The organism is Paraclostridium bifermentans (assembly GCF_964259345.1).
Lineage (GTDB): Bacteria > Bacillota > Clostridia > Peptostreptococcales > Peptostreptococcaceae > Paraclostridium > Paraclostridium bifermentans_B.
Window position 1 is genome coordinate 1 of record NZ_CAXVJR010000003.1, and the last position, 230686, is coordinate 230686.

The window sequence follows — 230686 nt, forward strand, 5'->3', positions numbered from 1 at the left end:
ATGGAAGGGCCATCGCTCAACGGATAAAAGCTACCCTGGGGATAACAGGCTTATCTCCCCCAAGAGTCCACATCGACGGGGAGGTTTGGCACCTCGATGTCGGCTCATCACATCCTGGGGCTGTAGTAGGTCCCAAGGGTTGGGCTGTTCGCCCATTAAAGTGGTACGCGAGCTGGGTTCAGAACGTCGTGAGACAGTTCGGTCCCTATCCGTCGCAGGCGTAGGAAATTTGAGGAGACCTGTCCTTAGTACGAGAGGACCGGGATGGACGTACCTCTGGTGTACCAGTTGTTCTGCCAAGGGCATGGCTGGGTAGCTATGTACGGAATGGATAAGCGCTGAAAGCATCTAAGCGCGAAGCCAACTTCAAGATAAGATTTCCCACCGTAAGGGTAAGATCCCAGGAAGACTACCTGGTTGATAGGTCAAAGGTGTAAGTGCAGCAATGTATGTAGCTTATTGATACTAATAGATCGAGGACTTGACCAAGATTATTTAATCTAACAAATGATATGCAGTTTTTAGAGTACTAACTCTAACTAAATAGATATTAATCTATTAAAGATTATGTGGTTATTATAGCAAAGAGGATACACCTGTTCCCATTCCGAACACAGAAGTTAAGCTCTTTAGCGCCGATGGTACTTGGTGGGAAGCTGCCTGGGAGAGTAGGACGTAGCCGCGTAATCTTTTTTTATTATATATTATTTAGAATTGTTCGACAAAAAATGACAGACAAATTTTATAAAATAGGGTAAAATACTATAGTTATATAAAATGAGTAAAAGTTAGATATATTAACATATAAAATAAAGAGAGGTAGTAAAATGAAAAATACTGTTAAAAAGGCTATAATACCAGCAGCTGGACTAGGAACAAGATTTTTACCAGCGACTAAATCTCAACCTAAGGAAATGCTTCCAATAGTGGATAAGCCGACATTACAATATATAATAGAAGAAGCTATAAGCTCTGGAATAGAAGAAATACTTATAATAACAGGTAGAAATAAAAAATCTATAGAAGATCACTTTGATAAGTCTGTAGAGTTAGAACTTGAGTTAGAACAAAAAGGAAAAAAAGAAATGTTAGAAATGGTTAGAGAAATTTCTAATATGGTAAATATACATTATATAAGACAAAAGGAACCTAAAGGATTAGGACATGCTATATATTGTGCAAAAAGTTTTATAGGAGATGAACCTTTTGCAGTATTATTAGGAGATGATATAGTTGATTCTCAAACACCATGTCTTAAGCAGTTGATAAATGCATATGATGAGTATAAGACAAGTATACTAGGAGTCCAAGAAGTAGATAAAGAAAATACTGATAAGTATGGAATACTAGATTGTAAATATATAGAGGATAGAGTATATAAGGTTAAAGATATGGTTGAAAAACCTAATATAGATGAAGCTCCATCAAATATAGCTATACTAGGTAGATACATAATAACACCAGCTATATTTGATATATTAGAAAAGCAAGCTCCAGGTAAAGGTGGAGAAATACAACTTACAGATGCATTAAAAACTTTAGCTCAACATGAAGCAATATATGCATATAATTTTGAAGGAAGAAGATACGATGTTGGAGATAAGTTAGGGTTTTTAGAAGCAACTATAGATTTTGCATTAAAAAGAGAGAATTTAAAAGATGGATTAATGGAGTATATGAAGAATATAGTAAAATAGAAATATTAAAAATTAATTAAAAGAAAAGAGGAGATTTTATGGCAGTTTTAGTAACTGGTGGAGTTGGATATATAGGGAGTCACACTACTATAGAACTTATAGAAGCTGGAAGAGAAGTAGTTATAGTAGATAATTTATCAAACAGTAACATAATAGTTCTTGATAGAATTGAAGAATTAACAGGAATAAGACCTAAATTTTATGAGATAGATGTTCAAGATAAAAAAAATTTAGAAAAAGTATTTGAAGAAAATACAATAGATTCAGTTATACACTTTGCGGCATCAAAAGCAGTAGGAGAATCAGTTGAAAAGCCTCTAGAATATTATTCTAATAACTTAATTAATACACTGATATTATTAGAAACTATGAGAAATTATGATGTAAAAAACTTTGTATTTAGTTCATCAGCAACAGTATATGGAGATCCTCATGCATGTCCAATATTAGAAGATTTTCCATTATCAGCTACAAATCCTTATGGAAGAACTAAGTTGATGATAGAAGATATGCTAAGAGATATATGTAAAGCTGATAAAAGCTTAAATGTAGCAATACTTAGATATTTTAATCCAGTAGGTGCGCATAAGAGTGGTAGAATAGGAGAAGAACCAAACGGAATACCTAATAATCTGATGCCATATATAACTAAAGTAGCAATAGGTCAATTAAAAGAATTAAGTGTATTTGGTGATGATTATAATACTCCTGATGGAACAGGGGTAAGAGACTATATACATGTTGTAGATTTATCTAGAGGACATGTAAAGGCGCTTGATAAGCTAGAAACTAATTCAGGTCTAGTTACTTATAATTTGGGAACAGGAAATGGATATAGTGTATTAGATATGGTTAAAGCGTTTGAAAAGGCTAGTGGTAGAAAAATTGCATATAAAATAGTAGATAGAAGAGCAGGAGATATAGCTATGTGTTATGCAGATGCAACTAAAGCTAAAAATGAATTAGGATGGGAAGCAAAATATAAGTTAGATGAAATGTGTGAAGATTCTTGGAGATGGCAATCTAGTAATCCAGAAGGATATGAAAAATAAATCTTACACATAAGATAAGGTAAATTATAGAATTGTGTAAAATAATTTGACATAATAACTTAAAATATGTTAATATAAGTTCACGTTAAAAATGAATATTGAGTAGGTCAGATAATCGCGGGTAGCATTAGCTACACGAGGAAAGTCGGAGCTCCATAGAGCAGGGTGCTAGGTAACGCCTAGTGAGAGCGATCTTAAGGAAAGTGCAACAGAAAATAACCGCCATTTATGGTAAGGATGAAAAGGTGAGGTAAGAGCTCACCAGCTACTAGGTGACTAGTAGGCTGTGTAAACCCCACCCGGAGCAAGGCCAAGTTAGGATAAAAAGAGTATTGCTCGTACTCTCCGGTTGGTAGGCCGCTTGAGCTTGTTGGTGACAATAAGCCTAGAAAGATGATTATCTAATACAGAACTCCGCTTATAGATTTGCTCAATCAAAAAGAAATTAAGACACTAGGTTTATTCCTGGTGTTTTTTTATTGATATAAAATAGGGGATACTTATAAACTATAGAAAATAATAAAAATATATAGTAAAATTAATAATGAAACAAAATCGAGGGATAAAATTTAAAAAGGAGTTACAAATATGAATTATAAAGAAATATATAATGAATGGTTAAATAATCAATACTTTGATGTAGATACAAAGCAAGAGCTTAATGAAATAAAAAGTAATGAAAATGAAATAAAAGAAAGATTCTATAAAAACCTAGAATTTGGAACTGCAGGATTAAGAGGGATAATAGGAGCAGGAACAAATAGAATTAATGATTATACAGTTGCTAGAGCAACATATGGATTAGCAAATTATATAATAAAAAATGTAGGAAAAAAAGGTCAGGAAAGAGGTGTAGTTATAGCTCATGATAGTAGATACAAATCAAGAGAATTTTGCTTACAAACAGCAAATACATTAGCTGCATGTGGAATAAAGGCTTATATATTTGATGGGCTAAGAACAACACCAGAACTTTCTTTTGCAGTTAGAAGTTTGAATTGTATAGCAGGAGTTGTTATAACGGCTAGTCATAATCCTCCAGAATATAATGGATATAAAGTTTATTGGGAAGATGGAGCTCAGGTTATGCCTGATATAGCGGATGAAATAACTAAAGAAGTTAATGCAATAGAAGATTATAGTCAAATACCAACAATAAAAGAAGAACAAAAAGAATTAGTAATTACACTAGGACCAGAGCAAGATACTTTATTTATAGAGGCTGTAAAGAAACAATTTATAGGTAAAGAAACTGTAGCAAAGATTGGAAAAGATTTTAAAATAGTTTATACACCACTTTGTGGAACAGGAAATGTGCCAATTCAAAGAGTTTTAAAAGAAGTAGGATTCGATAATGTATTAATGGTAAAAGAAGAAGAACTCCCAGATCCTAATTTCGCAGGAATAAATTATCCGAATCCTGAAGATAAAAAGGCTTTAGAAAGAGGTATAAACTTAGCTAAAAAAGAAAATGCAAATTTAGTTATAGCAACTGATCCTGATTGTGATAGAGTTGGATTAGCTGTAAAAACAAATAAAGGTGAATATGAACTATTAACTGGAAATCAGATAGGAGCACTGTTAGTAGACTATGTATTAAATAATTTAAAAGAAAAGAATGAAATACCAAAAAATTCAACAATAATAAAAACTATAGTTACCTCTGAGTTTGGTGCAAAAGTTGCTAAGAGATATGGTGTTGATTGTATGAATGTTCTAACAGGATTTAAATTTATTGGAGATAAAATTAAAAGTTTTGAAGAAACTAATGAGAAAACTTTTATAATGGGATATGAAGAAAGCTATGGATATTTAGTTGGAACTCACGCTAGAGATAAAGATGGAGTAGTATCAGCTATGTTAATTTCTGATATGGCAGCATACCATTATAGCAAAGGTATGAGTTTATATGAAGCACTTATGGAACTTTATAACAAAGTAGGATATTTCAAGGAAGATATGATTTCTCTTACTTTAAGTGGAATAGAAGGTCTTGAAAAAATTAAAAATATAATGAAATATTTTAGAGAAAATGGTCTTAATGGTGTAGAGGGAATAGACATAATAGAAATTAAAGATTATAACCTTGGAATTGACGGATTACCTAAGTCAAACGTACTTAAATTTATATTAAAATCTGGATCTTGGATTGCAATTAGACCATCAGGAACAGAACCCAAGTTAAAATTATATATAGGTGTAAATGGTAAAAATGAAAATTTAGTAAATGAAAAAATGAAAATAATAAAATTTGAACTAAATAATAAAATTAGTAAACTAATATAAATATAAGTCTGAGATTTTATATAAATAGCTACTTATTATAAGAAATGAAAGTGATTATTTGTACATTTTTTTAACATAAAACTAAAGTAGGTATATACATTTCTATATGATTATTGTAATATTCTAAAACTATACAATTTCTAAGATTTATAATTTAAAAATAAAAAATATTACTTTGAATAAATTTGAATTATTTAAAATAAATTGAGGGTAAAATTATAAAGACATATTATGATTTTGTAACATAATATATCTTTATAAAGTTAGCTGTATATGATAGAATAAATAGTAATGTATATTTAAAAAACATAAGTGTTTTAATATATATTTCGATACTTTATTGTAATTTAACATAGAATTAGCGTATAGTACTAATGGAGATTTTATAGAAATAATATAGAATGTTTTAATTTTTATTAGAATTTATATATTGATTTTCATATTTGTATTATATATACTGTAGAAATGCAAAATATGACTAATTAGATAAAAAATATAATTCTAAATTGTTAGATGAAAATTAATTGGATTTTAAATATAGGTAATAAAAGCTTAACCCTATAAAGTATTACATCCTTTATAGGGTTAATTTTAAGAATTAATACATTTAATATATATTTAGACAATTTAAGATTAAACTTCAAAATGGAGGTAATATGTTAAAAAATATCAGATACAATATAAGCAATAATAAGTTAATTAAAAATTTTTTTGTTTTATTAACAGGAGAATCTGTTATATCGGTTTTAGGGATGCTTAATTTAGCATTAATAATTAATGCAATAGGACAACAAGCAAATGGAATGATAATAATGGTTCAGACATATACATCTTTATTTGCTAGTATATTTGCATTTAAATCATTTCAAGCTTTAATAAAATATTTAGCAGCAAGTATAGAAAATAATGACATAGAAAAGGCTAAAGAATATATAAAGTTTTCGTATATACTTGATATAAGTGCTTGTTTAATATCTGCTATAGTTGCATATATAGCACTTGATATATCTTTTAATATAATGGGCTGGCCAAATGAACTAAAACCATATGTTAAATTATATATAATAACTTTATTGTTTAGTATACAAGGAACTCCAATAGGTATACTAAGAATATATAATAAATTTAACTTAACCGTATATTCAAATCTTGCTACAGTTATAATGAGAACACTACTATATTGTTTAGGATATTATTACAAGTTAAATTTTGACTTTTTCTTTTACACAGAGCTTATATTAGTATTAGTAAATAGTTTATTTTTAATAATAGCATCACTAAAAACATTAAAAGAAAATGAACTGTTAAATTTTTATAAAAGTAAGCTTAAGTTTGATAAGTCATTTTTTATGTTTAATTTTTATAGTAATATATCTTCTACAATAGATATACCAGTAAATCAATTGACAATAATGATTATGAATAAATATCTAGGATTTGCAGATATATCAATATATAGAACATTTGAAAAGCTAGGATCTATTATATCAAAACTAGGTTCTCCTATATCTCAAATAATTTATCCTGAAATTAGTATGATGATAGCGAAAAATGAAATAGATAAAGCTAAAAAATTATCGAAAAAATTATTTTTTGGAATATCAGGAGTAGGAATATTAGCGATAATAGGTATTATATTTACTTATAAATATTGGTTATTTATCTTTATAAAAGATTATCAAAAATATATAATTCCTTTAATTATATATTTTGTGTACATTTTATATATAAACTCGGTTACAGGAACTCATACTTTATTTATGTCATTAAACTATATAAAGTATACAATACCTATATTGATAGTTATAAATACTTTGTATTTAGGAGGATTATATATTTTAATAAAAGCATTAGGAATTTTAGGTGTAGTATTAAGCTTGTTAATACAATCTATATTAGTAGTTGTAACTAAAATTGTAATAATGAAAAGAAATAATTATAAAGAATTAATTTAAAATTTATATTTTAAAAATAGATATGGATATAATAATACAAACATAAAAATTTAAAATATATTAAGAAAACAATGAAATAAAAATTATTATAATAAAATTAGCATATTTAATAAAATATCTATGATTTGCAGATAATAAATAAGGAGGCAACTTATGAATATGCAATGTGAAAAAGATATTAGAGAGAGAAGTGAAAATGAAAAATCATTTATGTATTATTTCCTTAAAAGAACTATTGATATAATAGGCTCTTTAATTGCTATTGTACTACTATCACCTATATTTGTAATTATAGCAATCACTATAAAAATAGATGATCCAAAAGGAAAAATATTTTTCTCTCAATATAGAAATGGAAAAGATTCTAAATTATTTAAAATGTATAAGTTTAGGTCGATGGTACACAATGCAGAAGAATTAAAAAATTTATTACAAGATAAAAATGAGATGAATGGACCTGTGTTTAAAATAAAGGATGATCCAAGGATTACTAGAATAGGTAAATTTATAAGGAGAACTAGTTTAGACGAATTACCCCAACTATTCAATGTTTTAAAAGGAGATATGAGTTTTGTTGGGCCCAGACCTCCATTACCTAAAGAGGTTGAACAATATAATGATTACCAGATGCAAAGACTGTCAGTAAAACCAGGATTAACATGTTATTGGCAAGTTAGTGGAAGGAATAATATTGATTTTGATGAATGGATTGAATTAGATTTAAAATATATAAAAGAAAGAAATATACTTTTAGATTTGAAACTTATTTTTATTACAATACCATGTTTAATTGGGGATAAGGATGCATCATAAAAAATACAATAAAATTAAAATTAAAACACCTTAGTTTATTTAAAATTAGGGTGTTTTAATTTTATCTACGAAAAAAGTCAAGATATTACAATGTGACTTTTAAGAAAGTAGTAATTATAGTATAATAGTATATACTGTAATAATAAAAATATGTATAATTAATAAATTTCAACTTACACAAATTAGAAATAATTTAGATAAGTATAAAATGGAGGTATAGATGGAACGTTTATTTGATATGAAATTCTATGATAAGAGCTTAAGTAACTTAGTTGAAGAATTAGGATACATTATAGATAGAGATAAAAAAGCATCAATTTTCACACCAAATGTAGATCATATTATAAATTTAAAAGAAAATTATCAAGTAAAAGAAAAGTATATTGATGGTGATTACATAATTGCAGATGGGTGGCCTTTAGTTGCTGTAGGAAAGATAAAGGGAATTAATGTTAGTAGAATAACGGGTGTAGACTTAATGGATAGTTTATTAGAGCTAGCAAATAAAAAAGGATATGGATTATATTTTTTAGGAGCTCAAGATGATACATTAAATAAATTAAGTGAAAATATAAAAGGAAAATATAAAAATATAACAGAAATAAACTATCATCATGGATACTTCAAAAACGATGATGAAATAATAAGTTATATAAATAATTCTAAAACTAATATATTATTCGTGGGAATGGGAAATCCAAAACAAGAAATTTGGATAAAAAATAATATTGAAAAATTAAATATAAATATAGCAATTGGTGTAGGAGGAGCATTTAAAATATTTTCTGAAGAAATAGAAAGAGCACCAAGATGGGTTCAAAAAATTGGTATGGAATGGTTTTATAGATTTACCAAAGAACCTAAAAGATTATTTGGCAGGTATTTCATAAAGTATCCTAAGTTTATAAAATATACAATAAAGGAGATTATGAATTAATGACAAAAAAAAATATTATGATTATTGATATAGGAAAGGAATATGGTGGGGCAGAAAATCAAATTTTAAATTTAATAAACGAATTATCACCAGACTATAATATAATATTAGTTTTAAATGAAATTGGTGAGTTTATAAATAATTTAAATGATATAAATTGTAATATTATAAAAATAAAAAATACACCATTAGAAATTTTAAAAAATGCAAAATATATCTCAAGTTGTATTATAGAAAATAACATAGATATTATAAATGCTCATGGTATAATAGCTAGTTTAATAGCAGTGCTAGCAAATAAAAAAGCTATGAAGAAGTTGGTTATAAATATCCATAGTGACAGTCAGTATGACTTTAATGGAATTAAGAAAATAATATATTCATTTATAGAACTTTTTACTTTAAGGAAGGCGGATAAAATTATAACCGTTTCTAAAGACTTAAAATATAAGATAATAGAGAGATATAAAATAAATAAAGATAAGATAATTAATATTAATAATGGAATAAATATTAAACATATAAGCAATAGAACTATAAAAGATGATAAATTTAAATTTTTATTTGTAGGAAGACTTGAAAAAGTAAAAAATGTACCTTTTTTAATAAATGCTATGAAGGAATTAAAATTAAAAGGTTATAACTTTAGTTGTGATATAGTTGGTAGTGGATCGGAAGAGGAGCAATTAAAAGAAATTGTTAATATTAATAATTTAGAATCGAGTATAAATTTTCTTGGATATCAAGAAGATATAAGTGAATTTATGATACAATCTAACTTGCTTTTACTTACATCAAACATGGAAGGAATGCCAATTGTTATAATTGAGGCATTTGGATATAACTTACCAGTAATATCGAGTAATGTAGGTGGAATAAATGAAATTATAACTAATAAAAAAACAGGAATATTATATGAAAAGAACAATATGAATGAATTTGTTGATATATTAGAAAGAATATTAAATAATGATATCGACTTAAACTCGATTTCAAATAATGCATACTTAGAATATAAGACTAAATGGACTAGTTCTTCAATGAGTGAGAAATATATGAATGTATTTGAAGAAATTGATATTTAGATTTAAGTAGAAATAAGGAGAATAACAAATGATAATAAATCAGGAAAAATATAATTATATTCCTATAATTAGTGTATATTTTTTAGCATTAGTTTTGATAAAAGTAATAGTTTTAGATAATTTTAACTACATCTTTTTTGTAACAATAGGATCAATAGGCTTTATAGTATATAACCTAAAATCAATATTAGGAATAAAAAAATTGTATGTAAATATAAATGAATTTAAATGGATAGTTAATAGTATATTAATTTATACTATATTTGTTTTGGGATTAACAATATTTAAAGTACCTAAAGCTATTATATATAGCATAAATATTTTGACACCATTTTTAACTATGATATTTTTAATATATGATATGGTAGAGTATGAGTACATTATTTTAAATATTAAAAAAATAATAATATATATTTTTTTAGGAACTTCAATTGCAGCTTTAATTATGCTATGTTTCGGGTATAGTAAAATTGATATATCATTTGATCATATATTAACTTTTATACCTACAAAAGATTATATTGCAACTGATAATGAAATAAGATTAGCGTGGTTAACTTCTCATAAAAGTAGATATGCATTATATTGTTTAATTGGAATACTATTTATTTATAACACAAACTTAGTTGATAGAAAAATAAAAAATATAAGTATTTTGCTTTTATATATAAATCTGTTTTTGACAAGTTCATTAACGTCTATAGCTATAGGTATAGTAGCATGGATATTGCTTCAATATAAAAAAATATTTGAATTTATAAATAAGCATAAATGGTCAAAGTATATAATAATAGTTACAATTTTTATTGGATTTATAACTACAGTTATATATATAAGTGGAAGAAGGAATATTTTAACACTAGGCTCAAGATTGTATATATGGCAAAGTGCTATTGGACAAATTGTTAAAGAACCTATGGGAATTGTAGCTATGGGTAAAGATTTTCTTATGTCGAATGAAAATTTAAACTTCCTTTTTACAAATGGACATAATATTTTTTTAAATGAACTTATAGAAAGAGGAGTAATAGGAACTGTATTATTCTTATTTATATTTATAAGTATATTTAAATTGTTTTACAATAGTAAAAATTATTATTATATATATGCAAATATAGTATGTATTTTAGGTGGATTAATAGATTATACAATAGCGGAGGAAATGACATATATATTTTGGTTTATAAATGCTATATGGTGTGCTGAATCTATTTTATACTTAAAGAATAGAAATATTATTAGAAAGAGGTAAGTTATTGTGGAATCAAAAAAAGTTTCAGTAATAATGGGAGTATACAATGAAAAAGAAGAATGGGTTAAGAAAAGTATAGAATCTATTATTAATCAAACATATAAGAATATAGAATTTATAGTAATATTAGATAATCCACAAAATAAAGAGTTATCTAAATTAATAACTAAATATGCTAATGTAGATAAAAGAATTAGATTTTATATAAATGAAATTAATTTAGGATTAATAAAAACTTTAAATAAAGCTATAGACTTATCAGAAGGTGAGTATATAGCTAGAATGGATGCAGATGATATTTCAGAAAAAGAAAGAATAGCTAAGCAGGTTGAGTTTTTAGAACAGAACAAAGACTATTCATTAGTAGGTGCTAAATTATCATATATTGATGAAGTTGGAAAAGAAATAAATATAATTGATAAAAGACCAATTGAATATAAATCTATTGTAGAATACTGTAAATATGATAATGCATTTGCACACCCTACATTAATGTATAAAAGAGACGATATTATAAGAATTGGTAAATATAAGAATGCTGAGTATGCAGAAGATTATGATTTAATATTAAGATTTATAGTAGATGGTAAAAAAGTTTGCAATATAGATGAAAGATTACTTAAGTATAGGATTAGAGATACGGGTGTTTCTATAAGTAAAAAAAATTATCAAGTTACAACAACACAATACTTACAAGGTTTATATAAAAATAGTATTTTAAATAATACAGACTATATATTTGATGAAAAGTATTTAGATCGTTTATTTGAAATAGATAATACAAATAAAGGAATTGAAATAGATAATTTACATAAAAAATCTCTAGAATATGGGGATAATGGAAAAAAAATATTAAAACTTAGATGTATAATAAAGCTTATTTTAAAATCTAAAAAATATAGATTATGGTATAAAAATAAATTAATAACTAAGATTAAATTTAAATAAAGTATTAGGTTAGTTAAGGAGTGTGGAATATGGCAAAGAATACAAGGGTCATAACTTGTGCAAGTTATGGAGGGACAGGATCTTCAGCGATAACGGACTTACTAAAGGAATTTTCTAACATAAAGTCAATGGGAGATTTTGAATTTGCTTTTTTACATGAAGTTGATGGTGTATCTGATCTTCAACATTATGTTGTAGATGATTTTCATAGATTAAAAACGGATGAAGGATTATATAGATTTTTAAATTTATGTTATGATTTAAATTATAATCAAGGATACAATAAGATTATAGGAAATGATAAGTTTTATGAAATATCAAAAAAATATGTAGAAGATATCCAAGGTGTAACATGGGATGGGTATTGGCATATGCACAGAAATAGAGTATCAAAACTCAAGAGAAGAATTATATATGGACCGGATGAAATCAAACTTAGGGTATATAGACAAATAATAGGAAAATTTAATGATAGGTACAAAGAATTTACACCTGAATTTAAAAAATCTACTATTCGATTAGCTAATATACCATATGATGAATTTATAAAGCATACCAAAAAATATACAAGTGACTTTGTAAATTTATTTACTCAAAATCAAGAATTTGATTTTATTGCACTAGATCAGTTATTACCCCCTACAAACCTGAATAGATATACTAATTATTTTAATGATATAAAAGTTATTGTGGTAGATAGAGATCCCAGAGATCTATATGTGTTAAATAAAGTATATTGGAAAGAGGGATGGATACCCACTGAAGACGTAGAAACATATATAAAATGGTTTGAATTATTAAGAAAAAATATAGATTCTAATAGCAATGTATTAAGAATAAATTTTGAAGATTTAATCTATAAATATGAAAAAACTGTAGAAAAAATAATGAATTTTATAGAAATTGATAAAGAAAAACATGAATTTAAAAAACAATATTTCATACCTGAAGTTTCTATAAAAAATACTAAATTATGGGATAAGCATAAAGAGCTAAACAAAGAAATTGAGATGATAAGTAAAAAGTTAAATTCATATTGTTATAATTTGTAGCAGGTAAACATTAATTATGTATTACATAAAAGAGTCCCTTTGTCAAGGATATTAAAAAAGAGGAGAATTAAGAAACATCTAAAAGCTGATTCCTATATTGTATAGGGGTTGGCTTTTTTAATTTTAATTATTTTAGTTTCATCAATTTATCTATAGTTTCAATTATAATGTTGATAAATCTTTTATCATAGATAGATACGAAACTTTATTATTATGATATTGAACTTATTTTTTAATATCAATTTTATCAATCTAGAAGCTTTCTTATATCTAAAATAATTCTTTATTTTTGATTTAAGGTTGTTGTTTTCATTAGTATATATAGTTTTAAATCTCCTTAAAAACTATAATAAACTGAAGTAGAGACATGTGCAATTTTGCATAAATATTTAGTTATATTATTAAGATTAAAATCTTTGATTAAGTTTTATATTAACTTAAATAATTTATATGGGGGTAACTCCTTGTTTATAACATGCTTTTGAAACTCGAGCTTTTTTATTAATTCAAGATTCAATTTAAAATACTTTATTTCAATATATTTCTTAGAATAAGTTCTTAAATAGTTAACTTCATTCTAAGTGTTATCCTGAATTTATACTATTAATTTCAATTATCGTAATATCAAATTAATAAATTTAAATTAATAGTATACAAAAATATCATATATATGGACACACTTTTTATTGTGTCCAATATATATGATACATTTTACATAATATATAATCATTTTTTATAGTAAATACTATTTAATCAAAATTGAATTAACCTTATCAAACTGGGTATCTAAAGAATATTTTTTTACAAAGGGGATACAGTTGTTTTTAAATTCAGATAAAGTTTTATCATCTGATAATAAAGAGTATATAGAGTTAGCTAATTCATTACTAGTATTTATTATAATGCCGCACCTTGAATTATTACTTAGTTCAGAAACACCACCAACATTTGTTGATATAAATGGAACCCCTAAAGCTAAAGATTCTACTAACACTGTGGGGAACCCTTCTGATAAAGATGTAAGTGTCATGATTTTAGCAGATTTTATATAGGGATAAGGATTTTTAACATAACCTATTAACTGTATATTATCTTCAAGGCCTAAGTCTTTAATAAGATTTATTAAATTTGACTTTTCTGGACCATCACCTAAAATTTTAACCCTAATATTAGGGAGCGACTTTTTTAAAATAGAAATGGATTCTATTAAAAGTTTGAAATTTTTATTTTTATCTAATCTACCAATTGAAACAATATCAAAATTATCAATAGAAAAAGATTTTGATTTTAAAATTATATCTTCGAAATCATATCCGTTATTGATTTCTATAATTTTATTTGAAAATTGAGGATATAAATCTATTAAAGACTTAGTTGTTCTAGCAGAAATTGATACTATATAGTTACAGCTATTAAGTGCACTAAGTTGTTTAGTGTACAACTGCTTAACTTTAAATTTATTAAAGCTATTTAAATTGTTAAAATTCAAGTCTTCAATTGATCCATGAAACCAACAAATTTTTTTAGAATTTATATTGCTTATTATAAAACTAGGGTATAAGTAATTAAATGATATTGAGACATCAAATTTATTTAATGAATATTTTTTTATAAAATATTTGGGGAAATTTTTCATAATAAAAAAAATATATTTTCTATAAAATTTATATTGTATACTATTATCTAAAACTTTAGATTTGAATATATACCCAAGATAATTAAATTTTTTGCTATTAATATAATCGTTGTGAATTCCTTTTTCTAGCTCGAGAACACTAACTTTATAACCATGTTTGGATAATGATGAAATTAAGTTGAATAGTACTTTTTCAGATCCACCTCCATTACTAAATGTCCATGGAATAAATAAAATATTTTTCATAAAAACCTCCTTTTTAATATGTATTTAAAATATAATATTTGAATTAGATTTATATTATATATAAAATAATCTATAGAAAGACAATTCTATAGATTATTTTAGTTATTTTTAAATTTTAGGCATTACATTATTAAATATAAAGTCATGAAGTATAGGTAAATTTTTTGAAGCATCAAATTGAAGTACCCAACCATCACTTCCAACAATCCCACCGGTACTATACTCAGCAATAGGGAACTCAAGTTGCTTTATATCAAAGTTACCGATACTAAGTACTGAAGCACCTAGTTTAATAATCTCGGTTGGCTTCATATTAGTTTTTACATAAGGTAAAATAGTATCTACAAGCTCAGGATATTTAGTTACAGGTAAGTTTTGAAGTCCTGTAGCAAGACCTTGCATTATTTCTCTTTGACGATGATCTCTTTCCATAGCAGAATCGTTATAACGTATACGAGCATAAGCAAGCGTTTGATACCCATTTAGCTTTTGATAACCTGTTGACTCTACAAATTTAAGGTCTCCTTTATTAGGGTTTGTATTAAGATCATAACACTCTTGTGTATATTTTCTTAATTCGCTAAGTTCATTTTTTTGAACATCAACACTAACTCCTCCAAGTGTATCAACAATATCCATAAAAGAAAAGAAATTAACTATTGCGTAATTTTGTATATCTAGTTCAAAATTACTTTCGATAGTTTCAATTAATAAGTTAACTCCTCCGTAAGCATAAGCGTGTGTTAACTTTTCCATACCATGTCCTGGTATATTCACATATGTATCTCTAGCTAAAGATGTAAGCTTTAAACTTTTGTGTTTATTATCTACTGTAAGAATCATCATTGAATCAGACCTAGCTTTTTCATGAAGATTTCTAGCATCTATTCCAACTAATAATATATTAGTTATACCTTTTTCTTCTTTGTAATCAGTTTTATTAAGTAACTGTGTATCTGCATTGTTATCATAAATACTATGAAGTTTAAAGTAAATTAAGCCAAATGCCCCAGCAGGTATCAAAATTACAAGAAGTAATAGAGCTATAACGAATTTTTTTAAATTCGACAAAATAATCCCTTCTTTCTCACGATTTTTATGTACACTTAATTATATTAAACTATATACATATATTCAATACATAAAAATTATAAAAGAATAACAAAATTGAAACATAGGGTAAAGATTAACAATTAATTAAAATAGAGTTTAAATAGTTCTGGGAATAATAGGTATTATCTTTTTAAATAATGTAAATTAATATAATATTAGATTCCAGTTATAATGTAAGTTTATATTTATAGGTAAGATATGAACTCAACTAAGTGAAACATGTATACAAAGCATTTTTTAAATGGTAAAATATATAGAAGATTGAGTTGAAAAATATACAAAAAATGTAAAAAATAATGATAAAACAATAATTTATAATAAGTAGTATATAAGTCTGTATATATTTTTTTTATTATTAAGGATACCATTTTTCTGATTTAAACTAATATAAAATTAAAATATATTAAATAAAGGAGAGGTAGCATGAGGATATTGATCTCAGGATATTATGGATTTGACAATTCAGGAGATGAAGCTATACTAAAATCTATAATTTCTGATCTGAGAGAAATTAATTCTAAAATAGATATAGTTGTACTATCTAATGATATTGAATATACAGAGCGGAGATATAAGGTAAAGGCTGTAGATAGATGGAATATATTTAGAATTTACAAAGAACTTAAGAACTGTGATGGATTAATTAGTGGTGGGGGAAGTTTGTTGCAAGATGTCACTAGTTTGAGATCTATTATATACTATACATCAATAATTAGAATTGCAAAAGTTTTAAAAATACCAACATTTATATATGCACAAGGCATAGGACCTATAAATAAAAGTTCTAGTAAAAAACGAGTAAAGAAGGCATTGGATAAAGTTGATTATATAACACTTAGAGATAAAGAATCATTAGAGCTATTAAGATACATAGGTGTTAATAAAGATGTAGATATAGTACCTGATCCTGTAATGGGACTTAATATAGATGATATTCATATAAGTAAATTAGACCTAGATGAGTACATAACAGTAAGTGTGCGAACTTGGAAAAACAGTAATATAGATTTTGCTAAAAAGATAGCAAAAGCATGTGATGAAATATCTCTATTAAATAAAAAAATAGTATTTGTTCCAATGCAAGGGAAAAATGACTATAATGAGTCTTGTAAAATCGTTGATTTTATGGAACAAGATGCAATAGTAGCAGATTATAATATGACTATAGAAGAAAAAATAATGCTTATAAAAAATTCAAAGTTAATGATAGGTATGAGATTACATTCATTAATATTTGCAGCTATATCAAATACTCCTATGATTGGAATATCATACGACCCTAAAGTAGAATCTTTTTTAAAACTTATAAATCAAAAGTGTATAGGCAGGGTAGATGAAGATTGGAAATATGAAGAGTTACTAGAACTAAGTAAATATGTTTTTAAAAATGAAACATCAATAAAAAAAGATTTAGAAATATATTCAAATAAATTAAAGAATGATTCTAAAGAAACTGCTAGGAGAGCTATAAATATATTTAATAGATAAAAATTCAAGTATTGAAGATATATATATGGTACTAAGCAAATATTTATTAAATTTATATATTGAAAATAAAAGAATAAACTTCTAAGTAAATATAAAATATTTTTAATGTAGGAGACAATGTATGAAAAAAATAAGAGTAATGACTATTTTTGGAACTAGACCTGAAGCCATAAAAATGGCTCCTTTAGTTAAAGAACTAGAAAAAAGAGAAGAAATAGAAAGTATAGTGTGTGTAACTGCGCAACATAGACAAATGTTAGATCAAGTTTTAGAAACATTTAATATAACACCAGACTACGATTTGAATATAATGAAACAAGGACAAACATTAGTTGATATAACAACGAGAGTATTACAAAGTTTAAGCGAAGTAATAGAAAAGGTTAAACCAGATATTGTTTTAGTACATGGAGATACAACAACAACTTTATCAGGAAGCTTAGCTGCATTTTATAATAAAGTACTGGTAGGACATGTTGAAGCTGGACTTAGAACATATGATAAGTATTCCCCATATCCAGAAGAAGTAAATCGTCAAGTAACTGGAGTTATAGCTGATATGCACTTTGCTCCAACTGAAATATCAAAGAGAAATTTATTAAAAGAAGGAAAAAATGAAAAAGATATATATGTAACTGGAAATACTGCTATAGATGCATTAAAGACAACTGTTAAACCAGATTACACAAATGAAATATTTAAAAAGATAGGCTCAGATAAAATGATAATGTTAACTGCTCACAGAAGGGAAAACTTAGGGGAACCTATGAAAAACATGTTTAGAGCAATTAAAAAAATAACGGAAGAGTTTGATGATGTGCAAGTTGTATATCCAATACATTTAAATCCATTAGTAAGACAAGCAGCAGATGAGATACTAGGAGATAGTAAAAAAGTACATCTAATAGAGCCTCTTGAAGTTTTTGATTTCCATAACTTTTTAAATAAATCATTCATAATAATGACTGATAGTGGTGGAATACAAGAAGAAGCTCCATCTTTAGGAAAACCAGTTTTAGTTTTAAGAGATACAACAGAAAGACCAGAGGGGGTAGAGGCTGGAACTCTTAAGCTTGCAGGAACCGATGAAGAAGTAATATATGATCTTACAAAAGAGTTGTTAACTAATAAAGATGCCTATGAGAATATGAGTAAAGCATCAAATCCATATGGAAATGGATATGCAAGTAAATATATAGTGGATGCTATAATTGAAAGATTTAGATAAAAATATGGTTATAAAAATAATTAAAGCGTAGATATGATCTACGCTTTAATTATTTTTATAACCATATTTAGTATAACAAAGTTTTAATAGGGGTAATAAATATGATCATAAAAACATATATTTAATACGATAAATGTTAAAAACTTAATACAAAATGAGAAATAATCATACGGTTATTATAAAAACCACTGTGTTTGCGATGAAAATAAGTATATAAGTTACACCATAGAATATCCTCGACTTAAGCTAGAGATTGAGGTTTGTGTATGGAATTTATAAATAAAACTATTTATGATAAAGTATATAGGTTTATAAACGTAGTAGATCAATAAGGTAAAGAGAAGAAAGATTATATACTTATAGGGAATCAAATTAACTTAAATAAGAATAATACAGTAAGTATATCGGTTAATTTTATGTACACTACTGGAAATAAGAATTTAATTGAGTATATAAAAAACTATAATTATGATTTTAATAATAAAAATCTATAACTTAAAAAAATTATTTAAAAAACAATGTAACTATAAAAATATTACAAATATATATAATAATAAATAAGATATAGAAGAAGATAAAGTTTTTTATATAAATGAAAAGAGTATAAAATTTGTATAATAGGTGAAATAAAATGAGGGAATTAATGGAGTATAAACGAAATGAAGCTGTAGAATATGCAAGAACATGGGCATTATATAGAAATCCCAAGTACAAAGACTATGACCCTTGGGGAGGAGACTGTACCAATTATATATCTCAATGTATACATGAAGGTGAAATACCTTTTGATAATCAAGGTAGAGATATAATGGCAAAATGGTATTGGTATAGTGATTATTCAAGAACGCCATCATGGACATCAGCAAATGCATTTGGCAGATATATTTTAAATAATAACAATCAAAATTCAACAAACTATGGTATATATGCTGTTTTAGCTGAGTATAATGAGTTAGAAATTGGAGATATAGTTCAACTAGTATATGAAGGAATAGCATATCATACAATGATAGTTACTCAAGTTATTTTAGATAACAAAAACTATTTATTAGATTATCTTATATGTCAACACACAGAAGATTTAATTGACTATCCACTAAGTGAAAAAGTGGGAGAGAGAAGATATATAAAAATACTAGGATATTATAAATAAAAGACAATGGGAGAAACTAATACCTCCCATTGTCTTTTATTTATTACTTATGAAGTATGCATAATTTATTGTTTCTTACACATTGATTGCAGTTTACGCATTTATGTGTATATGCATTGTTATCTAAAAATTTATTAATAAGATCAGGCTCACATATCAAAGGCCTGCATATAGAAAAATAACCTATATTAGTAGAATTTAATACATTAGTCATAGATTTAAAAGTTCTATTTCCACCAACAAGTATTATTGGACATTTTACAGAAGAAGCTAGCTCATTAGCATAATCTTTAAAATAAGACTCACCTTTAAAACTTCTAAAATCTCCTCCACTTACTTCAACAGAATCTATGCCAAGTTCATCAAGTTTTTGAACTACATATTTACAATCATTAAAAGTAGCTCCACTATCTCTAAAATCACTAGAGTTAATTTTAATACCTATATGATAATCATCTCCAACTTTTTCTCTTATAGCCTTATAAACTCCAAGTATTATTCTAGATCTATTTTCTATACTACCTCCATACTCATCATCTCTTTTATTGTGATAAGGATCTAAAAACTGACTAAGTAAATAACCATGAGCTCCATGAATTTGAACACCATCAAAACCAGCTAATTTACATCGATAAGCAGCATCAGAAAAAGCGTTAATTATAAACTCTATATCAGCTTTAGTCATAGCCTTAGGGATTACTCCTGTTTTAATATGAGGAATATTTGATGGACCTAATATAGATCTACCATCTGTTTTATAAGAAGTCTGGCTTCCACCGTAAACTATTTGCATCATGATTTTACAATCATAATCATGAACACTTTTTACTAAATCTTTATAATCATTTATAAAAGAATCATCATAAATGCCTAACATATTAGCATTAGGTTGTTCAGTGTCAGTTATATAAGCATAACTAGTTATTATAAGTCCGACTCCACCTTTAGCTAAATCTGTATAGACTTTAAGAATATCTTTATTAGTATGACCACTAGTGCTAGCTAAATTTTCCCAAGTTGCAGATCTAACAAATCTGCTTTTAAGTTTCATATTTTTAATTTTAGTATTATCAAATAAGTTTTTCAAAAAATCATCCCCCTTTATTTTTATAAATACATTATTCATATAATATATTAGAATTAAAATTAGCTATATTATGAGTAAATAAAATCTCATCTATATTTGTATTTTTAGATAAGTAATCATCTATACTACCATTATAATATCTAGTATCTATAAAATGTATTTTACTATAGTTTAATGTTAAGAAAGGTATAAAATTATGAGCAAAAGAATCTTTTAAAATTAGTATTTCTTTTGTTGATTTTTCATTGCCTTCTATATAGCCTATAGCTGGATCTCCATGTAAAAAATATTGATATTTATTTTTAGTACTTAGTTTTGAATTATCGTATAGGTAATTATAAGTATAATTAAAATCCATAGTTAACTTATAATTATTAAAAGTTTTATAAGCATAGATTGTATCTGGCGTTATAAAGTCTAAAATAGACTTAGAGTAATAAGTTCCATAAAAGGAATTTGAAACAGCTACAGGGTCATCTAAGACCTTGATTTTATACATATCTTCATATGATAAACATGCGCCTAATTGAGTCCAATGATGATCTGTATTGAAAAATATATATTTATCTTTATTTTCATATAGGATTTTATATGGGGAATAAAAAGAACTACTACTTGATTTATTTATAAAACTATCATTTATATAGTTAATAGCGTTTAATTGATTATCTGTAATCATATAATTATATAGTTCATCTTCATAGAATGCAGTAGATGTAGGAATAATCATAAGTTTAGACTTTATACCATAATTATTTTTTATATGATTAGCTGTTTTGGATATATTATCTATATTTTTATCAATAACAGCTTTATTAAATATGAACTTTTCTAATAATTTGTTGGATTTACTGATATATATATTTCTAAATTCTCTATTTCCAAGTAAATAGCTATAATAGTTTTTTAGTTTTATAAATTTAGATCTTAAAGGAAATTGATCTGTTGTATATGTATCAAAATCCTCCATAAATTGCTTTGACAATATATCATCTATGCTAAGTTTAGGCATTTGCTCTAAAACTTTATTTTCAATGTAACTTATTTGTTTATCTGGTAGTAGTATAGTGGTTAAAGGAACACTAAATATGAACAATATAAAAAATATTATTGTAATTTTTTTCATAATAATCACCTAAAATCTAAAGTATAGAAAAGGATTAAAAGAGGAGTCTACTAAAAATGATGTAGATAAAATTAATCCTAATAATAAAAACACAAATCTAAATAAATTATATTTATCCAATATGTACTTGATTATCGGAGTACAAGATATAAAGGATATTAATAGTAGAACTATATTTGGAACAAAATAGTATATAAAGTTGTAATCTATTAAGTTAGAATTAAAGAGCATTGATTTCAAATAACTAGATATACTTGATAAACTATTAAATTCGAATAATACAAATCCTAATATTATTATAAATAAGGTATAAAAATGTCTAAGTAAATTAGGCAGTTTATTTAATAAGTTTAGAATAAATAATTTTTCTAAAACTAAAATTATTCCAAAGTATAATCCCCACAATATAAAATTAAAACTTGCTCCATGCCAAATTCCTGTTAAAAACCAAACTACAAAGATATTAAAAAACCAGCGATGTTTAGAGCACCTATTTCCACCAAGGGGGATATATACATAATCTCTAAACCAACTTCCTAGGGATATATGCCATCTTCTCCAAAACTCAGTTATAGATTTAGATATGTATGGAAAATTAAAGTTTTCAGGGAAGGTAAAACCAAACATTTTTCCAAGTCCTATAGCCATATCAGAATAACCACTAAAGTCAAAATATATTTGTAGTGTAAAACAAATTATTCCTAACCATGAAGTAAATAAAGAAAGATCATGAATAGGTGAAATTTTTATATTATTCCATATGATGCCTAGATTATTTGCTAGCAATACTTTTTTTGAAAGACCAACTATAAATCTATATACACCTTGATAGAATGTATCTAAGTTATGAACACGAAAATCTAACTCCTTCTCTATATCTATGTATCGTACAATTGGACCTGCAACCAGCTGTGGAAATAGGGTTACATAAGTAGCTAAGGTTAGAAAATTTTTCTGAACAGGAACATTTCCTCTATAAACATCTATAGAATAAGACATAGTTTGAAAAGTATAAAAACTAATACCTATAGGTAAAGGTAAGTTAAATGGCAAATATTTAAAAAATATTAAAATACCTATATTTATAGAAATAGATGAAATTAAAGCAATTTTAGAATAAATAGTGCTTCTGTACTTATCTATAATTATAGAGTGTATATAATCACTTAAGCATGAAAATAACATTAAAAAAATATATATAGGTTCTCCCCAAGAATAAAACAATAAACTAAATATAAATAAAGTTAAATTTTTAAACTTGTTGGGAAATAGATAATAAAAAAGCAACACTAATGGTAAAAAGTAAAATATAAATACAATACTACTAAAAACCAATTATATCACCTCCTTATATTTATATAATAAAATAAGGGATATGGCTGAGGACATTCAACTATACCCCTTAATCATAAACTATTCTTGAATTAAATTAAGAATAGTTTTTTCTATTTCAGGTGCATTAGGCGTTGCTATAAAGTAAACATAATTACCAACTGTTTTAAGTATAGAGTTAGAGATACTTAAAACATTATCCTCACCACCATAACCATCAGCGAACATTTTAAGTGAATTTTCTTTATAATCTTCTAAAGCTTTTGTTACAGCTTCTGTATCATTAGTTTTTACGACAATAACATCTCTTAATTTGACATTAATCATAGCTTGAAGCATAAAGCCTTCTTCTATTTTGTCTTTAACAGAAGCAAGAGCAGGTGCGTCTTTAGCAGGAATATCATTTAATGGTTCAACATCAATAAGTTTTTTCGATATTATGGCATCTTTTATTTCGCTAGTAGGTATATCTTTTACTACTGGTTTAGATGAACAACCCACAAGGGAAAATGTCAAAATTAAAGAAAATAAAAGCAATAATCTTTTCATATAAAATCCTCCATTAAAAATATATTTATAGTTTCTATATAATTATATACCAATGAAAATGTTTTAGAAAAAAATATGAAAAATAATTAATAATATATTGAATATTGTGTAAAAAAAGTGGAATTGGAGATAATCATACAAAAAGAGGTGATTATAATGAGAATACCAAAACATATAGGAATAATACCAGATGGTAATCGAAGATGGGCAGAGTCTAATGGACTTACAAAAGATAAAGGCTATGATAACGGCTTAGATCCGGGAATTGAAGCTTATAGAACTTGTAGAGATATGGGAGTTGAAGAAGTTACTTTTTATGGATTTACGACAGACAATGCAAAAAGGCCTTCATACCAAACTCAAGCTTTTACCAGTGCTTGTGTAAATGCAGCAAAAATGTTAGTTGATGAAGGTGCGTCTTTGTTAGTTATAGGGAATACAAACTCACCCATGTTTCCAAAAGAATTAATGCCATACACAGAGAGAATTAATGCTAAAAAAGGTCAAATAAAAGCTAATTTATTAGTAAATTATGGGTGGCATTGGGACTTAAATACTTTATCTAGTGCAAAAGGAAACAATAAAAATAATATACAAGAATACATACAGTCATTTGATATATCAAGATTAGATTTGATAATTAGATGGGGCGGAAGACGCAGATTAAGTGGATTCCTACCTGTACAATCTATATATGCAGATTTTTATGTTTTAGATGAGTATTGGCCAGATTTTAAAAATAATCATATAGAGGAAGCTATAAGTTGGTATAATAAGCAAGATATAACATTAGGCGGATAGATATAGAAATATTGAAAATACAACAAAAAAATGCTAGAATTAACCTTAATTAAGAAGTTAAAGGGTGACTATATGGCTAAAAAGAAAAAAAATGTAAAAAGAAAGATAAATAAGTCTAGGTTTATTATTTTAATAAGCTTATTACTTATAATTGTATTTTCAATTTTATTTATATTTAAGAACACATTTGGTACAACTAGGACTATTAAAACAAATGAAAATGGAAATAATACAAATGAAGCATCAAAAAAAGAATCTGAAATAGAGCATCTTAGCTTAGACAATGAAAAGACAAGTGATAAGTTTAAGATACTAATAGATCCTGGACATGGAGGTAGTGATTTAGGAACTGAAGGTGTTAATGGTGTTTTAGAAAAAGATGTTTGTTTAAATATAGGAAAAAAAGTAGCAGGAGAACTATCTCAATATGATGATTTAGAAGTGATTCTTACAAGAAGTGAAGATACTTATATTTCAGCAGAAGATAGGATCAAAATGGCCAATTCTCAAGGCGTTGATGCGGTAGTTTCTATAGATGCAAATGCACAAAGTAATTCAAATTTAGCTCATGGAATAGAAACGTACTATCAAGCAAACGGAATGGCTGATTCAGAAAAACTAGCAAAAACTATACAGGATACGATAAGCTTGTATTTAAATTCTAAAAATAGAGGTATATATCCATCTAACTTACAAATTTTAAAGGAATCAGATATGCCAGCAGTATTAGTTGAGGTTGGATTTATTACAAATGAAAAAGAAGCAGAGAAACTAAATAATAATAGTTATCAAGATAGAATGGCAGAAGGAATAGCTCAAGGTATCTTAAGATATATAGATGATACTAAAAGTTAAAAAGGAAGTATATTAATTAATATACTTCCTTTTTTTATGTTTTTTCATATATTTTATAATAAGCAAATTAATAAAACATATGAAAGGAGATATTAGTATGTCGAATGAAATTAATAGTTTTAATATAATTACATTTGATGGAGGAGGAATAAAGGGTGCACTGAGTATCACTTTACTAAATAGATTAAAAGAACATTATCCAACATTGTTAGATAAAACTAGTTTATTAGGAGGAACATCTACAGGAAGTTTTATAGCTATAGCTCTTGCATATGGACTATCTACATCTAAAATTTTAGATATATATACAGATGAAAATGGAGAATATATATTTTCAAAAAGTTACCCAGGTATAATAAGAAGCAAGTACAGTACAGAAAAATTGAAAGAGGTATTGTTAAATATATTTCCAGAAGAACTTACTTTAAAGGATTTAAAAAAATTTGTTGTTATACCAACTTTCTATTTAGGTGATAATGAAAATGAGTGGACACCTATATTTTACAATAATATACCTGGCTCACCTACGGAAAATTGTAATGCTATTGATGTTATGTTATATAGCAGTGCTGCACCTATATACTTTCCTATATATAAAAATCATATAGATGGAGGTGTAATAGCAAACGACCCAAGTTTAGCTTGTTTAATACACGCGCTAGATGATGGGTTAGCAAAAAAAATAGAAAATATAAAAATGATTTCAATTGGAACTGGACATTCATATAATAGAGTTTTAGTAGATGAGGATAATTGGGGTGCTATGGATTGGATAATAAATAAAGAGCCTCCATATCCTATAGTATCTATAGCACTAGAAGGAAATTCACAATTTAGCCAAGTGTGTACATCAAAATTATTAGATGAAAATTATGTAAGAATTGATCCATATATAGATAGCAATATAGGATTAGATGACTATAAATCAATATCTAAACTGGTTAATATAGGAGAAGAATGTGACATAAGATATGTCCTAAAATGGATTGCTCAAAAATGGAATTAATATGACTTAATATAGGTAATATTTGCTATAATAAAAATTATGAAAAGGTATTTTCTAGGGGGAGTTTAATTATGGAGATTGTAAATAATAGCAATTATTATCTATCTGATTTATATGAAAAAAGCTTAAGCGAAAATGATAAAAAGTCTTTGGGAATTTACTATACACCTAAGCATATTATAGATTATATAATTAACAGCATAATAAAAAATCATGACTTTATAAAAAATCCATGCCCTAAAATTATAGATATTTCATGTGGGTGTGGAAATTTTTTATTAGAAGTATATGACAGACTTTATGAAGTTTTTGAAAGCTATAAATATGAATTGAAAATTAAAGATATCCATAACCATATAATTAGTAATTGTATATATGGAATAGATATAGATTCTAAAGCTGTGGAAGTATTGAAGTATTCACTATTAAACAAAGATGTAGATTCAAATGTAGAAAAAATTAACATATACTGTTTTGATAGTTTGAATAAATTAGGGTTAGACAAAGATACAATAACTTTATTTTGGGAAAATAAGTTTGATTATATTATAGGTAACCCACCGTATATAGGTCATAAAAAACTTGAAATTAGCTATAAAAAGTGGCTTTTAAAAGAGTTTAAAGATGTCTATAGAGATAAGGGAGATATTTACTTTTGTTTTTATAAAAGAATAATAGATTTACTTAATGTAAATGGAATTGCGAGTATAATAACTCCAAGATATTTTTTAGAAAGTCAAAGTGGAAAAAATTTAAGAAGATATATCTTAGAAAATGTAAGCATAAATGAAATAGTAGATTTTAATGGTGTAAATGTATTTAGAAATGCTAATATAGCAAGTTGTATATTTACTATGACAAAACATATATCAAAAGAAAATGTTGTAAATGTATATAAATTAAATAATTATAGTTTAGATTTAAATAAAATAAATGATATTGATGATGTACTTCATAGAAGTGATTATTTTTCTAAAATAAATATTAGACAAAGCACTATGAAAGAGGATTGGATTATAGATAAAGAAGAAAATATTAATTTATATTATAACATTGAAAATATATGTAAATATAAATTAAAAGATATATGTGTAAGTTTTCAAGGTGTAATAACTGGATGTGATAAAGCATTTGTTATTGATGAGGATGATTTTAATATATCACAAGTAGAGCGTAATATATTGAAAAATTGGGTTAAAAATAAAAATATAAGAAAGTATAATATAGAAAAAAATTCATTAAAACTTATATACAGTGATGATATAGATAATTTTACTAAGTATGAAAGTTTTATAAGCCACATAAAAAATTATAAAGTTAAATTAGAAAATAGAAGAGAATGTAAAAAAAATATAAGAAAATGGTATGAGTTGCAATGGGGAAGAGATAAATCTATATTTGAAAGAAAAAAAATAATGTATCCTTACAAATCAAAAGAAAATAGGTTTGCAATTGATTATAACAAGAGTTATTGCAGTGCAGATGTATACTCATTTTACATTAAAGATGAATACATAGAAGAATTTTCATATGAATACTTAGTAGGTATTTTAAATTCAAGTATATATGATAGATACTTTAAAGTATTTGCAAAAAAAATGGGTAAAAATTTGTATGATTACTATCCAAATAAGGTAATGCAAACTTGCATCTTTAAAGATAAGAACTATGAAAAAATCGAAGAGATATCAAAAGAAATTATAAAAAGACTAAAACATGGTAATAGGTCAGAAAAAGAAGTTTTAGAGTTAGAAGAAAAGATAGATGAATTAATAAATGATTCTTTAAAGTTAAAGAACTAATATAATTAATTAAGCATATATCATATTAAATATAAATTTTAAAGGGGGATACTTTTATATGATATATAGTGAGATTATAGATAATGCTGTATATATAAATGTAAGTGGGTATATAAGTAGTATAGATACAAAATCGTTTATAAATGATTACAAGCAAAAAATAAAGGGAATAAAGACAACAAAGTATAATTTACTTATAGAAGTAGAAGAATTTAACTGTGATAGAATTTCAGAAATAAAAAATATCTGTATGATGTTTTATAAAAATGGTTATAAAAATATATATTTGATTGATCCTAAAAATTATATAATATCTAATATTAAATTGAGTGCATTAGAAAAAAAACTATTTTTAAAAGCAGTTAAGATAGTTAAGTCAAAAGAGGAAATATATTAATAACAAATTAAAAAATAAATAAAATTTATACTAAATTTTAATATATTATTTGAAAAACTAATACTTTCAAACCAATATAGAATGGCGTATAAAATTAAAATTTAAGAAATATTATAAAAAAATATAATTTTTACTTGAAATAGCATGAAACTTGTAATATATTTGTTTTTAGGAACATATATTTTTATAACTTAATATAAGGTGATAGTTATGAGAGGATTAGTACTTGAAGGTGGAGGAACTAAAGGTGCATATCAAATAGGTGCATATAAAGCTTTAAGAGAATTAGGTTTAGAATTTGATGGTGTAGCAGGTACATCTATCGGAGCATTAAATGGTGCATATATAGTTCAAGATAAAATTGATATACTAGAAGAAATCTGGACTAACTATGATTATACACATTTTATGAATGTTGATGAAGAAACATATCATAGAATTAAGAATGTTGATTTTACTCCTAAGAACATGAATATGGTAATAGCTCTAATAAATAAAGCTAGAAAGCATCAAGGTATAGATATAAGTCCATTTAGAAGTTTACTAGAAAAGACAATAGATGAAGATATAATAAGAAATTCTAAAAAAGACTTTGGATTAGTAACTGTCATGTGGGATGGAAAAATAATTCCCAATCCTATGTTTTTAGAAGATATTCCAAAGGGCAAGCTTTTAGACTATCTTATAGCGAGTGCAAGTTTACCTATATTTAAGTTAGATAAATTGGATGATAAATTATTTCTTGATGGAGTTTTTCATAATAATATACCTGTGAGTTTATTAAGAGAAAAAGGATATGAAGATATAGTTGTAGTAAGACTTATCGATGACTTGTTTGGAAAGATAAATTTAAACCATCATCAAGATGTTAATATGAAAGTGATTATTCCTTCGGAATATTTAGGAGGATGTTTAAATATAGATCCTGATAATGTAAGTAAAAATATTAAATTGGGATATATGGATACTATGAAAACCTTTGACAGATATGAAGGTATAAAGTACTTCTTTAATTTAGATTATAAGTATGATGAAGAATATTGTTTTAATAAACTTAGTAATTTAAATAAAGAAAGTATAGATAAACTATGTAAACTACTAAATATAAAGAGAGAAGGAAATAAGCGAACACTTCTAGAGTCTATAATACCTAAATTAGGAGAAAGTTTGCAGCTTCAAAAAGAGTTTTCATATAAAGAATTATTTTATTGTATATATGAGAAGAAGCTTGAAGAAAATAATATAAATAGAATTAATTTATACGATTTTAATAAGGTAGTAGAAGTAGTAAACACTAATATAAACTCTAATGTAAATTGGGCATCTAATTTTGAAGTTAGGCCTATAATTTCGATTCAGAGGAATAGGTTTACTAAACTTTTAACAAATATAATAATAAATGATATAAAATCACAAAATTAGTAATAAAATATTTATATCATTAAATAACTAATGAAATTTATGGAGGTATTACAATGGAAAAAATAGTAACTATTAAAAATGCAAGTGGATTACATGCTAGACCAGCAGGAATGTTTGTAAAGAAAGCATCTGAGTTTAAAGCTACAGTAGAAATAAAAGCAAAAGATAAAAATGTTAACGCTAAGTCAATAATGGGAATAATGAGTTTAGGATTAGCTCAAGGAGACGAAGTTGTTATAGTAGCTAATGGAGAAGATCAAGAAGCAGCAGTTAACGCATTAGTTGAGTTAATAGAAAGTGGATTTGGTGAATAATAAAAATTAGAAAACCTCGGTGAAAGCCGAGGTTTATTGAATATATATATATTGTATACACAAGACAATAGGAGGAAGCACATATGTATAAAGGAACAGGAGCGTCGCCAGGTATAGCATTAGGAAAGGCGTTAGTTATAGAACATAGTGAACTTAATATAGAAAAGAAAAATGTTGAAAATACTGAAGTTGAAGTAGAAAAATTACAATCTGCAGTAGAAAAATCAAAAGTAGAATTAGAGCAAGTAAAAGAAAGAGCAAAAATAGAATTAGGTGAACATGAAGCTGAAATATTTGAAGCTCATTTATTAGTATTAGCAGACCCAGAATTAATAGATCAAACTATATCTAAAATAAGAGATGAAAAAGTAAATGCTGAATTTGCTTTAAGTGAAGTTAAAGATATGTTTGTAAGCATATTTGAATCTATGGATAATGAGTATATGAGAGAAAGAGCTGCTGACATAAAAGACGTTACTAATAGAGTTTTAAGACATATATTAGGAATAAAAGTAGTAGATTTATCAGCATTAACTGAAGAAGTTATACTAATAGCTCATGACTTAACTCCATCAGATACAGCTACAATGAACAAGAAAATGGTTTTAGGATTCTTAACTGATATAGGTGGAAGAACTTCTCATACAGCTATAATGGCAAGAACTTTAGAAATAGCTGCAGTAGTTGGTTTAAATAATGCTACAGAAACTATAAAAGATGGAGATTTCATAGTATTTAATGGAGAAACTGGAGAAGTTATAGTAAATCCAGATGAAAATACTATAAATCAATATAAAGAATTAAAAGCTAAATTCGATGAAGAAAAAGAAGCGTTAAAACAATTAATAGGAAAAGCTTCTTTTACTCTTGATGATAGACATGTAGAGCTTGCAGGAAATATAGGAAGCCCTAATGATTTAGAAGGATTATTAAAGAATGATGCAGAAGGTGTTGGACTTTACAGAACAGAGTTCTTATACATGGATAAGGAAGATGATTTCCCAAGTGAAGAGGAGCAATACGAAGCATACAAAGCTGTTCTTGAAGGTATGAACGGAAAACCTATAGTAATCAGAACTTTAGATATAGGTGGAGATAAAGAATTAAAATACTTCAAGATGGATGAAGAGATGAATCCATTCTTAGGATATAGAGCTATAAGATTATGTTTAGATAGAACGGATATATTTAAAACACAACTAAGAGCTTTATATAGAGCTAGTGTACATGGTAAATTAAGAATAATGTTCCCTATGATATCTTCTTTAGAAGAGTTATTAAAAGCTAAAGAGATAATCAAAGAAGTATTAGCTGACTTGGATTCAGAAAAAATAGAGTATGCTAAAGATGTAGAGGTTGGTATGATGATAGAAATACCATCTGCAGCTGTTATATCTGATATATTAGCTAAGCATGTAGATTTCTTCTCAATAGGAACTAATGACTTAATACAATACACTTGTGCAGTAGATAGAATGAACCAAAAAATAAGTTACTTATACAACCAATTTAACCCAGCAGTGTTAAGACTTATAAAAATGGTAATAGACAATGCTCATAAAGAAGGTAAATGGGTTGGAATGTGTGGAGAAGCAGCAGGAGATCAAAGAATGATACCTATACTTTTAGGTATGGGACTTGATGAATTCTCTATGTCTCCAATATCTATACTTCCAGCAAGAAAGTTTATAACTTCTGTTAAGTATGAAGATATGAAGAATTTTGCAAATGAAGTTTTAAGTATGGGAACAGCTGAAGAAATAAAAGCTCACGTAGATAAAACTTTTAATATGTAATAATAAAAATTTTTAATATATTTGGCTTATTTATAGTTTTCAATTTATGTAAAAAATGTGACTATAAATAAGCCATATTTTGTATAATTAAAAAATATTTAGTGAAAATATATGGAATGTATAATGAATGGAGAAAAAGTCAGAAAAATAAAAGTTTTTAAAAAATATAATAAATATTAAAACTAACATTAAAAAATAAAGTTTTAATATTCAAATACAGTAGTTAAATTAAACAAATCAATTTATTTTATATTTAAATTAAATAAGTAAACTAATTTATTTATGAAACACATATTGACATAATTCATATATTAAACTAAAATTACTTTAAACAATTTAAAACGACTTTAAAAAGACGTTGAAAGGAAGAGTAAGTATAGGAAGTAGTTATGAGCGAGTTGGTTATGGTGAGAGTCCAACACGAAGCCTATATTGAAGAACATCCTGGAGTTGCTAACCGAAATTAACAAAGAGTAGGCTTAGACGGAACCAAACCGTTATCAAGTTGGAACGCACTAAGATATTATTCTTGCTGCGTTATTGAGAGAACTTGATAATTATTCAGGTTAATCAGGGTGGTACCGCGGAATTTATAAACTTTCGTCCCTATATATTTATATATAGAGACGAGAGTTTTTTTTATACAAAAATTAGTTATGGCCAAACTAGATTAGAATTTAAAATATGTATGACGTCATACTCTCTGTAAAAACATTAAAAAAAATCAGAATAGGAGAGTGCAATTATGAGTTTAATATTACCAGAAGGATACAAATCGAGTTTAGGAGTTATAGAAACACAACAAGCAATAAAGGATTTAAAAGACTTTTTTGAAGATAAATTAGGAGAATACTTAAGTCTTACAAGAGTATCATCACCACTATTTGTTTTCCCAGAGACAGGAACAAATGATAACTTAAACGGAACTGAAAAAGCAGTAAGCTTTGAGGTTACTGATATGAAAAAGACAGCAGAAATTGTTCACTCACTTGCTAAATGGAAGAGAATGGCTCTTAAAAAATATGGATTCTCTTTAGGTAAGGGAATTTATACAGATATGAATGCAATAAGAAAAGATGAAGAGTTAGATAACATCCATTCTATATATGTAGATCAATGGGATTGGGAGCTTATAATAAATAAGTCAGATAGAAATATAGAATCATTAAAGGAAATTGTAAGTAAGATATATAGTGTATTTAAAGAAACGGAGGAACACGTATGTGATATATATCCAGAAGTAAAAAAGATGCTACCTAAAGAAATAACTTTTATAACATCACAAGAGTTATTAGATATGTATCCAGGATTAACTCCAAAAGAAAGAGAAAATAAGATAGTAAAAGAAAAAGGTGCAGTATTTTTAATGCAGATAGGTAAAGTCCTTTCATCAGGAGATAAACATGACGGAAGAAGTCCTGATTATGATGATTGGGATTTAAACGGAGATATATTATTTTACAACCCAGTTTTAGATAACGCAATAGAATTATCATCTATGGGAATTAGAGTAGATGAAGAAAGTTTAAAAAGACAGTTAGAACTATCAGGATGTGAAGACAGAAAAGAACTAGATTATCATAAAGCATTATTAAATGGAGATTTACCATACACTATAGGTGGAGGAATAGGACAATCAAGAATATGTATGTACTTTTTAAATAAAGCTCATATAGGAGAAGTTCAAGCTGGAATATGGCCACAAGACATGGTTAAAAAATGTGAAGATTTTGGAATACATTTATTATAAAAATATTAAGTTAATATATTTATCAAATTACTCACATAGGTTATAATAATTTTAAATTTATAACTACAGGGGTGATAGATATAGAAATATTAAAAAAGATAGCTAATATATTTTTAGATACATTAAAAAAATCTTTAGTTAGATTTAAAGAGGCTAAGTTCGGATTGATGTTTATTATTAATATATTTAAATTGCCTGATTTTTATTCAGAGAGAGATGTTAATATAATAAGTAAATTTAAGGTTACTTTTGCAATATTTATATCAATAATATATTTAATATTAGGAATAGATTTTATTCCAGAAATAATTACAGGTATATTTGGATTTTTAGATGATATATTTGTACTATTCTGGAGTTTAGGTATTATTAATGAAGAGATTGAGAAATATAAAAAGTTAAAGAAAGAAAAATATAATCCGAATATAATAGAAGGTGTAAATTTTTCTATAAAAGATGAAGAGTAGATATACTCTTCATTTTTAATTGAAAAAGTTTGGGGTATTTATACGAAGGAAATCGTTAATACCTAATCTTATTAAAATGGGGGAAAATATGAACAACAAAATAAAACCTATAAATATATTGTTTATATTAATGTTACTGATATGTATAGGATCATCAACAATGGTATATGCAGATAACAAGGTATATAAGCAAGTAGATCCACATTCTGCTGACTCTAAACAATATAAATATATGAATGAATATTATTTAGATGGATCTACGGATAATGCTATTTACACAGATATATATAAAGCAATAATAAATTTAGAAGACTCCGTAGATCTTTCAAAGTATGGAACACCTAGTAGCTCTAAGGCTTTTAATATTAGAAAAAAAGTTTTAGATGATCATCCAGAAATATTTTATTTTAAATATGAAGGATCTGTTTATTGGAGTAATGGAAAGTTAGAATTAAAATATATAGCACCTAAAGAAACTGTAAGAAGTATGATAAATGAACTTAACAGCAAGGTTGATCATATTATAAGAAATTACACAACAAATTCAATGTCAGATATGGAAAAAGTTATAGCTATACATGACTACTTAGTTTTAAATACAGAATATGTGATAGCTAATGATTATGCATTTGATGTTTATGGAATCCTTGTGAAAGGTAGAGGCGTTTGTCAGGGATACTCAATGAGTATGAAATTACTTTTAAATAAAGTTGGAGTTGAATGCTCTTATGTTGTCAGCCAACAAATGAATCATATGTGGAATATTGTAAATATAGATGGTCAAAACTATCAAACGGATGTTACTTGGGATGATCCTGTTCCAAATCGAAAAGGTGTAGTTAGATATTCATATTTAGCTTTAAGTGATGAAGAGATGGCAAAAGATCATAACTGGGATAAAAGTAATTACGTTAGATGCAGTAGTGACAAGTATAAATATATGAGAGAAATGGACTATGTAGTTAATGGGAATACATATAGGTACTATACAAGTACAAATAATGGATATTATATATATAAAATAAAAAAAGATGGAACAGATAAGCAAAAAATAAGTAGTATTCCAGGAAACCCATTATATATAAATGATAATTATCTATATTATAAAGATTTATATACAGGAAATACAAAAACTATATTAATAAATGAAAATAATAATGTAGTAGATTTAAGTAAATTTATTGATATAAATAATCATTGGGCGAAAGAACAGATAGACATATTTACAAAAGATGGGTATATAAATGGATATGGAGATGGAACTTTTAGACCTGATGAATCAATAACTAGAGCTGAGTTTGTAAAAATTTTAAATAAATACTTTGGATTAACTAAAAGTAGTGGAAAAGTATTTATAGATACAGAAAACCATTGGGCAAAAGAACAAATAGATATAGCTGTTACAAATGGAGTAGCAAATGGAGTATCAAAAACAGAATTTAAACCAGATGCCCCTATAACTAGAGAACAAGCTGCAAAAATGATAGCAAATTATAAAAATATAAATGATATAAATCATGATAAATTAAATAACTATATAGATGGAAATTTAGTGTCATCATGGGCTAAAGATTCAGTGGAAGGAATTTTAGAGTATAGATATATGCAAGGTTATGATGACAAAACATTTAGACCTAATGCTAATATAACAAGAGCCGAAGCTGTAGTTACATTAAGCAGAGTTAAATAAAAAAATGTACCTAGTATAAATGAAATTATATTAGGTACATTTTTTTGTTAAAATATATTTTTTAATGAACTTATTAATAGTTTATTTTCATTATGAGTTAAAGTACAAACTCTAAAGAAATATTCATTCAAACCTTCAAATGAATTACAATCCCTGATTATAATATGCTTTTTTATAAGAGACTCTCTTAAATTAGAGGCAGTTATTTTTTTTGATTTTATCTTGCATAGTATAAAATTACCCTCACTATGGTAGACTTTAAAATCATCAATAGAAGAAAGTTCATTTGAAAGATAACTTCTCTCTGATTTTAATGTCATAGATGAAAGGTTTATAAAGTTTGTATCAGTAAACATAACTTCCCCCATTATAGAAGCTAGTGTATTTATATTCCATAGATCTAATTTATTATTTATTGAATCTTTAATAGTTATATTAGATGTAAGTCCGTAGCCTAATCGTATACCAGGAGTTCCGAAAAATTTAGAAGTTCCCCTTATAACAAATACTTTATTAAATTCATCAACTAAATGAGTTGACGAATATTTATTAGTATCAGTAAACTCAATATAAGTTTCATCAATCATAATAAAAGTATTCGTGTTTTCTAATATTTTTTTTATTTCATCTTTAGAAAATGCAAAACCAGTTGGATTATTAGGGTTACATATAACAACCATATCGTGAGAATCACTATTTATATAACTTATAAAATCATTTACATCGATTTTAAAATCGTTCTCTTCTTTTGCAAAGTATTTATGTATAGAACAATTTGATTTTTTTAATTCCTTTTCATACTCAGAATAAGATGGTGATAAGAGAACTGCTTTTTGGGGATTTATAGTACTTATAAATGAAGAAATAAGTTCTGTTGCACCACTTCCTAAAATAATATTATCAGTTTTACAATTGCAATAAGCAGATATAGAGTTTTTTAAATTATAATAATTTGGATCTGGATATATTGAAACCATATCTATATTATCTATAACAGCTTTTTTTGCTAAAGAAGATGAACCTAATGGATTTATATTTGAACTAAAATCCATTAAATCTTTTTTATTTAAACCTAACTCATTAGATAAATCATATAAGTTAGCACCATGATTTGAACTCATTTTAGATAACCTCCTAAAAAAATGATTACAATAATTATTATATATAATAATTTGTATATAATATATAACTAATATGTAAAAAATAAAAATATCTAGGAAAAATAAAAATAAAAAAGATAAATACGAATAATAAATTGAAAAAACAAAAAAATATTCTAAAAAATTCAAAAGATATGTTATAATGGTATATATTAATATACGGTAAATTGGAGGTACGATATGTACAAAGTTACAGGTGTAATGATAAGTGAAGAAGAAATATTAAAAAAAGTTAAAGAGTTAGCAAGTAAAATAGAGAAAGATTTTGAAGGAGAAGAACTTTTAGTAGTAGGAATTCTTAAAGGTGCAAGTGTTTTTGTTGCAGACTTAATAAGAAATATAAATTTAGATGTTAATATTGACTTTATGAGTGTTTCTAGTTATGGAAATTCAACAGAGTCATCAGGAACAGTAAAAATACTAAAAGACTTAGATGTTGATATAGAAGGAAAAAATGTATTAATAGTTGAAGATATAATAGATAGTGGATTAACTTTAAGCAACCTAGTAGCTGCATTAAAAACTAGAAATCCTAAATCTTTAAAATTATGTACATTATTAGATAAACCACAAAGAAGAAAAGTAGATATGCATGTTGATTATGTAGGATTTGTTATAGAAGATAAGTTTATAGTAGGATATGGAATTGACTATGCAGAAAAATATAGAAATTTACCATATATAGGAATAGTAGGAGAGTAATCTTCTACTATTTTTTTAAAATATATTTTAAATAATTAAGTTTAATTGTATAATAAAATTATAAATATAACTTAATTATTAATAGGGGGAAGCAAGATGTACTACGTAGGTATAGATATAGGTGGAACAGGAATACAAGCCGGTGTTGTAGATGAATCAGGAAAAATACTTTTTAGAAAAGAATGTATTACGGACGTAAATGGTGGTTTTGAAAAAATAATTGAAGATATAAATAAGCTTGTAAGAGATATGATTAAGGAAAACGATATAAGTATAAGTAATGTAAAGTCAATAGGATGTGGATTACCAGGATTTATAAACAAAGAGGGCAAAGTTACTTGTGTAAATTTAGGATGGAAGGAAATAGAGTTTACAAAAAGTTTAAAAGCTAAATTTCCAGAGTTAGAAGTTTATGCTGACAATGATGCAACAGTTGCAGCTTTGGCAGAGGCTAAAGCTGGAAGTATGAAAGGTTGTAATGTAGGGGTTATGTATACACTAGGAACTGGTGTAGGTGGAGGAATAATAATAAATGGGAAACCATTTAGTGGAGCTCATAATATGGGATCAGAAATTGGACATGTAATTATAGATACTAACTACTATGATTGTAACTGTGGGAACAATGGATGTTTAGAAACATTTTGTTCTGCAACAGCTATAATAAAATATGCGAAAAAACTTATTAGTGAGGGAAGAGAAAGTAAGATTTTAATACTGGCAGACAACAATATAGAAAATATAAATGCTAAAAATGTATTTGATGCATATAGAGAAAATGATGGGGTTGCAGTAGAAACTATAAATAGATTTAAAAGATATTTAGCAAAAGCTATTGCAGGTATGATAAATACATTAGATCCAGAGGTTATATCTTTAGGTGGAGGAATATCAAGAGCTGGAGATATTATATTAGATGGACTAGATGAATTGGTTAGAGAGTATGTAGTATTTAAAAATGAAGAGTTTGCAAAAATTGTTATTGCTACATTAAATGCAGATGCAGGTGTTATAGGGGCTGCATTTTTAAGTTAATATAAGTAAGTGATAAGCTAAGGAGAAGTTAAATTTAACTTCTCTTTTTTTATACAAAAATTATCCATAAAAATCAAGAATAAATCTATAATAAATTTTACTTTACCTGCGTAGAATTAAGCATAAGCAAATTAAGAAAATAGACAAAGTACATAAAAAATTTAGGGGGGATAAACTATTATGACAAATATAGTTTTAACAAGAATTGATAACAGATTAATTCACGGCCAAGTTGCGACTATGTGGTCTTCAAGTGTAGGAGCAAATCTATTATTAGTCGCAAATGATGAAGTGGCACAAAATGAATTTAGACAGGGACTTATGGATATGGCAGCACCGAGTTTTGCACAAACTAGATATTTTACTATAGAGAAAACTATAAATATAATTCATAGAGCAAGTGAATCACAACATATAGCTATAATTTGTGAAAATCCGCAAGATGTATTAAAACTTGTAGAAGGTGGAGTTCCTATAAAAAAGGTGAATATAGGGAATATGCATATGGCACCAGGTAAAAGACAAATTTCGAAAGCAGTTTGTGTAGATGATAATGATGTAAATGCATTTAAAAAACTTAAGGAACTAGGAGTAGAGCTAGAAATCAGGAGAGTTCCAAGTGAATCTGCTGAAAGTATAGATGAATTATTTAAATAAGGGGGAAGAACTTTATGGAACTAGGATTTATGCAAATCATTTTAATCTTAATTGTTACATTTATAGCAGCTATAGACCAGTTTAACTTTTTGGAATCATTATATAGACCAATAGTAATGGGACCTATAGTTGGTGCTATAATGGGAGATTTAAACACAGGACTTATAGTTGGTGGATCTTATGAACTTATGATGATAGGAGCTATGCCAGTAGGAGGAGCACAACCTCCAAATGCAGTTATAGGTGGAATAATGGCAACTGTATTTGCTATAACTTCAGGACTTGATACAAGTGCAGCATTACCACTTGCAATACCATTTGCATTACTTGGTCAATATGCAGTTACAGCTTTATTTACAGTAATGTCACCTTTAATGGGACTTTGTGATAAAGCAGCGGAGGAATCTAATCCAAAAGGAATAGATAGAGTAAACTACATGGCTATGGGAATACTTGGATTATCATTTGCTTTAATAGTTCTAGCTGGATTATTATCAGGGCAAGCAATAGGAGATACTTTAACTAAAGTTTTACCTGAACAAGTTTGGACTGGACTTACAGCAGCAGGTAAAATGATGCCTGCATTAGGATTTGCTATGTTACTTAAAGTTATGTTAAGTAAAGAATATGCAATATTTATGATGTTAGGATTTGTACTAGTAGCATATTTAAATTTACCACTTTTAGCTTTAGCTATAGTAGGTTTAGTTGTAGCTATATACGATTTTAATATAAGTATAAAAACTAAAAATGTTGGAGGAGGTATGAGTGATGGCATCTAATACAAAAAATCAGGCAATGATTCATACTGAATATATAGATAAAAAAGAAGGCGAAGTGCTAGACAAGAAGACACTTAATCAAATGGCTTGGAGATCTATGTTTTTACAAGCATCATTTAACTATGAAAGAATGCAAGCTGGAGGATGGTTATATTCTATACTTCCAGGGCTTAAAAAGATACACAAAAACAAACAAGATTTATCAACATCTATGAAGCACAATCTAGAGTTTTTCAATTGTCACCCATTCTTAATCACATTTGTTATGGGAATAATATTATCATTAGAACAAAAGAAAGCAGATGTTCAAACTATACGTTCTTTAAGAGTTGCAGCTATGGGACCTTTAGGAGGTATAGGAGATGCAATATTCTGGTTTACATTACTACCAATAGCAGCTGGAGTAGGAGCAAACTTAGCACTTGAAGGAAGTATAGCAGGACCTATAATATTCTTATTAATGTTTAATATAGTACATTTAGGATTAAGATTTTGGTTAATGCACTGGTCATATAAGACTGGAGTTGAAGGTATAACTAAATTAACTAAAAATGCTAAGGAATTTACAAGAGCAGCTACTATATTAGGGATGATAGTTGTTGGAGCATTAATAGCTTCATATGTAAATATAGATATAGTAACTGAAATTCCTATAGGTGAAGCATCTTTAAAAGTTCAAGAAATACTAGATGGAATAATGCCAAAACTTTTACCATTAGGTTTAACTTTTGGAATGTATGGATTAGTTAAGAAAAATATAAGTCCTATGATAAACATATTAGTAATGGTAATTATAGGTATAGCTGGAGCATATATAGGATTATTCTAGGAGGAATACGAATGATTATAATAATAGGGCACGGAAATTTTGCATCAGGCTTAAAAAGTAGTTTGAATTTAATTGTTGGTGAGTTTGATTTTATAAAAGACATAGATTTTATAGAAGATAAAACTCCAGAAAACTTAAAAAAAGAATTAGAAGGAATAGTAAATGCTTACAGTGATGAAAAAATATATATATTTACAGATTTATTAGGAGGAACTCCATTTAAAATTAGCAGTGAATTAACATTAGATTATAACAATATTGAAGTATTTTGTGGAACTAACTTACCTATGCTTGTTGAATCTGTAATGATGACATCTTTAGGATGTGAAATTGATGTGAATAATATAAAAGAAACAGGTATAAATAGTATAAATCCGAAAAAGAAAGTTGTAGAATCTTTAGAGGAAGGGATATAATAAAGAGTAGCTTATGCTACTCTTTTTTTACGCTTCAGGAATTTATACTTAACGGATGTCTGTGAATAACTTATAGAGTATAGTCATATTAACACTTTGCTGAAAGTAAAAAACGACATTTTGAGCAACGGACGAAGTCGTTGGCGACATGAAGTGATTCGCACACGCAGTGGCTCAAGCAAAGCGAATTTTTTATTGAGGAGACAAATATAAAGGAGGTTAGACGTTTGTATAGTATACAAGTTGAAATTTTAAAATATATACAGTCTTTTAAAAGTCCTATACTAAATATTATATTTTTAGTAATAACAATGAGTACAGAAGTGCCTGTTATATTAATATTAGCTTCTGTTTTATATTGGTGTGTAAATAAAAGATATGGGCAAAGGTTAATATTTGCATTAACAGGAAATATAGCATTAAATACAGGTGTAAAAGAATTCTTTAAAGCTCCAAGACCAATTGGAGTTAAAGGAATAGAATCTATGAGAACATCAACTGCTACAGGCTACTCGTTTCCAAGTGGACATACTCAAATAGGCACTACATTTTGGGTAAGTGTAATGAGCATTGTAAAAAATAGATATATGTACATAGTTGGGACTATTATTTTTTTAGGAATAGGTATGTCTAGATTATACTTAGGAGTACATTGGCCTATAGATGTTTTATTTGGATGGATATTTGGAATAGTTTTTACTCTTATTTGCAATTATGTACTATCTAAAGTTGAGGAAAATAATAAATATAAATACTTTAATTTAATAATAATACCTATGATATTATGGATATTTGTTGTGAATAGTTATGAATATGTAAAGATGGTTGGTTTAATAAGTGGATTTATAATTGGATATATAATAGAAAGAAAGTATGTAAAATTCAATGTGAATGTAAGTTTTAAATCTAAAATATATAGATTTATATTTGGCATCCTAAGTTTAGGAGTAGTGTATTTAACATTAAAATCAGTAATGCCAGAAAATTATATAGGTGGCTACTTGAGATATGCGTTATTAGTTATATATGCAATAGCAGGCGCACCATTAATATTTGAAAAAATTTGGAAGGAATGATAAATTTGAAAAAAGTAATTGTAATAGGTGGAGGAGCAGCAGGTATGGTAGCTGCTTCAACTGCAGCTAGTATGGGACATGATGTTACATTGCTAGAAAAAAATGATAGATTAGGAAAAAAGATACTTATAACAGGAAAAGGAAGATGTAATATAACAAATGATTGTGAAATAGAAGAACTAATAGAAAACGTGCCAACAAATGGTAAATTTTTATACAGTGCTTTTTATACATTCACAAATGACCAAGTAATAGATATGTTTAATTCTCTAGGGTTAAAAACAAAAACTGAAAGAGGTAAAAGAGTATTTCCTGAAAGTGATAGAGCTAAAGATGTAGTTATTGCACTTGAAAAACAAATGAAACAAAATAATGTAAAAGTACTTTTAAATTCAAAAGTAGAAAAAATTGAAACTAAAAATGGAAAGATAGACAGTGTAATGTTAAGTAATAAAAAAATTATGAGATGTGATAGTGTTATAGTAGCTACTGGAGGAGTTAGTTATCCTAGAACAGGGTCTACTGGAGATGGATATAAGTTTGGAAAGAATGTAGGACATACAATTATAAAACCTACACCATCACTAATAGGATTAGAAACAATGGAAGATGTAAAAACATTAAATAAATTATCTTTAAGAAATATAGCTATAAAGTTAATAGATAAAAAAGGAAAGTCTATATATGAAGACTTTGGAGAAATGGAATTTAGTGATGTTGGAATCGAAGGACCTACTATAAGATCAGCTAGTAGCAGGATGAAATCACTGGAGAATGAAACGTATAAAATTATAGTGGATTTAAAGCCTGCACTGAGTGAAGAGGCATTAGACAAAAGAATACAAAAAGATTTTAAAAAGTATACTAATAAAAAGTTTGAGAATAGTTTAGATGATTTATTTCCTAAGAAACTAATACCATATATAGTTGAGCTAAGTGATATAGATAAAGACACTGTAGTTCATCAAATTTCAAGAGAAGAAAGAAAAAATTTAGTTAATATAATTAAAAACTTAGAATTTAATATAAAAAGATATAAGTCAATAGATGAAGCAATAGTAACATCTGGAGGAATCAAAACTAATGAAATAAACTCATCGACTATGGAATCGAAACTAATAGAAGGATTATTCTTTGCAGGTGAAGTTATTGATGTAGATGCATATACAGGCGGATTTAATCTTCAAATTGCATTTTCAACGGGATACTTAGCAGGAATAAGTTGTTAGACTAAATAAATATGGTTTGTAGTTTAGATTATTATAAAGTTATATATTTTTTGAAAAATATAAGTATATAAAAATTATAACTTGGCATAATAAGAACATGAACAACAGATAAATAAAATAGAGTTAAAGTTGTTCAAGGTAAATTTACCAATTTTAAATTATAACTCTATAATTATAAAACTAATAAAGTGAGGTAATCAACATGACAAACTACAACCAAAAAGCAGTACCAGAAGCTAAAGCAGCATTAAAGCAAATGAAGTTAGAAATAGCTAATGAATTAGGAATGTCAAACTATGACACTGCTGATAAAGGAAATATGACAGCAAGACAAAATGGATATGTTGGTGGATACATGACTAAAAAATTAGTTGAAATGGCTGAAAAACAAATGAGTGGGCAACAAAAGTAAATAGCCGAAATAAGGAAGGTTTAATAACCTTCCTTATTTTTATATATTTGAAAAAATAAAATAAGAGTAAAAAAAAATAATATGGATAAAATATAATTGAAAAATACATATATTAAGGAGGTATACTTAATGGCAATAAACTTTGAAGAAATAAAAACTAAATTCGTGAATGCAGACTTGGATGAAAAAATAAGAATATATACTACAACTGAGGGACTTACTGTAGATCAATTTAAAGAGCTACTTAAGTATTATCCAATACAGCATCTATCTAAGTTAGAAAAAGCTTTAGGATAAAAATAAAACACTAAGACTAATTAGTCTTAGTGTTTTGTTTTTTGAACATAATTATAAATTTTTTCATTGCCTAAATCTATAGTACCAGTAGACACATACTTTGATATGTTTATTACATCACTAGCGCTTAAATATTGAGAAGGCATAGTTAATTCAAATCCTGTTTCTATTAATAAATTTTTCAATTGTAACTGTTCTGTTATTGTAGGTTTAATAGTTGTTTTAATATTTTTTTTCTTTTTTGAGTTTTTAATTACTTCATTTTGGTGTTTGATTAAAGTATCGATGTACTCTATGTAGGAATTTTTAAACTCAGGTTCATTTAATAAACTTTCACTTATAAAGCTAGTTATGTCATCGTTAGATAATATATTGTCAGCAAATTTATCAGCTGTTATTTTACCTGTTACGATACCCTTTTGATATTTCCTTAATACCTTTTTAGTATATGAATAAATTTTACTACGAGTTTCTAAATCAAGATTCTCTATAATCACGTAATCACTCCTTAGTAGATAAGATTGTATATTAAGAGTATTAACAAGTATAAAAAATATTATAATTGTAAACATTACAAATATAATAAAAAAGGAGGAAATTTAAGTGATAAATGGAATAATTAAACTATTTTATTCTGAAGTGGTGAAATCAAATATGAAAAATATGCCTAATGAAGAATATTCTATTAGAGAGGAATTTAAAGAAGTAAGCAATATAGCTACTAAAGTGGATGAAATTTTTATAATAATTTTCAAAATTATAATATCATTAAGCATTGTATTCATATCATTAAGTATAAATTTACTTTTAGGAATAGGGGTTATATTAACACTAATAGTTTACAATTTATACAAATTATATATAGAAAATGAAATTAAAGATCAGTTCAAAGAAGGGGTAGGGTATTTAAAGAATAATTTAGAAAAGAGTAAACGAAGCATTGCAACAGATGGAATAAAGCAAAAAATAAATGCACTGATAACTTTGTTATTAATAGGAATATTCTCAAAATTTAATTATATAATAGTAGGTTGCTTTATATTGGTTTTTATGTTTACTATAAAAGATATATATAGTAATATTAATAAATAGACTTAATGTAAAGAGGGGAGATGAAGACCTATATGAAGCACTACACTGAAAATGAAAGATTAAAACGAGTTGTAGAGATATCAACTTTAGTAACTGAGTCTAACAACTTTTTTGATATAAAAGATAAAATTATAGAAAAAATGTTAGATGTAGTCCACCCAGCAAAAGCATGTGTAAACTTATTTTATAAAAATAATTATGATCATGCTTATTTAGTATGCTCTCAAACGTTAAATTATATATCTCAAGTATTTCCCATGGATAAACCAATAGGAGTAAAAATAAACTTTAATGAGTATCCACTGTACATACATGAAGCAGTAGAAAAGCAGAAAGTTGTCTATGTAGAGAATGTATTTACTGATGAAAGAGCACTTAATGAAAGAGAGTTAGCAGTTAATGAAGGTTATATAGGGAGAATAGTATTTCCTCTGATAGTTAATGAAAAAGTAACTGGATTTATGACGTGCTTTTTAACGGAAGAAGATAAATTAAGTGATGATGATATGAATTTTATTTCATCAGTAACATCACTTATAAGTTTATCAATAGAGATAACAAGTAAAAATAATGATATTCAAACATTGATAAGTAAATTAAGAGGTGCGATAGCATCTATAAATGATGCGACTAAAAAGTTATACCTTAATAAAGATATCACAAGCTTTTTAGATCATTTAAGTAAGCAAGCTTGTAATATTACTAATAGCAAAGAATCTATAATAATTATTAATAACAATGATAAAAAAGGTCAATTATTTAGCCTTTATAGCTCAAATAATGAAAAAAATGTAGACGTATATTCAATATTAGATAATCTAATAGAAAAAAATACTACGGGAGCATATTTTAATGATATAAATGAAGATAAATATAAAGGAAAGGTAAAATCTTGCATATATCATAAGTTAATAAAAAACAATGAAGTAATTGGATATATTGCGTGTATTAATAGTAAAAACTATACTAAAGATGATTTAAATATTTTAAGTATTCTAGCTAAGCAAGTATCGGTAGCTATGCAACTATATGAATATAATAAGAATGAAGTAAAACATCATGTTTTAGAAAATGAACTTAAAGTGTTAAATCAACAACAAAAGTTAATAATGAATAAAGGAAATAAAGAGTTAGGCGATAATAGAGAGTTAACATATTACCATAAACCGGCAAAAGTAGTAGGTGGGGATTTTTATCACACTATAAAGAAGGAAGATGGAACAATAGTAGCTATATTAGCAGATGTAATGGGACATGGTATAGTGTCTAATTATATGGTAGCTATTATAAAAGGTGCATTTAAAGTTTTAGCTAAACAATTAAATAATCCTAGTGAAATAATGGAAAAAATAAATCAATTCTTATTTGATGAATTTGATAAAATGGGTGTATTTGCAACTTGTATAATTTTTACAATAAGAAATGATGAACATAAAATGGTTGTATCTAATGCGGGTCACTATTACCCAATTGGAGTTGGATATGATAATAAATCTACGTTAATAAAATGCAGTAAAGGAATACCTATAGGTATATTAGAAGATGTTGAATATTCAGATAAAGAAATTGATTTATTAAAGTATAAGTCTATATCTGTATATACTGATGGAATATTAGAAATAAAAAATGATGAAAAAGAAGAATTTGGAATAGATAGATTAATGGAATTTTTAGAAGAAAATATTAATGTAGATAAATTAGATAAAATAACAAACTTAAAATCAAAATTATGGGATTTTTCAAAGAAAAGTAATTTTGAAGATGATATATTAATTGTTACTCTTAGAGATATAAAAGGAGATTAATATGAATAAAAATAACCCAGATATTTTAATAATAAATGGGAGTCCAAGAAAAAATAAAAATTGTTTTAACATAATAAATAAAATAGAAATTGAATTGAATAAAAATAATTTAACATATAAAATATTTGATATATATGATATGAATATAGAATATTGTACAGCTTGTGGTTTTTGTGAAAAAACAGGCTATTGTAAATATAAAGATGATATGACACCTATGTATGAAATGTTTGATAAATCATTTGGAACTATTGTTGTTAGCCCTGTGCATTTTGATTCAATCTCTGCTAAACTTAAAACTGTAGTAGATAGAACACAAGCTATATATGCAAGTAAATACATATTGAAAAAGTCATGTATTGATAGAAATAAAAAAAGAATAGGAATGTATATAGCTATAGGAGGAAGTGATCCATATCCTTCTCAATTTAAGGGAGGAGAAATAGTAATGGACTTCTTCTTTAAAAGTATAAATGCCAAATTAAACTATAAATGCTATATAAATAGTAGCGATAAATTACCTTTTAACAATAATTATGAAGCTAACAAAATAATAGATGAAAATATAAACAAATATATAACTAGTATAAAAGAGCTTGGATAAAACAAGCTCTTTTTAACAATGTAAATATAAAATTGAGAAAGGGGATTTAAATATGCTTAGGTATATAACTAGTGGAGAATCTCACGGAAAGTGTTTAATAACTATAATAGAAGGGATTCCATCTAATGCTAAGTTAAATATAGATGAAATAAATTTAGAAATGAAAAAGCGTCAATCGGGATATGGTCGTGGAGGACGTATGAAGATTGAGAGTGATAAAGTTGAAATATTAAGTGGTGTCAGAGGAGGAGTTACTATTGGTAGTCCTATTTCTATACAAATAATAAATAAAGATTATGAAAATTGGATTAAATATATGAATACCATTGGTGATATTGATATAGAAAGTAAAAAAGTAAGTCATGTAAGACCTGGACATGCAGACTTAGTAGGCACATTAAAATATGACTTTAACGATGCGAGAAATGTACTTGAAAGATCAAGTGCTAGAGAGACTGCAAGTAGAGTTGCTATTGGAGCGATATGTAAACAATTATTAAAAAATTTCAATATAGAATTCACTTCTCATGTTACACAGATAGGTGAAGCTAAGATAAATGATATAAAAGATTTTGAATATATAAAAGATAATGTTGATATAAGTCCGGTAAGATGTATAGATAAAAATATAGAAAAGCTAATGATTAATGAAATTGATAAAGCTAAAGAAAATAAAGATACATTAGGTGGAGTTATAGAAGTAAGAGTAAAAAATGTGCCGCCAGGATTAGGGTCATATGTTCATTTCGATAAAAAGATTGATGCACATCTGGCTATGAATTTAATGGGAATACAAGCTATAAAAGGTGTTGAAATTGGTATTGGATTTGATGTAGCAAGTAGCATGGGATCAGAAGTTATGGATGAAATTTACTATGATGAAGATCGTGGAATACATAGGAAAACAAATAGACTTGGTGGAATAGAAGGTGGAATGACTACTGGAGATGATATAATTATAAGATGTGCAATGAAGCCTATACCAACATTATATAAACCTTTGAATTCAATAAATATAGATACTTTAGAAAATTACAAGGCAACAGTCGAAAGGTCTGATACATGTGCAGTACCTGCATGTAGTGTTGTATGTGAGAATGTAGTTGCATTTGTAATACTTCAATTCTTCCTAGAAAAGTTTGGAAAAGATAATATAAAAGATATAAGAAAAAATTATGATTCGTATATAGAGAGGTTGGGGGAAAGAGGATGGAAAAATCTATAATAATAGATTATAATTATAAAAATTTAAATATAGATAAAAATTATGACAAAGTACTTGTAATAACAGATGAAAATGTATATAAGCATCAATTTAATGATTTTATAAAAAGTATAAATCATGAATTTGTAGAGTTATTCATAATAAGAAGTGGAGAAATATCAAAATCTATAAGTGTATATGAAAAAATAATAGAATTTTGTATAAAAGTAAATATAACTAGAAAATCTGTAGTTGTTGCACTAGGAGGAGGAGTTGTAGGTGATTTAGCTGGATTTGTTGCTTCTACATATATGAGAGGAATAGATTTAATTCAAATACCTACTACACTTTTATCTCAAGTTGATTCATCTGTAGGTGGAAAAACAGGAATAAATATAGGAAATATAAAAAATATAATTGGTACATTTTATCAACCTAAAATAACATATATAAATGTTAATTCTTTAAAGACTTTAAATGATGATGAATATTTAAGTGGTATGGGTGAAGTTATAAAATATGCTTTTATATATGATTATGATTTTATTGATTATATAATAAAAAATTCAGAAAATATATGGGGTAGAGATGAAACTGTTTTATTTGAAATTGTAAAAAAATGTACAGATATAAAGTGGGATATAGTAAGCCAAGATGAAAAAGAGTCTGGATTAAGGAAAATATTAAATTTAGGACATACATTTGGACATGGTATAGAAAAATTATGTAATTTAAGTCATGGATTTGCCGTTAATATAGGGATGAATATGGCTTTTATGATAGCTTTAGATAAAGAACTAATAGACACTGCTTACTATGAAAAATTTATTTATTTATCGAATTTATTAGGATTACCAACTAAATTTAAAATAGATAATCATGAAAAAGTATTAGAAATAATGAAAAGTGATAAGAAAAATAGTTTTAGTAAAATAAATCTTGTAATACCAACTGGTAAAGGCAAGGTAGATATATTTAATAATATAAATGAAGAAGAAATATCTAATGTAATAAAGAGGTGTATAAATGCTTAAAGGTAGTTTTGAATTAATAGGAGATAAATCTATATCTCATAGATCTATAATGTTTTCTTCTATAGCGAAAGGTACTACTAAAATAAGTAATTTTCTTATGGGACAAGATTGTCTAAGTACTATCGATTGTTTTAGAAAGATGGGAGTAGATATATCTATAGATAATAAAGATGTAATAGTTAAAGGTGTAGGACTTAGAGGTTTAAAAGAACCAACAGATATATTAGATGTTGGAAATTCAGGAACAACTATAAGGTTAATGATGGGCATACTTGCGGGAAATAACTTTGAATCTACTATAATAGGAGATGAATCTATAGCTAAAAGGCCTATGAAGCGAGTTACCGATCCATTAAGACTTATGGGATGCAATATAATAGGAAAAGAAGATGCTAATTATACACCTATAACTATACATGGAGGAAACTTAAATAGCATAAATTATAATATGCCAGTTGCATCAGCCCAAGTAAAGTCAGCTATAATATTAGCATCTTTATATGCAAGTGAGCCTAGCATTATAATTGAAAAGAAAAAGAGTAGAAACCATACAGAAATAATGCTAAATTCTTTTGGAGCAGACATAAAAACAAATGGTTTAGAAATTAAGGTAAATCCAGTTAAAGAATTGTTTTCTTTAGAAAATATAAATGTAGCTGGGGATATATCATCTGCTGCATTCATAATAGTAGGTACAAGTATAATAAAAGATTCTGAAGTTATAATAAAAAATGTAGGACTTAATGAAACAAGAACAGGAATACTAGATGTTTTAAAGGCTATGAATGGTAAATTTGAAATCTTAGATAAAAGATTTCAAGGTGGAGAATTAGTAGGAGATATACTTGTTAAATATAGTGAAAACCTAATTGGAACTACTATAGACTCAGATTTAATACCTAGATTAATAGATGAGATACCTATAATAGCTGTCTTAGCAACGCAGGCAGAAGGGACAACTTTAATCAAGGACGCCAAAGAACTTAAAGTTAAAGAGAGCAATAGAATAAAAGCTGTAGTAGATAATTTGAAAATAATGGGTGCAGATATAGAAGAACTAGAAGATGGTATGTTGATTAAAGGAAAAACTGAATTAAAAGGTGCGAATATAACTACCTTTAATGATCATAGAATAGCTATGGCATTTTCAATAGCATCATTAATAGCAAAAGGGGAAACTAATTTAGATAATACTAATTGTATTAACATATCTTTCCCGGGTTACTTTGATTTACTAAATAGTTTATTAAAGTAAATTTAGAATAAAATTTGATTTTATTAGGAATATTATGTATAATTGTATTGCAATATTTAAAAAAAACTTAGGAGGACTTTCAAAATGAAATTACCAATAGCATTATCAAATAGACACGTTCATTTAAGTCAAGCTGATATAGAAACATTATTCGGAGCAGGTCATGAGTTAGTTGAATTAAAGCCATTAAGCCAACCAGGACAATATGCTTGTGAAGAGAAGGTTGATTTAGTAGGACCTAAAGGAACTATAAAAGGAGTTAGAGTATTAGGACCAGCTAGACCTAACACACAAGTTGAAATATCTTTATCAGATGGATTTGCTTTAGGTGTTAAGGCTCCAATAAAAGAATCTGGTGATATAGCAGGAACTCCAGGAGTAAAATTAGTAGGACCAGCAGGAGAAGTTGAATTAACTGAAGGTGTTATAGTAGCATCAAGACATATACATATGAGTTTAGATGATGCAGCTAAATTCGGAGTTGAAGATAAGCAAATAGTTAAAGTTAGAACTTTCGGACCAAGATCTGTAGTATTTGAAAATGTATTAGTAAGAGCTAACGCTAACTTTGCATTAGAAATGCACGTTGATGTTGAAGAAGGAAACGCAGCAGCTGTTAGAAACGGTGAAGAAGTAGAGTTAATAGCTGAATAATATAAATGACTATAAATAAAAAAAGTATGTGATTTTCACATACTTTTTTATTGTAATTAATTAATTTTATTAAAAACTAAACATAGATAATCTTAATCACTGTGATTCATATAATCAATTCCACAACTATACATAGTTTCTAAAACAGGAATTAATTTTTTCCCAGCATCGGTTAACCCATATTCTACCTTAGGAGGGACTACAGGATAGACCTTTCTATATATAATCTTGTGAGATTCTAAACTTCGTAATTGCTGAGTTAACATTTTTTGTGTAACATCAGGCAACTTTCTTCGTAAATCACTAAATCTAAGTGGGTTAGGTGTTAAGTACCAAAGTATTAATATTTTCCATTTACCAGAAATCATTTTATGTACCAAGTTTATAGGACACATCTCGTACTTATTACATCTTTCTTGCATATGACATTTTGAATGATCTTGTATTTCTAATTGAATTTTCATGACAACCACCTTAAATCTATTAGTATACTTTTAGGTACTATATAACAAAAAAGTACCTACTTGCTATAAAGATAGCTAACTGTTACTATTATACCATCAATTATAATAGCAATCTATGGATAAAAACCTTTTAAAATATTAAATAAAAATATATTACTCTGCAAATTATAATAAATGACTATGTATATACAAAAACGTATGCATATTTGCTATAATTAAATAGCATTATAAAATAAAAAGGAGACATATTTATGAATAATAATATAGCAAAAATGATTGATCACACAGTATTAAAGGCTTTTTCAACTGAAGAAGATGTGAAAAAAATATGTAAGGAAGCTAAGGAATGTAATTTCTTTTCAGTGTGTATAAACCCTACAAATATAGAACTTGCTAAAAAGGAACTAGATGGTTCTGATGTAAAGGTATGTACTGTAATAGGATTTCCTTTAGGAGCTAATACACCAGAGGTTAAAGCTTTCGAAACGAAGGATGCTATAGAAAAAGGTGCAGATGAAGTAGATATGGTTATAAATATAGGGGCATTAAAAGATAAAAAATATGATTATGTTTTAAATGATATAAAAGCAGTTGTAGATGCCGCTAATAAAAAAGCATTAGTGAAAGTAATAATAGAAACTTGTTACTTAACTGATGAAGAGAAAAAAATAGCTTGTGAATTATCAGTTAAAGCAGGTGCTGATTTTGTAAAAACTTCAACAGGGTTTGGGACAGGTGGTTCAACTCCTGAAGATATAAAACTTATGAGAGAAGTTGTAGGACCTAATATAGGAGTTAAAGCTTCAGGTGGAGTTAGAAATCAAGAAGATGCTAAAGCTGTTATAGAAGCTGGATGTTCAAGAATAGGAGCTAGTGCTTCTGTATCTATTGCAAAAGGTGAAGATTCACAAACTGATGGATATTAAAAAATAAAATTGCTTAAACATGTTTTAAGTATACAAAAGTGGGTATACATATAATGTTAGAACATAAAAGTATACAAAAAACAAAAACATATAATTAGATAGAAGGATTTTGTAAGTTAATGTAGAAATTATTAACTTAGAAAGTTTTAAACTATTCAAAATATTTACTCATAATAGAATTAAGCTATTTTGGGAGGAATATACAAGGAGGATACATACTATGGCAAAATTTATGAAAACAGTAGATGGTAACACTGCTGCTGCTCATGTTGCATATGCATTTACAGATGTTGCTGCAATATATCCTATAACTCCGTCTTCAAACATGGCGGAATCAGTAGATGAATGGGCTGCACAAGGAAGAAAAAATATATTTGGACAAAAGGTAAGTGTTGTTGAAATGCAATCAGAAGCAGGAGCTGCAGGAGCATTCCACGGTTCATTACAAGCTGGTGCATTAACAACTACATTCACTGCATCACAAGGTTTATTACTTATGATACCAAATATGTATAAGGTTGCTGGTGAATTATTACCAGGAGTATTCCACGTAAGTGCTAGAGCATTAGCATCACAAGCACTATCAATATTCGGTGATCACCAAGACGTTATGGCTGCAAGACAAACAGGATGTGTATTATTAGCTTCTGGTTCAGTTCAAGAAGTTGCTGATATAGCACCAGTTGCGCATTTAGCTGCAATAGAAGGTAGATTACCATTTATACATTTCTTTGATGGATTTAGAACATCTCATGAAATACAAAAAGTTGAATTATTAGAATATGATGATTATGCTAAATTATTAAATATGGAAGCTGTTCAAGAGTTCAGAAATAGAGCTTTATCACCAAATCACCCTGTTACTCGTGGTACAGCACAAAACCCTGATATATACTTCCAAACAAGAGAAGCTTCAAATAAATACTACAACGATATAGTTGGAACAGTTGAAAAATACATGAATCAAATGGCTGAATTAACAGGAAGAAAACATGGATTATTCGATTACTATGGAGCAGAAGATGCTAAATATGTAATAGTTGCTATGGGATCTGTTACAGAAGCTATAGAAGAAACTATAGATGCATTAAATGCACAAGGTGAAAAATATGGTTTAGTTAAAGTTCATTTATATAGACCTTTCTCAATGAAACATTTTATGGATGCTATGCCAAAATCAGTTGAAAGAGTATGTGTATTAGATAGAACTAAAGAACCAGGAGCAACTGGAGAGCCATTATACTTAGATGTTAAATCAGTATATTATGGAAATGAAAATGCTCCTATGATAATAGGTGGAAGATATGGATTAGGATCAAAAGATACTATTCCAACTCATATAAAAACAGTTTATGACAACTTAAAATCAGAAAATCCTAAAGATCAATTTACAGTAGGTATAGTTGATGATGTTACTAATACATCTTTAGAATTATCAGATGAGTTAAGAATAGCTCAAAAAGGAACTGTAAGATGTAAGTTCTGGGGATTAGGTTCTGATGGTACTGTTGGAGCTAATAAACAAGCTATAAAAATAATAGGAGATAACACTGAGAAGTATGCTCAAGCTTACTTTGCATATGACTCTAAAAAATCTGGTGGTATAACAATGTCTCACTTAAGATTTGGAGATGCTCCTATAAGATCTACTTACTTAATAGATGAAGCTGACTACATAGCTTGTCACAACCAAGCATATGTATATCAATATGACCTATTAAAAGGATTAAAGAAAGGTGGAGTATTTGTACTTAACTCTATCTGGAATCAAGAAGAATTAGATGCACATTTACCCGCAGCTATGAAAAACTACATAGCTAAAAATGATATCAAGTTCTACACAGTTAATGCTACTAAGATAGCTCAAGAAATAGGACTTGGAAACAGAATAAACATGATAATGCAATCTGCATTCTTCAAATTAGCTGAAATAATACCAGAAGCTGAAGCTATAGAATACTTAAAAGATTCTATAAAGAAAGCTTACGGTAAAAAAGGTGAAAAAGTAGTTAACATGAACTACGAAGCAGTTGAAGCAGGAGTTAACTCTTTAGTTAAAGTTACTGTACCAGCTGAATGGGCAGATGCTAAGGATGCTCAAAAAGAAGAAATAGATGAACCAGAATTCGTAAAAAATATAGTAAGACCAATGAATGCACAAGAAGGAGATAATTTACCTGTAAGTACATTCAATGGAGTAGAAGATGGTACATTCCCAGCTGGATTAGCAGCATACGAGAAGAGAGGGGTTGCAGTAAACGTTCCAGAATGGATAGTTGATAACTGTATACAATGTAACCAATGTGCTTACATATGTCCTCATGCATGTATAAGACCAGTATTAGTTAACGAAGAAGAAATGAAAAATGCACCAGAAAAATTCGATACTAAGAAAGCTATAGGTAAAGGATTTGACGGTTTACAATACAGAATGCAAGTAAGTCCAATGGACTGTACAGGATGTGGAAACTGTGCTGATGTATGTCCAGCTAAAGAAAAAGCTTTAGTTATGAAACCTCTTGATACTCAAGAAGTAGAAGTTGAAAACTGGGCATTTGCAGTTGATACTAAGAAAGTTGCTCCAAAAGGAGATATAATGGCTCCAACAACAGTTAAAGGAAGTCAATTTAGACAACCATTAATGGAATTCTCAGGAGCTTGTGCTGGATGTGGTGAAACTCCATACATCAAGTTAGTTACTCAATTATTTGGAGATAGAATGATGATAGCTAATGCTACAGGATGTTCTTCAATATGGGGAGGATCAGCTCCATCAACACCTTACACTGTTAACCATGAAGGTAAAGGTCCATCTTGGGCAAACTCATTATTCGAGGATAATGCAGAGTACGGATACGGAATGTTCTTAGGAGTTAAACAAATGAGAGCTAAGATAGCTGAAACTATGGAGCAATTAATATCTATGGATATATGTGATGCTGCTAGAGATGCATTTGTTAACTGGTTAGAGAATAAAGAAAATAGCGAAGAGTCTGTTAAAGCAAGTGAAAAAGTACTTGAAGTATTAGCAAATGCTCATGCTATAGAGAATGAAGAAATAAAAGCACTAGTTGCTGAAATAGAAGATAGAAAAGATTACTTAGTTAAGAGATCTCAATGGATACTAGGTGGAGACGGATGGGCTTATGACATCGGTTATGGTGGATTAGATCACGTACTTGCATCTGGTGAAAATGTAAATGTATTAGTATTCGATACAGAGATATATTCTAATACAGGAGGTCAAGCTTCTAAATCAACTCCAATTGCAGCAATGGCTAAGTTCGCAGCAGCTGGTAAGAGATCTAGAAAGAAAGACTTAGGTATGATGGCTATGTCTTACGGAAATGTATACGTAGCACAAGTTGGTATGGGTGCAGATAAGAACCAATTAATGAAGGCTGTAGTAGAAGCTGAAAAATATGATGGACCATCATTAATAATAGCTTACTCACCATGTATATCACATGGACTAAAAGAAGGTATGGGAAGAGCTCAAGCTAACATAGAGCAAGCTGTTAAGTGTGGATACTGGCATTTATACAGATTCAACCCAACTTTAAGAGCTGAAGGTAAGAATCCATTTACATTAGATTCTAAAGAGCCAACTGAAAGCTTCAGAGACTTCTTAATGAAGCAAGTAAGATATGCAGCTATAGCAAAACAATTCCCAGATGTAGCTGAGGAGTTATTTGAAATGGCAGAGCAAAGTTCTAACGATAGATATGAGAACTATAAGAGATTAGCTCAAAACTAATTATTAATATAAGGTAGAGAGGATATATCCTCTCTACTTTTTTGCATTTTTTACAATGAAAATAGCACACTAGACAATTTATATTTTTACTATATTGTTATATAATATAATATACGTATAAATTTTTTTGAAGGAAGGTCAAATTTTATGTTACTAAAAGACGTAATAAAAGGTTTAGAAGTATTAGATATAAAAGGTAGTTTAGATATTGAAATAGATAATATACAATATGATTCTAGAAAAGTAGAAGATAATGGTTTATTTATATGCATAAAAGGATTTACAGTAGATGGACATAATTTTATAGATATGGCAATAGAAAAAGGTGCTAAGGCATTTTTAGTTCAAGAAGATGTAGACATAAGAGAAGGAATTACTTTTATAAAAGTAAAAAATACAAGAGAAGATATGGCAAAAGTTGCTGATAACTTCTATAATCATCCAAGTCAAAGATTTGATGTTATAGGTGTTACAGGAACTAATGGAAAAACTAGTATAACTACATTTTTAAATGAAATATTAACATCAGCAGGAAATAAGGTTGGATTAATAGGAACAATAAAAATATCAGATGGTGACAAAGCTATAGAGTCGAACTCAACTACTCCTGAAAGTAGAGATTTGCAAGGATACTTTGATCAAATGATTAACAATGGATGTAAATACTGTGCTATGGAAGTTTCTTCACATGCACTAGCTTTAAACAGAGTAGCTCAAACTAAGTATAAGGTAGGTGTATTTACAAACCTAACTCCAGATCACCTAGATTTCCATAAAGATTTAGAAGATTATAGAAATGCTAAAGAAAAATTATTCTATATGACTACTAATGCAAATGTTATAAATATAGATGATGAGGGTGGAAAAGCTATATATAATAACATAAAGGATTTAAATACTAAATGTTATACTTATGCTATAGATCATGAAGCTGACTTTATGGCTAAAGATATAAAAATAGAAGCTAGAGGTGTCTCATATAGACTTATAACACCTACTTATGAGGCTGATGTATTTGTTCCTGTTCCTGGTAAATTTACAGTTTATAATACTTTAGCTGTTATAGCAACTTGCTATGCACTTGAAATACCTAAAGATATAGTTTTAGATGGATTGAAAAATACAGGTGGAGTAGCAGGTAGATTTGAAGCTATATCTAATGAAGCAGGTATAAGTGTTATTGTAGATTATGCTCATACACCAGATGCATTAGAAAATGTTATAAAAACAGCTAGAGAATTTGTTAAAAATAGAATAATAACTGTATTTGGTTGTGGAGGAGATAGAGATACAACTAAGAGACCTTTAATGGGAGATATAGCTCAAAAACTATCTGATATATGTATAGTAACATCAGATAATCCAAGAACAGAAGATCCTGAACTTATAATAAAAGATATATTAGAAGGTTTAGATAAATCTAAAGAAAATTATAGGGTTGTAGTAGATAGAAAAGAAGCTATAAAAGAAGCTATAGAAATGGCTCAAAAGGATGATGTTATATTAATAGCGGGAAAAGGTCATGAAAATTACCAAATAATAGGTAAGGTTAAGCATCATTTTGATGATAAAGAAATAGCTAATGAATTTTTACAATCTAAATAAAATATAAAATACGATTTTTATTTTAAAATTATGAAACAAACAAAAAAGATGTATTGATAATTAAATTTATCAATACATCTTTTTCTGTTTATTAAACGTTAAATCTGAATAATATAACGTCTCCATCTTTAACTATATATTCTTTACCTTCAAGTCTAACTAAACCTTTGTCTTTAGCAGCAGTCATAGTTCCAACTGACACTAAATCATCAAATGCTATAGTTTCCGCTCTTATGAATCCTCTTTCTATATCAGAATGGATTTTTCCTCCTGCTTGAGGAGCTTTAGTTCCAACTTGTATAGTCCAAGCTCTTATTTCTTGAGGTCCAGCAGTTAAGTAAGATATTAAACCTAAAAGTGCATAAGATGACTTTATAAGTTTATCAAGACCAGATTGCTCAAGTCCTAAAGTTTCTAAGAACTCTATCTTTTCTTCATCAGTGTCAAGTTCAGCTATTTCAGCTTCTATTTGAGCACATACAACTACAACTTCAGCGCTCTCAGTTGCAGCGAATTCTCTAACTGTATTTACGAACTCATTGTTTTGAGCTTCGTCAGCTAAATCATCTTCACTTACATTTGTAGCATATATTACTGGCTTAGAAGTAAGTAGGTTTAATGAATTTACAAATGTTTGTTGATCTTCAGTAAATTCCATAGTTCTAACACACTTACTATCTTCTAAAGTAGCCATTATTTCTTTTAAGAATTCAAGCTCAGAAGCTAAAGTTCTATCAGATTTAGCAGCTTTTTGAGTTTTTTGTATTCTTCTTTCTAATATTTCTATATCAGAGAATATTAATTCTAAGTTTATAGTTTCTATATCTCTTAAAGGATCTACAGAACCGTCAACGTGAACAACATTAGGATCCTCGAAGCATCTAACAACGTGAACTATTGCATCTACTTCTCTTATGTGAGATAAAAATTTATTTCCAAGACCTTCTCCTTTAGAAGCTCCTCTAACTAAACCTGCTATATCACAGAACTCTATAGCAGTAGGAACTATCTTTTTAGAGTCGTAAATTGCTCTTAATTGCTCTAATCTTTCATCTGGAACAGCCACAACACCAACGTTAGGCTCTATTGTACAGAAAGGGTAGTTAGCAGACTCCGCACCTGCTTGAGTTATCGCATTAAATAGTGTACTTTTACCTACGTTTGGTAAACCAACTATACCTAATTTCATATTATATCTTCCTCTCTTCTTAAGTCTCATGTTTATTTTAATTTAGACATACATTCTAATTATACATCATATATATTAGTGATGCAAACTATACTTTTAATGGGGTTGATTTTAATGAAAATATCAATATTTGCAGGAATATTGCTAGGATTAAGTATTATATTTGATGGGTATATGGAAAATATATTTATAATAGCAACAACTATAGTTATATATACATATTTTACTTATTATGAAATTAAATATAAAAAATTTTTTGGTGGATTACTATTGTCATTTGTAATTATTAATATAGCTATAAATACAATTATAAAAGATGATATAGATTTAAAAAATATAGAAATAGGTGAACAACAAGACGAAACTGTAGTAATGCTTTTATATGATGGAGAAGATAGGAATTATAATTTTAGAGAAAGAGCTAATGAAATATATTTTGAAAAGGGATATAAATCTTATCTAACTAATACATATGATTTATTAAAATATAAGAGTTATTATGAAAAACTAGGGTCTAGTGAATTTAAAGATGTAACTTATGATATATCTGTAGAACTGAGAGACAAATTAGGTGGAAATTATAAGGTTGTAAATACGTATATGTATACTAAGCCATATTTTGAAAATGTTTTACAAGAAATTTTATCTATAGGGTATAGAAACATAATTATATGTCCGATGTTTATAACTGAAGGAAAAGATTATGAAGTATTCAAAGATAGACTTAATGAAATGAAGCTTAGCAAATATGGAATTAATGTGAAATTAACAGATGTATTTTATAAATCTAATAGCTTAGCTAAATTATATAAAAATGAAATAGTTGAAAGTGTAAGTGAAAATACTAGTGCAGGAGTATTGTTGATAGGTTTAGAAGATGAAAATAACTTAGAACAAGATATAATATTTAGAGAAAAAATAAAATATTACATAGAAAAAGAAAAAAATAATGAAATTCAAATAAAAATGCCTCTTTTAGAAAATAATAAAGACGATATAATAAAATCTGGAGAAGAGCTGTTAGAATTTGGCATAGATATATTGCATGTAATAATACCTACCTGTACAATTGATAACATGCATAATAAAAATTTAGTAGAAAGTATATTAAATGAATTAGACGCTTCACAAGTTAGATTTCATTATATCGACCCTAAAGATAAGGTGAAAATACTGGCTGAAGAAGTATATACTCAAATAACATTAATGGAAAAATAGGAGGTCAACATGGATAATATAAAGAAAATAAATTTGTACGATAATATAAATTTAACTTTGATACCATCTAAAAAGTTTAAAACAAACCTAGTTAGTATATATGTACAACGAGTACTAGATAAAAATGAAGTAACAAAAAATGCATTATTACCTAATATGATAACTAATGCAAGTAACAAATATAATTCTTTAAGGTCTATATCTAATAAACTTGAGGATTTATATGGAGCATCATTACTAGCTGATGTTAGCAAGAGAGGAGAAAGACAAGTATTAAATATAAAGTTAGTTACAACTAATGAGATGTACTTAGATGAACCTATATTTAATGATGCTATAGAATTTTTAGATGAGGTAATAAATAATCCACTTATAGAAAATGATGGATTTAAAGAAGAATATTTAAAGCTTGAAAAACAAAATTTAACAGAGAGAATAAAAGCTAAAATAAATGATAAGGGAAGATTTGCCCTTGAAAGATGTTTTGAAGAGATGTGTAAGGATGAAAAGTTTAGTATAAGTGAATATGGATATATTGAAGATATAGAAAAAATAACAGCTAAAGACTTATACAATCATTATAAAACAATATTAAAAACTTCACCTATAGATATAGTTATAGAGGGAGAATTTGATGAAGAAAAAGTTGTAGAAACTATAAAGAGTAAGTTTAAATTTGAAAGAGAAAATTTAATATCAATACCTAGAGAAGAATATAAAAAAGATATTAAAGAAGTAAAAACTATAGTTGATAAAATGGATATAACTCAAGGGAAATTAGTTATGGGATATAGGACTAATACGGACTTTGCAGATGCTAAAAATTACTATCCATTAATAGTAGGATGCAATATATTAGGTGGAGGACCTCACTCTAAAATGTTTATAAATATTAGAGAGAAAGAAAGTTTATGTTACTATATATATTCATCTATTGAAAAGTATAAAGGAATACTTTTTATATCATCAGGTATAGAAACTCAAAACTACGATAAAACAACTGAATTAGTAAAACAACAAATAGAAAGTATGATAGAAGGAAATATAAGTGATGAAGAACTTGGAAATAGTAAAATATCACTTGTAAGTTCTATGAGAGCATTAACCGATAGCATAGGAGGATTATCTGATTTTAAATTTTCTCAAGACATAAGTAAAACTAATTTAAGTATAGAAGATATCATAAATTATATAGAGAAAGTAACTAAAGAAGAAATAGTAGATGTATTTAAAAGGTTACAATTAGATACTATTTATTTCTTAAGAAACTAGGAGGACTATATGGAAAAGATAGTTAATGAAGTATTAAAAGAAGAAGTTTATTATGAAAAATTAAAAAATGGATTAGATGTATATTTCATGCCTAAAAAAGGATTCACAAAAAAATTTGCAGTTTTAGCTACAAATTATGGGTCAAATGATTTAGAATTTATTCCTATAAATGAAAAAGATAAATTTAGAGTAAACGAAGGAATTGCTCATTTTCTTGAACATAAAATGTTTGAACAACCGGGTGGTGGAAATGCATTTGATAAGTTTTCAAAATTAGGGGCTAGTGCAAATGCATACACGAATTTTACCATGACAGCTTACTTATTTTCATGTACAGACAATTTCTATGAAAGCTTAGATCACTTAATAGATTATGTTCAAACTCCGTATTTTACAGATGAGAATGTTGAGAAAGAAAAAGGTATAATAGAACAAGAAATAAAAATGTATAATGATGATCCTGATTGGAATGTATACTTTAATTGTCTAAAAGCTATGTATGAAAATTACCCTGTTAGAGTTGATATAGCTGGGGATGTAGAAAGTATATATAAAATTACAAAAGACGAGTTATACAAGTGTTATAATACATTTTATAACCCGGGAAATATGATGTTATTTGTTGTAGGAGATGTCGAAGCAGATAAAGTTATGGAAGTAGCTAGAAAAAGTAATCACTATGATGTTGAAAAACTTCAAAATAGCATAACTAGATTTTATCCTGAAGAACCTGAATATGTAAAAGATAAAGAAGTTATAGCTAAATTCCCTATATCAATGCCTATGTTCAATATAGGATTTAAAGATAATAAAGTTGGCATAAAAGGAAATGAATTATTAAGAAAAGAAGTTGTTACAGAAATTATGCTAGATATGATATTGAAAAGAGGTAGTGAAATATTTGAAGAATTATATATGAAAGGGTTAGTAAATGATAATTTTGGATGTGGATTTACATCTCAAATTGATTACGGATATACTTTAATAGGTGGTGAATCTAGTAATCCTAGAGAAGTAAAAGATATAATCTTAAAATATATAAATAAATATAAAGAAAATGGACTTTCAAAAGATGATTTTAATAGAGTTAAAAAGAAAAAAATAGGTCAATTTCTTAAGTATTTTGATTCAGTTAACTTTATAGCAAATAATTTTATAGCATATAAATTTAAAGATATAAACCTACTTGATTATTTAGATGTTATAAAATCTGTAGAGTTTGAAGAGATTGAAGAGCGATTAAAAAATCACTTGAAGGAAGAGTATTGTTCAATTTCTATAGTAGAACCAAAATAAAAAGTGCTAAGTTTTAGCACTTTTTATTTTTATTGCTTAAAGAAAATTGATGGTTAATATGGAATATGGTATTATTTATCTTATATAAAAGGAGGGAATAACTAAATGATAGATATACATTGCCATATATTACCTGAAGTAGATGATGGATCTAAAAGCTTAGAAGAATCTATAGAGATGGCTAAAATAGCACAATATGAGGGTATAAAAAAGATTGTTAATACATCTCACTATCATCATGATTTCAAATTTAAAAAAGGAATAGAATTAAAAAATGTTCTTAACAATTTTAATGAAGCGTTAAAAGAACAAAATATAGATATAGAAGTTGTTTTGGGAAATGAATTATTCTACACTGAAGATTTAATAGGAAAGCTTGAAGAACTAGATTTTTATAGTCTAAATGATAGTAGATATGTACTTATTGAATTTTCACCAAGCAACTTTCCTAAAAACTTAACTGATATAGTTTATGAAATGAAGTTAAGAAAATATATTCCAATACTAGCGCATGTAGAAAGATATCCTAAAATACAGGAAAATCCAAATATAATATATGATTGCATAAATGAGGGTGCGCTAATACAAATAAATGCATCAAGTTTAATTGGAAAAAATGGAAGTGAAGCAGAAAAAACAAGTAATATACTTATGGATAATAATATGGTTCATTTTATAGCTACAGACGCACATAGTAGCACAAAAAGAAGGCCTTTATTAAAAGAGGCTTATAATTATGTTGAAGATAAGTATGGTGAAGAAATTTCTAAGAAATTATTCATAGAAAATCAAGAATGTGTTTTAAATAATAAAGACGTATATATTTTAAATCCAAATAAGTACATAGAAAAAAAGAGTTTATTTAAAAGATTATTTAAAAGGTAGGGATTAAATTATGGATAGAGTTGCATTTACTATATTTGGAATAGATGTTATGTGGTATGGAATACTTATGGCAACAGGAATGGTTTTAGGAACACTTATAGCTATAAAAGAAGCAAAGAGAGTTGGAATAAAAGAAGATGATATATTAGACTTAGCTATAATAGCTATACCTGTAGGATTAATATGTGCAAGATTGTATTATGTAATATTTAATTGGGAATATTACTCTAATAATCCATCTCAAATATTAAACTTTAGAGGTGGAGGTATGGCTATACACGGAGCATTAATAGGTGGTATAATAGCAGGATACATTTTTTCAAGATATAAGAAAATTAACTTTTTAAAATTAGCAGATACTGTAATAATTGGTATGCCGTTAGCTCAATCTATAGGAAGATGGGGTAATTTTATAAATCAAGAAGCTCATGGAGGGCCTACTAACTTACCTTGGGGTATAATGGTAGATGGAGTAAAAGTACATCCTACTTTTTTATATGAATCTGTATGGGATTTAGGTATATTTATATTTTTATGGTTATTTAGAAAAAAGAAATCATATGAAGGTCAAGTTATAGTTTTTTATGCTATATTATATTCTCTAGGAAGATTTTTTATAGAAGGGCTTAGAACTGATAGTCTTATGATTGGACCTCTTAGAATTGCTCAAGTTATGAGTTTATTAGGAGTAATAGGAGGTATAATAGTTCATATATACTTATCAAAGAAAAATAAAAAAGAAACAAAAGATGACACTAAGGAGCGATAAAATATGGAATTTCATCATGTATCAGTACTCTTAAATGAGTGCATTGATAACTTAAATATAAAACCAGATGGAGTGTATGTAGATTGCACAATGGGTGGAGCTGGACACTCTAAAGAAATAGTAAAAAAATTATCTAAAGATGGATTGTTTATAGGATTTGACCAAGATATAAATGCTATAAATACGGCAAAAGAAAGATTAAGTGAGTATAGTGACAGAGTAAAGTTTGTTCACAGTAACTTTGAAAATTTAAAGGAAGAACTAGCTAAATTAGGGATACATAAGATTGATGGAGTACTTGCAGATTTAGGAGTATCTTCACATCAATTAGATGAAGCTGATAGAGGTTTTTCATATATGCAAGATGCACCATTAGATATGAGAATGGACATAAGATGTTCTTTTTCAGCATATGATGTAGTAAATACATACAGTGAAGAAGAACTAACAAAAATAATTAAAGAATATGGCGAAGACAATTGGGCAAAGCGTATAGCTAAATTCATAGTTGAAGGTCGTCAAGAAAAAGATATAGAAACTACAGGTGAGCTAGTAGAAATAATTAAAAAAGCTATACCTAAGAAAGCTAGAATAGATGGACCTCATCCTGCAAAAAGAACATTCCAAGCTATTAGAATAGAAGTGAATAATGAGTTGGGTGTTATAACTGAAATGATAGATGATGCAGCTTCTATAATGAATGAAGGTGGAAGAATATGTATAATAACATTCCATTCACTAGAAGATAGAATAGTAAAAAATGCATTTAGAGATTTAGCTACAGATTGCATATGTCCATCACATTTACCTATATGCCAATGTGATAAAGAAGCTTTAGTAAAGGTTATAACTAGAAAACCTATACTACCAACAGACAAAGAAGTAGAAGAAAATCCAAGATCAAGAAGCGCTAAATTGAGAGTTGCTGAAAGAATATAAAAGTCTAAGCGAAAGCTTAGACTTTTTTGTTTTTTATTAGAATAATTTTGGGATAATCCTTAAAAGGAAGATATTATAGAAAAGTTAAATATAATATATAACTATTTCTATAATTTTTAAGGAGATATATTATGAAAAGAAAAAATAAAATACAAGATATAAATGAATATAGAAGAAACAAAAAGAATAATTATAAAAGAAGAATATTAAAAAAAGTATTTAAAAAAGTTATTAAATTGAGTTTTGTTGCTAGTATATTATTTATTATTTTAGGGTGTATGTATGCTTATAGTGAAGTGTCTAAGTTAAAGTATGAAATAGGAAGATTAGAATCTGAATTACATACTAAAACAATAGAAAGAGATAATGTACAAGTTGAAGTAGACTTGCTTACAAGAAGTAAAGAGATAGAAAAAACAGCAAATGAAAAATTGGGAATGGATTATCCTAAAGAAAATCAAATAAAACATATAGAAGTATCTAAGTAGGGGGGAGTTAATTGAGCAAGATTAAAAAATTGAGTAAGAAAAGGCTAGTAGTAGTTTTGATACTAGCTTGTATTGTATTTTTTATGCTTATATTTAGAACTGGATATTTACAAATAGTAAAAGGAGACTGGTTAACGGAAAAAGCACTAGATCAACAAACAAGAGATATACCAATAGAACCTAAAAGAGGAACTATATACGATAGGAATATGAAAGAATTAGCAGTAAGTGTTACTAAATACACTGTTTGGGCAAAACCAGTAGAAGTAAAAGATAAAGAAAAATCAGCAAAGGCTATATCGGAAATAATAGGAGAAGAGTATGAAGAAGTTTTAAAACTATTAAAAAAGAAAGATATGGCATTAGTTAAAGTTAAGAGATGGATAGATGATGAAAGTGCAGAAAAAATAAGGGATGCTAAATTGCCAGGAATATGGGTTGCAGAAGATAATCAAAGATATTACCCATATGGAAACTTTGCATCCTATGTTTTAGGTCATACATCAGATGATGCAACAGGAATAGCAGGGATAGAGATGGAGTATGACAAACATTTAAAAGGTCAACCTGGAAGACTTATTGTAAGTACTGATGCATCGGGAAGAGAAATACCTCATGGAATGGAAAAGTACTATGAGCCAGTGCAAGGTAATGGGCTTGTACTTACAATAGATGAAGTTATACAACATTATACTGAAAAAGCAGTTCAAAAAGCATATGAATTAAATAATGCAAAGCGTGTTACAGCTATAGCGTTAGATCCAAAAACAGGGGACATATTATCTATGGCATCAAAACCAGATTATGATCCAAATCAATCAAGAACTCCAATATATCCATATTATGAAGAAGAACTAGATAAATATAGTGATAAGGATAAAGTAAAGGGATATTTTTCTATGTGGAGAAATCCAGCAGTAAGTGATACATATGAACCGGGATCTACTTTTAAACTTATAACATCAGCTGCAGCATTAGAAGAAGGTGTTATAAAAGAAGGTGAGAAATTTACCTGTACGGGAAGTGTTACAATTGGGGGAAGAAAAATTAAATGTTGGAGACATTACAAGCCTCATGGAGAACAAGAGTTTAAGCAAGGAGTACAGAATTCTTGTAACCCTGTATTTGTTGAGTTAGGTCAACGTTTAGGAGTAAGTAAACTATATGATTACATAGAAGCTTTTGGGTTTATGGATACTACAAAACTAGATTTACCAGGAGAAGCAAAAGGTATATTATACAATGAGAAAAATGTAGGACCAGTTGAACTTGCAACTATATCATTTGGGCAATCTATATCAGTTACACCTATGCAATTAATAACTGCTATAGGATCTATAGCAAATGATGGAAAACTTATGGAGCCTAGGTTAGTAAAAGAAATGGTTGATAATCAAGGTAATGTAACAGAAACTATAAAACCTAACGTGGTTAGACAGGTTATATCTGAAGAAACTTCTAAAAAAATGTTAGAAATAGCGGAGTCTGTTGTAAGTGAAGGTTCTGGTAATAAAGCGTATATACCGGGATATAGAATAGGAGGAAAAACTGGAACTGCACAAAAAGTTATAGATGGAAAATATGCTCAAGGAAAATATATTTGTTCATTTGTAGGTATAGCTCCATGTGATGACCCAGAGATAGTAGTGCTTGCTATAGTTGATGAACCTACAGGAGTGAGTGCTTTTGGTAGTACTACAGCAGGACCTATAGTAAAGGAAATTATGAATGATTCATTAAAATATCTAGGAGTAGAACCTAAATATAATGAAGAAGAAAAAGAAGAGTTTGAAAAAGAAAAAGTAAAAGTTCCTAATATAGTTGATTTAAATATAGAAGATGCATTAAAAGTACTAGAAGAAAGTAAATTAAAGCCTATACAAGATGTAGATACTGAAGTTAAGAAAAATGCAAAAGTTATAGATATGTTTCCAAAGCCAGGAGCAGAAGTTCCTATAGATTCAGGTATAGTTATATATACAGAGAATTAATAAACATCTTCAAAAAAGATACTATATAGTATATAATTAATAAGCTAGTAGTTTAAAAGAGCAATGTATATAACATTATATACATTGCTCTTTATTAGGATTTTAAAAGTTTTACAAAAATGTAAAATATTTTATATTCTATAAAACTATGTATGAAAATATTATGAATATAGATGATGAATTTTAAAAAAAGATTTATAATGTTTAATGAGACTTATTTTGAAGGAGGTTTAAGTATGGAATCACTATCCATAAAAGAACTAGTAGCAGGATCTAATGGAAACTTAGTACAAGGTAATGAACTAGAAAAAATAAATAACATAGTTATAGATAGTAGAAAGGCTAAAGAGGGAGATGTCTTCATAGCTATAATAGGCGAAAGCTTAGATGGACATAAATTTATGAAGTCAGCACTTGAAAATGGATGTAAAACTTTTATAAAAAATAAAAGTAATGGCATAAAATTTGAAAGTTCGGATATAAATTTAATAGAAGTAGAAGACACTACGAAGGCATTAGGAGATATAGCTAAATTCTACAAAGAAAAATTTAATATACCATATATAGGAGTAACAGGAAGCGTAGGTAAAACTACAACTAAAGATATGATATATTCTGCTATATCTACAAAATTCAATACTCTTAAAAATGAAGGAAACTTCAATAACCATATAGGTGTTCCGCTTACATTATTTAACTTAAATTGTAATCATGAATGTGCAATAATAGAAATGGGAATGTCTCACTTTAATGAAATAGAGTATTTAGCTAATATTGTTAATCCTAAAATAGGGGTTATATCAAATATAGGCTTATCACATATTGAAAATTTAGGCTCTCAAGAAGGAATATTAAAAGCTAAATTAGAAATAACTTCAAATTTTGATAAGTCAAATACTCTAATAGTAAATGGAGATGATGAGTATTTAAAAACTATATGTAAAGATGAACTTAACTATGAAATAAAAACATTTGGATTTGACAAAACTAACGATATATACTGTACTGAATACTGTATAAATGAGGAAGAGTTAAGTTTTAAATGCATAATAGACAATAAAGAAGAAGAAATATTCATACCTACTGTAGGAAAGCATAATATATATAATGCTATGGCTTCAATTCTTGTAGGATTAAGTCTTGATATGAACTTAGAAGATATAAAGTCAGGATTAAGAAACTTTAAAGCTAGTAAAATGAGACTAGATATAATAAAAAAAGATAATTTAACTATAATAAATGATGCATATAACGCTAGTCCAGATTCTATGAAAGCAGCATTAGATATATTAGGAAGATATGAAAAGAGAAAAGTTGCAATACTTGGAGATATGTTCGAGATGGGACAACATTCTGAGTACGGACACAGACTTGTAGGAGAGTATGCAAACAAAAACGCTGATGTTTTAATTACAATAGGGCAAGACTCTAAATATATAAGTGATGAAGCAATAAAAATAGGATTAGAACCAAACTGTGTACACCACTTTTATAATAAAGAAGATGCTATAGAGAAATTAAATGATATAATAAGTAAGGATGATATAGTTTTAGTTAAAGCATCAAGAGGTATGCAGCTAGAAAATATAGTACAATATTTAAACAGGTAGACAACATTTAAGAAAAGCCAACAAGGGAGAGGAGTTATATTATGTTAGGAATAACAGAACTTACGTATACATCGATGATTTCATTTCTTATAGTACTTATACTAGGACCAATATTTATACCTATGTTAACTAAATTTAAATTTGGTCAGACGGTAAGAGATGATGGACCACAAACACACTTACAAAAAAATGGAACACCTACTATGGGTGGAATAATGATGATAATAGCTATATTAGTAACAGTACTTACTAGAACTAAAATAAGCTCAGATATGACTATGGGACTTTTATGTATTGTAGGATTTGGGCTTGTAGGATTTATAGATGACTTTATGAAAATAAAGTTTAAAAGATCACTAGGATTAAAAGCTTATCAAAAGTTATTATTACAAGTGGCTCTTGCTACTTTATTAGCATATTATCAATATACAAATTCGCCAAGTGCAGCACAGTTTACAATACCATTTACAACATTTACATTTAATCTAGGGTCGTTATACATTCCAGTTATGGTAATTATAATACTTGGAACAGTAAATGCAGTAAATTTAACTGATGGATTAGATGGATTAGCATCAGGTATAACAGTAATAGTATCAGGATTCTTTATGATACTTGCAGCTAGTTATGGAAATACAGATATAGCAATATTAGCAGCGGCTACTATAGGGGCTTGTATAGGATTCTTAGGATTTAACTCTTATCCAGCTAGAGTATTCATGGGAGATACAGGTTCTATGGCTTTAGGAGGAGCTGTTATATCATTTGCTGTACTTACAAATAATGTACTAATAATACCTATAGTTGGAGGTATTTACTTTGCAGAAGCTATATCAGTTATACTTCAAGTAGGTTCTTATAAATTAAGAAAGAAAAGAATATTTAAGATGGCTCCTATACATCATCATTTTGAACAATGTGGATGGCCTGAAACAAAAGTTATATTTGTGTTTTGGATAACATCTATAGTATTAGCATGGATAGGAATAATAGCAGTATTCTAATTTACGGGGGTAAGTACAATGGATTTACAAAATAAAAATGTATTGCTTGTAGGATTAGCTAAAACAGGCGTATCTACTATCAAAAAATTAGATAAGTTAGGTGCAAATATAATAGTAAATGATATAAAAACAAAAGATAAATTAGAGGAAATAATTAAAGACATACAGAACTTAGAGAGAGTAGAATATATACTAGGGCATCATCCAGAAGATATAAGCAACATAGATTTAACTATAGTGTCACCAGGAGTTCCACTAGATTTACCTTTTATACAAAAAATAAAAGAAGCTAATATTAAGATAATAGGAGAAGTAGAATTAGCATATAGACTATCTAATCATCCTACTTTTATAGGAATAACAGGAACAAATGGAAAAACTACAACTACAAGTTTGGTAGGGGAAATATTTAAAAAAGCTAACAAGGACACTTACGTAGTTGGTAATATTGGAAATCCTGTTATAGACACAGTAGACTTAACTGATGAAAAATCATTTCTTATAACAGAGTTAAGTAGTTTTCAATTAGAAAGCATAGAGGATTTTAAACCTAAAGTAAGTACTATAATAAACATTACAGAGGATCATTTAAACAGACATCATACTATGGAAAATTATATAGAAGCAAAGGCTAGGATATATAAGAATCAAGATGCAAATGACTTTTGTATATTAAATTATGATGATTCTATAGTTAGAGAATTAGCTAACTATACAAAAGCTAAAGTTTTATATTTTACACAAAAGGATAAAGTTGAGCAAGGTGCATATCTAGATGAAAATAATAATATAGTTATAGATATAGATGGTAAAAAAATTGTATTAATGAATAAAAATGAACTAAGTTTACCTGGAAGCCACAACTTAGAAAATGCAATGGCAGCAATTTTAATGTCATATGTATCTAATATAGATATAGACGTTATAAAAGAAACTTTAAAGACATTTAAAGGCGTAGAACATAGACTAGAATTTGTTACAAATAAAGATGGAATAATGTTTGTAAATGATTCAAAAGGAACGAATCCAGATTCAACTATAAAAGCTATAACTTCATATGAGAGACCGATAGTTTTAATAGCTGGAGGAATGGATAAGCAAAGTGATTTTACAGAAATGATGAAATATGCGACTAAAAATGTTAAAGCGCTGGTATTATTAGGAGAAACTGCTGATAAAATTGAGTTAAGTGCTAAAAATCAAGGAATTGAAAATATAGCTAAAGTAAGCTGTATGGAAGAAGCAGTGAAAAAAGCTTACGAGATAGCTCAATCAGGAGATGTTGTTTTATTATCACCAGCTTGTGCAAGTTGGGATATGTATCCAAACTTCGAGGCAAGAGGATTAGACTTCAAAGATAATATATATAAACTATAGATATATAATGGGAATGGAGGTAGGTCTAATTAATGCCTAAAGAGATAGTAAAGAAACGTGTTAGTAGGGGGATAAAAACAGATTTTGATAGTGTTGTATTTTATACAACGATGTTATTAGTATTTATAGGAATCATAATGGTTTTTAGTGCTAGTTTTATACAATCTACATTTAAACTAGATGATTCCTATTATTTTTTAAAAAGAAATTTAATTTATGCAACACTAGGATTTATTGCGATGATTTTTACATCTAAGATACACTACAGATTTTGGGCTAAAAATGCAAAAAAATTAGGTGTTTTGGTTACGATACTTTTGATTTTAGTTTTATCTCCATTAGGAGTATCATTAAATGGAGCTCAGAGATGGCTAGGATTTGGAGGGTTGACTATACAACCTGCAGAGTTAGCTAAATTTGCAACTATAATAATAACGGCCAAACTTATAGAGTTAAAATATGATAATATAAAATCACTAACAAAAGGAATAATACCACTTCTCATAGTACCTAGTATTTTCTTTGCATTAATAATACTACAACCAAACTTATCTACTGCAGGAACTGTAATACTTGTGACATTTGTCATGGTATTTGTTGCAGGTATGGATATGAAAATTGTATATGGAATGTTTGGAGCTGGAGTAGCTCTGTTTGCGGCTATGGTTTTAGCTGCACCATATAGATTAGCTAGAGTAACTTCATTCTTAGACCCCTTTAAAGATCCATTAGGGGCAGGATATCAAGTTATTCAAGGATTATATGCGCTAGGATCTGGAGGTTTATTTGGACTTGGGTTAGGTAAGAGCAGACAAAAATATTTTTACATACCAGAACCACAAAATGACTTTATATTTGCTATAATAGGTGAAGAGTTAGGGCTTATAGGATGCGCTATAGTTATAATGTTATTTGTATTTTTAGTTTATAGATGTATAAGAATTGCAATTAGATGTCCTGATGTATTTTCATGTATGCTAGTTGTGGGTATAGGAGGGCAAATAGGAATTCAAGCGGCTCTTAATATCGCTGTTGCAACTTCATCTATGCCTGTAACAGGAGTTGCATTACCCTTTATAAGTTATGGAGGAACCTCCCTTATAATATTCATGGCAGCAGTAGGGATAGTATTAAATGTCTCTAAACATGTAAAAATGAACTAGACAGGAGATGGAATAAATGAAAGTTTTATTATCAGGTGGTGGAACAGGAGGACATGTATATCCTGCCATAGCCATAGCAAACAAAATAAAAGAAGAAAATCCAGAGGCTGAAATAATATTTGTTGGAACAGAAAAAGGTATAGAATCTGAAATAGTTCCAAAGTATGGATATGAATTAAAAACAGTTACAGTTCAAGGATTTAAGAGAAAAATAGATTTTGATAATGTAAAAAGAGTATTTAAATTATTCAAAGGATTGGAACAATCAAGAAAAATAGTGAAAAAATTCAAACCAGATGTAGTTATAGGAACAGGTGGATATGTTAGTGGACCTGTATTATTCAACTCAGCTATGAATAAAGTACCTACAATAGTTCATGAACAAAATTCATTCCCAGGTGTAACTAATAAAATATTATCTAAGATGGTAACTAAAGTACTAACAAGTTTTGAGGATTCACATGTTAGATTCCCTGAAGAAAGTAGAAATAAATTAGTGCTTACTGGAAATCCTGTTAGAAAAGAAATACTTGTATCTAAGAAGAATGTTTCAAGAAGGAAATTAGGAATACAAGAAGATAAGAAAATGATTTTATGCTACGGAGGTAGTGGAGGATCAAGAAAAATAAATGATTCGATGAAATTAGTAATAAGAAATCTTGTTAATGAAGATGTAGCGTTTATATATGCTACAGGAAAAAACTTCTATGAATCATTTATGAGTGATATAGCTGATTTACAATTAAAACCTTATCAAAAAGTAGTTCCTTATTTAGAAGATATGGCAACTGCATTAGCAGCTTGTGATGTTGTAATAGGAAGTGCTGGAGCTATATCTTTAGCAGAGATAACTGCCCTAGGTAAGCCATCTATAATAATACCTAAAGCATATACAGCTGAAAATCATCAAGAATATAATGCAAAGAGTGTAGAAAGTAAAGGTGCAGGAATAGCTATATTAGAAAAAAATCTAACACCAGAAACATTAAATGAAACAGTATTTAAGTTATTAGGAGATAGAGAACTACTAGTAGATATGGCTAATGCAAGTAAAGAGATAGGGAAACCTGAAGCTATAGATATAATATATAAGGAAGTTATGGAAGTTTATAATAGAAAAAATAAACAAAGCAATAAAGAAGTAAAAACAGAAGTAAATAATGCGGATTTAAGTTCTAATGAAACTAAAGAAGTTAAAACAATAGGAATAAAAAATAAAAAGTAACATAAATCCCCCCTAGGACATAGTATTAAAAATATAAGAAGTTATATTTTAGCCTTAAATACTTGCTACTAGGGGGGATTTATTTTGTCAAAGTATATAATTAATGGAGGCAATAAGGTAGAAGGAAGGCTGTCTATAAGAGGAGCTAAGAATTCTGTATTACCTATTATGGCTGCATCTATATTGAATGAGTCTGAAAGTATAATAAATAATATTCCAAATATATCAGATGTACATGTAATGATAGATATACTAAAAAGTATAGGATGTAAAGCTGAATATAATGGATCAACGCTATATATAGATAGCTCAAATATAGATAACACTAGCATCAAAGAAGAGTATATGAAAATGTTAAGATCTTCTATAATAGTTATGGGAGCTATGATAGGAAGATTTAGGGATATAAATATAAGTTATCCGGGAGGGTGTTCGATAGGCTCTAGACCTATAGACTTACATTTGTTAGCCCTAGAAAAGTTAGGAGTACAAATAACAGAAGAAAATGGATATATATACTGTCATAGAGAATCTTTAGAAGGTAATATTATAAACTTAAAGTTTCCAAGTGTTGGTGCAACAGAAAATGCTATTTTAGCAGCTGTCAAAGCTAAGGGTACCACATTAATAAATAATGCTGCAAAAGAGCCAGAAATTGAAGATTTACAGAAGTTTTTAAATTCTATGGGTGCTAAAGTAAGTGGAGCAGGAACAAACTGTATTCAAATAGAAGGTGTTGATAAATTACATTCAGTAAACCACACGATAATACCAGATAGAATAGCTATAGGAACATATATGGTTGCAAGTGCAATAACAGGTGGAGTCTTAGAAGTTGATAAGGTTATAAAAAAACATATGGATCCTATTGTTGATAAATTAGAGAAAGCTGGTTGTACTATAGAGTATAAAGGAGATGGATTAATAATGATACCTCCTAAAAAAATCTTGCCTATAGATATAGTTAAGACAGAGCCACACCCAGGTTTTCCAACTGATATGCAATCTCAACTTATGACAATGTTATGTTTAAGTGAAGGAACAAGTGTGTTACATGAAACCATATTTGAAAATAGATTTATGCATTGTTCAGAATTAATTAAGATGGGAGCTAATATAAAAAATATAACAGATGATATATGTATGATAAAAGGTGTAAACAGTCTTAATGGAGCTACAGTAAAAGCACAAGACTTAAGAGGGGGAGCAGCATTAATATTGGCAGCATTGGTAGTACATGGAAAAACAGATGTTTTAAATATTAGCCATGTTGAAAGAGGATATGAAGAAATTGAAGTAACATTGAGAAATCTTGGAGCTGATATAAGTAAAATTTAATATAACTATAAAGAAGTCGCACTAGTAAAAATGCTATTACGATTTCTTTTTATATAAAGCTTTAAAAAGGATAAAACCTTAGTATGTAGTATTTTATATATATAAAATACTTGAGGTGAAATTGTATGAAGAAAGTAAAATATAAGATAAACAAAAGAGGAAAAGTAATTATATATAGTTTTTTACTTCTTATAATACTGTTTATGTATATATGTATTAGTGGAAGTATATTTAACTTAGAAGAAATAGTTCTAAAAGGAAATAATAAGATAAACAAAAGTGATATAATGAAAATTACATCTATTAAGTTAGGTGACAATATATTTAAATACAATATAAATAATATAGAAGATGATATACTTAAAAATTCATATGTTAATTATGTTGAAGTAAAAAGAATGTTGCCAAATAAGTTGATTATAGATTTAAAAGAGAATACAGAGGATGTAGTTTTAAAATATGGGAATAAATATGTATACATGCAAAGTGATGGATTAATCTTAAAGTCACAGAAAAACAATACTAATAAAAACATACCGATTATAAAAGGAATTGATATAGTTAGTTGTAATGTGGGAGAATTTATTGAGATAAAAGATGAAAAAAATTTAAAAAAAATATTGAATATAATCGATGAACTAAAAAGAAATAATATGTTAAGAGAAATTAACTATATAAATGTGTCAAAAAATTTAGTAGAAATTAATCTTAAAGAAGATATAATAGCAAATTTAAGACTAGATGAAAGTATATCTTATAATATTAAAAGGCTTAAAGAAATATTGATAGATTTAAAATCTGATGGAATAAATAGAGGAAATATTGATTTGAAAAATAAAGAACAAGCTATATATTCCCCGTAATATGGAGGTTGAAGTTTTTGAATTATAAAATGAGTTATAAAGCAGTGATGGGGGTAGGTATAATATTAGGGATGCTAATCAGTATACAATTTAAATCGGTAAACCAACAAAATGGAGGGACTACGACCCTTAAAAAAGCAGAACAATTAACTAGAGAGCTTGAAAGTTTAAAACGCAAGGAATTAAAATTAAAAAATGAAATTCAAGAAACAAAAGAAACTATACAGAAATATAAAGAAGAGACGAATAATAAAGAGCAAGAAAAAATATCGTTAGAAATAAAAAAATACGAAAAACTATCAGGATATACTGATGTAGAGGGACCAGGAATAGAAATGAATATAAATACTAAAGTTAATTCTAATAGTAGTATTGTATATAACTTTGATTTAATTTTATCTATAATAAATAAATTGAACTCTGCACAAGCAGAGGCTATATCTATAAACAACCAGAGAATAGTCAATGATAGTTACATAAAACTTGAAGGAGAATCTTTAAAAATAAATGACATTACAATTACAGAACCTATTAATATTAAAGCAATAGGCAATAAAGAAACTCTTGAAGCGGCTTTAAAAATAAAGTATGGTGTAATTTGGGAAATGGAGAAATATTATAATACAAATGTCGAAGTTAGTAAAAAAGATAATATAAAAATTAATAAATATAGTGATAAAATAGAACTTAGGTACTCTAAATATGGAAGATAATATATGCAAACAAAAAAAATAGTAAAACAAAAACTATTAGTTATATGTGCATTTGTATTAGGTATATGTATATCTATATATATTAAATCTTTAAATCCCCAGCAAGTATATGTTCCTTTAAGTGAAATTGATAAATTAAAAAAAGAGATAAATTATTACAAAGAAAAAAATAAAAAATTAGAAACATTATTAATTAAAGATAGATCTAGTTTAGATGTATATGAAAATAATAAAGATAAAATATTTACTATAATGAAAGATGAGTTAGTTAATCTGAAGATGAGCTCAGGATACGTAAGTGTTAGAGGCAATGGTGTTGAAGTTGAAATACATGATAGTGAAAAAGATTTAAAACAAGGTCAAAATCCAAATGACTTGCTAGTACATGACATAGATATACTTAAAATTATAAATGATTTGAAAAAATCTGGAGCGGAAGCTATATCCATAAATGGAGAACGAATAATTAGTTTAAGTGAAATAAAATGTTCTGGACCTACCATTACAATAAATGGAAAAACTTACGCGCAACCATTTATAATTAAAGCAATAGGCAATAGTGATGAGTTAAAAGCATCATTGATATCTCCTGAAACATATGCTAACTTATTGAAAAAGACTTATGGTATTTATATAGATGTAATAGAAAAAAATGATATATTTATAAATTCTTATCAAAAACATACATAAAAAACTTGAATAATATAGGTATTTCAAAGTAAAATATAGAAGGTGAATATTTATGATATGGGTAATTGGAGGCATTGCTTTAGGTATAATAGTTGGATATTACATTCCTATAACATATACAATGGATTACTCCTTATATATGTCTGTTGCAATATTAGCTGCAATGGATTCTGTTTTTGGAGCAGTAAAGTCAAGTTTTGATGGTAAGTATGATAACCTGATTTTCATAACTGGTTTTTTTGGGAATGCGATACTTGCAATATTTTTAACTTATATAGGCGATAGATTAGGAGTGCCTATGTATTATGTAGCTATATTAGTATTTGGGACAAGATTATTTAATAACTTGTCTATTATAAGAAGACATATTATATCTAATTTATCTAATAAAAAAAGAGGAAAATAAACTTTTTTGTGGAATAACTTACTTAAATATTAACAAAATGCTAATATAAAATGATATAATTAATACATAGATTTACTTTGAATATTAAATAAGGAGGTTTATAGATGCTAAACTTTGACGTAGAAATGGATAACTTTGCAAAAATCAAAGTAATAGGCGTAGGTGGCGGTGGAAATAACGCTGTCAATAGAATGGTTGAAGCGCAACTTAAAGGTGTTGAATTTATAGCTGTTAATACAGATAAACAAGCTTTATATACATCTAAAGCTGAGCATAAAATCCAAGTTGGAGAAAAACTTACAAGAGGTCTAGGAGCAGGAGCTAATCCAGAAGTTGGAAAGAAGTCTGCTGAAGAAAGCAAAGATGAAATATTAAAAGTACTTGAAGGTGCGGATATGGTATTCGTAACTGCTGGAATGGGCGGAGGAACAGGAACAGGAGCTGCACCAGTAGTTGCTCAACTTGCTAAAGAAATGGGTATACTTACAGTAGGAGTAGTAACAAAACCTTTTGCATTTGAAGGTAAAGTAAGAATGAAAAATGCAGAACAAGGGATAAAGGAATTAAAAACTAAAGTTGATACTTTGATAACTATACCAAATGATAGATTATTACAAATTGTTCAAAAAAATACATCTATGCTAGAAGCTTTCTCTATAGCTGATGATGTATTAAAACAAGGTATAGAATCGATATCAGACCTTATAGCTGCTCCAGGTCTAATAAACTTAGACTTCGCAGACGTTCAGTCTATAATGAAAGAAAAAGGTCTAGCTCATATGGGTATGGGAAGAGCACAAGGGGAGAATAGAGCTATAGAAGCTGCAAGACAAGCAATACAATCTCCATTATTAGAAACATCTATAAAAGGAGCTAAAGGAGTTTTACTTAACATAACAGGTGGAGCTAATTTAGGATTATTTGAAATAAATGAAGCTTCTACATTAGTTCAAGAATCATGTGACTCTGAAGCAAATATAATATTTGGAGCTACAATAAAAGAAGATTTAAAAGATGATTTAGTTATAACAGTTATAGCTACTGGATTTGAAGATGGACAAGACATGGAACTAGATTTAAATAAAAATAATGGTTTAAATCAAAACCAAGGATTTCAACAATCTACTGTAAATAATACAGTACAAAGAGAAGTTCAAAGACCAGTAACTCCAGAACCTAAAGTAGAAGAAGAACCTGTAGCTAAACAAAGTACAAGTTCATCGTATATAGAGAATGATGATATGGAAATACCTACATTCTTAAGAAGAAGAAGATAATATTATCTTCTTTTTTTTTGCACTTTTTTGTTTTAATAAAGTATAAATTAATTGTAATTCGACTATCAATTATGACATAAAACTCATTCAATCTAAACTATAATATAGTTAAATGTCTTAGGGGGGATGATAGTGTATGTAGAATATTATGCAATAGAAAATTTATTGATAAATTATATTATTATAAGTGTTACCTCGATTATAACTAGAAATTATAATTCTAAAAAGAAAAGGTGGATTGGGGCTATACTTGGAATGATATATTCATTATTATACATAGTACCCAATCAAGAATTGTTATTTATATTTCCTATTAAAGTATTAGTAATATTGGTTATATCTATGATTACTTTTAACTATAAAAATTTAAAAGAATACCTGAGAATTTTAATTGTATTTTACTTTGTAAATATATTTATAGCTGGAAGTTCATTTTTTATAATTTATTTTACAGGAATTACACATATGACCATATCATTTATAATACTAATTTCATATTTAAGTGGGACAATTTTAAAATATTTGTATAATGATTTAAAAGAATTAAAATATATAAATAGTATGAAAAAAGATATAAAGATTCGAATAAATAAAAGTGAAATTGAGTTAAAAGCGTTATTAGATACTGGTAATTTATTAAAAGATCCTATAACTAAATCTGAAGTAGTAATTATCAATGTTAATAAATTATATGAAATTTTACCCAAAGAATTCCAAAAACTAGATTTTAGAGATATAAATATAGCTATCATAGATGATTTTATAGATAAAGTAGATCAAGATATATCAAATAGAATTAGAATAATACCAGTAAGACAAATAAATGATCAAAAGTTAGTAATAGGCATAAAATCTGATTATATACAGATAGATGGGCATACAATACCTAATGTTGTCTTAGGGCTTTCAAACTTTAAGGAAGATGGGTATAGCGCTATTTTGAATCCACAAATATTAATGAATGTATAAATAATAAGGGGGAGAGTTTATTGAGAATACTAATTAAGTTGAAAACTAAAGGGATATCATATTTTTATAAGGTTTTATCTAAGTTAGGGTTAATGAAACCTAAGGGACTATATTATTTAGGTGGAGTTAATATACTGCCGCCACCATTATCTAGCAAAGAAGAAGCTGAATTATTAAAAAACTTAGAACATGATGAAAGTATAAAGACTATTTTAATAGAAAGAAACCTTAGATTAGTAGTATATATATCTAGAAAATTTGAAAATACAGGTATAGATGTGGAAGATTTAATATCTATTGGAACTATAGGACTTATAAAAGCTGTAAATACATTTAAGTTAAATAAAAACATAAAGCTGGCTACATACGCATCTAGATGTATAGAAAATGAAATACTTATGTATCTAAGAAAAAATAATAAGAAAAAATCTGAAGTATCTTTTGATGAACCATTAAATATAGATTTAGATGGAAATGAATTATTACTATCAGATATATTGGGAACAGAGAATGATGAAATATATAAATTAATTGAAGAAGAAATAGACAAAGATTTATTAGTTATGGCGTTAGATAGATTGTCAGATAGGGAAAAACAAATAATGGAATTAAGATTTGGGTTAGCTAGTAAAGGAGAAGAAAGAACTCAAAAAGAGGTAGCTACAATGCTAGGAATTTCGCAATCTTACATATCAAGACTAGAAAAGAAAATAATATCAAGACTAAAAAAAGAAATGAAGAAATTTGTATAGATGATAAATAATTATTCTTAAAAAGTATAAAAATATACTATATGTAAATAATTGTATAAGAAATACTTTTTAAGAGAGGACTGAAAAAAATGCAAATAAATAAAGTTGAAATCTGTGGAGTAAATACCTCTGAGTTGCCAGTTCTTAAAAATAATCAAATGACCGAACTTCTTATCAAAATAAAAGGTGGAGATGAGTTAGCAAGACAAGAATTTGTAAGAGGAAATTTAAGATTGGTTTTAAGTGTAATTCAAAAGTTTAATAACAGAGGGGAAAATATTGACGATTTATTTCAAATAGGTTGTATAGGACTTATAAAGGCTATTGATAATTTTGATTTGAGTCAAAATGTAAGATTTTCAACTTATGCAGTCCCTATGATTATAGGAGAAATAAGAAGATATCTAAGAGATAATAATCCTATAAGAGTAAGTAGATCATTAAAGGATATTGCATATAAAGCTCTTCAAGTAAGAGAAAGGTTAATAAGGTCAAATTCTAAGGAGCCTACTGTTTCTGAAATCGCAAAAGAATTAGAATTAGAAGTAGAAGATGTGGTTATGGCATTAGATGCTATACAAGATCCTATATCATTGTTTGATCCTGTATACCAAGATAATGGAGATGCAATATTTGTCATGGATCAAGTTCAAGATAAGAAGGATACAGATGAAAACTGGCTACAAGAGATTGCTCTTAAAGAAGCGATAAAGAGATTAAATGGAAGAGAACGTTTGGTTTTAGATTTAAGATTTTATAAAGGAAGAACTCAAATTGAGGTGGCAGATGAGATAGGTATTTCACAAGCTCAAGTGTCTAGAATAGAAAAAAATGCTTTGAAAAATATGAGAAAATATATATAAATTTTTATGCAAAAGTTTTAAAACTTTTGCATATTTTTTTTGAATTCAAAGATAGCATACGAATTGTAAAAAAATGTAATATGTGCTATAATTCATGTTGGATAATATTAGTAGAAAAGGAGATTTAAATGTTAAACTCGTCATTATCTTATATCATAGTAAGAAGTTTTCCTGAGTGTATACTTATGACTTTAGCGAGTTATATATTAATGAACATAAAGTTAGATTTCAAAGATATACTTAAGAATTCTATTTTGTATCTAGGGGTATTAACATTTATAAGAACGTTGCCTATAAGCTTTGGAATACATACTATTTTAGGGATGTTTGTTTTAGGTACAATTCTTTATAAAATAAAAAAACAAGATATAATACTAACTATAATAACTATAGCTAAAATGTTTGCATGTTTAGGTATAAGTGAAGGTATATATATGTGTGTAATTAATACTATTTTACAAGTTCCATTAGAAAAAATTATTGACAATACAAGTGTAGAAAGTGCTTTGTTAACGTTACCTTCTTTACTTATATTTATATTTTTAGTAATAATATTAAAGATTTTAACTAATAAAATAGGTAAAAAATAAAATATATTATAAATAGGGGAAATAATATGTCAATTATAGAAAATATTTCTTATAATATTTCAAATAAGATAGGGAATAAAGCTAATAAAACTCAAGATGAGATAGAAATTATTAATTATGGATTATTTATGACGTTACATACGTTGACAGGTATTATAATTACTATAATAATCGGTATCCTTATAGGTAAACTAGCAGAAATGTTAACCATTACATTAGTAGCTTCAAGTACTAAAAGGTATTCAGGTGGAGTTCATGCAACATCTCCTAGCAGATGTATTATTATAGGTATTATAACTACTATAATGGTAGTATATGTAAGTATATTATTAGGAAATTATACTGATATTAATTTTTTAATAATATTTACATTGATAGTTATATCTACATGTAACTATATTTTTTACAATAAAGCTCCAGTGGGGAGCAAAAACAAACCCTTAAAAAAGGAATCTACAAGAAAAAAGTTAAGAAAAAAGCTTTTTGTAGTATTGAGTTTTTATCAAATAGTTTTGGCACTAGCTATTTTATTACTATTTTTTGATAAATTAGATAGTAATTTTATAAAATATATATATTGTATAGAGTTAGGAATTTTATTACAATGTACAGCTATAACTAAATTAGGAGAATCTATTATCTTAAAATTAGATAGTATTCTTACATATAATTAATTATATAAGGGGGATTAGCTATGAACTTTTTAGCAAACTTATTCTCAGATTTAGCATTAAATTTAGGTAATGGAGCTAGCACTATGTGCTCTATGCTTTTCTTTGAACCAGAAATGCCAAAGTCAATGAGAGAAGAATAATTAATATAAACCATAAGGATGCATTCCTTGTGGTTTATTGTTTAATACACAAAAATTAGGTGACAGGTAATGAATGAATTTGAAAATATAAGGAATAAAAAAATATTTGAAATACTAGCTATAATAAAAGTTATATACATTTTATTAGGTATGGTAGCTATGATAAGCTCGTATGAGATAGTAAAAGATTTGGATTATGTAATAGTAGTTATATATACAACTACTATAGCATCATTAATTATAGTATATTTTATGTGGTTATCTAAAAAAAAGTACAAAGTTATAAATGAAGCCCCCAAGCCAATAAATAATATAGAAACTATTTTATTAATGGTTATATGTACGGTTATAATAGTAGCTACAGGAACAGAAAAAAGTCCATATAAATTTTTATATATTTTTATAATTATAATATCATCTATACAATTTGGTAGAAATTATGCAATGATTGTATCAGTTATATGTTCTTTATTAGTTTGTGGAGTCGATGTTATTTCTATATATTTAAGTAACAATTTATTAATGGGTGATGATAAAGCGCTTATTATTCATTTTCAGATAGACATGGTTATAGTTAGTGCTTTTTTAGTTACATCGTGGATACTTGGTATGTATGTAAATATAGAAAAAGAACATAGCAAAGAATTACAAATTTTAGCTAATGTAGATGAATTAACAAGTTTATATAATCATAGATATTTTCAAGAATCATTAGATAATATAATGAAAATTGCAAGAGAAGAAGGATTCTCTATATCATTATTATTTATGGATATAGATTATTTTAAAAACTATAATGATATAAATGGACATCAAATAGGAGATATTCTTTTAAAAGAGATAGGAAGTATACTAAAATCTAGTGTTAGAGAAAATGATATTGTTGCTAGATATGGAGGGGAAGAGTTTGCGGTAATACTTCCAAATACAAGTGAAGAAGAAGCTATGGTAGTAGGGGAACGCATAAGAATGAATATAGAAAATACTTATTTTTACGGGCAAGAAAATCAGCCTAATAAAAATATAACAATATCTATAGGAGTATCATCTTATCCATTAAGAGCAAACGATAAACATCAATTTATAAACACAGCAGATGATGCATTATATAGAGCAAAATCTTTAAATAAAAATAGAGTTGAAGTTTATTATAGTATATTAGAAGAAATAGCAGATCATATATATATAGATGAAGAAACTAGTAGATCTTTAAAACGATTTATAAATATGATAAATAAAAAAGATAGATACACATATGGGCATACGGAAAGAGTTGTTATTTACTTAGGTTGGTTTGCTGATTTCTTAGAATTAAATGAAAAAGATAAGTTGAATTTGAAGTTAGCTGCATATCTTCATGATATAGGGAAAATTGAAATTCCTGAAGAAATTTTAAATAAAAAAGAAAAACTTACAAATTTAGAATATGATATATTAAGGCAACATCCTGTTCTAGGTGTTGATCTAATTAGACATATACAAGCTTTTGAAGATTTATTACCATTAATTAGGCATCATCATGAAAGATATGATGGACTAGGATATCCGGATAATCTAAAAGGAGAAGAAATACCGTATTTATCTAGGGTAATATCAGTAGCAGATAGCTTTGATGCTATGACTTCTCACAGACCTTATAATACTAGAAAAGATCACGAAAGTGCTATTGAGGAATTGAAAAGATGTTCAGGAACTCAATTTGATCCGGAATTGGTAGAAAAGTTTATAAGTATGATAAAATTAAAAAAAGATTAAAAATGACCTGATTAGGTCATTTTTTTTTGTTGAGATACATATTTATTTTTAAGAGGAGGTAGATTATAATATGATTAGAATTTCTGATATAATGGATAAAGAAGTAATAAATGTAAAAAATGGTAAAAGAATGGGATTTATAAGTGATATAGATATGGATATTAATGAAGGTAAAATAGTATCTTTTACCATAGTTGGAGATAACGGAATGAATTTCTTTTCTAGAAATTATGAAGGACAAGTTGTTTTTTGGAATGATATAATAAAAATAGGGTGTGATACTATAATAGTTAATCAAGGTCAAGACCATAGCTTAGACGAGTTTAATATATAGAAAAGACATTTTAACAAAGGAGGGATAAATATGTTATGTCCTTACTGTAACTATAAAGAATCAAAGGTAATAGATTCAAGACATACAGATGGTCAATCAATTAGAAGAAGAAGGGAATGTGAATCTTGTAAAAAAAGATTTACTACATATGAAAAAATAGAATTAACGCCTATAATGGTTATAAAAAAAGATAATAGCAGAGAATATTTTGATAGAAATAAAATTAAAAATGGAATATTAAAATCTTCAGAGAAAAGGCCAGTTTCTATTGAACAAATAGAAGATATAATTCAATACATAGAAAATGATATAAATAAATGTTATATATCTGAAGTAGAAAGTAAGAAAATTGGTGAAATGGTAATGGATAAATTAAAAGATGTTGATGAAGTTGCATATGTAAGGTTTGCATCTGTATATAGACAATTCACTGATATAAATACTTTTGTAAAGGAACTAAAGAATATATTTGGCGAGAAGGTGACAAAATAATGAACTATATAAAATTTAATGAAGTAGATAACAAATGCAAATTTGCGAACTTAGGTTTTACTAATATAAATGTAGATATGGCATCTAAAGAAGATAGAAAAAAAGTATGTGAAGAGTTAGATATGAATTATGAAAATTTAACTAACAATAAACAAACACATTCAGATATAGTAAATGTAGTTAATCCTGAAGATATTGGAAAAATAAAAGAAGGAGATGCTTTAATTACTAATCTAAAAAAGACCCCGCTTTTAATATTTGTAGCAGATTGCGTTCCAATAGCAATTTTAGATCCAAACAGAGAAGCTGTTTCTTTATGTCATGCAGGATGGAGAGGTACATATTCAAAAATAGCTGAAAATGCTATAACTGAAATGAAAAATCTTTATAAAACTAATCCTAGTGATTTGGTTTGTGTATTAGGTCCATCTATAGGACCTTGTTGTTATGAAGTATCTAAAGATTTAATCGAAAAATTTAACACAATCATTACAAATGAAGATGAAAAATTCTATATAATTAAAGATGACAAGTATTATCTAGATTTATGGAAAGTAAATGAAATTGTATTAAGGAATTGTGGAGTAAAAGAAGAAAATATAATTAACTTAAACATATGTACTAGTTGTAATAGTGATAAGTTTCACTCTTATAGAAAGCATGATAAGACAACTAAAAGGCTAGGTATGATACTTGAAATAAAGTAGAGAGGAGCAACTTAAGATGAAAACTAAGGTGCTAGTTATAGATGATGAAAAACATATAGTAGAACTTCTTAAATTTAATTTAGAAACTGTAAACTATGAAGTACATTCATCTTATGATGGTTTTGATGGATTTATTAAAGCGAAAGAAATAAGTCCAGATTTGATTTTGCTAGATTGGATGCTTCCTAATATAAGTGGAATAGAGCTTCTAAAGAAAATAAGAGAAGATAAAGATTTAAAAAATATACCAGTTATAATGCTTACTGCTAAGAATGTAGAAAATGATAAAATTGAAGGACTAGATGCAGGAGCTGATGATTATATAACTAAACCATTTAGTATAAAAGAATTACTAGCTAGAAGTAACTCTGTACTTAGAAGATATAATGTAAACAACACAACTCCTGAAAAAACTGTGTTAAGTGTAGGAAACTTAAAGTTAGACTTACAAAAGCATGAGGTTTTAAAAGGAGATAAAAAGATTGATTTAACACTAAAAGAGTTTGAACTATTAAGATTACTATTAGAAAATAAAGGCAAAGTATTATCTAGAAACTATCTATTAGATAAAATATGGGGATATGAGTATTATGGAGAAACAAGAACGGTGGATGTTCATATAAGATATTTAAGAAAAAAAATAGAAACTGATAATGAAGACGAGAAATATATAGAAACTATTAGAGGGATTGGATATAAAATAGACTAAGGAGAAAATGAATATGGAAAGTATATATTTTTTCATTGTATTGACATCGATTATAGTTTCTATAATATCTATAAGATATGCTATGAATTTAAATAGTTACTTAAAAGAATTTATAGCTGTTTCTAAAAAAATAAGTAATAAAGAATTCCATACAAAGATAAATATATCTGCAAAAGGAGAATTAGGACAACTAATTGATAATTTTAATTACATGATTGAGACTATAGACTCTACTATAGAAGAAGTACAATACAAAAACCTACAATTAAAATCTATAGTAAAAAGTATATCGCATGGTATTTTAGCTATAGATATAAATGGAAATGTATTACTAATAAATGAAGAGGCTAGAAATATAATAAAATGTTCTAAAGATGAGATAAAAGAAGGTAAAAATATAAATCAAGTAATAAAAGATGGAAAAATTTTAAGGGAAATATCTAGCTTTATAGGATCTAAAAAAACACAAATGAATCAGATTACTAATGATGAAGATATTGTATACAACATAAAACTAGATCCAGTTTACTTGCAAAGTAGTAAAAATGTTATTATAGGATCTATAATAAATATAGAAAATGTTACCGAAAAAGTAAGATTAGAGAATATGAGAAGTGATTTTGTTGCAAATGTAACACATGAGCTAAAAACACCGTTAACTTCGATTAGTGGATTTGTTGAAACTCTTAGAATAAATGAAAATATAGATGTTAAAACAAGAGATAGATTTTTAGGTATAATAGAATCTGAATCAGACAGATTAAAACGTTTAATAGATGATATACTGTTGCTTTCTTTTATAGAAAACAAAGATACTCTATGTGGTGAAAAAGTTGATGTATTAAATACAGCTAGAGAAGTATATGAGCTAACAATAAATTCTGCAAATTCAAAGGATATAGAATTAAAGTATAAATTTGAAGATGATAATATTACAATAGATTCAAATAGAGATTACATAAAACAAATCTTTTTAAATCTTATAGATAATGCTATAAAATACACTCCTAATGGTGGATTTGTAGAAACTATAGTAAGTCAAAATAATAAAGACATACTTATTAAAGTAAAAGACAATGGTATAGGTATAGACAAAGAGGATAAAAACAGGATATTTGAAAGATTTTATAGAGTGGATAAAGCTAGAAGTAGAGATGTAGGTGGAACGGGTTTAGGGCTTGCTATAGTTAAGCATATAGTTAAGTCGCTAGATGGAAATATAGTAGTTGAAAGTGAATTGAATAAAGGCACAGAATTTATAGTTACAATACCGAAAAAAAATTTCCTTAATTAAGGAAATTTTTTTTTGTTTTTGCACAAAATAGATGTAGTAAAAGTAAAAGGAGGAATAAATATGGATGATGCTACATTATTTAGGCGTGCATTTGGGGTAGCTCTAGTGTTAGGTATGTTATCTAGACTTATAGTATTAAGAATGGTAAATAAACAACAGCCAACTCAACCTCAAGACTACATAGAGCAACTTATTTTGTCATTTATAGCGTCAGCACTTGGAGCTATAGCTTTTCCAGCTTTATTAGATAAAGAATTTGCAGCATTAACTTTTTTATCTGTAGGAATACAACAATTTCAGGAAGTTGCAAGTGAAGAACAACTTACGCTATCTAATTTAGATAAAGTAGATTTAGTATCAAAAGGAAGCACTTATATAAATGAAGTTTCAAAAAACTATGAGGTTAGAAATTATTTAAGTATTTTTTCCTCATTAGCAGCATCGATGACATTTATATTAGCTAACAATGAGTTGAAATTTAACTTTATTATGTGTACCCTAGTATCAATCATAGCTACAGGTATAGTTGGATACATATTTAAAAAAATATTAGCTAATAAAAGTTTAGAAGATATAGTAGATGTTGAAGTTGTTCCTATAGAGTTTGATGGTCCCTTATTAACTATAAATGAAACTGTTATAACAAATGTAGGATTAGAAGACTCTAGAAATAGATATTTAAAAAAAGGTATAGGAATAAAGGTTACACCAAAAGATATTATAGCTGCAGGTATAATTAGTGACACTGCTCAACAACAAGCTATGGTACACAATGTTTACTTGCATATGGGTATAGATAGAGATGTTGATGAACCTGAGTTTATGCCTATTGCAAGAACTAACCCTAAAGATAGATCTGTAAACTTTGGATTTGTTCCACTAGTAAGAGATATAGATTTAACGGTTGAAGCAGTAAAAAGTACACCAATATTAGATAGTGCGAAAGGTAATAACAACGCATATAGAAAAAGTACACAAAATAAAAGATAAGAGGTGATTAAATGAGAAATATATTTTTAATAGGTGTAGTTATAGGAATTGTATCTAGACTGATAACATTAAATATAGATAGAAAACAATACCCTACACAACCTAATATGCTAGTTTCACAAATAGTACTAGCGATAGTAGGATCTGCATTAGGAGCAATGTTAGTTCCTGCACTTATACAAAAATCATATACATCAATAACGTTCTTATCTTTAGCAGCTAGTCAATTTAGACAAGTTCGTCATAGTAAGAGAAATTCACTAATTGAGATGGACGATGCGCTTTTGGTAAAAAGAGGAGAAGGTTATATAGAAGAGATAGCATTAACTTATGAAGTAAGAAGTTATACTTGTATATTAACAGCACTTACGACATCTGCAGCTTATCATTTATGTAAAACAGAATTATACTTAGGAGAAACACAAAGTATTATATTAGGATCTGCAGCAGGTATAGCCTTAGCGTTAATATTTAAAAAGCTATTTGTAAGAGAAAGCATAGGTTCTATTGCAGAAGTAGTTCCAGCAAAAATTTCATTTGATGGACCGCTATTAAAGGTTAATGACGTTGTTATTTCTAATATAGGTTTAGATTCATCTAAGCAAAGATATCTAGAACATGGATTAGCTGTAGAAATAATACCTAAAAATGGAAGTTATATCAGTAGTGGTATAATTTTAAATCCAGGACAAAGACAAACTATAGCGAATATAGCATATTCAAGATTGGGAATAATGAGAACACCTGATGAACCAGATTTCGTACCTTTATTAAGGAGAAATCCTCAAAATGAAAGCTTAGTAATGCCATATATTCCAATTGAAAAAGATATAAATAAATTAATCGCAGCTGTAAAAAGCACACCTATAATAGAAAGCGCTAGAGGACAAAACTGGGCACTAAAAAGATACACTATAAAACAATAAAAAGGGGTGTTATTAATGAATGTAGGTATAACAGATGCAACGTTAGCTATTATTACTATTAATAAAGATATGAAGTCTTCCATGTTTCCTGTTTTTTATGCAGAAGATGAAAAAGAACTTCAAGATAGAGCTTTAATAATATCTAAAACAATGGGAGGAATGGTGCATGACGTATTACATGGAACTCTAATAATAGTAAGACATTAAAGGTACCGTAAAAGGTACCTTTTTATTGACTATTTCAATTAAAACATGTTATTATAATGTGATGTACTTATAAAGGAAAAGTGGTGAAATTTATGGAAGTAAACGTAAAAAATGTAAATAACATAATAAGTAAAGTATATAAAAACAGTATTGCAGATGAGCTAGGCATAGAAGTTGGAGACTTACTAATTTCTATAAATGATCAACCTATACATGATATAATAGAATATAGATTTTTATTAAGTGATGAGTACTTAGAAGTTGAGATAAAAAAGAAAAATAATGAAATATATGTATATGAAATAGAAAAAGAATATGATGAAGATTTAGGAATTGAGTTTACTAATCCTATAATAGATAAAGCTAAAAGCTGTAGGAATAAATGTGTATTTTGTTTTATAGATCAATTACCAAAAGGTATGAGAGAAACATTATACTTTAAAGATGATGATTCTAGATTATCATTTTTACAAGGAAACTTTGTTACTCTTACTAATATGAGTGAAGAAGATATAAATAACATAATCAAATACAGAATAAGCCCTATAAATATATCTGTCCATACTACGAATCCAGAATTAAGACAGACTATGATTAAAAATAAATTTGCAGGTAGATTATATGAAATAATGCAAAGACTTGCGGATGCACAGATACAAATGAATTGTCAGATAGTTTTATGTCCTGGTTATAATGATAAAGAGGAGTTAGAAAGAACTGTATCTGATTTAACTAAATTGTATCCATATGTAAATAGTGCAGCTGCAGTTCCAGTAGGTATAACTAAACATAGGGATCACTTACCGCATTTAGAAATATTTAATGAGCAAACAGCTAGAGAGACTATTGAATTAGTACACAAGTTACAAAGTAAATACATGAAAGAATTAGGTACTAGATTTATATTCTTATCTGATGAATTCTATATAATGGCTAATAAAAAGTTATTAGAGTATGATGAATACGAAGGATTTATACAATTTGAGAATGGAGTAGGTATGATAAGTAAACTAGAAAGAGAAATCAAAGATTACTTAAATACTATTTCACAAGATAAAACTAATATTAAAAAGAAAGTTTCTATAGCTACAGGACATTCTGCATATGAGTTTATAAAGGATATGGCGAGTTGTGTAATGGAAAAATGTCCTAATATGGAAATTAATGTATACAAAATAATAAACAACTTTTTTGGAGATACAATAACTGTATCTGGATTAATAACAGCTACAGATATAATGGAACAACTTAAAGATGAAGATTTAGGACAAACTTTATATATACCAAGAAGTATGCTTAAAGCAGATGAAGAAATATTCTTAGATAATATTACTTTAGAAGACTTAAAAGAAAAAATGAAAATAGAGATTATACCTTGTTTAAATGAAGGTAAGGATTTCGTTGAAAAAATATTAAAGTAAGAAGGGAGAACATTATGAGTGATAATAGACCAGTAGTTGCAGTAGTAGGAAGACCTAATGTTGGAAAATCAACATTATTCAATAAGTTAGCAGGAAAAAGAATCTCAATAGTTGAAGACACTCCAGGAGTAACAAGAGATAGAATATTTACAGAGGTAGAGTGGCTAAATAAATACTTTACACTTGTTGATACAGGAGGTATAGAGCCAAATACTAATGATATAATATTATCTCAAATGAGAAATCAAGCTATGCTTGCTATGGATATGGCTCACGTTATATTATTTGTTGTTGATGGTAAAGCGGGGCTTACAGCAGCAGACAGAGAAGTTGCACAAATACTTAGAAAAACAAAAACGCCAGTAATATTAGTTGTTAACAAAATAGATAGTCAAAGTCAATTTGACAATGTATATGACTTTTATGAATTAGGATTAGGAGTTCCATTTGCAATATCTAGTGCAAACAGTATGGGACTTGGAGATTTACTTGATGAAGTAGTAGACAATTTCCCAGAAGGATTAGACACTGAGTATGACGAAGATATAATAAGAGTTGCTATAACAGGTAAACCTAATGCAGGTAAATCTTCTATATTAAATAATATGTTAGGAGAAGAAAGAGTTATAGTAAGTCCAATAGCAGGTACAACTAGAGATGCTATAGATACTTATTTAGAAAAAGGAGATCATAAATTCCTTTTAATAGATACAGCAGGACTTAGAAGAAAAAGTAAAATATATGAAAATGTAGAAAAATACAGTGTAATAAGAGCTATGAGTGCTGTAGATAGAGCAGACGTAGTACTTATAGTAATAGATGCAGAACAAGGTGTTACAGAGCAAGATACTAAAGTTGCAGGAATAGCACATGATGAAGGAAAAGCATGTTTATTTGTAATAAATAAGTGGGACTTAATAGAAAAAAATGATAAAACTATGAGTTTATATACAAAAGAAATAAGAGAAAAATTTCCGTTCATGGCATATGCACCTATAGTTTTCGTATCTGCTAAAACTAATCAAAGAATGAACAAAATATTAGAAACAGTAGTTTATATAGCTGAAGAACATGCTAAGAGAGTTCCTACATCTACATTAAATGATGTAATAGGGGAAGCTGTACTTCTTAATCAACCACCTTCTGACAAAGGTAAGAGATTAAAGATATACTATGGATCTCAAACAGGAGTACAACCACCTAAATTTACTCTATTTATAAATGACAAACAACTTACTCATTTCTCATATCAAAGATATCTTGAAAATAAGATAAGAGAGAATTTTGGATTTGAAGGTACACCAGTAAGATTTGAATACAGAGAAAAGAGAAAATAAAAATTAGGGGGGCGTTATGATTAATTACCTAATTATAATATTAATATCTTATTTTATAGGAAGTATATCAACTTCATATATAATAGCTAAAAGAATGCTTGGAGTTGATATAAGAACTCAAGGTTCAGGAAATGCAGGATCTACGAATGTATTAAGAACTTTAGGTAAAAAAGCTGGAGTTATGACTTTCGTAGGAGATTTACTAAAAGGTATGATAGCTGTATTTATAGCAAAGATTATAGCAAATATAGCTCATATGGATGTTACAAATGCAGCATATATAGCTGTTGTATTTGTTGTAATAGGACATAACTGGCCTATATTTTTAGGATTTAGAGGCGGAAAAGGTGTTGCGACATCTTTAGGTTCTATGATTGCAGTTAATCCAATAATAGCATTAAGTTGCTTTGCATTTTTTATACTTATAGTATATGTAACTAAGTATGTATCATTAGGATCAGTACTTAGTATATGTACATCTCCTGTTATAATGATTTTAATAGGAAACTATAAAGGAGTAGCTGTTACATTGTTTTTATCATTCTCAGTAATATTTAAACATAGGGAAAATATAAAAAGATTATTAAATGGAACAGAGAGAAAAATAGGAGAAAAGAAATAATATTTTAACTGTACTTAGGTGGTGTTTCTATGGAAAAAATTTGTGTATTAGGAGCTGGAAGTTGGGGTACTGCATTAGCCCTTGTAGTAGCTAAAAAGGGATATGATGTTTCAATGTGGACTCTAAATGAAGAACAGTGTAAAAGAATAAATAGTACTAGAGAAAATAAAGATTATCTTCCAGGAATATTTATTCCAGAAAATATAAATGTTACAACTAGTCTAGAAGAAGCTATATTAAATAGTTCAATTATAGTATTGGCTGTGCCTTCTCAGGCAATAAGAAGTATATGTAAGCAAATGAAGCCATATGTAAATGAAAAACAAATATTAGTCGATGTAGCTAAGGGATTAGAAAAAGGAACAGGACTTCGATTATCTGAAGTTTGTGAAAGTGAATTACCTGAGTGTAAATATGTTGTTCTTTCAGGACCTTCACATGCAGAAGAAGTATCAAGAGATATACCAACGACTGTAGTAGTAGCATCAGAAGATTTAGAAGCAGCTGAAAAAGTACAAGATATATTTATGAGCCCTAAGTTTAGAGTTTATACTAACCCTGATGTTGTAGGGGTTGAACTTGGAGGTGCATTAAAAAATATAATAGCATTTGGTGCTGGTATATGTGATGGATTAGGATATGGAGATAATGCAAAAGCAGCTCTTATGACTAGAGGAATAAGAGAAATAAGTAGATTAGGAGTTGCTTTAGGTGCAAAAACATCTACTTTTTCAGGATTATCAGGTATCGGAGACTTGATAGTAACTTGTACAAGTATGCATAGTAGAAATAGAAGAGCAGGAATACTTATAGGACAAGGAAAGAGTTTAGATGAAACTTTAAAAGAAGTAAAAATGGTTGTAGAAGGTATTACAGCAACTGAAGTAGCTCATGAAGTAGCTAATAAATTAAATATAGAAATGCCTATAACAAGTGCTATCTATTCTGTACTTCATAGTGGAGCAAATCCAGATGAAGTTGTAGATGAATTGATGATGAGAAATAAAACGCACGAAGTTGAAGAGGTTGTTAAAGAAAAACTAGACATTTAGTCTGGTTTTTTTTTATTTTTGTAATAATACTCCAATTATTAAAATATACTTTATTAAGAATTTGTATGCAGGAGGGTTATATATGAATAATATATATGAGGATATAGCAAAAAGAACTCAGGGTGACATATACATAGGTGTAGTTGGGCCTGTGAGAACAGGAAAATCTACATTTATAAGAAAATTCATGGAGTTGTTAGTATTACCTAATATAGAAAATGAATTTAAAAGAGAAAGAACTCAAGATGAAATACCTCAAAGTGGATCAGGGAAGACTATAATGACAGTGGAACCAAAATTTGTTCCAGCAGATGGAGTAGAAATAAAAATAAGAGAAAATGTTTCTATGAAGGTTAGGATGGTAGATTGCGTAGGGTACATAGTTGATGGAGTTTTAGGGCATGAGGAAGATGGAAAGCAAAGGTTGGTATCTACACCATGGTCTAGTGAGGCTATGACTTTTGAAAAAGCTGCTGAAATAGGAACAAGAAAAGTTATAAAGGATCATTCTACTATAGGAATTGTAATGACTACAGATGGAAGTGTAACAGGTATAGATAGAAAAGGATACTCTGTACCAGAAGAAAGAGTTATAAATGAGTTAAATGAACTTAAAAAACCATTTGTTATAGTTTTAAATACATTAGATCCAAATTCAGAGTCAACATTAGAGTTAAAAAGAGAATTAGAAGAAAAATATGATAAACCTGTAATACCTTTAAATGTATTAGCTATGGATGAAGATGATATAGAGGTAGTAATGGAGAATGTTTTATATGACTTCCCAGTTAATGAAATAAACATAAATTTCCCTAAGTGGATAGAAGGATTAGAAAAGAATCATTGGATAAAAAATAATATAATATTTGCTATAAAACAAAATATAAATGAAGTTGGAGTAATAAGAGATGTAAATAACATTATAGAAGGATTTAAGAGTTTAGACTTCTTGGAAGAAACTCAAGTAGATAATGTAGAACTTGGAGAAGGCATAATAAGTATAAACTTAGGTACTAAAAAAGATTTATTCTACAATGTTCTAGAAGAAAAAAGTGGATTTAAAATAGATGGAGAATATGAACTATTAAATTTAGTAACAAGACTATCTAAAGTTAGTGCAGAATATGAAAAAGTAGAGCAAGCGCTTATAGATGTAAAGGAAACTGGGTATGGATTAGTAGCTCCTACATTAGAAGAGATTACTTTAGATATACCTCAAAAAGTTAAAAAAGGAAAAGAATATGGGGTAACATTAAGAGCTAAAGCTGGGTCTATACACATGATAAAAGTTGATATATCATCAGAAGTTCCAGCTGGTATAGGAACTGAGGCACAATGTGAGGAAATGCTTGAAAGCTTGAAAAAATCTTTTGAAGAAAACCCAGAAGAGATATGGGAGTATAAAACTTTTGGAAAATCAGTAAATGATTTAATAAAAGAGCAATTACAAAGTAAATTATATAAAATGCCAGTTGGCGTAAGAAGTAAGATTCAAAAGAGTCTTCAAAAAATAATAGATGACGAATGCTCTAATATAATAACTATAATTTTATAATAAAAAAAGTACATACCAATAGGTATGTACTTTTTCTTTTTTATTGAAAAGTTAGTATACAAAAGCTTGGCACGTGAATATATAAATATAACAAGATAGTTTCAAGAATTATCTGAAAAAAGAAAAAGGGGGGAGTTTATGGAATCAATAGTTAATTGGCTTAATAGTGTTATTTGGAGTTCTGCATTAGTGTATTTATGTTTAGGTGCTGGGCTTTACTTTTCATTAAGAACTCGATTTTCACAGTTACGTAATATAAAAGAGATGGGATCTTTGCTTTTAAATGGTGAAAAATCAGAACAAGGTATATCATCATTTCAAGCTTTATGTACATCTTTAGCAGGGCGTATTGGAACTGGAAATATTGCAGGAGTAGCAACAGCTATAGCTGTTGGAGGTCCAGGAGCAATATTTTGGATGTGGGTGATAGCATTTTTAGGAGCAGGTTCTGCATTTGCGGAATCTACATTATCTCAAGTATATAAAGAAGAATATGAAGGTCAATATAGAGGAGGTCCAGCTTATTATATAGAAAAAGGGTTAGGGGTAAAGTGGTATGGAATACTATTTGCTATCATAACTTTAATTGCAGTAGGATTATTTTTACCAGGGGTTCAATCAAACTCAATAGCTAGTGGAATTAACAATGCATTTAATATATCTAAAAATATAGTTGCTATAATACTTATACTAATACTAGCATTGATAATATTTGGTGGTATAAAGAGAATAAGTACAACTGCGGAAATGATAGTTCCTTTTATGGGATTAGCGTATATTATAATGGCTGTAATAATAATAGTTGTAAATATAGACCAATTACCAGCAGTAATTATATCTATATTTAAAGCCGCATTTGGAGGAGAAGAACTATTTGCAGGTATATTAGGTTCTACTATAGCTATAGGGGTTAAGAGAGGCGTTTATTCGAATGAAGCAGGTCAAGGCACAGGACCTCATGCATCTGGGGCTGCAGAAGTAAGCCATCCAGCTAAGCAAGGATTAGTTCAAGCATTTTCTGTATATATAGATACTTTATTTGTTTGTTCAGCTACAGCATTTATGATATTAATAACAGGAACTTACAATGTTGAAAATGGAGCAGGAGGATATATAATTGAAAATTTACCAGGAGTTGAAATTGGGCCTATGTATACTCAAGCTGCAGTGAACAATTTCTTACCTGGATTTGGATCTGCATTTGTAGCTATAGCACTATTTTTCTTTGCATTTACAACTATAATGGCATATTACTATATAGCAGAAGTTAATTTAGTATATTTAAATAAAAAAATATTTAGTAAAAGAAAAGGAAATGGAGCTAAGATAGCTATAAATGTATTAAGAATATTTATGTTATTCTCAGTTTGGAATGGATGTATGAAAACTGCAAGCTTGGCATGGACTTTGGGAGATATAGGTGTTGGAGCTATGGCATGGCTTAATATAATAGCTATATTGTTATTAAGTAACACTGCAATAAAATGTTTAAAAGATTATGAACAACAAAGGAAATCTGGAATTCCTAGGGAAAAAATAACTTTTGATCCTGTAAAACTAGGTATAAAAAATGCTGATTTCTGGATTAAAGACAAAGAAAATTAAAAACTTTATTAACTACAAAAGGAGCTATTTTTATAGCTCCTTTTGTAGTTAATAAAGTCTAATGAAGGAGTTATATAATTATTGAAGAAATAAATATACTATACATGTAATTGGGGGGATAATTATTGAAAAAAAGGAAGTTAAGATATAATAAAATTATTTTGGGTATTATAATAGTTTACATAATTTATAATACCATTAATCTGATTGCTAAGAAAAATATAGATACTATAGTTTTAGAAAATCAACTTATAGAAGAGAGTTTACAAAAGAAAGCTTTATTTATAAGAGATGAGTATTTATTAACATCGAATATGAGTGGGAATATAAAATACCATAAAAAGGAAGGTGAAAAAGTTACTAAAAATGATAGTATAGCTTATATTTTTAATGATAATATAGAAGAGTCAACATTAAATGATTTCGAAAATTTAAAAAAAGATATAAATAACATAAAAGATGGAAATACAGCTATAGTTAAAGATGATATAGATAAAATAAATAAAAATATTAATGATATAAGCTATAATATACAAAAACAATTATTATCAGATGATATAAATATAAACAAAGATATAAAAGAATTGGAAAAGCTTTTAAAAGACAAAACGTATATACTAAATAGTGATTTGAATAGTAAAGCACTTAAAAATAAAGAAATAGAAGAAAAAGAAGTATCTAATTTAATAAATAAAAATAAAGAAACATTTAGTTCGAAAAGTGCTGGAGTTGTTTCTTATAAGTTTGATAATAATGAAACAAAATTTAATTTAGAAAATTTAGATGAAATTAAAAGTAAAGATATAGAAAACATAGAAAATAATTACGAAACAATAAATAAAAAGGACAAAGTAAAAAAAGGAGAACCTATTGTTCGTGTTGTAAATAATTTAAAACAATATGCTGCTATAAGCTGCAATGAAAAAGAAGCTAAAAATTTTAAAGAAGGGCAACGAATTATATTATCCAATGACATTGAAAAAATAAATACAAATGTATATGATATATATAAAGATGAAAAAAATTATGTCATTATATTAGAGATAAGCGAACAAAATATAGAAATTTATGATACAAGAGTAGAAGAATTTGATATAATATATGAGTCAATAGAGGGACTTAAAATTCCGAAGGAATCTATAGTTACTGTCAATGGTAAGAAAGGTGTATATGCTATATCAGAAATTGGAGATTCGGAATTTGTAGAATTAAAAGGAAATTTATATGAAAGTGAAGAATATATAATTATCGACTATTATCAAAATGATGTAGAAGGAATTAAAAGTATAGGAATTTATGATGAAATAATAAAGACTCCTAAAAAGTAATTAAAAGCAGGTGATAAAATGAGTTTTATTAAAGGCAATATAGAAAGTATAGAGCATAAAATTGATAATGCATGTAAGGCTTCTAGCAGAAATAAAGAAGAAGTGACGTTAATTGCTGTCACAAAGACAGTAGATGTAGATGCAGTTAACGAGGCTATTGAAGCAGGAATAACTGATGTAGGAGAAAACAAACCTCAAGAGTTAGCAAGGAAATTTGAGGTTATAGGGGATAAGGTTAAGTGGCATTTAATTGGAAGTTTACAAACTAACAAAGTTAAATATATAATTGATAAAGTTTATATGATACATTCAATAGACAGATTGTCTTTATGTGATGAAATACAAAAAAGAGCAGAAAAAATAGATAGAATAATAAACTGCTTAGTTCAAGTAAATATATCTAAAGAAGAAAGCAAACATGGAATACATGAAGATGAAGCTATTGAGTTTATAAAAAATATATCGAAAAATTACCCTAACATAAGAATACAAGGGTTAATGACGATGGCACCTAATACAGAAGATAACGAACTTATATCGTCTGTATTTAAGGAATTAAAAGAATTATCTATAAAAATAAAAAATGAAAATATAAACAATGTATCTATGGAAAAATTATCTATGGGTATGAGTAATGATTTTGAGTTAGCTGTTCAAGAAGGTGCTACATATGTTAGAGTAGGAACTTCTATATTTGGACAGAGAAAGTATAACAAAAAATAATGAATATAAGTAATGGAGGATGTTAATAATGGGAAATGGTTTCATAAGTAAAATAAAAGATTGGATGACTGATGAAGTAGAAGAGGATATGTTAGATGAAGAGTTTGAAGAAATTGAAGAGGAAATAGAGGTATCTGAAGACTTAAATAGCAGTGTAGGAGCTATAGCTCAACCTAAAAGTAATAAAATTGTAAATATACATACAGCAGGACAAATGAAGGTTGTTATTGTAGAGCCTAAAAAATATGAAGAGGTTACTTCTATAGCAGATCAATTAAAACAAAGAAGAGCTGTTATAGTAAACTTAGAAAATTTAGATGATGCAGTTACTCGTAAATCTATATTTGATTTTATGAATGGAGCTGTATACGTACTAGATGGTAGTATACAAAAAGTATCTAAAGCTATATTTATATTAGCACCTAATAATGTGGATATAGATGCGAATATGAAAAAAGAATTAGAGAGTAAAGCTTTTTTCCCATGGCAAAATAAATAATTTTAAAAAGGAGTAAGATTTAATATGATACAGTACTCTTTACTTGTTTTGGCAGACATTATTCAATTTGCAATAGTAATAAGAGCATTAATGACATGGATTCCAGGTGCAGTGCAGTCAAAAGCTTATGATATTATAGGTATGTTGACAGAACCTATAGAAGGACCTATAAGAAATTTAATGAATAGATATTTTGAAGGACCTATAGACTTCTCACCTATAGTTGCAATATTTGCACTGCAATTTATAAGAATATTAATAATTAATATATTTTAATAATTATGGATAAGTTAGAACTTACTAATCACATAAAAGATATAGATTTAAAAAATAAAATGTACAAAGTTATAGATAAAGCTTACTCTAGCTTGAAAAATTATGACGTAAGATATACAGATTTTTTAAATCCATATGAGATAAAGAATTCTAGAGCCATATTAAATAGATTTGATGATCTCAAATATACTGTTGAAGGTGGAAGTAATAGAGCTGAGAGAAAAGTGATATGCATATATCCGTATTATATGGAATTTGAGGATATAGAATCTCCTGTCAAAGCATTGCAAATAGAAGGCAATTTTAAATTTAAAGATATAAAGCATAAAGACTATTTAGGAGCTTTACTTAGTTTAGGTATAAAAAGAGAAAAAATTGGAGATATAAATATACATGAAAGTTTTTGTCAAGTTCTTGTAAGTAAAGATATATCTGATTTTATAACTATAAATTTAAATAAAGTTGCAAAAAATAGTGTAACTGTAAAAGAAATAGATAAGTCTGATATAATATACTCAGAGCCTAAATATAGGGAAATATCTTTTACAGTATCATCACAAAGATTAGATTGTATAATAAGTGGTTTATACAATATATCAAGACAAGAAAGTCTAAAGCTTATAAATAGCGAAAAAGTATTTGTAGACTATGAAAAAATCATATCTACATCTAAACAAATTGAACGGGAGTCGCTTATATCTGTAAGAGGAAAAGGCAGAGCTATAATATCAGATATAGGTGGATTTACTAAAAAAGGAAAAACAAAAGTAGCAGCAAAACTAATAGTATAGGGAGGGGAATAAATGCTGACTCCAGTAGAAATAGAAAATAAAGAATTTAAAAAAGGAATACGCGGATATAGAGAAGATGAAGTAGATGAGTTTTTAGATATTGTAAAAGAAGATTTTGAGAACTTATATAGAGAAAATTTAGATTTAAAAGAAAAAATCAGAATGTATCAAGATCAAATAAATAAATATGAAAATATAGAAGAAACTCTAAAAGCGACTCTTATAACAGCTCAAACTGCAGCTGAGGATACTTGCAGTGCCGCTAATAAAAAATCTAAAATAATAGTAGAGGAAGCTGAGCTTAGATCAAGACAAATAATTGAACAAGCTAATAATAGAGTTGTTGAAATAAGAAAAGAATATGACTCTTTAGTTAAAGAGTTTAAAATATTTAGAAATAAATTTAAATCTTTACTAGAAGATGAAATAAGAAGTGTAGATGATATATTCTCAGATATAGATGAAAATAGCATAGAAAAAATAGAGGAGCTTCAAAAAGAATTATCTGATGCTTTAGAATAAAAAATGTATTGACTATTTTAAAAATTTATTATAAAATTTCATACATATATTAAAATATCATAACAAAAACAAAAGCTATGATGGAGAGAGTAGGCTTTAAATAATTTCACAGAGAGTTGGATAAGCTGAGAACCAACAAATTTATAAAGTTGAAGATCACTCCGAAGCTGCAGGCTGAACGATTATATCTATTAAGCTGTGCCGGGTAAATACCGTTATATTGAAAGAGTGCTATATATGTAATTTGCAAAAATATACATATATAGAATTAGGGTGGTAACGCGAGCAACAACTCGTCCCTTTAGGGGGACGGGTTTTTTTGTGTAAAAATAAATTAAAACAAAAAAGGAAGGTGGATTAGATGACTAAATTTAAGTCATTAGTGGATTCTTCTGTAAAAGAAGCAGAAGCTAACGTATCAGAGTACTGGAATGACATAAATATGCTAGAAAAAACTCTAGAAAAAGGTAAAGATGATCCAAGTTTTGTATTCTACGAAGGACCTCCTACAGCAAATGGAAATCCTGGAATACATCACGTTATAGCAAGAACATTAAAAGACTCTGTTTGTAGATACAAAACTATGAATGGATATCAAGTAAAAAGAAAAGCTGGATGGGACACACATGGATTACCAGTTGAAATACAAGTTGAGAAAGAGTTAGGTTTATCAGATAAGCAACAAATAGAAGCTTATGGACTAGATAAATTCAACCAAAAATGTAGAGAGTCAGTTTTCACATTTGAAAAACAATGGAGAGATATGACTGAAAGAATGGCTTATGAGATAGATTTAGATAACCCATATATAACTTTAGATAATAACTACATAGAGTCTGTATGGTGGATATTAGATAAGTTCAACAAAGAAGGATATGTATACGAAGGACATAAGATACTTCCATACTGCCCAAGATGTGGAACAGGTCTTGCATCTCATGAGGTTGCTCAAGGATACAAAGAAATAAAAAATAACACAGTAATAGCTAAATTCAAGAGAAAAGATGCTAATGAATATTTCTTAGCATGGACAACAACTCCTTGGACTTTACCATCAAATGTTGCTTTAACTGTAGGTCCTGAAATAGACTATATAAAAGTTAAGCAAAATGATGAAGTTTACTATGTTGCAAAAGCTTTAGCTAATAAAGTTTTAGGTGAAGATTATGAAGTAATAGAAGAATTAAAAGGTAAAGATTTAGAATATGTTGAATATGAACAATTAATGCCTTTTGTTGAAGCAGATAAAAAAGCATTCTTCGTAACATGTGGAGACTATGTTACGACTGAAGATGGTACAGGTATAGTTCATACAGCACCAGCATTTGGTGAAGATGACTATAACTTAGGTAGAAAATATGATTTACCAGTATTACAACCAGTTTGTGAAGCAGGTAAATTTACAACTACTCCATGGGAAGGTAAATTCGTAATGGAAGATGGAGTAGATGTTGAGATAATAAAATGGTTACATGCAGAAAATAAATTATTCAGCAAAGAAAAAGTAGCTCATAACTACCCTCATTGCTGGAGATGTCAAACTCCACTTTTATACTACGCTAAGCCAAGTTGGTATATAGAAATGACTAAGTTAAAAGACCAATTAATAGCTAATAACAAGACTGTTGAATGGTATCCAAACTTCGTAGGAGAAGGAAGATTTGGTAACTGGTTAGAAAACTTAAATGACTGGGCAATATCTAGAAGTAGATATTGGGGAACTCCACTTAATGTATGGAAATGTGAATGTGGACATAAAGAATCTGTAGGTTCAAGAAAAGAGTTAGCAGAAAAAGCTATAGAAGATATAGATCCTGAAACTATAGAATTACACAGACCATATGTAGACGATATACACTTTAAGTGTGAAAAGTGTGGGGAAACTATGACAAGAGTAACTGAAGTTATAGACTGTTGGTTTGATAGTGGATCTATGCCATTTGCGCAACATCACTACCCATTTGAAAATAAAGATAACTTTGATGAATTATTCCCAGCAGACTTTATATGTGAAGGAATAGACCAAACTAGAGGTTGGTTCTACTCATTACTTGCTATATCTACTTTCGTTACTGGAAAAGCTCCATATAAGAGAGTATTAGTTAACGACTTAGTTCTAGATAAAGAAGGAAAGAAAATGAGTAAGTCTAGAGGAAATACAGTAAATCCATTTGAACTATTTGACCAATATGGAGCAGATGCATTAAGATGGTACTTACTATATGTATCTCCACCGTGGACTCCAACTAGATTTGACGTTGATGGATTAAAAGAAGTTCAAAGTAAGTTCTTAGGAACTATGAAAAATGTATATAACTTCTTCACATTATACGCAAATACAGATGAAATAAATCCTGCTGATTTCTTTGTTGAATACAAAGATAGACCAGAACTTGATAGATGGATATTATCTAAGTTCAATAACTTAAAGAAAGAAGTAGAAGAAAACTTAGAAATATTTGAGTTAAACAAAACTGTTAGAATAATACAAGAATTCATAAATGAAGACTTATCTAACTGGTATATAAGACGTTCAAGAAGAAGATTCTGGGCTACAGAATTAACTGAAGATAAAAAATCAGTTTACAATACAACTTATGAAATATTAACAGAGTTATGTAAGTTAATAGCTCCATTTGCACCATATATATCAGAAGAAATATATAGAAACTTAACTAATGAAGTATCAGTTCATTTATCTACTTATCCAAAAGCTAATATGGATTTAATAGATAATAACTTAGAAGAAAAAATGGATTTAGTTAAGAACTTAGTTACATTAGGTAGAGCATCAAGAGAAGCTACTAGAATAAAAGTACGTCAACCTATACAAAAAGTGTTAGTAGATGGAAATTATGAAGAAACTATAAGTGATGTTGTAGACTTAATAAAAGAAGAGCTTAATGTTAAAGAAGTAGTATTTGCTAAAGATTTAAGTGAATACATGAACTTTACATTAAAGCCAAACTTCAAAGTTTTAGGACCTGTTCTTGGAGCTAAGATGAAGTTCTTTGCAGGAGCATTAAACAAGCTTGATGCAAGTGAAGTAGTACCTAAGCTTGAGGCTGGTGAATCTATAGCTGTAGATATAGATGGCGAAGAGTTTAACTTCAATAAAGAACATGTTTTAATAAATATATCAGCTAAAGAAGGATTTAATGTTACTATGGAAAATAACCTATTTGTAATATTAGATACAACTTTAAATGAAACTTTAATAAATGAAGGATATGCAAGAGAATTCATATCTAAAGTTCAACAATTAAGAAAAGCTAATGATTTTGATGTTTTAGACAACATAGATATAAACTACTGTTCAGATGATGAAATAGCTAAAGCTATAACTGAATATGCTGAATATATAAAATCAGAAACTTTAGCTTTAGAAATAAATAGAGTTGAAGATGAAACTATAGAAAAACATAACTTAAATGACCATATGACAGGTATACAAGTTATAAAGAAATAATTTTATTTTTCATTTAAAAATCCCTAGATATATATCTAGGGATTTTTAAATGAAAAATAAAAAATTAATGTTGACTTTTTATATATTAAAACATATTATATAAAATAAATGATAATAATAAAAATAAAATATTAAATCCTATGAAAAGGATTAGTAGTTAGATAAATATTTAATACAGAGAGTTAAGGGTGCTGAGAACTTAACATAAATAAGTCTAATGAATGGACCTTGGAGGAATTAGGCGAAATTGTAACAAAGAGTAGCTGATATCGTGACTGCACGTTATAGCAGATTATATTAAGTGATATATATTTTTAAAATATATATAATTTAGGTGGTACCACGGAAAATATATCCGTCCTATTGATTTAGGGCGGATTTTTTATACTTAAAACATAGGAGGAAAATAAATATGAACAGAATAGCAATAATAGGTGCGATGGATGAAGAAGTAGATATACTAAAAGACATAATGGATGTTAGAGAAACTATAGAAAAAGCTAGTTTAAAGTTTTATGTAGGAACATTACAAGGAAAAGAAGTTGTATTAGTTAAATGTGGAATCGGTAAAGTAAATGCTGCATTATGTGCTCAAATATTAATAAGTGAATTTAATGCTGACGCTGTAGTTAATACAGGAGTAGCAGGAGCTTTAAACGAAGCATTAGATGTATACGATATAGTTATATCAACTGATGCAATACAACATGACTTTGACACTACAGTATTTGGTGATAAAAAAGGTATGATACCAAGAATGGATAATTCAATATTTGTAGCAGATGAGAAGTTAATAAATGCAGCTTATGAAGCATCTAAAGAAGAAGTAAAAACTCACAAAGTTCTAAAAGGAAGAGTTTTAAGTGGTGATATATTTATAAGTAGTAAAGAATTAAAAGATGAATTAGTAAACGAGTTTGATGGATACTGCGGAGAAATGGAAGGAGCAGCTATAGCACACGTTTGTTATGTAAATAAAGTTCCATTCGTAGTAATAAGAGCAATGTCAGACAAGGCAGACGGAAGTGCTGATGTAACTTATGAAGAATTTGTAGGGCAAGCAGCTCACAATTCTAAAGATATAGTACTTGGAATGTTAAAAAATTTATAGGAGATATTAAATATGAGTGATAAAAAAATAATATTTAGTGGAGCTCAACCATCAGGAAAGTTAACTTTAGGTAATTACTTAGGGGCTATAAAAAACTGGAATGAATTACAAGAAGCATATAATTGCTATTACAGTGTAGTTGATTTACATGCGATTACAGTTCCACAAGAAGCAAAAAACTTAAGAGCTAACACAATGCAATTATTAGCTCAATATCTAGCTAGTGGATTAGATCCTGAAAAAAATACTATATTCATTCAATCTCATGTAAGTGCACATACAGAACTTATGTGGATATTAAGTACAATGACTTACATGGGTGAGTTAAGTAGAATGACTCAGTTTAAAGATAAATCTCAAAAAAGTGAAGCTAATTTAAATGCAGGATTATTTACTTATCCAGTATTAATGGCAGCGGATATATTATTATATCAAACAGACTTAGTTCCTGTAGGAGAAGATCAAAAGCAGCATTTAGAGTTAGCTAGAGATTTAGCAAGTAGATTTAACAATAGATATAGTGAAACATTTAAAGTTCCAGAACCATATATACCAAAAGCTGGAGCTAGAGTAATGAGTTTACAAGAACCAACTAAAAAAATGAGTAAGTCAGATGAAAATGAAAATTCATATATTTTATTAGTAGATGATGAAGCTACTATAAGAAGAAAAATAAAAAGAAGTGTTACTGATTCTGTGGGAATAGTTCAATACAATGATGAACAACCAGGTATTAAGAATCTATTAGATATATATTCAAAACTAGATAATAAATCTATAGAAGATTTAGTATCTATGTATGAAGGTAAAGGATATGGAGATTTTAAAGGTGATGTAGCTGAAGTCATAATAGAATCACTAAGACCTTTAAGAGAAAAATATGAATACTTATTATCTAATAAAGATTATTTAGAAACAGTGTATGCACAAGGTGCTCAAAAAGCTGAATATCAAGCAAGAAAAACACTTAGAAAAGTTTATAAAAAAGTTGGATTAATAGAGAAAAAATTCCTTTAAGTTAAATTTAAAAAGCCCTAATTATTAGGGCTTTTTTTGTATTTAAAATTCTATTTTTCATATAATAAAAAATGAAGATAACTTAGCTATTTAAAAGAGGGCGTGTTAGAATTTGAAAAAATACAGAAGAGGAAATAAATTAAAAGATGATTTTATAAGTATGAAAGATATTGATAAGAAATTACATGGAGCTGATGATAAAGAATATCATATAAGATTATTACAAATAGTAGATAATAAGTTAGATAGTTTAATGTATAGTCTTGAGCGAAGTAGAATAAGGGAATATATGATACTAACAGATAGTAGAAGACGATTATTTGCGATAAACTTTATAGCTGGAGTAGGCAAAGGATTTGGACAAGCTATAGGGTTTACAGTACTTACAGCTATAGCTGTATATTTAGTATCTAAGTGGGTAAACCTACCTATAATAGGAGAATATATAGCTGAGTTTTTAGATATTATTGATAAATATAGAAGAGATTATTAAGGAGGTATTTATGAATACTACAAAATATAAAAATACATTGTTAAAGGAAAAAAATAATATATTAAAACTTGTATCAAAAATGGAAGACAACACTGTATTTGGGGATACAGTAAAACATACTAGTGAAAAATACACATCTAGTGAATTATCTAGTTATGATAATCACCTTGGAGATATAGGAACTGATGTATTTATGCAAGAAATGCAAAATAGCTTAACTAACCATGAAAAATTCAAGTTAAATGAAATAGAAAATGCTTTATATAAAATAGAAAAAGGAAATTACGGTTTTTGTGAAAAATGTAATAAAACTATAGATGAAGATAGGTTGGAGTTTTTACCTGAAACAAGACTATGCTTAAATTGTTCTAAAAAAGAAGAAAGACCTGTAAATAATATTGAAAGTGTAAGTGTAAAAGATAACTTTAGTGGACCTAACTTATTTACAAATGTGGTTGAAGATTTAGTTGATATGAACAGAAATAATAAAAATGAATATTAAGAAAAGAGGTTAGCGTTTTGAAAAATATAAAAGCAATTTTAGGATTCGCTTTTTTAGTTGGATTAATATTAGTTGGAGTTAAAAATTTAGATAAAATAGGAAGCCATCAATTAGCTCAAATAAATAATAAAAATTACAATGATATTATAATCAAAAAAGGAAATGAAAATAAAAAAATTATTGCATTAACATTTGATGATGGGCCAGATGAAGACTTTACACCTCAAATTTTAGATATATTAAAAAAATACAATGCTAAAGCAACTTTTTTTGTAGTAGGTCAAAAAGTTGAATGGAATCCCGAAATTGTTAAAAGAGCCTATGATGAAGGACATGAAATAGGAAATCATACATTTACACATATAAATATATGTAAAAATTCAAATGAAAAAATACTTAAAGAGATAAGTGAAACTCAACAAGCAATAAAAAATGTAACAGGATATGAACCAAATTTATTTAGACCACCTTATAGAGCTATGAATGAATCATTATTCAATATAATTAAATCAAATAATATGAAGGTTGTATTATGGTCTGATATAGACACAAAAGACTGGAGTAATCCTGGAGCATATAATATTGTTAAATCTATAGAAGATAAAGCATCTAATGGAACTATTGTAGTGCTTCATGATTATAATAAAATTAGAAATGATAAATCGCAAACTATAATAGCACTAGAAGAAATAATTCCTAAAATGCAAAGTTTAGGATATGAGTTTGTTACAGTATCTGAAATAACAAAATAGATTATAAATGAAAATAAGGTGGCGTTGCTACCTTATTTTCATTTATAATCTTTTATTGCTCCTATTAATATTAATCTATATAATATAGATATATTTATATTGTAAGGAGGATATTTTATTGATATATATATTAATAATATTAGGATTAATTGCATTAGATCAAGTATCAAAATATATTGCTATAAATTATTTAGCTAATATAGGAAGTATACCTGTAATAGATAATATATTTCATTTAACTTATGTTGAAAATAGAGGAGCAGCATTTGGCATGTTTCAAGATAATCAAATGATATTTATTGTTGTTGCTCTTGCAGCAAGTATATTTGGATTATATTATTTATATAAAAAAGAAGTTAACTTATTAGGTAAAACGGCTATTATTCTAATAATATCAGGAGCTATAGGAAACCTTATAGATAGAGTTAGACTAGGATTTGTAGTAGATTATTTTGACTTTAGAATAATTTGGGATTATGTATTTAATATAGCTGATGTTTTTGTTGTAGTTGGAACAATACTATTATGTATATATATAATATTTTTTGAAAATGACAAGTAGGTGAAAAGATGGAAGAAATAAGACAGTTTTTAGTTATAGATGAAGAAGAAGGAGATAGACTAGATGTATATTTATCTGCACAATTAGGAGATATGTCTAGAAGCTATATTCAAAAGTTAATAAAAGATAAAAAAGTTAGTGTAAATAATAAAATAGAAAAGGCTAAATATCTTGTTAAAGAAGATGATTGTGTAAATATAGAAATACCAGCTCCTAAGGTTTTAGAAGTAACACCGCAAGATATACCAATAGATATAGTTTATGAAGATAGTGATTTATTAATTGTAAATAAACCACAAGACATGGTGGTTCATCCAGCGCCAGGAAATTATGAAAATACTTTAGTAAATGCTATTTTATATCATTGTAGAGATAACTTATCATCAATAAATGGGGTTATAAGACCTGGAATAGTTCACAGAATAGATAAGGATACATCAGGACTTTTAATGATTGCTAAAAATAATAATTCACACAATAGCTTGGCAGAACAATTAAAAGATCACTCTATAACTAGAGAGTATGAATTTATATGTCACGGTGTAATGAAAGAAGATAAAATAACTGTTAATAAACCTATAGGAAGAAATCCTAAAGATAGATTAAAAATGGCTGTTGTTAAAGATGGGAAACATGCAGTTACACATTTTGAAGTAATTAATAGATACGAAAACTTTACTCATGTCAAAGCGACGCTTGAAACAGGTAGAACTCATCAAATAAGGGTTCATGCACTATCATTAAACCATCCATTATTAGGAGACCCTATTTACGGACCTAAAAGTAATAAATTTGGAGTAAAAGGACAAGTATTACATGCTAAAAAGCTTGGATTTATACATCCAACTAGCAAAGAATATATTGAGTTTGATTCAGAATTACCAGAACATTTTAAAACTTTATTGAAAAAAATTAAGTAAAATAGTTGAGAAAATGTATTTAGTATTATATAATGATAAAAAATGAAGATTACCTTTAAGTGATACAGAGATATCATAAGGCAAGATTTAAAAAATATGTAATTATGTATTTTTTAAAAATATGTAAGCTATTTATAGCTTCTTGCCTTATGGTAAGAAGCTTTTTATTTTTAGATTTTAACCTTACCATGAAATAGGAGGATTTAGATGAAAGAAAAAGCACAATTAATGGATGAAAAAGCTATGGCAAGAGCTATAACAAGAGTTAGTCATGAAATAATAGAAAAAAATAAAGGTGTAGAAGATGTAGTTTTAGTAGGAATAAAAACTAGAGGTGTACCTATAGCAAATAGAATAGCTAAGAAAATAGAAAGTATAGAGGGTGTGTCAGTAAATACAGGAGAAATTGATATAACTCTATATAGAGATGATTTAAAAAAGATAGATGTAGACCCAGTTATAAATGGATCTAATATAAATTTTGATATTAATGATAAAGTGGTTATATTAGTAGACGATGTGTTATACACTGGAAGAACAGTAAGAGCTGCACTAGATGCTATAATGGACATAGGAAGACCGAATGCTATACAATTGGCTGTATTAGTAGATAGAGGTCATAGAGAGCTACCTGTAAGAGCTGATTATGTAGGTAAAAATGTTCCTACATCAAAACATGAAGTAATATCAGTTATGCTAAACGAAATTGATGAACAAGATTCAGTAACTATAAAAGAATAAAAGCATAAAATTATATAAGGTTAATACCTTTTAATTCAGTACAGAGATGCTGGAAAAGGGAGAATTATTTCTCCCATACAAAAAATAGGGAGGTTTTTTTATGAAAAAAACAATATTATCATTACAACATTTATTGGCTATGTTTGGTGCGACGGTATTAGTACCTATACTAACAGGATTTGATCCATCGGTAGCAATATTTTGTGCAGGTATAGGAACTTTAATATTCCATGCATGTACAAAAGGAGTAGTACCGGTTTTCTTAGGTTCAAGTTTTGCATTTATACCTGTAATATTAGCAGCTAAAGAAGCTCACGGAGGAGATTTAGCATATGCTCAAGGTGGAATTATAGTAGCGGGACTTATATATTTAGCAATGTCATTTATAATAAGTAAAGTTGGAGTAGACAAAATAAAAAAATACTTCCCAGCACAAGTCGTAGGAGCTATGATAGCAGTTATAGGATTAAACTTAATACCTACAGCTTTTGATATGGCATCAAATAACTTTATGGTTGCTATAATAACACTAGGACTAGCAATAGCTATAAATGTATTTGGTAAAGGATTTGTAAGACAACTAAACATAATAATAGCAGTAGCTATAGGATATATTATATCTTTAATATTAGGGAATGTAGATGTATCTCTTATGAGTGGATCATCATTTTTACAAATACCAGATTTTAGATTACCAAAGTTTAGTTTAGAAGCTATAGTATTAATAGCACCTGTAGTTTTAGCGGTATTCATGGAACATATAGGAGACATGACTACTAATGGAACTGTAGTTGGAAAAAATTTCATAGAAGAACCAGGTCTTCATAGAACTTTAATGGGAGACGCATTAGCTACAATAGCAGCAGGATTTTTAGGAGGACCAGCAAATACTACTTATGGAGAAAATACAGCAGTACTTGCTATAACTAAAAACTATGATCCTTCAATATTAAGAAGAACTGCTATATGTGCAATATTACTTGCATGTGTAAGTAAGTTTGGAGGATTTTTACAAAGTATACCTACTGAAGTTATGGGAGGAATAAGTATAATGTTATTCTCTATGATTTCATATGTAGGATTAAAAACTATAAATGATAGCAAATGTGTGAGTAGCAAGAAAAATATAATAATAATAGCAACTATAATGATAATAGGTTTAGGAACTACTTATTTAGGAAATAAGGGAATAGTAATAGGTATACCTATCACTAGTACAGTTACAATAACTGGACTTAGTTTAGCTGCTATAGTTGGAATAATATTAAATAGAATATTAAACAAAGATGACTTTAAACAAGGTGTTAAAGAAGTTACAGAAGAACAAGCAGTTCTTAATTCACAACTTGTATAATAAACTAAAAAACAGGGCTTAGCCCTGTTTTTTTAGTTTAACAACAATTTCTTCTGATGGAGTTACATACATAGTGCTATTTGTTTCATATATAACCATACCTGGCTTTGAACCATTTGGCTTTTTAACATTTTTCTTTAGTGTATAATCTACAGGAACCTGAGAAGACATTTTAGATTTACTGAAAAATGCAGCTAACATAGCTCCTTCAAATAATGTTGTTTCAGGTATTTCTTTTCCTTCGCTTTTTATTATTACATGAGAACCTGGAATATTTTTAGTATGCATCCACATATCATCATTATTTGCTACTCTTAATGTTAGAAAATCATTTTGTTTATTATTTTTACCAACTAATATGGTAAATCCATCTGAAGATATATATTCATTTGGATTAGTCGTTAGTTTGTTTTTTTCTTTTTTGGGATTAACTTTTCCGCGCATGTAACCAAGTTTTTGAAGTTCTTCTTTAATATCATTTAACTCAGCTATATTATCACAATTGTCAATACTAAGAATTATATTTTCTAAATAGTTAATTTCCTCTAGGCTAATTTCTATTTGAGCTGATATTTCTTTTTTAGCATGCTTAAGCTTATTATATCTTTTAAAACATTTTTGTGCATTTTCTGAAGGAGTAAGATTTGGATTAAGATTAATTTTTACTGTAGAACAATTAGGGTCGTAAAAATTTTGTACCTCTACAGAATCCATTCCTTTTTCTACCATATATATATAAGATGTTATAAGCTCACCTTTAATTTTATAAGACTCTGCATTGTCAGATTCTTTAAGTTCTAACTCTTGTTTCTTTAATTTATTATAAAGTCTATCTAATTTTATAGAAATACTCTTTTTAAAATCTGAAGCTCTTTGATTTATTCTCTCTTTAATATCTTTATGAGCATAAAAATTTTCTATAATAGAAGATATGCTTATATCGTGAACAACTTTTAATTCACTAAACATAGTTAAATCTATACAGCTAAAATCTAATAATTTATCAGTTTTTGGATCAAGTGCTAAGCAAGGGCTATAGCTTTTATCTTTTAGATTTGAAACAATATTATTGAACTCACTATAAAGATTATCAAAATCCAAGTCATTAAGGTTTAAAACAGCCTCTGAAGCATCTAGATCACATCTAAAACATATTTCTTTAGATATAGTAGGACTTATACCTAAAAACTTAGAATAAAGACATTTTGATATATTTCCATCGAAGACAGATACAATATTTTTAAATTCATCTTTAGAAATATTATATAAAGGGTTAAACTTATCTTGAGCTGGAGGAAGCTGGTATGTCATTCCAGGTAATATTTGTCTTACTCTACTTATACTAGGTGGGATTCTTTTTATAGAATCTACTATTTTATTCTCTTCATGAGTAAGAATTATATTACTATGTCTTCCCATAATCTCAATTATTAAAGTTTTTTCAGTTTTAGATTTTAACTCATCTAAAGACTCAACTGTTATTTTTAGTATTCTTTCAAAATCTATTTGAGAAACACTTACAATATTTCCACCTTGAATGTACTTTCTAAGAAGCATACAAAACATAGGTGCAGTTATAGGGTTTTCTTTCTTATAGTTTTTAGAAAGATATGCTCTAGGGTTTGAAGCACTTGCGCTAAGAACTAACTTAAAGTTTTCTTTATTATTTCGTATATGTAAAACTATTTCATCGTTTTCTGGTTGATATATTTTATCTATTTTACCACCAACTAGTTTAGAAGATAGTTCATCTGAAATAGAATGGACAACTAAACCATCAAATGCCATAATATCATTCCTTTCAAAATTTATTGATAAGTAGATTATTACACAACTATATAATAATGTGAATATAATATTTTGAATATAGTTCAAAATATTATATAGCTTATAGTCAATATAATTTCCTTTTATGATTAAAATATTGTATAATAAGCTAAGAATTTAAATTAATAGGGGGGATATAAATGAACTTCTGGAAACTACATGGAGTTGGAAATGATTTCATAGCAATCGATGGTAGATTTGATAATATAGATTCTAATGACTACTCAGATTTAGCAAAAAAAGTATGCCATAGACACTTTGGAATAGGAGCAGATGGACTGTTAGTAGTTAAAAATTCAGATGTATGCGATGTTGAAATGGTATACTACAATTCAGATGGATCTAGAGCTAATATGTGTGGAAATGGACTAAGATGTTTTTGTAAGTTTGTATATGATAATAATATAGTTAAAGAAAATGAATTTAGCGTATATACACTTGACGGAATAAAAAAAATATCTTTAAATATAGAAAAAGAAAAAATTAATACAGTAAAAGTCAATATGGGAAAACCAAACTTCAATCCAACGAGCATTCCAGTAAATACAGATAAGGAAGTCTTTATAAATGAAAAGTTAGTAGTTAATAATAAAGAAATAGAATTAAGCTCAATACTTATGGGAGTTCCTCATACAATCGTATTTGTAGATGAAATTACAAAAGAAGATGTATGTAAGTACGGAGAATTAATTGAAAAAAATGAAATATTCCCTAAAAAAACAAATGTTAACTTTGTTAAAGTTGATGACAGAGATAATATACATGTATACACATGGGAAAGAGGATGTGGATATACATTAGGATGTGGAACAGGAATGACTGCATCTGTAATAGTAGCAAATCACTTAGATAAAGTTAACAAGTCAGTTAATGTTAAATCAGAAGGTGGAAATGTAAGGATAGAAATACTAGATGATGTATATATGATAGGAAATGCAGTTAAAATATGTGAAGGAACTTTGGAGGTATAGTAAATGGCTATCAGCATGACAGGTTTTGGAAGAAGTGAGTACAAAAACGATAACTACCATTTTACAGTAGAATGTAGAACTATTAACCATAAATATGTGGATATAAATGTACGTCTACCAAGAAAGATATCTTTTTTAGAGGATAAAATAAGAAATGTTGTTAAAAATTATGTAAAAAGAGGTAGAGTAGATTTATATATAAAACTTGACTTAATAGGCAGTGAAGATGTAAACTTAAAATTTGATGAGACTTTAGCGACACAATATGTAAACATATTAAAAAGTATAAAGTCTAAATTTGATTTACAAGATGATATAACAGTTATGAATATAGCTAAATTTCCGGATATAATAAAAAGTGAAGAAAAAGAAGAAGATGAAGACTTATTATGGGAAATGTTAAGAGAAGCTTTAGAAGAATGTTTATGCAAATTAAAAGAGATGAGATGCGAAGAAGGTTTAAAACTTTCTAATGATATAGACATGAGATGTGACTTATTAAATGAGTACATTGAACAAATAGAAAAATATTCATATAACGTTGTTAGTGAGTATAAAGAAAAATTAAATAATAGAATAGTTGAAATAGTAGATAACCCAAGTCTAATAGATGAAAATAGATTAGCTCAAGAGGTTGCTATATATGCAGACAAATGCAGTATAACAGAAGAGATAGTAAGATTTAAAAGTCATATTGTTCAACTAAAAAAAGCTATACATAAAGATGAGTCTATAGGTAGAAAAATAGACTTCTTAATACAAGAGATGAACAGAGAAACAAATACAATAGGATCTAAATCATCAGATTTAAATATAACTAATTTAGTTGTTGAAGTAAAAAGTGAGTTAGAAAAAATAAGAGAACAGATACAAAATATAGAATAGGAGTGTTGTTTATGAGTATGAACCTTATAAATATAGGATATGGTAATGTAGTTATGGCTAATAAGGTGGTGGCTATAGTAAGTCCAGAGTCAGCTCCTATAAGAAGATTAATACAAGAGAGTAAAGAGAGTGGAATGTTAATTGATGCTACTTATGGTAGAAAAACAAGAGCTGTTATAATAACTGACAGTCAGTATATAATATTATCATCAGTTCAACCAGAAACAGTGGCACACAGATTTACAGATAAAGATGAGCATATAGAGAATTAGAAAGGAAGAGATAAATGAAGAGGAAAGGTTTATTGCTAGTTGTTTCTGGACCGTCAGGAGCAGGTAAAGGAACTATATGTAAAGAATTTTTACAAAACAATAAGGATGTAAAATTATCAGTATCAGCTACTACAAGACAACCAAGAGAAGGTGAAGTAGATGGCGTGAATTATTTCTTTGTTAGTAAAGAAAACTTTAAGAGCATGATAGATAATAATGAGTTATTAGAACATGCTCAAATATATGATAATTTTTATGGTACACCTAAGGCTGCTATATTAGAAAATTTAGAAAATGGAAATGACGTTGTCTTAGAAATAGAAATGCAAGGTGCTAGACAAATTAAAGATGTTTATCCGGAAGGGGTATTCATATTTATACTTCCTCCATCTCTTAATGAATTGAAAAATAGAATCGTTGGAAGAGGAACAGAAACAGAAGAACAAATAAATAAAAGATTTGGTTCTGCATTTAATGAAATATGCCAAATAGAAGACTATGATTATTTTATAGTAAATAAAGATGTAAAAACTTCAGCACAAGAATTAGAACATATAATATCTGCTGAAAAAAATAAAGTTTATAGATACAAAGAATGTATAATAAAGAAATTCAAGGAGGAATTATAAAAATGATAAAACCATCAATAAATGAAGTATTAAACCAAATCGATAACAGATATTACTTAGTGGTAACAGTGGCTAAGAGATCAAGAGAATTAATAGATGGAGCAGCAGCATATGTTCCAACAACTAAGCATCAACAAATAAAACCTGTTACTTTAGCTGCACAAGAAGTTGCAGATAGAAAAATACACTTTAGAGAGTTAACTGAGGAAGAAATATTATTAGAGGAAGCTAGACATCATTTAGAGCAAGTTCAAAACATAGTAGAGGAGTAATATATTATGCTAAAGGACAAGACTGTAGTTATAGGTGTTTGTGGTGGAATAGCTGTTTATAAAGCTTGTGATTTAGTTAGCAAGTTAAAAAAAACAGGTGTAAATGTACATGTAATAATGACAAAATCAGCAACTGAGTTTGTTGCACCATTAACATTTCAAACATTAAGTCAAAATTATGTTGTAGATGATATGTTTGAATCACCTAAAACTTGGGACGTAGAACATATATCTTTAGCAAAAAAAGCTGATGTATTTGTGTTAGCGCCAGCTACTGCAAATGTAATTGGTAAAGTAGCTAACGGTATAGCAGATGATATGTTAACGACAACAGTTATGGCTACAAAGGCTAAAGTGCTTGTAGCTCCAGCTATGAACACTAATATGTATGAAAATCCTGTTGTACAAAGAAATATACAAATATTGAAAGATTTAAATTATGAATTTGTAGAACCTGAAAGTGGAAGGTTAGCTTGCGGAGATATTGGATCAGGAAAGCTTGCTTCAGTTGATAAAATATTTGATAGTATAATGAGTTTACTACAAGAAAAAAATGACTTGAAGGGAACTAGTATAATTGTAACAGCGGGGCCTACAGTTGAAAGTATAGATCCAGTAAGATATATAACAAATAGATCTACTGGTAAAATGGGATATTCTATAGCTAAAAAAGCAATAGAAAGAGGTGCAGATGTAACTTTGATATCTGGACCTACAAATATAATCCCACCAAAAAATTTAAAGAAATTTATACAAACTGAATCAGCAGAAGATATGTATAATGCAGTTTTAGATAATATAGATGAAAATCAAGTTATAATAAAAAGTGCAGCAGTTGCTGATTATAAACCAAAAGATTATTCTAATAAGAAAATAAAAAAATCAGATAGTGATTTAAGTATAGAGTTAGATAGAACTAAGGATATTGCATTTGAAATAGGAAAAATAAAATCAAATAAGATTTTAGTAGGGTTTGCAGCTGAAACTAATGATTTATTAGAAAATGCAAGTAAAAAAATAAAGAAGAAAAACTTAGACTTTATAGTGGCTAATGATTTAACTGAAGCAGGAGCTGGCTTTGGTGTTGATACTAATATAGTAAAGATTATAGATAAAGAAGGTACTATAGATAAATATCCTAAAATGAAGAAGGAAGAGGTAGCTGATGTTATCTTGGATAAAGTAAAAACTCTATTAAGCATATAAGCATCTATATTATATATAGATGCTTAATTTTAATTTATAGATAAATACAATAGATAAATGATTATAAATATGGTATTAATTGTAAATGATAATAGTGAATATAATATTATAAAAATAGAGGTTAAAATATGAAACGATATGCAAAGGTTGTAGTTAGAAACAACTCTATATATACTGATAACTTATTTACATATGAAGTAGATGAGTTTTTAGTTGACAATATAAATATTGGGCATAGAGTGTTAGTTCCCTTTGGCAGATATAATAAGCCAGTAGAGGCTTTTGTTTTTAATTTAGTAAATGAGTTAGATGAAGATATAAAAACAAAAAAGATTGTGGACTTACTAGATGAAGAACCTATATTTAATAAGGATGATATAGGTTTAATTCTTTGGATGAGAAATAAATATTTATGTACATATATAGATTGTATAAACTTATTATATCCTAAAGGATATAAATTAAATAATTATAAGGTTATACAATTATTAGATATAGAAGCTGAAAATTTAACACAAAATGAAAATGAAATAATTAAAATTTTAAAAAAGAATAATAATGAAGTTAAATTTGATAAAATATCTAAAATACCCAATGCTAATAACTTAATATATAAAATGAAAAAAAATAATATTATAGATGTTAGATGGGAATATAAAGATCATAAAAATGAAAAGAAAACATATTTAATATCTTTAAATGATTGCTTAGGAGATGTTAATGATTATATAGATGAAAATAAAATCAGACTTGGGAAAAAACAAAAAGAAATTATAGAGTTTTTAAAATCTCAAGGAGAAACTGAATTAAGAGATATAATTGAATTGTTAAATACAAATAGACAATCTATTAATAAGCTTGAAGAAAAAGAGTTAATAATCTCAAAGGAACTTGATATATATAGAAAACCAGATGAAATATACAAAGTAGAAGATAAAAAAATAAGTCTCAATGAAGAACAATTGAAGGTTATAGATACTATAAACTTAGAAATGTTTGAAGAAAATAAAAAGCCATATATGTTACATGGAGTAACAGGAAGTGGAAAAACTGAAGTTTATATGGCTATAATAGAAAATGCTTTGAATCAAGGACTAGACAGTATAGTTTTAGTTCCAGAAATATCTTTAACCCCTCAAACCATATCTAGATTTAAAAATAAATTTGGAGATATTGTTGGAGTTTTTCATAGTCAATTATCTGAAGGTGAAAAGCATGATGTTTATAAGCAAATAAAAGAGGGAAATATAAGAATATTAATAGGAGCTAGATCAGCATTATTTGCACCATTTACAAGTCTTGGAGTAATAATAATAGATGAGTTTCATGAGAGTGCATATAAATCAGAAAAAAACCCTAAGTTTAATGCAATAGATGTGGCTAAATTTATAGCGAAAAAAAGAGATGTATCATTAGTACTTGGGTCAGCTACACCATCTATAGAAGAATACTACAATGCTATAAATGGAGAGTATAAATTACTTGAAATACTTAAGCGTGCTAATAATAAGCCTATGCCTAAAATAGAAGTTGTTGATATGAAAGAAGAACTAACGATAGGAAATAAAAGTATATTTAGTAATAAGCTTAAATATGAAATTGACAATGCTATAAAAAACAATAATCAGGTAATGTTATTTTTAAATAGAAGAGGATATTCAAATTTTGTGTCATGTAGGAAATGTGGATATGTATTTACTTGTGAACATTGTGATATATCACTTACATATCATAAAAAAACTAACACGGGTAAATGTCATTATTGTGGATATGAAAAAGAAATTCCAAAAGAATGTCCAGAGTGTAATAGTAAATATATAAAGCCGTTTGGGATAGGTACACAAAGAATAGAAGAAGAAATAAAAAGTATATTTCCTAATATAAAAGTTTTAAGACTAGATAAAGATACAACCTCTAGAAAAGGATCTTTTGAAGGGATTTTAAATAGTTTTAAAAACAGAGAAGCTAATGTATTAATAGGAACACAGATGCTTAGCAAAGGATTAGATTTTGAAAATGTAACCTTAGTAGGTATATTATCAGCAGATATGATATTGAAGTTTCCTGATTTTAGAAGTTCAGAAACTACATTTCAACTTGTAACTCAAGTTTCAGGAAGAGCAGGAAGGGCAGAAAAGGATGGGAAGGTAATTCTTCAAACATATGATACAGATCATTACGCAATAAAACATGCAGTTAACTATGACTTTAAAGGTTTTTATGAAGATGAGATAAAAATAAGAAAATTGTTTGAATATGCACCTTTTAACAATATGATAAGTGTTGTTATAAGTGGAAAAAATGAGATCCAGGTAGAAAAAAACGCAAAAAAGATGTATGAATCTTTAGCATACTTATTTAAAGAAAGAGGAATAAATGATTTATCGTTTATATTAGGCCCTAATAAGTGTTCTATAAGTAAAATAAACCAAAATTATAGATGGCAATTATTATTTAAGGATGATGATATTGAAATAAATCTATTAAAGGGTATAATAAAATATATATGTATAACTAAACGAGATATAGTTTTTGATAAAGGAGTTAATATATCGATAGATATTAATCCTTATAGCGTATTATAAAATTTTAGGAGGAATATAAAATGGCATTAAGACAAATAGTTCAAATAGGAGAACCGGTATTAAGAAAGACATGTAAACCAGTTGAAAAAATTGATGAAAAAATAATACAATTATTAGATGATATGGCGGATACTATGTATGAGGCGGATGGAGTTGGACTTGCTGCCCCACAAGTAGGGATATTAAAAAGAATAGCTATAATAGATATCGGAGATGGAATAATAGAACTTATAAACCCAGAAATAATAGATACAAAAGGAAAGCAAACTGATGATGAAGGGTGTCTAAGTGTTATAAATCAATCAGGACCAGTAACTAGACCTTATTATGTAAAAGTAAGAGCTATGAATAGAAATGGTCAAACATTTGAAATAGAAGGAGAAGAGCTTTTAGCAAGAGCTTTCTGTCATGAAATAGACCACTTAGATGGAGTTTTATTTGTAGATAAAATTGAAGAGTAATAGGAGCTGATAATATGAAAATAGTATTTATGGGAACACCGGAATTTGCAGTTCCATGTTTACAAAAAATAATAGATGAAGGACATGAGGTATTAGGTGTTGTAACACAACCAGATAAACCTAAGGGTAGAGGTAAAAAATTATCTATGCCTCCAGTTAAAGAATTAGCTTTAAAATATGATATACCTGTATATCAACCTATAAAAGCAAGAGAAGAGTCTTTTGTAGAAACTTTAAAGGAGATAAATCCAGAGTTAATAGTAGTTGTTGCATTTGGACAAATACTACCAAAGAGTATACTAGATATACCTAAATTTGGATGTGTCAATGTTCATGCATCGTTACTTCCTAAATATAGAGGTGCTGCTCCATTAAACTGGGTAATAATAAATGGAGAAGAAAAAACTGGTGTGACTACAATGTATATGGATGTGGGTCTGGACACAGGAGATATGATATTAAAGAGTGAAATTCCTCTAGATGATGAAATAACAGCAGGTGAACTTCATGATAAAATGATGATAGATGGAGCGGAAGTCTTAAAAGAGACTATAGATCTTATATCACAAGGAAAAGCTCCGAGAGAAAAACAAGATGATGAAAATACTTGTTATTCACCTATAATGGATAAATCATTAGGAAATATAGATTGGAAGAAGCCTGCAAAAGAAATACATAATCTTATAAGAGGTGTAAACCCATGGCCTAGTGCTTATACAACTTATGAAAATCAAACAATGAAAATATGGAAAACTAAAGTATTAAATGAAAAATCTAATAATGAGCCAGGAACTATAATATCAGTAGATAAAGAAGGTATAAAAGTTTGTACAGCTGATAATTTAATTTTAATAAGTGAGATACAAATGTCTGGAAAGAAGAGAATGATAGTATCTGAATATATAAAAGGAAACACTATAAATACTGACATTATACTGGGTATGTAGTATGATAAATCTTAAAAAGTATATGACAGCAATAGGTTTTTTAGTAGGGATATTAATTTTATTATTAATAGGATTAAATATTTTTATGACAAGCCTAAAAACAGTGTTTTCCGTATTAGTAAATGGAGTAATATTAACATTGTTATTAGTTACTATATTTTCAAGCTTAGTTACTTATAGAGTTATGAAAGATAAAAAAGTACCTAATAATATAAAAAGGTTGAATTTTAAAATAGTTAATGTATTATATCCGATACTTATAGTTATAGGAAATACATTGAATATACCTAAGAATGAAATAAGAAAAGTTTATATAAGATTAAATAATGATTATATCTATAGCAATAGGTATAATATGAGTTCTGATGACATACTTATTCTTATACCACATTGCATACAAAAGAGTGAATGCAAATTAAAGATAACTACAGACGTAAAAAATTGTAAAAGTTGTGGACTTTGCAATGTAGCGGATTTACTAAAATTACAAAATAAATACAATGTGAATGTATTTATAGCAACAGGTGGTACATTAGCTAGAAAAAAAATCAAAGAAGTGAAACCTAAAGCTGTAGTAGCTGTAGCTTGCGAAAGAGATTTAACGGCTGGAGTACAAGATATAAATAAAATACCAGTTTTAGGAGTGTTTAATCAAAGACCTAATGGTCCTTGCGTAGATACTAAGATTGATATAAACGAAGTTGAAAATGCAATAAAATTCTTTATAGGAGAGTGTTAAATATGATGCCGTATTATGGTTATGGGTATTATTTTGATCCTACATTATTTATTTTGTTACCTGCTATACTTTTTACTATGTATGCACAATTTAAAGTTAGTAGTACTACCAACAGATATTTTAATGTTAATAGCAAATTAGGCTATACAGGAGAACAAACGGCTAGAAGAATATTAGACTCAAACGGTCTGTATAATGTAAAAATAGAAATGGTTAGAGGTAGACTAAGTGATCATTATGATCCAAGAAGTAATGTAGTTAGATTATCACAAGATATTTACTATGGAACTTCTATAACTTCTATTTCGGTAGCAGCGCATGAATGTGGTCATGCTATCCAACATGCTAAGGGGTATGCACCTCTTCAAATGAGAAGTAGCTTAGTACCTGTAGTAAACTTTGCATCTAATATATCTTGGTTTTTAATTTTCATAGGTCTTTTTATGCAAGGACCTTTATTAAAAATAGGGATATTATTATTTTCAGCATCAGTATTATTCCAAATAATAACTTTACCTGTAGAATTTAACGCATCAAGTAGAGCGTTAGTTCAACTTGGAAATGAAGGAATACTAGAAGGCAAAGAATTAAAAGAAGGAAGACAAGTGTTAAGTGCGGCAGCGATGACATATGTAGCAGCAGCATTAACGTCAGTACTTCAACTGGTAAGATTAATTGCAATAGCACAAAGACATGATGATTAATAGAGATTGTCCTAGGGGGTTCTAGGACTTTTTCTGTTTAAATATGGAGGTATTTAATGAACGCAAGAAAATTAGCATTTAAAACATTATATGATATTGAAAGAAACAAAAACTATTCAAATATATCTATAAATAAAAATTTTAAAAATGTAGAGATTAGTGATCAAGAAAAAGGTCTTGCTACTGAACTTATTTATGGAATTATAGAAAATAAAATTTATCTAAATTATATAATAGATAAACTATCTAAGATTAAATCGAAAAAAATGTCTACATATGTTAAAATAACATTGTGGTTAGGAATTTATCAAATATTATTTTTAGATAGTATAAAAGACCATGCAGCAGTAAATGAAAGTGTTACACTTATAAAAAAATATGATAAAAAATCATCAGGATTTGTAAATGCAATACTAAGAAATGTATTAAGAAATAAAGAAAATATAATGAATATAGAAAAAGAAGATATAGTAGAATATTTATCTATAAAATATTCATATAGTAAATGGATTATTGACAAGTGGATAAATGATTTTGGAAAAGAATTTACTGAAGATTTATTAGAAGCTAATTCAGATAGACCTAATATATATATAAGAGTAAATACACTAAAAATAACAAGAGATGAACTTATTGAAAAACTAAAAAAACAAGGCATATCTTGTAGTAAAGTCAATGGTATAGATGAAGCTATAATGGTTCAAAATTTAAAAAATATAGAAAGCAACAAGCTATTTAAAGAAGGATATTTTACAATTCAAGATATAAGTTCTATGCTTGTTGGAAAAGTTGCGAACCCAAAAGAAAATAGTAATGTATTAGATATTTGCAGTGCGCCAGGAGGAAAAACTACTCATTTGGCAACTTTAATGAATAATACAGGTAAAGTAATTGCGAGAGATGTATTTGAACATAAATTAAAACTTATTAACAATTCAGTTAATAGATTAGGTCTTAAAAATGTAAAAGTTGAAAACTTCGATGCGTTAAAAATAGACAATGATAGCTTGGATAAATTTGACTACGTTATAGCGGATGTTCCTTGTTCAGGAATGGGAATAATAAAAAGAAAACCAGAGATAAAATATAAGAAGGAAGACGAATTAAAAGATTTACCTAAAATACAAAAACAAATTTTAGAAAATGCATCTAAATATGTTAAAATAGGTGGAACTTTAATATACAGTACTTGTACTATACATGATGAAGAAAATATAGATGTAGTTAAATCGTTTTTAAATGAAAATAATAATTTTGAATTAGTAATTATTGATGGTATTAATATAGATTTAGAAAATCAAGATAAAGGATACATAAAAATATATCCTAATATTCACGGAATGGACGGATTTTTTATAGCTAAATTAAAGAGAGTAAGGTAGTGATAAAAGTGAATAATAAGACATGCTTAAAAAATTTAACGGAAGAAGAGTTAAAAGAATTTTTAAAGAGTATAGGTGAAAAAGCATTTAGAGGAACTCAAATATATGGATGGATTTACAAAGGTGCTAAGAGTTTTGATGATATGAATAATATACCTAAAGCTCTAAGGGAAAAACTAGAGGAAGTTTCATATATAGGAAACTTAGATACTGAACTTAAATTAGAATCAAAAATTGATGGTACTAGAAAATATTTATTTTTATTAAATGATGGAAATATAATTGAAAGTGTTATGATGGAGTATGAACACGGAGTGACTGTTTGTATATCTAATCAAGTTGGATGCAGAATGGGATGTAGATTTTGTGCATCTACAATAGATGGACTTTTAAGAAACCTAGAACCATGGGAAATTTTAGATCAAATAATAAAAATACAAGAGGATACTGGGAAAAGAGTGTCGAATGTGGTATTAATGGGAAGTGGAGAGCCTCTTGATAACTTTGATAATACTAAAAAGTTTTTAATATTAATTAATGAAAAAAATGGTCTTAATATAGGTTATAGACATATAACTTTATCGACTTGTGGAGTTGTTCCTAAAATGTATGAATTAGCAGATTTAAAAATTCCTATAAATTTAGCGCTGTCATTACATTCTCCATATGATAAGTCAAGACAGGAAATAATGCCTGTAGCTAAGGCATATTCTATTAAAGAAGTAATAGATGCTTGTAAATATTATATAGATGTTACTAATAGAAGAGTTACATTTGAATATTCTTTAATAAAAGGAGTTAATGATTCAAGTGAAGATGCAAAAGAACTTTCTAAGCTTCTAAGAGGGATGCTATGTCATGTAAATTTAATACCTATAAATAAGGTAGAAGAAAGAAACTATGAAAAACCAGATAAGACTTATGTATATAAATTTAGAGATATGTTATTAAAAGAAAATATACCTGCAACTATTAGACGAGAGATGGGAGCAGATATAAATGGAGCCTGTGGTCAATTAAGAAGAAAACACAAATAGTATGAAGGGGGAAAATTATGATATATAGTTGTATTTCCCATATTGGAAGAGTTAGAAAAAATAATGAAGATTATTGCAAAGGGAATGTTATATCTACAAAATCAGGAGACATAGGGATATTTGCTGTAGCAGATGGTATGGGTGGTCATAACAAAGGCGAAATAGCAAGTGAACTAGCTGTAGAAAATATAGTAAAGTTTTTAGAAAATAATTTAGTACAAAACGAACGTGTTAAAATAAATTATATAGATGATATACTTAAACAGGCGTATAATAATGTAAACTCTATAATATACAAAAGGTCTAAAGAGGAAAAAGAATGTAGTGGAATGGGAACTACTTTAACGGTAGTTATTACATACAAGGATGAAGCATACATTGCAAATGTAGGAGATAGTAGATGTTATATATTGCAAGATGGGAAATTTAATAAAATAACAAAAGACCATTCTTTAGTAGAAGAACTTATTGCCCAACATGCAATAACAGAAGAAGAAGCTAAAACTCATCCAAGAAGAAATGTTATAACTAGAGCTTTAGGTACAGAGCAAATGATAATAGTTGATATATACAAAAAAGATATAAATAAAGGTGATAAAATATTACTGGCAACCGATGGATTAACAAGTTTTGTTGATAAAGAGGATATAGAGGAAATTGTGTCAAGCGATGAAAAAATAGAAGATATAACTGAGAAATTAATAAATAAAGCTAATGAAATTGCAGGGAAAGATAATGTCTCAGTTATACTGATTAAGTACAATTAGGATGGTGATATAGTGGGAGAGACAGTTTTAGGAAATAGATATGAAATTTTAAGAAAAATAGGCGATGGAGGGATGGCTTTCGTATATGAAGCGAGAGACAGACTTTTAAATAGAACTGTAGCTATAAAAGTTTTAAGACCTGAGTTTGTAGATGATGAAGAATTTTTAACAAAATTTAAAAGAGAAGCTGAGGCAGTTGCAAGTCTTTCACATCCTAATATAGTTAATGTATATGATGTAGGAGAAGATGGTAAGGTACATTATATTGTTATGGAACTTATAGAAGGACAGAACTTAAAAGACATAATAAAAAATGAAGGTACATTAGATGAATATACAGCATTAGATATAACAAAACAAATAGCAAAAGCACTAGGTGCAGCTCATAAAAAAGGTATTATACATAGAGATATAAAGCCTCACAATATACTTATATCTAATGAAGGTAGACTTGTAAAAGTTGCTGACTTTGGTATAGCAAAGGCTGTTTCAAGTTCTACAATTACTAGTACAGGTAGCGTAATAGGATCAGTACATTATTTTTCACCAGAACAAGCTAAAGGTAAATTTGTAAGCAATACTACGGACTTATATTCATTAGGTATAGTTTTATATGAGATGATAATAGGAAGGGTTCCTTTTAGAGGAGATAGCCCTATATCTATAGCTCTTCAACATATAAATGATGAAATTGAGTTTACTCAAGAGGAAAAAGTAGCTATACCTCAAAGTGTAAGAAATATAATAAAGAAATTAACGTCTAAATCAAGTGCAGATAGATATCAGGGAGCAGACGAGCTTATAGAAGATATTGAATATATAGAAAAAAATATTGATCTAGATTTTATAAAAGAATATGATAATTTTGCTACTCAAAAAATAGATGAATCTGAGTTGAATAAAGCATTAAGAATGGGTGATACGAAACCTAAGATAGATTACAATAAAGAAGATTTAATTGAAGAAGAAGAGGTTGTAAAACCTAAAAAAACTACTACAAAAAGAAGAAAGTCTAAAAAAGAAGATAATCCTAGAAGTAAGAGGAGATGGAAAATTGCAGCTGTTATTTTATCTTTAATACTTATAACTCAAATTTTAGTTATTGGAAAGATTGCACTACCTCTAATAAAAGGAGATAGTGTAGAACAAGGAACAACTCCAGACCTTTTAAATAAAGATTTAGGAGAAGCTCAAGAAATAGCTGAAAAATTAGGGGTTAATGTAAGAGTTAAAATAGAGGAATATAGCAGTCAAGTTGAAAAAGATCATATAATATCTCAAGCTCCAAATGCAGGTACACCGATAAATGCAGGAGATACTATAAGTGTAGTTATAAGTAAAGGTGAAAGCCAGTCTTCTATACCTAATATAGTTGGAATGAGTTTAAGTGAAGCTCAAAACCTACTAAAAGAAAATAAATTAGAACTGGGTAAAGTTGATTATGAATATAGTAGTAAAGAAAAAGATATAGTTTTATCTCAATCTCCTAATACTGGTAATGTGCAACCAGGAGATAGAATTAATGTAGTTGTAAGTAAGGGAGAAAAAGAAGCGGAAAAAGTTTCTGTGCCAAGTGTAGTTGGTTTAAGTTTAGCAGATGCACAAAGTAAACTAAAAGCAAGTGGATTAGATATTGGAAATATTAAATATGAGCATAATAATCAACACGGCAAAGATGTTGTATTATCTCAATCACAATCAGGAACTGTAGATCCAGGAAGTAAGGTTGATTTAGTAGTTAGTAATGGACCAAAACCAGAGCAACCAGAAACACCAGAACCAGAAATACCAGAACCAGAGACACCAGAAACAGAGACACCAGAGCAGCCAGAACAACCACAGCAACCTGAAACAGGTGGTAATACAAATCAAGGAACTGGTGATCAAGGGACAACAGTTAATGGATAATCTACATGAAAAATAAAAAATAATATTAAAATATATTAATAGAAATTAATTATAATTGTATTAAAGTCCAATGATTAATAATTATTGGACTTTTTTGTAATACTTATATATAAAATAAACATGACAATTAAAAAAATTAAGGAGGAAATAAATGATAGACGGAATTATTACAAAAGGTATAGGCGGATTTTATTATATAGACACAGAACAAGGAATATATGAATGTAGAGCTAGGGGAATATTTAGAAAAAACAAGGTGACTCCTTTAGTAGGCGATAATGTAAAAATGAGCATTGTAGATGAAGACAATAAAAAAGGAGTTTTAGAAGAAATAAAAGAAAGAGAAACTGAGTTAGTTAGACCTCCTATATCTAATGTAAATAAAGCTTTAATAGTATTTGCAATAAAAAACCCTAATCCAAATCTATCTTTATTAGATAGATTTATAGTCTTAGCAGAAAGAGAAGGATTAGAGATTGTAATTATACTTACAAAATGTGATTTAGCAACAGAGGAAGAATTAGAAAATTTAAAAAGAATATATGAACTTAGTGGATATAAAGTTATTCCTGTTAGTAATGAAAAAAAATTAAATATAGATAAAGTAAAAGAAGAGTTAAAAGGAAATATAGTTGTTTTTGCTGGACCTTCAGGTGTAGGTAAGTCTACGCTATTAAATAATATAGATAATAAATTTCAACTGCAAACTGGTGAAGTTAGTGATAAAATAAAAAGAGGTAAGCACACAACAAGACATGCAGAGCTTTTAAAACTTGAGTGTGGAGGTATGGTAGCTGATACACCTGGATTTAGTTCATTAACACTAGATGATATAGAAGAAACTGAACTTAAGGAATATTTTATTGAATTTGATGATTTTGCTGACGAGTGTAAATTTGGTGGTAGATGTATGCATGAAAATGAACCATCATGTGGGGTAAAAGACGCAGTAAGTGACAATAAGATTGCTAAGGAAAGATACGAAAGCTACATACAATTATTAAATGAAAAGAGACAAGGGAAGAGGAGGTATTAATCATGATAAAGATGGCACCATCAATTTTATCAGCAGATTTTGCAAGATTATTAGAAGACGTTAAAAAGGTAGAGAACGCAGGGTGCGAATATTTACATATTGATGTTATGGATGGTCACTTTGTACCTAATATAACATTAGGGCCATGTATAGTAAAAGCATTAAGAAAAGATGTAAATATGGTGTTTGATGCGCATTTAATGATAGAAAATCCAGATAATTATATAAAGGATTTTGCAGAGGCAGGTTGCGATATAATAGTAGTTCATGAAGAAGCATGCACTCACTTACATAGAACTATACAAAATATTAAATCACATAATGTAAAGGCTGGGGTAGCTTTAAATCCTGCAACTCCTATAGAAAATATAAAGTACGTATTAAAAGATTTAGATATGGTTCTTATCATGACTGTAAACCCAGGATTTGGAGGACAATCTTTTATAGAAGGTATGATAGATAAAATTAAAGAACTAAAAGCCTTAATAGAAGAACAAGGTCTAGACATAGATATACAAGTAGATGGGGGAATAAAGCCTTCAAACGTAGATAAAGTGGTTAAAGCAGGAGCGAATGTAATAGTTGCAGGATCAGCTATATTTAACAGTGACGATATAAATGCTACTGTAAAAGAATTTAGAAAAAATTCAACTATATAAGGAATGAATATGAAAGCTTGTATAGTATTAAATGGAGAAGTTAAAGAGTTATCTTTTATATCTGAGATTATATCTGAAAATAATTATGATTATTTGATATGTGCAGATGGAGGGGCTAATCATCTATATGATTTAAATTTAGTTCCTGATTATATATTAGGAGACCTAGATTCTATAAATAAATCTATGATATCTTATTATAAAGAAAAAGGAACTAAGTTTAAAGAATTTCCTAAGCGAAAAGATGAAACAGATACTCAATTATGTATTCATTTAGCTAAAGAACTAGGGGTATTAGAAATTCATCTTGTAGGAGCCTTAGGCGGCAGAATTGACCATACAATTGCAAATATAAACCTTATGTATTATATAAGAGAATTAGGGATAAAGCCTGTAATTAAAAATAGTTCAGAGGATATATATATAGCTAAGGCTGAAGAAATAGAGATAAAAGGTAATTGTAAAGATACAATATCTATACTTCCTATAAAGGGAGATGCAAAAGGTATAACACTTAAAGATTTAGAATATCCTTTAAATGATGCGACTATAAAGTATGGTGATCCTATAGGTATATCTAATGTTATGAAAAGGGATAGGTTTACAGTTAAAGTTGATAATGGAAGCGTAGTAATTATAAGAAATAAGAAGGTAGTATAGCTTAAGCTATGCTACTTTTTTTATAATAGCTTGGTCTATTTTGTCTAAAATGTATTAAATAGAAGATATTCTGAATAGTATATTTTATGAAGTTATTTATTGGGAGGGAGTAGGTTGAGAAATCAATATAGAAACTTGCTTGGAATTTTATGTTTGGCGACAGGTATAACTGTTATCCTAGGATTAATACTTCCTAATTGGATATGGACTATGCTATTAGCTATTGTTCTTATAGGGTGTGGGGTAATGTTATTTATGTAAAATAAATATTATATATCTAAGGGGGATTAAAATATGAAAGTAATAACTATTAAATGTCCTAAGTTTTTATCTAAAATAATAACTTTTTTTATGAGAGATAAATAAACAAAAAAATAAAGCCTACTCCATTGTAGGCTTTTTTTATTAAAAATTAAGCTCTCTCAACTTTTCCAGAACGTAAACATCTAGTACAAACTTTTATTCTCTTTGGAGTACCATCTACTATCGCTCTAACGTTTCTTAAGTTAGCAGACCAAGTTCTTCTGCTATGTTTATTTGAGTGGCTCACTTGGTTTCCTGAAACCTTACCTTTACCACATACGTTACATACCTTTGCCATTTTTCGTACACCTCCTTAAATGATAACTATAACACTGAAAACACAGTTTATGTTAACATAAATCTCTAAAAAATGCAATAGAAATATATATTTGTCTTACATATATTGAAGAAATTCTTGTTATCATATAAAATTATATATATAATTCTATATAAAGTAAATATTAATCTTAAAATAAAAATAAAAATAATTTTAGGGGGTCAAACCATGAGCGCTAAAATAAACAATGAATTTGGAACTATAGAAATAGATAAGCAAGTTATATCTCAAATAGCATATCAGTCTGCTATGGAAAGTTATGGATTAGTAGGTCTAGCGTACAAATCTAAAGGAATAGTAGAACTATTAAAAGGTGAGAATGCTACTAAAGGTGTTAGTGTACAAGAACTTGAAGATGGAACTATTGCTATAGAACTTTATGTAATAATGCAATATGGAACTAATATATCAACTGTTGCAAATAACATAATAGATAAAGTAAAATATACTATTGAGAAAATGACAGCAATAAAAGTAAGTAAAATAGATGTTAATGTCCAAGGAATAAGAGTTAAGTAATTTAGGAGGAAAAATATGATTCAATATATTGATGGGAAAAATTTAAGAGATATGATGATCTCTGGTGCTAATAATCTTCAAAATAATAAAGATTTAGTAGACAAACTGAACGTGTTCCCAGTTCCAGACGGAGATACAGGTACTAATATGTCTCTTACAATATCTTATGCTATGAAAGAGTTAGCTAAGGTTACTGATGACGATATAACTAATATAGGTAAATCATTAGCTAAAGGATCTTTGATGGGTGCTAGAGGAAACTCTGGAGTAATATTATCTCAAATAATAAGAGGATTTACAAAATCTATAGAAGGAAAAGAAAAATTAAGCTCTATGGATTTAGCTGAGGCATTAAAAAATGGATCAGATACAGCATATAAGGCAGTTATAAAACCTATAGAAGGTACTATATTAACTGTAGTTAGAGAAAGTGGAGAATATGCTATAAAAGCAGCAAAAAAAGAAAAAGATATAATAAAGTTTTTAGAGTTAGTTATTAAAGAGGCTAATGAATCACTAGAAAGAACGCCAGATTTACTTAAAAACTTAAAGGATGCTGGAGTTGTTGATTCTGGAGGTAAAGGATTAGTTCTTATATATGAAGGAATGTATGAAGCATTAAAAGGAAATATAATAAGTGCAGATGGAAATAGTAGTGCTAATATATCATCTGTTGAATCAGTACAAGGTGAAATAAATACTGATGATATAAAATTTGCTTACTGCACAGAGTTTATATTAGAAAGTAATAAAGTAACTTATGATAAGATAAAAGATATAATGTTAGATTACGGAGATAGCTTAGCTGTAGTTGGTGATGACGGATTAATAAAAGTACATGTACATACTAATGAGCCGGGAAATGTGCTTCAACAAGCATTAAAGTATGGACAATTAGTAACTATAAAAATAGAAAACATGAAAGTTCAACATGAAAATATATTAGTAGAAAACCAAACAGCTGTATCTAAAGAACCTACTAAAGAATACGGATTTATAGCTACATCAATGGGAGAAGGACTAGCTGATATATTTAGAGACTTTGGAGTTGACTACATAATAGAAGGTGGTCAAACAATGAATCCTAGCACAGAAGATTTTATGACAGCTATAGAAAATATAAATGCAGAAAATATTATTATATTACCAAACAATAGCAATATAATAATGGCTGCAAATCAAGCTAAAGCTTTAAGTGATAAAAATATAATAGTAATACCAAGCAAAACTGTACCACAAGGATTTACATCTCTTGTAAGTTTTAATGCAGATGCTACAGTTGAAGAAAATGAAGCTATTATGATGGAAGCTTTATCAATGGTTAAATCAGGACAAGTGACTTATGCAGTTAGAGATACTGTAATGAATGATATAGAAGTTAAAGAAGGTAACTTTATAGGAATCGGCGAAGGTAAATTATTATCAGCTGGAGAAGATAAGAATGATATAACTTTAGGACTAATAGAAAAACTTGTAGATGAAGACAGTGCTATAATAACATTATTCTATGGTGAAGATGTAAAAGAAGATGAAGCGAATGAATTCAAAAACATACTAGAAGAAAAGTATGAAGATATAGATGTAGAACTTTACTACGGAGGACAACCAATATATTATTATTTAATATCTGTTGAATAATATTTTCAAAATCCTGTATAATCTTACTATTAGGTAAGTAAATTATACAGGATTTTTTTTATGTAGAAATTGATTAAATTTATTATCGATTTCTTGTATATATTAAGTATAGCTATAGTAAAACAAAGTTTAAAACTAAGGTGATGAAATGAATAATTTAAACAAAGAAATAAAGTATGTCAAAGGTATAGGTCCTAAGAGAGCTAATAAATTAAGTAAGTTAGGGATATTTACTGTAGAAGATTTAGTATTTTATTTTCCGAGACAATACGAAGATAGAAATAATTTAAAAAAAATATTTGAGCTAGAAGATCAAGAAAAAGTAACCATTAGAGTTATGGTAAATAGTATAGAAACATCTAATATAAGAAAAGGATTGGTTATAACTAAGATTGGAGTAAGAGATGAAACAGGATTTGCTAAGTTAGCCCTTTTTAATCAAGAATACATTACTAGCACTATAAAAAAAGGAGATACTATTTTAGTATTTGGAAAAGTTAAGAAAAATCAACATGGAATTGAACTTAGTTCTTGTGAGATTGAGTTAATGAGCAATAATCCTAAAAATACATGCGGGATAATGCCTATATATCCATTAACTTATGGTTTAACAAACAAGGAACTTATAAATATAATAAAAACTGTATTTAAAAATGAACAAATTAATATAAAAGAGTATTTGCCAAAGCGAATTATAGAAAAATATAAACTTTGTAGTATTGACTATGCAGTTAAAAATATACATAACCCAAATAATAAAGAAAGTTTGAAAATTGCATTATATAGGTTGGTTTTTGAAGAATTTTTAATGCTTCAACTGGGATTATTTTTATTTAAAAATGGAGTAACAGAGAAATCGGGGGTTTTATTTAAAAGAGATGGAAATTTAAAAAAAGTATTGGAGTCATTACCATTTAAATTAACTAATGCTCAAAATAGAGCTTTAAATGAAATTTTGGATGATATGAACTCTGATAAAGTTATGAATAGATTAGTACAAGGTGATGTTGGAAGTGGTAAGACAGTAGTAGCATTATTATCATTAGCTAATTGCGTTTTAAATGGGTATCAGGGCGCATTGATGGCTCCAACTGAAATACTAGCTGAACAACACTATATATCTTTAAATGAAACGCTATCACAGTTTGGAATAAATATAGGACTACTAGTTGGAAGTTTAACCAAGAAGCAAAAAGAAAAAGTACTTGAAAAGGTTAAGAATAATGAAATAGATATTTTAATAGGAACACATGCACTTATAGAAGATAAAGTAGAGTTTAACAATTTAGGTATAGTTATAACAGATGAACAACATAGATTTGGAGTTAGACAAAGAAATAAGCTATCTGAAAAAGGATATAATCCAGATATATTAGTAATGACAGCGACTCCTATCCCCAGAACATTAGCACTTATTTTATATGGAGATTTAGATATATCTATAATAGATGAACTTCCTCCTGGAAGACAACCGATAGAAACTATAGCTGTATACAAAGATAAAAGAGATAGGGCTTATAATAGCCTAGTAAGAAGTGAAGTTGAAAAAGGGAGACAAGTTTATATAGTATGTCCGCTAGTAGAAGAGAGTGAAGCTATAGAAGCCAAGGCTGCCGTAGATTTAGTTGAAGAGCTTAAAAGTGAATTTTTTACTGACTTGAGATTAGGTCTTTTGCATGGTAAAATGAAACCTAGTGAAAAAGATGAAACAATGAAAAAATTTAAAAACAAAGAGTTGGATATATTAGTTTCTACTACTGTTATAGAGGTTGGAGTTAATGTTCCTAATGCAACTTTAATGATAATTGAAAATGCAGAAAGATTTGGGCTTGCGCAGTTACACCAATTAAGAGGTAGAGTTGGAAGAGGTAGTCACAAGTCTTATTGTATACTAATTTACTCATCTAAATCAGAGGTTTGTTCTCAAAGAATGAACATAATGGAACAAACTACAGATGGATTTAAAATATCTGAAAAAGATTTAGAAATTAGAGGTCCAGGAGAGTTTTTTGGAACTAGGCAACATGGACTTCCGGAATTAAAAGTAGCCAATATATTTAAGCATATGAAAATACTTAAAGTTGCACAACAAGAAGCTAGATATATAATAGGAGAAGATTCGAAGTTATCTAGTTATGAGAATAAATTTTTAAAACAACAAGTATTAAAAAAGTTTGAAAATAGATTACAAGAAATATCGTTAAATTAAAATAAATTATGATAAAATAATATGGAAGGAGAAATTATTTTGAGAGTAATTTCAGGAAAAGCTAGAGGATTAAAATTAAATGCTCCTAAAAGCGAAGATGTAAGGCCTACTACGGATAGAGTAAAGGAATCATTATTTAATATAATCAATGGATACATAATAGAAGGAGAAGTACTAGATTTATTTGCAGGGACAGGATCTTTAGGGATAGAATGTCTATCTAGAGGAGCTGACAAATGTATTTTTGTAGATTTAAGCAAATCTAGCATAGATATAATAAAGAGTAATATAAAAAAAGCTAGAGTGGAAAATAATAGTGAAGTCATTAATTTGGACTATAAAAATGCTATAGACAGAGTTAAAAATAACTCATATAGCTTTGATATAATATTTATGGATCCTCCTTATTATGAAAATATGTTTATAGATGCTTTAACTAGAATAGAGCAATCTAACATATTAAAAGATGATGGAATAATAGTTGTAGAACACGATACTAAACAAGAATTTCCAGATACTGTAGGAAAGCTTGCTAAAAGTAAAAGTAGAAAATATGGAAATACTACACTTACATTTTATTGTATGGAGGATTAATAATGCAGGAAAACATGAGAAAAGCTATGTTTGCAGGGAGTTTTGACCCTATAACTAATGGACACTTAGACATAATTGAAAGAGCTTCTAAATTATTTGATGAATTACAAATAGGAGTGCTTTTTAATCCTAATAAAAAAGGCTTATTTACATTTGAAGAAAGAGTTAGATTAATAAAAGAATGTACAAGTCATATTAAAAATATAAAAATAGTTAGTTTCGATGGATTGCTAGTTAATTACTGTGAGGAACATGGAATTCAGACTTTAGTAAGAGGGATTAGAAATGGAGCTGATGTGGAGTATGAACTTCAAATGGCCCATATGAATAAAGAGTTGAACCCAAATATAGAGACTGTTATATTACCAACAACAACAAAGTATTCGTATATAAGTTCATCTCTTATAAAAGAAGTACTACATTTTGATGTTAATATTGAAAATTTAGTACCAAAGGTGATTATAGAAGAATTAAAGAAAAAATCTAATAGGGGGAAATAATATGAATATAGATTTAGAAATAATGGAATTGTTACAAGAGTTAGAAAGCACTATAAATAATGCTAGTTCGATTCCTTTTTCTCATAAATCAGGAATAGATAAAGAAGAAGTGTTAAATATAATCGAAGACATAAAATCTATACTTCCAGAAGAAGTAAAGCAAGCAGTATGGATAAATAAAGAAAGACATAAAATATTAAATAATGCAAATCAAGATGCTGAACTATTAATTGAACAAGCGAAAAAAGAAGCTAATCAAATAATAGAAAAAGCAGTAAAAGAAACTGATGATATGAAGAAAAATTCAGAAGAGATAATAAAGTCATATATAGATTCAGATGGATTAGTAGTTGAAGCTGAAGAAAAAGCTAAATCTATAGTAGAGAAAGCTGAGTATACGGCAAGAGAAATAAAATTAGGATCTATAAGATATGCTGATGATGTACTAGAAGGTTTACAATATAACCTTCAGAATATGATGGATGAAATAGCTGTGAATAGAAGAGAATTAAGTGAGTAATAAAAAAAGCTATCTATTGAAAAATAGATAGCTTTTTTCTATTTGCTCAATTATTGTTTACACGTTTTAGTAGCTTTATTGCAAATAAAATATAAATAAATATTAATAAAGGTAATATTATATGAGAATTATTTATGTATTTATAAAAAATAGCGCTATTATATAAATCTATTGACATGCTAGACAAGTTTTGAATTAAAGGTAATTTATTTATTAGAGGATAAAATGCAAAAGTAAAAACAAATGCAAATACTCCGTGTAAAAACTTAGAAATTATGTAAATATTTGTATTTATATCAGTCAATGCTAAGAAGCTACAACATTGAGCTAAAATAGATAATCCACTAAATGCAATTATAAAACTACATAATGAAGCTCTAATAATCTCAGGTATATTAGTCAAAGATGATACTTGATTACAGCCTATAGTTATTTCAAATAGACCGCTAATTAAAGCGGAACATAGTTCTTTAGAAAAACCAAAAACAGATAACGGTAAATAAATTATTCCTGATACAAAATCTATAAAGCTGAAAACTGATAAAATTTTAAAAACAACAGAAAAAACTATGACAAATCCACCAACCATTAATATTGTATTCACACCACTGAAAACTGAATCTCCGAATAAAACAAAAAAACCTTTATTTTCATGACTTCTATAGTCTAAAATTTTGCTTATTTCTGATTTTAAGCTAGCATGTTTAATTGATATGTGTTCCTTACCATAGTTTTTGAATAGAATACCAACTGTTAAGGCTGCAAGATAATGACAGATTAATATAAGATATCCTAGAGAGGGATTATCAAACATACCAATAGCTACAGCTCCTATTATAAACAGTGGCCCAGAGGTAGAACAAAATGATACAAGTCTCTGAGCTTCATAAGTTGAAATCTCATTGTTTTGTCTAAGTTCAGAAGCTAGCTTAGCACCTACTGGATAACCTGATACTGTAGAAATAGCAAATACTAAAGAACTTTTGCCAGAAACGTTGAACAGTTTTTTTGTAATAGGATTAACTAAAACACCTATTAAATCTACAAACTTTAATTTTACAATTAAATTAGCTGCGATTATAAATGGAAGTAGAGAAGGGATTAAAGTATTTACCCAAATTGAAAAACCATTTTTAGCAGCTTCTATAGATTCGCTAGGAAATAAAATTATACCCAATATTAAAATCATTACTATAAGAGAAGGTATTAAAAAACTTATAAATTTATTATTTTTCATACTGCACCTACTTTTAATATAATCTACGATAAGTATATTAAAAGTAGGTACAAACTATGATAAAAATTTATTTTACATAAGTAGGAGAAATGTAATAATCCATAGGACCTTTAAGTAAATTTGAATTTTCTTTATAATATGGAATATTATACATATTTGTAGCTTTGATATCATACTTTATCAAAGTTTCAAATATTTCATTATCTTCAAAGTTTATATTTGAAAATTTATTTATAATTTTGATATCTGAATTTAACTTTATTTGTTTTAATATTTCACGACCTTTATCATTAAAAGCTAATATTCTAACATAAGGTAAAGTATTTACATCTTTTATAAGATTCATATCTTTTTTTGTTATACCTAATAATATGTTATTTAATATTCTTTTGATTTTTGTTAAAGTGTATCTTTTTGATTTTATTTCTTGTTGAAGTTCAGATAAACTCTTAGAGGTAAATACAGACTTATAAATTTTGTTTTCTATACCTTCATTTACATCGAAATAAGTATTAAGTATATCTAAATCTCTAATAACTAATTCTCTAATTGTATCAAAGTAGACGTCATCAAATACAGGATTGAAATTATTTGAAATACTATTTTTTATGATTTCAAATGTTTTATTTGGAACTACATTTAATATAGAATCTAAAGTATTAAAATTTTTAAGCTGTTTTCTTATAGCAGTAGCAGAACAAATATCACTGCTTATATCTTCTGAATTATACTCTGATTTAACCCTAGTTAATGTATAAGGTTGTATAGTGCTTTTAAGCTTTAATAAACTTTTTATATATTCGATTCCAAGTATATTATTAGAAGAACTTAGTATTTTACTCAATCTGACTTCATCAATATCTAAACAACTATTATTTAATAAATATTCACATAAGGCATTGCTTCTAGCATTTGCGAATAAAAGGCCCTTATCTAAATTTTCTTTTAATAAGCTTTTAAATTCTGAAGGTTCATCTACTAATACGTTAGAAATTTCTTTCAATATACTTATATTACCTTCTTCACTTCCGAAACATATTGAATCAATACAGTTTAAAGAATTTAGTAAAGTAACAGCACCATGAGAAAAAATTTCTGCGCTTTGACAAGCAAACATTGTAGGAAGTTCAATTACTAAATCTACTCCATTTGAAACTGCAATTTCAGCTCTTTTATACTTATCGAATAGAGCTGGTTCACCTCTTTGTAAAAAATTCCCACTCATAACAGCTACACTATGAGTCGCGTTTGTTAACTCTATAGACTTTTTTAAGTGATATAGATGCCCATTATGAAATGGATTGTATTCTACGATTAAGCCGACTATTTTCATAAAAATCTCCTTTACATTCAAAAATAAAAAATATATCAAAAAAACAAAGGATTTGTTGATTATTTATAGAATTACAAATTAAAAAGGCTTTACCTTAATAAAAATTTATAAATTAAATTTTTGATATATGTTTTAGTGTATATAATATGTTTACATAAGAAATAAATATAAACATGTCGTATATTTACTATAAAAAAATGAATTATACTTATTATAATATTAAACAAAAATGAGAACAATAAATCTTGAAATAAATGTACAATGAAAGTTTAATAATTAAAAATCTTATAAAGTATGTACTTTTATGTAAAAAAATGATATAGTAATAATGAATAAATTTGTTTAATGTATACAAGTAATATTATTCAATTTTTATAATTGTAAATAAAATTATTACATAATTATTGGTAAAGATTTAAGGAGGTATACTAATGAAAGTATTAGTATTAAACTGTGGTAGTTCTTCATTAAAATATCAATTAATAGATATGTCAAATGAAGAAGTTTTATGTATAGGATTAGTTGAAAGAATAGGAATAGAAGGTTCTATATTAAAGCAAGAGAAAGATGGAGTAGAAGGTAAGCTTGTAGTAGAGCAACCAATGAAAAATCATGAAGATGCTATAAAGTTAGTATTAGAAGGTGTTGTTCACCCAGAGTTCGGTGGAGTTAAAGAAATAAGCGAAGTTGAAGCTGTTGGACACAGAGTTGTTCACGGTGGAGAGAAGTTTGCTACTTCAGTAAAAATAAATGACGAAGTTATGGCTGCTTTAGAAGAGTGTGTTGAATTAGCACCACTTCATAACCCAGCTAACATAATGGGTATAAAAGCTTGTGAAGCTATACTTCCAGGTGTACCAATGGTTGGAGTATTCGATACTGCTTTCCATCAAACTATGCCTAAGAAGTCTTACTTATATGGATTACCTCATGAATTATATACTAAGTACGGTGTAAGAAGATACGGATTCCACGGAACTTCTCACAAGTATGTATCTCAAAAGGCTGCTGAAATGTTAGGAAAGAACATAGAAGACGTTAAGATAATAACTTGTCACTTAGGGAACGGAGCTTCTATAGCTGCTGTTGATGGTGGTAAGTGTGTTGATACATCTATGGGATTCACTCCATTAGAAGGTTTAATAATGGGAACTAGATGTGGAGATATAGATGCTGCTATATTACCATTTTTAATGGAAAAAGAAGGATTAACAGCTGCTGGATTATCTGATTTAATGAACAAGCAATCAGGTGTATACGGAATGACTGGTATATCAAGTGACTTCAGAGACATAGAAGGAGCTGCTGCAAAGGGAGATGAAAAAGCTCAAGTTGCATTAGATGCTTATGTACAAAGAGTTAAGAAATACATAGGATCTTACGCTGCAGAAATGAATGGTGCAGATGCTGTAGTATTCACTGCTGGTGTTGGTGAAAATGGTATAGAAATAAGAGAATCAATAGCTTCTAACATGGAATTCTTAGGAATGAGCTTAGACAAAGAAGCTAACAAAGTTAGAGGAAAAGAAAGAGTAATATCTACAGAAGATTCTAAGACTAAGATATTATTAATACCAACTAACGAAGAGTTAATGATAGCTAGAGATACTGTTGCATTAGTAAAATAATTGTAACTGGATATAATATTATTAAGGTAGGTTAAAACCTACCTTAATTTTTGCTAATGTATAAATTAACTATCAAGTAAAAATACTTGACAAACATTGTTTATATTTGTATAATAAATTTGGCAATAAATTGAGGTGAACTTAATGAAAATTAGTTTAGATAAAATTATAAGAAGAGAAACTGATAATTTACACTTGAATTTTTGCGAAAAAATTGATAGTATTAATTATTGTGATAATACTTATAAATTAACTTCTCCAATGATTTTAAACGGACAAATAAGCAAAGTCCATAAAGGATTATTCTTAGACTGTACTGTTGAATTCTCTATAGAAGATAACTGTGCAAGATGTTTAAAAGAATTAGAAGTAAAATTAAGTTATCCTATTCAAGGATTTTTAATTAAAGAAGAAGTTAACGAAGATGAAGTAGAAGAATTTGATGCATATATATATATGAATGATGAAGTAGATTTCATGGATATAATTGAACAAACATTAGATTTTAATCTGCCTCAGAAAGTTCTTTGTAATGAAGAATGTAAAGGTCTTTGTTTAACTTGTGGGACAAACCTAAATGAAGGTGCTTGTTCTTGTAGTGAAATCGCGAACGACGAGGATGTAATAGATCCCCGTTTTGCTAAATTAAAAGAAATGTTTAAAAATGACTAAGGAGGTGGCGTAAATGGCAGTACCAAAGCGTAAAACATCTAAATCAAATACAAAAATGAGAAGAGCAGCTAACTCAAAGATGGTAGCAACTGGATTCGTAAGTTGCCCACAATGTCATGAGCCAAAGTTACCACATAGAGTATGTCCAGATTGTGGATATTATAAAGGTAAAGAAGTTGTATCTAAGTAATTACTTCTAAAAAACATGTAGAATACTCTACATGTTTTTTTTTGCTTAATTACGGTAAAACTTATGATAATATTTAACTATGTTAAAAAAATTATAAATAAAAAATAAATAAGTGGTTGATTATTTATAATTAATATTATATACTACTATTAGTAGTTGGTACTAATTCCAACTATAAAAACTTGGAGGTAATATGAAAAAGAAGAGTAAAGCACAGAGACAGAGCGAACTTGTCGAAATGCTAAAAAATGATCCTTTTTATACAGACGAAGAATTAGCAAGTGTCTTTGATGTAAGTATACAAACAATTAGACTTGATAGACTTACATTAAATATCCCAGAACTTAGGGAGAGAGTTAAACAAATAGCTGAAACTGAAACATCTAAAGTTAAAACTTTAGGTATAAAAGAGATAACAGGAGAAATAATTGACTTATCTGTTGGTCAGTTAGGCATATCTATGTTAGATATTACCGAAGATATGATATACTCCAAAACAGGGACTCTTAAAGATGAATATATATTTTCATTAGCAAATTCTTTAGCTATGGCTATTATAGATGCGCCGAAGGTAATAATGAGATTTGCTAATATAAAAACGCTTAAACATATACAACAAAAAGATAGGCTTATAGCTAAAGCTGAAATATATAAAAATGTTGATAGAAAACATTATGTAAAAGTTGTTGTAAACAATAAAGCACAAGAACAGATTTTTAGAGGAAAATTTATATTTGAAGAGTTGGTTTAGGAGGAGAAAGATATGAGAATTGTAATTGATGGAATGGGTGGAGATAATGCACCAAAATCTAATGTAGAAGGTGTAGTTAGTGCTATAAAGGAATATGGAGTAGACATAATTATAACTGGAGATAAAGCTATATTAGAAAATGAATTTTCAAAATATGATTTTGATAAAAATAAATTAGAGATAGTTCATACTACTGAAGTTATAGAGAATGAAGATAAGCCTGTAAAAGCAATAAGATCGAAGAAAGATTCGTCTATGGTAGTTGGTTTAAAAATGGTTAAAGAAAATAAAGCTGATGCTATTGTATCTGCGGGTAATACAGGAGCGCTACTTGCTGGAGGACTATTCGTAGTTGGAAGAATAAAAGGTATAGATAGACCTTGTTTATGCCCTGCTATACCAAATGTAAAAGGAGGAATGACTCTTATTGCAGATGGAGGAGCAAATGCAGATTGTAAGCCAGTAAACTTAGTTGAATTTGCAGGCATGAGTAATATATATGCTAAAAAAGTATTAGGACTTGAAAATCCTAGAGTAGCTCTTGCTAATGTTGGAATTGAAGAAGGCAAGGGAAATGATTTAGTAAAAAAATCATACGAAGAACTTAAAAATTTAGATTTAAACTTTATAGGAAATATAGAGGCTAGAGAGCTTATAAATTCATATACAGACATTGTCGTTTGTGATGGATTTACAGGGAATATTTTATTAAAATCTGCAGAAGGTATTGCGATGTCGATATTAGGACTACTAAAAGAAACATTTTTAGCTAGTACTAAAGGAAAATTAGGAGCATTACTTCTAAAGGATGATTTAAAAAAATTAAAGACTATGATGGACTATGCTGAATATGGAGGAGCACCTCTTTTAGGAGTTAACGGAGGTGTAATAAAAGCACATGGTAGCTCTGATGCAAAAGCAATAAAGAATGCTATAAATCAAGCTATAAAATTCTCTAAAGGAAATGTAGTTGAAGATATAAAAGATTTCATAAAAGATATGGAAGAAAAAGATAAAGAGGAATAGAAATAATACCACTTGGAGGTTAGCTTATGAATACAAAGGCTGGTATATTAGGAGTTGGAAGTTACTTACCAGAGAAGATAATTTCTAATTTTGATTTAGAAAAGATAATGGATACATCAGATGAATGGATAAAGACTAGAACAGGAATAAGAGAAAGAAGAATTGTCGATGAAAATGAAGCTACATCGGATCTTGCAACAAGAGCAGCTTTAAAAGCTATAGAAAATGCAAACTTAACTCCTGAAGATATAGATTTAATAATTGTAGCTACTATTACACCGGATATGGTATTTCCATCAACAGCATGTTTAGTTCAAGCTAATATAAATGCAACAAAAGCAGCTTGCTTTGATCTTGAAGCAGCATGTTCAGGATTTATATATGGTATGACTATAGCTAAACAATTTATAGAAACAAAAACATATAAAAATGTATTAGTTATAGGTGCAGAAGCTTTATCTAGAATACTAGACTATGAAGATAGATCTACGGCTATATTATTTGGAGATGGAGCAGGCGCAGTAGTTATGGGACCAGTAAGTGAAGGTGGTATATTATCTACGAATTTAGGGTCTGATGGAAATGGAAAAGATTATCTAAATATACCAGCTGGAGGTTCTAAGTTGCCAGCTAGTGAAGAAACTTTGAAAAATAGATTACACTACATAAAAATGGCAGGTAATGATGTGTTTAAATTTGCAGTAAGAATAATGCAAGATGCATCTGTTAAATGTGTAGAGAGTGCTAATTTAGATATACAAGATGTAGACTACCTTATACCACACCAGGCTAATATAAGAATAATAGAAGCATCAGCAAAAAGGTTAAAGTTAGATATGGATAAAGTTTATGTGAACTTAGATAGATATGGAAACATGTCAGCAGCATCAATTCCAGTAGCATTAGATGAAGCTTATAGAGAAGGAAAAATAAAAAAAGGTGATAATGTAGTGCTTGTAGGATTTGGAGGCGGATTAACTTGGGGAGCTTCTTTAGTTAGATGGAGTATATAAGGAGGAAATTATATGAACAAGTTATGTAAAATTTTAAATATAAAATACCCAATAATTCAAGGTGGAATGGCTTGGGTAGCAACTGCTGAGTTAGCAGCAGGAGTTTCAAATGCTGGAGGTTTAGGACTAATCGCAGCAGGAAATGCTCCTAAAGAAGTTATAAAAGAACAAATAAGAAAATGTAGAGAATTAACAAATAAAACATTTGGTGTTAATGTAATGCTATTATCACCATTTGCAGATGAAATAATTGATTTAATAATAGAAGAAAAAATAGAAGTTATAACAACAGGAGCTGGAAATCCAGCTAAATATATGGAAAGATTAAAAGCTGCAAATACTAAAGTAATTCCGGTAGTTCCAACTATAGCATTAGCTAAAAGAATGGAAAAGTGCGGTGCTGATGCGGTTATAGTAGAAGGAACAGAAGCTGGAGGACACATAGGAGAATTAACAACTATGGTTTTAACTCCTCAAGTTGTAGGAAATGTAAATATACCTGTAATAGCGGCTGGAGGTATAGCTGATGGTAAAGGATTAGCAGCAGCTTTATGCTTAGGAGCTAGCGGTGTACAAATAGGAACTAGATTTATATGTAGTGATGAATGTATAGTTCATGAAAACTATAAACAACTTATTTTAAAAGCTAAAGATAGAGATGCTATAGTTACAGGAAGAACTACAGGGCATCCTGTTAGAACTTTAAAAAATAAGTTAGCAAAAGATATAATAAATATGGAAAAAGAAGGAGTAGATCCTTTAGATATAGATAAAAAAGGTATAGGGTCATTAAGAAATGCAGTCATAGATGGAGATTTAGAAAATGGATCTTTTATGGCAGGACAAATAGCTTCATATGTAAATGACATTAAACCTTGTAAAGACATAATAGTAGATATAATGAAAGAAGCTAAATCTGTAATATCTAATATAGATATAGACTTGGAGGTATCACATGGGTAAAGTTGCATTAGTATTCCCTGGGCAAGGAGCTCAATATGTGGGAATGGCAAATGATATATATGAAAATGATGATATAGCGAGAAAAGTAATAGATGAGGCTGAAAATTCAGTAGGTATAGAGCTTAAAAAAATAATGTTTGAAGGTAGTGAAGAAGAACTATCAAAAACAGAAAACACTCAGCCTGCTATAGTTACACATAGTGTAGCATTATTAGAAAGTTTAAAATCTAGAATTGACTTAAAATATGATGCCTGTTTGGGGTTATCACTAGGAGAGTATAGTGCATTAGTAGCTGCTGATGCAATAGATTTTAAAGATGCAGTAGCTGTAGTTAAAAAAAGAGGAAAGTATATGCAAGAAAGTGTTCCTCTAGGAAAAGGAACTATGGCTGCTATATTAGGATTAGATAGAGATAAAGTTAAAGGTGTAATAAATGAAATAGATAATGGAATAATAGAAGTTGCCAATTATAACTCACCAGGTCAAATTGTAGTATCAGGAGAAACTGAAACTGTAAAAGAAAGCATAGATTTATTTAAAGAAAATGGAGCTAAAAGAGCAGTAATGTTAAATGTAAGTGCACCTTTTCATTCATCTATGTTAAAGCCAGCAGGTCAAAAGCTAAGAAAAGAATTAGATAGTGTAAAACTAAAAAAATGTAAGGTATCTGTAGTAGCTAATGTAAATGCAGATTATTATAGTGATGACTATAAAGATCTTTTAGTTAATCAAGTTAGTTCATCAGTTCTATGGGAAGATTCTATAAGTAAATTAATAGATGAAGGTTTTGATACATTTATAGAAATAGGACCAGGAAAAACTTTAAAGGCATTTATTAAGAAGATATCAACTAAGAAAAAGGTTACTACAAACGTTTACAATATAGAAAACATGGAATCTATGAATGATTTTATAGAAATCTACAAAAGAGGTGAAATATAATGCTTAACTTAGAAGGAAAAGTAGCCCTTGTAACAGGTGGATCAAGAGGTATAGGAAAGGCTATAGCTATAAAGCTTGCATCTTGTAAAGTGAATGTAGTTATAAACTATACATCAAATGAAGAACATGCATTAAAAGCAAAAGAAGAAATAGAAAGCTATGGAGTAAAAAGCATGGCTGTAAAATGTGATGTATCTAAATCTGAAGAAGTAAGCAAAATGATTGAAGATATAGTTAAAGAGTTTGGTCAAATAGATATACTTGTAAACAATGCAGGTATAACTAGAGATGGTCTTTTAATGAGAATGAAAGAAGAAGATTTTGATAAAGTTATAGACATAAACTTAAAAGGTGTATTTAATTGTACTAAATCAGCTACTAAGTTTATGATGAAAAAGAGATATGGAAAAATAATAAATATATCTTCTGTTGTTGGACTTATTGGAAATCCAGGACAAACAAATTATTGCGCATCTAAAGCTGGTGTTATAGGACTTACTAAAGCAAGTGCTAGAGAACTTGCAACAAGAAATATAACTGTAAATGCTATAGCTCCAGGTTTTATAGATACAGATATGACAAGTGTTTTAAATGAAGATTTAAAAGAAAGTATGTTAAAAAATATTCCACAAAATAGATTTGGAAAACCTGAAGATGTAGCTAACTTAGTATTATTCTTAGCTAGCGATATGTCAAGTTATATAACAGGTCAGGTTTTAAATGTTGATGGTGGAATGGTAATGCAATAAATATTTAAGGAATTATTATAAAATAAATAAAAATTTAGGAGGAAACAAATATGTTTGAAAAAGTTGTAGAAATAATAAAGGATCAATTAGGAATAGATAACAAAGAAGTAACTATGGAGACTTCTTTAATGAAAGATTTAGAAGCTGACTCATTAGATGCAGTTGAAATAATGATGGCACTTGAAGATGAGTTTTCAATAGAAATACCAGATACAGAAGCTGAAAAGTTTGTATGTATAGGAGATATAGTTAAATATATAGAAGCTAATAAGTAGTGGAGGATATGTTATATGAAAAAAAGAGTTGTTATAACTGGATTAGGCTGTGTAACTCCAGTTGGAACTGGTAAAGATTTATTTTGGACCAACATAAAAAATGGAGTTTGTGGGATAGATACAATAACTAGATTTGACGCATCCTCATTTCAAACTCAAATAGCTGGGGAAGTTAAAGATTTTAACCCAGAAGATTATATAAGTAAAAAAGAATTAAAAAGAATGGATAGATTTACTCATTTTGCTATAGCGTCTGCCGACATGGCAGTTAAAGATTCTAATATGGATTTAGATGCTGTAGATAAAGAAAAAATGGGTGTTATAATAGGTTCTGGTATAGGTGGAGTTCAAACTATAGAAGAACAACATAAAATATTATTAGAAAAAGGAAATAGAAGAGTTAGTCCATTCTTCGTTCCTATGATGATATCTAACATGGCAGCAGGTCAAGTATCTATATTAGTAGGTGCTAAAGGACCTAATACAAATGTATCTACTGCATGTGCATCAGGATCACATGCTATAGGAGATGCATTTAAGGTAATCCAAAGAGGAGATGCTGATGTTATGATAGCAGGTGGTAGTGAAGCAGGAGTAACGGCACTTTCGTTTGCTGGATTCTGTAATATGAAGGCTATGTCTACTAGAAATGATGATCCTAAAACTGCATCAAGACCATTTGACAAAGACAGAGATGGATTTGTAATGGGAGAAGGATCAGGAATAGTTATATTAGAAGAATTAGATCATGCATTAAAAAGAGGTGCTAAAATATATGCAGAGGTAGTTGGATACGGAGCTACAGCAGATGCATATCATATGACTACTCCAGCTGAAAATGGAGAAGGAGCAGCTAGATCTATAAAAATGGCTCTAGAAGATGGAGCTATACCTTTTAATGAAGTAGATTATATAAATGCACATGGTACATCTACATATTATAATGATAAGTATGAGACTATGGCTATAAAAGAGGTATTTAAAGAGCATGCATATGACTTATGTGTATCTTCTACAAAATCAATGACAGGACATTTATTAGGAGCTGCTGGTGCAGTTGAAGCTGTTATTTGTGCAATGGCGATAAATGAAGGTTATGTTCCTCCTACAATAAATATAGAAAATGTAGATGAAGAACTAGATTTAGATTATGTACCTAATAAAGGTAAGGAAAGAAATGTTAGATATGCATTATCAAACTCATTAGGATTTGGTGGGCATAATGCTACATTAGCATTTAAAAAATATGAATAATTATTAAAATCAAGACCTTAGTTAAATTAATTTAACTAAGGTTTTTTTATGTCTAAATAATAATCAATATTTTTGTCATATATATAGCTATAGAAAAATATAATTATATAAAACAAAGGAGGACAAGAATAATGAAAAAACTTTCAGAAGAAATTTTAAATTCGGTATCACCAAATTTAAGAGAAAAAATAATAAATATACAAAAAAATGACTTAAATATAGAAGAAATTAGATTAAGAACTCAAAAGCCTTTAATAGTAAATTTTAATAATAAAGACTATTTTTATAATAACTCAAGTAAGTGTTTAGACAATAAAAATACAGATCCATATATAGTTACAAGAGAAGATATAGATACTACATTTCAACTCATGTGTAAATATTCAATACATTCATTTATAGATGATATAAAAAAGGGATTCATTACTTTAAAGGGTGGGCACAGAGTTGGGATAGTAGGAAAGGTAATAATTGAAGACGGACAAGTTAAAAACATCAAACATATATCATCTTTAAATATAAGGGTATCTAGGGAAGTTAAAAATTGCTCTGAAAAAGTACTTAATCACATTATAAAGGGACCAAGAGAAGTAAATAATACATTAATTATATCTCCTCCACAATGTGGTAAAACAACTTTATTAAGAGACATTGTAAGAAATATAAGCACTGGAAATAAAGAGAAAGGGTTTGACGGAATAAAGGTTGCCCTAATAGATGAAAGAAATGAAATAGCAGGTTCTTACCTAGGAGTACCGCAAATGGATATAGGTATAAGAACAGATGTTATAGAAACATGCCCGAAGGATATAGGAATAACGATGCTTTTAAGAGCTATGTCACCTAATTTAATAGTAACAGATGAAATAGGAAGTGAAAAAGAAATAAAAGCCCTATACACAGCTTTAAATGGAGGAGTTAGCTTGATAACTACTGTACATGGAGATTCTATAGAAGATATAAGGGAAAGAAAAGAACTGAGTAAACTACTAGATAAAGAATTATTTAAAAAAGTTATAATACTATCTGCTAAAAAAGGTCCAGGAACTGTTGAAAAAATATACGACCTGGAAGAAAAGAGGTGGTATTTTGCAAATTAAGATAGTTATGATAAGCATATTAGTGGCATGTAGCTACTTGATAGGAGAATATATATGTAGGGCATATATAAAAAGACATAAACAATTAAATGAACTCATAAGAATATTAGAGGTAATGAGAATGGACTTATCATTTGGATTATATACATTAGAAGAAATGTTTTTCAGGATTGGAGAAAATAAAGAATTTTCATTTAATGTATTTTTTAAAAATATGAGCGAAGATTTAAAACATGAGAATAAATTTACTTTAGAAGAAATTCTAAATAAAAACTCTAAAAATATAGTTAAAGAAACATATCTTCAAGATAAGGAGGTTGATGAATTAAAAAATTTAATTTTAACACTTGGTAAAGGTGACGTATATTCTCAAGAGAGAATGATTGAACTATCTATAGGGAATATAAAAAAAATCACAGAGGAAAGCAATGAAGAGATTAATAAAAAAGGTATGGTGTATAAAAAGTTATCAACTATAATTGGGTTGGTTATAGGAATATTTTTGATATAGGGGTGATAATATGGATATAACTTTGATATTTAAAGTTGCAGGAATAGGGTTATTGATATCTGTGCTTAATATGGTTCTTGAGAAAACTGATAGAAAAGACTGGACGACTTTAACGACACTTGCAGGTGTGATAATTGTTCTTACTATGGTAATAACAGAGATAAATGACTTATTTAACGCAGTGAGAACAATGTTTCAGTTGTATTAAGGGGGAGATTGTTTGGAGGTAATGAAGCTAATAGGGCTTGCGATAACATCTACTATACTGTGTTTAATTATAAAAAAAGATAGACCAGAGATGGCTATGTTTATAGGTATATTAACAGGGGTTATGATTTTATTATCTATAACATATAAATTTAACTTTATTATTGAAAGTATAAATGATTTAGCGTCTAGAGCGAATATACCAAGCATGTATATATCACTAATTATAAAATTGATAGGAATAGCCTATTTAATGGAATTTGCTATTCAAATATGTAAGGATTGTGGGGAAGGGAATATTGCATCGAAGTTAGAATTTGGAGGTAAAATTATAGTCATGACTATGTCATTCCCTATATTGATGTCTATTATAGACATGATTTTAAATATAATTCCATAGGAGAATGATTACTTATGAAGAAAATTATAACTAGTATAGCAATGTGTATAGTTATTGTATTTACATTTACTAATACTGTATTTGCTAATGGGGATGAAGAAGTAAAAGAAAGTGTAGATTCATATATAAATGAACAGTTAAATAAATTAAGTTTAGACGACATACAAAATCACATAATGGAAGAAGAATTAATTGTTGATGTTGATATAAAAACATTTATCAAAGATTTAATATCTGGAGAAAAGACAATGTTAGATCTATTTGATAAAGAAGGAATGAAACTATTTTTATTTCAAGAATTAAAATCGAGTTTAAAAGTAGCTTCTATAATACTTGTTTTAGCACTTTTATCATCTATATTAAAAAGTTTAGACAATTCATTTTCGTCAGGAGCTATAAGTCAAGTAACTACATATATAGTATTTATAGTTATGGTTACTTTGACGCTAATTGGATTTAAAGATGTTTTAAATATTTGTAATGACACCATAGACAGTATGATTAACTTGATGCAAATTGTAATGCCTATACTAATTACGTTTTTAGTGGTTATGGGATTTCCTATGACATCTACAGTTATGACACCTATATTTATGGGTGGAGTTACTTTTATAAATGTAATATTTAAAAACTTTTTGTTTGTAACTATAACTATAGGATTTTCTATATTAGTAATAAATAATATATCAAATAGTATTAAGCTAAAAAAACTTTCGTCATTTATAAAGCAAATGAATTTAATAACGATTGGAGCTATATTTACTATATATTTAGGACTTGTATCTATGCAAGGAATGTATGTTAAAAGCTTAGATGGATTTGCAGTAAAGAGTACAAAATTTGCTATTGGAAACTTTATACCTGTAGTTGGGGGATTTGTATCAGATTCATTTGACATAATATTATCCTCATCACAATTAATAAAAAACTTATTTGGTGGAGTTGGTTTAATAATTCTAGTAGGTATATGCTTAATACCAATAATAAAAATAGTATCTATAATTTTGGTTTATAAGACATCGGCTATGGTTGTAGAACCTGTAGGAGAAGAAAATATATCTAACTTTTTAAACGAAATAGCTAATCTTATGGCAATAATGCTAGCATGTATAATAGCAATAACAATAATGTTTTTTGTTACAATTGCAATAGTCATATCAATTAGTGTAGTGTCTCAATAAAAGGAGGAAATAAAATGTTAGATAGTATAAAAGCATGGATTGTAAGTATTTTAATAGGTGCATTTATAGTAAACATAGTTAACATGGTTTTGCCTTCTTCTAAAATAAAATCATATATAAATGTAGTTTTAAATTTTATATTTATATTTATAGTTATAAGTCCTGTAATAAACTTTTTTACTGATGGTATTAGCTTAGAAGATAAATTGTTGAAGTCTTATACAAAATATAATCAAGAGTACGCAGAAAGCGTAGAAAGGCTATCAAAGAGCACAGGTGATAAAAGCATAAAAGCGGGATATGAAGAAGGATTGAAAAATGTATTAAAGATAAAGTTGGAAGAATATGGATATGAGTTAGAAGATATAGACTTTAATGGAGAAGATATAAGTAAAATAAAATTAAAAGAAAAAGATAGTAATAAAAGTATAAAAGAGGACATACAATCTACTAAGGATGAAGAGGATAAACAAGTATTCAAAGAAAGCTCACAAGATAAATCTAAAGATGAAATTAAAGAGAGCTTAGTAAATGTACTTGATATCTCTATTGAAACCATAGAAATTGATTGATAGGGGTTGGTAGATATGTTTAAGAATTTCAAAGAAGAAGACAAAAAGAAAATTTACACATTAGCAGCTCTTGCATTTACATGCATTATGGGGCTGGTGGTATTTTCAAAAACGCCAGAAGATAAAAAAGGGACAGAAACAATTAATGAAGTTGAAAATTCAAAAGCAAAAGAAGTACAAGTTAAAGAAAATGATAGCTTAGAAAGTAATTTGAAAAAAATATTATCTCAAATAGAAGGAGCAGGAGAAGTTGACGTAATGATAACCTTTGAGTCCAGTGAACAAATAGAGCCTGCATTCAATTCAAACTCAACTAAAGAAGAAACTACAGAAAAAGATTCTCAAGGAGGAGAAAGAACTGTTGAAACATCAAGTGAAAATAAAACTATGATAGTATCCGGAGAAAATAACCCTGTAGTTATAAAAACATCTGAACCTAAAATAAAAGGAGTTATAGTTGTTTCAAGCGGAGCAACTGATCCAGTTGTTAAGGAAACTTTATATTCAGCAGTGCAAACAGCTCTTCAAGTATCAGGGCATCAGGTTGAAATTTTTTCAAAATAAATAAAAAAATTAAGCATAATAATAAAGCTCGTACATATAAATATTACAAGAAAATAAATTTTTAATTAGGGGGAATACAAATGAAGTTTAATAAGAATTTGTTTAAAAGTAGGGGATTTGTTGTAATGTCACTAACACTAATGTTAGTAGTCGTTGGAACAGTAAATTATAATTTAAGTAAAAAATCTGTACTAGAAGCATCTAAAGAAATGGAAATGTATGAAGAAGCTCAACTTTCTAAGAATGAAGATAAGACAGAAAAAGTAAAAGAAAAAGAAAAAAAAGTTGAAGTGGTAGATAGCAAAGAAACTGTAGTTGATGAAAAAGCAAAAGAAACTAGCAAAGAAATAGAAAAACAAATGACTTCTGATAAAAATATGAAAAAAGCATCGTATGCTATAGATATGAAAATGAATAGAGAAAGACAAAGAAATGAATTAACTGAAGATTTAAATGAAATAATAAACAACCCATCAACAGCAGAAGAAACAAGAAAACAAGCATCAAACATGAAATTACAATTAGTTAAAGATCAAGAGTTAGAAATAAAAATAGAAGATTTATTAGGGGCAAAAGGATTTGAAGATTCTTTAGTTTACATAAGTAATGATACAGTTAATGTTGTAGTAAGCAAGGATGAATTACAACAACAAGATGCAGCTAAAATATTTGATTTAGTAGCAAGTGAAGCAAAAATAGCTCACGATAATATAAAGGTTATGAATAATAAAGCGAAGTAAGTATAAAAAGCCTCATTATACTGAGGCTTTTTTTGTTGCAAAGTAAGACGCTATTTGGTATTATTATATAATAAAATAGTTTACATAGGGATGTGATATATGATGGAAAATAATAACTTTGGCCAAGTTAAGATATCAAATGATGTCATCGCAACTATAGCAGGATTAGCAGCTATAGAAGTAGAAGGAGTAGAAACTACATCGACTTTCACAGATAAATTACTAAAAAATAATGGAGTTAAAATCCAAATAGAGGAAGATGACGTTGTCCTAGATGTTATGATAATAATTGATTATGGAATATCTATACCTGATATAGCTTTTAAAGTACAGGAAAATGTAAAAAACACAGTTGAAACAATGACTGGATTAAAAGTTTCTCAAGTTAATATACATGTTCAAGGAATCAACTTTAAAAAAGAAAAAGTTGATAAGACTGAAGCAAAGTAAGCATCTACGATATAAGTTAATATAGCCCTCTGACAATCAGAGGGTTTTTTTATGACTAAATATGTATATAATAAATTCAAAGGAGGAAGAAACAAATGAAAAAAGCGAAAATGATAACAACTAGAGAATATATGATGAAATTCATATACCAAATAGATATAAATAAAGAGGGCGTAGAAGATGTCAGCTCTAAATTAGAAAATTTCTTAAACGATAACTTTGAATATATAAAGAACAGATATGAGGAATTAAAGCTACAATTTTCAGATGATGCAGAAGTTGAGTTAAATGAAACTGAATTATCTCAAATGATAGATATGAATTATGCAAATAAGGTAGTTAGCGCAATAAAAGATAATAAAGAAAATATAGATGAATTAATAAATAAATATGCAAAAAATTGGACAGTAAATAGAATGGCAAAAGTTGACTTAGCCATACTTAGACTTGCTATATGTGAAATACTATACATCGAGAATATACCTACTAAAGTTTCTATAAATGAAGCTATAGAATTATCTAAATTATACTGTGATGATAAATCACCTAAGTTTATAAATGGTATATTAGGAAGTATAGTAAGTGAAACTTCAGAAAAATAAAAATATAATACTTGGAATAGATACTAGCTGCTATACAACTTCTATAGCAGCTATATCTTTAGAAAAAAATATAGTATTTAATGAAAAAATAATGCTAAAAGTAGGTAAGGAAGCTAAAGGTCTTAGACAAAGCGAAATGGTATTTCAACATGTAAACAACTTAGGTATTATTAGTGATGAAATTAGTAAATTAATGAAAGAATATAATGTAGTTGGGATATGTGTATCTGAGAAGCCAAGGCCGGTAGAAGATTCGTATATGCCAGCATTTACAGTCGGGTATAATTTTGCAAAACTATTTAGTAGTATGAATAATATACCTATTTATTTAACTACTCATCAGGAAAATCATATATATGCAAGTTTATATAATAATAAATTAAAACAAAATAAATTTATATCAGTTCATATGTCAGGAGGAACAACTGAAATTTTACTAGTAGAAGATAATAAAAATGAATTAGATATAAAAATAATAGGTGGTAGTAAAGATATAAGCTTTGGACAACTAATAGACAGATTAGGTGTTAAACTAGGTTATAACTTCCCATGTGGTAAATTTATAGATAAAAATGCATTAGAATGCAATGAAAACATAAAGTTCGGATTAAAAACATCATGCAAAGATGGGTATATGAATTTATCTGGTATAGAAAATCAAATAAATAAATATCTAGAGGATTATGATGAAATGTATTTATCAAAGTTATTGATGGATACAATAGTAAGAAGCTTATATAAATCAATTAAATATTTATGTAATGATAATGAAATTTATGAAGTTATTTTTGTAGGAGGAGTTGCATCTAGCAAATATATAAAAAATAATCTTCAAAACAAACTAGAAAGAGAAAAAGTAAAATGTTATTTTACAGAGAGTGAGTACAGTACAGATAATGCAGTAGGGTGTGCCAATATAGGGGTAAATAAATATATAGGAGAATAACTATGAAATTAAGAGCTTTAGAAGTTAGAGAAGTTAATTCATATATAAAACGTATTCTGAGTAATGATGCTGTTTTATACAATCTTAAAGTAAAAGGGGAAATTTCAAATTTTAAAGTTCATAGTAGTAAAAATGTATATTTAACATTAAAAGATAGTGAATCTAAAATAAATTGTGTAATATTTAAAAGTAATTATGATCCTAGTTTAAATTTAGAAAATGGAATGAATGTAATAGCTAGAGGATATATATCTGTTTATGAGAGGGATGGATCATATCAACTATATATAGATTCTATAGAAATAGATGGAATAGGTAATTTGTATATAGAGTTTAATAGACTTAAAGAAAAGCTAAATCAAGAAGGATTATTTGACCAGAGATACAAAAAGAAAATACCTAAAATGCCAAATAACATAGGGGTTGTGACATCTGATACCGGAGCTGTAATAAGAGATATAATAAATGTAATAAAAAGAAGGTATCCAAAAGTTAATATAAAGCTATACCCAGTATCTGTACAAGGAAAAAAATCAGCAACAGATATATGTGAAGGGATTAGATTTTTTAATAATGCTAATAATGTAGATACAATAATAATTGGTAGAGGTGGAGGATCTATAGAAGAACTATGGTCTTTCAATGAAGAAATAGTAGCGAGAGAGATATTTAACTCTAAAATACCAGTAATATCAGCTGTAGGACATGAGACTGACTTTACAATAGCTGATTTTGTTGCAGATATGAGAGCTCCTACGCCTTCAGCAGCAGCAGAAATAGCAACACCTAACTTAGAAGAATTATTGTTTAAACTTTTAAATAGCAAAGTTAGGATGGACAAAGCCTTACTCAACCAATCTAAGTTAGATGAAAGTAGGTTAAACAATGTATTTGACAAAATAAATACTGTAGTTAGATCATATATAATCAGAGATAAAATTATACAAATAGATACAATATATGATAAAATAACTAATGAGATTAAAGATGTAATAAATTTTAAGAAACAGGATTTAAATACTAAAGGATCTATACTTTATAGTTTAAGTCCATTATCTACTTTAGATAGAGGATACACGATTGTTCAAAAAGATAAAAAGATAATAAATGCTACAAATGAAGTAAAAGAAAATGATAAGTTAGAAGTTATTTTAAAGGATGGACAACTAGATTGTATTGTAGAGAAAATAAAAGTTAAAGAGGTATAAAAATGAATTTATCTTATGAAGAAGCTTATAAAAATTTAGAAGATATATTAGCTAAGTTAGAATCTGGGACTACTAGTTTAGATGAATCACTTAGCTTATATGAAGAAGGAGTCAAGCTTTATAGATACTGTAATAAGCTATTAGATGAAGCTAATTTGAAAATAAATAAATTCAATGCAAATGGAGAAGAAGTACCTTTTAGCCCAGAGGAGGAATAACTATGAATTTTAAAGATGATTTAAAGAGTAAAGTTGTCACTGTAGAAAATTTACTAAATGAATATATGCCAAAAGAAGAAGGGTATCAAAAAACTATATGTGAAGCTATGAATTATAGTTTAAAAGCTGGAGGTAAAAGATTAAGACCTATACTTACACTAGAAGCTTGCAAGATAGTTGGGGGAAATGAGAAAGATGTAATTCCATTTGCTGTAGCTATAGAAATGATACATACGTATTCTTTAATACATGATGATCTACCTGCACTTGATAATGATGATTTAAGAAGGGGAAGAGCTACTAATCATAAGGTTTATGGAGAAGCTATGGCTATACTTGCAGGAGATGGACTTTTAAATTATGCATATGAAATAATGCTTAGAGAATCTATAGGAAAAGAAAATTCAGAAAAATATTTAAGAGCTATAAATGAAATAGCTAAAGCATCAGGTATATATGGAATGATAGGTGGACAAGTTGTTGATATTGAAAGTGAAAATAAAAAAATAAATATAGATAAACTTGATTTTATACATATGAATAAAACAGCAGCTATAATGGTGGGATGTATGAGAGCTGGAGCTATAATTGGGGGAGCGGATGAAGTTCAACTAGAGAATATTACTAAATATGCTAAAAACATAGGTTTATCATTCCAGATAGTAGATGATATATTAGATATAGTTGGAGATGAATCTAAACTTGGTAAAAAAGTAGGTAGCGATATAGATAATGATAAATCTACATACCCATCATTGTTAGGTCTTGAGAAGTCAAAAGAAATAGCAAATGAATTAATACAAGAAGCTAAGCTAAGTATTAATAATGTTAATTCAAATAGCGAATTCTTAAATGGGTTAGCAGATTATATAGTTGATAGAGAGTACTAAGGAGGAGAAATGAGCTTTATTTCGGAGATTTTCAGCAACAAAGTGTTATGGATAAGTATATTTGCTTGTTTCTTGGCACAATTTTTTAAGATATTCACTGGAAAAGAAAAAAGAATTCAAATTTCAAGAATTTTTACTTCAGGTGGAATGCCAAGTTCTCATAGTTCTTTCGTAACATCACTATCTACATTAATTGGAATGGAGTATGGATTTGACTCTACTAACTTTGCAATAGTAGCAGTTTTTTCTATGATAATAATGTATGATGCATCAGGAGTTAGAAGAGCAGTGGGTAAACAAGCGGTTATTTTGAATCAGATAGTAGATGATTTACAACATAGAAAGCATATAGAACAAAAAAAATTAAAGGAATTAGTAGGACATACTCCTACAGAAGTTTTTTTTGGAGCGATTTTAGGAATTATTACAGCATTAATATTTAATTAAGAAGGTATTAATGAAAAATTACTTAGATAAAAGGTGAGAAAATATGTACAAATATTTAGATAATGTGAATTCTCCTGAAGATATAAAAAAAATGAGTAATAAAGAACTAGATTTACTAGCTAAAGACATAAGAAAATTTCTAGTTAGATCTGTATCAAATACAGGAGGACATTTGGCTTCTAACTTAGGGGTGGTTGAACTTACACTTGCTTTACATAAGGTATTTAATAGCCCTGAGGATAAGTTTATATGGGATGTAGGACATCAAGCTTATGTCCATAAAATAGTTACAGGTAGAAAAAATCAATTTGAAACATTAAGACAGTTTGAAGGTTTAAGTGGTTTTCCGAAAGAGATTGAAAGTGAGCATGATATATTCGATACAGGACATAGTAGCACTTCAATATCTGTTGGGTCTGGAATTGCATGTGCAAGAGATATAAAAGGTGAAGATTTCTCAGTTATATCTGTAATTGGAGATGGATCGATAACTGGAGGAATGGCATTAGAAGCTTTAAATCATTTAGGTGATATAAAAACTAATATGATAGTTATTTTAAATGATAATGAAATGTCTATAGATGAAAATGTTGGAGGTATGTCTAAGCACTTATCTTCTATAATAAGAAACTCTACTGTAAATAAAGTAAAAGATGAAATGGGAAAAATATTAAATTCTGCTCCAGGTGGAACTATACTATCTAAAACTGCTAGTAAAATGAAAGATAGTATAAAAAGTAAATTTTTATTGCAAGAATGTGCCTTTTTTGATTCTATAGGAGTAAAATATTTAGGACCTATAGATGGTCATAACATAGGAGAAATAACTAAAGCTTTAGAAAAAGCTAAGGAATATAACGGACCTATGCTTCTTCATGTAATAACAAAAAAAGGTAAAGGATATAGATTTGCAGAAGAGCAACCTCACAAATATCATGGAGTTTCAAAGTTTGATATAAAAACAGGTATAAAACCATCATCAAGCAAGAGTATATCTGCTGTTGTTGGAGAAAAGTTGATTGATTTAGCAACTAAGGATGATAGAGTTGTAGCTATAACAGCAGCAATGCCATCAGGAACAGGTTTAAACAAATTTAGTGAAATGTATCCAAATAGATATTATGATGTTGGTATAGCTGAGCAACATGCAGTTACATTTAGTTGTGGTTTAGCTAAAAATGGAATGAAACCATACTTTGCTGTATACTCATCATTCTTACAAAGAGCATACGATCAAATAATTCACGATATGGCAATAACTAAAAAGGATGTAACACTATTAATAGATAGAGCTGGATTAGTAGGAAATGATGGAGAAACACACCATGGAATACTTGATTTAAGTTACTTAAATACTATTCCTAATATGGTTGTAATGGCTCCAAAGGACACAAAAGAACTTGAATTAATGATGGATCTATCACTAGAAATAGAAGGACCTAAAGCTATTAGATATCCAAGAGGTGTTAGTTATTTCTTAGATAAAGGTGAATATAAACCTGTAAAGCTTGGTACTTATGAAATTTTAAATGAAGGACAAGATATAGCCATACTGGCTATAGGAAATATGGTTAAACAATCATTAGAAGCCATAGATATATTAAAGGATAAAAATATAAATCCAACACTTATTAATGCTAGATTTTTAAAACCTATTGATGAAAAATTAATAAATGATTTGTTAAAGAAGCATAAATATATTGTAACGGTTGAAGACAATATGGTTACAGGTGGATTTGGAAGTAGAATAAATAAGTATGTAATAGATAACAAGTATGATAATTATATTGTTAATATAGGAATAAATGATGAATTTGTACCACATGGAGATGTTAATGTATTATATGAAAAATGTGGGATTTCAAGTGGCTGTATAGCACAAAAAATTGAGGATTTATTAAAATAGAAAGGTAGTTTATATGAAAAAAAGAATAGATGTATTACTTGTAGAACAAGGATTTTTTGAAAGTAGAGAAAGAGCTAAAAAAGCTATAATGGCAGGACTAGTTTTTGTAGATAATCAAAGATGTGACAAAGCAGGGTCTGAAGTTAAAGAAGAATGCAATATTGAAGTAAAAGGAAATCCGATTCCTTATGTTAGTAGAGGTGGATTGAAGCTAGAAAAAGCAATGAAAAACTTTGATATAACTTTAGAAAATAAAGTATGTCTAGATATAGGGTCTTCAACAGGTGGATTTACGGATTGCATGCTTCAAAATGGAGCTAAAAAAGTATTTTCTATAGATGTAGGATATGGACAACTGGCTTGGAAACTGAGACAAGATGAAAGAGTAGTTTGCATGGAAAGAACTAATATAAGACATGTAACTATAGAGGATACTAAAGAGTTTGGTCAATTTGCATCAATAGATGTTTCGTTTATATCTTTAAAATTAGTTTTACCAAAAGCTAAAGAACTTTTAGAACCTAATGGACAAGTAGTAGCTTTGATAAAACCTCAATTTGAAGCAGGAAGAGAAAAAGTAGGTAAAAAAGGTGTTGTAAGAGAAAAATCTACTCACATCGAGGTTATAGAAAGAATATCTGACTTTGCAGCAGAATCAGGGTTTGCAATATTAGGATTAGATTATTCTCCTATAAAAGGGCCAGAAGGAAATATAGAATATTTAATTCATTTAAAAAACTCTAATGAAGGTTTTGTATATAATAAAGAAGAATTCAAGAAAACTATAGATACAGTTGTAGATAACTCACATAACTTAATGTAATAAAAGAGGGGGATTTAAAGTGATCCTTGAATTATATATGAAAAATTGTGCTTTAGTTGATGAACTAAGGTTAAACATAGATAAAAATTTAAACATATTAACAGGTGAAACAGGTTCAGGAAAATCTATAATAATAGGCGCCCTGGGCCTATGTTTAGGTGGTAAATATGATAGATCTTTTTTAAGAAAAGGCACAGAAAAGGGATTAGTAGAAGCTTTATTTGAAGTTAATAATAATAAGTTAAAGCTAAAGTTATTAGAAAATGGAATTGATATAGATGAAGATAATCAAATAATAATAAGTAGAGAAATTTTTGATGATGGAAAAAGCATATCAAGAATCAATGGTAGAAGTGTTAAAGTAGCTTTTTTAAAAGATATCTCAGCTTACTTAATAGATATACACGGTCAGCATCAAAATCAAGTGTTGTTTAATAAAGATACACATATAGACTTCTTGGACTTATTTGGAGAAGAGAATCTGATAGAGCCGAAATTAGATTATGAAAAGACATATAACGAGTACAATGAAGTAAAAAAAGCATTGAATGTATTAACTGAAAATAAAGATGATATGCAAATTCAAAGAGAAATAGATTTGATTAAATTTCAAATAAATGAGATTGAATCAGCAAACTTAAATCATGATGAATATGAAGATCTTTTAAAACAGAGAGAAGTATATAGAAATGGAGAAAAAATATATACTAACTTAAATAATGCATACTCAAATCTATATGATGGATCTATAAATTCAGTAGATCTTATATCTAAATCATTAGGAGAATTAAATTCTATAGCAAAATATGATGATAGATTGAATGAATATAATGAAAATATAGAAAGAATAATGTATGAGCTTCAAGATATATCAAGAGATATAAGAAATTATAAAGAAGGTATAGATTTTTCTCCATATGAACTAGAACAAATAGAGCAGAGGGTAGACGAAATAAACACCCTAAGAAGAAAATATGGAGATACAATAGATGAAATTTTAGAATATAAAGATAATATATCTAAAAGATTAGATGAAATTTTAAATAGAGATGAAAAAGTTGAAGAGTTGAAATTAAAGCTAAAAAAAATAGAATCAGTTTTAGAAAATAAAGCTATTCAGCTAACAGAAAGTAGAAAAAAAGTAGCTAAAGATCTACAAGAAAAACTTTTATATGAGCTAAAAAGTTTAAATATGAAAAACGTAGTATTTGAAGTTGCTTTTAATAAATCTACATTTAATGTAAAAGGACAAGATGATATAGAGTTTATGATTTCTTTTAACTTAGGAGAAGATATAAAACCTATTTATAAAGTTGCATCTGGTGGAGAAATGTCTAGATTTATGTTAGCATTTAAAACTATACTAGCGGATATAGATGAAATAGACACATTAGTATTTGATGAGATAGATACTGGTATAAGTGGTATTGCAGCTCAAATAGTAGGAGAAAAACTATCTGTAATAGCAAAGAAAAAACAAATACTTTGTATAACTCACTTACCACAAATTGCAGCTAATGCAGACACTCATTATTGCATAGAAAAGAAAACATCTATAGATAGAACATTCACTGTAATAAATAAGCTAGATGATGAAGAGAGAAAAGATGAAATAGCTAGACTTATAGCAGGAAGCAATATAACTGAAAAAACTATGGAACATGCTAGTGAAATTATAGAACTTGCTAAAAAGGCACCTAATTAGGTGCCTTTTTTACGCTTAAGGAATTTATGTTTACCGAATATCTGTTAATAACTTATAGAATAGAGTTATATAAACACTTTGCTGAAAGTAAAAAAAGATACTTTTGATCAACGGACGAAGTCGTTTGAGTAACGGGACACGAGTTTACCGAGTGGACGTTGACGACATGAAATTTGAGCGACAGGAGCGAAGCGACTTTTTTAGTTTAAAAAAATGACCTTGTGATAGTAAAAAGATATATATACATTGGATAAAAAATAGAAAATATGGAACTATATGTATATAAAAATATAAAAAGAAAGAAGTGTTTATATTTGAAAAAAAATAATAAAATATTATTTATAGTATTATTCTTATGTATAATCTTTTTTAGTATTACAAATATAGTAAAAACTATAGATAAAGAAAAAAAATATCTTATGCCATTAGGAAATATAGTTGGTATAAGAGCAGATACAGATGGTGTTTTAGTTTTAGGAAATGAAAATGATACAGGTTATATTGATGGAATAAATCCAGGGGATAATATAATTAGCATTGAAGGTGAAAAAGTATATAACAGTAAAGATGTAAATAATATTATAAGCAATAATAAAGAAAATAAATATGTAAGAGTTTTAATAGAAAGAGATGGTAAAGAGTTAGAAAAAGAAGTTATGGTAAATAAAATAAATGACGAATATAGATTAGGATTATGGATTAGAGATAAAATTTCTGGAATAGGAACTATGACATTTTATGATCCTCAAAATAAAACTTTTGCTGCATTAGGACATGCAATAAAAGACAAAGATACTGAAGAATTAATAAAAATAAAAAGTGGGAATATATATAAATCATATGGAATTGAAATTGAAAAAGGGACTTATGGAAAAGTTGGAAGTATAAAATCTAATTTTGATGTAGGTACACAGATAGGAGATTTTACTAAAAATGATGAATTTGGAATAAATGGAAATTTAAATGAATATGATATTGGTGTAAAACATAAAATGCTAGAAATGGGTGGTAAAAAAAGTGTTAAATATGGTCCAGCCACTATATTATTTCAAAATAAAGATGGAATAATAAGGGAGTATGATATTTGCATAAATAAAATTGATAGAAAAAACAAAGAAGATGGGAAAGATATGGTGATTGAGGTAGTAGATGATGAATTAATAAATTATACAGGGGGGATTATACAAGGAATGAGTGGGGCCCCTATAATACAAGATGATAAAATAATAGGTGCAGTTACTCATGTTTTTGTAGATAATCCTAAAATAGGATATGGAATTTTTATAGATAAGATGATAATATAAGTATATGCATAAAAATAAAAATAAACAGAAGGAATATAAATATTAAATGTCGAATAGATTAATTAGTGAAAAAATAAAGATAATATTAAAATAAATTATAAATTCTATGGGGGGAAATTTAATGAACGAAAAAATAAAAATAGTTTTAGCAGATGATAACAGAGATTTTTGTCAAGTATTAAGAGAGTATTTATCTAATGAGGATGACATAGAGATATTAGGAATTGCGAAAGATGGAATTGAGGCATTAGACTTAGTTTCTAGAACACAACCAGATGTATTAGTTTTAGATGTTATAATGCCACATTTAGATGGGTTAGGGGTAATAGAAAAATTAAACTCTATGAACTTAGCAAAAATGCCTAAAATCATAGTTTTATCTGCTGTAGGGCAAGATAAAATAACACAAAGTGCTATAAATTTAGGAGCTGACTATTATATAGTAAAACCTTTTGACTTTGTCATATTTATAAATAGAATAAGAGGATTAGTTTCTAATAAAAATACAGTTGTAGAATCTAAATCTAGAGGAAGTATGGATATAAAGATGACTAAAACTGATTTTGTGAAAAATGTAGGAAATATAGAAACTGAAATAACTAATATAATACATGAAATAGGAGTACCTGCGCATATAAAAGGATATTTATATTTAAGAGAAGCTATAAAAATGGTTATAGATAATGTAGAATTATTAGGAGCTGTTACAAAGGAATTATACCCAAGTATAGCTAAAAAGTTTAATACAACTCCAAGTAGAGTAGAAAGAGCTATAAGACATGCAATAGAGGTTGCATGGAGCAGAGGAAAAGTTGATACAATAAATCAATTATTTGGTTATACAGTTCATAATACTAAAGGAAAACCAACTAACTCTGAGTTTATAGCTATGATAGCGGATAAATTAAGATTAGAACACAGTATGGTTAAATAAAATAAAAATAAAGTCTTCATTAAATGAAGGCTTTATTTTTTTGTGTAAATGTGTAAAATAAGTAATAGTTAATTTTAAGAGGTGAATATTATGAAAATAAAGATACCAAAAGATGTAGAAGAAATTATTGATAATATATATATATATGGATTTGAGGCATATATTGTTGGAGGATGTGTCAGAGACTCTATAATTGGGCAAAAACCAAATGATTATGATATTACAACTAGTGCAAAACCAAATGAAATTATGGATATATTTAAAAATGAAAAAATAATTGAAACGGGAATAAAGCATGGAACAATAACGCTTATTAAAAATCATGAAGAATATGAAATTACTACGTACAGGATAGATGGAGAATATAAGGATAATAGAAGACCTGAAGAGGTAGAATTTACAAAAAATATAATTGAAGATTTAAAAAGAAGAGATTTTACAATAAATGCTATAGCTTATAATGAAAAAATGGGCGTTGTAGATGAATTTAGAGGAATTGATGATATAAAAAGTAAAATAATAAAAACGGTTGGTAATTCTGATGAAAGGTTTAATGAGGATGCTTTAAGAATAATAAGAGCGGTTAGATTTAGCTGTAAGCTAGATTTTTCTATAGAGGAACAAACTTTAAAAAGTATATATAAAAATATAAATTTAATAAAAAATGTAAGTGCAGAAAGAATACAAGAAGAGTTCAATAAAATATTAATTAGCAATAATGTAGAAAAAATATATATACTTTATGATGCAGGAATGTTCAAAGTTTTAGGTATAAATAACATTAAAATAGAAAAAGATGAATTAATAAAGATTAACAAGTCTAAAAAAGAATTAGTTATAAGATTAGCTGAATTTATATATACTATGGGAAATGTTTCAGAAGGAGAAAAATTAATTGAAAAACTTAAGTATTCTAATAAAATAAAACAGCAATGTAAGAATATTTTAAATTTCATAGATAAATCTATTTCTTTAGATAAGATTTGTATAAAAAAATATTTAAATAAACTTGGGAAAGAAAACTTAATAAATATATTGTATATAAAAAAAATAATTATGAATGATTTTACAAATAGTATGTATATTGAATTTCTTGAACTAATAAATGAAATAGAAACTAAAGAGGAGTGTTACTCTATAGATAAGTTAGCTATAGATGGCAATGATTTAAAGGCATTGGGCTATACAGGAAAAGATATAGGGGAAAAACTAAATCAATTATTAGAGGTGGTAATCAAAAACCCAGAAATGAACAATAATTTAAAATTAATTGAGATTATTAAGAACGCATAAATCGCTTTCAATTTTAATTATTTAAATTGTTGTAAAATAATGCTATAATGTAATGTGATTTCAAAAACGAAAAATGGAGGTTTAAAGTATGAGAGTCGAAGCCCCTATTAAGGTAGACAGGAAAACTAAAAGGCTTGCGAAGCGACTTACTGGAGGAGAAATAGCAGTCATCAATCATAAAGATATAGATGAAGTTGCTGCAAACTCGTTAGTAGAGGGAAAGATAAAGCTTGTTATAAATGCGTCTGAGTCTATAAGTGGTAGATACCCAAATAAGGGACCTGGAATACTTGTAGATAAAAATATACTTATTGTAGATAATGTAGGAGAAGAGTTATTTAACAACTTACAAGAAGGTCAAATAATAGAAGTAGTAGATGGGAAGATATATAGAGACGGAAATTTTTTAGGAGAAGGTGAAGTTCTAGATAAAGTAGCCGTAGAAAACAAGATAAAGTTAGCATATGAAAATTTATCAGTAGAATTAGATAGATTTATAGATAATACTATAGATTATGCTAAAAAAGAAAAGGGATTCATACTAGGTGAGGTAGAAATTCCAAAAGTGAATACGGATTATAAAAATAGACACGTATTAATAGTTGTAAGAGGACAAGATTATAAGCAGGACTTAAGCACAATAATATCTTACATAGAAGAAATGAAACCTATACTAGTAGGAGTAGACGGAGGAGCAGATGCTCTTTTAGAATTTGGATATACTCCCGATGTTATAGTTGGAGACATGGATAGTGTAAGTGACGAGGCATTAAAGAAGGCGAAAGAAATAGTTGTACATGCGTATACGGATGGTAGAGCACCAGGATTAAAAAGAGTTCAAGATCTAGGACTAGAAGCCATAACATTTCCAGCACCAGGAACTAGTGAGGATATAGCTATGCTTACAGCTTATGAATATAAAGCAGAGTTAATAGTAGCTGTAGGAACTCATTCAAATATGATAGATTTCTTAGAAAAAGGTAGACCAGGAATGGCAAGTACATTTTTAGTTAGACTAAAAATAGGATCAAAACTTATAGATGCAAAAGGTGTTAACTTATTGTACAGAAGTAAACTTAAATTAAAATACATATGGGCATTAATAGCAACTGCATTATTCCCAGTATTAATACTTGCATCATTCTCTCCAAGTGTTAAACAATTTATGCACTTAATGGAGTTGAAAATTAAACTATTACTACAGATGTAATTAATTGAGGAGGATTAACATGCATATAAATATGAAATATTATATAGTAACGATAGGTGCTATATTTATTGCATTAGGCATAGGAATGTTAGTAGGTTTTAACTTAAACTATGACCAAGAACTTAGCAAGCAACAAGCTGCAATAATAAGTGATTTAGATGAAAAATTTGAACAAATAAAGAAAACTAATAATGACTTAGAAGGTAAATTAGAAATAAAAGAAGATGAGTACAATAAATTAGCTCAATATGTAAATGATAATTATACAAAATTAATAAGTGGTGAGCTTCAAGGTAAAAACATAGGTATCATTTCAACTAGAGAAACTTACGATTATAATGAAGATATATCAAAAACTATATTAGAAGCTAATGGATCTGTAGCATTTGACATAGTTTTAAAAGAAGGTATAACTGATAAAGACAAGATAAAAGAACTTTCAAGCTCTCAAGGTGTAGAACTTAAAACAAGTAAAGATGTTATAAATTACATAGTTGATTCATTAAAAGATGTAAATGCAATTGGAAAATTACAAGAATTAGAAAAATTAGATATGATAAAAATAAACTCTATATCAGAAAATTATGTAGATTATACTCAAGTAGTTTTAACTTTAGGTAGTGAAAATGAAACTTCAGAAAACTTTAATAATGTTGATAAGAACTTATTAAATAAATTAAAAGACGAGGATAAATATATAATAGCAACTCAAAAGAGTGATGTAAAAGCTTCTGCTATAGATATGTATAAAAAAGATAAAATACCTACTATAAACAATTCAGAGCAGGGATTAGGAAAAATAGCTTTAGTATATTCACTTAAAGACTCTGTGGAAAAAGGTAACTTTGGAGTAGGAGATAAAGTAGACGCTCAAATACCGTTTAATTAAAAATAAAAGGAGATGTAATTATGAATCCTTATGTTAGTATAATAATACCAGCGTATAATGAAGAGCAAAAAATAAAAGATACCTTACTAGGTATAGTAAATATAGAAGAAATAAATGAAATAATAGTAGTTGATGATGGATCTAGTGACAAAACTACAGAAGTAGCTAAATCAGTAAAAGACGATAAAATAAAAGTTTTTAAATTAGATAAAAATAGAGGAAAAGGGTATGCTCTAAACTATGGACTAGATATAGCTATGAAAAATGCAGATATAATAGGATTTTTAGATGGAGATTTAGGAAAAACATCTAGTGAGACTATAAAACTTATAAAGCCAGTAATAAACAATGAAACAGATGTAACTATAGCTAAGTTTCCACCTGCCAAGAAAAAAGGTGGTATGGGGTTTGTAAAAAGACTTGCTAAAGAATCTGTATTCGAAATGACTGGAGTAGAATTAGATGCGACTATATCAGGACAAAGAATATTTAAAAAAGAAGTTTTAGAAAAATTTGATGAAATACCTTATGGATATGGTGTTGAGGTTGGTATGACTATAGACATATTAAAACATGGATATTCTATTAAAGAGATTTTAGTTAATATGACACATAGTGAAACTGGAAGAGATTTAAAAGGATTTATTCATAGAGGTAAACAATATTATCATATAAAGAAAATAGCCAATAAGAAGAGAAAAGAATGGAGGTAGTGTTATTGAATAGATTAATATTATATATAGTAATGCTACTAGTAGGTATGTTGGTTACATACACTGTTATTCCATTTTTTAGAAATATGTTAGTTTCAAGTAATGTAATAAGACCTAACTATAAAAAAGATATGATTCCAGTTAGTATGGGATTAGTATTTTTACCTACAATAGTTATAAATGCAATTATATTAGTATACTTTACACAAAATAATAAAGACTTATTATATGTGTTTATGTATGTATTTGGATTAATAGCTATGTGTTTAGTTGGGGTATTAGACGATATAATTGGAAATAGAGATGTAAGTGGACTTAAAGGACACTTTAAGAGCTTATTTAAAGGGACTCTTACAACAGGTGGATTTAAAGCTTTATTTGGTGGGTTTGTAGGTCTTACTATATCTGTTGCAATATCGAAAAATATTGTAGATATAGTGATAAATACACTTATAATAGCTTTATCTACAAATCTAATGAATTTATTAGACTTAAGACCTGGAAGAGCTATAAAAGTATATTTAGTAATAGCTTTAACCTTACTTTTTACATTGATAGGATATCCAAAAGGATTAATACTTATATTACTTCCAAGTGTTTTAGTTTATTTTAAAGAGGATATAAAAGCTAAAGCTATGATGGGTGATACAGGTTCAAATGTATTAGGAATATCAATAGGAATCCTTATAGCTATTGGATACGCTAGACCTATAAGATTAGGATGGTTAGCATTTTTAATTTTCATCCATATATTAACGGAAAAATATTCTTTAACTAAGATAATAGAAAATAATAAAGTTTTAAACTTTATAGATAAACTAGGAAGGTAATATTATGATAAGTAAAAGAGTTGGATTAGTAGAATCTATAAAAAGTAAATCAGAAAACTTAGAAGAAATAACTGTAAAAATAGGAGAAGAAGTAGCTAAGGCTTATAACTATCCTAAAATGACTGGAAATGTAGAAGTTGGAGATGAAGTGCTATTAAATACTACTGCAGTAGAATTAAGTCTTGGAACTGGTGGATATCACTTTGTTATAATGAATTTAAATAAAATGGAGTCTAAAATGACTCCTGGTGGACATATAATGAAATTAAGATATACTCCAATGCAGGTTAAAGTTGACTCAGTTGAAGAACAAGATAGTAATTTACATGATAAAATAAATGAATTTAAAAGCTTAGAAAAGCTACCTGTAGTAGTAGGTACATTACACAGTATGCTTACGCCATTTGTAGCTTCATATAAAAGACATAATCCAAATAAGAAATTAGTATATATAATGACAGATGGAGCTGCATTACCTATATATTTAAGTAAGAATGTGGAAAACTTAAAAGAGAAAAAACTTATAGATGAAACTATTACAATTGGAAATGCACTTGGAGGAGACTACGAATGTATAAATATATATTCAGCGTTAATAACAGCTAAAGAAGTTTTAAATGCTGATGCAGTATTTGTAAGTATGGGACCTGGGATTGCAGGAACAGGTACAAAATATGGATTCACAGGAATAGAACAAGGACCAATATTAGATGCAGTTAAAAAATTAGGTGGAACTCCTATAGCTATACCTAGAATGAGTTTTGCTGATAAAAGAGATAGACATGTAGGAATAAGTCATCACAGCATAACTGTTTTAAAAGAAATTGTAAATGTAGAAGTTAATATACCTATAGGCATAAAAGATGAAGAAAAGTTAAAATATATACAAAATCAAATAAAAGAGAATAATTTAGATGAAAAACATAATATAGTATATATTAAACCTGGGAATACTTCTGACGATTTAAATCATTATGGATTAAAAGTTAGAAGTATGGGTAGAAACTATGAACAAGATAGTGAATTATTTGATGCTGCTAGTAATGCGGCGTATTACTTAATGGAGGTTTGTTATGATAATAGAGGAACAAACAATAAGTAGTGACAGGATATATACAGGAAAAGTTATAAGTTTAAAAGTTGATACAGTTGAAGTTCCGCAAAAGGGATATCAAAAAAGAGAAATAATAGAACATCCTGGAGCAGTAGGAATAGTTGCAATAACGAGTGATAATAAAGTTGTTTTAGTTAAGCAATATAGAAAAGCGATAGAAAAATCTATATGGGAAATACCTGCAGGAAAGCTAGAACAAGGTGAAAGTCCAAAAGATTGTGCAATAAGAGAATTAAAAGAAGAAACTGGATATACAGCAAATAATATAAAGTTAATACATAAATTTTACACATCAGCAGGTTTTTCTAATCAAAAAATGTATATATATTTAGCAACTGACTTAGAAGCAGGAGAGGCTAGCTTAGATGAAGGTGAGTTTTTAGATATGTATGAAATTGATGTAGAAGATGCTTATGAAATGGTTAATAAAAATGAAATAGAAGATGCAAAAACATCTATAGGACTTTTGCTTGCAAAAGAACTTTTATAATTAGTAATAACCTCCTCTTATCTTGCATAAAAATTATGTAAGTACAAAAGAGGGGGTTGTAATTTTTGAGAAGAATAAACAAGAAAAACACGTTAGATAAACTTAGTAAAGAGATAATACTTATATCTAGTATATTTATATTATTTGTAATTATAGGATCGCTTTTAAATAAGATTTTTCCTCAATACACAGATATTATAAATGAAAATATAGCTTATACTGCAAATTATTATGAAGGTAATCTGAGTATAAGTGATGTAGTTTTGTCAAATTTCAAACAAGACTTTTTAATATTATTTTTAATGACTATATGTACATCAAGTATAATATTGTCTCCGGTAGCACTAGTTATATTTTTGGTAAAGGGATTATCAATAGGGTATACGATAAATAGTTTTATAATAGCTATGAAATTTGGCTCAATAAAGTTGATATTTATAACTTTAATAAAGTTTTTGATATTACTTCCTGGAATGATAGTTTTAGCACTTATATCAATTAAATATTTTAGTGAGATAATAGGTGAAATAAAGAAAAAAAATAAAATTAATTATAAATATTTTATAAAAAGATATTTAATAAATTCATCTATAATAATAACTATAACAATTTTAGGGCAAGCTATTTTAAATACTATATATGTAGCTACTTTACAAATATTTTAAAATTAAAGGATTATGATATGCAACTAGTAAATGAATATATAAAATATATAAAGTCTGTAAGAAAGCTAACTGATAATACAGTTAGCTCATACTATAATGATATAAAAAAATATGTAACATATATAGAAAATAAAAATATTAACTTATTAGATTCTACAGAAAATGATATAATAGGGTATATAATAGAATTAGAAAGATTAGATGTATCTGCATCGACGATTTCTAGAAGTATATCATCTATTAAATCTTTTTATGAATATCTATTTTTAAATAGATATATAGATGTTAATATATCTAAAAATATAAAAAAACCTAAGGTTGAAAAAAAGGAAGTAGATATTTTGACAGAAGAGGAAATAGAAGCGTTACTTGATATAAAAAAGCCATATAATACAAAAGAAATTAGAGACAAAGCTATACTTGAAGTTTTATATGGGACAGGTATTAAAGTAACTGAGTTAATAGATTTAGATATAGATGATATAAATATAGAGTTTGATTATATTTGTTGTAATTCAGGTAAAAATCCTAGAGTTATACCTTTGTCAGAAACTACAAGCAAATATTTAGATGAGTACCTTAAAAACTCAAGAAATGAGATATTAAAAGGTAACTATCAGGAAAAGGCTTTATTTATAAGTTCTAATGCAACAAGGTTTACAAGGCAAGGTCTTTGGAAACTTATAAAAAAACATGCCAAAAGGGCTAATATAAATAAAAACATAAATCCAAGTATGCTTAGAAACTCGTTTGCAATACACCTTTTAAATAAAGGAGCAAACATTGCTGTAGTTAGTAAAATATTAGGAAACTCTAATTTATCTAGCTTACAAACTTATCTAAACTTTGTAGATAAGAATATAAGACAAGAATTAAAGGAAAAACATCCGAGAAAATAAGTTAACATGTAGGAGGAAAGTTTATGAGCAGAGTTATATGGATGATAATTGACAGTGTTGGAATAGGAGCTCTTCCTGATTCTGAAAAGTTTGGAGATATAGATGTAAATACATTAGGGAATATAGTAAAAAAATATAAAGATATAAAACTTCCTAATATGATAAATATGGGATTAAGTAATATAGATGGGATAGATTCATTAAACAGTATTGAAAGTCCTATAGGGGCATTTGGAAGAGCTAGTGAAGTATCTAAAGGAAAAGATACAACTACAGGACATTGGGAAATGACAGGAGTATTAGTAGAAACTCCTTTTAAAACTTATGAAAATGGATTCCCTAAAGAAATAATAGATGAATTTGAAAGAAGAACAAATAGAAAAGTTATAGGAAATAAGCCAGCATCAGGAACAGCTATATTAGATGAATTAGGTGAACAACAAATGAAAACTGGGGAAGTTATAGTATATACTTCTGCAGATAGTGTTTTCCAAATTGCAGCACATGAAGAAATAATACCTTTAGAAGAATTATATAAAATGTGCGAAATAGCAAGAGAAATAATGATGGGTGATAATGCGGTAGCTAGAATAATAGCTAGACCATTTATAGGTCAACCAGGAGCATTTGAAAGAACTTCAAATAGAAGAGACTACTCATTAAGTCCATTTGAAGATACTGTTTTAGACACTATAAAAAAATCTGATTTAGATGTTATTGGAGTAGGTAAAATAGAAGATATATTCAATAAGCAAGGTATAACAGAGGCTATCCATACTAAAGATAATATGGATGGTGTTGATCAAACTATAAATTATATTAAAAAAGAAAATAAAGGTTTAATATTTACAAACTTAGTTGATTTTGACTCTAAATATGGACATAGAAGAGATGTTGAAGGATATAAAAATGCATTAGAGGAGTTTGATGCTAGAATACCTGAAATAATAGATAACATGAAAGACGATGATATCTTAATTATTAACTCAGACCATGGAAATGATCCGACTTACAAAGGAACAGATCATACTAGAGAATATATACCTATACTAGTTTATGGTAAGAATGTAGTTAATGGATTAAACTTAGGAACTAGAAAAACTTTTGCTGATATAGGTGCAACAGTTGCTGATATATTAAATGTAGATCTACCTAAAAATGGTACAAGTTTCAAAAATGAAATAATGAAATAATCGATTATATGGAGGATTAGTATGGGAAGCTTATATGAAAAAATACAAGAAAGTAAGAACTATATACAATCTAAAATAAAAAAATCTCCAGAAATAGGCCTTATTCTAGGTTCAGGATTAGGTGTATTAGGAGATGAAATTGAAAATCCTGTAAAAATAAAATATAATGAAATACCTAACTTTCCTGTTTCAACAGTAGAGGGACATAGTGGACAACTAGTTATAGGAGAATTGCAAGGCAAAATTGTAATAGCTATGCAAGGTCGTTTTCATTTTTATGAAGGATACTCAATGGAGTCAGTAACATTTCCTGTTAGAGTAATGAAAGAGTTAGGAGTTAAAACTCTTATAGTAACTAATGCAGCTGGAGGAGCTAATAAAGACTTTAATCCTGGCGATTTAATGATTATAAAAGATCATATAAACTTTAGTGGACATCATCCATTAATAGGACCTAACGATAATAGATTAGGAGTGAGGTTCCCTGATATGTCTACTGCATATACACCAAAATATAGAGATTTAGCAAAAGAATGTGCTAAGGAGTTAGGGATAGATGTTAAAGAAGGAGTATACACTTTCTTTAGTGGACCTACATATGAAACTCCAGCAGAAGTAAAATTAGCCCAAATATTAGGATCTGATGCGGTTGGAATGTCAACGGTTCCTGAAGTTATAGTAGCTAGACATTCAAATTTAGATGTTATAGGTATATCTTGTATAACTAATATGGCTGCAGGAATACTAAATCAACCTTTAAATCATGAAGAAGTTATAGAAACGACACAAAAAGTTAAATCAGAATTTTTAAGCTTAGTTAAATCAATAGTAAGCAAATTATAAGTTGAGGAATTAATTGCTAAAGAATAAAAATAATGATTATTAAGGAGAATAGCTATGAGAATTTATGACATCATAAAAAAGAAAAGAGATAATGAAATTTTAACTAAAGAAGAAATAAATTTCTTTGTAGATAAATATTCTAAAGGAGAGATTCCTGATTATCAAGCATCTGCACTTTTAATGGCTATATACATAAATAAAATGAATAAGCAAGAAACTGCTTATTTAACAGAAGCTATGATGAATTCAGGTGAAGTTATAGATTTATCTGCTATAAATGGAATAAAAGTAGATAAGCATAGTACTGGTGGAGTTGGAGATAAAACTACTATTGCATTAGCACCCTTAGTAGCGGCTTGTAAAGCTCCTGTGGCTAAAATGTCTGGTAGAGGACTTGGACATACTGGAGGTACTTTAGATAAGCTAGAATCAATACCAGGGTTTTCTATAGAAATGGAACCTGATAAATTTATAGAATCAGTAAATAAACATAATATAGCAGTATGCGGACAAACTGCATCTATAGCTGTTGCGGATAAAAAAATGTATGCATTAAGAGATGTAACAGCAACAGTTGATAATATATCATTAATTGCAAGTAGTATAATGTGTAAAAAGCTTGCATCAGGTGCAGATGCTATAGTTCTAGATGTTAAAACTGGAGATGGAGCATTTATGAAAACTATAGATGATTCATTTAAGTTAGCAAAAGAAATGGTTGATATCGGAGATAATATGAATAGAGAAACTATAGCTCTGATAACAGATATGAATGAACCATTAGGTTTTGCAGTTGGAAACTCACTAGAAGTTATAGAAGCTATAGAGACATTAAAAGGAAATGGACCTAAAGATTTTGTTATGTTATGTGAAACTTTAGGAGCGTATATGTTACAACTAGCTAAAGTTGCAGATAATTTTGAAGATGGTAAGGCAAAAATACAAGAAGCTATATCTTCAGGTAGTGCACTTGCTAAGCTAAAAGAATTTATTGAAAATCAAGGTGGAGATAGTAAAGTAGTAGATGACTATACTTTATTACCTCAAGCAAAAGAAATAATGGAAATAAAAGCACCAAAGAGTGGATATATAAAGAAAATAGAAGCAGAAGAAGTAGGAGTTTCAGCTATGATTTTAGGAGCTGGAAGAGAAACTAAAGAAGATGAATTAGACCTATCTGCTGGTATAGTATTAACTAAGAAGGTTTCAGACTTTGTAAAAGAAGGAGAAACTATAGCATATATGCACTACAATAAACTAGATAAAATAGAATCTGCTAAAGAAAGATTCTTAAATGCATATACAATATGTGATGAAAAGGTAGACGAAGGAAAATTAGTCTATGGTGTTGTAACTAAAGATAAAACTTTAAAATTTTAAGTATATGATTAAAAAAAGCCTAACGTGTAAAAAATAACGTTAGGCTTTTTTACGCTTAAGAAATTTATGTTTAACGAATATCTGTTAATAATTTATATAGTATAGTTATATCAATAATTTGCTGAAAGTAAAAAAGGACATTTTTGAGCAACGGACAAAGTCGTTGGCGACAGGAGCGAAGCGACTTTTTTAAATTTAAGAAGAATATGATAAATTATTACTTGTGGATAAGTTATAAAATTTAGATATATCAAAAGGTTGAATTCGCACGTAAAAAAGTGTTTTGAGCAATGGAAGATGTCATTTGAGACATGGGTGAAGCGAATTTTTCACTTTTGTTTCGACAATCTTATTGAAAATTTTCATGCTTAGATTTATAATATAAAGGATATAAATATACACAAGGAGTAGATAACCCTATGAATCATATAAAGGTAAACTTAAAGGTTATAGGTATTATAACTGTAGTTATACTGGCCCTGATAGGGGGATATGTATATATACAAATAGGACCATATGACAAAAATAGCAATAAAGAAATAGTGGTAGAAATACCTAATGGATCGACTTTAACAGATGTATCAGATGTTTTAAAAGAGAATAAACTTATAAAAAATAAAACTTTATTTAAGCTTGTTGCTAAATTTAAGCCGACTGAAAATGGTGTAAAAGCAGGTAAATATTTATTAAAGCAAAGTTACTCAAATTCCAAAATATTAGATATTCTTATTGAAGGTAAGTTTTATAATGATGGAATAAAGATAACTATACCAGAGGGGTCTACTTATAAAGAAGTAGTAAAGATTTTAACAGATAAAGGAATTGGCAAAACGGAAGTATATGAAAAGCTAATAAATAATCCTAAAGAATTTTATAATGAATTTAGTTATTTAAATGAAAAAGATATAAAGAGTCTAGAAGGATTTTTATATCCAGATACTTATTACTTTAATAAAGATGATAGTGAAAAAGAAGTTTTATCAGCTATGTTAAAAAGATTTAATCAAATATATACAGATAAGCTTAAAGAACAGCAGAAAAAAATGGGATTAACTCTTCAACAAGTAGTTAATTTAGCATCTATAATAGAAAAAGAAGCTGTATTAGATGAAGATAGACCTATGATAGCAAGTGTTTTTTATAATAGACTAGATATAGATATGCCTCTACAATCAGATGCAACTATACAATATGCATTTGATGAAAGAAAAGATAGAGTAATGTACAAAGACTTAAAAATAGATTCTCCTTATAACTCATATGTGAATAAGGGATTACCACCAACGCCTATTTCAAATCCGGGTGTTAAATCGATAGAAGCTGCATTAAATCCTGCAGATACAGATTATTTATACTTCGTAGCAACTATGGAAGGAAAGAATAATTATAGTAAAACTTATGAAGAGCATTTAAAACATGTTGAGAGTTATAAAGAAGAAAGAGATAAATTAAACCAAGAAAAGTCAGAAAAGTAAATAAAAAATTTGTCCATAAAGGCAAAGGATTATCGCTAAAAGTTAATAAATTTTAAAAGCGAGACTTTTGCCTTTTTTTAGGGCAACTTAAGGAGTTGAAGATATGAGCAATATAGTTGATGGTTTAGTAGAAGATTATATAAGAAATACACTTCCAGATAAAGAAGGACTATTAAAAGAGTTAGAAGAGTATGCAAAAGAACACAATGTACCTATTGTACATAAAGAAGTATCAGATTTTCTAAAAGTATTACTTAAAATGCAAAAACCAAAAAGAATATTAGAAGTAGGATGCGCGATAGGATATTCTTCTATTTTATTTGCAACGGTATTAAATAAAGATGTTGAAATAATAACTGTTGAAAGAAATGAAAAAATGATAGAAAAAGCTAAAGAGAATATAAAAAGAGCTGGTATGGAAAATAATATAACTATACTAGAAGGAGATGCAGAAGAACTTTTAAGTAAGGTTGATGGAGAATTTGATATGATCTTCTTAGATGCAGCTAAAGGTCAATACAAATTATTCTATGATATGGTAATCGATAAATTAAAAGTAGATGGAATGCTTATATCTGATAATATTTTATACAAAGGTATGGTAGCACATGATAGTTATGTTATTAGAAGAAAAAAGACTATCGTAAAAAGAATGAGAAGCTACTTAGATTATATATGTAATTGCGATTATTTAGACACATCTATAGTACCTATTGGAGATGGAGTTACGCTTAGTTATAAAAAAAATATAAGAGGTGATTTAGATGCATAAAGTTGAACTTTTAGCATCAGCTAAAGACTTAAATAGTTTAGAAGTAGCTTTGAAAAATGGTGTGGATGCTATTTATATAGGAGGCGATTCATTTGGGATTGAAGCTGTAAATAAATCATTTTCAAATGAAGACTTAGAACAGGCTATTAAACTTGTACATGAAAATGGGAAGAAAATTTATATAGCTATTAATGTCATGCCGCATAATGAGGATTTTGAAAAGTTAAAAGACTATTTAATAAACTTAGAAACTTTAGGAGTAGATGCTGTAATAGTTTCAGATCCTGGGGTTCTTAGTATAGTAAAAGATACAATACCTAATATGAAAATTCATATGGGGCAACAATCCAATGTAACGAATTTTAATACAGCTAACTTTTGGTATGAACAAGGTGTCAAAAGAGTTATAGTTACTAGTGAGTTATCTTGTGATGAAATAAGTACAATAAGAGCTAAAACACCATTAGATATGGAGATAGAAGCGTTCGTGCATGGACCTATATGTATATCTTATTCGGGAAGACGTCTTTTAAGTAGTTATTTAGGAAGCAAAGAAAATTCAAAATATGAAGAAGAAAAATCATATAATTTATTAGAAGAAAAGAGACAAGGTGAATATTATCCGGTATATGAAGATGATAAAGGTACTTTTTTCTTTAACTCAAAAGATTTATGTATGTTAAAGTATATACCAGAATTTATAAAATCTGGTGTAACTAGTTTGAAAATAGATGGTAGATTACAAAGTGATGAATACCTAGAAACGGTAATTAAAGTTTATAGACAAGCTCTTGATAAATTTTATGAAGATGCAGAAAATTGGACTTTTGACCCTACATGGCTAGAGATGATAAAAGAAAAGAGCCATAGACCATTAACAAATGCATTTTATACAGGACAAGCAATGCCTGATGACTATGAATAAGCTAAAAATATACAACAAAGTTAATAGTATAAATAAAAACTTGTAAGGAGAGAGACAAATGAATAAAGAAAATAAAACACTTATAATAGGTATTACAGGTGGTACCGGATCAGGTAAAAGTACAGTTTGTAAATCAATAAAAGATAGTATTCCGGAAGAAAATATAGCTATAATAGAGCAAGATGCATACTATAAAGATCAATCTCATTTATCATTTGAAGAAAGACTTAAAACAAATTATGACCATCCTTTAGCTTTTGATAATAAATTATTAATAAAGCACTTAGATATGTTATGTGATGGAGAAGCTATAGAAAAACCAATATATGACTATGAACTTCATACTAGAAACTTAGAAGAGACTATAACAACTGAAGCTAAAGATATAATAATAGTTGAAGGTATAATGATATTAGAAGATGAAGAACTAAGAAATAAATTAGATATAAAGATATATGTTGATACAGAAGATGATTTAAGAATATTAAGAAGAATACAAAGAGATATAAAAGAAAGAGGTAGAACAGTTGACTCTGTTATAGAGCAATATTTAACAACTGTAAAACCAGCACATGATCAATTTATAGAACCATATAAAAAATATGCAGATATAATAATCCCAGAAGGTGGACAAAATGAAGTAGCTATAGATATGGTTATCGCTAGAATAAAAACACAATTACACAATAAATAGTATTAACCCCTTAGAAATTGTCAAGAATTACAATTACTAAGGGGTGATTTTATGTCTAGAAAAAAAAGTCCAGTAAAATATAGTATTAAAAATAGAATATACTCAGTTATGATAATTTTTATTTTAATATATGCATTTTTAATATATAGATTAATAGATATACAAGTAATTAAATCTGAATATTATAGGCAATGCGCATTAGAACAAAGTAGCTCTACTTTGAATTTAAGCTCTGGAAGAGGAATAATATACGATAGAAATAACAAAAAGTTAACTGATAATAAAGTGAAAGATATAATTGTAGTTCAAAAATATAAAATTAATATAAATAATGAATATATGAACCTTATAGAAAAGGCAACTGGACTTAATAGCGATATTATATATGATAAGATTCAGGAAGATCCTGTATCTCCTATAGTTGAATTTGAAATAACTAATATAAATAATGATTTAAAAAAAGAGTTAGAAGAGGAAGATATATTGATAGATAAGAAAACATATAGGTATTCAGATGATAATATGTTAACTCATACGATAGGATATATAGACGGAGATGGAAATGGTATAACGGGAATAGAAAAAAGTCAGGAAGATATATTAAAAGATAAGAACCTAGACTATATAGAAGTATTTAAAGCGGGAAGTTCAGGAAACTCAGGAGATAGTAAAAAAATAGGAGTTCTAAATGGTAGTATTAAAACTGAAAAAAATAGTAGCAAAGATAATCATTTAAAACTTACTGTAGATTATAATATACAGAAAAAACTTGAAGCATTAGTTGACAAAGAAGAAAATCCAAATTCTGTAATTATATCTGATGTTAAAACTGGAGAAATTATAGCTATGACATCAAGACCAAATTATAATAGAAATGACATAGAAGAATATATGAAACTATCAAATGGATCTTTAGAAAATAGAGCTATAAGATATATGTATGCCCCAGCTTCTGTTTTTAAAATAGTAGTATTGTATGCAGCTCTTGAAAATAACATTATTGATGAAAATTATACTTACACATGTACAGGGTCATTAAATGTGAATGAAAGAGTATTGCATTGTAATAAACTTGATGGTCATGGGCACATGACTTTAGAGGAAGCTTTTGCAAACTCTTGTAATCCAGCATTTTTAGATATAGCACTAAAAGTAGGTGTAGAAAATATAAAAAATGCAGCTAAAAGCTTGCACTTAGATGCACCTGTAGGAATTGATGTATATGGAGAAAAAAATGGGACAATAGAAGAGGGCATAGATATTGTTAATTTAGCTATAGGACAGGGACAGATGATGTTTACACCTCTACAAGTAAATCAAATGACTCAAGTTATAGCTAACAATGGACTATACAAGCAATTACATATATATGATAGTGTAATTGATAATGATAAAAATATCGTTAAAGATTTTAAGACAACTAAGGAAGATGAACCATTATCTCCTTATGTTACATTTAAAATAAAAGAAATGATGAAGGCTGTGTCAACTTATGGAACAGCTAAGGAATTGAATGACTTAGAAGAAGGATGCGGAGTAAAGACAGGTACAGCACAAGCTAAAATAAATGTACAAAATGAAGATAAAAGCATAAGTAAAAAAACTATTTTACATGGATGGACTACTGGATTTTATCCAGAAGAGAATCCTAAATATGCTATAACTGTAATAATTGAAGGGACTGAGCATAGTAATAAATCCGCGGTTCCTTTATTTAAAGATATATGTAGTAATATATTAAAATAAATTTTTTTATACAAGCAATTTTATCAGGCCACTTTCATATAATTTAAAATGACATGGAAGGAAGAAAGGGGTGGCCTGATTGACTATATTAAAATCTTTTGAAAAACCCTTAACTCCTGAAGAAGAATATAATTATTTAACTAAATTCAAAATAGAAAAAGATGAATCAGCTAAGGAAGTATTAATTGAAAGAAACATGAGATTAGTAGCGCATATAGCAAAAAAATATAATAATTCAAATGAGGACCAAGATGACCTTATTTCTATAGGTACTATAGGGCTTATAAAGGCTATAGAAACTTATAATGTTGAAAAGGGAACTAGATTAGCTACGTATGCGTCTAAATGTATAGAAAATGAAATACTAATGAATATAAGAACAAATAAAAAAAATAAAGTTCAAGTTTCGTTGCAAGATCCAATAGGTACAGATAAAGAAGGTAATGAAATAAGTTTAATTGATGTATTGGGGACAGATATAGACCATATATTAGATCAAGTTGAACTTAAAGTCCAAATAAGTAAACTTTATGAGAAATTAGAAAATATATTGACTCCGAGAGAAAAAGAAATAGTTCAATTAAGATATGGTTTGACTCCATTTGGTTATAAAACTCAAAGAGAAATAGCTCAAAAACTCCAAATTTCTAGATCCTATGTATCTAGAATTGAAAAAAGAGCATTAAAAAAGTTAAGAAAAGAGTTGAAATCAGAAAAAAGCCTTTAATTAAGGCTTTTTTTGTTGTTCATAAACTCCAGTAAGTTAAAAATTGTGAAAAGAAGACAAAATAATAGGCATACAACTTAGTTAACCGACAAGTAAATAAAGCATGTGTAATTTTTTATGTGAGTAAATCAAGAAATGACAAAATATTTAAAAAATATATGCTACTATAATTGTAAATAGTAAATTATAAGAAAAAAAGGTGGGAATATATGGGGGATTATACAGCTAATATGGAGATAATTCTAGATGTAAACTTAGTCATCATAAATTTAATAATCATAAATGGCATCTACTTAGGATTTTGTGAAAAATTAAAAAACATTAAATTCCTAAGTTTTATTTATTTTTTAGAAGCATTTATATATCTAAATGTGCTTGTTAATAAGGATATCAATTATGATATATCTAAATATTTTTTTATAATATACATAGTATTTAAAGCTATATATTTTTATGCATTGAGAGATATATTTAAATTGAATAGTTTGAAAATAAATTTATTTATGGTAATAAATTTAGCACAATTTATTACTTTGAATTTTAACTTACCTCTATTTTTTGTATTAAATATAGTATCTAATATTGCTATATATAAAATGACTATTTTAAATAGTATGAAGCAAAGTTACAAGAACTTAAAATTAAAAAATGACAATATAATTAAAGCTAATAAAATAAAGTGTTTTATTGATAACAAAATAAGAAAAATTAATAATATGAAAGTTGAATATAGAGAGGATATATCAACAATAGAAGATAAAATAAATAAATCTATTGAAATATCAGATATGCCTATAATTATTCTTGATGAAAAAAATGAACTTGTATATTGCAATAAAAACTACTGGAATAGTAATAATTTAAGTAAAACAAATTTACTAAGCTATTTAAGAGAAAACTTTAAAAATGGAACTGAATGTATAGATATGGTTAATGAAGTAAAATTAAATGAACATAATTATACAAATGTTTATAGTGATGATGGTAGAGTGTATAGGGTTATATGTGCAAAAGAAGTAAGAGATGATAAGGAGTTGAAAATATGTATATTTAATGATATTACGCAAAGTACATTAATACAGAAACAATTAAAAGAAAGTGATGATAAATACAAAAAACTTATGGATTTACTTACGGATGGAGTTATGATTCATAATAACGTTGATATAAATTATATAAATGATTCAGCTATGAAAATATTTAATATTTACAAAGGTAGTAGCAATGTAAATATTGATTTAATAAAAGAAAAAATAGGGAATAGCAATTTGAAAAAATTTAATGAAACATTACAATTAGTAAGCTCAGGTAAGGTTAGAAAGATTGTTAATAAGTTTAAAATTGGTATTGATAGGTATATAGAGCTTATAACAACTAAAATTGAATTGGAAGAAGATGATGTACTACTGAGTATAGTTGTAGATATAAGTGATATGGAATTATCTATAAAGAAGCTAGCAGATAGTAAAAAAACATATCAAGCTTTAGCTGAAAATTTACCCGATGGAATAGTTGTAATTGATAAAGATAGTAAAGATTATATATATCAAAATAAATCTATGATGAAAATTTTAAAAACAATTAAGATAGATTCTATAAATAAATCTATAAACGATTATATTCATAATAGATATTTTGGAAAAACTGTAAAATATGAAACTAATGAAGGAAGCAATTATAGTATCGGAATAACTATAATAAATATGAAAGAAGAGAATCAATTATTAGCTATAATAAGACCATTAGAACAAGAAGAAAGAATAATAGAAGCTATCAAAGAACTAGATTTAATAAAAGCACAACACAAGGTTAAAAATAAATTATTAAATAATACAATAAAGTTATTGAATGAACCTATAGTTAGTATATCAGATATCAATAAAAAATTAGATTCAAATAAGGATAAGTACAATTCAAAACATATAAATAATTACACAAAATTAGTAAAAAAGAATTGTTATAGACTACAAAGGTTAATAAAAAATATAAATGAAGTGGTAGAAGTAGAAAATGGATTGTATCATACTGAATTTGTTTATTGTGATATAGTCTTATTTACTAAAAATATAGTTAAAAGTATGAATGATTACTTAGAAAATGAAGGAATACAAATAAACTTTAAAACAGAAATAGAAAGTACCTTTATAAAAGCAGACTTAGATAAAATACAAAGAATAATATTGAATTTAGTATCTAATGCTATAAAGTTTAGCAAAAAAGAAGGAAAAATAACTATATCTTTATCAAAAGACAAAGAATATGTATATATTTGTGTTATAGATAAAGGAGTAGGAATACCTAAAGATAGATTGAATTTTATATTTACTAAATTTGGACAAATAGATAAATCTTTATCTAGAAATACTGAAGGATGTGGAGTTGGTTTATCTTTAGTAAAAGCTTTTGCGAAGATACATGGCGGTGAGGTAATGGTTGAAAGCGAAGAAGGGAAAGGAAGTAAATTTACAATAAAGTTAAAAGAGAGTAAAGTGAAAAATAATGAAAGTATAGTAGATATAAATCAACTTGAACTATCTATAACAGAAAAGATGAATATGGAATTTGCAGATATATACTTTTGATAAAATCATAAATGTATAGGGGGAACAGATTATGGTTGATAAATTGATATATATAATAAATGTATCAGTTTTAATGGCTAGTATATTTTGTGTAATGACATTTAGAGATAATGCTAAAATAAATAAAAAGCTATGTATATTTATTATATTTATTTTAAATGTAGTGAATAGAGATAATATGAATATTGGGTTAGTTATTTTATCTATATCTAGCTACTTATATATACTAAATATCAAAGGATATAGAATTAGTGAATGTATTAAAAATAAAATTAGACTTGTAAAGATAATAAGTTTTATATTACTTATTATCATGTTAAAGGATTATATATATTTAAGTAGATATATAAACTTAATTTTAAATATATATATAACCTATATGATATTTAAAATTAATATATATTTTACAAGTAAAAGATATAAAAATATAGATAATGAATTAAGAGATGTAAAATTAAATGCAATTAATAGAAATAGATTTTTAAAAGAGATTGAACTTGAAAAAGAATATTTAGAATATGTATTAAAAAGTAAAAAAGAAATACTTGAAATAATACAAGAGCAAAGTAAAAAGTGCGTAATGTTAATAGATGAAGAAGGTTATATATCTAATGAAAGTAGCAATTTCATTAATATTTGGAATGAATATGAGTGTTGTAACTATAAAATTAAATTTTCGAAATTTTTAAATAAAAATATAGTTAATAGTACTGAAACTCTGTTAGATGTCCAAAAAGTATATGCTTTAGGTGTTGATATGAACAAAGAAATAATGAGCAAAGATAATAGATATTTTGACTGTAAATACACACCATTTAAAGTAAATGGAAAAATAAGAGGTGTTTTGTGTGTAATGACAGACATAACCTATAAAAAATGTTCTGAAAAAATTATAGATTGTAATAATCGTAAATATAAAAAGACAATAGAAACTATACCGCATACCATAGTAGTTATAAAAGACAAACAAGTTATTTACAATAATAATAAAAACATAGATATAGATATATACGATGAAAAGTTAAAAAACTTTATAGTAGAAACAGAAGAAACTGGAGAGTTTGAAGGCGTTTTAAACAACAGCAAAAAGTATTTAAATATTAGTAAAACTAAATTTGAAGAAAGTGGAGTTCAAAAGGAAATAGCTATAATAAGGGATGTTACCGAGGACAAAATTTTATCAAACAATATAGACATAAGTAGAAAAAAATACTTATCACTTGTGAACTCAATACCACAAGGTATATATATATATGATTTCGAATTAAAGGATAATGTTTATGTAAATGATGAAATTTTAAAAATGACTGGATATGAAAATTTAAGTGAATTCAATGAAAGCCAAATTATAAATGAAATTTCATGGGCATTAAACAAGTATGGATCAGACGTAAAGTTTGTAAGGCATAGAATAAAAAATAAAAATGGTAAAAATATTGATGTAGAATTAGGGGGAATTACCCTGGAAATAAATAATAAAATAAGATGTATAGGCATAATGAATGACATAACAGATAAAGTTAGGGCAGAAAAATTAGAGAAAGAGATTATTAGTAAAAAGCTAGAATATAAACAGAAAAACCACTTTTTTATAAATATATCTCACGAATTAAAAACTCCTTTAAACTTAATTATGGCTAGTAATCAATTAGTAGAGTCTATATATAGAAAAAATATAAATGAAAATCCTAATTCTGAAATAGCAATAACAAACAATACTATTAAAAATCAAAGTTATATATCGTTAAGGCTAGTTGAAAATATAATTACATTAACGAAATTAGAGTCGGATTTTTATAAACAAGAGCTAGATTATTACGATATAGTAAGTATAGTAGAAGATGTGATTTATGAGATAAATAACTACTCTAAAAATGATAAGTTAGAAATCATATTCGATACAAATGTAGAAGAAAAAATAGTAGAAGTAGATCCATATGATATAGAACGAGTAATATTATTAGTGTTAAGCAAGGTTATTAAAAAATCTAAAAGCGGAAGTATTGTAAATGTTGAATTTTTAAATATTAAAGATAAGATAAGTATATTAATAAAAAACAATCAAAAATATGATAAAAGTATTAATTTAAGTAATCAATGCATAGAAAACATAAATATGAATATAGAAGTTGCAAAATCTATAATGAAACTTTATGATGGAGATATAAATATATTAGAAAAAGATAATTCAATAGAAGTTTCTATATGTGCAAATATAAAGAATTCTCCAAACTATGAACTTAAGAAGCTTTCAAAATTAAATAAGGAATCTATTTATGCTGAATATTCCATGATAAATGCATTATAAAAGATGACTATGTATAGTACTAGTTTAGATAAGGTTTTAAACTCTATTTAAAAATTGTACTTTACATAGTCTATTTTATTATGGTTTTTAAGAATGTATAATATAAGTTATAAATGGAAATAAACAGTAATGGGAGGATAACATGGATATAAACGCAAAAACTAATATTATATGTTTAATAGGTAATCCAATAGAGCATAGTTTATCGCCTAATATACATAATTACTTATTAAATAAACATAGTATAAATGCTAAATATGTTTGCTTTGATGTTGAAAAAAATAATATAAATAGGGCTATACAAGGAATCAAAGCTCTAGGAATTAAAGGTGCAAATATTACTATTCCACATAAAGTTGAAGTTATGAAATTTTTAGATGAAGTAGATAAAAATGCGGAACTAATAGGCGCTGTAAATACTATAAAAAATAAAGATGGAAAGCTTATTGGATATAATACTGATGGGATCGGTTTTGTAAAATCTATATTAGATAAAGGACATGAGCTAAAAGATAAAAAAGTCTTAATTATAGGGGCTGGAGGTGCATGTAGAAGTATTGCTATAGAGTTAGCTGATAATGGTGTAAGTTCTATAGATATAAGAAATAGAAGTATTCAAAATGCATCTATTATAGTAGAAACTATAAATAATAATTTTAAAACAAAGGCAAGTTGTTCTATTAAAAAAATTGAAAAAGATGACCTGAAAAATGTTGATATAATTATAAATACAACTCCTATAGGAATGGACAAAGATAAAGCAAGTTGCCCTATTGATGAAAAAATACAAATAGATAAGGCTATACTAGTTTGTGATATAGTATATAATCCACATGAAACTAAGTTTATATCTTGGGCAAAAAATAATAACTTAAATGTTGTATACGGAATTGATATGCTTATAAATCAAGCTATACATGGGTTTTATATATGGACAGGAATAAATGTATCAGAGAAAGGTGATATAGAAAAAATACTGAAAGGAATATAAATTGAAATATAAAAGACAAGGATTTACTATTTTAGAAAATATAATATCTTTAAGCATAATAGGATTAATATCATCACTAGTTGTAAGTGTTTTTTCAACTAGTGTTTTTTATTTAGAAAAATCTTATGAAGCAAATGAAATGATAAATATAGGTAAAAATAAGTTATATGAAACAGAATATTGGATAGAAAATTCAGCTGAAGAAGTAAAATCTAAAAACCATTATGAAAAAATAAGCGGTTATAGTGTAAATTGTAATATAAAAGAAAATGATAAATATTATAAATGCTATGATATTAAGGTTTTAGTTAATCATGGTGATAAAAAAATAGAATTAAATAGTTATGTGGTGAGAATTTGAAAAAAAGAAATGGGTCAGTGTTAGCTAATACTCTCTTATGTGTAGGAGTACTAAGTTGTATTTGTTTAGGGTGCATGTCTTTGATTAGGACTAATAGCGATATAATTTCAACCTATGAAGTTGCTACTACACTACAACATGATACAAGAGCTGGAGTTAACTTAGTTTATAGTAAAACTTTAGAGCATGTAAATAAAGCGATGGAAATATCAAAACAACAAGGTGTAAGTTATAATGATTACTTTGTAAATAGCTATAAAGAAGCTTTTATAAGAGAAATAGAAAATATAGATGAAAACAACATTGAAGTTAATGTGATAAATGACAAAATATATATCGATGAAAACTTTATATGTTTTAAAGTTACATGCATAAAAAGTGAAGGTGACTTAAAAAAACAGTCAACGTCTTTATTTAAAATTAAAGCAGATTTAGATAGTTTAGACTGTAAAAAAATGGTATATAAGTACGATTATAAGGAGATATAAAATATGAAAAGAGAAGGAATGTGACTTTAGTAGAACTTATTATAACACTAAGTATTATGGTTATAATTATATATATAGTTTTTCCTAAAGATAATATACAAAAATATGAGTTAGATTCATTTGCGAGACAATTTGCATCTGATATAAGATATGTAAGAAGTATAAATATAAATGGTAATGAAAATTTTTACTTAGAAAATATCAAATCAAGTAATGATTCTAGATATGTTATTAAAGACAATTCTGAAATTATAAAGACTGTATATTTACCACAAAATTCAACTTTAACATCAACGTATCCCATAATAAAATTTAAATCAGATGGAACGTTAAACTCTATAGGAGAAACTATGACTTTAAAGTCTGCGTATAGAACGATAGAAATAACTATAATACCGTTTAGCGGAAGAGTTTTATTGAAAGAAGGAAAGTATGAATAGGAAAAGAGGATATTTACTATTAGAAACATCTATATCTATATGTATTATGGTTATAATAATTTTAGGATCATATACATTGATGTTTTTAGGTATAAAATTTTATAATAATATACATAGCAGTATAGAAATACAACAACAAGGATTAGAAATACAGAGGACTATGGAAAAAGAGCTTAAAAATAGAGTAAATATTTATAATGTTAGAACGGAAAATAATGAAATTGTAACATCAAATAATTTTGATGATAAAAAGGTTATATCTATAAAATATAAACCTGTAGATAGAGAGGATAAATTAGGTTTAGATGAATTATTTCTAAATAAAAGAACGCAGAAGATTTTTATAAAAAGAAGAAATGCATCATCTGGCTATGAAATAGGAGATTACATTGATAATATGTATGTATCTAAAGATAAAGATGGTAAAATTATAAGTATAAAATTAGATTTATCTAAGAGTAATCAGAAATATAGTACAAGTTTTAAAATATATAATAATGATTTGGATACAGGAGAAATTATATGAGCAATATAGTGTTAATTGGATTTATGGGAAGTGGCAAAAGTACTATTGGAAAGAAGATAGCCAATAAAAAGGACATGAAATTTATAGATATGGATTTTGAAATTGAAAAACTAGAAAATAAAACAATTAGTGAGATATTTAAAGATTATGGGGAAATATATTTTAGAGAAAAAGAAACTGAACTATTGAAAAAAGTATTAACTAGTGAAAATGCTGTTATTTCGACTGGTGGAGGTATAATAGAAAATAAAGAAAATAGAGGAATTTTACATAAAGAAGAAAATGTTATATGGCTTTATGCAGATGCCGAAAAAATAATAAAAAATATAAAACATGAAATTTACAAAAGGCCTAAATTAATGGAGGCTAAAAACTTAGAAGAATACATAGAAAAATTATTAAAATCAAGGCATAGTAAATATAAAGAAGTATCGAATATTAAAGTAAACACTAATAATAAAAATATAGATGAAGTAATGAGTGATATACTTGTTTATATTTAGCAAAATATGTTATTATATTAATGTAAATAAGTTCTATTTATAAAGGTTGGTGAACTATGTGAAAGTATTGATAATAAATGGACCAAACCTTAATATGTTAGGAAAAAGAGAACCTAATGTTTATGGACAAAAAACATTAGAAGATTTAGAAGATATTTTAAGGCAAGAATTTAAAGATACTGTTGAATTAGAATTTTATCAAAGTAATCATGAAGGGTATATAATAGATAAGTTGCATGATTCTAATTTGAAATTTGATGGTATTGTAATTAACCCGGGGGCATTTACCCACTATAGTTATGCAATAGCAGATGCTATAAGATCTATAAGCACTAAAGTTGTAGAAGTACACATTTCTAATATTCATAATAGAGAAGAGTTTAGACAAAAAAGTGTTACAGCAAGTGCATGTATAGGACAAATTTCAGGATTTGGATTTAATAGTTATAGTCTAGGTGTAAATGCAATAATAAATTGTGAGGTAGATTAAATGGAAAATAGAGTATTTAAATTAAGAGAAGAAATGAATAAACTGAACCTAGATGCTGTATTAATAGAAGATTCTAAGAATAAAAGATATATATCTGGATTTACAGGTACAGCAGGATCTATAATAATAACTAAAGATAAAAGTCTGTTATTTACAGACTTTAGATATATACAACAAGCTAAAAATCAAGCTAAATGTTTTGAAATAGTAGAAATATCAAGAACTAATCCAATTACTAACTTTTTAAAAGACATGGATATTAAAAGATTAGGTTTTGAAGATGATAAAATGAGTTTTTCTACATATTCAAATTATAATGAATGCTTAGTTAATACTGAGATGATTCCTTTAAAAGGAATGATGTTAAATTTAAGAGCTGTTAAAGATGAGAACGAATTAGAAATAATAAGACAAGCAGCTAAGCTTGCAGATGAAGGGTTTATGCACATAATAAACTTCATAAAGCCAGGAATGAAAGAAACTGAAGTTGCTTTAGAATTAGAATTTTTTATGAGAAAAAAAGGTGCTACAGGAGCATCATTTGATTTTATAGTAGCATCAGGAAAAAGATCTTCTATGCCTCATGGAGTTGCAAGTGATAAAGTTATCGAATTAGGAGACTTTGTTACTATAGACTTTGGATGTGTATATAATGGATATTGTTCAGACATGACTAGAACAATAGTAGTAGGAAAAGCATCTGAAAAGCAAAAAGAAATATACAATATAGTATTAGAAGCTCAACTTAAGGTTATAGAGCATGCAAAAGCTAATATTAGTGGAATAGAACTTGACAATATCGCAAGACAATATATAATTGAAAAAGGATATGGTGATAAATTTGGTCATGGCTTAGGACACGGAATAGGACTTGATGTACATGAACTTCCAAATGTTAATTCACTAGGAACAAACATACTAAAGCCTAATATGGTTATAAGTGATGAACCAGGTATATACATAGAAGATTTTGGTGGTGTAAGAATTGAAGATTTACTTATACTAACAGAAGATGGATGTGAAGTAATAAATTCATCGCCAAAACATTTAATAGAATTAGAATTTTAAAAAACGTACGATTATGGAGGGACGAATATGGTAACAGCAGGTGATTTTAGAAAAGGTGTAACATTTGAGAAAGACGGTCAACCATGTTTAATAGTTGATTTCCAACACGTTAAACCAGGAAAAGGTGCTGCGTTTGTTAGAACTAAGTACAAAAACTTAAAAACAGGAGCTATAAGAGAAGAAGCTTTCAACCCAAGTGACAAGTTCCCTAAAGCTCACATAGACACTAGACAAATGCAATACTTATACAATGATGGTGAGTTATACTACTTCATGGATAACGAAACATTTGAACAAATACCTTTAGATTACGAAAAGGTTGAAGATGCAATAAAATTCTTAAAAGAGAATGAAACTGCAACAATAAGATTCTACCAAGGACAACCATTCCAAGTTGAAGCTCCTAACTTTGCAGAACTTGAAATAGTTGAAACTGAGCCAGGAATAAAAGGAGATACTGCAAGTAACGTTACTAAATCAGCGACAGTTGAAACTGGTGCAGTAGTTCAAGTACCTTTATTTATAAATGAAGGAGATAAAATAAAGATAGATACTAGAACTGGAGAATATTTATCAAGAGTTTAATAATTAAATGTATATAAAAGCTTATATATCTAAATAATAGATATATGGGCTTTTAAATTTATCTAAACAAACTTATGAAGGTGAGGGGTAGCAATGAAATATTTATACGAAGAAGTTGCATACTTAAAAGGTCTTGCAGAAGGATTAGAGATAAGTGAGGAAACAAAAGAAGGAAAAATAATTCACAAAATAGTAGATGTTTTAGAAAGTTTTGCAGATGCTATAGTGGAACTAGAAGAAGAACAAATAGAACTTATAGAATATGTTGAATCTATAGATGAAGATTTATCAGATATAGAAGATGATATATATGATGAAGATGACGATGAGGATGATGACGACGAAGAATTTAACTACATAGAAATGGAATGCCCAAATTGTAATGACTTTGTAGAAATAGATGAAGATTTACTATATGATGAAGATGTAGATATAATATGTCCTAATTGTCAAGCTGTAATATTATCATCTGAAGATGAATGCCATTGCGGAGACGATTGTAGTTGTGACTGCGATTGCCACGATGAAAATTAAAACTATATAAGATAATAATCTATAGAGCCTATGAAGTATAAGTTTCATAGGCTTTTATGTTTTATGTTTTGCAATAAGTTTAGAAAAATAGTACACTATAGTCTAGAGAGATTTAAGCCGGAGGTAAATAAATGAAAATAAAATCAAGCATATTGAATAACATATCTAAATTTGAAGAGATAATAAAATATAAGTTTAATAATAAAGGATACATATTAGAGGCTTTAACTCATAGTTCGTACTCTAATGAAAATAAATCATATGCATTTAATGAAAGGTTAGAATTTTTAGGAGACTCAGTTTTAGGTATTGTAATAAGTGATTACTTATTTAAAAATGAAACAGAGCTTCCAGAAGGTGAGTTAACTAAATTAAGAGCCAATATAGTTTGTGAAGAGTCTTTAAGTGATGTTGCTAAAAATATAAATTTAGGTAAACACATTCTTTTAGGTAGAGGAGAAGAAGCTACAGGAGGTAGAGATCGTGTATCTATCTTAGCTGATGCATTTGAAGCTGTTATAGCAGCTATTTATTTAGATGGAGGAATTGAACCTGCATCTGTATTTGTATTAAATAACATGGAAGAAATAATTCAAGACTCTATAAAAGGAAGAATCTTCAGAGATTATAAGACTCATTTACAAGAAGTTATACAAAGTCAAGGCGATAGCAATATAATATATGATTTAGTAGAAGAGATAGGTCCAGACCACAATAAAAGATTTGTTATGCAAGTAAAATTAAATGATGAAATATTAGGAAGCGGAGAAGGTAAAAGCAAAAAAGAAGCAGAACAATCAGCGGCAAAACAAGCACTAAGAAGGATGGTATAAATATGAAAAAAAGAATAATACCTATATTTGTTCCACACAGAGGGTGTCCACATGATTGTATATTTTGTAATCAAAAAAAGATAACAGGCGTAAGTACGGATATAACTAGTGATGACGTTAGAAATATAATAGAAGAATACTTAACTACAATAGATAAAGATGCGAGTATTGAAATTGCATTTTTCGGAGGTAGTTTTACAGCTATAGATATGGATATACAAAGAAATTTACTATCTGTTGCAAAAGAGTATGTAGATAAAGGTATAGTAGATGATATAAGAATGTCTACTAGACCAGATTGTATAAGCGATGAAATACTTACTATGCTAAAAGAATACAAAGTTAGTATAATAGAACTAGGAGTTCAATCTCTAGATGATAGAGTTTTAGTAGATAGTGTAAGAGGTCATAGTGATGAAGATGTATTTAAAAGTGCTAAATTGATAAAACAATATGGAATAAAATTAGGTCTTCAGATGATGATTGGATTACCATCAGATAGTGAGAGTAAATGTATTTATACTGCTAAAAAATTTATAGAACTTAAACCAGATTGTGTTAGAGTATATCCAACACTTGTCGTTAAAGAAACTGGGCTTGAAAAATTATTACAAGAAGATAAATACATACCATTTACACTAGAAGAAAGTATTGAAATTGTAAAAAAAGTTTTAGTATTATTTTATATAAATAATATAAATGTAATAAGAGTAGGGTTACAAGCTACAGAAGATATAGCTATAGGTAAAGAAGTTTTAGCAGGACCATACCACCCAGCATATAGAGAGCTAGTCGAGAGCAAAATGTATGGGGATTACATTGAATATATAATTAAAAAATATAATGCTAAAAGTGATGTCGTAGTATTAGTAAATAAGAAAAATGTATCTAGGATATTAGGAAATAAAAAAACTAATGCTAAAATTTTAAAGGAAAAATATAATATTGTACTAAAAACTAAAGAAGAAAAATTAGATATAAATGAGTTAGGTTTTGTAGTAGATGGAAAAGAAGTTATAAGACTTAACGTAAAAGAAATATATATGGTTTTAAAAGAAATATACAGCCTTTAGTTTGAGCATTGAAGGGAGAGAAAAGTATTGTACTTAAAAAGATTAGAACTTAAAGGATTTAAGTCTTTCCCAACAAAGACTGATGTTCTTTTTAATGAAGGTATAACAGCTATAGTAGGACCTAATGGTAGTGGTAAAAGTAATATATCAGATGCTGTAAGATGGGTACTAGGAGAACAAAGCATAAAGAGCTTAAGAGGAGATAAGTTAGAAGATGTAGTTTTTGCAGGAACAGATACAAAAAGAGCTATGAATTACTGCGAAGTTGCTCTTACTATCGATAATAGTGATAAAAAACTAGATTTAGAATATAGTGAAATAACTATAAAAAGAAGAGCTTACAGAAGTGGAGAAAGTGAATTTTTCTTAAATAATAAGTCATGTAGGTTAAAAGATATAAAAGAACTATTATTAGATACAGGTATAGGTAAAGATGGATATTCTATAATAGAGCAAGGTAAAGTAGATGAAATACTTAGCAACAACCCTGTAAACAGAAGGAAAGTATTTGATGAGGCTTGTGGCATATCTAAATATAGATATAAAAAGCAAGAAGCTGAAAGAAACTTAAAAAATACAAAAGAGAACTTAAATAGAATAGAAGATATATATGTTGAAATAGAAAATCAATTAAAGCCTCTAGAATCACAACAACAAAAAGCTATTAAATACTTAGAAATAAAAGAAAAGTTAAAAAATCTAGAGATAAATAGTTATGTAAAAGAAATAGAAGAATTAGATGCTCAATTTAATGAATTTATCAAACAAAATGACTTAATGTTAAATCAAATGGATAGCATTAAGAATGAAAAGGATACATTAGAAAAAGATTTAAATAAATCTAGTGAAGAGATTGAAGATATAGATAGTAAAATAAATAAGGCTATTGAATATATAGATACTATCAAGGAAGTAATAAATCAAAAGTATTCTGAACTTAATGTGCTCAATGAAAAAATAAAAAATTGCAGTAGCAATATAGATAGATATTGTAATGAAATAACAATCTCTAAAAATAAGATAGAAACTAATAAAGATCTACTTAATAATTTAAATAAAGAAAAAGAAAAATCTTTAAAAGACATAGATAATATAGAACAAAAAATAAATGAGTTTGATTTGAAAAATAAAAATAAAAAAACTGACATAAATAATGTAAGCAATCAAGTTGAGAACTTAAAAGATGAAATAATTACTCTTTTAGATGAAAAACAAAATAGTGCAAATAAACTATCTACTTTAAATGCAAATATTGAAAATATACAAAAAAGAACTGAAACTATAGATATAGATATAGAAAATTTAAAAACTGATATAAGTTATAAAAAAGAAGAAGTAGACAAATATAGAAAAGATAAAGATAGTAAATTAAAACTATCGGAAAAATTAAAAGATGATTATTCATTAATTTTAAATCAATCAAACAAACTAAAAGATGATTATAAAAAATGTGAAAATGATGCACAAGGATTAAAACTAAAATTAAATGAATACAATTCTAAGTTAAATATATATACTGATATGGAAAAACACTATGAAGGATTTAACAAAGGTGTAAAAGAAGTATTAAAAAATAAAGACTTAGAAGGTATACATGGCGCTTTAGGACAAGTTATATCATCAGATAAAGAGTATGAAAAAGCGCTAGAAGCTTCATTAGGAAGTTATATGCAAAATATAATAACTAGAGATGAGAACAGTGCTAAGTCTGCTATAAATTATTTAAAGAAAAACAATTTAGGAAGAGTTACTTTCTTACCGTTAAATATAATTAAATCTAATAAAATAGATAAAAAATTAATAAAATCTACAACTAATTATATAGGAATAGCTAGTGAATTAGTAAAATTTGATGATAAATATAAAAACATAATAGAAAACATATTAGGAAGAACTATAGTTATAGATAATATGGATAATGCTATTAAATTTGCTAGAGAAACTAATCATAGATATAAAGTTGTTACATTAGATGGAGAGATACTTAACCCAGGAGGATCTTTAACAGGTGGGACAATAAGAACTAATGGAAATATACTTTCTAGAAAACGACTTATAGAAGAGTTTAAAGAAAAAATAGTATTAGGGCAAAAAGATTTAAAGGCATTTGAAGAAAATAAGAAAGAAATAAATAATCTTATCAACTTAGAATTAGAAAAAGCTGAAAATATAAAAGTTAATTTAAGTGATAATGATAAAAACTTAGTGTTTATAGACACTACGATTAAAAATTTAAGTAACGATATTGTAAATTTAGAAAATAACCTTGATAAATTATATAATGAAAAACAAGGGTTAAAAGAAAACTTAGAATATACATTAACAAAAACAAAAGCATTGACAGATGATATAAATAAAATAGAGAAAAAACATAACTCAAACAAATCAGTTATAGAAGAATTAAATTTAAAGCTTAAAGAATTTAATGATGTATATGAAGCTGAAAAAGGTAAGTTTGACGAGTTAAATATAGAATATGTAAAGTTGAAACAAACATATGAAACTATACTAAAAGATATAAATAGAATAACTAGTGAAAATTCAGAACAAAATAACTTACTTGAAGAGATAAATAAAAGTCTTGAGCAAAGCAAAGATAGCAAGGTTAAATTAGAAGAACAAATAAAGATAGAAACATCAGAGAAAGAAAACTTAGAAAATCAACTTATTGATGAAAATAAAAAGCTTAATCTACAAAAAGAACAAAAAGAATCTATAAAGAAAAATAGAGAAGAATTAGCTTCAAGTCTTAAGAATACAGATAGAAAATATATGCAATTAAAAGAAAGTATATTTAAGATAGAAGGGAAATTAGAAAGAATAAAATCTTCTCAAGAAACTTATGAGACAAGACTTATGGAAGAATATGAAGTTTCATTAGAAGAAGCTATTAAACTAAAAGATGACTCTATAGTTGTAGATAAAAAAGATGTAGAGGCTTTAAAAAGAGAAATTAAGAGCTTAGGAAATGTAAATTTAGATTCTATTAAAGAATATGAAGAAATAAAAGAAAGATATGATTTCTATAGTGAGCAAAAGAAAGACTTAGAAGAATCTATAGATGTAATATATAAACTGATTAAAGAGCTTGAAGACAATATGAAAAAAGAATTTAATGAAAAGTTCGCAGTAATAAATGAGAACTTTAAGTTTGTATATAAGAAGTTATTTGGTGGAGGTACTGGAGAACTTAGAATAGTAGATAAGGAAAATCTACTAGAAAGTGATATTGAGATAGTTGCACAACCACCAGGTAAAAAAATGAAAAACTTAAATCTTTTATCAGGTGGAGAAAAAGCACTTACAGCTATAAGTATATTATTTTCTATACTTTTAGCTAAACCAACACCATTCTGTATATTAGATGAGATAGAGGCACCTCTAGATGATGCTAATATATATAGATTTGGAGAATTCTTAAAAGAATTATCTAATGATACTCAATTTATATCTATAACACATAGAAGAGGAACTATGGAAGTTGCAGATTATATATATGGCGTTACTATGCAGGAAAAAGCAATATCTAAAGTTATAAGCCTTAAACTAAAAGAAGCTAAAGAATTAACTCAAGATATAATATAAGGAGGGTAGTTATGTTTAAGAAACTATTTAAATTTGGGAAAAAGAAAGAAGATACGATTGAAGATAATAAAATAGAAGAAGTTGAAAATACTGAAGAGACTACAACTGATGATAGTGATAAGTCAGAGCAAAATATAAGTGATAAAGAAGAAACTGTAGTTGAAGCTGTAGAATTTAAAATAGAGCCTAGAGAAGAAGAAAAAGAAGAAGTAGTAAATGAAGAAATAATAAATGATAATAATGTAGAAGTTGAAGAAGAGATAATAGAGCAAGAAGAAGTTATTGACGATTCTCAAATAGAAACTGAAGAAATCATAGTTGAAGATGTGAAAGAAGAAGAGGTTGCAGAAACTGAAGAAATCACAGACGATAACTTTGAAGAGACTGAAGAAGTTGGGCTATTTGCAAGACTTAAACAAGGATTGACTAAAGCAAAGCAAGGTATAACAGATAAAATAGATGCAGTTTTAAACTCATATACAACTATTGATGAAGAGTTATTAGAAGAACTTGAAGAAATATTAATAACTGCAGATGTTGGTGTAAACACTACTATGGAAATGATAGACAATCTTAGAGATGCTATAAAGTCAAAAGGATTAACAGATCCTTTACAAGTAAGAGATGAATTAAAGACTTTAATAGTTGAAATGTTAGGAGAAGAAGATTCTAAGTTAGATGTAGAGCCAGGACCAAGTATAATATTAATGGTTGGAGTTAATGGAGTTGGAAAAACTACTACTATAGGAAAACTTGCTAATAGATATACAAAAGAAGGTAAAAAAGTAGTACTAGCAGCAGGAGATACATTTAGAGCTGCTGCAATAGAACAATTAGAAGTGTGGGCAAATAGAAGCAATGTAGATATAATAAAACATCAAGAGGGAGCTGACCCTGGAGCTGTAATATTTGATGCTGTTAAAGCTGCCAAAGCTAGAAAAGCAGATATATTAATATGTGATACAGCTGGAAGGCTTCACAATAAAACTAACTTAATGAATGAGTTAGGTAAAGTATTCAAAATAGTAGATAGAGAATATCCAGAAGCTAAAAAAGAAGTTTTATTAGTGGTTGATGCAACTACAGGTCAAAATGCTGTATCTCAAGCAAAAACATTTAAAGAAGTTGCTGATATAACTGGAATAGTTTTAACTAAGCTAGATGGAACTGCAAAAGGTGGAGTTGTGTTAGCTGTTAAATCAGAAGTTGATGTTCCTGTTAAGCTTATAGGTGTTGGTGAAAAGGTAGAAGACTTACAAGATTTTAACTCAAAAGCATTTATAGATGCATTATTTGGGAACTAATTAGCTTTTTACAAATAAATGTTGACAACTTTATTAGTATGATATAAAATACAATGTGTAAAGGAAATCACCTTTACAGTATGGTAATCGGGAAGTGTAATAATGAATCTAGAAAAATTGGTAGAGATTGGGTTGTTGTTTGAACAATACAAGATGCTTCTAACTGATAAGCAGAGAGAAATTGTATCACTTTATTACAATGAAGATTATTCTCTTGGAGAAATCAGTGAAAATTTAAATGTATCAAGACAAAGTGTTTATGATACTTTAAAGCGTTCAGAAAAGATTTTAAAAGATTATGAAGCTAAACTAGGCTTGGTAAAAAAGTCAAAAGAGCGTGAAAACTTTACACAAGATATATACAATAAAGTTGTTGACATTAAACAAGATTTATTGCAAAATAGAGATTGTGCTAATTTAATCCCTAAGTTAGAAAATATAGAAGATGTATGCAGGGAGATGTTAAAATGATATTTGAAGGATTAGCAGATAAATTACAGGGAGCTTTAGGAAAGTTAAAATCTAAAGGAAAGCTTACTGAAAAAGATGTTAAAGATGCTATGAGAGAAGTTAAATTAGCTTTATTAGAAGCTGACGTTAACTTTAAAGTAGTTAAAGACTTTGTAAAAAAAGTTCAAGAGAGAGCTGTTGGACAAGAAGTTATGGAAAGTTTAACTCCAGCCCAACATGTTATAAAAATAGTTAATGAAGAACTTACAAGTTTAATGGGTGATGTTCAAAGTAAAATAATGATATCGCCAAAACCACCAACAGTTATAATGATGGTAGGTCTACAAGGTGCAGGTAAGACAACTACATCTGGTAAACTTGGAGGATACTTTAAAAAGCAAGGTAAAAAGCCTCTATTAGTGGCTTGTGACATATATAGACCTGCAGCGATAAAGCAGTTACAAGTTGTAGGAGAAAAGTTAGATATACCAGTATTTAGCATGGGAGATAAAGAAAGCCCAGTAAACATTGCTAAAGCAGGATATAATCATGCATTAAAAAACAACAATGATTTAGTTATAATAGATACAGCTGGTAGACTTCATATAGATGAGACTTTAATGGATGAGTTAAAGAATATTAAATCTGAAGTTAAACCTCATGAAATACTATTAGTTGTTGACTCTATGACAGGACAAGATGCAGTAAATGTTGCAGAAAACTTCAATGATGCACTTGGAGTTGATGGAGTTGTATTAACTAAACTTGATGGTGATACAAGAGGTGGAGCGGCACTTTCAATAAGAGCTGTAACACAAAAGCCTATAAAGTTTATAGGTATGGGAGAAAAGCTAGATGACTTAGAGCCTTTCCATCCAGATAGAATGGCATCTAGAATATTAGGTATGGGAGATATCCTAAGCTTAATAGAAAAGGCTCAAGAAAATATAGATTTAGAAAAAGCTAAGGAATTAGAAAGCAAGATTAAAAAACAAGAACTTGATTTTGAAGATTTCTTAGAGCAAATGGAACAAATTCAAAAGATGGGTCCTCTTAATAAGGTCATAGAAATGATACCAGGTATGGGTCAAATGAAAGATCAACTTGGGGACATCGATATGAATAACAAAGAAATTGTTAAGACTAAGGCAATAGTACAGTCTATGACAATAGAAGAAAGAAGAAATCCTAGTATACTAAATGCTTCAAGAAAGAAAAGAATAGCAAGAGGTAGTGGTACTAGCGTTCAAGATGTAAACAGACTTATAAAACAATTCGGTGAAATGAAGAAAATGATGAAGATGTTTACAGGAACTCAAAAAAGCATGAAGAAAAGGGGAGGCTTTGCCGGTTTACCTTTCTTTAAATAATAGAAAACAAAAAAGATAAATTTTTTCGGAGGTGTCGATATGGCAGTTAAAATAAGATTAAAAAGAATGGGATCTAACAAAAAACCTTTCTACAGAATAGTAGTAGCAGATTCAAGATCTCCAAGAGATGGAAAATTCATAGAGGAAATAGGATTCTACAACCCTGTAGTTCAACCAAAGCAAGTTAAAATAAACGATGAGAAAGCTGTTAAATGGTTAGGATGTGGAGCACAACCAACTGATACAGTTAAAAACTTATTCGCTAAAAACGGAGTTATGGAAAAGTTCGAAGCTTCTAAGCAAGCTAAGTAATTTCCTGTTAGGAGTGAATTGATATGAAAGAGCTAGTACTAGATATAGCAAAAGCTCTTGTCGATAATCCAGAAGCAGTTGAAGTAGAGGAAACTTTTAATGGAGATGAAATAATTCTAAAGTTAAGAGTTGCTCAAGATGACATGGGTAAGGTTATCGGTAAGCAGGGTAGAATAGCTAAAGCTATAAGAACTGTTATAAAATCTGCTTCAAATAGAGAACGTAAAAAGGTTACTCTTGAAATAATATAAAGGATTAGGTATTAACCTAATCCTTTTTGTATATACTTTGTATATATTGCATTAATATAAAGCACAATTATTAAAGAAGGTGAGATTATGGAAAATAAATTAACTCATTTTAAAATAGGAAAAATAGTAAAAACACAAGGATTAAAAGGTGAAGTAAGAATTTATTCTTCAGCTGATGATATATATAGATTTGATGATTTAAATACTTTCTATATAGGGAAAGATTTAAATACTGAATATAAAGTTGAAAAGGTTAGATATAAAGGTAACCTAGTTATAATGAAAATAAAAGGTATAGACAGAGTTGAAGAGGCTGAAAAAATAGTAGGTAAAAACTTATATGTATCTAGAGAAGACTCTAGAGAACTAGATGAAGATGAGTTCTTTATAGCTGATATGATAGGTATAGATGTTTATACAGTAGATGGAGAGCATGTAGGCGAATTAAAAGACGTACTACAATACTCTGCAAATGATGTTTACGTTATAAAAGGAAAAGAAAACCAAGAATATTTAATACCAGCTGTTATGAAGTTTGTACCAGAGATAGATATAGAAGAAAGAAAAATGATAATAGACCCTATAAAGGGAATGTTAGATTAATTTAAGGTGATAACATGAGATTTCATATAATGACGTTATTTCCAGAAATATTTAATTCTTATATGAATGAAAGTATAATGAAAAGAGCTGTAGAGAAAGGTATTATAGATGTACATATATACAATATAAGAGACTTTTCTACTAATAAGCATAAAAAAGTAGATGACTATCCATTTGGTGGTGGAGCCGGTATGGTTATGACCCCTCAACCTATATATGATACATATAAGCATATAGTGGACAAGTTCAATATAGAAAATCCTAGAGTTATATACTTAACTCCGAAAGGAAAAGTACACAATCAGGATATAGCAACTGAGATGTCTACGTTTGAAGATGTTATATTACTTTGTGGACATTATGAAGGTATAGATCAAAGAATAATAGATTTAATAGTTACAGATGAAATCTCTATAGGAGATTATGTATTAACGGGAGGAGAACTTCCTGCTTTAATTCTTATAGATTCTATATCAAGACTTATACCAGGGGTATTAAATCAAAATGAATCTTTTGAAGAAGAATCTTTCAAAGATAATTTATTAGAGTACCCTCATTATACTAGACCAAGAGAATTTATGGACATGGAAGTACCTGAAGTTTTACTTTCAGGAAATCATAAGAAAATAGATGAGTGGAGACACGAACAATCTATTGAAATAACTAAAGAAAGACGTCCTGATTTATACAAAAAAGCTTGTAAATAATAGGGACATATAGTATAATAAAATCTGTTGAAAAAATAAACGGGCGTTCCTCTTTTTACACTTGGTCAGGTAATTAAGAGCGTCTATGATACCAGGAGGATAAAAAATGAACGAAATATTAAGATCATTAGAGCAAGAACAATTAAAAAGTGATGTTCCTAACTTTGGACCTGGGGACACTGTAAAAGTACACGTTAGAATAGTTGAAGGAAAAAGAGAAAGAATACAAGTATTCGAAGGTGTTGTATTAAAGAGACAAGGTGGAGGAGCTAGAGAAACTTTCACTGTAAGAAAAATATCTTTCAACGTTGGTGTAGAGAGAACATTCCCAGTTCACACTCCAAAAATAGAGAAGATAGAAGTAACTAGAAAAGGTAAAGTAAGAAGAGCTAAATTAACTTACTTAAGAGGTAGAGTAGGTAAAGCTGCTAAGATAAAAGAAGCTAGATAATTTAACTTTACTATAAATAGGGGACTGAAATTTCAGTCTCCTTTTTTGTAGTGAATATTAAGTAAAATTGAAAATATGAATAAATATAAATTATAAGTTTAATATAAAGAATAATTTGTGTTTTTAATATTATAAAAAGGAGACTGAAATATGAAAATACAAAGAATGACAGATGAATATTTAAGAGATGATAGTTTGCATATAAACTGGTACCCAGGGCATATGAAAAAAACTAAGGAATTAGTTCAAAAGAATTTAAAGCTAGTAGATGTTGTTGTTGAATTATTAGATGCAAGAATACCATTTAGTAGTAGAAACCCTGATATAGATAGATTTGTAGGAGATAAGCCTAGAGTTGTTGTGCTAAACAAAGCTGATATATCAGACCCTAATAAATTAAATCAATGGGTTGATTATTATAAAAAGAGAGGTATTAAAGCTATACCTGTAGACACTTTAAAGGGAAAAGGCGTAAATAAGATAATAGAAGAATGTAAGAATGAAACTAAAGAAAAGATGGAAGCTTTAGTTAAAAAAGGTAGAATAGAAAGACCTATAAGAATAATGATAGTAGGAATACCTAACGTAGGAAAATCTTCTCTTATAAATAAGCTTACAGGAAGAAAAAGTACTCAAACTGGAGATAAACCAGGGGTAACTAAAGGTAAGCAGTGGGTAAAATTAAAAGGAAATTTAGAACTATTAGATACACCAGGTATTTTATGGCCTAAGTTTGAAGATGAAGAAGTAGCATTAAAATTAGCATTTTGTAGAGCTATAAAAGATGAGGTATTAGATGTAGATACTTTAGGTTTAAGATTAATAGCAAAATTAATGGAAATAGAGCCAGAAAAATTAAAAGAAAGATATAAATTAAATGAATTAGGAGAAGAACCTATAGATACTATGGATATGATAGGTATAAAAAGAGGTCTTATCTTAAAGAAAAATGAATTAGATTATACAAGAATAGCTACTACAGTTTTAAATGAATTTAGAGATGGAAAAATGGGGAGAATAACTTTAGAAACTCCTAAAGATATGATAGTAGATTAGAAAAATAGAGATTATATTGGTAAATTATTTAATAGGCTTACAAGAAAATGTTTTCCTTGATTTACTAATGTAATCTCTTTATTTTTACAAAAAAATACATATTTTTTGCAAATATAATCGATATTATATTTCCCTAAATATAAGCAAAATAAAGCGTTTTCGTTGAAAATCGATATTATACAGAAAATTATGAATTTTGTGTATTTTTGTAATATTATTGACAGTTAGGAATATATATAATATAATATTTTCAGAATATTTAATCGAAATGAAACTTTATTTAGGGGGCTTTAATATGAAAAATACGAATAAGGATATAATCGTAGTAGGTTTTGCATTGTTTGCCATGTTCTTCGGAGCTGGAAATCTTATATTCCCACCTTTCTTAGGAGTTATATCAGGAGAGAGTTGGACAATAGGATTTACAGGATTCTTATTAGCTGATGTAGGGCTAGCATTACTTGCAGTAGCAGCAGCGGCAAAATGTGGAGGAGATGTTAATAAAATCTTAGATAGATCAGGAAAAACGTTGGCAACAATAATAGGGGTAGCAATAATGATATGCTTAGGGCCATTGTTAGCAATACCTAGAACAGCAGCTACAACGTTTGAAATGGGGGTACAACCTATAATAGGAAACTCTGTATCACCAGTAATATTCTCTATAGTATTCTTTGCTTTAGTATTATTACTTACTATAAGACCATCTAAGGTTGTAGATATAATAGGAAATGTATTAACGCCAGCGCTTCTTATAGCACTAGCAATTTTAATAATAAAAGGAATAATAACTCCTTTAGGAGATATAAATCCAGATGCACTTGTTCAAAATGTATTCTCAGAAGGTATATCACAAGGATACCAAACTATGGATGCCTTAGGAGCAGTTGCACTTTCAACAATAGTAATCGCATCTCTTCATAATAAGGGATATACAGATAATGATCAAAAAGTTAAGTTAACTATAAAAGCAGGAGTAGTAGCGGGAGTTGCTTTATGTTTAGTATATGGAGGACTTACATACTTAGGAGCTACAATATCTAAGTTATATGTAGGGCAAGATATAGGAGCAATATCTCAAACATCATTAATAGTTGGTATAACAGAGCAATTACTTGGATATCCAGGTAAAGTTATATTAGGAGCTATAGTAGCATTAGCTTGTTTAACAACTGCTATAGGATTAACTTCAGCAACAGGACAATATTTTACAAAGCTAACTAATAATAAATTAAAATATGAAGTAGTAGTAATTGTAGTTTGTGTGTTTAGTGCAGTGGTATCTAACTTCGGAGTTAACACAATAATACAATTCTCAGCACCGATATTAAATATAGTTTATCCAGTAACTATATTACTAGTACTTACAACTTTATTCGCTAAGAGAATAAAAAATGATAATACAGTAAAAGGTGCAGCATATGTAACTTTAATAATAAGTATACTAGGTGTTGTGAATACATTAGCTAGTACTTATGGATTACCAATACACATACCATTCTTAGATGTGCTACCATTTGCACCTTTAGGATTTAACTGGATAGTACCTGCAATAGTAGGTGGTATAGTGGGAAGTTTTATAAAAAAGCCTGAACCAGGGTTAAGTATAGATACGAATAAAATAGGTTAATAAAAGGAAAGCTAAAGTCGTTGATAATATTATCAACGACTTTTTTATTATTAAATATGTTAATACAACATACGAAAAGTGTATCTATATAATAAGATTTAAAAGGGTATAGCTTGGAGGTTAAATATGAATAAAATTATAAAAAGAGATGGAAGTATTGAGGTATTTAGTAAAGTTAAAATTCAGGATGCTATTTATAAAGCAACTGTAAATAGTGAACAAGGAATCGATAAAGAACTAGGTAAAAGTATTTCTAACAAAGTTGAAGAAATATTTAAAAGTAAAGAAAAGGCTATGACTGTTGAGGAAATACAAGACTTAGTTGAAGTTTTACTTATGGAATCAAATAGAAAAGATGTAGCAAAGCATTATATATTATATAGAGAAAAAAGAGCTAACATAAGAAAAAAACCTTGGGAAATGGATGAACTCCAAAAATCAATATGGAAAAATAAATATAGATATAATAATGAAAGTTTTGATGAATGGATAAATAGAATATCTGGAAAGAATGTTAGAATAGCTAAACTAATTAGACAAAAAAGATTTTTATTTGCAGGAAGAATATTAGCTAATAGAGGTCTTAATAAAGATGGATTAAAAGTTACATACTCTAATTGTTATGTATTAGAACCACCAAAAGATAATTTAGAAGATATCTTTGATACTGCTAAAAAACTAGCTAGAACTTTTAGTTATGGTGGAGGAGTAGGAATAGATATATCAAAACTAAGACCTAGAGGTTCTAAAGTTAATAACTCTGCAAAGAACACAACAGGTGCAGTTTCTTTTATGGAATTATATAGTATGACAACTGGATTAATTGGTCAAAGAGGTAGAAGAGGAGCTCTTATGATATCGATGGAAGTTAGTCATCCAGATATAGAAGATTTTATAGATATAAAAACAGATTTAAATAAGATAACAAAGGCGAATATATCAGTAAGAATAAATGATGAATTTATGAATGCTGTAGAAAATAATGAAAATTATAAATGTAAATTTATAGTTGAACACAACAATGAACATATTATTAAAGAAGTAAATGCAAGAAAATTATTTATGAAGTTATGTGAAAATAATTGGGATTATGCAGAGCCAGGAATACTATTTTGGGATAATATAAAAAATAATCATTTAATGAGTGAAGATAAAACTTTTACTCACTCAGGTGTAAATCCTTGTGCAGAAGAACCACTTCCAAGTGGAGGAAGTTGCTTACTGGGGTCTATAAACTTAGCAGAGTTTGTAATACAACCTTTTTATGAAAATGCGATGTTTGATATTAACAAATTCAAAACATGCGTTAGAGAGGCTGTCATAGCCTTAAATGAAGTATTAGACGAAGGACTTAAACTACATCCATTAGAAGAACAAAGAATAAGTGTAGATAAATACAGACAAATAGGTTTAGGCGTCATGGGAATAGGGGATATGCTTCTTAAAATGAATTTAAGATATGGAGAAGATAAATCTATAAATCTATGTAGCTTAATAGCTAAAACTATGTTAAATGAATCTGTAAGACAATCAGCGTTACTTGCAAAAGAATATGGCCCATTCAAAGAGTATAAAGAAGAAGCTATATTTAAATCTAAATTCTTTATAAAAAATTTAGATGAGGATGTAAAAGAGTTAGTAAAAGCATATGGCATAAGAAATTCGCAGTTACTTACAATACCACCAACTGGATCTATATCAACAATGCTAGGTATAAGTGGAGGTATTGAACCTATATTTAACTTATCTTATATAAGAAAAACAGAAAGCTTACATGATGAAGATGTATATTATAAAGTTTATACACCTATAGTTAAAGAATATATGGATTTAAACAATATAACTGATGAAAAAGACTTACCAGATATATTTGTAACTGCTATGAATTTAGATTATAGTGAAAGAATAAAAATGCAACAAGCTTGGCAACAGTATATAGATGCATCAATATCTTCTACAATAAACTTACCATATGAAACTACTGTTGAAGATGTATATGAAATTTACATGAAAGCATGGAAAGCGAATTTAAAAGGTATAACAATATATAGAGATGGTTGTAAAAGAGGAGCAGTACTTATAAATGAAAAACCTAAAAAAGAAAAGAAAGAAGATATTGTAGAAGAAGAAATATCTGTAACTAAGGAAGAAAATGAAAAGTTTGTTTGTCCAGAGTGTGGGAACGAACAAATGGCAAATACAGGGGGTTGTAGTATTTGTTTAAAATGTGGATATAGTGGATGTAATTAATCTAAATTTAATTAAAGTGCTTAAAATTATATTAAGCACTTTAATTTTTTGATAAAATAGATATATTAAGATAAAACAAAAGGAGATATAAACATGAAAGATAAAAGCGTTAAGGAAATAAATGCGATTGTAGAATCTATAAGTGTGGATGAGTATTTAAAGTACATAGACATATTAAAAGATGATGAGAGAAAATCAGTTAAAAATATAGCTATTAAATTAGCCAAAAAGTTAGATAAAATAAGAGCTGAAAATGAAAGATTAGAAATGATAAATACCTTTGAAAATGAAGGTTATGAAAAAGGATATACATACATAGGTGGTATAGATGAAGCTGGAAGAGGGCCTTTAGCAGGACCTGTTGTTGCAGCTGTAGTAGTTTTTAAACCAGGAACAAAAATAGAAGGTATAAACGACTCTAAGAAATTAAGTGAAGCTAAAAGAGATGAATTATTTGACATAATAAAAGAACAAGCTCTAGATTATGGAATAGGTATAGTTCAAAAAGATGAAATAGATGAGTATAACATATTAAATGCTACATATATGGCTATGAAAAAAGCTATACATTGTTTAAAACAAACACCAGACTATTTATTAGTAGATGCAGCACATGTACCTGATGTTGATATAGACCAAAAATCAATAATAAAGGGAGATTCAAAATCTATATCTATAGCAGCTGCAAGTATATTAGCAAAAGTTACAAGAGATAGTTTAATGTATGAATATGATAAAATGTATCCAGAATATGGATTCGCATCTCATAAAGGATATGGAACAGACCAACATTATCAAGCTATAAGAAAACATGGGATAACACCTATACATAGAAGAAGTTTTTTAAAGAACATATTATAATTTCTAACTTAAATGATATAATTATATAGTCGATTAAAGTTAAGGGAGTGTTATAAATGGAATATAAAGAAATGTTAAACAATGCAAGAGAAAACTTAAATGGAACTTGTAGAGTATGTAAAACTTGCAATGGAGTAGTTTGTGCAAGTGAAGTTCCAGGAATGGGTGGAAAAGGATCTGGAAGTGCTTTTATAGAAAACTACAAAAGTTTAGATAAAGTTAAATTAAACATGAGAGTTATACATAATGTTAAAAATCCTGACACAACTATAGAAATGTTTGGAAGAAAAATGAAAGCTCCTATATTTGCAGCTCCTATAACAGGAACTACTTTAAATATGGGTGGTAAATTAACAGAAAGAGAATATATAACTAGTGTTGTAGAAGGTTGTATAGAAAATGATATATATCCTATGGTTGGAGATACAGCTGTAGACGAATTTTTAATAGAAAACCTAAGGGTATTAAAAGAACATGGTGGAAATGGAATTGTATTTATAAAACCATGGGAAAATTCAGATATAAAAAGAAAAATAAAACTAGCTGAGGAGTCAGGAGCTTTTGCAGTAGGTGTAGATATTGACGCTTGTGGATTAGTGACATTATCTATGCATGGAAAAACTGTAGAACCTAAATCTGTAGAAGCAATAAAAGATTTAAAGGCATCTACGAAATTACCATTTATATTAAAAGGGATAATGACTAAAGAAGATGCGCTAATGGCTGTAGAAGCAGGCGTTGATGCTATAGTAGTATCTAACCATGGAGGAAGAGTACTAGACCATACACCAGGAGTTTGTGATGTATTAGAAGACATAGCAAATGCTGTTAAGGGGAAAGTTATAATACTTGCAGATGGTGGAGTTAGAACTGGTGTAGATGTAGTGAAAATGCTAGGACTTGGAGCTGATGGAGTATTAATAGGTAGACCATTTGTAACTGCTTCTTTTGGAGGACTTACACAAGGTGTAGATATGTATGTGAAAAAAGTTATAAATGAAATAGAATCTACTATGATATTAACAGGATGTCAAAATATAGAAGATATAGATAGTAAAGTTATATTTAAAAAAGCTTAGTGTTTTACTAAATTAATATTAAAAAGTAAAAAGGGATTATCTTAAAAATTTGTGTGGATACATAAACACATTTTAAGATAATCCTTTTAAGTTTATATTAGAAATTAATTATTTTTTACATTTATAATATCTGAAGATTTAATTATATCAGTTGTATTTTTATAAGATTGTTCTGCTTTATCATAAGATACATTAGGTATAGTTGAAATTTGATCTTTACTAATTAAAGGAATTATTTCATATGTATATTTTCCATTTTTATCTATGTATTTGTTTACCCAAGTTGGAATATAATCAACACTAGATATTTTAGTTTCATCAGTTTCTAGATTTTTGCTTATATTTATGTTAACTATAACTCCATCTTCTGTATATTTTTTATTAAGAATTTCATTTCTTTGATTACTTAAAAAATTACCAAGAGAATATATAACTAAAGTTTGGTTATCATTTTTATCAGATTTTATCATTTCTATTGGTTGAACAACATGAGGGTGTGACCCTATTATTATATCCACTCCATAATCACATAGCATTCTAGCTAACTCATTTTGAAATTCATCGGGATATCTATTATATTCATTTCCCCAGTGTAGCATAACAACTTGTAAATCAGTTTTATTTTTATTCATTTCATCTAATGTTGCTTTAATTTCATTAAAAGCTTTATTTACATCATTAGAAGTAAATATATTTAGATTATTTAAATCACTAGATTTTACTGGTAATCCATTTAAGGCTTTATTATTTCCTGATACTTGTCCATAAGAATAAGATGTTATTCCTAATTTAACTCCATCCACATCTTCTACTAAGTAGTTACTTTCAGATTCATTTTTTCTTGTTCCAACAGTTTTTAAATCTTTTGATCTAAGGATATCTAAAGTTCTATAAACTCCATCTGAACTTCTGTCATAACTATGATTATTAATAGTAGAAACAATATCAAAACCACTATTTTTAATAGCACTTGCTAACTCATCAGGAGAGTTAAACCTAGGAAATGAAGAATAAGTTTTGTCACTTCCAGCCAATGTTGTTTCTAAATTAGCTATAGCTAAATCAGATTTAGAAACATATGGAGTTATGTATTTAAAATTATTATCAAATGAATATGTATTACTTTTACTATCAAATTGAGATTTTAGTTGAGGATCATGAACCATTATATCTCCAACAGCAGTTAATGTTATATCAACTGTACTTTTAGAATCACTAACAACACTTTCAGTAGGCACGTAATTTTCTTCAGTTTCGAATATATTAAGGCATACAAATATTAATACAATGGTTAAGATAACAGGAATTGATGATAATAAAATTATTTTATTTCTTTTGTGCTTAAGTTTCTTCTTTCTTAATGTACGTTTCATAATGTGCCCCCAAAATTAAAATTAATAAGTATATACCCATCATAATCAGAAAAATATCAATTAGCAAGAGATAAAAAGTTACATTTGAAAAATTTGTATATAAAAATTAAGTAATGACGATAATGTAGAAAAATTCAAAATAAGGAGCGTTTATATGAATAATATACAAAAAGGTAGATTAGGAGAGTTTTTAGCAAGTAATTATTTAAAGTCTATAGGCGCTTGTATAATAGAAAACAACTATAAAATTAAATCTGGAGAAATAGATATAATTGCTAAATTAAATGAAGAAATACTATTTGTAGAAGTTAAATCAAGAAATAACATAAACTTTGGATATCCAGCAGAAGCTGTAAATTATAAAAAAAAATTAAAAATTATAAATGTTGCTAAATATTATATATTAAAAAATAATTTAGAAAAAATGCCAATAAGATTTGATGTTATAGAGGTTTATTTAAAAAACAATAAGATAAACCACATAGAAAATGCTTTTTAGAAGTAATTAGATATATAAATGAGGTATGTGTATGTTAAGTATTATAAATTCAAGTACATTAGTTGGAATAGAAGGAGTAATGGTAAAAGTTGAAGTTGATATAACCAATGGTATACCAAGTTTTAATATTGTTGGTTTAGCAGGTGCATCTATAAAGGAATCAAGAGAACGGGTTAAGTCAGCTATATTAAATAGTGGATATAAGTTTCCAAATTCTCGTATAGTTATAAATTTATCTCCAGCAGATATGAAAAAAGAAGGAGCATATTTTGACTTACCTATATCAATAGGAATATTAAGAAATTTGATAAACGAAGAAGATAGGTATTTAGAGGAAAGTTTGTTTGTGGGCGAACTTTCACTAGATGGAAAACTAAGGAAAGTAAAAGGCGTATTGTCATTAGTGATAAATGCAAAAAATAAAGGAATAAAGAGAATTTTTCTACCTAGAGACAATGAAAATGAAGCTAGATTTATAAGTGGAATAGATATAATACCTATTAATAATTTAAGTGAATGTATAAAAATTATAAATAAAGAAATAGAAATAAATATAGATACAGACAAAAACTTATCAAATGTTAATTTTAGACAATGTAAATATGATGAAGATTTTTCTGATATAAAAGGAAATTATTTTGTTAAAAGAGGTGCTGAAATTGCGGCTGCTGGAAATCATAGTTTTTTAATGATTGGTCCGCCAGGATCAGGAAAAACCATGATAGCAAAAAGAATACGAACAATACTTCCTAAAATTAATGAAGAAGAAATTTTAGAAGTAAGTAAAATATACAGTGCATCAGGACTTATACAAAATGAAGAAGGTATTATAAAGGAAAGGCCTTTTAGATCACCACATCATACAGCTACTAAACAATCTTTAGTTGGAGGAGGAGCTGATGCAAAACCTGGTGAAGTAGTATTAGCGCACAAAGGAATATTTTTTTTAGATGAAATAGCTGAGTTTGATAGAAAAATACTAGAAACATTAAGACAACCAATAGAAGATAAATATATAAATGTTTCTAGAGTAAAAATAAATTTAAAATATCCTTGTAATACAATGTTTATTGCTGCAATGAATCCGTGTCCATGTGGTTTTTATATGTCTGAGAAAGAATGTAAATGTAGGGCGTATGAAGTTAATAGATATTTAGGTAAAATGTCAGGTCCATTATTAGATAGATTTGATATGTTTATTGAAGTTAACTCCATACCCTATGATGAGTTTAATAGTACAAAGAAAGAAGAAACATCAAAAGATATTAGACTTAGAGTTGAAAGTGCTAGAAATATTCAAAAACATAGATTTAAAAATGACAATATAAGTTTTAATAATGAAATAAAATCATCTAAGTTAAATAAATACTGTCAGTTAAGTGAAGAGGGCGAAGACATTCTAAAAGTTATTTTCAATAAATATGATTTAGGAAATAGAAGCTATACAAAGCTATTAAAAACATCTAGAACTATAGCTGACTTAGAAGAATCAAGGTTAATAGAAAGAAGTCATATACTAGAAGCATTCTCTTTTAGAAAAGCTTATTATAACTATTTTATGGCAGAATAAAGTTTACTTAGAGGTGAAAAATGAATAAAAAAGATATATATTTGTGGTTATTATCTATAGGCGGTATAGGAAATAAAACCATAGAAAAAATAGAAAGTAATATAGAAAATATAGAAGACTTAATATATTTTGAAGATAAAGACATACTAAAAATGGAAAATTTAAATTTAAATATTAAGAAGAATATAGTAAAATATAAAAGTCTTGCATATATAGACTCTATAAAAGAGAAATTAGAAAAGTATAATGTAAATTACATAGGTAAAAATGATAGTATATATCCTTTAAAATTAAAAAATATATATAATTGTCCTTGTGTACTTTTTTATAAAGGTGATATAAATTTAATAAATGAAGTATCACTAGCTATGGTAGGTTCTAGAAAACCTACACCATATGGAATATGGTGTGCTCAAAATATAAGCGAAAAACTATCTAATCTTGGTATAAATATAATTAGTGGTATGGCCATGGGTATAGATGAACATTCTCACAAAGGGTGTATGAAAGGAAGTTCAAAAACTATAGCTGTATTAGGTTCAGGAGTTGAAAATCCTCTACCTAAAAGTAATATTAAATTATATGAAAAAATACTAGAAGATGAAGGGCTTGTGTTATCTGAATATAATGTAGAATATCCTGTATCTGCAGGGAATTATCCAGCTAGAAATAGAATAATTAGTGGATTAAGTGAAGGTGTAATAGTAGTTGAAGCAGCTAAAAAAAGTGGAGCTTTGATAACTGTTGACTTTGCGCTTGAACAAGGTAAAAACGTTTTTGCAGTACCAGGTAACATTAATTCAGAGATGAGTAAAGGGTGTCATAGAATTATAAAAGAAGGCGCAAAGTTAGTTGATGATATAGAAGATATAATAAATGAATATAATTTTAAAAAATTTAATAAAATACCTAAAAGTAGCAATAGCAAGCCCTTAAAGGGTATTCAAAAAAGCATTTTTGATATTATAAAAATGAAAGGAAGCTTGCATATAGATAAGATTTGTGATTATACTAATATGAATATACAAGATATAAATTGCGTTTTAAACCTTTTAGAGATAGAAGGTATGGTTGTAGAAATGCGAAATAAGATATATAGTGTAAAATAGAATGAAAAAATTGTGGGGGTGTGGTTATATGGCAAAAAGCTTAGTCATCGTTGAATCGCCTGCAAAAGCTAAAACCATAGAAAAATTTTTAGGAAAGAGCCATTATACGGTAAAAGCATCGGTAGGACATATAAGAGATTTACCTAAGAGTAAATTAGGAGTAGATATAGAGAATAATTTTGAACCTCAATATATAAATATAAGAGGTAAAGGGGACGTTATAAAAGAACTAAAAAAAGAAGCTAAAAAATCAAAAAAAGTTTTCCTAGCGACCGACCCCGATAGAGAAGGAGAAGCTATATCTTGGCATCTAGCGCACATACTAGCACTAGATGATACAGAGAACTGTAGAATAGAATTCAATGAAATAACTAAAGATGCTATAAAAAAAGCTATAAAAAATCCTAGAAATATTGACTTAGATTTAGTAGATGCACAGCAGGCAAGACGTGTTTTAGATAGATTATTAGGATACCAAATAAGTCCTATACTTTGGCAAAAAGTTAGAAAAGGACTTAGTGCAGGTAGGGTTCAATCTGTTACAACAAAACTAATATGCGATAGAGAAAAAGAAATAGAAGAGTTTATACCAAAAGAATATTGGACTATAGAATTAGATGCAAAAACGCAAGAAGATAAAGAATTAACTTTAAAATTCTATGGAGAAGATGATAAAAAGGTAGAACTTGAGAGTGAAGAGCAAGTAAATAATATATTAGATAGAATTAAAGACAAAGATTTAGTTGTAAAAAGTATAGAATCTAAATCAAGAAGAAAGTCAGCTCCAAAACCATTTACAACAAGTATGTTACAACAAGAAGCTGCTAATAAACTTGGATTTACAACTAAAAAGACAATGATGGTTGCTCAAGAATTATACGAAGGTATAGATATAGATGGAGAAGGAACTGTCGGATTAATTTCATATATAAGAACAGACTCTAAGAGAATATCTGAAGAGGCAAAAGAAAAAGCTAAAGAATTTATAATTGATGAGTATAGTGATAAGTATTATAAATTTGAAGAAAAGAAAAAAGCTAAAGAAGAAAAGAAAAAAGTTCAAGATGCCCATGAGGCTATAAGACCTACATCTGTAGATAGAACTCCAAATAATATAAAATCATCATTAAGTAGAGATCAATATAAATTATATGATTTAATATGGAGAAGATTTGTAGCAAGTCAAATGGAAGACTCTGTATTTGATACTTTAAACTTAACATGTAAAGTTGATAATATTGTATTTAAAGCTACAGGATCTAAATTGAAATTTGATGGATATACTAAAGTTTATAACTTTACAGATAGAGAAGATAAGATACTTCCACAAGTAAATGAAGAAGATGAATTATCAATTGAAGATATAAAGCCGAATCAACATTTTACACAGCCACCAGCAAGATATACGGAAGCTAGTTTAGTAAAAATATTAGAAGAATTAGGGATAGGAAGACCGTCTACATACGCTCCTACTATAGCTACTATACTTAATAGAGAATATGTTGAAAAAAATGGATCAAGCCTATGTCCAACTGAACTTGGAAAAATAGTTACTAAAATATTGGAAGAAAATTTCCAAAAATTTGTAGATATTGATTTTACTGCAGATATGGAAAATATGCTAGATGACGTTGAAGAGGGCGAAATATATTGGAAAGAGGTTGTTGCTGATGTATACGCTCCACTTAAAGAAGCTATAGAAGTAGCAATTGAAAATATAGAAAAAGTAAATATGGATGAGGAAACAGATGAAATATGTGAAAACTGTGGATCTAACATGGTTATAAAATATGGTAGATTTGGGAAGTTTATAGCATGTAAGAATTATCCAGAATGTAAGACTACAAAACCTTTAGTTAATAAAGTTGGGGTAACATGTCCTAAGTGTAATAAAGGAGATATAATACTTAGAAAATCTAAAAAAGGTAAGGCTTTTTATGGGTGTTCTAATTATCCAGAATGTGATTTTATATCATGGAATAAACCAACTGGAGAATTATGTAGCGAATGTAATTCATACTTAGTTGAGAAAGTAACTAAGTCAGAAACAAAGGTAATTTGCTCCAATAAAGAGTGTAAAAAAGAGAAAAATTTAGAAAATAATAATAAAAGCAATGAAGAATAGTAAATAATGTGTCGAAAAGCGATGAATAGTATTGAAAAAGATTAGAATCTATGTTAATATGACAGTGCTAAGCAAGAACGTTAACAACGAGGAAAATGTATTTAAGGGTTATAAAGTGGCCAAACTTCATGAGGAGATGATTAATAGATGGCGAGTCAAATGCTAGAAAAAACAAGAAAAATAAACAAGACACTACAAACTAGTGGCGGTAGTAGTGTATCGTTTAACTTATTAGCTGAAGCATTAGGTGAAGTTTTAAATTCTAATGCATACGTAGTAAGTGCTAAGGGTAAAATATTAGGATTATACCTTAATGATGAAAAAGATAGTTCAGTTATTGAAGACGAAGAAACTCATAACAAGATGTTTCCACAACCATATGTAAAGAGTTTATTAAAAGTATCTGAAACTAAAGAAAACTTAACAGGCGAAGCTATGGTTGAGTTATTCCCTTATGAGGAAGAAAGAATGAACAAGTACTTAACTATAGTTCCAATATTATCTAGTGGTCAAAGACTAGGAACGTTAATACTTTCAAGATATGAGGAAGAATTTACAGATGACGATTTAGTAATAGCTGAATACAGTGCAACTGTTATAGGTCTTGAGATATTAAGAGCTATGGGAGAAGAGTTAGAAGAAGAAATGAGAAAAACTGCTGTAGTAAAAATGGCTATAGGAACATTATCTTACTCTGAATTAGAAGCTGTAGAGCATATATTTGAAGAACTTAACGGAAAAGAAGGTTTACTAGTTGCTAGTAAAATCGCTGATAGAGTAGGTATAACTAGATCTGTAATAGTAAATGCATTAAGAAAATTTGAAAGTGCAGGAGTTATAGAATCAAGATCATTAGGTATGAAAGGTACGCACATAAAAGTGCTTAATGACAAACTAATAGAAGAATTAGAAAGAGTAAAATCTAATTAATGACATAAAAAAATAAGGTATCCCAATTGGGATACCTTATTTTTTTATGCTTAATGAAACTATGTCTAATAAATGTTTGTTGATAACTTATGAAAAGTTTAGGTTAATTTATGGAATTAAAAGTAGTCCTAAGTAATATGTATAAGTATATACAAATTTAGGAGGGATAAAATGGTTAAGTCGATGGTGGCTAAACATGCAATTTGGCCTAAAGAAGAAGATATAATATTTAGTTTGGCAGCAAAAGCACAAATAGATAAAGAATTAAATGGAAAAGAAAATGTTATTGATGCTACTATAGGTGCACTGATGGATGATGAAGGAAAACTTATAACATTAAATTCAGTTTATGATGAATATAAAAAATTGGACAACACTTTAATAGCTCCATATGCACAAATTGCAGGGCAAAAAAATTATATAGAAGCTGTAAAAAAAGCATGTTTTAAAGAATTTATGCCAAATGGACATATAAGAGTAGTTGCATCTCCAGGTGGAACAGGATCAATAAAAATGGCGATTTTTAATTATACTGATGAAAATGAAACTATTCTACTACCTAATTGGTATTGGGGACCATATAAAGTTATATGTGAAGAGATAAATAGAAATATTAAAAATTATGAGCTATTTAATGAAAAAGGAAATTTTAATTTTAACGCATTCAAAAATCAATTCTTAGAACTATCTAAAAATCAAGATAGAATTTTCACAATACTAAATACTCCAGCACATAATCCTACAGGATATACAGTTACAGATAATGAATGGGACAAGATATTAGATTTATGTAAAGAAGTTTCAATTGAGAAAGATAAAAAAATAACAGTGTTTATAGATATAGCTTATATAGATTTCTCAGGTAAAGATGGAAATGATACAAGAGAGTTTTTTAAGAAATTCTCAGATTTACCAGAAAATATATTAATCATAATAGGATATAGTATGTCAAAAGGGTATACAGCTTATGGAATGAGAAGTGGAGCTTGTATATGTATATCATCTGATAAAGATATAGCTGATGAGTTTTATTATTCTTGTTCTCACTCAGCGAGAGCAAATTGGTCAAATTGTAATAGAGGAGCTATGGAGCTTTTATCAACGATAATGAATGATGATAATAAACTTAAAAAATATGAAGAAGAAAGAAATAGCTATAAAGGAATGTTAAAACAAAGAGCAGAAGCATTTGTTAAAGAAGCTGATAATATTTTACTTGATATACTACCATATAGAGATGGATTTTTTGTAAGTATACCTTGCGAAAATCCTTTAAAAGTATGTGAAAAAGCTATTGAAAGCAAATTATATACAATACCACTTAAAATGGGAATAAGATTTGCGGTTTGTGCTGTAAGTGAAGAAAAATGTAAAAAAGCACCTAAAATTATAAAAGATGCTATAGACTTTGTTAAAAGTTTATAATGCAAAATAAGTAATAAAACTACTATACTTATAGTATAGCTACTTTTAAGTATAGTAGTTTCTGCTAAATAATAGGCCAAGTTTCACTTAGATTACATAAGGGGGATAAGAAATGAAATTATTAATGACAGGTAATGAAGCGATAGCTCGAGGAGCTTACGAAGCAGGAGTCAAGTATGCATCAGCATACCCTGGAACACCAAGTACCGAAATATTAGAAAATGTTGCTACATACAAAGATAGCATACTAGCAGAGTGGGCACCTAATGAAAAGGTAGCACTTGAAGCAAGTATAGGGGGCGCTATAGCTGGAGCTAGAACACTTGCATGTATGAAACACGTTGGGGTAAATGTTGCAGCAGATCCTTTATTTACATTTGCTTATACTGGAGTAAATGGAGGTATGGTTTTAGTTTCTGCGGACGAGCCAGGAATGCACTCTTCTCAAAATGAGCAAGATAATAGGAATTACGCTAAATTTGCTAAAATAGCATTATTTGAACCAGCTAATAGTCAAGAAGCTAAGGACATGATAAAAGAAGCTTATGAAGTAAGTGAAGAGTATGATACTCCTGTTTTATTTAGAGTAACAACTAGATTATGTCACTCTAAGGGAATAGTTGATTGTAGTGATAGAAAAGAAGTAGGAGTAAAAGAATACGTAAAAGATGTTCAAAAGAGAGTTACAGTTCCTGCACATGCAAGAGGACTAAGACTAGAGGTAGAAGAAAGATTAAATAAATTAAGAGATTACTCAAATAATACAAGCCTTAACTTTATGGAAATTAACAATGATGAAATTGGGATAATAGCAAGTGGGGTTTGTTATAATTACGCAAAAGAAGTTTTTGAAGATAATGCATCTTATTTAAAATTAGGATTTACTAATCCACTTCCAGATAAAAAAATAAGAGAATTTGCAAGTAAAGTTAAGAAAGTTTATGTTATAGAAGAAAATGATAAATTTATAGAAGACCAAGTAAAAGCTATGGGTATAGAAGTTATAGGCAAAGATATATTCCCATATACAGGTGAAATGACACCAGATGTAATAAGAAATGTAATGTTAAATGAAAATAAAGAAACTCTAGAGTACAATGAAGAATTAGTTGTAGGAAGACCTCCGACTTTATGTTCTGGATGTCCTCATAGAGGATTTTTCTATGAGTTAGGAAAAAGAAAAAATATAATGATATCAGGAGATATAGGATGTTATTCATTAGGATTTGCAAGTCCATATAATGCCCTAGATTCGATTGTATGTATGGGAGCTAGTTTAAGTGTTGGACATGGTGCTCAACAAGTGTTTAATATGAAAGAAGATAATAAGATGAGAGCTGTTGGAGTTTTAGGTGACTCAACATTTTTCCATACAGGTGTAAATTCACTTATAGACATAGCTTACAACCAAAGTAATGCTATATCTGTAATACTTGATAATAGAATAACAGGTATGACAGGGCATCAACAAAATCCTGGAACTGGTTATACACTACAAGGTAAAGAAGTTAAAGAAGTTGATATAGAAAAATTAGTTTCAGCTTGTGGAATAGATAATATAAGAACTATAGATCCAAATAATTTAAAAGAAGTCAATGAAGCTCTAGATTGGGCATTATCATTAGATGAACCATCAGTAATAATAACTAGATGGCCATGTGTACTTAAAAAGTTCTCAAAAGAAGATAAAGAAGAGTTTAAAGATGCATTTAAAGAAAAATGTGATGTAGATAAAGATTTATGTATTGGATGTAAATTATGCTTAAAATCAGGATGTCCTTCTGTATCTTTTGATAAAGAAAGCAAAAAAGCTTGTATAGACAAAACTAGTTGTGTAGGATGTGAAGTTTGTTCACAAATATGTCCAAAACAAGCTATATATAAGGGGGAGAGATAAATGACAAAGAGTGTACTTTTAGTTGGAGTTGGAGGACAAGGAACTATACTTGCAAGTAAGCTTTTAACTATAGGGCTTATGGAATCAGGATATGATGTTAAAATGAGTGAGATACATGGAATGAGTCAAAGAGGAGGTTCTGTATCTTCACAAGTTAGATATGGAGAAAAAGTTTATTCACCGGTTATAGAAATGGGTGGAGCTGATATATTAGTTTCTTTTGAAAAAATGGAAGCTTTAAGATGGTTAAAATATTTAAAACCTGATGGGAAAATAGTAGTTAACAATCATAAAATTAACTCTATGCCTATATTAACAGGTAAAGCAGCATACTTAGAAGAAGAAATAGATAATGAATTAAATAGAATAGGTGCAAAAGTTATAAATGCATCAGAAAATGCTATAAAACTAGGAAACCCTAAAACTATGAATATCATATTACTTGGAAGCTTAGTTAAATCTATGAACCTTGAACATATTGACTGGAATAAAATTATAAGTGATAATGTAAAAAAGGACTTTGTAGAAATCAACATAAAAGCATTTAATGTTGGTATGAATCTAGTAAAAGAGGGAGTAGCTTATGGGGTATAAAATATTAGCGATAAATCCAGGGTCAACATCTACTAAAATCGCAGTATATGAAGATGAAAAAATGCTTTTTTCAAAAAGTATAGATCATAGTGCGAGTGAGCTGGAAAAATACAAAAACATAACAGACCAATTTGAAATGAGAAAAGACAAGATTATCAATACTCTTGAGGAAAGCGATTTTAAGGTTGAGGATTTGAATGCTATTGTAGGTAGAGGAGGGATATTACCTCCAGTAAAATCAGGAGCATATTTAGTTAATGATGCTATGGTAGATAGATTAAGAAATAGACCTATAGTAGAGCATGCATCAAACTTAGGGGCTTTAATATCTTATGAAATAGCTAAAAATATAGGTGTAAATGCTTATATTTATGATAGTGTTGCAGTTGACGAGTTAACTGATGTAGCTAGAGTTTTAGGATTTCCTGAAATAGAGAGAACTTGTTTAAGTCATGCACTTAACTCAAGAGCTATGGCTATGAAGTTTTGTAAAGAAAATAATGTAGATTATAAAGATGTAAATCTAATAGTAGCACATTTAGGTGGAGGTATAACTATTGCTGCTCATGAAAAAGGAAGAATGGTAGATGTGGTTTCTGATGATGAAGGACCATTTTCTCCAGAGAGAAGTGGTAGAATACCAGTTAAAAAAGTAGTTGATATGTGCTTTAGTAAAGATTATACTCATAAAGAAATGCTAAAAAAAATCAGAGGAAAAGGTGGAATAGTTGCACACCTTGATACTGTAGATATTAGAGAAGTAGAAGCTATGATAGAAAATGGTGATGAGAAAGCTAAACTAATATATGATGCACTTATATACCAAGTTGGAAAAGGTATAGGAGAGTTAGCTACAGTTTTAAAAGGTGAAGTAGATGCTATAATACTAACAGGTGGAATAGCTTATTCTAAAAAGCTTACAAAAGCTTTAAGTGAAAGAGTTAACTTTATAGCTCCAGTAATCACTTTACCTGGTGAAAATGAATTAGAAGCACTAGCATTAGGGGCACTTAGAATATTAAGAGAAGAAGAAAATTATAGAGAATATGAAGAAGTTTTAGCACAGAGTTTAAATTAAGTTATTACTTAAAATAAATATAAAAAATGTCCTATATAAATTAGTGTAAAAGTTTTTATATAGGATGTTTTTATGCTTAAATTTAATCTGTTGATATATTTAAATTATAAGTATTGGATAAACATAATCTTATTAAATGATAAAAAGAGGGAAAGTTTCCCTCTTTTATGATTTTTAAATTATAAATTTGCAATAAAGTGTATAACTATCTAGTAACGAAAGTTTCACAAGATGCATTTTGCATATTTATTTGAACAGACTCTGCTTTACAAGAACCTCCACTATTGTGCTTACAGTTATCGGCAGCACATGATATAGAATGAGTTTTAGCACAAGTACATCCACCAGCACAGTTTGTAAATGAACTGTCTGCTCTATCTTGGAAAGTACCACAATTAGTTTGAGAAGTAGTGTTAGCACTAGCTCCATTTACTTGGATACCAGAAGCATAACATCCACCGCTTTGATTGTAGGCACAACTTGAAGCTGAACAATTTATTGGATTTGACATATATATACCTCCAAAATAAAATAAATTCATAGTCAATTGACTATGAATTTATTATTTGATTATTTAAAAAAATTATTAGCTATATATTAAATTTACTTATTTAAACAATTTTGACAAAGAACATCAACATCGTCATAAGATTCTCTTCCAAAGTTATCATTTAAGTGATAAACTTCTAAACTATCGCTACATCCGCAATTTGAACATTCAAAGTTATAATGATTTAAAGCCCTTTCTCTAAAAAGTTTCCAATGTATAGAGTTTAAGTAAGTGCAGTAATCAACTTGTATAGTTGACTCTAAAAATTTCATATATAAATCATCTAAATCATTAGAATTAAGTTTGGTATTTTCTGGATCGAAGTTTTCGCATAAGTCTCCATTTACAGGAGTTAAGTCTGTCATAATACATTTGATATCATAAGTGAAATCTTTATTAGGACCTTCTAAAGAAAGGTGCTTACAATATGAACATGATTTTTTCGGTAGTTTCTCTTCTAAAACTTTTATCTTAGTACTCATAAATTTATCCCCCAATAATAGTTATTTGTACAAGTATATTCTTTAAATTAAAAAATTATGAGAAATATTTTAAAATAATAATTAAAAAGGAAATATAGTAGTAAAAAATGAATATTTAAATAAACCGATTCAAATAACTGAGGAGGTAATATATGAAAACTATAGATTTTAAAAGTATAAAAACTAAAGTTAATAATGAAGTGGAAAATAGATTATTAAAAAATGGTTTAAAGACTGTTAACAATATGGATTTTATTAATAATTATATAAAGAAAGATAAAGGTACAAATTTAGAAATAGTTGAAAACTTAGATTTAAGTTATTTAAAATTTGAAGATATAGATTTTAAAGATATAAAATTTAAAAATTGTAGTTTTGAAAATAGCATTTTTATTAATTGTAAAGCTACTAAACTTAATATTATGGATTCTGATTTAAAAAGAGTAATATTTAAAAGTTTTAATATTAATAATATAAATATAGAAGATAGTAGCTTAAAAAAAGGAATATTTATAAATTGTAATATAAATTATATCAGGATTAAGGACTGTGACTTAAAAAGTTTTAAACTTGTAGAAACACATATTTGTAGTTTTGAATTTGATGATAGTTTGGTTACTAAATTTAATGAAGATACTTTTTTTGATAATGAGAATTTTACATATAATGAAAATAGTTATAGATTTTATAAAGATATAGCATATAAATTTCAACAGAATAATTTGCTTAATCACTATGGTGAGTATTTTTATATTTATAAAAATATAGAGAGAAAAAACTTAAAAGGATTTGATAGATATAAGTCTAGGTTACTATGTATGATTTGTGGTTATGGAGAAAGACCTACATATGCTTTGATAACTTCTTTGGAGATTATATTTATATTCACTTTTTTATATATGGGGTTTGGACTTAGTTTAGGAGATAAAGTTATATCATACAAGAACTTATTTATGTTAGATAAACCTCTTACGGTAATTATAAATGATTTTATAAGAGCATTTCATTTTAGCATAGTGACTTTTACAACTGTTGGATATGGAGATATTACACCTATTGGATATAGTATTTTATTATCGGGAGTAGAAATGTTTTTAGG

Annotated in this window: 229 protein-coding genes, 2 rRNA genes, 1 other RNA gene and 3 other annotated features (1 of these 235 cut by a window edge); of the genes, 215 read left to right on the forward strand and 17 right to left on the reverse strand. The window is 27.8% G+C overall.

Translation table 11 applies throughout. The features are described from left to right. The 13 genes from ACEXNK_RS06305 to ACEXNK_RS06365 form a co-directional block, all read left to right on the forward strand. Positions 1–489 (forward strand): 23S ribosomal RNA (locus ACEXNK_RS06305); the annotation flags it as partial. A 79-nt stretch (positions 490–568) separates the two neighbouring features. Continuing rightward, positions 569–685 (forward strand): 5S ribosomal RNA (gene rrf, locus ACEXNK_RS06310). A 142-nt stretch (positions 686–827) separates the two neighbouring features. Beyond that, a complete protein-coding gene (gene galU, locus ACEXNK_RS06315) occupies positions 828–1697 on the forward strand; it encodes a UTP--glucose-1-phosphate uridylyltransferase GalU (protein ID WP_373601478.1) in 870 nt (289 codons plus the stop codon). A 38-nt stretch (positions 1698–1735) separates the two neighbouring features. Further along, positions 1736–2749 carry a UDP-glucose 4-epimerase GalE gene (galE, locus tag ACEXNK_RS06320; RefSeq protein ID WP_373601479.1) on the forward strand — a complete coding sequence of 338 codons (1014 nt, stop codon included), beginning with the start codon at positions 1736–1738 and terminating at the stop codon, positions 2747–2749. A gap of 99 nt (positions 2750–2848) precedes the next feature. Then, positions 2849–3186: RNase P RNA component class A (gene rnpB, locus ACEXNK_RS06325), an RNA gene on the forward strand. 151 nt (positions 3187–3337) lie between these two features. Then, the gene (locus ACEXNK_RS06330) at positions 3338–5035 is read left to right on the forward strand and encodes a phospho-sugar mutase (protein WP_373601480.1); all 1698 of its coding nucleotides are present in this window, start codon (positions 3338–3340) and stop codon (positions 5033–5035) included. A gap of 656 nt (positions 5036–5691) precedes the next feature. After that, a complete protein-coding gene (locus ACEXNK_RS06335; RefSeq protein WP_373598498.1) occupies positions 5692–6990 on the forward strand; it encodes a lipopolysaccharide biosynthesis protein in 1299 nt (432 codons plus the stop codon). A 153-nt stretch (positions 6991–7143) separates the two neighbouring features. After that, positions 7144–7803 (forward strand): sugar transferase, encoded by a 660-nt coding sequence (locus tag ACEXNK_RS06340; RefSeq protein ID WP_373598497.1) that lies wholly within the window; start codon positions 7144–7146, stop codon positions 7801–7803. 220 nt (positions 7804–8023) lie between these two features. Then, positions 8024–8740 carry a WecB/TagA/CpsF family glycosyltransferase gene (locus ACEXNK_RS06345; RefSeq protein WP_373598496.1) on the forward strand — a complete coding sequence of 239 codons (717 nt, stop codon included), beginning with the start codon at positions 8024–8026 and terminating at the stop codon, positions 8738–8740. After that, positions 8740–9825 (forward strand): glycosyltransferase, encoded by a 1086-nt coding sequence (locus tag ACEXNK_RS06350; protein ID WP_373598495.1) that lies wholly within the window; start codon positions 8740–8742, stop codon positions 9823–9825. The genes ACEXNK_RS06345 and ACEXNK_RS06350 overlap by 1 nt, the downstream gene beginning before the upstream one ends. A 28-nt stretch (positions 9826–9853) precedes the next feature. After that, positions 9854–11077 (forward strand): O-antigen ligase family protein, encoded by a 1224-nt coding sequence (locus ACEXNK_RS06355; protein WP_373598494.1) that lies wholly within the window; start codon positions 9854–9856, stop codon positions 11075–11077. 6 nt (positions 11078–11083) lie between these two features. After that, a complete protein-coding gene (locus ACEXNK_RS06360) occupies positions 11084–12025 on the forward strand; it encodes a glycosyltransferase (protein WP_373598493.1) in 942 nt (313 codons plus the stop codon). 29 nt (positions 12026–12054) lie between these two features. Beyond that, on the forward strand, positions 12055–13077 hold the full coding sequence (locus ACEXNK_RS06365) for a hypothetical protein (protein ID WP_373598492.1): 1023 nt from the start codon (positions 12055–12057) through the stop codon (positions 13075–13077). A gap of 745 nt (positions 13078–13822) precedes the next feature. Here the strand turns inward: ACEXNK_RS06365 and ACEXNK_RS06370 are convergent. Together ACEXNK_RS06370 and ACEXNK_RS06375 are read right to left on the reverse strand one after the other, a co-directional pair. After that, positions 13823–14959 carry a glycosyltransferase gene (locus ACEXNK_RS06370; protein WP_373598491.1) on the reverse strand — a complete coding sequence of 379 codons (1137 nt, stop codon included), beginning with the start codon at positions 14957–14959 and terminating at the stop codon, positions 13823–13825. 108 nt (positions 14960–15067) lie between these two features. Beyond that, entirely contained in the window at positions 15068–16030 is a 963-nt protein-coding gene (locus ACEXNK_RS06375) for an LCP family protein (protein ID WP_373598490.1), read from the reverse strand. A gap of 465 nt (positions 16031–16495) precedes the next feature. Between ACEXNK_RS06375 and csaB the strand changes: the two genes are divergently transcribed. The 3 genes from csaB to ACEXNK_RS06390 all read left to right on the forward strand — a co-directional run bounded on the left by csaB (position 16496) and on the right by ACEXNK_RS06390 (position 19941). Next, positions 16496–17560: a polysaccharide pyruvyl transferase CsaB gene (gene csaB, locus ACEXNK_RS06380; RefSeq protein ID WP_373598489.1), complete on the forward strand. Its 1065-nt coding sequence runs from the start codon at positions 16496–16498 to the stop codon at positions 17558–17560. A gap of 121 nt (positions 17561–17681) precedes the next feature. Further along, complete coding sequence (gene wecB, locus ACEXNK_RS06385; protein ID WP_373598488.1) at positions 17682–18788, forward strand: non-hydrolyzing UDP-N-acetylglucosamine 2-epimerase; 1107 nt, start codon at positions 17682–17684, stop codon at positions 18786–18788. 631 nt (positions 18789–19419) lie between these two features. Further along, positions 19420–19941 carry an amidase domain-containing protein gene (locus ACEXNK_RS06390; protein ID WP_373598487.1) on the forward strand — a complete coding sequence of 174 codons (522 nt, stop codon included), beginning with the start codon at positions 19420–19422 and terminating at the stop codon, positions 19939–19941. A 43-nt stretch (positions 19942–19984) separates the two neighbouring features. Here the strand turns inward: ACEXNK_RS06390 and ACEXNK_RS06395 are convergent, their stop codons facing one another. The 4 genes from ACEXNK_RS06395 to ACEXNK_RS06410 all read right to left on the reverse strand — a co-directional run bounded on the left by ACEXNK_RS06395 (position 19985) and on the right by ACEXNK_RS06410 (position 24035). Beyond that, positions 19985–21028: an NADH:flavin oxidoreductase gene (locus ACEXNK_RS06395; RefSeq protein ID WP_373598486.1), complete on the reverse strand. Its 1044-nt coding sequence runs from the start codon at positions 21026–21028 to the stop codon at positions 19985–19987. Between the two features lie 31 nt (positions 21029–21059). Next, the gene (locus ACEXNK_RS06400; protein WP_373598485.1) at positions 21060–22154 is read right to left on the reverse strand and encodes a DHHW family protein; all 1095 of its coding nucleotides are present in this window, start codon (positions 22152–22154) and stop codon (positions 21060–21062) included. Between the two features lie 9 nt (positions 22155–22163). Then, on the reverse strand, positions 22164–23489 hold the full coding sequence (locus ACEXNK_RS06405) for an MBOAT family O-acyltransferase (RefSeq protein WP_373601572.1): 1326 nt from the start codon (positions 23487–23489) through the stop codon (positions 22164–22166). 78 nt (positions 23490–23567) lie between these two features. Then, positions 23568–24035, reverse strand: a complete 468-nt coding sequence (locus ACEXNK_RS06410; protein ID WP_373598483.1) for a DUF4358 domain-containing protein — start codon at positions 24033–24035, stop codon at positions 23568–23570. Positions 24036–24191: 156 nt separating this feature from the next. On the opposite strand from ACEXNK_RS06410, the gene uppS reads away from it, so the two are divergent. The 11 genes from uppS (at position 24192) to ACEXNK_RS06465 (ending at position 36335) form a co-directional block, all read left to right on the forward strand. Then, the gene (uppS, locus tag ACEXNK_RS06415) at positions 24192–24836 is read left to right on the forward strand and encodes a polyprenyl diphosphate synthase (RefSeq protein ID WP_373598482.1); all 645 of its coding nucleotides are present in this window, start codon (positions 24192–24194) and stop codon (positions 24834–24836) included. 72 nt (positions 24837–24908) lie between these two features. Next, on the forward strand, positions 24909–25691 hold the full coding sequence (locus tag ACEXNK_RS06420) for an N-acetylmuramoyl-L-alanine amidase family protein (RefSeq protein ID WP_373598481.1): 783 nt from the start codon (positions 24909–24911) through the stop codon (positions 25689–25691). A 97-nt stretch (positions 25692–25788) separates the two neighbouring features. Beyond that, a complete protein-coding gene (locus ACEXNK_RS06425; protein ID WP_373598480.1) occupies positions 25789–26697 on the forward strand; it encodes a patatin-like phospholipase family protein in 909 nt (302 codons plus the stop codon). Positions 26698–26768: 71 nt separating this feature from the next. Continuing rightward, entirely contained in the window at positions 26769–28499 is a 1731-nt protein-coding gene (locus ACEXNK_RS06430) for an Eco57I restriction-modification methylase domain-containing protein (protein ID WP_373598479.1), read from the forward strand. A gap of 58 nt (positions 28500–28557) precedes the next feature. Then, the gene (locus tag ACEXNK_RS06435) at positions 28558–28896 is read left to right on the forward strand and encodes a hypothetical protein (protein WP_373598478.1); all 339 of its coding nucleotides are present in this window, start codon (positions 28558–28560) and stop codon (positions 28894–28896) included. A gap of 210 nt (positions 28897–29106) precedes the next feature. Beyond that, on the forward strand, positions 29107–30318 hold the full coding sequence (locus ACEXNK_RS06440; protein ID WP_373598477.1) for a patatin-like phospholipase family protein: 1212 nt from the start codon (positions 29107–29109) through the stop codon (positions 30316–30318). 53 nt (positions 30319–30371) lie between these two features. Then, positions 30372–30632, forward strand: coding sequence for an HPr family phosphocarrier protein (locus ACEXNK_RS06445; protein WP_373598476.1), 261 nt, complete (start codon positions 30372–30374; stop codon positions 30630–30632). Positions 30633–30715: 83 nt separating this feature from the next. After that, a complete protein-coding gene (gene ptsP, locus ACEXNK_RS06450) occupies positions 30716–32428 on the forward strand; it encodes a phosphoenolpyruvate--protein phosphotransferase (protein WP_373598475.1) in 1713 nt (570 codons plus the stop codon). A 349-nt stretch (positions 32429–32777) separates the two neighbouring features. Beyond that, positions 32778–33039, forward strand: a binding site (T-box leader). Between the two features lie 134 nt (positions 33040–33173). Next, the gene (asnA, locus tag ACEXNK_RS06455; protein WP_373598474.1) at positions 33174–34178 is read left to right on the forward strand and encodes an aspartate--ammonia ligase; all 1005 of its coding nucleotides are present in this window, start codon (positions 33174–33176) and stop codon (positions 34176–34178) included. A 71-nt stretch (positions 34179–34249) separates the two neighbouring features. Further along, complete coding sequence (locus tag ACEXNK_RS06460) at positions 34250–34645, forward strand: YkvA family protein (RefSeq protein ID WP_373598473.1); 396 nt, start codon at positions 34250–34252, stop codon at positions 34643–34645. Positions 34646–34733: 88 nt separating this feature from the next. Beyond that, entirely contained in the window at positions 34734–36335 is a 1602-nt protein-coding gene (locus ACEXNK_RS06465; protein WP_373598472.1) for an S-layer homology domain-containing protein, read from the forward strand. Between the two features lie 47 nt (positions 36336–36382). Here ACEXNK_RS06465 and ACEXNK_RS06470 read toward each other — a convergent pair whose 3' ends face one another. Next, a complete protein-coding gene (locus ACEXNK_RS06470; protein ID WP_373598471.1) occupies positions 36383–37456 on the reverse strand; it encodes a pyridoxal phosphate-dependent aminotransferase in 1074 nt (357 codons plus the stop codon). 219 nt (positions 37457–37675) lie between these two features. Here ACEXNK_RS06470 and hpt point away from each other — a divergent pair, with 219 nt between their 5' ends. The 10 genes from hpt to ACEXNK_RS06520 all read left to right on the forward strand — a co-directional run bounded on the left by hpt (position 37676) and on the right by ACEXNK_RS06520 (position 44930). Then, positions 37676–38197 carry a hypoxanthine phosphoribosyltransferase gene (gene hpt / locus ACEXNK_RS06475; protein WP_373598470.1) on the forward strand — a complete coding sequence of 174 codons (522 nt, stop codon included), beginning with the start codon at positions 37676–37678 and terminating at the stop codon, positions 38195–38197. 96 nt (positions 38198–38293) lie between these two features. Beyond that, positions 38294–39232 (forward strand): ROK family protein, encoded by a 939-nt coding sequence (locus ACEXNK_RS06480; RefSeq protein WP_373598469.1) that lies wholly within the window; start codon positions 38294–38296, stop codon positions 39230–39232. A 180-nt stretch (positions 39233–39412) separates the two neighbouring features. Then, a complete protein-coding gene (agaB, locus tag ACEXNK_RS06485) occupies positions 39413–39889 on the forward strand; it encodes a PTS galactosamine transporter subunit IIB (RefSeq protein ID WP_373598468.1) in 477 nt (158 codons plus the stop codon). A 14-nt stretch (positions 39890–39903) separates the two neighbouring features. Further along, complete coding sequence (locus tag ACEXNK_RS06490; RefSeq protein ID WP_373598467.1) at positions 39904–40671, forward strand: PTS mannose/fructose/sorbose/N-acetylgalactosamine transporter subunit IIC; 768 nt, start codon at positions 39904–39906, stop codon at positions 40669–40671. After that, positions 40661–41500 carry a PTS system mannose/fructose/sorbose family transporter subunit IID gene (locus ACEXNK_RS06495; protein ID WP_373598466.1) on the forward strand — a complete coding sequence of 280 codons (840 nt, stop codon included), beginning with the start codon at positions 40661–40663 and terminating at the stop codon, positions 41498–41500. The genes ACEXNK_RS06490 and ACEXNK_RS06495 overlap by 11 nt, the downstream gene beginning before the upstream one ends. Positions 41501–41511: 11 nt before the next feature. Continuing rightward, positions 41512–41916 (forward strand): hypothetical protein, encoded by a 405-nt coding sequence (locus tag ACEXNK_RS06500; RefSeq protein WP_373598465.1) that lies wholly within the window; start codon positions 41512–41514, stop codon positions 41914–41916. A gap of 227 nt (positions 41917–42143) precedes the next feature. Next, entirely contained in the window at positions 42144–42992 is an 849-nt protein-coding gene (locus ACEXNK_RS06505) for a phosphatase PAP2 family protein (protein WP_373598464.1), read from the forward strand. A gap of 5 nt (positions 42993–42997) precedes the next feature. After that, complete coding sequence (locus ACEXNK_RS06510) at positions 42998–44221, forward strand: NAD(P)/FAD-dependent oxidoreductase (RefSeq protein ID WP_373598463.1); 1224 nt, start codon at positions 42998–43000, stop codon at positions 44219–44221. Between the two features lie 202 nt (positions 44222–44423). Continuing rightward, positions 44424–44633: a small, acid-soluble spore protein, alpha/beta type gene (locus tag ACEXNK_RS06515; RefSeq protein WP_373598462.1), complete on the forward strand. Its 210-nt coding sequence runs from the start codon at positions 44424–44426 to the stop codon at positions 44631–44633. A gap of 129 nt (positions 44634–44762) precedes the next feature. Further along, on the forward strand, positions 44763–44930 hold the full coding sequence (locus ACEXNK_RS06520; protein WP_373598461.1) for a hypothetical protein: 168 nt from the start codon (positions 44763–44765) through the stop codon (positions 44928–44930). A 26-nt stretch (positions 44931–44956) separates the two neighbouring features. On the opposite strand, the gene ACEXNK_RS06525 is transcribed toward ACEXNK_RS06520, so the two are convergent. Then, a complete protein-coding gene (locus ACEXNK_RS06525; protein WP_373598460.1) occupies positions 44957–45427 on the reverse strand; it encodes a hypothetical protein in 471 nt (156 codons plus the stop codon). Positions 45428–45533: 106 nt separating this feature from the next. Here ACEXNK_RS06525 and ACEXNK_RS06530 point away from each other — a divergent pair, with 106 nt between their 5' ends. The 7 genes from ACEXNK_RS06530 to pduL all read left to right on the forward strand — a co-directional run bounded on the left by ACEXNK_RS06530 (position 45534) and on the right by pduL (position 52578). Next, positions 45534–46022, forward strand: a complete 489-nt coding sequence (locus ACEXNK_RS06530) for a hypothetical protein (RefSeq protein WP_373598459.1) — start codon at positions 45534–45536, stop codon at positions 46020–46022. A 32-nt stretch (positions 46023–46054) separates the two neighbouring features. Further along, positions 46055–47827 carry a GAF domain-containing SpoIIE family protein phosphatase gene (locus ACEXNK_RS06535; RefSeq protein ID WP_373598458.1) on the forward strand — a complete coding sequence of 591 codons (1773 nt, stop codon included), beginning with the start codon at positions 46055–46057 and terminating at the stop codon, positions 47825–47827. Between the two features lies 1 nt (position 47828). Further along, a complete protein-coding gene (locus tag ACEXNK_RS06540; protein ID WP_373598457.1) occupies positions 47829–48431 on the forward strand; it encodes a flavodoxin family protein in 603 nt (200 codons plus the stop codon). Between the two features lie 52 nt (positions 48432–48483). Further along, complete coding sequence (aroC, locus tag ACEXNK_RS06545; RefSeq protein WP_373598456.1) at positions 48484–49656, forward strand: chorismate synthase; 1173 nt, start codon at positions 48484–48486, stop codon at positions 49654–49656. Beyond that, complete coding sequence (gene aroB, locus ACEXNK_RS06550; RefSeq protein ID WP_373598455.1) at positions 49641–50669, forward strand: 3-dehydroquinate synthase; 1029 nt, start codon at positions 49641–49643, stop codon at positions 50667–50669. Before aroC ends, aroB begins: the two co-directional genes overlap by 16 nt. After that, positions 50662–51924 carry a 3-phosphoshikimate 1-carboxyvinyltransferase gene (aroA, locus tag ACEXNK_RS06555; RefSeq protein ID WP_373598454.1) on the forward strand — a complete coding sequence of 421 codons (1263 nt, stop codon included), beginning with the start codon at positions 50662–50664 and terminating at the stop codon, positions 51922–51924. The genes aroB and aroA overlap by 8 nt, the downstream gene beginning before the upstream one ends. 84 nt (positions 51925–52008) lie before the next feature. After that, positions 52009–52578, forward strand: a complete 570-nt coding sequence (gene pduL / locus ACEXNK_RS06560) for a phosphate propanoyltransferase (protein WP_373598453.1) — start codon at positions 52009–52011, stop codon at positions 52576–52578. A 92-nt stretch (positions 52579–52670) separates the two neighbouring features. Here pduL and ACEXNK_RS06565 read toward each other — a convergent pair whose 3' ends face one another. Next, positions 52671–53042 carry a winged helix-turn-helix transcriptional regulator gene (locus ACEXNK_RS06565; RefSeq protein ID WP_373598452.1) on the reverse strand — a complete coding sequence of 124 codons (372 nt, stop codon included), beginning with the start codon at positions 53040–53042 and terminating at the stop codon, positions 52671–52673. A 251-nt stretch (positions 53043–53293) separates the two neighbouring features. Here ACEXNK_RS06565 and deoC point away from each other — a divergent pair, with 251 nt between their 5' ends. The 3 genes from deoC to ACEXNK_RS06580 all read left to right on the forward strand — a co-directional run bounded on the left by deoC (position 53294) and on the right by ACEXNK_RS06580 (position 59330). Then, positions 53294–53968 (forward strand): deoxyribose-phosphate aldolase, encoded by a 675-nt coding sequence (deoC, locus tag ACEXNK_RS06570; RefSeq protein ID WP_373598451.1) that lies wholly within the window; start codon positions 53294–53296, stop codon positions 53966–53968. 220 nt (positions 53969–54188) lie between these two features. Beyond that, the gene (gene nifJ / locus ACEXNK_RS06575; RefSeq protein ID WP_373598450.1) at positions 54189–57725 is read left to right on the forward strand and encodes a pyruvate:ferredoxin (flavodoxin) oxidoreductase; all 3537 of its coding nucleotides are present in this window, start codon (positions 54189–54191) and stop codon (positions 57723–57725) included. A 147-nt stretch (positions 57726–57872) separates the two neighbouring features. After that, complete coding sequence (locus ACEXNK_RS06580; protein WP_373598449.1) at positions 57873–59330, forward strand: UDP-N-acetylmuramoyl-L-alanyl-D-glutamate--2,6-diaminopimelate ligase; 1458 nt, start codon at positions 57873–57875, stop codon at positions 59328–59330. A 91-nt stretch (positions 59331–59421) separates the two neighbouring features. Here the strand turns inward: ACEXNK_RS06580 and ychF are convergent, their stop codons facing one another. Continuing rightward, positions 59422–60519: a redox-regulated ATPase YchF gene (ychF, locus tag ACEXNK_RS06585; protein WP_373598448.1), complete on the reverse strand. Its 1098-nt coding sequence runs from the start codon at positions 60517–60519 to the stop codon at positions 59422–59424. Positions 60520–60633: 114 nt separating this feature from the next. On the opposite strand from ychF, the gene ACEXNK_RS06590 reads away from it, so the two are divergent. The 56 genes from ACEXNK_RS06590 (at position 60634) to ACEXNK_RS06865 (ending at position 115097) form a co-directional block, all read left to right on the forward strand. Continuing rightward, positions 60634–61737: a CbiX/SirB N-terminal domain-containing protein gene (locus ACEXNK_RS06590; protein ID WP_373598447.1), complete on the forward strand. Its 1104-nt coding sequence runs from the start codon at positions 60634–60636 to the stop codon at positions 61735–61737. Positions 61738–61746: 9 nt separating this feature from the next. After that, positions 61747–63009, forward strand: a complete 1263-nt coding sequence (gene yfmF, locus ACEXNK_RS06595) for an EF-P 5-aminopentanol modification-associated protein YfmF (RefSeq protein ID WP_373598446.1) — start codon at positions 61747–61749, stop codon at positions 63007–63009. A gap of 9 nt (positions 63010–63018) precedes the next feature. Continuing rightward, a complete protein-coding gene (gene yfmH, locus ACEXNK_RS06600; RefSeq protein WP_373598445.1) occupies positions 63019–64305 on the forward strand; it encodes an EF-P 5-aminopentanol modification-associated protein YfmH in 1287 nt (428 codons plus the stop codon). Between the two features lie 105 nt (positions 64306–64410). Continuing rightward, entirely contained in the window at positions 64411–65190 is a 780-nt protein-coding gene (locus ACEXNK_RS06605) for a tyrosine-protein phosphatase (RefSeq protein WP_373598444.1), read from the forward strand. A gap of 10 nt (positions 65191–65200) precedes the next feature. Then, entirely contained in the window at positions 65201–65959 is a 759-nt protein-coding gene (gene lgt / locus ACEXNK_RS06610) for a prolipoprotein diacylglyceryl transferase (protein ID WP_373598443.1), read from the forward strand. Between the two features lie 3 nt (positions 65960–65962). Beyond that, on the forward strand, positions 65963–66898 hold the full coding sequence (gene rsmH, locus ACEXNK_RS06615; protein WP_373598442.1) for a 16S rRNA (cytosine(1402)-N(4))-methyltransferase RsmH: 936 nt from the start codon (positions 65963–65965) through the stop codon (positions 66896–66898). 131 nt (positions 66899–67029) lie between these two features. Then, the gene (locus ACEXNK_RS06620) at positions 67030–67386 is read left to right on the forward strand and encodes a septum formation initiator family protein (RefSeq protein WP_373598441.1); all 357 of its coding nucleotides are present in this window, start codon (positions 67030–67032) and stop codon (positions 67384–67386) included. A gap of 11 nt (positions 67387–67397) precedes the next feature. Continuing rightward, positions 67398–69377, forward strand: a complete 1980-nt coding sequence (locus ACEXNK_RS06625; protein WP_373598440.1) for a stage V sporulation protein D — start codon at positions 67398–67400, stop codon at positions 69375–69377. Between the two features lie 236 nt (positions 69378–69613). Beyond that, positions 69614–70987 carry a UDP-N-acetylmuramoyl-tripeptide--D-alanyl-D-alanine ligase gene (locus ACEXNK_RS06630; protein WP_373598439.1) on the forward strand — a complete coding sequence of 458 codons (1374 nt, stop codon included), beginning with the start codon at positions 69614–69616 and terminating at the stop codon, positions 70985–70987. Between the two features lie 38 nt (positions 70988–71025). Next, entirely contained in the window at positions 71026–71991 is a 966-nt protein-coding gene (gene mraY / locus ACEXNK_RS06635) for a phospho-N-acetylmuramoyl-pentapeptide-transferase (RefSeq protein ID WP_373598501.1), read from the forward strand. Between the two features lie 18 nt (positions 71992–72009). Further along, the gene (gene murD / locus ACEXNK_RS06640; protein ID WP_373598438.1) at positions 72010–73368 is read left to right on the forward strand and encodes a UDP-N-acetylmuramoyl-L-alanine--D-glutamate ligase; all 1359 of its coding nucleotides are present in this window, start codon (positions 72010–72012) and stop codon (positions 73366–73368) included. A 32-nt stretch (positions 73369–73400) separates the two neighbouring features. Then, positions 73401–74531, forward strand: a complete 1131-nt coding sequence (spoVE, locus tag ACEXNK_RS06645; RefSeq protein ID WP_373598437.1) for a stage V sporulation protein E — start codon at positions 73401–73403, stop codon at positions 74529–74531. A 16-nt stretch (positions 74532–74547) separates the two neighbouring features. Further along, complete coding sequence (gene murG / locus ACEXNK_RS06650; RefSeq protein ID WP_373598436.1) at positions 74548–75756, forward strand: undecaprenyldiphospho-muramoylpentapeptide beta-N-acetylglucosaminyltransferase; 1209 nt, start codon at positions 74548–74550, stop codon at positions 75754–75756. An 84-nt stretch (positions 75757–75840) separates the two neighbouring features. Further along, positions 75841–77094 (forward strand): UDP-N-acetylglucosamine 1-carboxyvinyltransferase, encoded by a 1254-nt coding sequence (gene murA / locus ACEXNK_RS06655; protein ID WP_373598435.1) that lies wholly within the window; start codon positions 75841–75843, stop codon positions 77092–77094. A gap of 125 nt (positions 77095–77219) precedes the next feature. Then, positions 77220–77957 carry a cell division protein FtsQ/DivIB gene (locus tag ACEXNK_RS06660; RefSeq protein WP_373598434.1) on the forward strand — a complete coding sequence of 246 codons (738 nt, stop codon included), beginning with the start codon at positions 77220–77222 and terminating at the stop codon, positions 77955–77957. A 17-nt stretch (positions 77958–77974) separates the two neighbouring features. Beyond that, positions 77975–78670 (forward strand): DUF881 domain-containing protein, encoded by a 696-nt coding sequence (locus ACEXNK_RS06665; protein WP_373598433.1) that lies wholly within the window; start codon positions 77975–77977, stop codon positions 78668–78670. 3 nt (positions 78671–78673) lie between these two features. Continuing rightward, a complete protein-coding gene (locus ACEXNK_RS06670) occupies positions 78674–79360 on the forward strand; it encodes a DUF881 domain-containing protein (RefSeq protein ID WP_373598432.1) in 687 nt (228 codons plus the stop codon). Positions 79361–79412: 52 nt separating this feature from the next. Beyond that, positions 79413–79766: a small basic family protein gene (locus ACEXNK_RS06675; RefSeq protein ID WP_373598431.1), complete on the forward strand. Its 354-nt coding sequence runs from the start codon at positions 79413–79415 to the stop codon at positions 79764–79766. A gap of 104 nt (positions 79767–79870) precedes the next feature. Further along, positions 79871–81043 carry a cell division protein FtsZ gene (ftsZ, locus tag ACEXNK_RS06680; RefSeq protein ID WP_373598430.1) on the forward strand — a complete coding sequence of 391 codons (1173 nt, stop codon included), beginning with the start codon at positions 79871–79873 and terminating at the stop codon, positions 81041–81043. A gap of 132 nt (positions 81044–81175) precedes the next feature. Beyond that, positions 81176–82012 (forward strand): sigma-E processing peptidase SpoIIGA, encoded by an 837-nt coding sequence (locus tag ACEXNK_RS06685; RefSeq protein ID WP_373598429.1) that lies wholly within the window; start codon positions 81176–81178, stop codon positions 82010–82012. A 20-nt stretch (positions 82013–82032) separates the two neighbouring features. Further along, entirely contained in the window at positions 82033–82764 is a 732-nt protein-coding gene (gene sigE, locus ACEXNK_RS06690) for an RNA polymerase sporulation sigma factor SigE (protein WP_373598428.1), read from the forward strand. 89 nt (positions 82765–82853) lie between these two features. Beyond that, on the forward strand, positions 82854–83627 hold the full coding sequence (sigG, locus tag ACEXNK_RS06695) for an RNA polymerase sporulation sigma factor SigG (protein WP_373598427.1): 774 nt from the start codon (positions 82854–82856) through the stop codon (positions 83625–83627). 128 nt (positions 83628–83755) lie between these two features. Beyond that, on the forward strand, positions 83756–84217 hold the full coding sequence (locus tag ACEXNK_RS06700) for a hypothetical protein (RefSeq protein ID WP_373598426.1): 462 nt from the start codon (positions 83756–83758) through the stop codon (positions 84215–84217). A 26-nt stretch (positions 84218–84243) separates the two neighbouring features. Next, positions 84244–84891, forward strand: a complete 648-nt coding sequence (locus ACEXNK_RS06705; protein WP_373598425.1) for an accessory gene regulator ArgB-like protein — start codon at positions 84244–84246, stop codon at positions 84889–84891. Between the two features lie 20 nt (positions 84892–84911). Continuing rightward, positions 84912–85031, forward strand: a complete 120-nt coding sequence (locus ACEXNK_RS06710) for a cyclic lactone autoinducer peptide (protein ID WP_373598424.1) — start codon at positions 84912–84914, stop codon at positions 85029–85031. 69 nt (positions 85032–85100) lie between these two features. Continuing rightward, on the forward strand, positions 85101–86786 hold the full coding sequence (locus ACEXNK_RS06715) for a bifunctional diguanylate cyclase/phosphohydrolase (RefSeq protein ID WP_373598423.1): 1686 nt from the start codon (positions 85101–85103) through the stop codon (positions 86784–86786). A gap of 70 nt (positions 86787–86856) precedes the next feature. Next, positions 86857–87120, forward strand: coding sequence for a YlmC/YmxH family sporulation protein (locus tag ACEXNK_RS06720; protein WP_373598422.1), 264 nt, complete (start codon positions 86857–86859; stop codon positions 87118–87120). Positions 87121–87150: 30 nt separating this feature from the next. Further along, the gene (nrdR, locus tag ACEXNK_RS06725; protein WP_373598421.1) at positions 87151–87612 is read left to right on the forward strand and encodes a transcriptional regulator NrdR; all 462 of its coding nucleotides are present in this window, start codon (positions 87151–87153) and stop codon (positions 87610–87612) included. Beyond that, entirely contained in the window at positions 87612–88319 is a 708-nt protein-coding gene (pgeF, locus tag ACEXNK_RS06730) for a peptidoglycan editing factor PgeF (protein WP_373598420.1), read from the forward strand. The genes nrdR and pgeF overlap by 1 nt, the downstream gene beginning before the upstream one ends. Before the next feature lie 16 nt (positions 88320–88335). Then, a complete protein-coding gene (locus tag ACEXNK_RS06735; RefSeq protein ID WP_373598419.1) occupies positions 88336–89028 on the forward strand; it encodes a winged helix-turn-helix domain-containing protein in 693 nt (230 codons plus the stop codon). Positions 89029–89041: 13 nt separating this feature from the next. Then, positions 89042–90322 (forward strand): HAMP domain-containing sensor histidine kinase, encoded by a 1281-nt coding sequence (locus tag ACEXNK_RS06740; RefSeq protein ID WP_373598418.1) that lies wholly within the window; start codon positions 89042–89044, stop codon positions 90320–90322. 60 nt (positions 90323–90382) lie between these two features. Then, positions 90383–91312 carry a YIEGIA domain-containing protein gene (locus ACEXNK_RS06745; RefSeq protein WP_373598417.1) on the forward strand — a complete coding sequence of 310 codons (930 nt, stop codon included), beginning with the start codon at positions 90383–90385 and terminating at the stop codon, positions 91310–91312. An 11-nt stretch (positions 91313–91323) separates the two neighbouring features. Continuing rightward, positions 91324–92238, forward strand: a complete 915-nt coding sequence (locus ACEXNK_RS06750) for a YIEGIA domain-containing protein (protein WP_373598416.1) — start codon at positions 91324–91326, stop codon at positions 92236–92238. Positions 92239–92253: 15 nt separating this feature from the next. Further along, positions 92254–92445 carry a capping complex subunit for YIEGIA gene (locus tag ACEXNK_RS06755; RefSeq protein WP_373598415.1) on the forward strand — a complete coding sequence of 64 codons (192 nt, stop codon included), beginning with the start codon at positions 92254–92256 and terminating at the stop codon, positions 92443–92445. Between the two features lie 92 nt (positions 92446–92537). Next, positions 92538–93866, forward strand: coding sequence for a DUF512 domain-containing protein (locus tag ACEXNK_RS06760; RefSeq protein WP_373598414.1), 1329 nt, complete (start codon positions 92538–92540; stop codon positions 93864–93866). A 14-nt stretch (positions 93867–93880) separates the two neighbouring features. Continuing rightward, entirely contained in the window at positions 93881–95203 is a 1323-nt protein-coding gene (gene der, locus ACEXNK_RS06765) for a ribosome biogenesis GTPase Der (RefSeq protein WP_373598413.1), read from the forward strand. Positions 95204–95219: 16 nt separating this feature from the next. Further along, the gene (gene plsY, locus ACEXNK_RS06770) at positions 95220–95825 is read left to right on the forward strand and encodes a glycerol-3-phosphate 1-O-acyltransferase PlsY (RefSeq protein ID WP_373598412.1); all 606 of its coding nucleotides are present in this window, start codon (positions 95220–95222) and stop codon (positions 95823–95825) included. Positions 95826–95854: 29 nt separating this feature from the next. Continuing rightward, the gene (locus ACEXNK_RS06775; RefSeq protein ID WP_373598411.1) at positions 95855–96877 is read left to right on the forward strand and encodes an NAD(P)H-dependent glycerol-3-phosphate dehydrogenase; all 1023 of its coding nucleotides are present in this window, start codon (positions 95855–95857) and stop codon (positions 96875–96877) included. 82 nt (positions 96878–96959) lie between these two features. Further along, positions 96960–98432 (forward strand): stage IV sporulation protein A, encoded by a 1473-nt coding sequence (gene spoIVA / locus ACEXNK_RS06780; RefSeq protein ID WP_373598410.1) that lies wholly within the window; start codon positions 96960–96962, stop codon positions 98430–98432. Between the two features lie 138 nt (positions 98433–98570). After that, positions 98571–100037, forward strand: a complete 1467-nt coding sequence (locus ACEXNK_RS06785; RefSeq protein WP_373598409.1) for an alanine/glycine:cation symporter family protein — start codon at positions 98571–98573, stop codon at positions 100035–100037. Positions 100038–100162: 125 nt separating this feature from the next. Beyond that, positions 100163–101365, forward strand: a complete 1203-nt coding sequence (locus ACEXNK_RS06790) for an HlyD family efflux transporter periplasmic adaptor subunit (protein ID WP_373598408.1) — start codon at positions 100163–100165, stop codon at positions 101363–101365. Positions 101366–101383: 18 nt separating this feature from the next. Next, the gene (locus tag ACEXNK_RS06795; RefSeq protein ID WP_373598407.1) at positions 101384–102088 is read left to right on the forward strand and encodes a YggS family pyridoxal phosphate-dependent enzyme; all 705 of its coding nucleotides are present in this window, start codon (positions 101384–101386) and stop codon (positions 102086–102088) included. A gap of 28 nt (positions 102089–102116) precedes the next feature. Next, positions 102117–102587: a cell division protein SepF gene (locus ACEXNK_RS06800; RefSeq protein WP_373598406.1), complete on the forward strand. Its 471-nt coding sequence runs from the start codon at positions 102117–102119 to the stop codon at positions 102585–102587. 24 nt (positions 102588–102611) lie between these two features. Further along, complete coding sequence (locus ACEXNK_RS06805; RefSeq protein WP_373601573.1) at positions 102612–102863, forward strand: YggT family protein; 252 nt, start codon at positions 102612–102614, stop codon at positions 102861–102863. Between the two features lie 5 nt (positions 102864–102868). After that, positions 102869–103654, forward strand: a complete 786-nt coding sequence (locus ACEXNK_RS06810) for a YlmH family RNA-binding protein (protein WP_373598404.1) — start codon at positions 102869–102871, stop codon at positions 103652–103654. Positions 103655–103666: 12 nt separating this feature from the next. Then, a complete protein-coding gene (locus ACEXNK_RS06815; RefSeq protein ID WP_373598403.1) occupies positions 103667–104176 on the forward strand; it encodes a DivIVA domain-containing protein in 510 nt (169 codons plus the stop codon). Positions 104177–104244: 68 nt separating this feature from the next. After that, positions 104245–104480 (forward strand) — a binding site (T-box leader). Positions 104481–104537: 57 nt separating this feature from the next. Then, a complete protein-coding gene (gene ileS, locus ACEXNK_RS06820) occupies positions 104538–107645 on the forward strand; it encodes an isoleucine--tRNA ligase (protein WP_373598402.1) in 3108 nt (1035 codons plus the stop codon). 131 nt (positions 107646–107776) lie between these two features. After that, positions 107777–108011 (forward strand) — a binding site (T-box leader). Positions 108012–108057: 46 nt separating this feature from the next. Next, positions 108058–108756, forward strand: a complete 699-nt coding sequence (locus ACEXNK_RS06825; RefSeq protein WP_373598401.1) for a 5'-methylthioadenosine/adenosylhomocysteine nucleosidase — start codon at positions 108058–108060, stop codon at positions 108754–108756. Between the two features lie 12 nt (positions 108757–108768). Beyond that, positions 108769–109773, forward strand: coding sequence for a tryptophan--tRNA ligase (gene trpS / locus ACEXNK_RS06830; protein WP_373598400.1), 1005 nt, complete (start codon positions 108769–108771; stop codon positions 109771–109773). A gap of 112 nt (positions 109774–109885) precedes the next feature. Then, on the forward strand, positions 109886–110266 hold the full coding sequence (locus ACEXNK_RS06835) for a DUF5665 domain-containing protein (protein WP_373598399.1): 381 nt from the start codon (positions 109886–109888) through the stop codon (positions 110264–110266). Positions 110267–110276: 10 nt separating this feature from the next. Next, on the forward strand, positions 110277–110768 hold the full coding sequence (locus ACEXNK_RS06840; protein ID WP_373598398.1) for a TraR/DksA C4-type zinc finger protein: 492 nt from the start codon (positions 110277–110279) through the stop codon (positions 110766–110768). A 17-nt stretch (positions 110769–110785) separates the two neighbouring features. Further along, the gene (locus ACEXNK_RS06845; protein ID WP_373598397.1) at positions 110786–111520 is read left to right on the forward strand and encodes a polysaccharide deacetylase family protein; all 735 of its coding nucleotides are present in this window, start codon (positions 110786–110788) and stop codon (positions 111518–111520) included. Between the two features lie 118 nt (positions 111521–111638). Next, on the forward strand, positions 111639–112082 hold the full coding sequence (gene lspA, locus ACEXNK_RS06850; protein ID WP_373598396.1) for a signal peptidase II: 444 nt from the start codon (positions 111639–111641) through the stop codon (positions 112080–112082). An 8-nt stretch (positions 112083–112090) separates the two neighbouring features. Continuing rightward, entirely contained in the window at positions 112091–113002 is a 912-nt protein-coding gene (locus ACEXNK_RS06855; RefSeq protein ID WP_373598395.1) for an RluA family pseudouridine synthase, read from the forward strand. A gap of 207 nt (positions 113003–113209) precedes the next feature. After that, a complete protein-coding gene (gene pyrR, locus ACEXNK_RS06860; protein ID WP_373598394.1) occupies positions 113210–113743 on the forward strand; it encodes a bifunctional pyr operon transcriptional regulator/uracil phosphoribosyltransferase PyrR in 534 nt (177 codons plus the stop codon). Between the two features lie 100 nt (positions 113744–113843). After that, positions 113844–115097: a uracil-xanthine permease family protein gene (locus ACEXNK_RS06865; protein ID WP_373598393.1), complete on the forward strand. Its 1254-nt coding sequence runs from the start codon at positions 113844–113846 to the stop codon at positions 115095–115097. 18 nt (positions 115098–115115) lie between these two features. On the opposite strand, the gene ACEXNK_RS06870 is transcribed toward ACEXNK_RS06865, so the two are convergent. Further along, positions 115116–116885 (reverse strand): Rqc2 family fibronectin-binding protein, encoded by a 1770-nt coding sequence (locus tag ACEXNK_RS06870; RefSeq protein ID WP_373598392.1) that lies wholly within the window; start codon positions 116883–116885, stop codon positions 115116–115118. 179 nt (positions 116886–117064) lie between these two features. Here ACEXNK_RS06870 and dapF point away from each other — a divergent pair, with 179 nt between their 5' ends. The 19 genes from dapF to ACEXNK_RS06965 all read left to right on the forward strand — a co-directional run bounded on the left by dapF (position 117065) and on the right by ACEXNK_RS06965 (position 134305). Continuing rightward, positions 117065–117895, forward strand: coding sequence for a diaminopimelate epimerase (gene dapF / locus ACEXNK_RS06875; protein ID WP_373598391.1), 831 nt, complete (start codon positions 117065–117067; stop codon positions 117893–117895). 3 nt (positions 117896–117898) lie between these two features. Next, complete coding sequence (locus ACEXNK_RS06880; protein WP_373598390.1) at positions 117899–118780, forward strand: YicC/YloC family endoribonuclease; 882 nt, start codon at positions 117899–117901, stop codon at positions 118778–118780. A gap of 11 nt (positions 118781–118791) precedes the next feature. Beyond that, positions 118792–119052, forward strand: coding sequence for an extracellular matrix/biofilm regulator RemA (remA, locus tag ACEXNK_RS06885; protein ID WP_373598389.1), 261 nt, complete (start codon positions 118792–118794; stop codon positions 119050–119052). Positions 119053–119066: 14 nt separating this feature from the next. Next, a complete protein-coding gene (gene gmk, locus ACEXNK_RS06890) occupies positions 119067–119681 on the forward strand; it encodes a guanylate kinase (protein WP_373598388.1) in 615 nt (204 codons plus the stop codon). Positions 119682–119683: 2 nt separating this feature from the next. After that, entirely contained in the window at positions 119684–119953 is a 270-nt protein-coding gene (rpoZ, locus tag ACEXNK_RS06895; protein WP_373598387.1) for a DNA-directed RNA polymerase subunit omega, read from the forward strand. A 6-nt stretch (positions 119954–119959) separates the two neighbouring features. Continuing rightward, positions 119960–121159, forward strand: a complete 1200-nt coding sequence (gene coaBC, locus ACEXNK_RS06900; RefSeq protein WP_373598386.1) for a bifunctional phosphopantothenoylcysteine decarboxylase/phosphopantothenate--cysteine ligase CoaBC — start codon at positions 119960–119962, stop codon at positions 121157–121159. Between the two features lie 128 nt (positions 121160–121287). Next, on the forward strand, positions 121288–123744 hold the full coding sequence (gene priA / locus ACEXNK_RS06905) for a primosomal protein N' (RefSeq protein ID WP_373598385.1): 2457 nt from the start codon (positions 121288–121290) through the stop codon (positions 123742–123744). A gap of 20 nt (positions 123745–123764) precedes the next feature. Then, entirely contained in the window at positions 123765–124205 is a 441-nt protein-coding gene (gene def, locus ACEXNK_RS06910) for a peptide deformylase (RefSeq protein WP_373598384.1), read from the forward strand. A gap of 14 nt (positions 124206–124219) precedes the next feature. Further along, positions 124220–125152, forward strand: a complete 933-nt coding sequence (gene fmt, locus ACEXNK_RS06915; protein ID WP_373598383.1) for a methionyl-tRNA formyltransferase — start codon at positions 124220–124222, stop codon at positions 125150–125152. A gap of 1 nt (position 125153) precedes the next feature. After that, positions 125154–125891 carry a DUF116 domain-containing protein gene (locus ACEXNK_RS06920; protein ID WP_373598382.1) on the forward strand — a complete coding sequence of 246 codons (738 nt, stop codon included), beginning with the start codon at positions 125154–125156 and terminating at the stop codon, positions 125889–125891. Between the two features lie 2 nt (positions 125892–125893). After that, complete coding sequence (locus ACEXNK_RS06925) at positions 125894–126595, forward strand: zinc metallopeptidase (protein WP_373598381.1); 702 nt, start codon at positions 125894–125896, stop codon at positions 126593–126595. Between the two features lie 56 nt (positions 126596–126651). After that, entirely contained in the window at positions 126652–127977 is a 1326-nt protein-coding gene (rsmB, locus tag ACEXNK_RS06930) for a 16S rRNA (cytosine(967)-C(5))-methyltransferase RsmB (protein WP_373598380.1), read from the forward strand. Between the two features lie 8 nt (positions 127978–127985). Then, complete coding sequence (gene rlmN / locus ACEXNK_RS06935) at positions 127986–129014, forward strand: 23S rRNA (adenine(2503)-C(2))-methyltransferase RlmN (protein ID WP_373598379.1); 1029 nt, start codon at positions 127986–127988, stop codon at positions 129012–129014. 17 nt (positions 129015–129031) lie between these two features. After that, positions 129032–129781, forward strand: a complete 750-nt coding sequence (locus ACEXNK_RS06940; RefSeq protein WP_373598378.1) for a Stp1/IreP family PP2C-type Ser/Thr phosphatase — start codon at positions 129032–129034, stop codon at positions 129779–129781. 12 nt (positions 129782–129793) lie between these two features. Then, a complete protein-coding gene (pknB, locus tag ACEXNK_RS06945; RefSeq protein WP_373598377.1) occupies positions 129794–131689 on the forward strand; it encodes a Stk1 family PASTA domain-containing Ser/Thr kinase in 1896 nt (631 codons plus the stop codon). Between the two features lie 151 nt (positions 131690–131840). Continuing rightward, complete coding sequence (rsgA, locus tag ACEXNK_RS06950) at positions 131841–132725, forward strand: ribosome small subunit-dependent GTPase A (RefSeq protein ID WP_373598376.1); 885 nt, start codon at positions 131841–131843, stop codon at positions 132723–132725. A 2-nt stretch (positions 132726–132727) separates the two neighbouring features. Further along, positions 132728–133384 carry a ribulose-phosphate 3-epimerase gene (gene rpe, locus ACEXNK_RS06955; protein ID WP_373598375.1) on the forward strand — a complete coding sequence of 219 codons (657 nt, stop codon included), beginning with the start codon at positions 132728–132730 and terminating at the stop codon, positions 133382–133384. 9 nt (positions 133385–133393) lie between these two features. Beyond that, positions 133394–134044 (forward strand): thiamine diphosphokinase, encoded by a 651-nt coding sequence (locus ACEXNK_RS06960; protein ID WP_373598374.1) that lies wholly within the window; start codon positions 133394–133396, stop codon positions 134042–134044. Between the two features lie 114 nt (positions 134045–134158). Then, on the forward strand, positions 134159–134305 hold the full coding sequence (locus ACEXNK_RS06965) for a 2-oxoglutarate translocator (protein ID WP_373598373.1): 147 nt from the start codon (positions 134159–134161) through the stop codon (positions 134303–134305). 151 nt (positions 134306–134456) lie between these two features. Here the strand turns inward: ACEXNK_RS06965 and rpmB are convergent, their stop codons facing one another. Then, positions 134457–134645 (reverse strand): 50S ribosomal protein L28, encoded by a 189-nt coding sequence (gene rpmB / locus ACEXNK_RS06970; protein WP_373598372.1) that lies wholly within the window; start codon positions 134643–134645, stop codon positions 134457–134459. Between the two features lie 207 nt (positions 134646–134852). Between rpmB and ACEXNK_RS06975 the strand changes: the two genes are divergently transcribed. The 6 genes from ACEXNK_RS06975 to ACEXNK_RS07000 all read left to right on the forward strand — a co-directional run bounded on the left by ACEXNK_RS06975 (position 134853) and on the right by ACEXNK_RS07000 (position 140664). Further along, the gene (locus tag ACEXNK_RS06975) at positions 134853–135203 is read left to right on the forward strand and encodes an Asp23/Gls24 family envelope stress response protein (RefSeq protein ID WP_373598371.1); all 351 of its coding nucleotides are present in this window, start codon (positions 134853–134855) and stop codon (positions 135201–135203) included. A 15-nt stretch (positions 135204–135218) separates the two neighbouring features. After that, complete coding sequence (locus ACEXNK_RS06980; RefSeq protein WP_373598370.1) at positions 135219–136841, forward strand: DAK2 domain-containing protein; 1623 nt, start codon at positions 135219–135221, stop codon at positions 136839–136841. Between the two features lie 148 nt (positions 136842–136989). Next, positions 136990–139050, forward strand: coding sequence for an ATP-dependent DNA helicase RecG (recG, locus tag ACEXNK_RS06985; protein ID WP_373598369.1), 2061 nt, complete (start codon positions 136990–136992; stop codon positions 139048–139050). A gap of 39 nt (positions 139051–139089) precedes the next feature. After that, the gene (rsmD, locus tag ACEXNK_RS06990; protein ID WP_373598368.1) at positions 139090–139644 is read left to right on the forward strand and encodes a 16S rRNA (guanine(966)-N(2))-methyltransferase RsmD; all 555 of its coding nucleotides are present in this window, start codon (positions 139090–139092) and stop codon (positions 139642–139644) included. 2 nt (positions 139645–139646) lie between these two features. Next, entirely contained in the window at positions 139647–140144 is a 498-nt protein-coding gene (gene coaD / locus ACEXNK_RS06995) for a pantetheine-phosphate adenylyltransferase (RefSeq protein ID WP_373598367.1), read from the forward strand. Between the two features lies 1 nt (position 140145). Next, positions 140146–140664: a hypothetical protein gene (locus tag ACEXNK_RS07000; protein WP_373598366.1), complete on the forward strand. Its 519-nt coding sequence runs from the start codon at positions 140146–140148 to the stop codon at positions 140662–140664. 46 nt (positions 140665–140710) lie between these two features. Here the strand turns inward: ACEXNK_RS07000 and ylbJ are convergent, their stop codons facing one another. Both ylbJ and ACEXNK_RS07010 read right to left on the reverse strand, forming a co-directional pair. Next, a complete protein-coding gene (gene ylbJ / locus ACEXNK_RS07005; RefSeq protein ID WP_373598365.1) occupies positions 140711–141901 on the reverse strand; it encodes a sporulation integral membrane protein YlbJ in 1191 nt (396 codons plus the stop codon). 67 nt (positions 141902–141968) lie between these two features. After that, positions 141969–143234, reverse strand: a complete 1266-nt coding sequence (locus ACEXNK_RS07010) for a nucleotidyltransferase (protein ID WP_373598364.1) — start codon at positions 143232–143234, stop codon at positions 141969–141971. A 431-nt stretch (positions 143235–143665) separates the two neighbouring features. On the opposite strand from ACEXNK_RS07010, the gene ACEXNK_RS07015 reads away from it, so the two are divergent. The 77 genes from ACEXNK_RS07015 (at position 143666) to ACEXNK_RS07395 (ending at position 215955) form a co-directional block, all read left to right on the forward strand. Continuing rightward, positions 143666–144862 (forward strand): acetate/propionate family kinase, encoded by a 1197-nt coding sequence (locus tag ACEXNK_RS07015; RefSeq protein ID WP_373598363.1) that lies wholly within the window; start codon positions 143666–143668, stop codon positions 144860–144862. Positions 144863–145006: 144 nt separating this feature from the next. Next, positions 145007–145534 carry a YceD family protein gene (locus ACEXNK_RS07020; RefSeq protein ID WP_373598362.1) on the forward strand — a complete coding sequence of 176 codons (528 nt, stop codon included), beginning with the start codon at positions 145007–145009 and terminating at the stop codon, positions 145532–145534. Positions 145535–145547: 13 nt separating this feature from the next. Beyond that, positions 145548–145724 (forward strand): 50S ribosomal protein L32, encoded by a 177-nt coding sequence (rpmF, locus tag ACEXNK_RS07025; RefSeq protein ID WP_021430121.1) that lies wholly within the window; start codon positions 145548–145550, stop codon positions 145722–145724. 193 nt (positions 145725–145917) lie between these two features. Further along, complete coding sequence (fapR, locus tag ACEXNK_RS07030; protein WP_373598361.1) at positions 145918–146475, forward strand: transcription factor FapR; 558 nt, start codon at positions 145918–145920, stop codon at positions 146473–146475. A 12-nt stretch (positions 146476–146487) separates the two neighbouring features. After that, positions 146488–147501: a phosphate acyltransferase PlsX gene (gene plsX / locus ACEXNK_RS07035; protein WP_373598360.1), complete on the forward strand. Its 1014-nt coding sequence runs from the start codon at positions 146488–146490 to the stop codon at positions 147499–147501. A 26-nt stretch (positions 147502–147527) separates the two neighbouring features. Next, positions 147528–148514, forward strand: coding sequence for a beta-ketoacyl-ACP synthase III (locus ACEXNK_RS07040; protein WP_373598359.1), 987 nt, complete (start codon positions 147528–147530; stop codon positions 148512–148514). 12 nt (positions 148515–148526) lie between these two features. After that, positions 148527–149477 carry an enoyl-[acyl-carrier-protein] reductase FabK gene (gene fabK, locus ACEXNK_RS07045; RefSeq protein WP_373598358.1) on the forward strand — a complete coding sequence of 317 codons (951 nt, stop codon included), beginning with the start codon at positions 148527–148529 and terminating at the stop codon, positions 149475–149477. After that, positions 149470–150420, forward strand: coding sequence for an ACP S-malonyltransferase (fabD, locus tag ACEXNK_RS07050; protein ID WP_373598357.1), 951 nt, complete (start codon positions 149470–149472; stop codon positions 150418–150420). The genes fabK and fabD overlap by 8 nt, the downstream gene beginning before the upstream one ends. Then, complete coding sequence (fabG, locus tag ACEXNK_RS07055) at positions 150420–151169, forward strand: 3-oxoacyl-[acyl-carrier-protein] reductase (RefSeq protein ID WP_373598356.1); 750 nt, start codon at positions 150420–150422, stop codon at positions 151167–151169. Before fabD ends, fabG begins: the two co-directional genes overlap by 1 nt. Before the next feature lie 50 nt (positions 151170–151219). After that, positions 151220–151444 carry an acyl carrier protein gene (gene acpP / locus ACEXNK_RS07060; RefSeq protein WP_021429992.1) on the forward strand — a complete coding sequence of 75 codons (225 nt, stop codon included), beginning with the start codon at positions 151220–151222 and terminating at the stop codon, positions 151442–151444. A gap of 15 nt (positions 151445–151459) precedes the next feature. Next, positions 151460–152698, forward strand: a complete 1239-nt coding sequence (fabF, locus tag ACEXNK_RS07065) for a beta-ketoacyl-ACP synthase II (protein ID WP_373598355.1) — start codon at positions 151460–151462, stop codon at positions 152696–152698. A gap of 131 nt (positions 152699–152829) precedes the next feature. After that, positions 152830–153798, forward strand: a complete 969-nt coding sequence (spoIIIAA, locus tag ACEXNK_RS07070) for a stage III sporulation protein AA (protein WP_373598354.1) — start codon at positions 152830–152832, stop codon at positions 153796–153798. Next, positions 153788–154309, forward strand: a complete 522-nt coding sequence (locus ACEXNK_RS07075) for a stage III sporulation protein AB (protein WP_373598353.1) — start codon at positions 153788–153790, stop codon at positions 154307–154309. Before spoIIIAA ends, ACEXNK_RS07075 begins: the two co-directional genes overlap by 11 nt. Positions 154310–154319: 10 nt before the next feature. Beyond that, positions 154320–154517 carry a stage III sporulation protein AC gene (spoIIIAC, locus tag ACEXNK_RS07080; protein WP_021122904.1) on the forward strand — a complete coding sequence of 66 codons (198 nt, stop codon included), beginning with the start codon at positions 154320–154322 and terminating at the stop codon, positions 154515–154517. Positions 154518–154538: 21 nt separating this feature from the next. After that, positions 154539–154916 carry a stage III sporulation protein AD gene (gene spoIIIAD / locus ACEXNK_RS07085; protein WP_373598500.1) on the forward strand — a complete coding sequence of 126 codons (378 nt, stop codon included), beginning with the start codon at positions 154539–154541 and terminating at the stop codon, positions 154914–154916. Between the two features lie 14 nt (positions 154917–154930). Further along, positions 154931–156097 carry a stage III sporulation protein AE gene (gene spoIIIAE / locus ACEXNK_RS07090; RefSeq protein ID WP_373598352.1) on the forward strand — a complete coding sequence of 389 codons (1167 nt, stop codon included), beginning with the start codon at positions 154931–154933 and terminating at the stop codon, positions 156095–156097. 14 nt (positions 156098–156111) lie between these two features. Further along, positions 156112–156669 (forward strand): stage III sporulation protein AF, encoded by a 558-nt coding sequence (locus ACEXNK_RS07095; RefSeq protein WP_373598351.1) that lies wholly within the window; start codon positions 156112–156114, stop codon positions 156667–156669. 15 nt (positions 156670–156684) lie between these two features. Further along, positions 156685–157233 carry a stage III sporulation protein AG gene (locus ACEXNK_RS07100; protein ID WP_373598350.1) on the forward strand — a complete coding sequence of 183 codons (549 nt, stop codon included), beginning with the start codon at positions 156685–156687 and terminating at the stop codon, positions 157231–157233. Positions 157234–157313: 80 nt separating this feature from the next. After that, positions 157314–157973, forward strand: coding sequence for a SpoIIIAH-like family protein (locus tag ACEXNK_RS07105; RefSeq protein WP_373598349.1), 660 nt, complete (start codon positions 157314–157316; stop codon positions 157971–157973). 102 nt (positions 157974–158075) lie between these two features. After that, the gene (locus tag ACEXNK_RS07110) at positions 158076–158423 is read left to right on the forward strand and encodes an Asp23/Gls24 family envelope stress response protein (protein WP_373598348.1); all 348 of its coding nucleotides are present in this window, start codon (positions 158076–158078) and stop codon (positions 158421–158423) included. A gap of 95 nt (positions 158424–158518) precedes the next feature. Next, entirely contained in the window at positions 158519–159025 is a 507-nt protein-coding gene (nusB, locus tag ACEXNK_RS07115; RefSeq protein WP_373598347.1) for a transcription antitermination factor NusB, read from the forward strand. After that, positions 159006–159971, forward strand: a complete 966-nt coding sequence (locus ACEXNK_RS07120) for an O-sialoglycoprotein endopeptidase (protein ID WP_373598346.1) — start codon at positions 159006–159008, stop codon at positions 159969–159971. The genes nusB and ACEXNK_RS07120 overlap by 20 nt, the downstream gene beginning before the upstream one ends. Positions 159972–159973: 2 nt before the next feature. Further along, the gene (gene xseA / locus ACEXNK_RS07125) at positions 159974–161179 is read left to right on the forward strand and encodes an exodeoxyribonuclease VII large subunit (protein WP_373598345.1); all 1206 of its coding nucleotides are present in this window, start codon (positions 159974–159976) and stop codon (positions 161177–161179) included. Positions 161180–161181: 2 nt separating this feature from the next. Continuing rightward, on the forward strand, positions 161182–161397 hold the full coding sequence (gene xseB / locus ACEXNK_RS07130; protein ID WP_373598344.1) for an exodeoxyribonuclease VII small subunit: 216 nt from the start codon (positions 161182–161184) through the stop codon (positions 161395–161397). Positions 161398–161399: 2 nt separating this feature from the next. Further along, positions 161400–162287: a polyprenyl synthetase family protein gene (locus tag ACEXNK_RS07135; protein ID WP_373598343.1), complete on the forward strand. Its 888-nt coding sequence runs from the start codon at positions 161400–161402 to the stop codon at positions 162285–162287. A 9-nt stretch (positions 162288–162296) separates the two neighbouring features. Next, positions 162297–162734 (forward strand): divergent PAP2 family protein, encoded by a 438-nt coding sequence (locus tag ACEXNK_RS07140; protein WP_373598342.1) that lies wholly within the window; start codon positions 162297–162299, stop codon positions 162732–162734. A gap of 43 nt (positions 162735–162777) precedes the next feature. Further along, positions 162778–164640: a 1-deoxy-D-xylulose-5-phosphate synthase gene (gene dxs, locus ACEXNK_RS07145; RefSeq protein WP_373598341.1), complete on the forward strand. Its 1863-nt coding sequence runs from the start codon at positions 162778–162780 to the stop codon at positions 164638–164640. A gap of 13 nt (positions 164641–164653) precedes the next feature. Next, complete coding sequence (locus ACEXNK_RS07150; protein WP_373598340.1) at positions 164654–165463, forward strand: TlyA family RNA methyltransferase; 810 nt, start codon at positions 164654–164656, stop codon at positions 165461–165463. Between the two features lie 19 nt (positions 165464–165482). Further along, entirely contained in the window at positions 165483–167168 is a 1686-nt protein-coding gene (gene recN, locus ACEXNK_RS07155) for a DNA repair protein RecN (RefSeq protein WP_373598339.1), read from the forward strand. 314 nt (positions 167169–167482) lie between these two features. Continuing rightward, positions 167483–168472 carry a SpoIVB peptidase S55 domain-containing protein gene (locus ACEXNK_RS07160; RefSeq protein WP_373598338.1) on the forward strand — a complete coding sequence of 330 codons (990 nt, stop codon included), beginning with the start codon at positions 167483–167485 and terminating at the stop codon, positions 168470–168472. Positions 168473–168578: 106 nt separating this feature from the next. Then, entirely contained in the window at positions 168579–169406 is an 828-nt protein-coding gene (gene spo0A / locus ACEXNK_RS07165; RefSeq protein WP_038293803.1) for a sporulation transcription factor Spo0A, read from the forward strand. Positions 169407–169496: 90 nt separating this feature from the next. Beyond that, positions 169497–170699, forward strand: a complete 1203-nt coding sequence (locus ACEXNK_RS07170; RefSeq protein ID WP_373598337.1) for a CCA tRNA nucleotidyltransferase — start codon at positions 169497–169499, stop codon at positions 170697–170699. An 88-nt stretch (positions 170700–170787) separates the two neighbouring features. Then, the gene (gene steA / locus ACEXNK_RS07175) at positions 170788–171909 is read left to right on the forward strand and encodes a putative cytokinetic ring protein SteA (protein ID WP_373598336.1); all 1122 of its coding nucleotides are present in this window, start codon (positions 170788–170790) and stop codon (positions 171907–171909) included. Between the two features lie 19 nt (positions 171910–171928). Further along, positions 171929–172798, forward strand: coding sequence for a copper transporter (locus ACEXNK_RS07180; RefSeq protein WP_373598335.1), 870 nt, complete (start codon positions 171929–171931; stop codon positions 172796–172798). 20 nt (positions 172799–172818) lie between these two features. After that, positions 172819–173511: a glycosyltransferase family 2 protein gene (locus ACEXNK_RS07185; RefSeq protein WP_373598334.1), complete on the forward strand. Its 693-nt coding sequence runs from the start codon at positions 172819–172821 to the stop codon at positions 173509–173511. 5 nt (positions 173512–173516) lie between these two features. Next, positions 173517–174341: a glycosyl transferase gene (locus ACEXNK_RS07190; RefSeq protein ID WP_373598333.1), complete on the forward strand. Its 825-nt coding sequence runs from the start codon at positions 173517–173519 to the stop codon at positions 174339–174341. Between the two features lie 4 nt (positions 174342–174345). After that, positions 174346–175443, forward strand: coding sequence for a DUF3866 family protein (locus ACEXNK_RS07195; RefSeq protein ID WP_373598332.1), 1098 nt, complete (start codon positions 174346–174348; stop codon positions 175441–175443). After that, positions 175415–175945 carry an NUDIX hydrolase gene (locus ACEXNK_RS07200; protein ID WP_373598331.1) on the forward strand — a complete coding sequence of 177 codons (531 nt, stop codon included), beginning with the start codon at positions 175415–175417 and terminating at the stop codon, positions 175943–175945. The genes ACEXNK_RS07195 and ACEXNK_RS07200 overlap by 29 nt, the downstream gene beginning before the upstream one ends. A 65-nt stretch (positions 175946–176010) precedes the next feature. Further along, positions 176011–176610 (forward strand): hypothetical protein, encoded by a 600-nt coding sequence (locus tag ACEXNK_RS07205; protein WP_373598330.1) that lies wholly within the window; start codon positions 176011–176013, stop codon positions 176608–176610. Between the two features lie 17 nt (positions 176611–176627). Further along, positions 176628–177509: a tyrosine-type recombinase/integrase gene (locus ACEXNK_RS07210; protein ID WP_373598329.1), complete on the forward strand. Its 882-nt coding sequence runs from the start codon at positions 176628–176630 to the stop codon at positions 177507–177509. A 23-nt stretch (positions 177510–177532) separates the two neighbouring features. Continuing rightward, positions 177533–178702 (forward strand): phosphopentomutase, encoded by a 1170-nt coding sequence (locus ACEXNK_RS07215; protein WP_373598328.1) that lies wholly within the window; start codon positions 177533–177535, stop codon positions 178700–178702. 21 nt (positions 178703–178723) lie between these two features. Continuing rightward, positions 178724–179545 (forward strand): purine-nucleoside phosphorylase, encoded by an 822-nt coding sequence (locus tag ACEXNK_RS07220; protein WP_373598327.1) that lies wholly within the window; start codon positions 178724–178726, stop codon positions 179543–179545. Positions 179546–179599: 54 nt separating this feature from the next. Then, a complete protein-coding gene (locus ACEXNK_RS07225) occupies positions 179600–180925 on the forward strand; it encodes a pyrimidine-nucleoside phosphorylase (RefSeq protein ID WP_373598326.1) in 1326 nt (441 codons plus the stop codon). A gap of 419 nt (positions 180926–181344) precedes the next feature. Further along, positions 181345–182400: an endolytic transglycosylase MltG gene (mltG, locus tag ACEXNK_RS07230; protein WP_373598325.1), complete on the forward strand. Its 1056-nt coding sequence runs from the start codon at positions 181345–181347 to the stop codon at positions 182398–182400. Positions 182401–182503: 103 nt separating this feature from the next. Next, a complete protein-coding gene (locus ACEXNK_RS07235; protein WP_373598324.1) occupies positions 182504–183172 on the forward strand; it encodes an O-methyltransferase in 669 nt (222 codons plus the stop codon). Then, entirely contained in the window at positions 183165–184097 is a 933-nt protein-coding gene (locus ACEXNK_RS07240) for a peptidase U32 family protein (RefSeq protein ID WP_373598323.1), read from the forward strand. Before ACEXNK_RS07235 ends, ACEXNK_RS07240 begins: the two co-directional genes overlap by 8 nt. A gap of 58 nt (positions 184098–184155) precedes the next feature. After that, on the forward strand, positions 184156–184791 hold the full coding sequence (gene udk / locus ACEXNK_RS07245; RefSeq protein ID WP_373598322.1) for a uridine kinase: 636 nt from the start codon (positions 184156–184158) through the stop codon (positions 184789–184791). A 51-nt stretch (positions 184792–184842) separates the two neighbouring features. Continuing rightward, positions 184843–186537: a peptidoglycan D,D-transpeptidase FtsI family protein gene (locus ACEXNK_RS07250; RefSeq protein WP_373598321.1), complete on the forward strand. Its 1695-nt coding sequence runs from the start codon at positions 184843–184845 to the stop codon at positions 186535–186537. Between the two features lie 79 nt (positions 186538–186616). Further along, a complete protein-coding gene (gene sigK / locus ACEXNK_RS07255; protein ID WP_373598320.1) occupies positions 186617–187264 on the forward strand; it encodes an RNA polymerase sporulation sigma factor SigK in 648 nt (215 codons plus the stop codon). 209 nt (positions 187265–187473) lie between these two features. Further along, positions 187474–189846, forward strand: a complete 2373-nt coding sequence (locus tag ACEXNK_RS07260) for a PAS domain-containing sensor histidine kinase (protein ID WP_373598319.1) — start codon at positions 187474–187476, stop codon at positions 189844–189846. A gap of 31 nt (positions 189847–189877) precedes the next feature. After that, positions 189878–192154 carry a histidine kinase dimerization/phospho-acceptor domain-containing protein gene (locus ACEXNK_RS07265; RefSeq protein ID WP_373598318.1) on the forward strand — a complete coding sequence of 759 codons (2277 nt, stop codon included), beginning with the start codon at positions 189878–189880 and terminating at the stop codon, positions 192152–192154. Between the two features lie 142 nt (positions 192155–192296). Further along, positions 192297–193145: a shikimate dehydrogenase gene (aroE, locus tag ACEXNK_RS07270; protein ID WP_373598317.1), complete on the forward strand. Its 849-nt coding sequence runs from the start codon at positions 192297–192299 to the stop codon at positions 193143–193145. Position 193146: 1 nt separating this feature from the next. Then, positions 193147–193506, forward strand: a complete 360-nt coding sequence (locus ACEXNK_RS07275; RefSeq protein ID WP_373598316.1) for a prepilin-type N-terminal cleavage/methylation domain-containing protein — start codon at positions 193147–193149, stop codon at positions 193504–193506. Positions 193507–193586: 80 nt separating this feature from the next. Continuing rightward, positions 193587–193994, forward strand: coding sequence for a hypothetical protein (locus ACEXNK_RS07280; RefSeq protein WP_373598315.1), 408 nt, complete (start codon positions 193587–193589; stop codon positions 193992–193994). A 20-nt stretch (positions 193995–194014) separates the two neighbouring features. Next, complete coding sequence (locus ACEXNK_RS07285) at positions 194015–194434, forward strand: Tfp pilus assembly protein FimT/FimU (RefSeq protein WP_373601574.1); 420 nt, start codon at positions 194015–194017, stop codon at positions 194432–194434. Beyond that, the gene (locus ACEXNK_RS07290; protein WP_373598313.1) at positions 194427–194960 is read left to right on the forward strand and encodes a hypothetical protein; all 534 of its coding nucleotides are present in this window, start codon (positions 194427–194429) and stop codon (positions 194958–194960) included. The genes ACEXNK_RS07285 and ACEXNK_RS07290 overlap by 8 nt, the downstream gene beginning before the upstream one ends. Further along, positions 194957–195463: a shikimate kinase gene (locus tag ACEXNK_RS07295; protein WP_373598312.1), complete on the forward strand. Its 507-nt coding sequence runs from the start codon at positions 194957–194959 to the stop codon at positions 195461–195463. Before ACEXNK_RS07290 ends, ACEXNK_RS07295 begins: the two co-directional genes overlap by 4 nt. Positions 195464–195521: 58 nt before the next feature. Further along, a complete protein-coding gene (aroQ, locus tag ACEXNK_RS07300; protein WP_373598311.1) occupies positions 195522–195953 on the forward strand; it encodes a type II 3-dehydroquinate dehydratase in 432 nt (143 codons plus the stop codon). Next, complete coding sequence (locus ACEXNK_RS07305) at positions 195954–197021, forward strand: M24 family metallopeptidase (protein WP_373598310.1); 1068 nt, start codon at positions 195954–195956, stop codon at positions 197019–197021. A 27-nt stretch (positions 197022–197048) separates the two neighbouring features. Beyond that, on the forward strand, positions 197049–197606 hold the full coding sequence (gene efp, locus ACEXNK_RS07310; RefSeq protein ID WP_373598309.1) for an elongation factor P: 558 nt from the start codon (positions 197049–197051) through the stop codon (positions 197604–197606). A 93-nt stretch (positions 197607–197699) separates the two neighbouring features. Next, on the forward strand, positions 197700–198140 hold the full coding sequence (locus ACEXNK_RS07315) for a CD1247 N-terminal domain-containing protein (RefSeq protein ID WP_373598308.1): 441 nt from the start codon (positions 197700–197702) through the stop codon (positions 198138–198140). Between the two features lie 131 nt (positions 198141–198271). After that, positions 198272–198973: a ribonuclease III gene (rnc, locus tag ACEXNK_RS07320; protein ID WP_373598307.1), complete on the forward strand. Its 702-nt coding sequence runs from the start codon at positions 198272–198274 to the stop codon at positions 198971–198973. A gap of 2 nt (positions 198974–198975) precedes the next feature. Further along, complete coding sequence (locus tag ACEXNK_RS07325; protein ID WP_373598306.1) at positions 198976–200046, forward strand: elongator complex protein 3; 1071 nt, start codon at positions 198976–198978, stop codon at positions 200044–200046. Between the two features lie 27 nt (positions 200047–200073). Further along, a complete protein-coding gene (gene smc, locus ACEXNK_RS07330; protein WP_373598305.1) occupies positions 200074–203631 on the forward strand; it encodes a chromosome segregation protein SMC in 3558 nt (1185 codons plus the stop codon). 11 nt (positions 203632–203642) lie between these two features. Then, positions 203643–204935: a signal recognition particle-docking protein FtsY gene (ftsY, locus tag ACEXNK_RS07335; protein WP_373598304.1), complete on the forward strand. Its 1293-nt coding sequence runs from the start codon at positions 203643–203645 to the stop codon at positions 204933–204935. A gap of 102 nt (positions 204936–205037) precedes the next feature. Continuing rightward, positions 205038–205406 (forward strand): YlxM family DNA-binding protein, encoded by a 369-nt coding sequence (gene ylxM / locus ACEXNK_RS07340; protein WP_373598303.1) that lies wholly within the window; start codon positions 205038–205040, stop codon positions 205404–205406. Continuing rightward, positions 205403–206755, forward strand: a complete 1353-nt coding sequence (gene ffh, locus ACEXNK_RS07345; RefSeq protein WP_373598302.1) for a signal recognition particle protein — start codon at positions 205403–205405, stop codon at positions 206753–206755. The genes ylxM and ffh overlap by 4 nt, the downstream gene beginning before the upstream one ends. A gap of 39 nt (positions 206756–206794) precedes the next feature. Then, positions 206795–207067, forward strand: a complete 273-nt coding sequence (rpsP, locus tag ACEXNK_RS07350) for a 30S ribosomal protein S16 (RefSeq protein ID WP_373598301.1) — start codon at positions 206795–206797, stop codon at positions 207065–207067. 23 nt (positions 207068–207090) lie between these two features. Further along, the gene (locus ACEXNK_RS07355; RefSeq protein ID WP_373598300.1) at positions 207091–207318 is read left to right on the forward strand and encodes a KH domain-containing protein; all 228 of its coding nucleotides are present in this window, start codon (positions 207091–207093) and stop codon (positions 207316–207318) included. An 87-nt stretch (positions 207319–207405) separates the two neighbouring features. After that, on the forward strand, positions 207406–207921 hold the full coding sequence (gene rimM, locus ACEXNK_RS07360; RefSeq protein ID WP_373598299.1) for a ribosome maturation factor RimM: 516 nt from the start codon (positions 207406–207408) through the stop codon (positions 207919–207921). Between the two features lie 14 nt (positions 207922–207935). Then, complete coding sequence (gene trmD, locus ACEXNK_RS07365) at positions 207936–208628, forward strand: tRNA (guanosine(37)-N1)-methyltransferase TrmD (protein WP_373598298.1); 693 nt, start codon at positions 207936–207938, stop codon at positions 208626–208628. Positions 208629–208734: 106 nt separating this feature from the next. Then, a complete protein-coding gene (gene rplS / locus ACEXNK_RS07370) occupies positions 208735–209079 on the forward strand; it encodes a 50S ribosomal protein L19 (RefSeq protein WP_373598297.1) in 345 nt (114 codons plus the stop codon). A gap of 150 nt (positions 209080–209229) precedes the next feature. Next, positions 209230–210135: a ribosome biogenesis GTPase YlqF gene (gene ylqF, locus ACEXNK_RS07375; protein ID WP_373598296.1), complete on the forward strand. Its 906-nt coding sequence runs from the start codon at positions 209230–209232 to the stop codon at positions 210133–210135. 295 nt (positions 210136–210430) lie between these two features. Further along, positions 210431–211765: a branched-chain amino acid transport system II carrier protein gene (gene brnQ / locus ACEXNK_RS07380; protein ID WP_373598295.1), complete on the forward strand. Its 1335-nt coding sequence runs from the start codon at positions 210431–210433 to the stop codon at positions 211763–211765. 126 nt (positions 211766–211891) lie between these two features. Continuing rightward, positions 211892–214015 (forward strand): adenosylcobalamin-dependent ribonucleoside-diphosphate reductase, encoded by a 2124-nt coding sequence (locus ACEXNK_RS07385; protein WP_373598294.1) that lies wholly within the window; start codon positions 211892–211894, stop codon positions 214013–214015. Between the two features lie 93 nt (positions 214016–214108). Continuing rightward, positions 214109–214876, forward strand: coding sequence for a ribonuclease HII (locus tag ACEXNK_RS07390; RefSeq protein WP_373598293.1), 768 nt, complete (start codon positions 214109–214111; stop codon positions 214874–214876). Positions 214877–214932: 56 nt separating this feature from the next. Then, positions 214933–215955 (forward strand): alpha-hydroxy-acid oxidizing protein, encoded by a 1023-nt coding sequence (locus ACEXNK_RS07395; RefSeq protein ID WP_373598292.1) that lies wholly within the window; start codon positions 214933–214935, stop codon positions 215953–215955. 104 nt (positions 215956–216059) lie between these two features. Here the strand turns inward: ACEXNK_RS07395 and ACEXNK_RS07400 are convergent, their stop codons facing one another. Then, a complete protein-coding gene (locus tag ACEXNK_RS07400; protein WP_373598291.1) occupies positions 216060–217328 on the reverse strand; it encodes a CapA family protein in 1269 nt (422 codons plus the stop codon). 154 nt (positions 217329–217482) lie between these two features. Between ACEXNK_RS07400 and ACEXNK_RS07405 the strand changes: the two genes are divergently transcribed. The 9 genes from ACEXNK_RS07405 (at position 217483) to buk (ending at position 228555) form a co-directional block, all read left to right on the forward strand. Further along, complete coding sequence (locus ACEXNK_RS07405; RefSeq protein WP_373598290.1) at positions 217483–217827, forward strand: YraN family protein; 345 nt, start codon at positions 217483–217485, stop codon at positions 217825–217827. A gap of 31 nt (positions 217828–217858) precedes the next feature. Then, the gene (locus ACEXNK_RS07410; RefSeq protein WP_373598289.1) at positions 217859–219397 is read left to right on the forward strand and encodes a YifB family Mg chelatase-like AAA ATPase; all 1539 of its coding nucleotides are present in this window, start codon (positions 217859–217861) and stop codon (positions 219395–219397) included. Positions 219398–219417: 20 nt separating this feature from the next. Then, positions 219418–220506, forward strand: coding sequence for a DNA-processing protein DprA (gene dprA / locus ACEXNK_RS07415; RefSeq protein ID WP_373598288.1), 1089 nt, complete (start codon positions 219418–219420; stop codon positions 220504–220506). A gap of 28 nt (positions 220507–220534) precedes the next feature. Beyond that, positions 220535–222631 carry a type I DNA topoisomerase gene (topA, locus tag ACEXNK_RS07420; protein WP_373598287.1) on the forward strand — a complete coding sequence of 699 codons (2097 nt, stop codon included), beginning with the start codon at positions 220535–220537 and terminating at the stop codon, positions 222629–222631. A gap of 147 nt (positions 222632–222778) precedes the next feature. Beyond that, entirely contained in the window at positions 222779–223561 is a 783-nt protein-coding gene (gene codY, locus ACEXNK_RS07425; RefSeq protein ID WP_373598286.1) for a GTP-sensing pleiotropic transcriptional regulator CodY, read from the forward strand. 171 nt (positions 223562–223732) lie between these two features. Then, positions 223733–224986, forward strand: coding sequence for an aminotransferase class I/II-fold pyridoxal phosphate-dependent enzyme (locus tag ACEXNK_RS07430; RefSeq protein ID WP_373598285.1), 1254 nt, complete (start codon positions 223733–223735; stop codon positions 224984–224986). A 112-nt stretch (positions 224987–225098) separates the two neighbouring features. Then, entirely contained in the window at positions 225099–226883 is a 1785-nt protein-coding gene (gene iorA / locus ACEXNK_RS07435; RefSeq protein ID WP_373598284.1) for an indolepyruvate ferredoxin oxidoreductase subunit alpha, read from the forward strand. Further along, positions 226884–227477 carry an indolepyruvate oxidoreductase subunit beta gene (locus tag ACEXNK_RS07440; RefSeq protein WP_373598283.1) on the forward strand — a complete coding sequence of 198 codons (594 nt, stop codon included), beginning with the start codon at positions 226884–226886 and terminating at the stop codon, positions 227475–227477. Next, positions 227467–228555, forward strand: coding sequence for a butyrate kinase (gene buk / locus ACEXNK_RS07445; RefSeq protein WP_373598282.1), 1089 nt, complete (start codon positions 227467–227469; stop codon positions 228553–228555). The genes ACEXNK_RS07440 and buk overlap by 11 nt, the downstream gene beginning before the upstream one ends. A gap of 205 nt (positions 228556–228760) precedes the next feature. Here buk and ACEXNK_RS07450 read toward each other — a convergent pair whose 3' ends face one another. After that, positions 228761–229066: a DUF1540 domain-containing protein gene (locus ACEXNK_RS07450; protein ID WP_373598281.1), complete on the reverse strand. Its 306-nt coding sequence runs from the start codon at positions 229064–229066 to the stop codon at positions 228761–228763. Positions 229067–229158: 92 nt separating this feature from the next. Next, positions 229159–229587 carry a hypothetical protein gene (locus ACEXNK_RS07455; RefSeq protein WP_373598280.1) on the reverse strand — a complete coding sequence of 143 codons (429 nt, stop codon included), beginning with the start codon at positions 229585–229587 and terminating at the stop codon, positions 229159–229161. Between the two features lie 152 nt (positions 229588–229739). On the opposite strand from ACEXNK_RS07455, the gene ACEXNK_RS07460 reads away from it, so the two are divergent. Further along, positions 229740–230686 carry the 5' portion of an ion channel gene (locus tag ACEXNK_RS07460; protein WP_373598279.1) on the forward strand. 55 nt of this gene lie beyond the right edge of the window, so only the first 947 of its 1002 coding nucleotides appear in the window; its start codon is at positions 229740–229742; its stop codon lies off the right edge, out of view.

What these genes read in the sequence shown, in the direction of transcription:
- ACEXNK_RS06870 (WP_373598392.1), bottom strand. Translation starts at nt 116,885, where the DNA reads ATGGCATTTGATGGTTTAGTTGTCCATTCTATTTCAGATGAACTATCT.
- fabF (WP_373598355.1), top strand. Translation starts at nt 151,460, where the DNA reads ATGAAAAAAAGAGTTGTTATAACTGGATTAGGCTGTGTAACTCCAGTT.
- fabK (WP_373598358.1), top strand. Translation starts at nt 148,527, where the DNA reads ATGAACAAGTTATGTAAAATTTTAAATATAAAATACCCAATAATTCAA.
- ACEXNK_RS06800 (WP_373598406.1), top strand. Translation starts at nt 102,117, where the DNA reads ATGGGAAATGGTTTCATAAGTAAAATAAAAGATTGGATGACTGATGAA.
- nusB (WP_373598347.1), top strand. Translation starts at nt 158,519, where the DNA reads ATGAAAAAAGCGAAAATGATAACAACTAGAGAATATATGATGAAATTC.
- ACEXNK_RS06745 (WP_373598417.1), top strand. Translation starts at nt 90,383, where the DNA reads ATGGATGATGCTACATTATTTAGGCGTGCATTTGGGGTAGCTCTAGTG.
- plsX (WP_373598360.1), top strand. Translation starts at nt 146,488, where the DNA reads ATGAGAATTGTAATTGATGGAATGGGTGGAGATAATGCACCAAAATCT.
- ACEXNK_RS06580 (WP_373598449.1), top strand. Translation starts at nt 57,873, where the DNA reads ATGTTACTAAAAGACGTAATAAAAGGTTTAGAAGTATTAGATATAAAA.
- ACEXNK_RS07195 (WP_373598332.1), top strand. Translation starts at nt 174,346, where the DNA reads ATGATAAGTAAAAGAGTTGGATTAGTAGAATCTATAAAAAGTAAATCA.
- rpe (WP_373598375.1), top strand. Translation starts at nt 132,728, where the DNA reads ATGATAAAGATGGCACCATCAATTTTATCAGCAGATTTTGCAAGATTA.
- coaBC (WP_373598386.1), top strand. Translation starts at nt 119,960, where the DNA reads ATGCTAAAGGACAAGACTGTAGTTATAGGTGTTTGTGGTGGAATAGCT.
- ACEXNK_RS07265 (WP_373598318.1), top strand. Translation starts at nt 189,878, where the DNA reads ATGGTTGATAAATTGATATATATAATAAATGTATCAGTTTTAATGGCT.
- ACEXNK_RS07295 (WP_373598312.1), top strand. Translation starts at nt 194,957, where the DNA reads ATGAGCAATATAGTGTTAATTGGATTTATGGGAAGTGGCAAAAGTACT.
- pduL (WP_373598453.1), top strand. Translation starts at nt 52,009, where the DNA reads ATGAAATTACCAATAGCATTATCAAATAGACACGTTCATTTAAGTCAA.
- ftsY (WP_373598304.1), top strand. Translation starts at nt 203,643, where the DNA reads ATGTTTAAGAAACTATTTAAATTTGGGAAAAAGAAAGAAGATACGATT.
- wecB (WP_373598488.1), top strand. Translation starts at nt 17,682, where the DNA reads ATGAAAAAAATAAGAGTAATGACTATTTTTGGAACTAGACCTGAAGCC.
- ACEXNK_RS07390 (WP_373598293.1), top strand. Translation starts at nt 214,109, where the DNA reads ATGAAAGATAAAAGCGTTAAGGAAATAAATGCGATTGTAGAATCTATA.
- ACEXNK_RS06535 (WP_373598458.1), top strand. Translation starts at nt 46,055, where the DNA reads ATGAAGCACTACACTGAAAATGAAAGATTAAAACGAGTTGTAGAGATA.
- ACEXNK_RS07010 (WP_373598364.1), bottom strand. Translation starts at nt 143,234, where the DNA reads ATGAAAATAGTCGGCTTAATCGTAGAATACAATCCATTTCATAATGGG.
- acpP (WP_021429992.1), top strand. Translation starts at nt 151,220, where the DNA reads ATGTTTGAAAAAGTTGTAGAAATAATAAAGGATCAATTAGGAATAGAT.
- ACEXNK_RS07095 (WP_373598351.1), top strand. Translation starts at nt 156,112, where the DNA reads ATGTTAGATAGTATAAAAGCATGGATTGTAAGTATTTTAATAGGTGCA.
- ACEXNK_RS06500 (WP_373598465.1), top strand. Translation starts at nt 41,512, where the DNA reads ATGATTATAATAATAGGGCACGGAAATTTTGCATCAGGCTTAAAAAGT.
- gmk (WP_373598388.1), top strand. Translation starts at nt 119,067, where the DNA reads ATGAAGAGGAAAGGTTTATTGCTAGTTGTTTCTGGACCGTCAGGAGCA.
- steA (WP_373598336.1), top strand. Translation starts at nt 170,788, where the DNA reads ATGAGAGTCGAAGCCCCTATTAAGGTAGACAGGAAAACTAAAAGGCTT.
- deoC (WP_373598451.1), top strand. Translation starts at nt 53,294, where the DNA reads ATGAATAATAATATAGCAAAAATGATTGATCACACAGTATTAAAGGCT.
- ACEXNK_RS06750 (WP_373598416.1), top strand. Translation starts at nt 91,324, where the DNA reads ATGAGAAATATATTTTTAATAGGTGTAGTTATAGGAATTGTATCTAGA.
- ACEXNK_RS06720 (WP_373598422.1), top strand. Translation starts at nt 86,857, where the DNA reads ATGATTAGAATTTCTGATATAATGGATAAAGAAGTAATAAATGTAAAA.
- pgeF (WP_373598420.1), top strand. Translation starts at nt 87,612, where the DNA reads ATGAACTATATAAAATTTAATGAAGTAGATAACAAATGCAAATTTGCG.
- ileS (WP_373598402.1), top strand. Translation starts at nt 104,538, where the DNA reads ATGACTAAATTTAAGTCATTAGTGGATTCTTCTGTAAAAGAAGCAGAA.
- ACEXNK_RS07100 (WP_373598350.1), top strand. Translation starts at nt 156,685, where the DNA reads ATGTTTAAGAATTTCAAAGAAGAAGACAAAAAGAAAATTTACACATTA.
- ACEXNK_RS06590 (WP_373598447.1), top strand. Translation starts at nt 60,634, where the DNA reads ATGAAAATATCAATATTTGCAGGAATATTGCTAGGATTAAGTATTATA.
- ylqF (WP_373598296.1), top strand. Translation starts at nt 209,230, where the DNA reads ATGAAAATACAAAGAATGACAGATGAATATTTAAGAGATGATAGTTTG.
- ACEXNK_RS07110 (WP_373598348.1), top strand. Translation starts at nt 158,076, where the DNA reads ATGGAAAATAATAACTTTGGCCAAGTTAAGATATCAAATGATGTCATC.
- ACEXNK_RS06440 (WP_373598477.1), top strand. Translation starts at nt 29,107, where the DNA reads ATGAGAGGATTAGTACTTGAAGGTGGAGGAACTAAAGGTGCATATCAA.
- ACEXNK_RS07450 (WP_373598281.1), bottom strand. Translation starts at nt 229,066, where the DNA reads ATGTCAAATCCAATAAATTGTTCAGCTTCAAGTTGTGCCTACAATCAA.
- ACEXNK_RS06805 (WP_373601573.1), top strand. Translation starts at nt 102,612, where the DNA reads ATGATACAGTACTCTTTACTTGTTTTGGCAGACATTATTCAATTTGCA.
- fabD (WP_373598357.1), top strand. Translation starts at nt 149,470, where the DNA reads ATGGGTAAAGTTGCATTAGTATTCCCTGGGCAAGGAGCTCAATATGTG.
- ACEXNK_RS06465 (WP_373598472.1), top strand. Translation starts at nt 34,734, where the DNA reads ATGAACAACAAAATAAAACCTATAAATATATTGTTTATATTAATGTTA.
- rpmF (WP_021430121.1), top strand. Translation starts at nt 145,548, where the DNA reads ATGGCAGTACCAAAGCGTAAAACATCTAAATCAAATACAAAAATGAGA.
- ACEXNK_RS06435 (WP_373598478.1), top strand. Translation starts at nt 28,558, where the DNA reads ATGATATATAGTGAGATTATAGATAATGCTGTATATATAAATGTAAGT.
- ACEXNK_RS06840 (WP_373598398.1), top strand. Translation starts at nt 110,277, where the DNA reads ATGAATACTACAAAATATAAAAATACATTGTTAAAGGAAAAAAATAAT.
- ACEXNK_RS06715 (WP_373598423.1), top strand. Translation starts at nt 85,101, where the DNA reads ATGAATGAATTTGAAAATATAAGGAATAAAAAAATATTTGAAATACTA.
- iorA (WP_373598284.1), top strand. Translation starts at nt 225,099, where the DNA reads ATGAAATTATTAATGACAGGTAATGAAGCGATAGCTCGAGGAGCTTAC.
- ACEXNK_RS07325 (WP_373598306.1), top strand. Translation starts at nt 198,976, where the DNA reads ATGAAAAAAAGAATAATACCTATATTTGTTCCACACAGAGGGTGTCCA.
- aroA (WP_373598454.1), top strand. Translation starts at nt 50,662, where the DNA reads ATGCTTAAAGGTAGTTTTGAATTAATAGGAGATAAATCTATATCTCAT.
- ACEXNK_RS06785 (WP_373598409.1), top strand. Translation starts at nt 98,571, where the DNA reads ATGGAATCAATAGTTAATTGGCTTAATAGTGTTATTTGGAGTTCTGCA.
- ACEXNK_RS06470 (WP_373598471.1), bottom strand. Translation starts at nt 37,456, where the DNA reads ATGAGTTCAAATCATGGTGCTAACTTATATGATTTATCTAATGAGTTA.
- ACEXNK_RS06880 (WP_373598390.1), top strand. Translation starts at nt 117,899, where the DNA reads ATGGCTATCAGCATGACAGGTTTTGGAAGAAGTGAGTACAAAAACGAT.
- uppS (WP_373598482.1), top strand. Translation starts at nt 24,192, where the DNA reads ATGAGAATACCAAAACATATAGGAATAATACCAGATGGTAATCGAAGA.
- ACEXNK_RS07105 (WP_373598349.1), top strand. Translation starts at nt 157,314, where the DNA reads ATGAAGTTTAATAAGAATTTGTTTAAAAGTAGGGGATTTGTTGTAATG.
- ACEXNK_RS06330 (WP_373601480.1), top strand. Translation starts at nt 3,338, where the DNA reads ATGAATTATAAAGAAATATATAATGAATGGTTAAATAATCAATACTTT.
- ACEXNK_RS06960 (WP_373598374.1), top strand. Translation starts at nt 133,394, where the DNA reads ATGAAAGCTTGTATAGTATTAAATGGAGAAGTTAAAGAGTTATCTTTT.
- rpsP (WP_373598301.1), top strand. Translation starts at nt 206,795, where the DNA reads ATGGCAGTTAAAATAAGATTAAAAAGAATGGGATCTAACAAAAAACCT.
- xseA (WP_373598345.1), top strand. Translation starts at nt 159,974, where the DNA reads ATGAAATTAAGAGCTTTAGAAGTTAGAGAAGTTAATTCATATATAAAA.
- ACEXNK_RS07355 (WP_373598300.1), top strand. Translation starts at nt 207,091, where the DNA reads ATGAAAGAGCTAGTACTAGATATAGCAAAAGCTCTTGTCGATAATCCA.
- ACEXNK_RS06335 (WP_373598498.1), top strand. Translation starts at nt 5,692, where the DNA reads ATGTTAAAAAATATCAGATACAATATAAGCAATAATAAGTTAATTAAA.
- spoVE (WP_373598437.1), top strand. Translation starts at nt 73,401, where the DNA reads ATGCCTAAAGAGATAGTAAAGAAACGTGTTAGTAGGGGGATAAAAACA.
- hpt (WP_373598470.1), top strand. Translation starts at nt 37,676, where the DNA reads ATGTACAAAGTTACAGGTGTAATGATAAGTGAAGAAGAAATATTAAAA.
- ACEXNK_RS06855 (WP_373598395.1), top strand. Translation starts at nt 112,091, where the DNA reads ATGGAAGAAATAAGACAGTTTTTAGTTATAGATGAAGAAGAAGGAGAT.
- rpoZ (WP_373598387.1), top strand. Translation starts at nt 119,684, where the DNA reads ATGATAAAACCATCAATAAATGAAGTATTAAACCAAATCGATAACAGA.
- spoIIIAA (WP_373598354.1), top strand. Translation starts at nt 152,830, where the DNA reads ATGAAAAAACTTTCAGAAGAAATTTTAAATTCGGTATCACCAAATTTA.
- recG (WP_373598369.1), top strand. Translation starts at nt 136,990, where the DNA reads ATGAATAATTTAAACAAAGAAATAAAGTATGTCAAAGGTATAGGTCCT.
- ACEXNK_RS07395 (WP_373598292.1), top strand. Translation starts at nt 214,933, where the DNA reads ATGGAATATAAAGAAATGTTAAACAATGCAAGAGAAAACTTAAATGGA.
- der (WP_373598413.1), top strand. Translation starts at nt 93,881, where the DNA reads ATGAGTGATAATAGACCAGTAGTTGCAGTAGTAGGAAGACCTAATGTT.
- ACEXNK_RS06940 (WP_373598378.1), top strand. Translation starts at nt 129,032, where the DNA reads ATGATATATAGTTGTATTTCCCATATTGGAAGAGTTAGAAAAAATAAT.
- ACEXNK_RS07000 (WP_373598366.1), top strand. Translation starts at nt 140,146, where the DNA reads ATGAATATAGATTTAGAAATAATGGAATTGTTACAAGAGTTAGAAAGC.
- xseB (WP_373598344.1), top strand. Translation starts at nt 161,182, where the DNA reads ATGAATTTATCTTATGAAGAAGCTTATAAAAATTTAGAAGATATATTA.
- ACEXNK_RS06520 (WP_373598461.1), top strand. Translation starts at nt 44,763, where the DNA reads ATGGCAATAAACTTTGAAGAAATAAAAACTAAATTCGTGAATGCAGAC.
- lgt (WP_373598443.1), top strand. Translation starts at nt 65,201, where the DNA reads ATGGATAGAGTTGCATTTACTATATTTGGAATAGATGTTATGTGGTAT.
- yfmF (WP_373598446.1), top strand. Translation starts at nt 61,747, where the DNA reads ATGGATAATATAAAGAAAATAAATTTGTACGATAATATAAATTTAACT.
- ACEXNK_RS06810 (WP_373598404.1), top strand. Translation starts at nt 102,869, where the DNA reads ATGGATAAGTTAGAACTTACTAATCACATAAAAGATATAGATTTAAAA.
- rpmB (WP_373598372.1), bottom strand. Translation starts at nt 134,645, where the DNA reads ATGGCAAAGGTATGTAACGTATGTGGTAAAGGTAAGGTTTCAGGAAAC.
- ACEXNK_RS06825 (WP_373598401.1), top strand. Translation starts at nt 108,058, where the DNA reads ATGAACAGAATAGCAATAATAGGTGCGATGGATGAAGAAGTAGATATA.
- ACEXNK_RS06490 (WP_373598467.1), top strand. Translation starts at nt 39,904, where the DNA reads ATGGAACTAGGATTTATGCAAATCATTTTAATCTTAATTGTTACATTT.
- ACEXNK_RS06980 (WP_373598370.1), top strand. Translation starts at nt 135,219, where the DNA reads ATGATTCAATATATTGATGGGAAAAATTTAAGAGATATGATGATCTCT.
- ACEXNK_RS07185 (WP_373598334.1), top strand. Translation starts at nt 172,819, where the DNA reads ATGAATCCTTATGTTAGTATAATAATACCAGCGTATAATGAAGAGCAA.
- aroC (WP_373598456.1), top strand. Translation starts at nt 48,484, where the DNA reads ATGCTTAGGTATATAACTAGTGGAGAATCTCACGGAAAGTGTTTAATA.
- ACEXNK_RS06495 (WP_373598466.1), top strand. Translation starts at nt 40,661, where the DNA reads ATGGCATCTAATACAAAAAATCAGGCAATGATTCATACTGAATATATA.
- ACEXNK_RS06350 (WP_373598495.1), top strand. Translation starts at nt 8,740, where the DNA reads ATGACAAAAAAAAATATTATGATTATTGATATAGGAAAGGAATATGGT.
- trpS (WP_373598400.1), top strand. Translation starts at nt 108,769, where the DNA reads ATGAGTGATAAAAAAATAATATTTAGTGGAGCTCAACCATCAGGAAAG.
- ylbJ (WP_373598365.1), bottom strand. Translation starts at nt 141,901, where the DNA reads ATGAAAAATAATAAATTTATAAGTTTTTTAATACCTTCTCTTATAGTA.
- ACEXNK_RS06365 (WP_373598492.1), top strand. Translation starts at nt 12,055, where the DNA reads ATGGCAAAGAATACAAGGGTCATAACTTGTGCAAGTTATGGAGGGACA.
- ACEXNK_RS06515 (WP_373598462.1), top strand. Translation starts at nt 44,424, where the DNA reads ATGACAAACTACAACCAAAAAGCAGTACCAGAAGCTAAAGCAGCATTA.
- ACEXNK_RS06430 (WP_373598479.1), top strand. Translation starts at nt 26,769, where the DNA reads ATGGAGATTGTAAATAATAGCAATTATTATCTATCTGATTTATATGAA.
- def (WP_373598384.1), top strand. Translation starts at nt 123,765, where the DNA reads ATGGCATTAAGACAAATAGTTCAAATAGGAGAACCGGTATTAAGAAAG.
- rimM (WP_373598299.1), top strand. Translation starts at nt 207,406, where the DNA reads ATGGAAAATAAATTAACTCATTTTAAAATAGGAAAAATAGTAAAAACA.
- aroE (WP_373598317.1), top strand. Translation starts at nt 192,297, where the DNA reads ATGGATATAAACGCAAAAACTAATATTATATGTTTAATAGGTAATCCA.
- ACEXNK_RS06400 (WP_373598485.1), bottom strand. Translation starts at nt 22,154, where the DNA reads ATGAAAAAAATTACAATAATATTTTTTATATTGTTCATATTTAGTGTT.
- ACEXNK_RS06630 (WP_373598439.1), top strand. Translation starts at nt 69,614, where the DNA reads ATGGAATCACTATCCATAAAAGAACTAGTAGCAGGATCTAATGGAAAC.
- ACEXNK_RS07385 (WP_373598294.1), top strand. Translation starts at nt 211,892, where the DNA reads ATGAATAAAATTATAAAAAGAGATGGAAGTATTGAGGTATTTAGTAAA.
- ACEXNK_RS06925 (WP_373598381.1), top strand. Translation starts at nt 125,894, where the DNA reads ATGATGCCGTATTATGGTTATGGGTATTATTTTGATCCTACATTATTT.
- ACEXNK_RS07410 (WP_373598289.1), top strand. Translation starts at nt 217,859, where the DNA reads ATGTTAAGTATTATAAATTCAAGTACATTAGTTGGAATAGAAGGAGTA.
- ACEXNK_RS06670 (WP_373598432.1), top strand. Translation starts at nt 78,674, where the DNA reads ATGCAAACAAAAAAAATAGTAAAACAAAAACTATTAGTTATATGTGCA.
- asnA (WP_373598474.1), top strand. Translation starts at nt 33,174, where the DNA reads ATGAGTTTAATATTACCAGAAGGATACAAATCGAGTTTAGGAGTTATA.
- pyrR (WP_373598394.1), top strand. Translation starts at nt 113,210, where the DNA reads ATGAAAGAAAAAGCACAATTAATGGATGAAAAAGCTATGGCAAGAGCT.
- spoIVA (WP_373598410.1), top strand. Translation starts at nt 96,960, where the DNA reads ATGAATAATATATATGAGGATATAGCAAAAAGAACTCAGGGTGACATA.
- buk (WP_373598282.1), top strand. Translation starts at nt 227,467, where the DNA reads ATGGGGTATAAAATATTAGCGATAAATCCAGGGTCAACATCTACTAAA.
- efp (WP_373598309.1), top strand. Translation starts at nt 197,049, where the DNA reads ATGGTAACAGCAGGTGATTTTAGAAAAGGTGTAACATTTGAGAAAGAC.
- galU (WP_373601478.1), top strand. Translation starts at nt 828, where the DNA reads ATGAAAAATACTGTTAAAAAGGCTATAATACCAGCAGCTGGACTAGGA.
- spo0A (WP_038293803.1), top strand. Translation starts at nt 168,579, where the DNA reads ATGGGGGGAAATTTAATGAACGAAAAAATAAAAATAGTTTTAGCAGAT.
- ACEXNK_RS06370 (WP_373598491.1), bottom strand. Translation starts at nt 14,959, where the DNA reads ATGAAAAATATTTTATTTATTCCATGGACATTTAGTAATGGAGGTGGA.
- ychF (WP_373598448.1), bottom strand. Translation starts at nt 60,519, where the DNA reads ATGAAATTAGGTATAGTTGGTTTACCAAACGTAGGTAAAAGTACACTA.
- ACEXNK_RS07260 (WP_373598319.1), top strand. Translation starts at nt 187,474, where the DNA reads ATGGGGGATTATACAGCTAATATGGAGATAATTCTAGATGTAAACTTA.
- fmt (WP_373598383.1), top strand. Translation starts at nt 124,220, where the DNA reads ATGAAAATAGTATTTATGGGAACACCGGAATTTGCAGTTCCATGTTTA.
- ACEXNK_RS06735 (WP_373598419.1), top strand. Translation starts at nt 88,336, where the DNA reads ATGAAAACTAAGGTGCTAGTTATAGATGATGAAAAACATATAGTAGAA.
- ACEXNK_RS06355 (WP_373598494.1), top strand. Translation starts at nt 9,854, where the DNA reads ATGATAATAAATCAGGAAAAATATAATTATATTCCTATAATTAGTGTA.
- ACEXNK_RS07170 (WP_373598337.1), top strand. Translation starts at nt 169,497, where the DNA reads ATGAAAATAAAGATACCAAAAGATGTAGAAGAAATTATTGATAATATA.
- trmD (WP_373598298.1), top strand. Translation starts at nt 207,936, where the DNA reads ATGAGATTTCATATAATGACGTTATTTCCAGAAATATTTAATTCTTAT.
- ACEXNK_RS07215 (WP_373598328.1), top strand. Translation starts at nt 177,533, where the DNA reads ATGAGCAGAGTTATATGGATGATAATTGACAGTGTTGGAATAGGAGCT.
- fabG (WP_373598356.1), top strand. Translation starts at nt 150,420, where the DNA reads ATGCTTAACTTAGAAGGAAAAGTAGCCCTTGTAACAGGTGGATCAAGA.
- ACEXNK_RS06340 (WP_373598497.1), top strand. Translation starts at nt 7,144, where the DNA reads ATGAATATGCAATGTGAAAAAGATATTAGAGAGAGAAGTGAAAATGAA.
- ptsP (WP_373598475.1), top strand. Translation starts at nt 30,716, where the DNA reads ATGTATAAAGGAACAGGAGCGTCGCCAGGTATAGCATTAGGAAAGGCG.
- rsmB (WP_373598380.1), top strand. Translation starts at nt 126,652, where the DNA reads ATGAACGCAAGAAAATTAGCATTTAAAACATTATATGATATTGAAAGA.
- agaB (WP_373598468.1), top strand. Translation starts at nt 39,413, where the DNA reads ATGACAAATATAGTTTTAACAAGAATTGATAACAGATTAATTCACGGC.
- rsgA (WP_373598376.1), top strand. Translation starts at nt 131,841, where the DNA reads ATGATAGACGGAATTATTACAAAAGGTATAGGCGGATTTTATTATATA.
- ACEXNK_RS07235 (WP_373598324.1), top strand. Translation starts at nt 182,504, where the DNA reads ATGAGCAATATAGTTGATGGTTTAGTAGAAGATTATATAAGAAATACA.
- ACEXNK_RS06675 (WP_373598431.1), top strand. Translation starts at nt 79,413, where the DNA reads ATGATATGGGTAATTGGAGGCATTGCTTTAGGTATAATAGTTGGATAT.
- spoIIIAE (WP_373598352.1), top strand. Translation starts at nt 154,931, where the DNA reads ATGAAGAAAATTATAACTAGTATAGCAATGTGTATAGTTATTGTATTT.
- csaB (WP_373598489.1), top strand. Translation starts at nt 16,496, where the DNA reads ATGAGGATATTGATCTCAGGATATTATGGATTTGACAATTCAGGAGAT.
- plsY (WP_373598412.1), top strand. Translation starts at nt 95,220, where the DNA reads ATGATTAATTACCTAATTATAATATTAATATCTTATTTTATAGGAAGT.
- fapR (WP_373598361.1), top strand. Translation starts at nt 145,918, where the DNA reads ATGAAAAAGAAGAGTAAAGCACAGAGACAGAGCGAACTTGTCGAAATG.
- ACEXNK_RS06445 (WP_373598476.1), top strand. Translation starts at nt 30,372, where the DNA reads ATGGAAAAAATAGTAACTATTAAAAATGCAAGTGGATTACATGCTAGA.
- ACEXNK_RS06775 (WP_373598411.1), top strand. Translation starts at nt 95,855, where the DNA reads ATGGAAAAAATTTGTGTATTAGGAGCTGGAAGTTGGGGTACTGCATTA.
- ACEXNK_RS06345 (WP_373598496.1), top strand. Translation starts at nt 8,024, where the DNA reads ATGGAACGTTTATTTGATATGAAATTCTATGATAAGAGCTTAAGTAAC.
- ACEXNK_RS06865 (WP_373598393.1), top strand. Translation starts at nt 113,844, where the DNA reads ATGAAAAAAACAATATTATCATTACAACATTTATTGGCTATGTTTGGT.
- ACEXNK_RS06390 (WP_373598487.1), top strand. Translation starts at nt 19,420, where the DNA reads ATGAGGGAATTAATGGAGTATAAACGAAATGAAGCTGTAGAATATGCA.
- ACEXNK_RS06660 (WP_373598434.1), top strand. Translation starts at nt 77,220, where the DNA reads ATGAAGAAAGTAAAATATAAGATAAACAAAAGAGGAAAAGTAATTATA.
- ACEXNK_RS07400 (WP_373598291.1), bottom strand. Translation starts at nt 217,328, where the DNA reads ATGAAACGTACATTAAGAAAGAAGAAACTTAAGCACAAAAGAAATAAA.
- ACEXNK_RS07305 (WP_373598310.1), top strand. Translation starts at nt 195,954, where the DNA reads ATGGAAAATAGAGTATTTAAATTAAGAGAAGAAATGAATAAACTGAAC.
- ACEXNK_RS07140 (WP_373598342.1), top strand. Translation starts at nt 162,297, where the DNA reads ATGAGCTTTATTTCGGAGATTTTCAGCAACAAAGTGTTATGGATAAGT.
- brnQ (WP_373598295.1), top strand. Translation starts at nt 210,431, where the DNA reads ATGAAAAATACGAATAAGGATATAATCGTAGTAGGTTTTGCATTGTTT.
- ACEXNK_RS06565 (WP_373598452.1), bottom strand. Translation starts at nt 53,042, where the DNA reads ATGAAAATTCAATTAGAAATACAAGATCATTCAAAATGTCATATGCAA.
- ACEXNK_RS07210 (WP_373598329.1), top strand. Translation starts at nt 176,628, where the DNA reads ATGCAACTAGTAAATGAATATATAAAATATATAAAGTCTGTAAGAAAG.
- ACEXNK_RS06425 (WP_373598480.1), top strand. Translation starts at nt 25,789, where the DNA reads ATGTCGAATGAAATTAATAGTTTTAATATAATTACATTTGATGGAGGA.
- ACEXNK_RS07240 (WP_373598323.1), top strand. Translation starts at nt 183,165, where the DNA reads ATGCATAAAGTTGAACTTTTAGCATCAGCTAAAGACTTAAATAGTTTA.
- ACEXNK_RS07225 (WP_373598326.1), top strand. Translation starts at nt 179,600, where the DNA reads ATGAGAATTTATGACATCATAAAAAAGAAAAGAGATAATGAAATTTTA.
- spoIIIAD (WP_373598500.1), top strand. Translation starts at nt 154,539, where the DNA reads ATGAAGCTAATAGGGCTTGCGATAACATCTACTATACTGTGTTTAATT.
- ACEXNK_RS06815 (WP_373598403.1), top strand. Translation starts at nt 103,667, where the DNA reads ATGCTGACTCCAGTAGAAATAGAAAATAAAGAATTTAAAAAAGGAATA.
- rnc (WP_373598307.1), top strand. Translation starts at nt 198,272, where the DNA reads ATGAAAATAAAATCAAGCATATTGAATAACATATCTAAATTTGAAGAG.
- ACEXNK_RS06740 (WP_373598418.1), top strand. Translation starts at nt 89,042, where the DNA reads ATGGAAAGTATATATTTTTTCATTGTATTGACATCGATTATAGTTTCT.
- ACEXNK_RS07290 (WP_373598313.1), top strand. Translation starts at nt 194,427, where the DNA reads ATGAATAGGAAAAGAGGATATTTACTATTAGAAACATCTATATCTATA.
- aroB (WP_373598455.1), top strand. Translation starts at nt 49,641, where the DNA reads ATGGAAAAATCTATAATAATAGATTATAATTATAAAAATTTAAATATA.
- ACEXNK_RS06420 (WP_373598481.1), top strand. Translation starts at nt 24,909, where the DNA reads ATGGCTAAAAAGAAAAAAAATGTAAAAAGAAAGATAAATAAGTCTAGG.
- mltG (WP_373598325.1), top strand. Translation starts at nt 181,345, where the DNA reads ATGAATCATATAAAGGTAAACTTAAAGGTTATAGGTATTATAACTGTA.
- topA (WP_373598287.1), top strand. Translation starts at nt 220,535, where the DNA reads ATGGCAAAAAGCTTAGTCATCGTTGAATCGCCTGCAAAAGCTAAAACC.
- ACEXNK_RS06480 (WP_373598469.1), top strand. Translation starts at nt 38,294, where the DNA reads ATGTACTACGTAGGTATAGATATAGGTGGAACAGGAATACAAGCCGGT.
- ACEXNK_RS07180 (WP_373598335.1), top strand. Translation starts at nt 171,929, where the DNA reads ATGCATATAAATATGAAATATTATATAGTAACGATAGGTGCTATATTT.
- ACEXNK_RS07250 (WP_373598321.1), top strand. Translation starts at nt 184,843, where the DNA reads ATGTCTAGAAAAAAAAGTCCAGTAAAATATAGTATTAAAAATAGAATA.
- ACEXNK_RS06795 (WP_373598407.1), top strand. Translation starts at nt 101,384, where the DNA reads ATGAGTTTTATTAAAGGCAATATAGAAAGTATAGAGCATAAAATTGAT.
- ACEXNK_RS07220 (WP_373598327.1), top strand. Translation starts at nt 178,724, where the DNA reads ATGGGAAGCTTATATGAAAAAATACAAGAAAGTAAGAACTATATACAA.
- ftsZ (WP_373598430.1), top strand. Translation starts at nt 79,871, where the DNA reads ATGCTAAACTTTGACGTAGAAATGGATAACTTTGCAAAAATCAAAGTA.
- codY (WP_373598286.1), top strand. Translation starts at nt 222,779, where the DNA reads ATGGCGAGTCAAATGCTAGAAAAAACAAGAAAAATAAACAAGACACTA.
- ACEXNK_RS07135 (WP_373598343.1), top strand. Translation starts at nt 161,400, where the DNA reads ATGAATTTTAAAGATGATTTAAAGAGTAAAGTTGTCACTGTAGAAAAT.
- ACEXNK_RS06605 (WP_373598444.1), top strand. Translation starts at nt 64,411, where the DNA reads ATGATAGATATACATTGCCATATATTACCTGAAGTAGATGATGGATCT.
- coaD (WP_373598367.1), top strand. Translation starts at nt 139,647, where the DNA reads ATGCAGGAAAACATGAGAAAAGCTATGTTTGCAGGGAGTTTTGACCCT.
- ACEXNK_RS06710 (WP_373598424.1), top strand. Translation starts at nt 84,912, where the DNA reads ATGAACTTTTTAGCAAACTTATTCTCAGATTTAGCATTAAATTTAGGT.
- ylxM (WP_373598303.1), top strand. Translation starts at nt 205,038, where the DNA reads ATGAATCTAGAAAAATTGGTAGAGATTGGGTTGTTGTTTGAACAATAC.
- nrdR (WP_373598421.1), top strand. Translation starts at nt 87,151, where the DNA reads ATGTTATGTCCTTACTGTAACTATAAAGAATCAAAGGTAATAGATTCA.
- priA (WP_373598385.1), top strand. Translation starts at nt 121,288, where the DNA reads ATGAAACGATATGCAAAGGTTGTAGTTAGAAACAACTCTATATATACT.
- ACEXNK_RS06920 (WP_373598382.1), top strand. Translation starts at nt 125,154, where the DNA reads ATGATAAATCTTAAAAAGTATATGACAGCAATAGGTTTTTTAGTAGGG.
- ACEXNK_RS06410 (WP_373598483.1), bottom strand. Translation starts at nt 24,035, where the DNA reads ATGAAAAGATTATTGCTTTTATTTTCTTTAATTTTGACATTTTCCCTT.
- murD (WP_373598438.1), top strand. Translation starts at nt 72,010, where the DNA reads ATGGATTTACAAAATAAAAATGTATTGCTTGTAGGATTAGCTAAAACA.
- ACEXNK_RS06540 (WP_373598457.1), top strand. Translation starts at nt 47,829, where the DNA reads ATGAATAAAAATAACCCAGATATTTTAATAATAAATGGGAGTCCAAGA.
- ACEXNK_RS07015 (WP_373598363.1), top strand. Translation starts at nt 143,666, where the DNA reads ATGAAAGTATTAGTATTAAACTGTGGTAGTTCTTCATTAAAATATCAA.
- ACEXNK_RS07315 (WP_373598308.1), top strand. Translation starts at nt 197,700, where the DNA reads ATGAAATATTTATACGAAGAAGTTGCATACTTAAAAGGTCTTGCAGAA.
- ACEXNK_RS07455 (WP_373598280.1), bottom strand. Translation starts at nt 229,587, where the DNA reads ATGAGTACTAAGATAAAAGTTTTAGAAGAGAAACTACCGAAAAAATCA.
- sigG (WP_373598427.1), top strand. Translation starts at nt 82,854, where the DNA reads ATGCAAATAAATAAAGTTGAAATCTGTGGAGTAAATACCTCTGAGTTG.
- ACEXNK_RS07430 (WP_373598285.1), top strand. Translation starts at nt 223,733, where the DNA reads ATGGTTAAGTCGATGGTGGCTAAACATGCAATTTGGCCTAAAGAAGAA.
- ACEXNK_RS06620 (WP_373598441.1), top strand. Translation starts at nt 67,030, where the DNA reads ATGAAAAGAAAAAATAAAATACAAGATATAAATGAATATAGAAGAAAC.
- ACEXNK_RS07200 (WP_373598331.1), top strand. Translation starts at nt 175,415, where the DNA reads ATGATAATAGAGGAACAAACAATAAGTAGTGACAGGATATATACAGGA.
- yfmH (WP_373598445.1), top strand. Translation starts at nt 63,019, where the DNA reads ATGGAAAAGATAGTTAATGAAGTATTAAAAGAAGAAGTTTATTATGAA.
- dapF (WP_373598391.1), top strand. Translation starts at nt 117,065, where the DNA reads ATGAACTTCTGGAAACTACATGGAGTTGGAAATGATTTCATAGCAATC.
- ACEXNK_RS07150 (WP_373598340.1), top strand. Translation starts at nt 164,654, where the DNA reads ATGAAAAAAAGAATAGATGTATTACTTGTAGAACAAGGATTTTTTGAA.
- rplS (WP_373598297.1), top strand. Translation starts at nt 208,735, where the DNA reads ATGAACGAAATATTAAGATCATTAGAGCAAGAACAATTAAAAAGTGAT.
- ACEXNK_RS06975 (WP_373598371.1), top strand. Translation starts at nt 134,853, where the DNA reads ATGAGCGCTAAAATAAACAATGAATTTGGAACTATAGAAATAGATAAG.
- murG (WP_373598436.1), top strand. Translation starts at nt 74,548, where the DNA reads ATGAAAGTTTTATTATCAGGTGGTGGAACAGGAGGACATGTATATCCT.
- ACEXNK_RS07040 (WP_373598359.1), top strand. Translation starts at nt 147,528, where the DNA reads ATGAATACAAAGGCTGGTATATTAGGAGTTGGAAGTTACTTACCAGAG.
- remA (WP_373598389.1), top strand. Translation starts at nt 118,792, where the DNA reads ATGAGTATGAACCTTATAAATATAGGATATGGTAATGTAGTTATGGCT.
- ACEXNK_RS06760 (WP_373598414.1), top strand. Translation starts at nt 92,538, where the DNA reads ATGGAAGTAAACGTAAAAAATGTAAATAACATAATAAGTAAAGTATAT.
- ACEXNK_RS07405 (WP_373598290.1), top strand. Translation starts at nt 217,483, where the DNA reads ATGAATAATATACAAAAAGGTAGATTAGGAGAGTTTTTAGCAAGTAAT.
- nifJ (WP_373598450.1), top strand. Translation starts at nt 54,189, where the DNA reads ATGGCAAAATTTATGAAAACAGTAGATGGTAACACTGCTGCTGCTCAT.
- ACEXNK_RS06755 (WP_373598415.1), top strand. Translation starts at nt 92,254, where the DNA reads ATGAATGTAGGTATAACAGATGCAACGTTAGCTATTATTACTATTAAT.
- ACEXNK_RS07020 (WP_373598362.1), top strand. Translation starts at nt 145,007, where the DNA reads ATGAAAATTAGTTTAGATAAAATTATAAGAAGAGAAACTGATAATTTA.
- ACEXNK_RS06705 (WP_373598425.1), top strand. Translation starts at nt 84,244, where the DNA reads ATGTCAATTATAGAAAATATTTCTTATAATATTTCAAATAAGATAGGG.
- ACEXNK_RS06700 (WP_373598426.1), top strand. Translation starts at nt 83,756, where the DNA reads ATGTTAAACTCGTCATTATCTTATATCATAGTAAGAAGTTTTCCTGAG.
- dxs (WP_373598341.1), top strand. Translation starts at nt 162,778, where the DNA reads ATGTACAAATATTTAGATAATGTGAATTCTCCTGAAGATATAAAAAAA.
- dprA (WP_373598288.1), top strand. Translation starts at nt 219,418, where the DNA reads ATGAATAAAAAAGATATATATTTGTGGTTATTATCTATAGGCGGTATA.
- ACEXNK_RS07440 (WP_373598283.1), top strand. Translation starts at nt 226,884, where the DNA reads ATGACAAAGAGTGTACTTTTAGTTGGAGTTGGAGGACAAGGAACTATA.
- spoIIIAC (WP_021122904.1), top strand. Translation starts at nt 154,320, where the DNA reads ATGGATATAACTTTGATATTTAAAGTTGCAGGAATAGGGTTATTGATA.
- ffh (WP_373598302.1), top strand. Translation starts at nt 205,403, where the DNA reads ATGATATTTGAAGGATTAGCAGATAAATTACAGGGAGCTTTAGGAAAG.
- udk (WP_373598322.1), top strand. Translation starts at nt 184,156, where the DNA reads ATGAATAAAGAAAATAAAACACTTATAATAGGTATTACAGGTGGTACC.
- galE (WP_373601479.1), top strand. Translation starts at nt 1,736, where the DNA reads ATGGCAGTTTTAGTAACTGGTGGAGTTGGATATATAGGGAGTCACACT.
- rsmH (WP_373598442.1), top strand. Translation starts at nt 65,963, where the DNA reads ATGGAATTTCATCATGTATCAGTACTCTTAAATGAGTGCATTGATAAC.